The sequence below is a fragment of the Serratia sp. X3 genome (assembly GCF_014982455.1).
Classification (GTDB): domain Bacteria; phylum Pseudomonadota; class Gammaproteobacteria; order Enterobacterales; family Enterobacteriaceae; genus Serratia; species Serratia ureilytica.
Genome location: NZ_JADCNB010000003.1, coordinates 114,029 through 340,470 on the forward strand (window position 1 = coordinate 114,029; position 226,442 = coordinate 340,470).

Annotated in this window: 213 protein-coding genes, 6 tRNA genes and 4 pseudogenes (1 of these 223 cut by a window edge); 119 read left to right on the plus strand and 104 right to left on the minus strand. The window is 58.9% G+C overall.

The window, feature by feature from the left end; translation table 11 throughout:
• Positions 1 to 56, minus strand: the beginning of a protein-coding gene (locus IMX17_RS14760; RefSeq protein ID WP_004933567.1) for a helix-turn-helix transcriptional regulator. It extends 205 nt beyond the left edge of the window; 56 of the gene's 261 nt are visible here — the first part of the coding sequence; it begins with the start codon at positions 54 to 56; its stop codon lies off the left edge, out of view.
• A 180-nt stretch (positions 57 to 236) separates the two neighbouring features.
• On the opposite strand from IMX17_RS14760, the gene IMX17_RS14765 reads away from it, so the two are divergent.
• Complete coding sequence (locus tag IMX17_RS14765) at positions 237 to 593, plus strand: DNA-binding protein (protein ID WP_046897979.1); 357 nt, start codon at positions 237 to 239, stop codon at positions 591 to 593.
• Between the two features lie 50 nt (positions 594 to 643).
• On the opposite strand, the gene ispB is transcribed toward IMX17_RS14765, so the two are convergent.
• The gene (ispB, locus tag IMX17_RS14770; RefSeq protein ID WP_046897980.1) at positions 644 to 1,615 is read right to left on the minus strand and encodes an octaprenyl diphosphate synthase; all 972 of its coding nucleotides are present in this window, start codon (positions 1,613 to 1,615) and stop codon (positions 644 to 646) included.
• A gap of 270 nt (positions 1,616 to 1,885) precedes the next feature.
• Here ispB and rplU point away from each other — a divergent pair, with 270 nt between their 5' ends.
• From rplU to cgtA, 4 genes are all read left to right on the plus strand, one after another.
• Complete coding sequence (rplU, locus tag IMX17_RS14775; protein ID WP_004933561.1) at positions 1,886 to 2,197, plus strand: 50S ribosomal protein L21; 312 nt, start codon at positions 1,886 to 1,888, stop codon at positions 2,195 to 2,197.
• Between the two features lie 17 nt (positions 2,198 to 2,214).
• Positions 2,215 to 2,472, plus strand: coding sequence for a 50S ribosomal protein L27 (rpmA, locus tag IMX17_RS14780; protein WP_004933559.1), 258 nt, complete (start codon positions 2,215 to 2,217; stop codon positions 2,470 to 2,472).
• Positions 2,473 to 2,577: 105 nt separating this feature from the next.
• Complete coding sequence (locus tag IMX17_RS14785) at positions 2,578 to 3,549, plus strand: DMT family transporter (protein WP_033651479.1); 972 nt, start codon at positions 2,578 to 2,580, stop codon at positions 3,547 to 3,549.
• A 16-nt stretch (positions 3,550 to 3,565) separates the two neighbouring features.
• Entirely contained in the window at positions 3,566 to 4,738 is a 1,173-nt protein-coding gene (gene cgtA, locus IMX17_RS14790) for an Obg family GTPase CgtA (RefSeq protein WP_033641651.1), read from the plus strand.
• Between the two features lie 36 nt (positions 4,739 to 4,774).
• Here the strand turns inward: cgtA and pmrB are convergent, their stop codons facing one another.
• Genes pmrB through dacB form a run of 3 tightly spaced genes read right to left on the minus strand, consistent with a single transcriptional unit; the run spans position 4,775 to position 7,937 of the window.
• Positions 4,775 to 5,836 carry a two-component system sensor histidine kinase PmrB gene (gene pmrB / locus IMX17_RS14795; RefSeq protein WP_046897981.1) on the minus strand — a complete coding sequence of 354 codons (1,062 nt, stop codon included), beginning with the start codon at positions 5,834 to 5,836 and terminating at the stop codon, positions 4,775 to 4,777.
• Positions 5,833 to 6,495, minus strand: coding sequence for a two-component system response regulator PmrA (gene pmrA / locus IMX17_RS14800; RefSeq protein ID WP_033641655.1), 663 nt, complete (start codon positions 6,493 to 6,495; stop codon positions 5,833 to 5,835). Before pmrA ends, pmrB begins: the two co-directional genes overlap by 4 nt.
• A gap of 8 nt (positions 6,496 to 6,503) precedes the next feature.
• Complete coding sequence (dacB, locus tag IMX17_RS14805; protein WP_025159591.1) at positions 6,504 to 7,937, minus strand: serine-type D-Ala-D-Ala carboxypeptidase; 1,434 nt, start codon at positions 7,935 to 7,937, stop codon at positions 6,504 to 6,506.
• 256 nt (positions 7,938 to 8,193) lie between these two features.
• Here dacB and greA point away from each other — a divergent pair, with 256 nt between their 5' ends.
• Positions 8,194 to 8,670, plus strand: coding sequence for a transcription elongation factor GreA (gene greA / locus IMX17_RS14810; RefSeq protein WP_004933539.1), 477 nt, complete (start codon positions 8,194 to 8,196; stop codon positions 8,668 to 8,670).
• Positions 8,671 to 8,782: 112 nt separating this feature from the next.
• Here greA and yhbY read toward each other — a convergent pair whose 3' ends face one another.
• Complete coding sequence (yhbY, locus tag IMX17_RS14815; protein ID WP_004933536.1) at positions 8,783 to 9,076, minus strand: ribosome assembly RNA-binding protein YhbY; 294 nt, start codon at positions 9,074 to 9,076, stop codon at positions 8,783 to 8,785.
• A 143-nt stretch (positions 9,077 to 9,219) separates the two neighbouring features.
• Between yhbY and rlmE the strand changes: the two genes are divergently transcribed.
• The 19 genes from rlmE to yedF all read left to right on the plus strand — a co-directional run bounded on the left by rlmE (position 9,220) and on the right by yedF (position 28,782).
• Positions 9,220 to 9,849, plus strand: a complete 630-nt coding sequence (gene rlmE, locus IMX17_RS14820; protein ID WP_004933533.1) for a 23S rRNA (uridine(2552)-2'-O)-methyltransferase RlmE — start codon at positions 9,220 to 9,222, stop codon at positions 9,847 to 9,849.
• A 56-nt stretch (positions 9,850 to 9,905) separates the two neighbouring features.
• Complete coding sequence (gene ftsH / locus IMX17_RS14825; RefSeq protein ID WP_004933529.1) at positions 9,906 to 11,837, plus strand: ATP-dependent zinc metalloprotease FtsH; 1,932 nt, start codon at positions 9,906 to 9,908, stop codon at positions 11,835 to 11,837.
• 91 nt (positions 11,838 to 11,928) lie between these two features.
• Complete coding sequence (folP, locus tag IMX17_RS14830) at positions 11,929 to 12,765, plus strand: dihydropteroate synthase (protein ID WP_033631628.1); 837 nt, start codon at positions 11,929 to 11,931, stop codon at positions 12,763 to 12,765.
• Between the two features lie 4 nt (positions 12,766 to 12,769).
• Positions 12,770 to 14,107, plus strand: a complete 1,338-nt coding sequence (gene glmM / locus IMX17_RS14835; RefSeq protein WP_182265163.1) for a phosphoglucosamine mutase — start codon at positions 12,770 to 12,772, stop codon at positions 14,105 to 14,107.
• A 220-nt stretch (positions 14,108 to 14,327) separates the two neighbouring features.
• A complete protein-coding gene (gene secG / locus IMX17_RS14840) occupies positions 14,328 to 14,663 on the plus strand; it encodes a preprotein translocase subunit SecG (RefSeq protein WP_004933519.1) in 336 nt (111 codons plus the stop codon).
• A gap of 70 nt (positions 14,664 to 14,733) precedes the next feature.
• Positions 14,734 to 14,820, plus strand: a tRNA-Leu gene (locus IMX17_RS14845).
• 60 nt (positions 14,821 to 14,880) lie between these two features.
• Positions 14,881 to 14,957, plus strand: a tRNA-Met gene (locus IMX17_RS14850).
• A gap of 217 nt (positions 14,958 to 15,174) precedes the next feature.
• Positions 15,175 to 15,627, plus strand: coding sequence for a ribosome maturation factor RimP (rimP, locus tag IMX17_RS14855; RefSeq protein WP_033644179.1), 453 nt, complete (start codon positions 15,175 to 15,177; stop codon positions 15,625 to 15,627).
• A 21-nt stretch (positions 15,628 to 15,648) separates the two neighbouring features.
• The gene (nusA, locus tag IMX17_RS14860; RefSeq protein ID WP_004933514.1) at positions 15,649 to 17,157 is read left to right on the plus strand and encodes a transcription termination factor NusA; all 1,509 of its coding nucleotides are present in this window, start codon (positions 15,649 to 15,651) and stop codon (positions 17,155 to 17,157) included.
• Positions 17,158 to 17,180: 23 nt separating this feature from the next.
• Positions 17,181 to 19,871, plus strand: a complete 2,691-nt coding sequence (gene infB, locus IMX17_RS14865) for a translation initiation factor IF-2 (protein ID WP_182265164.1) — start codon at positions 17,181 to 17,183, stop codon at positions 19,869 to 19,871.
• Between the two features lie 70 nt (positions 19,872 to 19,941).
• Positions 19,942 to 20,352, plus strand: a complete 411-nt coding sequence (rbfA, locus tag IMX17_RS14870) for a 30S ribosome-binding factor RbfA (protein WP_004933508.1) — start codon at positions 19,942 to 19,944, stop codon at positions 20,350 to 20,352.
• Positions 20,352 to 21,296, plus strand: coding sequence for a tRNA pseudouridine(55) synthase TruB (gene truB, locus IMX17_RS14875; protein WP_033641660.1), 945 nt, complete (start codon positions 20,352 to 20,354; stop codon positions 21,294 to 21,296). The genes rbfA and truB overlap by 1 nt, the downstream gene beginning before the upstream one ends.
• A gap of 124 nt (positions 21,297 to 21,420) precedes the next feature.
• Positions 21,421 to 21,690 (plus strand): 30S ribosomal protein S15, encoded by a 270-nt coding sequence (gene rpsO / locus IMX17_RS14880; RefSeq protein ID WP_004933502.1) that lies wholly within the window; start codon positions 21,421 to 21,423, stop codon positions 21,688 to 21,690.
• A gap of 256 nt (positions 21,691 to 21,946) precedes the next feature.
• Entirely contained in the window at positions 21,947 to 24,064 is a 2,118-nt protein-coding gene (gene pnp, locus IMX17_RS14885; protein ID WP_193549896.1) for a polyribonucleotide nucleotidyltransferase, read from the plus strand.
• A 128-nt stretch (positions 24,065 to 24,192) separates the two neighbouring features.
• Complete coding sequence (gene nlpI / locus IMX17_RS14890; protein WP_004933495.1) at positions 24,193 to 25,077, plus strand: lipoprotein NlpI; 885 nt, start codon at positions 24,193 to 24,195, stop codon at positions 25,075 to 25,077.
• A 122-nt stretch (positions 25,078 to 25,199) separates the two neighbouring features.
• Positions 25,200 to 25,274 carry a protein YrbN gene (gene yrbN, locus IMX17_RS25465; RefSeq protein ID WP_223182019.1) on the plus strand — a complete coding sequence of 25 codons (75 nt, stop codon included), beginning with the start codon at positions 25,200 to 25,202 and terminating at the stop codon, positions 25,272 to 25,274.
• Positions 25,264 to 27,186, plus strand: a complete 1,923-nt coding sequence (locus IMX17_RS14900; RefSeq protein ID WP_033641661.1) for a DEAD/DEAH family ATP-dependent RNA helicase — start codon at positions 25,264 to 25,266, stop codon at positions 27,184 to 27,186. Before yrbN ends, IMX17_RS14900 begins: the two co-directional genes overlap by 11 nt.
• A gap of 145 nt (positions 27,187 to 27,331) precedes the next feature.
• Entirely contained in the window at positions 27,332 to 28,546 is a 1,215-nt protein-coding gene (gene yedE / locus IMX17_RS14905; protein ID WP_046897983.1) for a selenium metabolism membrane protein YedE/FdhT, read from the plus strand.
• Entirely contained in the window at positions 28,543 to 28,782 is a 240-nt protein-coding gene (yedF, locus tag IMX17_RS14910) for a sulfurtransferase-like selenium metabolism protein YedF (protein WP_033641662.1), read from the plus strand. The genes yedE and yedF overlap by 4 nt, the downstream gene beginning before the upstream one ends.
• Before the next feature lie 37 nt (positions 28,783 to 28,819).
• Here the strand turns inward: yedF and IMX17_RS14915 are convergent, their stop codons facing one another.
• Complete coding sequence (locus IMX17_RS14915) at positions 28,820 to 29,833, minus strand: luciferase-like monooxygenase (protein WP_182265167.1); 1,014 nt, start codon at positions 29,831 to 29,833, stop codon at positions 28,820 to 28,822.
• Between the two features lie 231 nt (positions 29,834 to 30,064).
• Between IMX17_RS14915 and IMX17_RS14920 the strand changes: the two genes are divergently transcribed.
• The 5 genes from IMX17_RS14920 to IMX17_RS14940 all read left to right on the plus strand — a co-directional run bounded on the left by IMX17_RS14920 (position 30,065) and on the right by IMX17_RS14940 (position 35,220).
• A complete protein-coding gene (locus IMX17_RS14920) occupies positions 30,065 to 31,036 on the plus strand; it encodes an HlyD family secretion protein (protein ID WP_033638900.1) in 972 nt (323 codons plus the stop codon).
• Entirely contained in the window at positions 31,018 to 32,172 is a 1,155-nt protein-coding gene (locus tag IMX17_RS14925; RefSeq protein ID WP_193549897.1) for an ABC transporter permease, read from the plus strand. The genes IMX17_RS14920 and IMX17_RS14925 overlap by 19 nt, the downstream gene beginning before the upstream one ends.
• A complete protein-coding gene (locus IMX17_RS14930; protein WP_097102906.1) occupies positions 32,169 to 33,308 on the plus strand; it encodes an ABC transporter permease in 1,140 nt (379 codons plus the stop codon). The genes IMX17_RS14925 and IMX17_RS14930 overlap by 4 nt, the downstream gene beginning before the upstream one ends.
• Positions 33,309 to 33,875: 567 nt before the next feature.
• On the plus strand, positions 33,876 to 34,664 hold the full coding sequence (locus IMX17_RS14935) for an alpha/beta hydrolase (RefSeq protein ID WP_182265168.1): 789 nt from the start codon (positions 33,876 to 33,878) through the stop codon (positions 34,662 to 34,664).
• A gap of 13 nt (positions 34,665 to 34,677) precedes the next feature.
• A complete protein-coding gene (locus IMX17_RS14940; protein ID WP_193549898.1) occupies positions 34,678 to 35,220 on the plus strand; it encodes a chorismate mutase in 543 nt (180 codons plus the stop codon).
• A gap of 127 nt (positions 35,221 to 35,347) precedes the next feature.
• Here the strand turns inward: IMX17_RS14940 and IMX17_RS14945 are convergent, their stop codons facing one another.
• Both IMX17_RS14945 and IMX17_RS14950 read right to left on the minus strand, forming a co-directional pair.
• Positions 35,348 to 36,226 carry a U32 family peptidase gene (locus IMX17_RS14945; RefSeq protein WP_046897988.1) on the minus strand — a complete coding sequence of 293 codons (879 nt, stop codon included), beginning with the start codon at positions 36,224 to 36,226 and terminating at the stop codon, positions 35,348 to 35,350.
• 11 nt (positions 36,227 to 36,237) lie between these two features.
• Positions 36,238 to 37,233 (minus strand): peptidase U32 family protein, encoded by a 996-nt coding sequence (locus IMX17_RS14950; protein WP_016929314.1) that lies wholly within the window; start codon positions 37,231 to 37,233, stop codon positions 36,238 to 36,240.
• Between the two features lie 258 nt (positions 37,234 to 37,491).
• Here IMX17_RS14950 and IMX17_RS14955 point away from each other — a divergent pair, with 258 nt between their 5' ends.
• Positions 37,492 to 38,013, plus strand: coding sequence for an SCP2 domain-containing protein (locus IMX17_RS14955; RefSeq protein WP_193549899.1), 522 nt, complete (start codon positions 37,492 to 37,494; stop codon positions 38,011 to 38,013).
• Positions 38,007 to 38,510: a GNAT family N-acetyltransferase gene (locus tag IMX17_RS14960; RefSeq protein WP_193549900.1), complete on the plus strand. Its 504-nt coding sequence runs from the start codon at positions 38,007 to 38,009 to the stop codon at positions 38,508 to 38,510. The genes IMX17_RS14955 and IMX17_RS14960 overlap by 7 nt, the downstream gene beginning before the upstream one ends.
• Positions 38,511 to 39,260: 750 nt before the next feature.
• On the opposite strand, the gene IMX17_RS14965 is transcribed toward IMX17_RS14960, so the two are convergent.
• The 4 genes from IMX17_RS14965 to speFL all read right to left on the minus strand — a co-directional run bounded on the left by IMX17_RS14965 (position 39,261) and on the right by speFL (position 43,561).
• Positions 39,261 to 39,554, minus strand: a complete 294-nt coding sequence (locus IMX17_RS14965; protein ID WP_193549901.1) for a GIY-YIG nuclease family protein — start codon at positions 39,552 to 39,554, stop codon at positions 39,261 to 39,263.
• An 86-nt stretch (positions 39,555 to 39,640) separates the two neighbouring features.
• On the minus strand, positions 39,641 to 40,957 hold the full coding sequence (potE, locus tag IMX17_RS14970) for a putrescine-ornithine antiporter (RefSeq protein WP_015376426.1): 1,317 nt from the start codon (positions 40,955 to 40,957) through the stop codon (positions 39,641 to 39,643).
• Positions 40,958 to 41,019: 62 nt separating this feature from the next.
• The gene (speF, locus tag IMX17_RS14975; protein ID WP_193549902.1) at positions 41,020 to 43,182 is read right to left on the minus strand and encodes an ornithine decarboxylase SpeF; all 2,163 of its coding nucleotides are present in this window, start codon (positions 43,180 to 43,182) and stop codon (positions 41,020 to 41,022) included.
• A 274-nt stretch (positions 43,183 to 43,456) separates the two neighbouring features.
• Positions 43,457 to 43,561 carry a leader peptide SpeFL gene (speFL, locus tag IMX17_RS14980; RefSeq protein ID WP_004933443.1) on the minus strand — a complete coding sequence of 35 codons (105 nt, stop codon included), beginning with the start codon at positions 43,559 to 43,561 and terminating at the stop codon, positions 43,457 to 43,459.
• Positions 43,562 to 43,995: 434 nt separating this feature from the next.
• On the opposite strand from speFL, the gene IMX17_RS14985 reads away from it, so the two are divergent.
• Together IMX17_RS14985 and IMX17_RS14990 are read left to right on the plus strand one after the other, a co-directional pair.
• A complete protein-coding gene (locus IMX17_RS14985) occupies positions 43,996 to 44,436 on the plus strand; it encodes a YhbP family protein (protein WP_193549903.1) in 441 nt (146 codons plus the stop codon).
• 30 nt (positions 44,437 to 44,466) lie between these two features.
• A complete protein-coding gene (locus IMX17_RS14990) occupies positions 44,467 to 45,099 on the plus strand; it encodes an NAD(P)H-binding protein (RefSeq protein ID WP_193549904.1) in 633 nt (210 codons plus the stop codon).
• Here the strand turns inward: IMX17_RS14990 and phnP are convergent.
• The 11 genes from phnP to phnF are packed head-to-tail and all read right to left on the minus strand — an operon-like array spanning position 45,056 to position 53,362.
• A complete protein-coding gene (gene phnP, locus IMX17_RS14995) occupies positions 45,056 to 45,838 on the minus strand; it encodes a phosphonate metabolism protein PhnP (protein WP_193549905.1) in 783 nt (260 codons plus the stop codon). The genes IMX17_RS14990 and phnP overlap by 44 nt on opposite strands.
• 15 nt (positions 45,839 to 45,853) lie before the next feature.
• A complete protein-coding gene (locus IMX17_RS15000; RefSeq protein ID WP_015376431.1) occupies positions 45,854 to 46,456 on the minus strand; it encodes a DapH/DapD/GlmU-related protein in 603 nt (200 codons plus the stop codon).
• Positions 46,453 to 47,022, minus strand: coding sequence for a ribose 1,5-bisphosphokinase (gene phnN / locus IMX17_RS15005; protein ID WP_193549906.1), 570 nt, complete (start codon positions 47,020 to 47,022; stop codon positions 46,453 to 46,455). The genes IMX17_RS15000 and phnN overlap by 4 nt, the downstream gene beginning before the upstream one ends.
• On the minus strand, positions 47,022 to 48,158 hold the full coding sequence (phnM, locus tag IMX17_RS15010) for an alpha-D-ribose 1-methylphosphonate 5-triphosphate diphosphatase (RefSeq protein WP_015376433.1): 1,137 nt from the start codon (positions 48,156 to 48,158) through the stop codon (positions 47,022 to 47,024). The genes phnN and phnM overlap by 1 nt, the downstream gene beginning before the upstream one ends.
• Positions 48,158 to 48,862: a phosphonate C-P lyase system protein PhnL gene (gene phnL, locus IMX17_RS15015; RefSeq protein WP_193549907.1), complete on the minus strand. Its 705-nt coding sequence runs from the start codon at positions 48,860 to 48,862 to the stop codon at positions 48,158 to 48,160. Before phnL ends, phnM begins: the two co-directional genes overlap by 1 nt.
• 16 nt (positions 48,863 to 48,878) lie before the next feature.
• On the minus strand, positions 48,879 to 49,667 hold the full coding sequence (gene phnK / locus IMX17_RS15020; RefSeq protein ID WP_033636845.1) for a phosphonate C-P lyase system protein PhnK: 789 nt from the start codon (positions 49,665 to 49,667) through the stop codon (positions 48,879 to 48,881).
• The gene (locus tag IMX17_RS15025; RefSeq protein ID WP_016929301.1) at positions 49,667 to 50,527 is read right to left on the minus strand and encodes an alpha-D-ribose 1-methylphosphonate 5-phosphate C-P-lyase PhnJ; all 861 of its coding nucleotides are present in this window, start codon (positions 50,525 to 50,527) and stop codon (positions 49,667 to 49,669) included. Before IMX17_RS15025 ends, phnK begins: the two co-directional genes overlap by 1 nt.
• Entirely contained in the window at positions 50,520 to 51,605 is a 1,086-nt protein-coding gene (locus tag IMX17_RS15030; protein ID WP_047572955.1) for a carbon-phosphorus lyase complex subunit PhnI, read from the minus strand. Before IMX17_RS15030 ends, IMX17_RS15025 begins: the two co-directional genes overlap by 8 nt.
• Entirely contained in the window at positions 51,605 to 52,186 is a 582-nt protein-coding gene (gene phnH, locus IMX17_RS15035; protein ID WP_193549908.1) for a phosphonate C-P lyase system protein PhnH, read from the minus strand. Before phnH ends, IMX17_RS15030 begins: the two co-directional genes overlap by 1 nt.
• Before the next feature lie 3 nt (positions 52,187 to 52,189).
• A complete protein-coding gene (phnG, locus tag IMX17_RS15040; protein WP_193549909.1) occupies positions 52,190 to 52,633 on the minus strand; it encodes a phosphonate C-P lyase system protein PhnG in 444 nt (147 codons plus the stop codon).
• Positions 52,634 to 53,362 carry a phosphonate metabolism transcriptional regulator PhnF gene (gene phnF / locus IMX17_RS15045; protein WP_046898001.1) on the minus strand — a complete coding sequence of 243 codons (729 nt, stop codon included), beginning with the start codon at positions 53,360 to 53,362 and terminating at the stop codon, positions 52,634 to 52,636.
• A gap of 227 nt (positions 53,363 to 53,589) precedes the next feature.
• Between phnF and IMX17_RS15050 the strand changes: the two genes are divergently transcribed.
• Together IMX17_RS15050 and IMX17_RS15055 are read left to right on the plus strand one after the other, a co-directional pair.
• Positions 53,590 to 54,648 carry a permease gene (locus tag IMX17_RS15050; protein WP_193549910.1) on the plus strand — a complete coding sequence of 353 codons (1,059 nt, stop codon included), beginning with the start codon at positions 53,590 to 53,592 and terminating at the stop codon, positions 54,646 to 54,648.
• Positions 54,649 to 54,689: 41 nt separating this feature from the next.
• The gene (locus IMX17_RS15055) at positions 54,690 to 54,881 is read left to right on the plus strand and encodes a hypothetical protein (protein ID WP_193549911.1); all 192 of its coding nucleotides are present in this window, start codon (positions 54,690 to 54,692) and stop codon (positions 54,879 to 54,881) included.
• Between the two features lie 121 nt (positions 54,882 to 55,002).
• On the opposite strand, the gene IMX17_RS15060 is transcribed toward IMX17_RS15055, so the two are convergent.
• The gene (locus IMX17_RS15060; protein WP_182265178.1) at positions 55,003 to 55,212 is read right to left on the minus strand and encodes a hypothetical protein; all 210 of its coding nucleotides are present in this window, start codon (positions 55,210 to 55,212) and stop codon (positions 55,003 to 55,005) included.
• Positions 55,213 to 55,547: 335 nt separating this feature from the next.
• On the opposite strand from IMX17_RS15060, the gene IMX17_RS15065 reads away from it, so the two are divergent.
• The gene (locus IMX17_RS15065; protein ID WP_182265179.1) at positions 55,548 to 56,237 is read left to right on the plus strand and encodes a hypothetical protein; all 690 of its coding nucleotides are present in this window, start codon (positions 55,548 to 55,550) and stop codon (positions 56,235 to 56,237) included.
• A gap of 27 nt (positions 56,238 to 56,264) precedes the next feature.
• Here IMX17_RS15065 and IMX17_RS25250 read toward each other — a convergent pair.
• Positions 56,265 to 56,614, minus strand: a pseudogene (locus tag IMX17_RS25250) (type II toxin-antitoxin system HigA family antitoxin); the annotation flags it as partial.
• Positions 56,615 to 56,835: 221 nt separating this feature from the next.
• On the opposite strand from IMX17_RS25250, the gene IMX17_RS15070 reads away from it, so the two are divergent.
• On the plus strand, positions 56,836 to 57,780 hold the full coding sequence (locus IMX17_RS15070) for a GIY-YIG nuclease family protein (RefSeq protein WP_182265180.1): 945 nt from the start codon (positions 56,836 to 56,838) through the stop codon (positions 57,778 to 57,780).
• 113 nt (positions 57,781 to 57,893) lie between these two features.
• Here IMX17_RS15070 and nrdG read toward each other — a convergent pair whose 3' ends face one another.
• The 3 genes from nrdG to IMX17_RS15085 all read right to left on the minus strand — a co-directional run bounded on the left by nrdG (position 57,894) and on the right by IMX17_RS15085 (position 61,824).
• Positions 57,894 to 58,358, minus strand: coding sequence for an anaerobic ribonucleoside-triphosphate reductase-activating protein (gene nrdG / locus IMX17_RS15075; RefSeq protein ID WP_193549912.1), 465 nt, complete (start codon positions 58,356 to 58,358; stop codon positions 57,894 to 57,896).
• 168 nt (positions 58,359 to 58,526) lie between these two features.
• Positions 58,527 to 60,665 (minus strand): anaerobic ribonucleoside-triphosphate reductase, encoded by a 2,139-nt coding sequence (gene nrdD, locus IMX17_RS15080; RefSeq protein WP_193549913.1) that lies wholly within the window; start codon positions 60,663 to 60,665, stop codon positions 58,527 to 58,529.
• A gap of 244 nt (positions 60,666 to 60,909) precedes the next feature.
• The gene (locus tag IMX17_RS15085) at positions 60,910 to 61,824 is read right to left on the minus strand and encodes a LysR family transcriptional regulator (protein ID WP_193549914.1); all 915 of its coding nucleotides are present in this window, start codon (positions 61,822 to 61,824) and stop codon (positions 60,910 to 60,912) included.
• Positions 61,825 to 61,930: 106 nt separating this feature from the next.
• Here IMX17_RS15085 and IMX17_RS15090 point away from each other — a divergent pair, with 106 nt between their 5' ends.
• Positions 61,931 to 62,455, plus strand: coding sequence for an NAD(P)H-dependent oxidoreductase (locus tag IMX17_RS15090; RefSeq protein WP_033641685.1), 525 nt, complete (start codon positions 61,931 to 61,933; stop codon positions 62,453 to 62,455).
• A gap of 28 nt (positions 62,456 to 62,483) precedes the next feature.
• On the opposite strand, the gene treC is transcribed toward IMX17_RS15090, so the two are convergent.
• From treC to treR, 3 genes are all read right to left on the minus strand, one after another.
• Positions 62,484 to 64,148 carry an alpha,alpha-phosphotrehalase gene (gene treC, locus IMX17_RS15095; protein ID WP_193549915.1) on the minus strand — a complete coding sequence of 555 codons (1,665 nt, stop codon included), beginning with the start codon at positions 64,146 to 64,148 and terminating at the stop codon, positions 62,484 to 62,486.
• 67 nt (positions 64,149 to 64,215) lie between these two features.
• Positions 64,216 to 65,631: a PTS trehalose transporter subunit IIBC gene (gene treB, locus IMX17_RS15100; RefSeq protein ID WP_033651452.1), complete on the minus strand. Its 1,416-nt coding sequence runs from the start codon at positions 65,629 to 65,631 to the stop codon at positions 64,216 to 64,218.
• Between the two features lie 137 nt (positions 65,632 to 65,768).
• Positions 65,769 to 66,716, minus strand: coding sequence for a trehalose operon repressor TreR (treR, locus tag IMX17_RS15105; RefSeq protein WP_193549916.1), 948 nt, complete (start codon positions 66,714 to 66,716; stop codon positions 65,769 to 65,771).
• A 424-nt stretch (positions 66,717 to 67,140) separates the two neighbouring features.
• On the opposite strand from treR, the gene mgtA reads away from it, so the two are divergent.
• Entirely contained in the window at positions 67,141 to 69,849 is a 2,709-nt protein-coding gene (mgtA, locus tag IMX17_RS15110; RefSeq protein ID WP_193549917.1) for a magnesium-translocating P-type ATPase, read from the plus strand.
• A 268-nt stretch (positions 69,850 to 70,117) separates the two neighbouring features.
• A complete protein-coding gene (locus IMX17_RS15115; protein WP_193549918.1) occupies positions 70,118 to 72,508 on the plus strand; it encodes a beta-N-acetylhexosaminidase in 2,391 nt (796 codons plus the stop codon).
• Between the two features lie 29 nt (positions 72,509 to 72,537).
• Here IMX17_RS15115 and IMX17_RS15120 read toward each other — a convergent pair whose 3' ends face one another.
• The 9 genes from IMX17_RS15120 to argF all read right to left on the minus strand — a co-directional run bounded on the left by IMX17_RS15120 (position 72,538) and on the right by argF (position 81,779).
• The gene (locus IMX17_RS15120; protein WP_015376453.1) at positions 72,538 to 73,266 is read right to left on the minus strand and encodes a proteasome-type protease; all 729 of its coding nucleotides are present in this window, start codon (positions 73,264 to 73,266) and stop codon (positions 72,538 to 72,540) included.
• 75 nt (positions 73,267 to 73,341) lie between these two features.
• Positions 73,342 to 74,136 (minus strand): transglutaminase family protein, encoded by a 795-nt coding sequence (locus IMX17_RS15125; protein WP_004933384.1) that lies wholly within the window; start codon positions 74,134 to 74,136, stop codon positions 73,342 to 73,344.
• Positions 74,133 to 75,059 (minus strand): alpha-E domain-containing protein, encoded by a 927-nt coding sequence (locus IMX17_RS15130; protein WP_004933382.1) that lies wholly within the window; start codon positions 75,057 to 75,059, stop codon positions 74,133 to 74,135. Before IMX17_RS15130 ends, IMX17_RS15125 begins: the two co-directional genes overlap by 4 nt.
• Complete coding sequence (locus tag IMX17_RS15135) at positions 75,053 to 76,489, minus strand: circularly permuted type 2 ATP-grasp protein (RefSeq protein WP_148877264.1); 1,437 nt, start codon at positions 76,487 to 76,489, stop codon at positions 75,053 to 75,055. Before IMX17_RS15135 ends, IMX17_RS15130 begins: the two co-directional genes overlap by 7 nt.
• Positions 76,490 to 76,749: 260 nt before the next feature.
• Complete coding sequence (gene ridA, locus IMX17_RS15140) at positions 76,750 to 77,136, minus strand: 2-iminobutanoate/2-iminopropanoate deaminase (RefSeq protein ID WP_019453299.1); 387 nt, start codon at positions 77,134 to 77,136, stop codon at positions 76,750 to 76,752.
• 156 nt (positions 77,137 to 77,292) lie between these two features.
• A complete protein-coding gene (gene pyrI, locus IMX17_RS15145) occupies positions 77,293 to 77,757 on the minus strand; it encodes an aspartate carbamoyltransferase regulatory subunit (RefSeq protein WP_019453298.1) in 465 nt (154 codons plus the stop codon).
• A 12-nt stretch (positions 77,758 to 77,769) separates the two neighbouring features.
• Positions 77,770 to 78,705 carry an aspartate carbamoyltransferase gene (gene pyrB, locus IMX17_RS15150; RefSeq protein ID WP_004933375.1) on the minus strand — a complete coding sequence of 312 codons (936 nt, stop codon included), beginning with the start codon at positions 78,703 to 78,705 and terminating at the stop codon, positions 77,770 to 77,772.
• Between the two features lie 289 nt (positions 78,706 to 78,994).
• Complete coding sequence (locus tag IMX17_RS15155; RefSeq protein ID WP_046898012.1) at positions 78,995 to 80,563, minus strand: ABC transporter substrate-binding protein; 1,569 nt, start codon at positions 80,561 to 80,563, stop codon at positions 78,995 to 78,997.
• Positions 80,564 to 80,759: 196 nt separating this feature from the next.
• Positions 80,760 to 81,779 (minus strand): ornithine carbamoyltransferase, encoded by a 1,020-nt coding sequence (gene argF / locus IMX17_RS15160; RefSeq protein ID WP_193549919.1) that lies wholly within the window; start codon positions 81,777 to 81,779, stop codon positions 80,760 to 80,762.
• Positions 81,780 to 81,941: 162 nt separating this feature from the next.
• Here argF and rraB point away from each other — a divergent pair, with 162 nt between their 5' ends.
• Together rraB and miaE are read left to right on the plus strand one after the other, a co-directional pair.
• Positions 81,942 to 82,367 carry a ribonuclease E inhibitor RraB gene (gene rraB / locus IMX17_RS15165; protein WP_025305115.1) on the plus strand — a complete coding sequence of 142 codons (426 nt, stop codon included), beginning with the start codon at positions 81,942 to 81,944 and terminating at the stop codon, positions 82,365 to 82,367.
• A 111-nt stretch (positions 82,368 to 82,478) separates the two neighbouring features.
• A complete protein-coding gene (miaE, locus tag IMX17_RS15170) occupies positions 82,479 to 83,243 on the plus strand; it encodes a tRNA isopentenyl-2-thiomethyl-A-37 hydroxylase MiaE (RefSeq protein ID WP_015376459.1) in 765 nt (254 codons plus the stop codon).
• A 13-nt stretch (positions 83,244 to 83,256) separates the two neighbouring features.
• Here miaE and IMX17_RS15175 read toward each other — a convergent pair whose 3' ends face one another.
• The 5 genes from IMX17_RS15175 to pepA form a co-directional block, all read right to left on the minus strand.
• Positions 83,257 to 84,864, minus strand: a complete 1,608-nt coding sequence (locus IMX17_RS15175; RefSeq protein ID WP_193549920.1) for a GMC family oxidoreductase — start codon at positions 84,862 to 84,864, stop codon at positions 83,257 to 83,259.
• Positions 84,865 to 85,090: 226 nt separating this feature from the next.
• Positions 85,091 to 85,594 (minus strand): GNAT family N-acetyltransferase, encoded by a 504-nt coding sequence (locus IMX17_RS15180; RefSeq protein ID WP_042783576.1) that lies wholly within the window; start codon positions 85,592 to 85,594, stop codon positions 85,091 to 85,093.
• Positions 85,595 to 85,794: 200 nt separating this feature from the next.
• Positions 85,795 to 88,671 carry a valine--tRNA ligase gene (locus tag IMX17_RS15185; protein WP_193549921.1) on the minus strand — a complete coding sequence of 959 codons (2,877 nt, stop codon included), beginning with the start codon at positions 88,669 to 88,671 and terminating at the stop codon, positions 85,795 to 85,797.
• A gap of 12 nt (positions 88,672 to 88,683) precedes the next feature.
• Positions 88,684 to 89,133, minus strand: coding sequence for a DNA polymerase III subunit chi (locus IMX17_RS15190; protein ID WP_033631663.1), 450 nt, complete (start codon positions 89,131 to 89,133; stop codon positions 88,684 to 88,686).
• A gap of 84 nt (positions 89,134 to 89,217) precedes the next feature.
• Complete coding sequence (gene pepA, locus IMX17_RS15195; RefSeq protein ID WP_004933352.1) at positions 89,218 to 90,729, minus strand: leucyl aminopeptidase; 1,512 nt, start codon at positions 90,727 to 90,729, stop codon at positions 89,218 to 89,220.
• Positions 90,730 to 91,011: 282 nt separating this feature from the next.
• On the opposite strand from pepA, the gene lptF reads away from it, so the two are divergent.
• From lptF to IMX17_RS15225, 6 genes are all read left to right on the plus strand, one after another.
• Complete coding sequence (gene lptF / locus IMX17_RS15200; RefSeq protein ID WP_193549922.1) at positions 91,012 to 92,106, plus strand: LPS export ABC transporter permease LptF; 1,095 nt, start codon at positions 91,012 to 91,014, stop codon at positions 92,104 to 92,106.
• Complete coding sequence (gene lptG / locus IMX17_RS15205; RefSeq protein WP_019453290.1) at positions 92,106 to 93,176, plus strand: LPS export ABC transporter permease LptG; 1,071 nt, start codon at positions 92,106 to 92,108, stop codon at positions 93,174 to 93,176. The genes lptF and lptG overlap by 1 nt, the downstream gene beginning before the upstream one ends.
• 150 nt (positions 93,177 to 93,326) lie before the next feature.
• On the plus strand, positions 93,327 to 94,046 hold the full coding sequence (locus IMX17_RS15210; protein WP_033641699.1) for a LuxR family transcriptional regulator: 720 nt from the start codon (positions 93,327 to 93,329) through the stop codon (positions 94,044 to 94,046).
• Positions 94,047 to 95,050: 1,004 nt separating this feature from the next.
• Positions 95,051 to 95,135: transfer RNA gene (locus IMX17_RS15215), tRNA-Leu, on the plus strand.
• Positions 95,136 to 95,308: 173 nt separating this feature from the next.
• The gene (locus tag IMX17_RS15220) at positions 95,309 to 96,586 is read left to right on the plus strand and encodes an integrase arm-type DNA-binding domain-containing protein (protein ID WP_193549923.1); all 1,278 of its coding nucleotides are present in this window, start codon (positions 95,309 to 95,311) and stop codon (positions 96,584 to 96,586) included.
• A gap of 75 nt (positions 96,587 to 96,661) precedes the next feature.
• Positions 96,662 to 98,368 carry a DnaA ATPase domain-containing protein gene (locus tag IMX17_RS15225; protein ID WP_193549924.1) on the plus strand — a complete coding sequence of 569 codons (1,707 nt, stop codon included), beginning with the start codon at positions 96,662 to 96,664 and terminating at the stop codon, positions 98,366 to 98,368.
• A gap of 526 nt (positions 98,369 to 98,894) precedes the next feature.
• Here IMX17_RS15225 and IMX17_RS15230 read toward each other — a convergent pair.
• Together IMX17_RS15230 and IMX17_RS15235 are read right to left on the minus strand one after the other, a co-directional pair.
• Positions 98,895 to 99,149, minus strand: a complete 255-nt coding sequence (locus tag IMX17_RS15230) for an ogr/Delta-like zinc finger family protein (RefSeq protein ID WP_193549925.1) — start codon at positions 99,147 to 99,149, stop codon at positions 98,895 to 98,897.
• A complete protein-coding gene (locus tag IMX17_RS15235) occupies positions 99,146 to 99,871 on the minus strand; it encodes an NAD-dependent aldehyde dehydrogenase (RefSeq protein ID WP_193549926.1) in 726 nt (241 codons plus the stop codon). The genes IMX17_RS15230 and IMX17_RS15235 overlap by 4 nt, the downstream gene beginning before the upstream one ends.
• A 542-nt stretch (positions 99,872 to 100,413) precedes the next feature.
• On the opposite strand from IMX17_RS15235, the gene IMX17_RS15240 reads away from it, so the two are divergent.
• The 6 genes from IMX17_RS15240 to IMX17_RS15265 are packed head-to-tail and all read left to right on the plus strand — an operon-like array spanning position 100,414 to position 104,421.
• Positions 100,414 to 100,677, plus strand: coding sequence for an AlpA family transcriptional regulator (locus tag IMX17_RS15240; RefSeq protein ID WP_193549927.1), 264 nt, complete (start codon positions 100,414 to 100,416; stop codon positions 100,675 to 100,677).
• Positions 100,674 to 100,919: a hypothetical protein gene (locus tag IMX17_RS15245; RefSeq protein WP_193549928.1), complete on the plus strand. Its 246-nt coding sequence runs from the start codon at positions 100,674 to 100,676 to the stop codon at positions 100,917 to 100,919. Before IMX17_RS15240 ends, IMX17_RS15245 begins: the two co-directional genes overlap by 4 nt.
• A gap of 5 nt (positions 100,920 to 100,924) precedes the next feature.
• Positions 100,925 to 101,470 (plus strand): host cell division inhibitor Icd-like protein, encoded by a 546-nt coding sequence (locus tag IMX17_RS15250; protein WP_193549929.1) that lies wholly within the window; start codon positions 100,925 to 100,927, stop codon positions 101,468 to 101,470.
• Positions 101,467 to 101,730, plus strand: coding sequence for a hypothetical protein (locus IMX17_RS15255; RefSeq protein ID WP_147881529.1), 264 nt, complete (start codon positions 101,467 to 101,469; stop codon positions 101,728 to 101,730). The genes IMX17_RS15250 and IMX17_RS15255 overlap by 4 nt, the downstream gene beginning before the upstream one ends.
• Positions 101,727 to 102,062, plus strand: a complete 336-nt coding sequence (locus IMX17_RS15260; RefSeq protein ID WP_193549930.1) for a DUF5375 family protein — start codon at positions 101,727 to 101,729, stop codon at positions 102,060 to 102,062. The genes IMX17_RS15255 and IMX17_RS15260 overlap by 4 nt, the downstream gene beginning before the upstream one ends.
• A 10-nt stretch (positions 102,063 to 102,072) precedes the next feature.
• The gene (locus tag IMX17_RS15265; RefSeq protein ID WP_193549931.1) at positions 102,073 to 104,421 is read left to right on the plus strand and encodes a primase-helicase zinc-binding domain-containing protein; all 2,349 of its coding nucleotides are present in this window, start codon (positions 102,073 to 102,075) and stop codon (positions 104,419 to 104,421) included.
• Positions 104,422 to 104,685: 264 nt separating this feature from the next.
• On the opposite strand, the gene IMX17_RS15270 is transcribed toward IMX17_RS15265, so the two are convergent.
• Positions 104,686 to 105,288 (minus strand): uracil-DNA glycosylase, encoded by a 603-nt coding sequence (locus tag IMX17_RS15270; RefSeq protein ID WP_193549932.1) that lies wholly within the window; start codon positions 105,286 to 105,288, stop codon positions 104,686 to 104,688.
• A 449-nt stretch (positions 105,289 to 105,737) separates the two neighbouring features.
• Here IMX17_RS15270 and IMX17_RS15275 point away from each other — a divergent pair, with 449 nt between their 5' ends.
• Complete coding sequence (locus IMX17_RS15275) at positions 105,738 to 106,433, plus strand: hypothetical protein (protein ID WP_227414594.1); 696 nt, start codon at positions 105,738 to 105,740, stop codon at positions 106,431 to 106,433.
• A gap of 545 nt (positions 106,434 to 106,978) precedes the next feature.
• Positions 106,979 to 107,335: a hypothetical protein gene (locus tag IMX17_RS15280; RefSeq protein WP_143779246.1), complete on the plus strand. Its 357-nt coding sequence runs from the start codon at positions 106,979 to 106,981 to the stop codon at positions 107,333 to 107,335.
• A 278-nt stretch (positions 107,336 to 107,613) separates the two neighbouring features.
• Here IMX17_RS15280 and IMX17_RS15285 read toward each other — a convergent pair whose 3' ends face one another.
• From IMX17_RS15285 to IMX17_RS15310, 6 genes are all read right to left on the minus strand, one after another.
• Positions 107,614 to 108,264 carry a CPBP family intramembrane glutamic endopeptidase gene (locus tag IMX17_RS15285; RefSeq protein WP_193549933.1) on the minus strand — a complete coding sequence of 217 codons (651 nt, stop codon included), beginning with the start codon at positions 108,262 to 108,264 and terminating at the stop codon, positions 107,614 to 107,616.
• Positions 108,261 to 110,375: a peptidase domain-containing ABC transporter gene (locus tag IMX17_RS15290; protein ID WP_193549934.1), complete on the minus strand. Its 2,115-nt coding sequence runs from the start codon at positions 110,373 to 110,375 to the stop codon at positions 108,261 to 108,263. The genes IMX17_RS15285 and IMX17_RS15290 overlap by 4 nt, the downstream gene beginning before the upstream one ends.
• Positions 110,368 to 111,642 carry an HlyD family secretion protein gene (locus IMX17_RS15295; protein ID WP_193549935.1) on the minus strand — a complete coding sequence of 425 codons (1,275 nt, stop codon included), beginning with the start codon at positions 111,640 to 111,642 and terminating at the stop codon, positions 110,368 to 110,370. The genes IMX17_RS15290 and IMX17_RS15295 overlap by 8 nt, the downstream gene beginning before the upstream one ends.
• Positions 111,643 to 111,856: 214 nt before the next feature.
• A complete protein-coding gene (locus tag IMX17_RS15300) occupies positions 111,857 to 112,156 on the minus strand; it encodes a hypothetical protein (RefSeq protein ID WP_076741048.1) in 300 nt (99 codons plus the stop codon).
• A 96-nt stretch (positions 112,157 to 112,252) separates the two neighbouring features.
• Entirely contained in the window at positions 112,253 to 112,534 is a 282-nt protein-coding gene (locus IMX17_RS15305) for a glycine zipper domain-containing protein (RefSeq protein ID WP_076741047.1), read from the minus strand.
• A gap of 13 nt (positions 112,535 to 112,547) precedes the next feature.
• The gene (locus tag IMX17_RS15310) at positions 112,548 to 113,315 is read right to left on the minus strand and encodes a Fic family protein (RefSeq protein ID WP_193549936.1); all 768 of its coding nucleotides are present in this window, start codon (positions 113,313 to 113,315) and stop codon (positions 112,548 to 112,550) included.
• 457 nt (positions 113,316 to 113,772) lie between these two features.
• On the opposite strand from IMX17_RS15310, the gene IMX17_RS15315 reads away from it, so the two are divergent.
• Positions 113,773 to 117,561 (plus strand): pcar, encoded by a 3,789-nt coding sequence (locus tag IMX17_RS15315; protein ID WP_193549937.1) that lies wholly within the window; start codon positions 113,773 to 113,775, stop codon positions 117,559 to 117,561.
• Here the strand turns inward: IMX17_RS15315 and IMX17_RS25255 are convergent.
• Positions 117,538 to 117,918: pseudogene (locus IMX17_RS25255) on the minus strand (hypothetical protein); the annotation flags it as partial. The gene IMX17_RS15315 and the pseudogene IMX17_RS25255 sit on opposite strands and share 24 nt — an antisense overlap.
• Before the next feature lie 65 nt (positions 117,919 to 117,983).
• Here IMX17_RS25255 and IMX17_RS25380 point away from each other — a divergent pair.
• Both IMX17_RS25380 and IMX17_RS15320 read left to right on the plus strand, forming a co-directional pair.
• A pseudogene (locus IMX17_RS25380) lies at positions 117,984 to 118,112 on the plus strand (hypothetical protein); the annotation flags it as partial.
• Between the two features lie 815 nt (positions 118,113 to 118,927).
• Positions 118,928 to 120,193: an integrase arm-type DNA-binding domain-containing protein gene (locus IMX17_RS15320; protein ID WP_193549938.1), complete on the plus strand. Its 1,266-nt coding sequence runs from the start codon at positions 118,928 to 118,930 to the stop codon at positions 120,191 to 120,193.
• 481 nt (positions 120,194 to 120,674) lie between these two features.
• Here IMX17_RS15320 and IMX17_RS15325 read toward each other — a convergent pair whose 3' ends face one another.
• The 10 genes from IMX17_RS15325 to IMX17_RS15370 form a co-directional block, all read right to left on the minus strand.
• Positions 120,675 to 121,829: a PIN domain-containing protein gene (locus IMX17_RS15325; RefSeq protein WP_193549939.1), complete on the minus strand. Its 1,155-nt coding sequence runs from the start codon at positions 121,827 to 121,829 to the stop codon at positions 120,675 to 120,677.
• Between the two features lie 5 nt (positions 121,830 to 121,834).
• Positions 121,835 to 122,947 carry a restriction endonuclease subunit S gene (locus IMX17_RS25470; protein WP_193549940.1) on the minus strand — a complete coding sequence of 371 codons (1,113 nt, stop codon included), beginning with the start codon at positions 122,945 to 122,947 and terminating at the stop codon, positions 121,835 to 121,837.
• A complete protein-coding gene (locus tag IMX17_RS15335) occupies positions 122,944 to 124,578 on the minus strand; it encodes a class I SAM-dependent DNA methyltransferase (RefSeq protein ID WP_193549941.1) in 1,635 nt (544 codons plus the stop codon). Before IMX17_RS15335 ends, IMX17_RS25470 begins: the two co-directional genes overlap by 4 nt.
• Before the next feature lie 62 nt (positions 124,579 to 124,640).
• Positions 124,641 to 128,054, minus strand: a complete 3,414-nt coding sequence (locus tag IMX17_RS15340; RefSeq protein WP_193549942.1) for a DEAD/DEAH box helicase family protein — start codon at positions 128,052 to 128,054, stop codon at positions 124,641 to 124,643.
• Between the two features lie 172 nt (positions 128,055 to 128,226).
• Complete coding sequence (locus tag IMX17_RS15345) at positions 128,227 to 129,144, minus strand: restriction endonuclease (protein ID WP_193549943.1); 918 nt, start codon at positions 129,142 to 129,144, stop codon at positions 128,227 to 128,229.
• A 91-nt stretch (positions 129,145 to 129,235) separates the two neighbouring features.
• Positions 129,236 to 130,354: an HNH endonuclease signature motif containing protein gene (locus tag IMX17_RS15350; protein ID WP_193549944.1), complete on the minus strand. Its 1,119-nt coding sequence runs from the start codon at positions 130,352 to 130,354 to the stop codon at positions 129,236 to 129,238.
• A 229-nt stretch (positions 130,355 to 130,583) separates the two neighbouring features.
• A complete protein-coding gene (locus IMX17_RS25270; RefSeq protein WP_197861957.1) occupies positions 130,584 to 130,901 on the minus strand; it encodes a hypothetical protein in 318 nt (105 codons plus the stop codon).
• A 533-nt stretch (positions 130,902 to 131,434) separates the two neighbouring features.
• Entirely contained in the window at positions 131,435 to 132,397 is a 963-nt protein-coding gene (gene yjiA, locus IMX17_RS15360; protein WP_193549945.1) for a GTPase, read from the minus strand.
• A gap of 21 nt (positions 132,398 to 132,418) precedes the next feature.
• A complete protein-coding gene (locus IMX17_RS15365; protein WP_004953088.1) occupies positions 132,419 to 132,622 on the minus strand; it encodes a YbdD/YjiX family protein in 204 nt (67 codons plus the stop codon).
• Positions 132,623 to 132,840: 218 nt separating this feature from the next.
• Positions 132,841 to 135,021 (minus strand): carbon starvation CstA family protein, encoded by a 2,181-nt coding sequence (locus tag IMX17_RS15370; protein ID WP_182265223.1) that lies wholly within the window; start codon positions 135,019 to 135,021, stop codon positions 132,841 to 132,843.
• Between the two features lie 436 nt (positions 135,022 to 135,457).
• On the opposite strand from IMX17_RS15370, the gene sfnG reads away from it, so the two are divergent.
• On the plus strand, positions 135,458 to 136,552 hold the full coding sequence (gene sfnG, locus IMX17_RS15375) for a dimethylsulfone monooxygenase SfnG (protein ID WP_025305137.1): 1,095 nt from the start codon (positions 135,458 to 135,460) through the stop codon (positions 136,550 to 136,552).
• 4 nt (positions 136,553 to 136,556) lie between these two features.
• Here sfnG and IMX17_RS15380 read toward each other — a convergent pair whose 3' ends face one another.
• The 9 genes from IMX17_RS15380 to IMX17_RS15420 all read right to left on the minus strand — a co-directional run bounded on the left by IMX17_RS15380 (position 136,557) and on the right by IMX17_RS15420 (position 146,279).
• Positions 136,557 to 137,441: a LysR family transcriptional regulator gene (locus tag IMX17_RS15380; protein WP_033641720.1), complete on the minus strand. Its 885-nt coding sequence runs from the start codon at positions 137,439 to 137,441 to the stop codon at positions 136,557 to 136,559.
• Positions 137,442 to 137,468: 27 nt separating this feature from the next.
• Positions 137,469 to 138,161: an MgtC/SapB family protein gene (locus IMX17_RS15385; RefSeq protein WP_019453282.1), complete on the minus strand. Its 693-nt coding sequence runs from the start codon at positions 138,159 to 138,161 to the stop codon at positions 137,469 to 137,471.
• A gap of 111 nt (positions 138,162 to 138,272) precedes the next feature.
• Entirely contained in the window at positions 138,273 to 139,052 is a 780-nt protein-coding gene (locus tag IMX17_RS15390) for an ABC transporter ATP-binding protein (protein WP_193549946.1), read from the minus strand.
• A gap of 583 nt (positions 139,053 to 139,635) precedes the next feature.
• A complete protein-coding gene (locus tag IMX17_RS15395; protein WP_046898026.1) occupies positions 139,636 to 140,718 on the minus strand; it encodes a porin in 1,083 nt (360 codons plus the stop codon).
• Between the two features lie 31 nt (positions 140,719 to 140,749).
• Positions 140,750 to 141,541, minus strand: a complete 792-nt coding sequence (locus tag IMX17_RS15400; protein WP_052759942.1) for an ABC transporter ATP-binding protein — start codon at positions 141,539 to 141,541, stop codon at positions 140,750 to 140,752.
• 15 nt (positions 141,542 to 141,556) lie between these two features.
• A complete protein-coding gene (locus IMX17_RS15405) occupies positions 141,557 to 143,167 on the minus strand; it encodes an ABC transporter permease subunit (RefSeq protein ID WP_227414595.1) in 1,611 nt (536 codons plus the stop codon).
• Positions 143,168 to 143,762: 595 nt separating this feature from the next.
• The gene (locus IMX17_RS15410) at positions 143,763 to 144,452 is read right to left on the minus strand and encodes a trehalose-6-phosphate synthase (RefSeq protein WP_193549948.1); all 690 of its coding nucleotides are present in this window, start codon (positions 144,450 to 144,452) and stop codon (positions 143,763 to 143,765) included.
• 13 nt (positions 144,453 to 144,465) lie between these two features.
• Positions 144,466 to 144,876, minus strand: a complete 411-nt coding sequence (locus IMX17_RS15415) for a GNAT family N-acetyltransferase (RefSeq protein ID WP_182265229.1) — start codon at positions 144,874 to 144,876, stop codon at positions 144,466 to 144,468.
• 32 nt (positions 144,877 to 144,908) lie between these two features.
• Entirely contained in the window at positions 144,909 to 146,279 is a 1,371-nt protein-coding gene (locus IMX17_RS15420) for a glutamine synthetase family protein (RefSeq protein WP_193549949.1), read from the minus strand.
• A gap of 236 nt (positions 146,280 to 146,515) precedes the next feature.
• Between IMX17_RS15420 and IMX17_RS15425 the strand changes: the two genes are divergently transcribed.
• Positions 146,516 to 146,833: a hypothetical protein gene (locus IMX17_RS15425; protein ID WP_021504192.1), complete on the plus strand. Its 318-nt coding sequence runs from the start codon at positions 146,516 to 146,518 to the stop codon at positions 146,831 to 146,833.
• On the opposite strand, the gene IMX17_RS15430 is transcribed toward IMX17_RS15425, so the two are convergent.
• The 5 genes from IMX17_RS15430 to IMX17_RS15450 all read right to left on the minus strand — a co-directional run bounded on the left by IMX17_RS15430 (position 146,824) and on the right by IMX17_RS15450 (position 150,054).
• A complete protein-coding gene (locus IMX17_RS15430) occupies positions 146,824 to 147,219 on the minus strand; it encodes a hypothetical protein (protein WP_193549950.1) in 396 nt (131 codons plus the stop codon). The two genes, IMX17_RS15425 and IMX17_RS15430, sit on opposite strands and share 10 nt — an antisense overlap.
• A gap of 13 nt (positions 147,220 to 147,232) precedes the next feature.
• A complete protein-coding gene (locus tag IMX17_RS15435) occupies positions 147,233 to 147,625 on the minus strand; it encodes a hypothetical protein (RefSeq protein WP_193549951.1) in 393 nt (130 codons plus the stop codon).
• A gap of 27 nt (positions 147,626 to 147,652) precedes the next feature.
• Positions 147,653 to 148,042 (minus strand): hypothetical protein, encoded by a 390-nt coding sequence (locus tag IMX17_RS15440; protein ID WP_021504189.1) that lies wholly within the window; start codon positions 148,040 to 148,042, stop codon positions 147,653 to 147,655.
• Positions 148,042 to 149,046, minus strand: a complete 1,005-nt coding sequence (locus tag IMX17_RS15445; RefSeq protein ID WP_193549952.1) for a hypothetical protein — start codon at positions 149,044 to 149,046, stop codon at positions 148,042 to 148,044. The genes IMX17_RS15440 and IMX17_RS15445 overlap by 1 nt, the downstream gene beginning before the upstream one ends.
• 108 nt (positions 149,047 to 149,154) lie before the next feature.
• Entirely contained in the window at positions 149,155 to 150,054 is a 900-nt protein-coding gene (locus IMX17_RS15450) for a LysR family transcriptional regulator (RefSeq protein WP_193549953.1), read from the minus strand.
• A 168-nt stretch (positions 150,055 to 150,222) separates the two neighbouring features.
• On the opposite strand from IMX17_RS15450, the gene IMX17_RS15455 reads away from it, so the two are divergent.
• The 7 genes from IMX17_RS15455 (at position 150,223) to IMX17_RS15485 (ending at position 157,455) form a co-directional block, all read left to right on the plus strand.
• Positions 150,223 to 150,921, plus strand: coding sequence for a CoA transferase subunit A (locus tag IMX17_RS15455; protein WP_004933280.1), 699 nt, complete (start codon positions 150,223 to 150,225; stop codon positions 150,919 to 150,921).
• Between the two features lie 11 nt (positions 150,922 to 150,932).
• Positions 150,933 to 151,586: a CoA transferase subunit B gene (locus tag IMX17_RS15460; RefSeq protein ID WP_025305151.1), complete on the plus strand. Its 654-nt coding sequence runs from the start codon at positions 150,933 to 150,935 to the stop codon at positions 151,584 to 151,586.
• A gap of 14 nt (positions 151,587 to 151,600) precedes the next feature.
• Positions 151,601 to 152,785, plus strand: a complete 1,185-nt coding sequence (locus tag IMX17_RS15465) for an acetyl-CoA C-acetyltransferase (RefSeq protein WP_193549954.1) — start codon at positions 151,601 to 151,603, stop codon at positions 152,783 to 152,785.
• An 18-nt stretch (positions 152,786 to 152,803) separates the two neighbouring features.
• Positions 152,804 to 153,727 (plus strand): 3-hydroxyacyl-CoA dehydrogenase family protein, encoded by a 924-nt coding sequence (locus tag IMX17_RS15470; RefSeq protein WP_193549955.1) that lies wholly within the window; start codon positions 152,804 to 152,806, stop codon positions 153,725 to 153,727.
• Positions 153,728 to 153,769: 42 nt separating this feature from the next.
• Positions 153,770 to 155,164 carry a GntP family permease gene (locus IMX17_RS15475; protein WP_200900520.1) on the plus strand — a complete coding sequence of 465 codons (1,395 nt, stop codon included), beginning with the start codon at positions 153,770 to 153,772 and terminating at the stop codon, positions 155,162 to 155,164.
• Between the two features lie 12 nt (positions 155,165 to 155,176).
• The gene (locus IMX17_RS15480) at positions 155,177 to 155,947 is read left to right on the plus strand and encodes a 3-hydroxybutyrate dehydrogenase (protein WP_193549956.1); all 771 of its coding nucleotides are present in this window, start codon (positions 155,177 to 155,179) and stop codon (positions 155,945 to 155,947) included.
• 371 nt (positions 155,948 to 156,318) lie between these two features.
• Positions 156,319 to 157,455, plus strand: coding sequence for a porin (locus IMX17_RS15485; protein ID WP_193549957.1), 1,137 nt, complete (start codon positions 156,319 to 156,321; stop codon positions 157,453 to 157,455).
• Positions 157,456 to 157,491: 36 nt separating this feature from the next.
• Here IMX17_RS15485 and IMX17_RS15490 read toward each other — a convergent pair whose 3' ends face one another.
• On the minus strand, positions 157,492 to 158,313 hold the full coding sequence (locus IMX17_RS15490; protein ID WP_182265235.1) for a helix-turn-helix transcriptional regulator: 822 nt from the start codon (positions 158,311 to 158,313) through the stop codon (positions 157,492 to 157,494).
• A 120-nt stretch (positions 158,314 to 158,433) separates the two neighbouring features.
• Here IMX17_RS15490 and IMX17_RS15495 point away from each other — a divergent pair, with 120 nt between their 5' ends.
• From IMX17_RS15495 to IMX17_RS15505, 3 genes and pseudogenes are all read left to right on the plus strand, one after another.
• Positions 158,434 to 158,811: a hypothetical protein gene (locus tag IMX17_RS15495; RefSeq protein ID WP_046898040.1), complete on the plus strand. Its 378-nt coding sequence runs from the start codon at positions 158,434 to 158,436 to the stop codon at positions 158,809 to 158,811.
• Between the two features lie 10 nt (positions 158,812 to 158,821).
• On the plus strand, positions 158,822 to 159,697 hold the full coding sequence (locus IMX17_RS15500; RefSeq protein ID WP_182265236.1) for a helix-turn-helix domain-containing protein: 876 nt from the start codon (positions 158,822 to 158,824) through the stop codon (positions 159,695 to 159,697).
• Between the two features lie 233 nt (positions 159,698 to 159,930).
• A pseudogene (locus IMX17_RS15505) lies at positions 159,931 to 160,848 on the plus strand (L,D-transpeptidase family protein); the annotation flags it as partial.
• Between the two features lie 176 nt (positions 160,849 to 161,024).
• Here the strand turns inward: IMX17_RS15505 and IMX17_RS15510 are convergent.
• Positions 161,025 to 161,327 (minus strand): hypothetical protein, encoded by a 303-nt coding sequence (locus IMX17_RS15510; RefSeq protein ID WP_004933246.1) that lies wholly within the window; start codon positions 161,325 to 161,327, stop codon positions 161,025 to 161,027.
• Between the two features lie 492 nt (positions 161,328 to 161,819).
• Between IMX17_RS15510 and IMX17_RS15515 the strand changes: the two genes are divergently transcribed.
• From IMX17_RS15515 to IMX17_RS15535, 5 genes are read left to right on the plus strand one after another with little or no spacing between them, the layout of a single operon-like run.
• Complete coding sequence (locus tag IMX17_RS15515) at positions 161,820 to 162,227, plus strand: biopolymer transporter ExbD (protein ID WP_021504179.1); 408 nt, start codon at positions 161,820 to 161,822, stop codon at positions 162,225 to 162,227.
• 1 nt (position 162,228) lies between these two features.
• Entirely contained in the window at positions 162,229 to 162,975 is a 747-nt protein-coding gene (locus tag IMX17_RS15520; protein ID WP_046898042.1) for an energy transducer TonB, read from the plus strand.
• A gap of 39 nt (positions 162,976 to 163,014) precedes the next feature.
• Positions 163,015 to 165,258: a TonB-dependent receptor gene (locus IMX17_RS15525; protein WP_182265237.1), complete on the plus strand. Its 2,244-nt coding sequence runs from the start codon at positions 163,015 to 163,017 to the stop codon at positions 165,256 to 165,258.
• 46 nt (positions 165,259 to 165,304) lie between these two features.
• A complete protein-coding gene (locus tag IMX17_RS15530) occupies positions 165,305 to 165,955 on the plus strand; it encodes a MotA/TolQ/ExbB proton channel family protein (RefSeq protein WP_016929215.1) in 651 nt (216 codons plus the stop codon).
• Positions 165,948 to 167,198: a phospholipase D-like domain-containing protein gene (locus tag IMX17_RS15535; RefSeq protein WP_182265238.1), complete on the plus strand. Its 1,251-nt coding sequence runs from the start codon at positions 165,948 to 165,950 to the stop codon at positions 167,196 to 167,198. The genes IMX17_RS15530 and IMX17_RS15535 overlap by 8 nt, the downstream gene beginning before the upstream one ends.
• 34 nt (positions 167,199 to 167,232) lie before the next feature.
• Here IMX17_RS15535 and IMX17_RS15540 read toward each other — a convergent pair whose 3' ends face one another.
• From IMX17_RS15540 to IMX17_RS15555, 4 genes are all read right to left on the minus strand, one after another.
• Entirely contained in the window at positions 167,233 to 168,342 is a 1,110-nt protein-coding gene (locus IMX17_RS15540) for a P1 family peptidase (protein ID WP_182265239.1), read from the minus strand.
• Between the two features lie 2 nt (positions 168,343 to 168,344).
• A complete protein-coding gene (locus IMX17_RS15545; RefSeq protein ID WP_046898046.1) occupies positions 168,345 to 169,721 on the minus strand; it encodes an APC family permease in 1,377 nt (458 codons plus the stop codon).
• 125 nt (positions 169,722 to 169,846) lie between these two features.
• Positions 169,847 to 171,355 (minus strand): CoA-acylating methylmalonate-semialdehyde dehydrogenase, encoded by a 1,509-nt coding sequence (locus IMX17_RS15550; RefSeq protein WP_182265240.1) that lies wholly within the window; start codon positions 171,353 to 171,355, stop codon positions 169,847 to 169,849.
• 10 nt (positions 171,356 to 171,365) lie between these two features.
• Positions 171,366 to 172,706, minus strand: coding sequence for an aspartate aminotransferase family protein (locus IMX17_RS15555; protein WP_042783621.1), 1,341 nt, complete (start codon positions 172,704 to 172,706; stop codon positions 171,366 to 171,368).
• 135 nt (positions 172,707 to 172,841) lie between these two features.
• On the opposite strand from IMX17_RS15555, the gene IMX17_RS15560 reads away from it, so the two are divergent.
• Positions 172,842 to 173,771, plus strand: a complete 930-nt coding sequence (locus IMX17_RS15560) for a LysR family transcriptional regulator (protein ID WP_046898049.1) — start codon at positions 172,842 to 172,844, stop codon at positions 173,769 to 173,771.
• Between the two features lie 3 nt (positions 173,772 to 173,774).
• On the opposite strand, the gene IMX17_RS15565 is transcribed toward IMX17_RS15560, so the two are convergent.
• Positions 173,775 to 174,599, minus strand: coding sequence for a nucleotidyl transferase AbiEii/AbiGii toxin family protein (locus IMX17_RS15565; protein WP_182265241.1), 825 nt, complete (start codon positions 174,597 to 174,599; stop codon positions 173,775 to 173,777).
• Positions 174,553 to 175,575, minus strand: a complete 1,023-nt coding sequence (locus IMX17_RS15570; RefSeq protein ID WP_046898051.1) for a type IV toxin-antitoxin system AbiEi family antitoxin — start codon at positions 175,573 to 175,575, stop codon at positions 174,553 to 174,555. Before IMX17_RS15570 ends, IMX17_RS15565 begins: the two co-directional genes overlap by 47 nt.
• 96 nt (positions 175,576 to 175,671) lie before the next feature.
• On the opposite strand from IMX17_RS15570, the gene IMX17_RS15575 reads away from it, so the two are divergent.
• Entirely contained in the window at positions 175,672 to 176,415 is a 744-nt protein-coding gene (locus IMX17_RS15575) for a metallophosphoesterase (protein ID WP_052759943.1), read from the plus strand.
• A 138-nt stretch (positions 176,416 to 176,553) separates the two neighbouring features.
• On the opposite strand, the gene IMX17_RS15580 is transcribed toward IMX17_RS15575, so the two are convergent.
• The gene (locus tag IMX17_RS15580; RefSeq protein WP_182265242.1) at positions 176,554 to 177,681 is read right to left on the minus strand and encodes an iron-containing alcohol dehydrogenase; all 1,128 of its coding nucleotides are present in this window, start codon (positions 177,679 to 177,681) and stop codon (positions 176,554 to 176,556) included.
• Positions 177,682 to 177,910: 229 nt separating this feature from the next.
• On the opposite strand from IMX17_RS15580, the gene IMX17_RS15585 reads away from it, so the two are divergent.
• The 3 genes from IMX17_RS15585 to IMX17_RS15595 all read left to right on the plus strand — a co-directional run bounded on the left by IMX17_RS15585 (position 177,911) and on the right by IMX17_RS15595 (position 180,456).
• The gene (locus IMX17_RS15585; protein ID WP_046898053.1) at positions 177,911 to 178,669 is read left to right on the plus strand and encodes a helix-turn-helix transcriptional regulator; all 759 of its coding nucleotides are present in this window, start codon (positions 177,911 to 177,913) and stop codon (positions 178,667 to 178,669) included.
• Positions 178,670 to 178,770: 101 nt separating this feature from the next.
• On the plus strand, positions 178,771 to 180,072 hold the full coding sequence (locus IMX17_RS15590) for an FAD-binding oxidoreductase (protein WP_182265243.1): 1,302 nt from the start codon (positions 178,771 to 178,773) through the stop codon (positions 180,070 to 180,072).
• Between the two features lie 18 nt (positions 180,073 to 180,090).
• Complete coding sequence (locus IMX17_RS15595) at positions 180,091 to 180,456, plus strand: cupin domain-containing protein (RefSeq protein ID WP_015376517.1); 366 nt, start codon at positions 180,091 to 180,093, stop codon at positions 180,454 to 180,456.
• A gap of 39 nt (positions 180,457 to 180,495) precedes the next feature.
• Here IMX17_RS15595 and IMX17_RS15600 read toward each other — a convergent pair whose 3' ends face one another.
• The 5 genes from IMX17_RS15600 to IMX17_RS15620 form a co-directional block, all read right to left on the minus strand.
• Positions 180,496 to 181,302: an alpha/beta hydrolase gene (locus IMX17_RS15600; RefSeq protein ID WP_193549958.1), complete on the minus strand. Its 807-nt coding sequence runs from the start codon at positions 181,300 to 181,302 to the stop codon at positions 180,496 to 180,498.
• Positions 181,303 to 181,396: 94 nt separating this feature from the next.
• On the minus strand, positions 181,397 to 182,509 hold the full coding sequence (locus IMX17_RS15605; RefSeq protein ID WP_046898056.1) for a class II histone deacetylase: 1,113 nt from the start codon (positions 182,507 to 182,509) through the stop codon (positions 181,397 to 181,399).
• Positions 182,506 to 183,693, minus strand: a complete 1,188-nt coding sequence (locus tag IMX17_RS15610; RefSeq protein WP_182265245.1) for an MFS transporter — start codon at positions 183,691 to 183,693, stop codon at positions 182,506 to 182,508. Before IMX17_RS15610 ends, IMX17_RS15605 begins: the two co-directional genes overlap by 4 nt.
• 140 nt (positions 183,694 to 183,833) lie before the next feature.
• A complete protein-coding gene (locus IMX17_RS15615) occupies positions 183,834 to 184,481 on the minus strand; it encodes a LuxR C-terminal-related transcriptional regulator (RefSeq protein WP_033651375.1) in 648 nt (215 codons plus the stop codon).
• Between the two features lie 361 nt (positions 184,482 to 184,842).
• Entirely contained in the window at positions 184,843 to 185,007 is a 165-nt protein-coding gene (locus IMX17_RS15620; protein ID WP_193549959.1) for a hypothetical protein, read from the minus strand.
• 96 nt (positions 185,008 to 185,103) lie between these two features.
• On the opposite strand from IMX17_RS15620, the gene IMX17_RS15625 reads away from it, so the two are divergent.
• The 7 genes from IMX17_RS15625 (at position 185,104) to IMX17_RS15655 (ending at position 191,117) form a co-directional block, all read left to right on the plus strand.
• Positions 185,104 to 186,597 carry an APC family permease gene (locus tag IMX17_RS15625; RefSeq protein ID WP_046898058.1) on the plus strand — a complete coding sequence of 498 codons (1,494 nt, stop codon included), beginning with the start codon at positions 185,104 to 185,106 and terminating at the stop codon, positions 186,595 to 186,597.
• The gene (locus IMX17_RS15630; RefSeq protein WP_089192545.1) at positions 186,572 to 187,162 is read left to right on the plus strand and encodes a DUF3156 family protein; all 591 of its coding nucleotides are present in this window, start codon (positions 186,572 to 186,574) and stop codon (positions 187,160 to 187,162) included. The genes IMX17_RS15625 and IMX17_RS15630 overlap by 26 nt, the downstream gene beginning before the upstream one ends.
• The gene (locus IMX17_RS15635; protein ID WP_046898060.1) at positions 187,155 to 187,937 is read left to right on the plus strand and encodes an SDR family NAD(P)-dependent oxidoreductase; all 783 of its coding nucleotides are present in this window, start codon (positions 187,155 to 187,157) and stop codon (positions 187,935 to 187,937) included. Before IMX17_RS15630 ends, IMX17_RS15635 begins: the two co-directional genes overlap by 8 nt.
• 10 nt (positions 187,938 to 187,947) lie before the next feature.
• On the plus strand, positions 187,948 to 188,745 hold the full coding sequence (locus IMX17_RS15640; protein ID WP_046898061.1) for a MoaF C-terminal domain-containing protein: 798 nt from the start codon (positions 187,948 to 187,950) through the stop codon (positions 188,743 to 188,745).
• A gap of 4 nt (positions 188,746 to 188,749) precedes the next feature.
• The gene (locus IMX17_RS15645; RefSeq protein ID WP_182265250.1) at positions 188,750 to 189,538 is read left to right on the plus strand and encodes an SDR family oxidoreductase; all 789 of its coding nucleotides are present in this window, start codon (positions 188,750 to 188,752) and stop codon (positions 189,536 to 189,538) included.
• 129 nt (positions 189,539 to 189,667) lie between these two features.
• Positions 189,668 to 190,201 (plus strand): type IV toxin-antitoxin system AbiEi family antitoxin, encoded by a 534-nt coding sequence (abiEi, locus tag IMX17_RS15650; protein ID WP_046898063.1) that lies wholly within the window; start codon positions 189,668 to 189,670, stop codon positions 190,199 to 190,201.
• On the plus strand, positions 190,194 to 191,117 hold the full coding sequence (locus tag IMX17_RS15655) for a nucleotidyl transferase AbiEii/AbiGii toxin family protein (protein ID WP_193549960.1): 924 nt from the start codon (positions 190,194 to 190,196) through the stop codon (positions 191,115 to 191,117). Before abiEi ends, IMX17_RS15655 begins: the two co-directional genes overlap by 8 nt.
• A gap of 98 nt (positions 191,118 to 191,215) precedes the next feature.
• Here IMX17_RS15655 and hpaR read toward each other — a convergent pair whose 3' ends face one another.
• Complete coding sequence (gene hpaR, locus IMX17_RS15660; protein WP_046898065.1) at positions 191,216 to 191,668, minus strand: homoprotocatechuate degradation operon regulator HpaR; 453 nt, start codon at positions 191,666 to 191,668, stop codon at positions 191,216 to 191,218.
• A 328-nt stretch (positions 191,669 to 191,996) separates the two neighbouring features.
• On the opposite strand from hpaR, the gene IMX17_RS15665 reads away from it, so the two are divergent.
• The 11 genes from IMX17_RS15665 to hpaC all read left to right on the plus strand — a co-directional run bounded on the left by IMX17_RS15665 (position 191,997) and on the right by hpaC (position 202,413).
• Positions 191,997 to 192,629: a fumarylacetoacetate hydrolase family protein gene (locus tag IMX17_RS15665; RefSeq protein WP_193549961.1), complete on the plus strand. Its 633-nt coding sequence runs from the start codon at positions 191,997 to 191,999 to the stop codon at positions 192,627 to 192,629.
• Entirely contained in the window at positions 192,626 to 193,390 is a 765-nt protein-coding gene (locus IMX17_RS15670) for a fumarylacetoacetate hydrolase family protein (RefSeq protein ID WP_016929192.1), read from the plus strand. Before IMX17_RS15665 ends, IMX17_RS15670 begins: the two co-directional genes overlap by 4 nt.
• Positions 193,387 to 194,841 carry a 5-carboxymethyl-2-hydroxymuconate semialdehyde dehydrogenase gene (gene hpaE, locus IMX17_RS15675; RefSeq protein WP_033651367.1) on the plus strand — a complete coding sequence of 485 codons (1,455 nt, stop codon included), beginning with the start codon at positions 193,387 to 193,389 and terminating at the stop codon, positions 194,839 to 194,841. The genes IMX17_RS15670 and hpaE overlap by 4 nt, the downstream gene beginning before the upstream one ends.
• A gap of 50 nt (positions 194,842 to 194,891) precedes the next feature.
• On the plus strand, positions 194,892 to 195,749 hold the full coding sequence (gene hpaD / locus IMX17_RS15680) for a 3,4-dihydroxyphenylacetate 2,3-dioxygenase (RefSeq protein ID WP_193549962.1): 858 nt from the start codon (positions 194,892 to 194,894) through the stop codon (positions 195,747 to 195,749).
• A 9-nt stretch (positions 195,750 to 195,758) separates the two neighbouring features.
• The gene (locus tag IMX17_RS15685) at positions 195,759 to 196,145 is read left to right on the plus strand and encodes a 5-carboxymethyl-2-hydroxymuconate Delta-isomerase (protein WP_193549963.1); all 387 of its coding nucleotides are present in this window, start codon (positions 195,759 to 195,761) and stop codon (positions 196,143 to 196,145) included.
• A 14-nt stretch (positions 196,146 to 196,159) separates the two neighbouring features.
• On the plus strand, positions 196,160 to 196,963 hold the full coding sequence (gene hpaH, locus IMX17_RS15690) for a 2-oxo-hept-4-ene-1,7-dioate hydratase (RefSeq protein WP_046898067.1): 804 nt from the start codon (positions 196,160 to 196,162) through the stop codon (positions 196,961 to 196,963).
• 77 nt (positions 196,964 to 197,040) lie between these two features.
• Entirely contained in the window at positions 197,041 to 197,835 is a 795-nt protein-coding gene (hpaI, locus tag IMX17_RS15695) for a 4-hydroxy-2-oxoheptanedioate aldolase (protein ID WP_015376539.1), read from the plus strand.
• Positions 197,836 to 197,838: 3 nt separating this feature from the next.
• On the plus strand, positions 197,839 to 199,209 hold the full coding sequence (gene hpaX / locus IMX17_RS15700) for a 4-hydroxyphenylacetate permease (RefSeq protein ID WP_074055320.1): 1,371 nt from the start codon (positions 197,839 to 197,841) through the stop codon (positions 199,207 to 199,209).
• A 34-nt stretch (positions 199,210 to 199,243) separates the two neighbouring features.
• On the plus strand, positions 199,244 to 200,140 hold the full coding sequence (gene hpaA / locus IMX17_RS15705) for a 4-hydroxyphenylacetate catabolism regulatory protein HpaA (protein WP_004933161.1): 897 nt from the start codon (positions 199,244 to 199,246) through the stop codon (positions 200,138 to 200,140).
• Positions 200,141 to 200,318: 178 nt separating this feature from the next.
• Positions 200,319 to 201,881: a 4-hydroxyphenylacetate 3-monooxygenase, oxygenase component gene (hpaB, locus tag IMX17_RS15710; protein WP_004933158.1), complete on the plus strand. Its 1,563-nt coding sequence runs from the start codon at positions 200,319 to 200,321 to the stop codon at positions 201,879 to 201,881.
• Between the two features lie 16 nt (positions 201,882 to 201,897).
• Positions 201,898 to 202,413, plus strand: coding sequence for a 4-hydroxyphenylacetate 3-monooxygenase, reductase component (hpaC, locus tag IMX17_RS15715; protein ID WP_016929186.1), 516 nt, complete (start codon positions 201,898 to 201,900; stop codon positions 202,411 to 202,413).
• Between the two features lie 33 nt (positions 202,414 to 202,446).
• Here hpaC and ampH read toward each other — a convergent pair whose 3' ends face one another.
• Together ampH and IMX17_RS15725 are read right to left on the minus strand one after the other, a co-directional pair.
• Positions 202,447 to 203,589 carry a D-alanyl-D-alanine-carboxypeptidase/endopeptidase AmpH gene (gene ampH / locus IMX17_RS15720; RefSeq protein ID WP_182265255.1) on the minus strand — a complete coding sequence of 381 codons (1,143 nt, stop codon included), beginning with the start codon at positions 203,587 to 203,589 and terminating at the stop codon, positions 202,447 to 202,449.
• Positions 203,590 to 203,714: 125 nt separating this feature from the next.
• Positions 203,715 to 204,473: a FadR/GntR family transcriptional regulator gene (locus IMX17_RS15725; RefSeq protein WP_033641770.1), complete on the minus strand. Its 759-nt coding sequence runs from the start codon at positions 204,471 to 204,473 to the stop codon at positions 203,715 to 203,717.
• Positions 204,474 to 204,709: 236 nt separating this feature from the next.
• On the opposite strand from IMX17_RS15725, the gene IMX17_RS15730 reads away from it, so the two are divergent.
• From IMX17_RS15730 to fucP, 7 genes are read left to right on the plus strand one after another with little or no spacing between them, the layout of a single operon-like run.
• Positions 204,710 to 205,450, plus strand: a complete 741-nt coding sequence (locus IMX17_RS15730) for an SDR family oxidoreductase (RefSeq protein ID WP_193549964.1) — start codon at positions 204,710 to 204,712, stop codon at positions 205,448 to 205,450.
• 25 nt (positions 205,451 to 205,475) lie between these two features.
• Positions 205,476 to 206,321, plus strand: coding sequence for a fumarylacetoacetate hydrolase family protein (locus tag IMX17_RS15735; RefSeq protein ID WP_046898070.1), 846 nt, complete (start codon positions 205,476 to 205,478; stop codon positions 206,319 to 206,321).
• Between the two features lie 14 nt (positions 206,322 to 206,335).
• Entirely contained in the window at positions 206,336 to 207,613 is a 1,278-nt protein-coding gene (locus IMX17_RS15740; protein ID WP_046898071.1) for an L-fuconate dehydratase, read from the plus strand.
• Between the two features lie 14 nt (positions 207,614 to 207,627).
• Positions 207,628 to 208,491 carry an amidohydrolase gene (locus IMX17_RS15745; RefSeq protein WP_046898072.1) on the plus strand — a complete coding sequence of 288 codons (864 nt, stop codon included), beginning with the start codon at positions 207,628 to 207,630 and terminating at the stop codon, positions 208,489 to 208,491.
• On the plus strand, positions 208,469 to 209,245 hold the full coding sequence (locus IMX17_RS15750) for an SDR family oxidoreductase (RefSeq protein WP_046898073.1): 777 nt from the start codon (positions 208,469 to 208,471) through the stop codon (positions 209,243 to 209,245). Before IMX17_RS15745 ends, IMX17_RS15750 begins: the two co-directional genes overlap by 23 nt.
• Entirely contained in the window at positions 209,242 to 209,601 is a 360-nt protein-coding gene (locus tag IMX17_RS15755) for an L-rhamnose mutarotase (protein ID WP_015376547.1), read from the plus strand. The genes IMX17_RS15750 and IMX17_RS15755 overlap by 4 nt, the downstream gene beginning before the upstream one ends.
• 40 nt (positions 209,602 to 209,641) lie before the next feature.
• The gene (fucP, locus tag IMX17_RS15760; protein ID WP_182265257.1) at positions 209,642 to 210,871 is read left to right on the plus strand and encodes an L-fucose:H+ symporter permease; all 1,230 of its coding nucleotides are present in this window, start codon (positions 209,642 to 209,644) and stop codon (positions 210,869 to 210,871) included.
• A gap of 1 nt (position 210,872) precedes the next feature.
• Here the strand turns inward: fucP and IMX17_RS15765 are convergent, their stop codons facing one another.
• Positions 210,873 to 212,075 carry an MFS transporter gene (locus IMX17_RS15765; RefSeq protein ID WP_182265258.1) on the minus strand — a complete coding sequence of 401 codons (1,203 nt, stop codon included), beginning with the start codon at positions 212,073 to 212,075 and terminating at the stop codon, positions 210,873 to 210,875.
• Positions 212,076 to 212,182: 107 nt separating this feature from the next.
• Between IMX17_RS15765 and IMX17_RS15770 the strand changes: the two genes are divergently transcribed.
• On the plus strand, positions 212,183 to 213,094 hold the full coding sequence (locus IMX17_RS15770) for a LysR family transcriptional regulator (protein ID WP_193550009.1): 912 nt from the start codon (positions 212,183 to 212,185) through the stop codon (positions 213,092 to 213,094).
• 11 nt (positions 213,095 to 213,105) lie between these two features.
• Here IMX17_RS15770 and IMX17_RS15775 read toward each other — a convergent pair whose 3' ends face one another.
• Positions 213,106 to 214,185, minus strand: coding sequence for a GGDEF domain-containing protein (locus tag IMX17_RS15775; RefSeq protein ID WP_193549965.1), 1,080 nt, complete (start codon positions 214,183 to 214,185; stop codon positions 213,106 to 213,108).
• Between the two features lie 259 nt (positions 214,186 to 214,444).
• Here IMX17_RS15775 and IMX17_RS15780 point away from each other — a divergent pair, with 259 nt between their 5' ends.
• Positions 214,445 to 214,729 (plus strand): DUF1435 domain-containing protein, encoded by a 285-nt coding sequence (locus IMX17_RS15780; protein WP_033641783.1) that lies wholly within the window; start codon positions 214,445 to 214,447, stop codon positions 214,727 to 214,729.
• 89 nt (positions 214,730 to 214,818) lie between these two features.
• Here IMX17_RS15780 and IMX17_RS15785 read toward each other — a convergent pair.
• From IMX17_RS15785 to IMX17_RS15800, 4 genes are all read right to left on the minus strand, one after another.
• Positions 214,819 to 214,905: transfer RNA gene (locus IMX17_RS15785), tRNA-Leu, on the minus strand.
• A 42-nt stretch (positions 214,906 to 214,947) separates the two neighbouring features.
• A tRNA-Leu gene (locus IMX17_RS15790) sits at positions 214,948 to 215,034 on the minus strand.
• A 36-nt stretch (positions 215,035 to 215,070) separates the two neighbouring features.
• Positions 215,071 to 215,157, minus strand: a tRNA-Leu gene (locus IMX17_RS15795).
• A 72-nt stretch (positions 215,158 to 215,229) separates the two neighbouring features.
• The gene (locus IMX17_RS15800; protein WP_046898078.1) at positions 215,230 to 216,174 is read right to left on the minus strand and encodes a LysR family transcriptional regulator; all 945 of its coding nucleotides are present in this window, start codon (positions 216,172 to 216,174) and stop codon (positions 215,230 to 215,232) included.
• Between the two features lie 118 nt (positions 216,175 to 216,292).
• Between IMX17_RS15800 and IMX17_RS15805 the strand changes: the two genes are divergently transcribed.
• Positions 216,293 to 217,285 (plus strand): aldo/keto reductase, encoded by a 993-nt coding sequence (locus IMX17_RS15805; RefSeq protein WP_046898079.1) that lies wholly within the window; start codon positions 216,293 to 216,295, stop codon positions 217,283 to 217,285.
• Positions 217,286 to 217,336: 51 nt separating this feature from the next.
• Here the strand turns inward: IMX17_RS15805 and rsmC are convergent, their stop codons facing one another.
• Positions 217,337 to 218,377 carry a 16S rRNA (guanine(1207)-N(2))-methyltransferase RsmC gene (rsmC, locus tag IMX17_RS15810; RefSeq protein ID WP_046898080.1) on the minus strand — a complete coding sequence of 347 codons (1,041 nt, stop codon included), beginning with the start codon at positions 218,375 to 218,377 and terminating at the stop codon, positions 217,337 to 217,339.
• Between the two features lie 146 nt (positions 218,378 to 218,523).
• On the opposite strand from rsmC, the gene IMX17_RS15815 reads away from it, so the two are divergent.
• The 9 genes from IMX17_RS15815 to IMX17_RS15855 all read left to right on the plus strand — a co-directional run bounded on the left by IMX17_RS15815 (position 218,524) and on the right by IMX17_RS15855 (position 226,167).
• Positions 218,524 to 218,961: a DNA polymerase III subunit psi gene (locus IMX17_RS15815; RefSeq protein ID WP_182265261.1), complete on the plus strand. Its 438-nt coding sequence runs from the start codon at positions 218,524 to 218,526 to the stop codon at positions 218,959 to 218,961.
• Complete coding sequence (rimI, locus tag IMX17_RS15820; protein ID WP_033641788.1) at positions 218,906 to 219,349, plus strand: ribosomal protein S18-alanine N-acetyltransferase; 444 nt, start codon at positions 218,906 to 218,908, stop codon at positions 219,347 to 219,349. The genes IMX17_RS15815 and rimI overlap by 56 nt, the downstream gene beginning before the upstream one ends.
• A 151-nt stretch (positions 219,350 to 219,500) precedes the next feature.
• On the plus strand, positions 219,501 to 221,090 hold the full coding sequence (gene prfC / locus IMX17_RS15825; protein WP_182265262.1) for a peptide chain release factor 3: 1,590 nt from the start codon (positions 219,501 to 219,503) through the stop codon (positions 221,088 to 221,090).
• A 516-nt stretch (positions 221,091 to 221,606) separates the two neighbouring features.
• Positions 221,607 to 222,221: a molecular chaperone OsmY gene (gene osmY, locus IMX17_RS15830; RefSeq protein WP_046898082.1), complete on the plus strand. Its 615-nt coding sequence runs from the start codon at positions 221,607 to 221,609 to the stop codon at positions 222,219 to 222,221.
• A 161-nt stretch (positions 222,222 to 222,382) separates the two neighbouring features.
• Positions 222,383 to 222,544, plus strand: a complete 162-nt coding sequence (locus IMX17_RS15835; RefSeq protein ID WP_004933089.1) for a DUF1328 domain-containing protein — start codon at positions 222,383 to 222,385, stop codon at positions 222,542 to 222,544.
• Between the two features lie 68 nt (positions 222,545 to 222,612).
• Entirely contained in the window at positions 222,613 to 222,798 is a 186-nt protein-coding gene (locus tag IMX17_RS15840; protein WP_004933086.1) for a hypothetical protein, read from the plus strand.
• 10 nt (positions 222,799 to 222,808) lie between these two features.
• Positions 222,809 to 223,927, plus strand: coding sequence for a patatin family protein (locus IMX17_RS15845; protein ID WP_033651706.1), 1,119 nt, complete (start codon positions 222,809 to 222,811; stop codon positions 223,925 to 223,927).
• Positions 223,924 to 224,706, plus strand: a complete 783-nt coding sequence (locus IMX17_RS15850) for a TatD family hydrolase (RefSeq protein ID WP_182265263.1) — start codon at positions 223,924 to 223,926, stop codon at positions 224,704 to 224,706. The genes IMX17_RS15845 and IMX17_RS15850 overlap by 4 nt, the downstream gene beginning before the upstream one ends.
• A gap of 183 nt (positions 224,707 to 224,889) precedes the next feature.
• Positions 224,890 to 226,167: a NupC/NupG family nucleoside CNT transporter gene (locus tag IMX17_RS15855; protein WP_004933076.1), complete on the plus strand. Its 1,278-nt coding sequence runs from the start codon at positions 224,890 to 224,892 to the stop codon at positions 226,165 to 226,167.
• The last annotated feature ends 275 nt before the right edge of the window (positions 226,168 to 226,442 follow it).

Below are 226,442 nucleotides of genomic sequence, written 5' to 3' on the forward strand. Positions count from 1 at the left end.
TTGCGTAACGCCGCGATGATATCTGCCGGATGCCAATCTGGGTTCCTTGAATTCATGTTTACATTCCTTTTCTGATTAGCCAAAGTTGCGTTAGTGGTATAACTAACGGATCAGGGTTAGGCGTTTGAACAACGTGAAACGCTTATTCGGAAACAAGAATACCATTAAATTTCCTAAAAAATACCCAAGTAATTTCCAAAAATGACTTTGCCCACTATTGCCCAGAGATGATGGCTATGAAAAACGAGTGGTTTGCCGCCAAGGAACTGACAGGCATCGCAGGATTACCTTCCTCACCACAGGGAATCAATCTGATGGCCCGGCGCGAAGGCTGGATAAGCCGCAGGCGTAAAGGCGTGCAGGGAAAAGCGTTGGAGTATCATATCGACAGCCTGCCGCCTGGCGCGCGCAACCTGCTGATGCTGAAAGAAGATGGGGCGGCGTATGACGTAGAACGCCAGGATCCGTTAGCGGTATGGATCGAGTATTACTACCATTTGACGGAGAGCGAGCGCGATAAAATGGTGGCTTTCCTGATGCGGGAAGGGATAGGCGGCCTGCTGGCGCGCATTGACGAAGAGAACAATACCTAGACAGGCCCGCCTCAGCGGGCCTGATAAGAACGTTAAGAAACTTTTGTTTCTTAAAAGTCGCGTTGCACTGCCAGATGCGCCAGGCCTTCCAGCGCCGTGCGGTGCTCCGAGGCCGGCAAGATCTGCAGCGCGGCGATCGCCTTGTCGGCCTCTTCCTCGGCGCGTTGGCGAGTGTATTCCAGCGAACCGCATTGTTGCATCGCCTGCAATACCGGCTCCAGCAGGTGACGACCGTTGCCTTGCTCAATCGCGCCGCGGATCATCTCACGCTGTGCGTCGTCGCCGTTGTGCATCGCGTGCAGCAGCGGCAGGGTCGGTTTCCCTTCATTCAGATCGTCACCGGTGTTTTTGCCCAGGGTGCTGCCGTCGGCGCTGTAGTCGAGCAGATCGTCGATCAGCTGGAAAGCGGTGCCGAGGTAGCGGCCATAATCTTGCAGCGCCTTCTCTTGCTCGGCGTTGGCGCCGGACAGGATCGCCGACGATTGCGCCGCCGCCTCAAACAGACGGGCGGTTTTGCTGTAGATCACCCGCATGTAGCTTTCTTCGCTGATGTCAGGATCGTGCACGTTCATCAACTGCAGCACTTCGCCTTCGGCGATGACGTTGACCGCCTCCGACATCAGCGCCAGCACGCGCAGCGATTCCAGGCTGGTCATCATCTGGAAGGCGCGGGTATAGATAAAGTCGCCGACCAGCACGCTGGCGGCGTTGCCGAACGCGGCGTTGGCGGTGGCTTTGCCGCGGCGCATGTCCGATTCGTCGACGACGTCGTCATGCAGCAGCGTGGCGGTATGGATGAATTCGATCAGGGCGGCGACGGTGACGTGCTTGTTGCCTTCATAGCCCAACGCTCGCGCCGCCAGAACGGCGATCATCGGCCGGATGCGTTTACCGCCACCGCTGATAATGTAATAGCCAAGCTGATTGATGAGCGTGACATCGGAATTCAGCTGTTCGAGAATTGTTGCGTTCACGGCCGCCATATCTTGCGCGGTTAACTCGGTAATTTGCTCTAGGTTCATTGTGTTTTTTTCAGCTGTGTTTCTCTTCACCGCGTTGAGATCGCTGCTCACATCGGTACATGGCGGTAACTGTCCCTATGATTGTACTTGAAAAACGGTTCAGATAAACGCCACGAGAGAAACTGTGTTTTTTTTCTTCTTTTTTGTACATCTGGTCTTATTCTGCTCTTGTCATGCGCCGCTTTTTTGCGTAGAATTCGCGCCCTATTGTGAATATTTATAGCGCGCTCTGAACTAACACAGTCGGGCACGCGGAAAGCGGAGTTTTATATGTACGCGGTTTTCCAAAGTGGTGGTAAACAACACCGAGTAAGCGAAGGTCAGACCGTTCGCTTGGAAAAGCTGGACATCGCAACTGGTGAAGCGGTTGAGTTTGACCAGATTCTGATGATCGCTAATGGCGAAGATATCAAAATCGGCGTTCCTTTCGTCGATGGCGGCAAGATCAAAGCTGAAGTCGTTGCTCACGGTCGTGGCGAGAAAATTAAGATTGTTAAGTTTCGTCGTCGTAAACACCACCGTAAGCAGCAGGGCCACCGTCAGTGGTTCACTGACGTTAAAATCACCGGCATCAGCGCTTAAGTTAGGAGAGCGGATTAATGGCACACAAAAAGGCTGGCGGCTCGACTCGTAACGGTCGCGATTCAGAAGCTAAACGTCTGGGCGTAAAACGCTTTGGCGGCGAAGCAGTACTGGCAGGCAGCATCATCGTTCGTCAGCGCGGCACCAAATTCCACGCTGGTACCAACGTGGGTTGCGGCAAAGACCACACTCTGTTTGCTTTGAAAGACGGTAAAGTCAAATTCGAAGTTAAAGGCCCGAGCAATCGTAAATTCATCAGCATCGAAGCTGAATAATTTTTCGAGCCTTACGAAATAGATGTAAGCCCCGCAATTCGTTGCGGGGCTTTTTACATTTATGGGTTGCCTGCGGGCAGCCCCGTCAGCGTTGGCGAAGGTAATATGGATACGAAGCAGCAGGTCGGCGTGGGTATTTCCCTGGCGTTAACCACGGCGGTTTGCTGGGGCGCGTTGCCGATCGCAATGAAAGAAGTGTTGGCGGTGATGGAGCCGTTTACCGTCGTTTGGTATCGCTTTACCATGGCCGCCATCGGTTTGGGCGTGATCCTCGCGGTACGCGGCAAGCTGCCGCCGCTGAAGATGTTCCGTCAACCGCGTTGGCTGCTGCTGTTGGCGATCGCCACGGCGGGGCTGTTGGGCAACTTTGTGTTCTTCAGCTCATCGCTGCAATACCTGAGCCCGACGGCGTCGCAGGTGATTGGCCAGCTGTCGCCGGTGGGCATGATGTTCGCCAGCGTGCTGATTTTAAAAGAGCGCATGCGCATCACCCAGGTCATTGGCGCCTTGATGCTGATTTGTGGACTGATGTTGTTTTTCAACGTCAGTCTGATAGAGATCTTTACCCGGCTGACGGACTACACGCTGGGCGTCATGCTGGGCGTGTGTGCGGCGATGGTCTGGGTGAGCTACGGCGTGGCGCAGAAGGTATTGCTGCGACGGCTGGCTTCGCCGCAGATCCTGGTTATGTTGTACACTTTATGTGCGATAGCGTTGTTCCCTCTGGCCAAACCCGAGGTGATTTTCCAGCTTAGTGGCTGGCAATTGGCGTGTCTGCTGTTTTGCGGCGCCAACACGTTGATCGGCTATGGCGCGCTGGCGGAAGCGATGGCGCGCTGGCAGGCGGCGCAGGTGAGTGCGTTAGTGACGCTGACCCCGCTGTTTACCCTGCTGTTTTCAGATTTATTGGCGCTGGCCTGGCCTCAGGCGTTCGCCGCGCCGACGTTGAACCTCGTCGGCTATGTTGGCGCGTTTGTGGTTGTGGCGGGCGCTATGTTTTCCGCAATTGGTCACCGGTGGTGGCCGCGACGGGCAGAACCCCCCCAGGTTGCTCCTTTGAAGCAGCCCGGTGAATGATTTACGGAGACGGTAAATGAAGTTTGTAGATGAAGCAGCGATTCTGGTCGTTGCAGGCGATGGCGGCAACGGATGCGTCAGCTTCCGCCGCGAAAAATATATCCCTAACGGCGGGCCTGACGGCGGCGACGGCGGCGACGGCGGCGACGTCTACCTGCTGGCGGACGAGAACCTCAATACTCTGATCGACTACCGCTTTGAGAAGTCTTTCCGCGCCGAGCGCGGTCAGAATGGCCAGAGCCGCGACTGTACCGGTAAACGCGGTAAAGACGTCATCATCAAGGTGCCGGTCGGCACGCGCGTGAAGGATCAGGGCACCGGCGAGATCCTCGGCGACATGACCCGTCACGAGCAGAAACTGATGGTCGCCAAGGGCGGCTGGCACGGTCTGGGCAACACCCGTTTCAAATCATCGGTCAACCGTGCGCCGCGTCAGAAGACGCTGGGCACCGCCGGCGAAGCGCGCGATCTGTTGCTGGAGCTGTTGCTGCTGGCCGATGTGGGCATGCTGGGGCTGCCGAACGCCGGCAAATCGACCTTCATCCGCGCGGTGTCCGCCGCCAAGCCGAAGGTGGCCGATTATCCGTTTACCACGCTGGTGCCAAGCCTGGGCGTAGTGCGCATGGACCACGAGCAGAGCTTTGTGGTCGCCGACATTCCGGGGCTGATCGAGGGCGCCTCCGAAGGCGCGGGCCTCGGTATTCGCTTCCTGAAACACCTGGAGCGTTGCCGCGTGCTGCTGCACCTGGTGGACATTGCGCCGATCGACGAATCCGATCCGGTGGAAAACGCCAAAGTCATCATCAACGAGTTGAACCAATACAGCGAAAATCTGGCGCAGAAGCCACGCTGGCTGGTATTCAACAAAATTGATGTGATTGGTGAGGAAGAAGCTGCCGAACGTGCCAAGGCGATTGTGGAAGGCATGGGCTGGGAAGGAAAGTACTACATGATCTCCGCCGCCAACCGCGAAGGCGTCAACGCGCTGTGCTGGGACGTGATGAACTTCATCAACACCCAGCCGAAAGCGATGGCGATCGAAGAAAGCGCGCCGGAAAAAGTCGAATTCATGTGGGATGACTACCACCGCGAACAGCTGGCGGAGATGGAATCGGAAGCGGATGACGACTGGGATGACGACTGGGACGAAGACGACGACGAAGGCGTCGAAATCATTTACCAGAAGTAATTCGGTGATAAAGGGCTCAGCAACGCTGGGCCCTTATTATTTGAGCGCCTTTTCCGGCAGCCAACACTGGGCATTCAGGCCGCGCGCATCGCGGCGGTTTTCCAGCGTCAAGCGCCCCTGGTGCAGCTGCACGATGCGGATCACGATATTTAAGCCCAGTCCGCTGCCGCCATAGCGTTGATCCATGCGGCGAAACGCCTGCGTCAGCTCCCCGACCATCTCTTCCTTGATCCCCGGGCCATCGTCGATGACCTGCAGCAGATAACCGCGGTCCTGCGGCGTTAACTGCACCTGTATCGCGCCGCCTTCCGGGCCGTATCGGTGGGCGTTTTCGACCAGGTTGCGCAGCAGCAGCCGCAGCAGCACCGGATCGCCGTTCACCGCGGCGGCGGCCGGCAATTGCCAGGCCAGCGTTTGCCCGCGTTGGGCGGTCATTTCGTCGAGCTCTTCACGCAGCGGCTGGATCACATCGGCTACCCAATCGAAATGCTGGTAATGGCCGCTGGCAAAGTCTTGCCCGGCGCGCGACAGCATCAGCAACTGCTCGACGGTGTGCATCAGCTGATCGATGCGGGCGATCAGCGCCTGGCTGCCCTTGACGCCCTGTTTTTCCATCAGTTCCAGATGCAGGCGGATGCCGGCCAGCGGCGTGCGCAGCTCGTGGGCGGCGTCGGCGGTGAACAGACGTTCCTGCTGAATGGTGTTGTCCAGCCGCGAGAACAGCTGATTGAGCGCATTGGTGACCGCCACCATTTCCTGGCTGTCGCTGGTGATCGGCAGCGGCGTCAGGTTATCGGCAGAGCGCTTTTCCAGCCGCTGCTGCAATTGGTTGAGCGGGCGGGTGATCCAGCTGATGGCCCAGAAAGACGCCAGCAGGGTCACGATCATCATGATCAGCGAAGGCGCCAACAGCGAGGCGATGGCTTCGGCGATCTCGGTATCGACGCGCTCGCTGCGCACTTTGGCGGACAGGGTTTCGTCCACCAGGAAGCTGATCTGTTCCTGGCTTTCGTGCCACAGCCAGAAGGCGCTGATGAGCTGCGTGACCAACAGGATCAGCGCCAACATCAGCAGCAGGCGGCGGCGCATGCTGATCATGAGGAAGGTTCCAGGCGGTAGCCGATGCCGCGCACGGTGCGGATGCGATCCTTGCCCAGTTTGCGGCGCAGGTTGTGGATGTGTACTTCCAGCGTGTTGGAGCCCAGATCGTCTTGCCAGGTGTAGAGATCTTGCTGCAGGAGTTCACGGTTGACCGTCTGCCCGGCGCGCATGATCAGGCGCGACAGAATGGCGAACTCTTTTGGCGTGACTTCCACCGGCTGTTGCTGCAGGTAGACCTGCTGGCTGGAGAGGTTCAACTGCAGGTCATCCACCTGCATTAGATTGTCGCTGTGGCCCTGGTAGCGCCGCAGGAGGGCGCGCACGCGCGCCTGCAGCTCAACCAGCGCGAAGGGTTTGACCAGGTAGTCGTCGGCGCCGGCGTCCAGCCCGTCGACGCGATCTTCCAGGGCGTCGCGGGCGGTCAGGATCAGCACCGGCAGATCGATCTGCTGGCGGCGCCACTGCCGCAGCAGCGCCGCGCCGTCCATGTCCGGCAGGCCGAGATCCAGGATCACCATGCTGTATTGGCTGGTGATGAGCAGGCTGTTGGCCTCCGCCGCCGTGGCGGCGCAGTCGCAGACGTAACCCTCGCCGGTCAGCGCCAACGCCAGCCCCTGTTGCAGCAGTTCATCATCTTCAACGACCAGCAGCTTCATGACGACCCTCAGTTGTTTTGGTAAATATCCCGATACAGGCGGCTTTCGAAGCGCACCAGCGGCGCGCGGCGCTGTTTCTGATCTTCCGGCGGCACGGCGTAGCCGGAGAGATACTGCACGAAGGCCATGCGCTGGCCGCTGGCGGTCGTGATGAAGCCCGCCAGGTTGTAGACGCCCTGCAGCGCGCCGGTCTTGGCCGACACCTTGCCGTCGACGCCGGCTTCATGCAGGCCGCCGCGGTAGCGCAGGGTGCCGTCATAGCCGGACAGCGGCAGCATCGAGATAAAGTTCAGCTCGTTGTCGTGCTGCGCGATGTACTGCAGCGCTTGCATCATGGTCGCCGGGGCCAGCAGGTTGTGGCGCGACAGGCCGGAACCGTCGGCGATGATGGTATTGCCCAGATCGATGCCGGCCTTTTGGCGCAGCACCTGGCGCACCGCATCGGAGCCCGCTCGCCAGGTGCCCGGCACGCCGAAGCGCTCATGACCGATGGTGCGGAAGACGGTATCGGCAATCATGTTGTCCGACTTCTTCAGCATGATCTTCAACAGATCGTGCAGCGGTGCCGACTGGGTTTGCGCGATCACCGTGCCGGTAATGCCGGGACGCGTCTGGCGTTTCAAATGCCCGTCGATCTGGATGCCGGCCTGCGTCAGTTCGTCTTTCAGGATCGCGCCCGCATAGCTGGCGCCGTCCTGGATGGCGAAGGCCAGCGGCAACGGCTCGCTGCGCTGCGTCAGACAGCCGGTCAGGGTAAAGCGGTTCAGCTCGCCCGGCACCACGTCCAGCTCGCAGTACTGCGCGTCTGCCGAGCCGCGCGCCAGGGTGCGCACCTGGCTAAACATATTAACCGGATAATAGGAGGCGACGCGGATAAACGCCATGTCGCCCGGGTTCGGCGCGCTGTACAGCGAGACCGAGAAACAGTTGCGATCGACGATGGCGGCGGCCGGCGGCGCGCTGAAGCACTGCGTCAGATCGTTCCATGGCCAACCGGGCGCTTTGTCATGGCTGGCGAAGACCGAAGTATCGACCAGCACGTCGCCGCTGATTTGGCGCACGCCCTGCTTTTTCAGGACGGCCACCATATTGCGCAGGCTCTGGCGTTTGAAGGTCGGATCGCCGCTGAAACGAGCGATCAGGTTGCCGCGCAGCACGCCGTCGCGGATATCGCCCTGGCTCTCCAGCGTGGTGGTGAAACGGTAATCGGGCCCGAGTTGCAGCAATGCCGCCAGCGCCGTCAGCACTTTTTGGGTACTGGCCGGCAGCGCCATTTGCTGAGAGTGGTAATCGATCGTCGGCGAGCCGGCGCCGATCTTCTGAACGACCAGGGCAAGGTTGGCCCCATCAGGCAGATATTGTGTGTACTCTTCAACCGGGGCCGCATTCGCATTCAGAACAAATGCGCAAGCCAATGCACTGACAATTCGTGAAAAACGCATAATCTCGGGATAACAGCTGGATAACGTGCCGTCATACTACGGTGCAATCAGGGAAAAAGTAAACGATGACCCTCAAGGAACTCTAGGCTAAAATGCGTATCAAAATGCAAAACCGATCTTGGCTTGGGCTCCGTTCCGAGTCAGGTTTCTTTTGTTTGTCGCCTGGAGGCGGGGGGCGGTATGCCAACCGTGTTTTCATACGAATACGTCAGGATGACGGTTATTTGAACAGGAAAGATTTAGAGGTATTTATACGATGAACCAAATTCCGATGACCTTGTTTGGCGCTGAAAAACTGCGCGAAGAGCTCGAATATCTTAAAAGCGTGCGCCGCCCGAAAATCATTGCGGATATCGCTGAAGCGCGTGAACACGGCGACTTGAAAGAAAATGCCGAGTACCATGCCGCCCGCGAACAGCAGGGTTTCTGTGAAGGCCGCATTCAGGAAATCGAAGCCAAGCTGTCCAATGCTCAGGTGATCGACATCACCAAGATGCCGAACACCGGTCGGGTGATCTTCGGCGCCACCGTATCGGTGATGAATCTGGATAGCGAAGAAGAAGTGACTTACCGCATCGTTGGCGACGATGAGGCCGATTTCAAGAAAAATCTGATTTCGGTAAACTCGCCGATGGCGCGCGGCCTGATCGGCAAAGAGCAAGACGATGTGGTGGTGATCAAAACCCCAGGCGGCGACGTGGAATACGAGATCCTGAAGGTCGAGTATCTCTGATCGGGACCGTTGGTCATTAATGCGCCAACGTTTTGTAAAGATAGGAAAAAGGCCGCAAGCGGCCTTTTATCTTGGTCAGGCGCATGGCACCTTTTCGTTAACCTGATGGTTATTAACGCGGTAGACTGATCTTGCGCTCTTTCGACGGGCGGTAAAGAATAAGCGTACTGCCGATAACTTGCACATTGCAGGCGCCCGTTTCACGCACGATAGCGTCGGCGATCAGGGTCTTGGTTTCGCGATCTTCAGCGGCGATTTTTACCTTGATCAGCTCATGATGCTCCAGAGCCTGTTCAATTTCAGCCAGCACCCCTTCGGTAAGACCGTTATTGCCCAGCATCACCACCGGTTTTAACGGATGCGCCAGGCCTTTCAGGTGCTGTTTTTGTTTATTATTCAGATTCATTGTCTTTTTTGCTTAAGTTGGGATTGAAAACGGTACATTCTACCGCCATCTCATGTATATCACCAAATCGGTCTTCACCGGTGTGAGTCTACGTGAGCAGCGACCCTGACATAAGACTCTTTTTATGATAGTTGGAAAACGAGATGGCTAATAAAAAGCGTTCGGCTAGCTCCAGTCGCTGGTTACAAGAACACTTTAGCGATAAATATGTACAGCAGGCGCAGAAAAAGGGACTGCGTTCCCGTGCCTGGTTTAAACTTGATGAAATACAGCAGAGCGACAAACTGTTCAAACCGGGCATGACCGTGGTTGACCTGGGCGCCGCACCGGGCGGCTGGTCGCAGTATGTGGTCACCCAAATCGGCGGTACCGGGCGCATCATCGCCTGTGATATTTTGCCAATGGATCCTATCGTTGGCGTCGATTTCCTTCAGGGCGATTTTCGTGATGAACTGGTGCTGAAGGCACTGTTGGAACGAGTAGGCGAGAGTAAGGTTCAGGTGGTCATGTCCGATATGGCCCCGAATATGAGTGGCACCCCGGCGGTCGATATTCCAAGGTCGATGTATCTGGTGGAGTTGGCGCTGGATATGTGTCGTGATGTCCTCGCACCAGGCGGAAGTTTCCTGGTGAAGGTGTTCCAGGGAGATGGCTTTGACGAGTACCTACGGGAAATTCGCTCCCTGTTTACGAAGGTTAAGATTCGTAAGCCAGACGCTTCCCGCGCCCGTTCGCGCGAAGTGTACATTGTAGCGACAGGGCGCAAACTGTAGTACCCTAACGCTGTTTGTTAACACAGTTGTAAGATGAGGTTAATCCCTTGAGTGACATGGCGAAAAACCTAATTCTCTGGTTAGTCATCGCGGTAGTGTTGATGTCTGTATTCCAGAGCTTTGGGCCCAGCGAGTCGAATGGCCGTAGGGTGGATTACTCTACCTTCATGTCCGAACTGACCCAGGACCAGGTTCGCGAAGCGCGAATCAACGGACGTGAAATTAACGTTACCAAGAAAGACAGTAACAAATACACGACCTACATCCCTGTCAACGATCCTAAGTTGCTGGATACGTTGTTAACGAAGAATGTGAAAGTTGTCGGCGAGCCGCCTGAAGAGCCGAGCCTGCTGGCTTCTATCTTTATCTCTTGGTTCCCGATGCTGTTGCTGATCGGGGTCTGGATCTTCTTTATGCGGCAAATGCAGGGCGGCGGCGGCAAGGGCGCGATGTCCTTCGGCAAGAGCAAGGCCCGCATGCTGACGGAAGACCAGATCAAGACCACTTTCGCCGATGTTGCCGGGTGTGACGAAGCGAAAGAAGAGGTGAGCGAACTGGTGGAATACCTGCGCGAACCGAGCCGTTTCCAGAAGCTGGGCGGCAAGATCCCGAAAGGCGTGCTGATGGTTGGCCCGCCGGGGACCGGTAAAACGCTGTTGGCGAAAGCGATCGCCGGCGAAGCGAAGGTACCGTTCTTCACCATTTCCGGTTCCGACTTCGTCGAAATGTTCGTCGGCGTGGGTGCATCTCGCGTGCGCGACATGTTCGAACAAGCGAAGAAAGCCGCGCCGTGCATCATCTTCATCGATGAAATCGACGCCGTCGGTCGCCAGCGTGGCGCCGGCCTGGGTGGCGGTCACGATGAGCGTGAGCAGACCCTGAACCAGATGCTGGTTGAGATGGACGGTTTCGAAGGCAACGAGGGCATCATCGTCATCGCGGCGACCAACCGTCCGGACGTGCTTGACCCCGCGCTGCTGCGCCCAGGCCGTTTCGACCGTCAGGTCGTGGTCGGGCTGCCGGACGTGCGTGGCCGCGAGCAGATCCTGAAGGTGCACATGCGCCGCGTGCCGTTGGCGGCCGACATCGACGCCTCCGTCATTGCGCGCGGTACGCCGGGCTTCTCCGGTGCCGATCTGGCCAACCTGGTCAACGAAGCGGCGCTGTTCGCCGCCCGCGGCAACAAGCGCGTGGTGTCGATGGTGGAGTTCGAGAAAGCCAAAGACAAGATCATGATGGGGGCGGAACGCCGCTCCATGGTGATGACTGAAGCGCAGAAAGAGTCGACCGCGTATCACGAAGCGGGCCACGCCATCATTGGCCGCCTGGTTCCTGAACACGATCCGGTGCACAAGGTCACCATCATTCCTCGTGGTCGGGCGCTCGGCGTGACCTTCTTCCTGCCGGAAGGGGATGCGATCAGCGCCAGTCGTCAGAAGCTGGAGAGCCAAATCTCCACCCTGTACGGCGGTCGTCTGGCGGAAGAGATCATCTACGGGCCGGAAAAAGTCTCTACCGGTGCGTCGAACGATATCAAAGTGGCGACCTCCATCGCCCGCAACATGGTGACCCAATGGGGCTTCTCCGAGAAGCTGGGGCCGCTGTTGTATGCGGAAGAAGAGGGCGAGGTGTTCCTGGGCCGTTCCGTGGCCAAGGCGAAGCACATGTCGGATGAAACCGCGCGTATCATCGACCAGGAAGTGAAGTCGCTGATCGAACGCAACTACACGCGTGCTCGCTCGCTGCTGATGGAAAACATGGACATCCTGCACTCGATGAAGGATGCGTTGATGAAGTATGAAACCATCGATGCGCCGCAGATCGACGATCTGATGAACCGCAAAGACGTGCGTCCGCCGGCGGGCTGGGACGATGCGAACAAAGGCAACAGCTCCGACAACGGCGGCACCCCAAAAGCCCCGACGCCGGTAGATGAGCCGCGCACCCCAACGCCGGGCAACACCATGTCCGAACAGCTCGACAAGTAACAGCGGCTGTGTAATAACATCAAACCCCGGCATGCCGGGGTTTTTTTTGCCCGGCGGGCAGTGAACCAGGCAACAGTAAGGTGGACCAACCATGCAGTTAACCGTGCGCGACATGACGCTCAATCTCTCCCATCCGCAGGTGATGGGCATCCTCAACGTGACGCCGGATTCGTTTTCCGACGGCGGCCGCCACAACACCCTGAATCAGGCGCTGGTGCATGCGCATGCGCTGATTTCGGCCGGCGCCACGATGATTGATATCGGCGGCGAATCGACAAGGCCGGGGGCGGCGGAAGTGAGCGAAGAAGAGGAGCTTGAGCGGGTCGTGCCGGTGGTGGAAGCGCTGGCGCAGCGCTTTGAAGTCTTTATCTCGGTCGATACCTCGAAAGCGGGCGTGATCCGCGAATCGGCGCACGCCGGCGCACACTTGATCAACGACATCCGCTCGCTGCAGGAGCCGGGCGCTCTGGCGGCGGCGGCGGAAAGCGGTTTGCCGGTCTGCCTGATGCACATGCAGGGGCAGCCGCGCACCATGCAGCAGGCGCCGCACTACGACGATCTGATCGCCGACGTTCAGAGGTTTTTCGAGCACCATATCCGGCGCTGTAACGAGGCGGGGATAACAAATCAGAAATTGCTGCTCGACCCAGGCTTCGGTTTCGGTAAAAATTTGGCGCACAACTATCAGCTTCTGGCCCGGTTGTCGGAATTTCATCGTTTCGGTTTGCCGCTGTTGGTCGGCATGTCGCGCAAATCGATGATTGGACAACTGCTGAACGTGCCGCCGGATCAACGGGTTATCGGCAGCGTGGCCTGCGCGGTGATCGCGGCGATGCAGGGTGCGCAGATTGTCAGAGTGCATGACGTTAAAGAAACCGTCGAGGCGATGCGTGTCGTCGAGGCAACACTTTCAGCTAAGGGACAGTAGAGACATGAGCGAGCGCAAATATTTTGGCACCGACGGCATCCGTGGCAAGGTCGGGGACAGCCCCATCACGCCTGACTTCGTGCTGAAGCTGGGCTGGGCGGCCGGTAAAGTGCTGGCGCGTCACGGTTCCCGCAAGATCATCATCGGTAAGGATACGCGCATCTCCGGATATATGCTGGAGTCTGCGCTGGAAGCCGGCCTGGCGGCCGCCGGATTGTCCGCCTCCTTCACCGGGCCGATGCCCACGCCGGCGGTGGCCTACCTGACGCGCACCTTCCGCGCGGAAGCGGGCATTGTCATCTCCGCTTCGCACAACCCGTTCTATGACAACGGCATCAAGTTCTTCTCGATCGACGGCGCCAAATTGCCGGACAACGTCGAAGAGGCGATCGAAGCCGAAATGGAAAAACCGCTGACCTGCGTGGAGTCCGCGGAGCTGGGTAAAGCCAGCCGTATCATCGACGCCGCCGGCCGCTATATCGAATTCTGCAAAGGCACCTTCCCGAGCGAGCTGAGCCTGAAGGGGCTGAAAATCGTGGTTGACTGCGCCAACGGTGCGACTTACCACATCGCGCCGAGCGTGCTGCGCGAGCTGGGCGCTACGGTGATCGCCATCGGCGTTGAGCCGGACGGGATGAACATCAACGAAAAATGCGGCGCTACCGATGTGCGTCAGCTGCAGGAGCGCGTGTTGCAGGAAAAAGCGCACGTCGGCCTGGCGTTCGACGGCGACGGCGACCGCGTGATGATGGTGGATCACCTGGGCAACAAGGTGGACGGCGACCAGATCCTGTACATCATCGCCCGTGAAGGCCTGCGTCAGGGCCAGCTGCGCGGCGGCGCGGTCGGCACCCTGATGAGCAATATGGGGTTGGAGCTGGCGCTGAAACAGCTGGGCATTCCGTTCGCTCGCGCCAAAGTGGGCGACCGCTACGTGCTGGAGAAGCTGCAGGAGTTGGGCTGGCGCATCGGCGCGGAAAACTCCGGCCATGTGATCCTGCTGGACAAAACCACTACCGGCGACGGTATCGTGGCCGGGCTGCAGGTGCTGACCGCCATGGTGCGCAACCACATGAGCCTGCATGACCTGTGCAGCGGCATGAAGCTGCTGCCGCAGATCCTGGTCAACGTGCGCTTCGCCGGCGAGCACAACCCGCTGGAGTCCGACGCGGTGCGCAAAATCACCGAGCAGGTGGAGGCCGAGCTGGCCGGCCGCGGCCGGGTGCTGCTGCGCAAATCGGGCACCGAGCCGCTGATCCGCGTGATGGTGGAAGGCGAAGACGAGCAGCAGGTGACCGCGCTGGCGCATCGCATCGCCGACGCGGTGAAATCCGCAGGTTAAAACAGACAGTTAGCCGCCGGGCTTGGCATCGCTGAGCCCGAACAGGCGATTGTTGGCGTTTTTTTCCGCAAACGCGCCGGCGGCTGCAAATTGCCCTTGCGCGGGTTGGCGGCTTTGGTTAGTATTCACACCCGCTTCAGTAGGCAGTTTATAAAAACGCCTGCTTGATGAGTGTGAAGCATTTGGCATGCGGTAAGGCCGCAAGGATACGGGTACTACTATGTACGAAGCTCTTCTGGTAATTTTCCTGCTGATCTCAATCGGGCTGGTTGCTCTGATTATGTTGCAGCAAGGTAAAGGCGCTGATATGGGAGCCTCTTTCGGAGCAGGTGCATCAGGCACATTGTTCGGTTCGAGTGGTTCCGGTAACTTTATGACCCGCATGACTGCTGTGCTGGCGACGCTGTTCTTCGTCATCAGCCTGATTCTGGGCAACCTCAGCAGCAACCAGAGCAAGAAAGGCAGCGAGTGGGAAAACCTGGGTCAGCCAGTGAAAACTGAGCAGACGACCGCGCCGGCGGCACCAGCCAAGCCGAGCAGCGATATCCCACAGTAAGCCGCAACAAAGTTTGAAAACGGTGGTTGTGAACTCGAAAGAACAACGGCCGTTAGCAGTAAGAATCAGTACCGAGGTGGTGGAATTGGTAGACACGCTACCTTGAGGTGGTAGTGCCCTAACGGGCTTGTGGGTTCGAGTCCCATCCTCGGTACCAAATCCCAGAGATAACTTGCAATTTTGCGATTATCGGCGTAGTATTTGCCACGTTTTCGGACGCGGGGTGGAGCAGCCTGGTAGCTCGTCGGGCTCATAACCCGAAGGTCGTCGGTTCAAATCCGGCCCCCGCAACCACTTTCCTTTAAGTGTTTATTTTCAAATACACTTTTCGATTGAAACCCGCTTTTCTCGATCAACATTTGAAAATGACACTTGCTCGAAAGTTGTACCGAGGCCGCCTAGCGGCAAACAGGGTCCAGTTGCATAAAGCCCCGATTTTTCGGGGTTTTTTGTTATTTGGCAACAGAATCACTGGGCTATTTAGCCCTTTTTTTATGTCTTGGGGGTGGGCTTGTCCACATTAGAGCAAAAGTTAACAGAGATGCTTTCGGCACCGGTAGAAGCGTTGGGCTTTGAGCTTGTAGGCATCGAATTCATTCGTGCGCGCCAATCGACGCTCCGCATCTATATTGATAGTGATAACGGCATCAATGTTGATGATTGCGCTGATGTCAGCCACCAGGTCAGCGCTGTATTGGACGTCGAAGATCCAATCACGGTCGCTTACAACTTGGAAGTCTCCTCTCCTGGCCTTGATCGCCCGATGTTCACCGCAGAACACTATACGCGTTACCTCGGTGAAGAAGTCAGCCTGGTCCTGCGCATGGCGGTACAAAACCGTCGCAAGTGGCAGGGTATTATCAAGTCTGTCGAAGGCGAGATGATCACGGTTACTGTGGAAGGGAAAGATGAAGTGTTCGCGCTGAGCAACATCCAGAAAGCGAACCTGGTACCCCACTTTTAAAGTTTGGAAGAGGCAACTAGGATGAACAAAGAGATTCTGGCTGTTGTTGAAGCAGTTTCCAATGAAAAATCCCTTCCGCGCGAGAAGATTTTCGAAGCGCTGGAAACTGCATTAGCCACCGCAACCAAGAAAAAATACGAGCAGGAAATCGACGTGCGCGTCAGCATTGACCGCAGAACCGGCGATTTCGATACCTTCCGCCGTTGGGTCGCCGTAGACGAAGTGACTCAGCCGACGCGTGAAATCACGCTGGAAGCCGCTCAGTTTGAAGATCCGAGCATCGAGCTCGGCGGATATGTCGAAGATCAGATCGAATCCGTGACCTTCGACCGCATCACCACCCAAACCGCCAAGCAGGTTATCGTGCAGAAAGTGCGCGAGGCCGAGCGCGCGATGGTGGTCGACGCTTTCCGTGAACACGAAGGTGAGATCGTCACCGGCGTGGTGAAGAAAGTGAACCGTGACAGCATCGCGCTGGATCTGGGCAACAACGCCGAAGCGGTCATTGGCCGTGAAGACATGCTGCCGCGCGAAAACTTCCGTCCGGGCGACCGCATTCGCGGCGTGCTGTATGCCGTACGTCCCGAAGCTCGCGGCGCGCAGCTGTTCGTCAGCCGTTCCAGCCCGGAAATGCTGAAAGAGCTGTTCCGCATCGAAGTGCCGGAAATCGGCGAAGAAGTGATCGAGATTAAAGCGGCAGCCCGCGATCCAGGCTCCCGTGCGAAAATTGCAGTGAAAACCAACGACAAGCGCATCGATCCGGTCGGCGCCTGCGTAGGTATGCGCGGTGCGCGCGTTCAGGCTGTGTCGAGCGAGCTCGGCGGCGAACGCATCGATATCATCCTGTGGGATGATAACCCAGCGCAATTCGTCATCAACGCCATGGCGCCGGCCGACGTCGCGTCGATCGTGGTAGACGAAGATAACTGCACCATGGATATCGCCGTTGAAGCCAGCAACCTGGCGCAGGCGATCGGCCGTAACGGCCAAAACGTGCGTTTGGCTTCCCAGCTGCTGAAACAACACCGCGGCGACGATCGTTGGGAACTGAACGTGATGACGGCGGACGACCTGCAGGCCAAGCACCAGGCCGAGGCTCATGCCGCTATTGATACCTTCACCAAGTATCTTGATATCGACGAAGATTTCGCCACCGTACTGGTTGAAGAAGGCTTCTCCACGCTGGAAGAGCTGGCCTACGTGCCGATCAAAGAGCTGTTGGAAATCGACGGTCTGGATGAAGATACGGTTGAAGCATTGCGCGAACGCGCCAAAGCTGCATTGACCACGCTGGCCCTGGCACAAGAAGAAAGCCTGGGCGACAACAAACCGGCCGACGATTTGCTCAACCTGCCGGGTCTTGAGCGCAGCATGGCCTTTAAACTGGCCGCGCGTGGGGTTTGTACGCTGGAAGATCTTGCCGAGCAGGGTGTTGACGATCTGGCTGATATTGAAGGGCTTAGCGATGAGCAAGCCGGCGAGCTGATCATGGCTGCACGCAATATCTGTTGGTTTGGCGACAACGCGTAATAACTGTAGCAGGAAGGAACAGCATGACGACAGATGTAACCGTAAAATCGCTGGCAGCAGAGATTCAGACTCCGGTTGATCGCCTGGTACAGCAGTTTGCTGATGCAGGGATCAACAAGTCCGAGTCGGACTCTGTTACCCAGCAAGAAAAAGAAACATTACTGGCGCACCTGAACCGTGAACACGGCAGCGCGCCGGGTAAACTCACTTTGCAGCGCAAAACGCGCAGCACCTTGAATATCCCGAGCACCGGCGGTAAAAGTAAATCGGTGCAAATTGAGGTCCGCAAGAAACGCACTTATGTAAATCGCGATACGCAAGAAGCCCAGTTGGCTGAAGCGGCAGAGCAGGCACAGCGTGAAGCGGAAGAGCAGGCACGGCGCGAAGCGGAAGAGCTCGCAAAACGCGAAGCGGAAGCGAAGCGCGCAGCCGAAGAGCAAGCCAAACGTGAGGCCGCGGAGATTGCTAAGCGTAATTCAGCGGAAAAAGAAAAAGTGACCAATCAACATACCGACGAAATGACCAAGCCAGCTCAGGCGGAAAAAGCACGCCGTGAAGCCGAAGCCGCTGAACTGAAACGTAAAGCGGAAGAGGAAGTGCGCCGCAAGGTTGAAGAGGAAGCCAAGCGCGTGGCGGAAGAAGCCCGTCGCATGGCCGAAGAGAACGGCGAGAAGTGGGCTCAGGCCGACGCGGCTAGCGCTGCGGTTGAAAGCGCCGACTATCACGTGACCACCTCTCAGCACGCCCGTGCCGCTGAAGATGAAAACGACGCCAAAGTTGAAGGCGATCGTCGCAGCCGCACCCGCGGCGGCAAAGCCACCAAGCAGAAGAAAGGCAACAAGCTGTCCGAATCCAAAGCGGATCGCGAAGAAGCGCGTGCCGTTACCCGTGGCGGCAAAGGCGGCAAACGCAAGCCTAGCGCTCTGCAGCAGGGCTTCAACAAGCCGGCGCAGGTGGTTAACCGCGACGTGGTGATCGGTGAAACCATCACCGTGGCCGAGCTGGCCAACAAGATGGCGGTTAAAGGTTCTCAGGTCATCAAAGTGATGATGAAACTGGGCGCTATGGCCACCATCAACCAGGTTATCGACCAGGAAACCGCACAGCTGGTTGCCGAAGAGATGGGCCACAAAGTTATCCTGCGTCGTGAAAACGAGCTGGAAGAAGCGCTGATGAGCGACCGTGATACGGGCGCTGCGGCCGAGCCGCGCGCGCCGGTCGTGACCATCATGGGCCACGTTGACCACGGTAAAACCTCTCTGCTGGACTACATCCGCTCCACCAAAGTGGCGGCGGGCGAAGCCGGCGGCATTACCCAGCATATCGGTGCCTACCACGTAGAAACCGAGAACGGCATGATCACCTTCCTGGATACCCCGGGCCACGCCGCGTTTACCTCGATGCGTGCTCGCGGTGCTCAGGCGACTGACATCGTGGTTCTGGTGGTGGCGGCCGACGACGGCGTGATGCCACAAACCATCGAAGCTATCCAGCACGCGAAAGCGGCGCAGGTGCCATTGGTGGTTGCGGTGAACAAAATCGACAAACCGGAAGCCGATCCGGACCGCGTTAAGCAGGAACTGTCCCAGTACGGCGTTATGCCGGAAGAGTGGGGCGGCGAAGCACAGTTCGTACACGTGTCCGCGAAAGCCGGTACCGGTATCGACGAACTGCTGCAGGCTATCCTGCTGCAGGCCGAAGTTCTGGAACTGAAAGCGGTACGCAGCGGCATGGCGAGCGGCGTAGTGATCGAGTCCTTCCTGGATAAAGGCCGTGGCCCGGTTGCCACCGTGCTGGTTCAGGAAGGTACGCTGAACAAGGGCGACATCGTCCTGTGCGGCTTCGAATACGGCCGCGTGCGTGCGATGCGCGACGAATTGGGCCGTGAAGTGACCTCCGCCGGTCCGTCTATCCCTGTGGAAATCCTGGGTCTGTCCAGCGTGCCTGCAGCGGGTGACGAAGCGACCGTGGTGCGTGACGAGAAGAAAGCGCGTGAAGTGGCGCTGTACCGTCAGGGCAAGTTCCGCGAAGTCAAACTGGCGCGTCAGCAGAAGTCCAAGCTGGAAAACATGTTCGCCAACATGACCGACGGCGAAGTGTCCGAGCTGAACATCGTACTGAAATCCGACGTTCAGGGTTCTTGCGAAGCGATCAGCGACTCGCTGCTGAAACTCTCCACCGACGAAGTGAAGGTGAAGATTGTCGGCTCCGGCGTAGGCGGTATCACCGAAACCGACGCGACGCTGGCTGCGGCTTCCAACGCCATCATCCTGGGCTTCAACGTGCGTGCCGACGCTTCTGCGCGCCGCGTGATCGAAGCGGAAAGCCTGGATCTGCGTTACTACTCCGTGATCTATAACCTGATCGACGAAGTGAAGCAGGCGATGAGCGGCATGCTGGCGCCGGAATACAAGCAGCAGATCATCGGCCTGGCCGAAGTGCGCGACGTGTTCAAATCGCCTAAGTTCGGCGCTATCGCCGGCTGTATGGTGACCGAAGGAACCATCAAGCGTCATAACCCAATCCGCGTACTGCGCGACAACGTGGTTATCTATGAAGGCGAGCTGGAATCCCTGCGTCGCTTCAAAGATGACGTTAACGAAGTCCGTAACGGCATGGAATGTGGTATCGGCGTTAAGAACTATAACGACGTGCGCGTCGGCGACATGATCGAAGTGTTCGAAGTCATTGAGATCCAACGCACCATCGCTTAACGATTGCACATCTGCTTATATCTGTTTACGGGGGGCCTTTGTGCCCCCCGATTTGTCTGGAGAATCCAAAATGGCAAAAGAATTCAGCCGCGGTCAACGCGTGGCGCAAGAGATGCAGAAAGAGATTGCGATCATTCTGCAGCGTGAAGTGAAAGATCCGCGCGTCGGCATGGCGACCGTTTCCGGCGTGGAAGTGTCCCGCGACCTGGCGTATGCCAAGGTTTACGTCACCTTCCTGAACGTGCTGACCGAGAACCACGATCCGGATCTGGTCACCAACGGCATCAAAGCGTTGCAGGACGCTTCCGGCTATATCCGCACCCTGCTGGGCAAAGCGATGCGCCTGCGCGTGGTGCCGGAGCTGACCTTCGCTTACGACAACTCCCTGGTGGAAGGCATGCGCATGTCCAACCTGGTGACCAACGTGGTGAAGAACGACGCAGAGCGCCGTTCCGCCTCAGGCGATGACAAGGAGGATTAATGAGTCGCCCTCGTCGCCGCGGCCGTGACATCCACGGCGTGCTGTTGCTGGACAAGCCACAGGGGTTGTCGTCCAACGATGCGCTGCAAAAAGTAAAACGTCTGTACAACGCCAACCGAGCGGGCCATACCGGTGCGCTCGATCCGTTGGCGACCGGCATGCTGCCTATCTGCCTGGGCGAAGCGACCAAGTTTTCGCAATACCTGCTCGATTCCGACAAGCGCTATCGGGTGATCGCCAAGCTGGGGCAGCGTACCGATACCTCCGACGCCGACGGGCAGATCGTGCAGGAGCGCCCGGTGAACTTCACCCAGGCGCAGCTCGACGCGGCGCTGGACACCTTCCGCGGCGACATCCAGCAGGTGCCGTCGATGTATTCGGCGTTGAAATATCAGGGCAAGAAACTCTACGAGTATGCGCGCCAGGGCATCGAAGTGCCGCGCGAAGCGCGCAGCATCACGGTGTACGAGCTGCAGTTTATCCGCTGGGAAGGGGATGAACTCGAGCTGGAGATTCACTGCTCGAAAGGCACCTACATCCGCACCATCACCGACGATCTCGGCGAGCTGCTGGGCTGCGGCGCGCACGTGATCTATCTGCGCCGCCTGCAGGTGGCGACTTATCCCATCGCGCGCATGGTGACGCTGGAACAGCTGAACGCCTTGGTGGCGCAGGCGCAGGAACAAGCGATCGCGCCCGGCGAGCTGCTCGATCCGCTGCTGATGCCGATGGACAGCCCGGTTGAGAACTATCCGGAAGTGAATTTGCTGCCGGTGGTGGCGGGTTACGTCAAGCAGGGGCAGCCGGTGCAGGTGGCCGGTGCGCCGGCATCCGGTCTGGTGCGCATCACCGAGGGTGAAGAGCGGAAATTCATCGGCGTTGGCGACATCGCCGAGGATGGTCGCGTGGCGCCGCGCCGCCTGGTGGTCGAACATTTCGACTGACGGCGGGGCACTGCGTCGCCTTGCGATCGCACTGCGCTAAGAGTAGAATGGCGCAGCTTATGCATTGGGTTGCTGAATTAGAGATCGGCGCCTGTTTTTATTATCTATAATCTGGAGTATTACAATGTCTCTAAGTGTTGAAGCTAAAGCTCAAATCGTAGCTGATTTCGGTCGTGGTACTAACGACAGCGGTTCTACCGAAGTTCAGGTTGCCCTGCTGACTGCGCAGATCAACCATCTGCAAGGCCACTTCTCCGAGCACAAAAAAGATCACCACAGCCGTCGTGGTCTGCTGCGTATGGTTTCTCAGCGTCGTAAGCTGCTGGACTACCTGAAGCGTAAAGATGTAGCACGTTACACCAGCCTGATCGAGCGTCTGGGTCTGCGTCGCTAATCTAGCAAGTTTCAGTGGAAAGGGGCCTATTTTGGCCCCTTTCTTCTAGGAAGCATAAGCAAATCAGGTTAATGTATTACTGATGTTTCCAAACAGGTTCTTCCGTTACAGAGGTTCGCGCGGCTAATGAGAGGCTTTATCTCCCGCCTGAGATAAGGATTGTCATTAGTCGCGAGGATGTAGTGAGAAGGCAAATCGAGTCACAGGCGTGTCGAGTCGTCAATGCGATTGCGCGCCGTTAATCAAGGATATAATTTTGCTGACACCGATCATTCGCAAATTCCAGTATGGCCAGCATACCGTCACCATCGAAACCGGTATGATGGCTCGTCAGGCCACCGCCGCCGTTATGGTGAGCATGGATGACACCGCCGTATTCGTTACCGTCGTTGGCCAGAAAAAAGCCAAGCCGGGCCAGAGCTTCTTCCCGCTGACCGTTAACTACCAAGAGCGTACCTACGCCGCCGGCCGTATCCCGGGCAGCTTCTTCCGTCGCGAAGGCCGTCCGAGCGAAGGCGAGACCCTGACTTCCCGTCTGATCGACCGCCCGATCCGTCCACTGTTCCCGGACAGCTTCCTGAACGAAGTTCAGGTGATCGCGACCGTGGTTTCCGTTAACCCGCAGGTGAACCCGGACATCGTTGCGATGATCGGTGCCTCTGCCGCCCTGAGCCTGTCCGGTATTCCGTTCAACGGCCCAATCGGCGCAGCGCGCGTAGGTTACATCAACGATCAGTACGTACTGAACCCGACGACCGACGAGCTGAAAGAAAGCCGTCTGGATCTGGTGGTTGCCGGTACTGCCGGCGCGGTGCTGATGGTGGAATCCGAAGCTGACGTGCTGAGCGAAGATCAGATGCTGGGCGCCGTGGTGTTCGGCCACGACCAGCAGCAAGTGGTTATCGAAAACATCAACGCGCTGGTTGCCGAAGCCGGCAAGCCGAAGTGGGATTGGCAGGCGCCTGCGGTCAACGAAGCGCTGCACGCGCGCGTGGCTGAACTGGCCGAAGCTCGCCTGGGCGACGCTTACCACATTACCGAAAAACAAGAGCGTTACGCTCAGGTTGACGCGATCAAAGACAGCGTGGTTGAAACCCTGCTGGCGCAGGACGAAACGCTGGACGCCGGCGAAATCCAGGACATCCTGGGCACCGTCGAGAAGAACGTGGTGCGCAGCCGCGTACTGCGTGGCGAGCCGCGTATCGACGGCCGTGAAAAAGACATGATCCGTGGCCTGGACGTGCGCACCGGCGTACTGCCGCGCACCCACGGTTCCGCGCTGTTCACCCGTGGCGAAACTCAGGCGCTGGTTACCGCGACCCTGGGCACCGCGCGGGACGCACAGAACCTGGACGAGCTGATGGGCGAGAAGACCGACAGCTTCCTGTTCCACTACAACTTCCCTCCGTACTCCGTAGGCGAAACCGGCATGGTCGGTTCTCCTAAGCGTCGTGAAATCGGTCACGGTCGCCTGGCGAAACGCGGCGTATTGGCTATGATGCCTAAACCGGAAGATTTCCCGTACACGGTTCGCGTGGTGTCTGAAATCACCGAATCCAACGGTTCTTCTTCCATGGCTTCCGTGTGCGGCGCGTCTCTGGCGCTGATGGACGCCGGTGTGCCAATCAAGGCTGCCGTTGCGGGTATCGCGATGGGCCTGGTGAAAGAAACCGACAACTATGTGGTTCTGTCCGACATTCTGGGTGACGAAGATCACCTGGGCGACATGGACTTCAAAGTGGCCGGTAGCCGCGACGGTATCACCGCGCTGCAGATGGACATCAAAATCGAAGGCATCACCCGCGAAATCATGCAGGTGGCTCTGAACCAGGCCAAGGGCGCGCGTCTGCACATCCTGGGCGTAATGGAGCAGGCTATCAGCACCCCGCGCGGCGATATCTCCGAATTCGCACCGCGTATTCATACTATCCGCATCAACCCGGATAAAATCAAAGACGTGATCGGTAAGGGCGGTTCCGTTATCCGCGCGCTGACCGAAGAGACTGGCACTACCATCGAAATTGAAGATGATGGTACAGTTAAAATCGCTGCGACCGACGGTGAGAAAGCGAAATTCGCTATCCGTCGCATCGAAGAGATCACGGCAGAGATCGAAGTGGGCCGTATCTACCAGGGTAAAGTGACCCGTATCGTTGATTTCGGCGCATTCGTCGCTATCGGCGGTGGTAAAGAAGGCCTGGTGCACATTTCTCAGATCGCCGACAAGCGCGTTGAGAAAGTGACCGACTATCTGCAGATGGGTCAGGAAGTGCCGGTTAAGGTACTGGAAGTTGACCGTCAGGGCCGCGTGCGTCTGAGCATCAAAGAAGCGATGGCGCCGGAAGCAGGTTCACCTGCGCCTGAAGCAGAATAACTGTATAGATAGTTTTACAGCTCCCCGCCACGGGGTTGGGAGCTGTTCGTATCGCGCGGGTAGGATGCCCGCGTTTTAGCAAACGGAGGACAGGACGTTCATCCAATGTTTGTCTTCGGGAGTGGGAAATGAAGCCTTTCTTGCGCTGGTGTTACGTTGCGACAGCACTCATGCTGGCAGGATGCAGCAACCATGATTGGCGTAAAGACGAAGTTTTGGCAATCCCGTTGCAGCCAACGTTGCAGCAGGAAGTGATCCTGGCGCGCATGGAACAAATTCTTGCCAGCCGGGCACTGACGGATGACGAACGCGCACAGCTTTTATATGAGCGCGGTGTGCTGTATGATAGCCTCGGGTTACGTGCGTTAGCGCGCAATGATTTCTCGCAGGCGCTGGCGATACGTCCCGACATGCCGGAAGTTTTCAACTACCTGGGCATTTACTTAACGCAGGCAGGCAATTTTGATGCTGCCTATGAAGCGTTTGATTCTGTACTAGAGCTTGATCCAACTTACAATTACGCGCGTTTAAACCGGGGCATCGCACTGTATTATGGCGGCCGCTTCCCGTTGGCGCAGGATGATCTGCAGGCGTTTTATCAAGACGACCCAAACGATCCCTTCCGTTCGTTATGGCTGTATCTGGTGGAGCGAGAAATCGATCCCAAGAAGGCCGAGGTAGCGCTTCAGCAGCGCTATGACAAAGCGGACAGAGGGCAATGGGGATGGAATATTGTCGAATTCTACCTGGGCAAGATCAGCGAAAAAACGCTGATGGAACGCCTCAAGGCAGATGCAACGGATAACACTTCGCTCGCTGAGCATCTCAGTGAAACTGACTTCTATTTGGGTAAACACTACCTGAGTCTGGGGGACAAGGACACCGCTTCGGCGCTGTTCAAACTGACGGTGTCTAACAACGTTCACAACTTCGTTGAGCACCGCTATGCATTGTTGGAATTGGCGCTTTTGGGCCAAGAGCAAGACGACCTATCGGAATCGGACCAGCAATAGCTGACGAACACCTATCAGCCTGATGGACATTGGTTTTTAACCAAAGTTATCGCCTTCACGGGCGAGGGCTTTTTTGTTCGTTTTATAATCTAATTTGAGCCGGTTCACACTTTTCAATGAAAATGACTGAAAATTTTCTCGACGAGTTATGTAGACTGGCTGCCATTATTAATGAGGCACGTGTACATGACGACTGAGTTTGAAACCTCTTTTGCCGATCTGGGGCTGTCTGCTCCAATCATTTCCGCCCTGAACGATCTGGGCTATGAAAAACCATCTCCGATCCAGGCTGAGTGTATTCCTCACCTGTTGAACGGCCGCGACGTGCTGGGCATGGCGCAGACCGGTAGTGGTAAAACCGCAGCGTTCTCGCTGCCGCTGCTGCACAACCTGCAGGCAGACCTGAAAGCACCTCAGATCCTGGTGCTGGCGCCGACCCGCGAACTGGCGGTTCAGGTTGCCGAAGCGATGACCGATTTCTCCAAACATATGAACGGCGTTAACGTGGTAGCCCTGTACGGCGGCCAGCGTTACGACGTGCAGCTGCGCGCTCTGCGCCAGGGCCCGCAAATCGTTGTGGGTACCCCAGGTCGTCTGCTGGATCACCTGAAGCGCGGCACCCTGAACCTCTCCAACCTGAGCGGTCTGGTGCTGGATGAAGCCGACGAAATGCTGCGCATGGGCTTTATCGAAGACGTAGAAACCATCATGGCTGAGATCCCGGCTGAACATCAGACCGCGCTGTTCTCCGCCACCATGCCGGAAGCGATCCGTCGCATCACCCGCCGCTTCATGAAAGAGCCGCAGGAAGTGCGCATCCAGTCCAGCGTGACTACCCGTCCGGACATCAGCCAGAGCTACTGGTCGGTCTACGGCATGCGTAAAAACGAAGCGCTGGTGCGTTTCCTGGAAGCCGAAGACTTTGACGCGGCGATCATCTTCGTTCGTACCAAGAACGCGACCCTGGAAGTGGCCGAAGCGCTGGAGCGCAGCGGTTACAGCAGCGCCGCGCTGAACGGCGACATGAACCAGGCGCTGCGTGAGCAGACCCTGGAGCGCTTGAAAGACGGTCGTCTGGATATCCTGATCGCCACCGACGTTGCGGCCCGTGGCCTGGACGTTGAGCGCATCAGCCTGGTTGTCAACTACGACATTCCGATGGACTCCGAGTCTTACGTTCACCGTATCGGCCGTACCGGTCGTGCGGGCCGCGCCGGCCGCGCGCTGCTGTTCGTGGAAAACCGCGAACGCCGCCTGCTGCGCAACATCGAACGCACCATGAAGCTGACTATCCCGGAAGTGGAGCTGCCGAACGCAGAACTGCTGGGCGAGCGTCGTCTGGCCAAGTTCGCCGCGAAAGTTCAGCAGCAGCTGGAAAGCAGCGATCTGGATCTGTACCGCGCACTGCTGACCAAACTGCAGCCGGAAGAAGAGCTGGATATGGAAACCCTGGCCGCAGCGCTGCTGAAAATGGCTCAGGGCGAGCGTCCGCTGATCCTGCCGCCGGATCCGGTCTTCAAGCCGCGTCAGCGTCGTGAGTTCAACGACCGTGACGATCGCCGCGGCGACCGTCGTGACAGCCGCGACAGCCGTGACGGCGATCGTCCGCGTCGCGAACGTCGTGACGTTGGCGAAATGCAGCTGTACCGCATCGAAGTGGGCCGTGACGATGGCGTTGAAGTTCGTCACATCGTTGGCGCCATCGCTAACGAAGGCGACATCAGCAGCCGTTACATCGGTAACATCAAGCTGTTCGCTTCCCACTCCACCATCGAGCTGCCAAAAGGCATGCCGGGCGAGATCCTGAATCACTTCACTCGCACTCGCATCCTGAACAAGCCGATGAACATGCAGCTGCTGGGCGATGCACAGCCGTTCGAACGTCGCGAGCGTCGTGACGGTGGCAACGGTGGCGAGCGTCGCGGCAACGGTCGTCCGTTCAACGGCGAACGTCGCGAAGGCGGCCCACGTCGTTCCTTCGGCGAACGTCGTGAAGGCGGTAACGGCGGCGAGCGTCGTGGCGGTAACTACAACCGTGACGGCAAGCCGGCGCCACGCCGTGATGACGGCGCTCCGGCGGCACCACGTCGTCGTTTCGGCGACGCGTAATCGCTGATTCACCGTTCGCGGTGAGCGCTCTGAAAAACCAGCCTGCGGGCTGGTTTTTTTATGCCTGAAAATTGCCGTCAAACGCCCCTGAATGGCGTATCATTCATAAGGTTTTTTCTTACGGATGATATGCACGGGAGATGCCATGAGTTGGCAGCAGTTCAAATCTCAATACCTGGTGCGCTTTTGGGCGCCGCTGCCGGCGGTGATCGCCGCCGGGATCCTCTCTACCTACTACTTCGGCATGACCGGCACCTTCTGGGCGGTGACCGGCGAATTCACGCGCTGGGGCGGGCATGTGCTGCAGTGGTTCGGTCTGCACCCTGAGCAGTGGGGCTATTTCAAGGTGATCGGTTTGCATGGCACGCCGCTGGAGCGCATCGACGGGCGCATGATCATCGGCATGTTCGCCGGCTGCATCGCCGCCGCGTTGTGGGCCAACAACATCAAGCTGCGTCAACCGCAGCACCGCATTCGCATCGTGCAGGCGCTGCTGGGCGGCATCATCGCCGGTTTCGGCGCGCGCCTGGCGATGGGTTGTAACCTGGCGGCATTCTTCACCGGCATTCCTCAGTTCTCGTTGCACGCCTGGTTTTTCGCGCTGGCGACCGCCGCCGGCTCTTACTTCGGCGCCAAATTCACGCTGCTGCCGATGTTCCGCATCCCGGTCAAATTGCAAAAGGTGAAGGCCGCCGCGCCGCTGACGCAGAAGCCTGAGCAGGCGCGCCGCCGCTTCCGGCTGGGCATGGCCGTCTTCGGCCTGGCGGTGGCCTGGTCGCTGTGGACACTGTTCGATGCGCCGAAGCTCGGCATCGCCATGCTGTTCGGCATCGGTTTCGGTTTGCTGATCGAACGCGCGCAGATCTGCTTCACCTCGGCGTTCCGCGATCTGTGGATCACCGGCCGCACCCATATGGCGAAAGCCATCATCATCGGCATGGCGGTGAGCGCCATCGGCATCTTCAGCTACGTGCAGCTCGGCGTGGCGCCGAAGATCATGTGGGCCGGCCCGAATGCGGTGCTGGGCGGTTTGCTGTTCGGCTTCGGCATCGTGCTGGCCGGCGGCTGCGAGACCGGCTGGATGTACCGCGCCGTGGAAGGGCAGGTGCACTACTGGTGGGTGGGGCTGGGCAACATCATCGGCGCCACGCTGCTGGCCTATTACTGGGACGACCTGGCGCCGGCGTTGGCGACCGACTACGACAAGATCAACCTGCTCGATACCTTCGGCCCGATCGGCGGCCTGCTGGTGACTTACCTGCTGCTGGCACTGGCCTTCGCCGCCATGCTGTGGTGGGAGAAACGCTTTTTCCGCGCCCGGCCTGAGGCGCAGGTGGTGAATTTGAGGAGCATGCCATGAAAGCGACGACGATAGTGCCGGACTACCGGCTGGACATGCTGGGCGAGCCTTGCCCGTACCCGGCGGTGGCGACGCTGGAGGCGATGCCGCAGCTGAAGCCGGGGGAAATCCTGGAGGTGATCAGCGATTGCCCGCAGTCGATCAACAACATCCCGCTCGATGCGCGCAACCACGGCTACAAGGTGCTGGATATCCAGCAGGACGGGCCGACCATCCGCTATCTGATCCAGCGTTAACGCCAAGGCGGTGGGATTCCCACCGCCTTTTCGCTTTTTAGCCCTTCACGATGTCGCCCTTCACGCTGGCGACGATCTCGAACGAACGCAGCCGCGCCTGATGATCGAAAATCTGGCCGTTGACCATGATCTCGTCGGCATCGGTTTCACGCAGCAGCGTTTGCAGCCCGTGGCGCACCGTTTTTTCATCGCCGACGATCGACATCCGCAGCGCCTGCTCGACGCCGTATTGTTCACCGGCGGTCCACAACGCGTGAATGTTATCCACCGGCGGCGGCAGCGGGCCGGGCGAACCGCGGCGCAGATTGATGAACTGCTGCTGCATCGAGCTGAACAGGAAGCGCGCATCGCGGTCGCTGTCGGCGGCGATCACGTTGACGCACACCATGGCGTGCGGCTGCGCCAGCTGTTTGGACGGTTTGAAGTTCTCGCGGTACAGCTGCAGCGCCTGGAACAGCATATCCGGGGCGAAGTGCGAAGCGAAGGCGAACGGCAGGCCGAGCTGCGCCGCCAGCTGTGCGCTGTAGACGCTGGAACCGAGCAGCCAGAGCGGCACATGCAGCCCCTGGCCCGGCACCGCCTGCACCGGCTGGCCGGGCTGCGCATCGCAGAAGTAGTTTTGCAGTTCCTGCACGTCGCGCGGGAAGGTATCCACGTCGCCGGACAGGTGGCGGCGCAGCGCCATCATGGTGCGCTGATCGGTGCCGGGCGCGCGGCCCAATCCCAAATCGATGCGGCCGGGGTAGAGCGACTCCAGCGTGCCGAACTGCTCGGCGATCACCAGCGGCGCATGGTTCGGCAGCATCACGCCGCCGGAGCCGAGGCGAATGCTCTGGGTGCCGGCGGCCAGATAGCCCAGCAGCACCGAGGTGGCGGCGCTGCCGATGCCGGTCATGTTGTGGTGTTCGGCCAGCCAGTAGCGCTGGTAGCCCCAGCGTTCGGCGTGCTGCGCCAAATCCAGCGAACAGTGGAAAGCATCGCGCGCCTTGGCCCCTTGCGGGATTGGCGATAAATCCAGTACCGAAAGCGGTACGGCAGTGTGTTCAGTCATGACATCGTCCATCAGAGAGTGGATCGCTTAAAGGGCGATTGCAGGATTCTGCATACTAAAAGGCCGAAAAAAGATGCTTTTTAGTGTTAAAAGCATAATCCAATTTATAGTTATAAAAGAGGAGATATGTGCTTGTGATATCCTCATGAGTGCAATGGTGTTTTTTGGAGCAATTTGAGACATGGAAATGATTATCCCCGCCCGCCGCTTACCGTTCCGGGAGCTGACATAATGAAAAAAAAGACGCTGTTTACCCTGTTGCTGATGTTGGCGGCGATCGCATTGGCGATCCTGTTCCGCGCGCACAATCAGGATCTGTTGCTGCAGGGTGAAGTGGATGCCCCCGAAGTGATCGTTGCATCCAAGGCGAAAGGCCGGGTCGTTGAACGCCTGATTGAACGCGGCGACGACGTGAAAAGCGGCCAACTGATCATTCAACTTGATAGCCCCGAGCTGATGGCGCAGCTGCGTTCCGCACAGGCGACGCGCGACGAGGCCAAGGCGCAGCTTGAGCTGTCGCTGCACGGCACCCGTGAAGAGAGCATCCGCAACCTGCGCGCCAACCTGGCGCAGGCCGAGGCGCAGTACCGCAATGCGCAAAACGACTACAACCGTAACCTGAGCGTGGCCGGCAAGGGCTATATCTCGAAGTCCGAACTGGACGCTTCGCGCCGGTCGCGCGACACCGCCTTCCAACAGGTGCAGGCCGCCAAGGCCAATCTGGATGAAGGCATCAACGGCGATCGGGTCGAGCAGCGGCAGCAATATGCGGCGGCGCTGCGGGCGGCGGAAGAGAACCTGCTGCAGATCCAGGCGCAGAGTGACGATCTGCAGGTAAAAGCGCCGGTAGACGGCGAAGTGGGGCCGATCCCGGCCGAAGTGGGCGAATTGCTGAACGCCGGCAGCCCGCTGGTGACGTTGATCCGGGTGCCGGACGCCTACTTCGTGTTTAACCTGCGTGAAGACATCCTGGCCCACGTGCGCAAAGGCGACAAGGTCAAGCTGCGGGTGCCGGCGCTGAAGGACAAAATGATCGACACCGAGGTGCGCTACATCGCGCCGCTGGGGGATTACGCCACCAAACGCGCCACCCGCGCCACCGGCGACTTCGACCTGAAAACCTTCGAAGTGCGCCTGTATCCGTCACAGCCGGTGGACGGCCTGCGTCCGGGGATGAGCACCTTATGGCAATGGAAAGAGTAAGGGCCGGCTGGCGCTGCTTCAGTCACGCGTTCGACAAAGAATGTCGCGTCGCCTTTCGCAGCCCGGTGGTGCACTGGCTGAGCTGGATCTTTCCGCTGATCCTGTTTGCGCTGATCAGCAGCAACTTCTCCGAAGGCACGCTGCTCGATCTGCCGGTCTCGGTGGTGGACAGCGATCACAGCCCGCTGTCCAAATCGCTGACGCGGCGGCTGGACGCCGGTTCGCACGCCCACGTCGAGGCTTACGGCGGCGGGTTGCCGGAGTCGCTGAGCCGCCTGCGCAGCGCGCAGGATTACGCGTTGCTGTATATCCCGCCGGATCTTGAGGCCAACGCGCTGTCGGGCAAACAGCCGAGCGTGGTGATGTACTACAATGCGTTGTTCTACGGCGCCGGGCTGTACTCCACCCAGGACTTTGGCGGCCTGATGAACGAAATCAACGCCAGCACCCGCAGCATCATCGCCACCGAGATGGGCAAGACGCTGCCGCCGTTGGCGGACGTGACGCTCTCCTACGGCAGCCTGTTCAACGCCAGCGGCAGCTATATCTATTACCAGCAGTTCGCCGCCACCATCCATCTGCTGCAGCTGTTCGCGGTGACCTGCATGATCTACGTGCTGGCGCGCAGCAAGTCGCTGCTGCAGGCCAAGCCGTTCAGCCTGGCGCTGCTCGGCAAGCTGGCGCCGTACACGCTGTGTTTCACCACCCTGCTGATGGTCGAGATCGCGGCGCTGGTGGGCATCTTTGACGCCCGCGTCAGCGGCAATCCCCTGTTTATGCTGATGATCGGCCTGTTCTACGTGATGGCGGCGCAGAGCATCGGCCTGCTGCTGTACACCTTTACCGGCAGCACCATCACCGCGTACAGCCTGATCGGTATTTTGGTCAGTATCGCGATGACCTTCTCCGGCATGGCGGTGCCTGAGCTGTCGATGCCGCTGCCGGCGCGCATCATTTCCAACATCGAACCGCTGACCCACGCGCTGTACGCGATGTTTGACGTGTTCCTGCGCCAGGTGCACGCCAGCGCCATCTTCAGCGTGTGCGCGCTGCTGGCGATCTATCCGCTGGTGGCCGCGCTACTGGTGCGCAATCGCCTGCCGGCGCGGCTGGCAAAAGAGGGGAACGCCGGATGAAGCTCTATTGGCAAACCTTCGTTAAAGTGCTGCTCGGCATGCTGGAGCGGCCGGTGTGGCTGATGCTGATCCTGTCGCTGTGCATCATGAGCCTGGTGTATGCCAACCGCACGGTCTGGGATCTGCCGGTGGGGGTGGTCGATCAGGATCACAGCACCGCCAGCCGGCAGCTGATCCGCCAGCTGGACGCCACGTCCAAGATAGCGATTGAAACCTACGACAGCCTGGAACAGGCGCAGCGCGATCTCAGCTGGCGCAAGCTGTTTGCGGTGATCATCATGCCGGTGGATCTGGAGAAGAAGATCCTCAGCGGGCAGAACATCGTGGTGCCGGTCTACGGCGACGCCACCAACCGCCTGGCCAACGGCCAGATCCAACAAGACGTGGTGGCGGCCTATCAGCAACTGCTGACGGAGTACAACAACGGGCTGCTGCTGCGCAGCGGCTTCAGCGAACGGCAGGCGCAGATACTGCTGACGCCGATACTGGGACAAACGCTGGACGTGTTCAACCCCGGCATCAGCTTTGCGGCGATCATCTTCCCCGGCCTGCTGGTGATGCTGTTGCAGCACTCGCTGCTGATCGCCTGTATCCGCGTCAATATCGCCATGAAGAGCATGCCCGGCGGCAAAGCGCCGCTGGCGGCGCACCTCGGAGGGCTGACGGCGCTGCTGCCGATCTGGCTGTTCCTGTCGATCGTGCTGTTCGTGTTGTGGCCGTGGGTATTGGGTTATCGGCAGACGGCGAACATTGCCGAGCTGCTGCTGCTGACCTTCCCGTTCCTGCTGGCGGTATTGGGGCTGGGCAAGCTGGTGACCGAGTGCCTGCGCAGCGTCGAGATGATCTACCTGACGCTGGCGTTCATCACTACGCCGGTCTTCTACCTGTCCGGCACCATCTGGCCGCTGCAGTCGATGCCGGCCTGGGTGCGCGCCATCTCGTACAGCATCCCCTCCACCTGGGGCACCAAGGCGATCGCCGGCGTCAACCAGATGGGGCTGTCGCTGAATGAAGTGTGGGGCGACGTGGTGATGATGTTGATACTCGGCGTGGTCTACACCCTGCTGGGCTTCGGCGTGGCCTTCTTGCGCAACAGCGTGGCGCTGCGCGGGATGTTCAGGAAGCGGCGGGTGTAAGGGGAGGCATTGATGCCTTTCCCGGTGACGTCAAAAGATAATTAATCCAATGGGTTATTGCGTTATCCCTGCGGCCGGCGGGGATAACGCAAAGCGACCACAACCCGGCAATCTGGTTTCGGCCGCGCATAAACTCTACTCGCTAACGGCACGCAGCAACCCCTTCTTGATATTCGGTCTGGCCCGCCACAATCACGCACACCTTCAATCACGCCTGTTTGTGTTGCAGTGTTATGTGCTCTTTTTGATAAGGCTATTCCTAATTCTTTCAAACTTATCATCCCTAAAAAATAACCATTCGACTATTTAGCCAAAAGTGATATTTGCCGGGATAGAACATTGCTTATCCAATTTTAATTGTTATATTTCTATTTCGCCCAAAATGATTAAGTTTTCTTAATTGTTGATGTGTGTGACGAACTCCTCGGGCGTTACGATCTTAGCGTGTGGAAATCATTAATTGCAGGATAATTAAATGGATTGCTCGCTCATGGTCATGAGATTGGTCTGTAAACGGGATGTTTCAGATAGGTACCGTTATGTAGTAAATATGAAGGAGCATGATGTATGACGGGTAAATTAAGCGTTCAAACGGTTCTGTTTGAATATCATGGACAAAAATATAAGGTCTTCCTGGCATGCGATAAACGGCATGTTGGGTGCAACGAATTAAATCCGTTGTATTTTTTAGATGCCAACAGACACTTTGAGACCCTCATTAAGGCGGGTTGTCACGGTGATGATGTATCCCCTGTGCTTTATATTGGCATCGGTTATCAGGAGGGGATAGATATTAAGGCGGCTCGCACATTTGACTATACGGTGAGCGATGGCAGCGAGCGCTTTAAAGACGGGGGCGGAGCGGAGCAATTTTATCGATTTATTCAGGATGTCGTCAAACCGTGGGTCGAATGTCGTTTTAAGGTCAATAAGCAAATGCAAACGCTGGCGGGACATTCGTTTGGCGGACATTTCACCCTGTATGTGGCATTTAATCATCATACGGCTTTTCAGCGTTATGTTGCCGCCAGCCCTTCGCTCTGGTGGGCGAATGGCGCGGTGCTGCCCGAAGGCGACGTCAGGCTCGCCAACGGTATTGATTGGTTGTCGCTGCTATTAGGCAGCCGCGAGGAGCGGGCGGAGCCAGACAGTACCGATCTTGAGAAAGAGATCTTCCAGCGCATAGAGGATAACCCAAGGTTGAATGTCAGGAATCTGGCGTCGCAGTTAGTGAAAGACGGCGAGCGCTGCAGCTTCGAGTTTCTTCCCGGGCGCAAACATCCGGCGGTGGCAAAAGATTATGCACGCATAGCGAATTTCGTTGCGAGCCAAAAACCACTGCCAACCGGGCTGTGACAGGAGAGATTAAATGGATTTTAAAGTGACGAGAGGGTTGCTGCTTTTGGCTGGATTATTTTTATCTATCACGGCGGTGGCAAAGCCTATTCAAACCGAGGAGACCGCCTCATTGATTAACCAGCGATTGTCTTACATGAAAGACGTTGCCGGGTATAAGGCAAACAACCATCTGGCCATTGAGGACTTGCCTCAGGAGGCCAACGTATTGGCCAACTCAGTCCGCGAGGCGGAAGCATTGGGATTGGATGGCAAGTCGGTGGCTCCTTTTATACAGGCGCAAATGGATGCGGCCAAAGCGATTCAGTATCGCTACCGGGCAGACTGGCTGGCGGCACCGGAAAACGGCTGGCAGCCTGAATCGCTGGACAGTGTGAGGGCGAAAATCAGCCGGTTGAATACCCAGATTTTGACCAGCGTCAGCAATAAATTGAAGAAAGGCGAGCGCTTTAACGACAGGTTTGTTCTTATGAAATCCCTGGAACAAACCCAGCTGAAAGTTGGCGATAAAGAACGCCTGTGGCAGTCATTACAGCGAATTGCGTTGAAAGGGTAATCGCCTGCCGTTGTTCTGGCTGAATGCGCCCGATGTGTGGTTTCGGGCGCATTCTCCTCGCGGGAGGCCAGCTGAATAATGGCGCGAAAGGCCCCTCAGGCGAGGGAAAGCCCGGCGGCGGCCTCCATCATCCCACCAATTCCAACCCCGCCACGCGGCGCCAGTAGCCGTTGCAGTCGGCATGGTCGGTCAAGGCCAGCGGCTGTTCGCCGCGCTCGTTGGCGCGGAAGGCATCGATCTGCGCCAGCGTCTCGGCGCCCTGCGGCGACAGCCGCACGATGTCCACCAGCCCCTGCATGTTCGGCAGCTCGTTGCCGAGGTTATAGCAGTAACCGCTCATCGTCTGGATGCCGTTGAGTACGAACACCTGCTGTTGTTCCTGCGAACGCATCATGCGGCCCTGCGGATACTTGATGCAGCAGGTTTCGCACTCGTCCTTGCCGCGGTTCTCCGAGCGGGCGGTGAAGCAGCGCGCCGAATAGGCCAGCGGCAGATGGCCGTAGCTCAGCACCTCCACCTCGAAGTCGTGGCGGAAGCCCAGCTCGTCGCACTGCGTCAGCAGATTGGCCAGCCAGTCGCGCGACAGCTCGACCGGCATGCACCAGCGGATCATGCCCTGACGGCGCAGCAGGCGCAGGGTATAGGCGTTGTAACAGTTCAGCGCATGGCCGGCGACGAACGGCAGGCCGCGCTCCGCCGCCATGTTGACCGCGCCCAGATCGTTGGCTTCAAACAGGAACTCGCCGTTTTCCACATAGCGTTTCAGCTCATTCAGTTCGGACGGCGCCTGCAGCAGCGCCAGCGTGGAGATCACCACCTGTTTGCCGCTGCGGGCGATTTCGCGCGCCAGCGCCAGCCAATCGCCGACCTTCATCTCGCGGCGCTTGGCGCAGACGCTCTCGCCGAGATAAATGATGTCGGCGCTGCTGTCCGCCGCCTGTTGATAGAACGTTGCGATGTCGTTTTTCGGCCAGTAGTAGAGTACCGGCCCGAGTGCGTATTTCATGTTTCCTCCGGCTACTGCCATTTGCGGTGATAGGCGCCCAGCGTGGTTTGGGTGCCTTCGGACATCGCGCCCAGCGTCTCCATCCAGGCGGCGTCGGCGCGGTAGGCGGCCGGATCGGCCTGGCAACGGTCGATCGCCTGGCGCCAGACGCGCGCCACCTGGCTGACGTAAGCCGGGCTGCGCTGGCGGCCTTCGATCTTCACCGAAGCGATGTTGGCGGCCAGCAGCGCCGGCAGCAGCTCCAGGGTATTGAGGCTGGTGGGTTCTTCCAGCGCGTGGTAGCGCACGTCGTCCACCAGATAGCGGCCCTTGCACAGCGTCGGGTAACCGGCGTTTTCGTGGTCCTGATAGCGGTCGATCAGCACGTCGTTCAGGCGCGACTCCATGCCCTGTGCGGTTTGCTGCCAGCGCACGAAACGCGCCGGCGAACAGGCGCCGACGGTGTTCGGCGACTCGCCGGTCAGGTAGGAGGAGAGGTAGCAGCGTCCCTCGGCCATGATACACAGGCTGCCGAAGGCGAACACTTCCAGCGGCACCGGGCTGGTGCGCGCCAGCTGTTTCACCTGGTGCATCGACAGCACCCGCGGCAGCACCACCCGGCCGACCTCGAAGTTGCGCTGGTAGAAACGGATCGCCTCCTCATTGGTGGCGGAAGCCTGCACCGAAACGTGGCGCTCCAGCTGCGGGTAGCGCTGGGCGGCGTATTCCAACATCGCCAGATCCGCCAGAATCAACGCGTCGGCGCCCAGTTGGGCGGCCATATCCACCGCGCGCTGCCAGCGGGCGTAGCCGTCGGGATGGGCGAAGGTGTTGATGGCGATATGCAGTTTGCGGCCGTGGCGATGCACGTAATCGACCGCTTCCTGCAGCTTTTTCTCGGTGAAGTTGAGGCCGGCGAAGTGGCGCGCGTTGGTATCGTCTTTCAGCCCGATGTAAACGGCATCGGCGCCGTTATCCACCGCGGCCTTCAGGGCCGGCAGGTTGCCGGCGGGACAAAGCAGCTCCATAGATTTATCCTGGCTTAGCCGTACGCCCGGCCGGGCGCACGCTGTCTTTAAAGGTTGCCGACGACGGTGTTCCGCCGGCAAACGCGAATCGGGGAGACCATTTTAGGCAAAGGGGCGCGCACGGGTTTTGATTTGAGGCAGCTTATGGCGTATTGATAAACATGGCGGTGAAATGCACTATTTGTTGATATAGACCGCTGAAGCCGCGCGTCAGTGTGGCAAAATAGCGGTAGTCCGTATTGAAAGGAGTGGATGACCGTGTTGGAACAACTACGAGCACGTCTTGTGCGCCAGGGGCCGTCGCTGCTGCGCATCCCGCTGAAATTCACGCCGTTCGCTCTGCAGCGCCAACTGCTGCAACAGGTGCTGAGCTGGCAGTTCCGCCAGGCGTTGGCGGATGGCGATCTGGTATTTCTCGAATCGCGCTGGTTAAAGATCGAAGTTCGCGATCTGGCGCTACAATGGTTTATGACGGTAGAAAACGACAAACTGGTGGTCAGCCAGCACGCCGAAGCGGACGTCAGCTTCAGCGGCGACGCCAACGATCTGATCCTGATCGCGGCGCGTAAGCAAGATCCGGATACGCTGTTCTTTCAGCGTCGGCTGCAGATTGAAGGGGATACCGAATTGGGCCTGTATGTGAAAAATTTGATGGACGCCATTGAGCTGGAAAGCATGCCTGCGCCGCTGCGCATGGGGCTGTTGCAGTTGGCTGATTTTGTTGAAGCAGGGCTGCAGGAGGGCACGGCGTCGGCTTCCCGTGTGGCGACATCATGCTGATCCGCGTAGAGATCCCGGTAGACGCGGCGGGTATCGATGCCTTGCTGCGCCGCGCCTTTGGCCGAGATGAAGAAGCCGACCTGGTGCAGCAGCTGCGCGAAGACGGCCTGCTGACGCTGGGCGTGGTCGCCACTGACGACGAAGGCGGCGTAGTGGGTTATGCCGCGTTCAGCCCGGTAGACGTGGCCGGCGAAGACCGCCAATGGGTGGCGCTGGCGCCGCTGGCGGTAGATGAAAGCCTGCGCCGTCAGGGGCTGGCTGAAAAGCTGGTGTACGAGGGGTTGGATTCGCTGAACGAATTCAGCTACGCCGCGGTGGTGGTGCTGGGCGATCCGGCCTATTACGGCCGCTTCGGTTTCAAACCGGCCGCCGCCTATGGCCTGAATTGTCGCTGGCCTGACACGGAAAGCGCATTCCAGGTGTATCCGCTGGCGCAAGACGCTCTGAATGGCGTCAGCGGCGAAGTGGCTTTTTCGGCGCCGTTTAATCGTTTTTAACCACCGGCAACAAATACTCAAGCGACAGCGGCGGGTGATTCATCAGCCGCTCTTTTTGTATTTTGCTCAGCTGTTTGAGTTGGCAGTTCAGCTCTTCTGTGGTGTCTATGTGTCTGAGTGAAGCGGATGGTGACACCAAACAGGGAACTCAATAATCGCCCCTAAAAATGCAGCAATGCCTTTTTACTCAGTTCTTGGTTGCCGAACCCTTTTTTGAGTGATTTACATAATTTCTTGATTTTATGTGATGTTTTTAGACGCTTTGAAAAAGGGTTTTTTAAAAGATATACCGATTTTCTTCCAACAATCAGATGATTAGCGCTAAGATTCAACGGTGCACTGCCGTACAGGCAGCTTAGAAAGTGGGCGTTGGTGCCCCCGAGGCCGGGGCCGTGTGCACTGCCGTACAGGCAGCTTAGAAAAAAAAACGACAGGAACATCCTTCACTTCGACGGTGCACTGCCGTACAGGCAGCTTAGAAAGTCAATGCCGATATGCTGCACGTTATAGCGATGTGCACTGCCGTATAGGCAGCTTAGAAAAGTTCGCCACCACGCCCGTATATGCCCCGCGAGTTCACTGCCGTACAGGCAGCTTAGAAACACTCCCCCCAGATGTTGTAACCGCTGTTCCAGTTCACTGCCGCATAGGCAGCTTAGAAAGGGCATAGATTTGGACGTGAGCAGCGTCCGCGGTTCACTGCCGTCCAGGCAGTTTGAAATAGAAGGGATAACACTTTACTGACACGTGTTAATCAGGCAACAAATACTCAAGCGACAGCGGCGGGTGATTCACCAGCCGCTCTTTTTGTATTTTGCTCAGCTGTTTGACGCGGTATTCCAGCTTCAGCGCCGTTGAGCGATCCCCCACCTGGCAGTGAAACGCCAGCGTCAGCTCCCCTTTACCACGCAGCGCCTTGGCGCCTTTGCCGGCTTGATGTTGCGCCAGGCGGCGCGCCACGTCGGTGGTGATGCCGGTATACAGCATGCCGCTCGGTAAACGCAGCATGTAGAGGTGCCAGGGAGTGGGGGTAGTGTCGGTCATCGTACGCCGTTTCGGTGGCCAGGGTCGGCGTATGATGGCATGTTCGCCGTCACAATCCCATCCCCGGCCGCCGGAGCCTTACCGCTTTACCCCTTTTTTCCCGCCAGCTCGAAGCGCGGCGAGACGATGCCGTACAGCGTCCAGCCGAGGAAGGTGGCGATGGCGCCCCACATCATCGCTTCCTCACCGGAGCTGTAAAGCGCATAGAAGCTGTACAGCGCGCCGATGCCGGCGATGATATTGGCGATGCGCGCCTTGTTGTCCGGCACCTTCGCCACTTTTTGAATAATGACCAGCGCCGCCATCGACAGGATGTAAGGGATGATGTTGGTCACCACCGCCAGGTTCACCAGCACGTTGAACTGCTTGTTCAGCGACGGGCTGATGGTCATCAGAGACAAACCGCTCTGGATGACGACGATGGTCAGCATGCCTTTAACCGGCGCGTCGGCCTTGCTCAGCCTGGAGAAGATTTTCGGGAAGAAGCCGCTGTCGGCGGAGGATTTGAACACCTGGGCGATGGTGAACTGCCAACCGAGCAGCGAGCCGACGCAGGACATCACCATCAACGCCATGATGATCTTGCCGACCGTCGGATTGAACATGTGGGAGAACGCCAGCCCGAACGGGGCGGTGGAGTTGGCCAGATCCATGTTCGGCACGATGCCGGCGATCACGTTGGTCGAAACGATATAGATCACCGCCGCGCTGAGGGTGCCGCCCAGTACGGCGATCGGCACGTTGCGCTCCGGATTTTCCACCACGTCGGTGTTGGCGCAGGCGGATTCCAGCCCCAGGAACGCCCACAAGGTCATTGAGATCGAGGCGCCGATGGCTTCGAAGGTCGGCACCTGATGCGGGTTCCAGGCGGCGACGTAGGCGCTGCCGCTGAACCAGTACCAGCCGATGACCGAGATGCCCACCACCGGAATGATCACGCCCCAGACGGTGATGCCGCTGATTTTGCCGGTGATGCGCGCGCCGCCGAAGTTAGCGACGGTCGCCAGCCACAGCACGCCGATGGTGGCGATACAGATACCGAGCGGGCTGAGCGTGGTGTCGAACAGCTCGGTGCCGTAGCCGACGGCGGAAATGGCGATGGCGATGTTGGCGATCAGCAGCGAAACGCCATAGGTGTAGTTCGCCATGAAGTTGCCTGATTTACCGAAGGCGTATTCGGCGTAGCCGCCCATGCCGCCGGATTTACGGCTGAACATGCCGCATTTGGCGAAGGCGTAGGCCAGCGCCATCGAGCCGACGGCGGTCACCAGCCAGGAAACGATCGAAATCGTGCCCACTTCGGCCAGCTTGGTCGGCAGCATAATTATGCCGGAACCCATCATATTCACGGCGGTCAGGATCGTTAATTGCACGACCCCCATTTTATTGTTGGACTTACTCATGATCATTTTCTCTTTTAGGATGCGATCCGGGCGGCGAGAATAATCGCCGCCCCGTAAGGTGATTAATTTTTCATGACGTAGCCGTAAGCGCGGTTCCAGCCGTCCTCATCCTGTTGGATATAAACGCCCTGCAATTCCGGCGCGAATCCCGGCAATAAGTTGATGCCTTCTTCCAATGCCAGGAAATAACGCTGTGCGGCGCCGCCCCAAATTTCACCGGGCACGACGCACAGCACGCCAGGAGGGTAAGGCAGGGCGCCTTCGGCGGCGATGCGGCCCTCGGCCTTGGCCAGCGAGACCAATTCCACGTTGCCGCGAACAAACTCGGTATTGGCGTCCTGCGGATTCATCACCACGCGTGGGAAATAACTTTTGCGGAACATCTCTTTTTGCAGTTCTTTAACGTCATAGCTGACGTAAAGGTCGTGCATTTCCTGACACAGCTGGCGGATGGTGTAGTTTTTGTAGCGCTGCTGGTGGTTTTTATAGACCGCAGGCAGCACCTCGCTGAGCAGGGAGTTTTGCTCGATGTGCTTCTCGAAGCGGGCGATCAGGGCCACCAGGTGTTGCATCTTGGCGATGTCTTCCGCCGGCGTCAGCAGGAACAGGATCGAGTTGAGATCGCATTTTTCCGGCACGATGCCGTTTTCGCGCAGGTAGTTGGCCAGAATGGTCGCCGGGATGCCGAACTCGCTGTAGCTGCCGGTCGCGGTATCGATGCCCGGCGTAGTGAGCAGCAGTTTGCACGGATCGACGAAGTACTGCGATTCGGCATAGCCCTCAAAAGCGTGCCATTTTTCGCCGGGCACGAAGTTGAAGAAGCGCAGATCGTTGGCCATCGCCGCGGTGTCATAGGCTTGCCACGGCTTGCCGTCGATCTGATCCGGCACGAACGGTTTGGTCATCGTGCAGGTATCCAGCAGCATTTTGCGCGCTTCGATGCCCACGCGCACACATTCTTGCCACAGGCGCTGGCCGCTCTTGCCCTCGTGCATCTTGGCGTTGACGTCCAGCGCGGCGAACAGCGGATAGAACGGGCTGGTGGAGGCGTGCAGCATAAAGGCGTTGTTGAAGCGCTTGTGGTTGCAGTAGCGGCTCTGGCCCTTGATATGCTTGTCTTTTTTGTGGATCTGCGAGGTCTGCGAGAAACCGGCCTGCTGCTTGTGCACCGACTGGGTGACGATGATGCCGGGATCGTTCTCGTTCAGCTCCAGCAGCAGCGGCGAGCAGTCTTTCATCATCGGAATGAACTGCTCATAGCCCACCCAGGCGGAGTCGAACAGGATGTAATCGCACAGGTGGCCAATCTTGTCGACCACCTGACGGGCGTTGTAGATAGTGCCGTCGTAGGTGCCGAGCTGGATGATCGCCAGGCGGAACGGGCGGGCTTCGTTGGCGCGTTCCGGCGCCACTTCGCGGATCTGCTGGCGCAGGTAGCGCTCGTCGAAGCAGTGCGCGTCGATGCCGCCGATAAAGCCGAACGGGTTGCGCGCGGTTTCCAGATACACCGGCGTGGCGCCGGCCTGGATCAATGCGCCGTGGTGGTTGGATTTATGGTTGTTGCGGTCAAACAGCACCAGATCGCCGCGCGTCAGCAGGGCGTTGGTCGCCACCTTGTTCGAGGCCGAGGTGCCGTTGAGCACGAAGTAGGTCTTGTCGGCGTTGAACACCTTGGCGGCGTGCTGCTGCGCCGCGCAAGGCGCGCCTTCGTGGATCAACAGATCGCCCAGTTTGACGTCGGCGTTGCACATGTCGGAGCGGAAAAGCGTTTCGCCGTAGAAGTCGAAGAACTGGCGGCCCGCCGGATGTTTGCGGAAGAACTCGCCGCCCTGGTGGCCGGGGCAGGCGAAAGTGGCGTTGCCCATTTCCACGTACTGCGTCAGCGTGTTGAAGAACGGCGGCAGCAGCTCGCTCTCATATTTGGCGGCGGCGGCCTCCAGCTGTTTGCCGTAGAACTGGGTATTCTTGCCGCACAGTTCAAACACGCCGTGCAGCGCCGGCAAGACGGCGTTATCCAGCTCTTCTTCGCAGCAGACGGCGACGAACAGCGGAATGTTCAGGCCGTGCTCTTCGATGCGCGCCACCATGCCTTGCGCGACGTCTTCTACCGACAGCACGATGGCGGCGACGTCATTGAAATCGCTGTGGTGCACATCGACGATGTCGCGTTCAGTTTCAAAGCAGCCGAGGGTTTGGGTGTTGGCGGCAATTTTTAATTTTTTCATTTTTCTCATTCTTCAGGCAAAGGCGCGCCGTCGGCAAATAATTCCATTTGCCGCTAACGCCCTCACGAAAATAAAGGTGTACGAGAACCCAGCGATGCCCTAAGACATTAACTGTGTTCTTTGTTTTATTTTTCTTGGAGGCTCTTTGACGGTATTAAAAATGTATTGCGCGCCCTTCCCGGTTTGCGAGGGAAAGACATTATCACCGGAGTGCGGAGAATAAAGTGAAACGCAAAGACACTCTTAACAACGGCGTAAGAGCGAGGGGTGAGGGTTATCTGTAGTTGAAGAATGCGAAGCTAAAGCAGCTGCGATGAGCCATCATCATAATATGGGTTGTGCGCCTGATGTGCGCCATTTTTCGGTTATTGTTTTCCATTTTCTAATCCACCTTGCTGAGTGAAAAGATGGCGCTATTTTAACGCAAGATGCGCCAAAAATTGTGATGATAGTCACATAAATGCCGGTTTTGATAAATAACTATTCACCGGTTATGCAATATGTTGCATAACTATCATCCTGGCGCAGAGATTGGCATGTAAATGAATTGCTAATGCTCGCGGGCCTTAATCGCTTAATTTCAATGCCGCTCTGAAAGGAATAAAAAAAGCGGCCAAATAACCGGCTACATAACGATCAAATAAATCCGTCTTGTATTTTTTATGTTATCAATCTGATTTATGTGAAAAATAAATAAAAATTCACAATTGATGTATTTGTATTCATGCGTGGTTTTTGATGATTATCGTTATTTGTGACTCGCTTCAACAACGCAGGGTAAGATGAAGTGAGTGAACCGGGAGGCGAGTAACCTTGAATACCCCAGAACAATGGCAACAGATTGCGGATTTCATCGGCAAACAACATGTCTTGACGCTGTGCGCCGGCGACGGTCTCGACATGTGGTGCGCCAACTGTTTTTACGTGTTCGACGCCGCGACGATGGCGCTGTGGCTGATGACCGAACCGCACACCCGCCACGGCGGGCTGATGCTGAACAACAGCCGGGTGGTCGGCACCATCGCGCCGAAACCGAAAAGCATCGCGCTGATCCGCGGCGTGCAGTACCGCGCCGAGGCGGTGCTGCTGAGCGGCGAAGAGGCCGAGGCGGCGCGCGCGCGTTACTGCAAGCGCTTCCCGATCGCCAGGGCGATGAAGGCCTCGGTATGGCGGCTGGATCTGCATGAGGTGAAGATGACCGACAACACCCTCGGCTTCGGCAAGAAGCTGCATTGGGCGCGGTCTATACTTTAAGTCGACGTATTGATTACAACGGGAGATTGCATGGCGCGAGCACTGTTAGTCGGCGCAACCGGGCTGGTGGGGCGCGAGTTGTTGCAGCTGTTGCAAAGCGATCCGCAGGTAACGGCCATCGTGGCGCCGACGCGTGCGCCGCTGCCGCCGCACGGCAAGCTGACCAATCCGGTCGGCGATGCGCTGTTCGAGCTGCTGAGCGGCCTGCAGCAGCCGGTCGATCTGGTGTTCTGCTGCCTGGGCACCACCCGCCAGGCAGCGGGCAGCGCCGATGCCTTCCGCTACGTCGATTACCAACTGGTGGTGGAGAGCGCGCTGACCGGTCGCCGGTTGGGGGCGCAGCACTGTCTGGTGGTGAGCGCGTTGGGTGCCAATGCGCATTCCACCTTCCTGTATAACCGCACCAAAGGCGAGATGGAGCAGGCGCTGCGCGAACAACACTGGCCGCGCCTGACGCTGGTGCGGCCTTCCATGCTGGTGGGGGAACGCCCTGCGCCGCGCCTGATGGAGCGCCTCACGCTGCCGCTGTTCAGGCTGCTGCCCGGCAAATGGCGCGCCGTCTCCGCCAAAGACGTGGCGCAAACGCTGCTGCAGCAGGCGTTTACGCCGGGCGAAGGGGTCAGGGTGTTGGAGTCGGATCGGCTCCACTGCTACCGAGACTGACGCTGAGGTGGTCGAACGCCAGCTCCAGCCCGGCGGGCAGCTCGTTGTCCAGCAGCCATCGATCGAGATGATGGCTGATGTGCGTTAGCAGCGTGCGTTTGGGCTGCAGCAAGCGCTGCGTCTCCTGCGCGCGGGTCAGATCGTTGTGGTTGCGCGGCGTCTGCGGCTGAGGCGGCAGGCTGCAATCGAGCACCAGCAGATCCAGCGCCACGTTCTGCAGATAGTCGGCGGTGGCCGGCGGCAGGCCGACGGTGTCGGTCAGGTAGGCCAGCGCAGCGCCCCCCGCCTGGATCAGATAGCCGTGGGTCAGTTTGGAGTGTTGCAGCGGTAGCGGGGTGATGCGCATGCCGCCCAGCTCGACGGTGGTGAAGGGCGCCAGCGGCGGCTGAAACGCCAGAATGCCGGGGTGTTTGAACAGGTCGTCGCAGCCCTGTTCATCCGGCGGGCCATACACCGGAATGGAATTTCCGCACCCCCAACGCAAAGGAAATAACCCCTGAACGTGATCCATGTGGTAATGTGTCAGTAAAAAACGTTGAATTTGCCCCGCCGAAAATCGCCGCTCCAAAGCCGGCAATCCCGCATCCAATAAGGTCGTTTCTCCCTGATAGTTAAGCATGGCGCTGCACGCTCGCCGCCGAAATGCCGGCTCGCGCCGCGCCCGTTGGCAGATCAAACAGTCGCAGCCGAACGCCGGCACCTGCTGTGCGCCGCCGGTGCCGAGAAAGGTCAGTTGCATCGCTCCCCCCCTCCGTTAAAGGTACTTCTGGGCAAAGCGGTTGATGTCGCGAAAATCCGCCAGCCGCGCCTGCAGCGTGGCGTGATCCCAGTGCCACCACTGGCTGCGTTCGATACGCTCTATCAGCGCATCGTCGAAGCGCATGCCGATCTTTTTAGCCGCCACGCCGGCGACGATGCTGTAAGGCTCCACGTCCTTGGTGACCACCGCTGCGCTGCCGATCACCGCGCCGTTGCCGACGCTGACGCCCGGCATCAGGATGGCGTTATGGCCGATCCACACGTCGTGGCCGACGGTGACGTGGTGCTCGCGCCGCCAGTCGAAGAACGCCGCGTCGTCTTCCCCCAGCCCGTATTCGGAAGCGCGGTAGGTGAAGTGGTGCTGCGCGATACGCTGGTAGGTCGGGTGGTTGCCGGGATTGATGCGCGCATAGGAGGCGATGGAAACGAACTTGCCGATAGTGGCGTAAAAGATCTGGTTGTGCCCGGCGGTGTAGGAGTAGTCCCCCATCTCCACCTCTTCCAGGATCGCATCGTCGGCCAGGTGCACATACTGGCCGAGCCGGGTGCGGTTAAGGGTCACGTTGTCGCCGATTTTCGGCTGGGCAAAGTCGTTCATAGCGTCGCATCCTGAGCTTGTCGGGTAGAGGTCGGCAGCAGCGCCAGCAGCGCCGCCAGGGTATCGTCGAGTGGGCCGTCGTTGTGCAGCACCCGGCAGCCGGCGGGCAGGCTCTGCTGATATTCCGCCGCCCGCGCCAGCCGCTGCGCGATCTGCTCGGCGCCTTCTCGCCCGCGATCCTGCAGGCGTTGGCGCAGGATTGCGGCGCTGACCTGCAGGCACACCGGCAGCAGCTGCGCACCGTAGCGCTGCTGCGCCTGCGGCAGGTGGGCGCGTGAACCGTTGACCGCCACGTCGATCCCCTGCAGCAGCCAAAGATCCACCTCGATCCCAAACGCGTAGCGCTGCTGGTGCGCCTGCCAGTCGAGCGCGAACAGCCCCTTGGCGCGGCGACGCAGAAATTCCGGTTCGCTCAGCGCGATGTGATTCTCGCAGCCGGCGTCCGCCGGCCGGGTGATATAGCGGTGCGCCACCAGCGGCGCGCGGTCGGCGTCGGCCCGCAGCGCGGCCAGCAGGCTGTCCTTGCCTGCGCCGGAAGGCCCCATCAGATAGATGAGCCGCGCCATCAGAACACCTGCCTGCCCTGGCGCCACACGTTCTGCACGTAAACGTGCTCGCCGTGCGGCCGTGCCAGCACCAGATCCGCCCGCAATCCTTCGGCGAGGGTGCCGCGATCCTGCAGATCCAGCGCCCGCGCCGGGTTACGGGTGATCATGCGCACCGCCTGGGGCAGATCGTAGGCGTTGCGCTCGTCCGCCGCGAGGCGAAACGCCGCGTCCAGCAGGCTGGCCGGGTAATAATCGGAAGAGAGGATATCCAGCACCCCCAGCGCCGCCAGGTGGTGCGCCGCCACGTTGCCGGAGTGAGAACCGCCGCGCACGATGTTCGGCGCGCCCATCAGCACCTGCAGGCCCTGCTGGTGCGAAGCGCGGGCAGCCGCCTCGGTGGTGGGGAACTCGGCGATGGCGCTGCCCAGCGCGCAGGATTCCGCCACGTGGGCGGCGGTGGCGTCATCATGGCTGGCCAGCGAGATGCGGCGCGCGCGGCAGTGGGCGGCGATCGCCTCGCGGTTCGGTGCGGCCCAGCGGGCGGACAGGGCGACCTGCTGCTCCTCGTACTCGCTCATCTGCTGGTCGTTGAGGTGGTATTTGCCCTGATAATATTCGCGATACTTTTCGCGCGAGGCGAACTGGCGCTGGCCCGGCGAGTGGTCCATCAGCGACACCAGCGACACGCCCGGCTTGTCCATCAGCTGTTCGAACAGCGGCAGGGTGCTCTCGTGCGGCAGTTCGCAGCGCAGGTGCAGCCGGTGCTCGGCGCGGTTCACCCCGGCGCGCTGGCTGTGGATCACCGCGTCGATCATCTTCTGCAGGTTTTCCAGCCGGTGGCCGCCGTCGCGCACGTCGCCGATCGCCACCGCGTCCAGCACCGTGGTGATGCCGTTAGCCACCATCAGCGCGTCGTGGCTGCTCATCGCCGAATGGGCCGGCCAGTCGACGTTCGGGCGCGGGGTGAAAAACTTGTCCAGGTTGTCGGTATGCAGCTCGATCAGCCCCGGCAGCAGCCAGCCGCCGTCGCCGTCCAGCGCCTGTGGCAGCCGGCTTGGGCCGTCGGCGAAGCTGCGGATCACGCCGTCCTGCATCTCCAGCGAGCCTTGCACCACCTGGTCATCCAGCACCAGCTTAACGTTATTGACGATCATCAGAGGGCCTCCAGCGCCTGCGGCGCCTGCATGTCATAAAGCCGGTCGGCGACCTGTCGGCGGACGCCTTCATCATGGAAAATGCCGACGATCGCCGCGCCGCGCGCCTTGGCGCGTTCGATAAGCTGCACCACCGCCGCGCTGTTGCGGCTGTCGAGCGAGGCGGTCGGTTCATCCAGCAACAGGATCGGGTAATCGACGATAAAGCCGCGCGCGATGTTCACCCGCTGCTGTTCGCCGCCGGAGAAGGTGGACGGCGCCAGCGGCCACAGGCGCTGCGGCACGTTGAGCGCGGCGAGCAGCGCTTCGGCGCGTTCGCGGCATTCGGCGCGCTCGACGCCCTGTTCCAGCAGCGGCTGCATCACCACCTCCAGCGCGCTGATGCGCGGGATCACCCGCAGGAACTGGCTGACCCAGCCCAGCGTATGGCGGCGCACCGCCAGAATCTGGCGCGCATCGGCACTGACCATGTCCAGCCAGTCGCCCTGGTGGTTGATCCAGATATGGCCGCTGTCCGGCAGGTAGTTGGCGTACAGCGAGCGCAGCAGGGTGGATTTGCCGCTGCCGGAGTGGCCGTGCAGCACCACGCATTCGCCGGCGTGGACCGTCAGGTTGGCGTCGTGCAGCACCGGCAGGCGGGTGCCGTACTGCTGGTGCAGCACAAAGGTTTTACTGAGATGTTCAACTCGGATTTGCATAGTCATCTGTTATCGCCTTGGGTTACGACAGCACCGAAGAAACCAGCAGCTGGGTGTAGGGGTGGTGCGGATCGTCCAGCACCCGGTCGGTCAGGCCGCTCTCCACCACTTCGCCCTGTTTCATCACCAGCAGGCGGTGGGCCAGCAGCCGCGCCACGCCGAGATCGTGGGTGACGATCACCGCCGCCAGCTGCATCTCCACCACCAGGTTGCGCAGCAGATCGAGCAGGCGCGCCTGCACCGACACGTCCAGCCCGCCGGTCGGCTCGTCCATAAACACCAGCTTGGGGTGGGTGACCAGGTTGCGGGCGATCTGCAGCCGCTGCTGCATGCCGCCGGAGAAGGTGGTCGGCAGATCGTCGAGGCGCGACAGTGGGATCTCGACGTCTTCCAGCCACTGGCCGGCCTGGCGGCGAATGTCGCCATAGTGGCGCTGGCCGATAGCCATCAGCCGCTCGCCGATGTTGCCACCGGCGGAGACCTGCGGCCGCAGCCCGTCGAGCGGATGCTGGTGCACCACGCCCCAGTCGGTGCGCAGCAGGCGGCGGCGATCGCTCTCCGCCATGGCGTACAGATCGTGTTCCTGGCCCGCCTGCGGGCGGTAAAGGATCTGCCCGCGCTGCGGCGCCAGCCGCGCCGAGATCGATTTCAGCAGCGTGGTTTTGCCGGAGCCGGATTCGCCGACGATGCCCAGCACTTCACCGGGGTAGATATCGAACGACACGTCGCTGAAGCCCTTGCCGGGGGCGTACAGGTGGGTGAGCCGGTTCACCGACAGCAGCGGGGTGGTGCTCAAAGGGGTGGAAGTCATCAGTGCTGCGCCTCTTGCGAAGATTGCGCCAGCTGCTGCCGGCAGTAGTCGGTGTCCGAACAGACGAACATGCGGTTGCCCCGATCGTCGAGCACCACCTCGTCCAGATAGCTGTGGCGCGAGCCGCACAGCGCGCAGGGTTCGTCCCACTGCTGCACGCTGAACGGATGGTCGTCGAAGTCCAGGCTCTCCACCTTGGTGAACGGCGGCAGGGCGTAGATGCGTTTCTCGCGCCCGGCGCCGAACAGCTGCAGCGCCGGCATCATGTGCATTTTCGGGTTGTCGAATTTCGGGATCGGCGACGGATCCATCACGTAGCGATCGTTGACCTTCACCGGATAGGCGTAGGTGGTGGCGATATGGCCGTAGCGCGCGATGTCCTCATACAGCTTCACCTGCATCACGCCGTACTCCTCCAGCGCGTGCATCTTGCGGGTCTCGGTTTCGCGCGGTTCGATAAAGCGCAGCGGCTCCGGGATCGGCACCTGATAGATCAGGATCTGGTCTTCGCGCAGCGCGGTTTCCGGAATGCGGTGGCGGGTTTGGATCAGCGTGGCCTCCGGCGTGCGCTCGGTGGTGGCCACCCCGGCGACGCGCTGGAAGAAGCGGCGGATCGACACCGCGTTGGTGGTGTCGTCGGCGCCCTGATCGATCACCTTCAGCACGTCGGCGCGGCCGATGACGCTGGCGGTGAGCTGAATGCCGCCGGTGCCCCAGCCGTAGGGCATCGGCATCTCGCGGCCGCCGAACGGCACCTGGTAGCCGGGGATCGCCACCGCCTTGAGGATGGCGCGGCGGATCATGCGCTTGGTCTGTTCGTCCAGATAACCGAGGTTATAGCCGGTCAATACTTCACTCATCGCGGGCCTCCTGACGCTCGCTGTATTCCTGCCGCAGCCGCTTGAGCAGTTCCAGTTCGGCCTGGAAGTCGACGTAGTGCGGCAGCTTGAGGTGGGAGACGAAGCCGGCGGCCTCGACGTTGTCGGCGTGGGCCAGCACGAACTCTTCGTCCTGTGCCGGGCCGGCGACGCCTTCGCCGTAGTCCGGGCTTTGCAATGCGCGATCCACCAACGCCATCGCCATCGCCTTGCGTTCGGCGCGGCCGAACACCAGCCCGTAACCGCGGGTGAAGTGCGGCGGATGGTCCTTTGGATCGACGAAGCCGTTGACCATTTCGCACTCGGTCAGCAGGATTTCGCCGATATCGATGGCGAAACCGAGCTCTTCAGGCACGATCTCCACCGAAACGTGGCCGGTGCGGATCTCGCCGGCGAACGGGTGGTTGCGGCCGTAGCCGCGCTGGGTGGCGTAGCCGAGCGCCAGCAGAAAACCTTCGTCGCCGCGCACCAGCTGCTGCAGGCGCGCCGAGCGCGAGCAGGGGTAAACCGGCGGGTTGCGGGTGATGTCGTCCGGCGCGCTGCCGTCGTCCTGTTCCTCCCGCGCCAGCTGCTGGCGACACAACAGATCAAACACGTGGCCGCAGTTGTCCGGCAGCGGTTCGTCGGCCTGCGGCGCACGCGGCGCCTCGCCTTCCGCCAACAGCGCGAAGTCCAGCAGCCGGTGGGTGTAGTCGTAGGTCGGCCCCAGCACCTGCCCGCCGGGCAAGTCCTTGTAAACCGCCGAGATGCGCCGCTCCAGCCGCATGTTTTCGCTGGCCAGCGGCTCGCTGACCGCCAGGCGCGGCAGGGTGGTGCGATAGGCGCGCAGCAGGAAGATCGCCTCCACCAGATCGCCGCTGGCCTGTTTGATGGCCAGCGCCGCCAGCTCGCGATCGTAGATGCCGCCTTCGGTCATCACCCGATCCACCGCCAGCCCCAGCTGCTGTTCGATTTGTTCCGCGCCGATCGCCGGCAGCGCCTCGTCGCCGCGCCGCAGCTGTTCCTGCAGCTGATGGGCGGCCTCAATGGCTTTTTCGCCCCCTTTTACCGCTACGTACATCAGCACACCTCCACGCGGGTGGTCCGCGGGATCGCCAGCAGGCGATCGCCGCAGGTCAGCAAGATATCCAGCCCCAGCGGGAAGCGCTGCGGGCGGTTGACGAGATAATCCAGCAGCGCCGGCGGCAGGCGCGGCGCTATCAGGCGTTGGCTCTCGATGCCGGGGCCGGTCAGGCGCAGCGCGGCGCCGTTCTCCAGCTCAGCGAGCTGCACGATGACCGTGGCGCCGCATTCCGGCGAGATTTCAGTGCCGTGCGGCAACGCCTGCAGATCGGCGGCCTGCACGTGCTCATCGAACAGGGCAAAACAGACCTCCTGCGCCGTGGCGGCCAGCGGCGCGCCGCTGTGAAAACGAATGTTTGTTAGCACTTGCTCACTTTTAAGCGCAGCGCACAGCTGCAGCGGCGTTTCCTGATCGGCCAGCGTCAGCAGCGCGGCGGTGCTGGCGGCGTTCAGCGGCGCCCAGGCCGGGCCGTTCGTCAGCGTCACCCGATGGCCCGGTTCGCTTAAGGCTTTAAGAATCAAACGGAAAGCGTGCTGCGATTGGTCTATCGGTTGCTCAAAACCGGTCAATAAACTCATGGCTTAATCCCCTCGCACCAGCGTAAAGAAGTCCACCCGGCTGGCGGCGATCGCCCGGGCGCGCAGCTGGCGCTGTTCGTGCTGCAGCGCGGCCAGCGGCGCGATCAGCTGTTGTTGCAGGCGTTCGCCGTGTTCCGGCTGTTGCAGCAGCGCATCGGCCAGCGCGCACAGCTCGGCGTGCGCCTTGTCGCGCCCGGCGATATAGCTGTAGCCGTAGCCGCCGTTGTCCAGCTGCACTACCGCGCGGGTGACGGTCATGTCCCCCAGCACGAAGCGGCGGCCGGTGGCGCCCATGCGCCCCTGCAGCTGGGCCAGGCCGATCTCCGGCGCGCGGATGCTGCGGTAACCCGGGCTGAGGTTCAGCGCCTGCCAGTGGCTGTGCAGCTGCTCGGGCCGGCTGTGCGCCAGCACCGACATCCAGCGTTGTCTCGACTTTAAGGCGTGCATTCAGTGCTCCATCGTCAGTTCAATCATGTCGGCGCGGGCCAGGCTGACGGAGTATTCCGCCACGTCTTCGCCGCCGCTGCGGACGTTAAGGGTGCGCACGCACAGCAGCGGCGCGTGGGTAGCGATCTCCAGCAGCCGGCTCTCTTTGGCTTGCGCGCGGCGCGCGCTGATGCGCGTCTGGCGGCGGGCCAGCGGCTGCCGGAGGTGCTGTTCGATAAACTGGTGCAGCGAACCGCTGTGGAACTGCTGCAGCGCCGGCCACCACTCCAGATCGGGCAGATAGTGGTCGATCACGCTCATCGGCACGCCGTTGACGCGGCGCAGGGTGCGCAGGTGGATCACCATTTCGCCTTCTTCACGCGAGAGCGCGCTGGCAACATGCCCATTACACGGGCGCAAGACAGCGAGTAAGCGCTCACTGGTGGGGTGGCTGCCCTGCTCGAACAGGTTCTGGCTGAATCGGGTGTTGGCGTGCAGCGGGTAATCGTAAGGCCGCATCAGCACCAGGATGCCGACGCCGTGGCGGCGCTGCAGCCAGCCGCGCTCTACCAGCTGATCCACCGCGCGGCGCAGGGTGTGGCGATTGACCTGGTAACGTTCGGCCAGCTGCTGTTCCGAAGGCAGGTAGTCGCCGCAGCGGTATTGCGTGCGCAGCTCCTGTTCCAGCTGTGCGGCGATCTGCTGATAGCGGGTGGGGTAAGTGGTCGGATGTCTAGATAACTCCATCATAATAAAAACCTCGTCATGCCGATGGCGGTGCGATGAAGGCCGAAGCGGTGCGTTTCATCGTGCGTCTACCCTGTGGTTTTCACGTTGGCATCATGGTGACGGGCGCAGATGACAATCGCGTTACGCCTCGGTGGCGAACAGATGAACTATTTAGGACAGCCCGAACGTGCACGGACGGCGGCGGCGCGCTATGCTGGCGCCACTGTTGACTGACTCTGGCCGCGACCATGCTGCAACCTCTGAACGCCCCTGAACCCGCCCCACGCGCCTGGCCGCTGTGGAAACCGATCCTGTTTCTGCTGGTGGTGGCCGTCGGCCTCTACTACGTGAAATGGCAGCCTTACTACGGCAAGGCGTTCGTGGCGGCGGACAGCCACTCGATCGGCAAATCGATCCTGGCCGACGGCGCCGCGAGCCCCTGGCTGGCGGCCTGGCAATATGCGCTGGTCTACTTCACCGCGGTGTGGAAGGCGGCGCTGCTCGGGGTGCTGTTAGGTTCGCTGGTGCAGGTGCTGATCCCGCGCGACTGGCTGGCGCGCACGCTCGGCCACCGGCGTTTTTCCGGCACCGTGCTGGGGGCGCTGATCGCGCTGCCGGGCATGATGTGCACCTGCTGCGCCGCGCCGGTTGCCGCCGGCATGCGCCGCCAGTCGGTATCCAGCGGCGCCGCGCTGGCCTTTTGGCTCGCCAACCCGGTATTGAACCCGGCGACGCTGGTGTTTATGGGGTTTGTGCTCGGTTGGCCGTTCGCCGCCATCCGCCTGGCGGCGGGCGTGGTGATGGTGCTGGGCATCGCCTGGCTGGTGCAGCGCGTGACCGCCAACGATCCGCAACCCGCCGCGCCGCAGCCGCCGGTGGTGATGATGGCGCAGAACGACGAGCAGCCGTTCCTCGCCCGCTGGGGCAAGGCGCTGTGGGCGCTGTTTTGGTCGACCATCCCGATCTACGTGCTGGCGGTGCTGGCGCTGGGCGCGGCGCGCGTCTGGCTGTTCCCGCACGCCGACGGCGCCGTCGACAATAGCCTGCTGTGGATCATCGCGCTGGCGATCGTCGGCTGCCTGTTCGTTATCCCTACCGCGGCGGAAATCCCGATCGTACAGACCATGATGCTGGCGGGCATGGGCGCCGGCCCGGCGCTGGCGCTGCTGATGACCCTGCCGGCGGTCAGCCTGCCTTCGCTGCTGATGCTCAACAAAGCCTTCTCCGCCCGGGCGCTGTGCCTGACGGCGGTGCTGGTGGCGCTGTGCGGCGCACTGACCGGCGTAGTGGGGATGGAGTTGGTGTAACTGATTTGTGACCCGGTGCTGTCTCAAGGGAGGAGATAGAAATGGAACAGCGGAATAAACCTGAAAGGGACGTACAGGCGATGTTGCTGGAGCAAGCGCTGCGTGAGAGGGTGGATGCCGCCTTTGAACGTTTAAGAAACGGCACCGCGGTTTATATAAGCCATTCGGAGGTAGAAAAACGAATGGCTTTATTTAAGGTGAAAATCCGGGGGCGCTATCGGCGGGGGTATTGAGTTGTACTAGAACACCCAGAAATCCTTGTCGGGTTTGTGAAGGGTTGAGCAAGCCTACCAACTCGATAGCGTTCTTCATTCTGGTCAGCAATGGCCCTCCTGAGAGGCCATTTACCCCTGACTATTCCACATCAATGGCTAACCGATACATAGCTTCCAGTGCAGCAGGAGATTTGAGCACCATTCTCCGTTGATCGTAAGCCAGCTGACCAAGTTCTAGGTATCTGGACTCATACATAGCCTGCCAGAAGTACGTACCGTGTAAACGGTATTGCTCACGAGCATGAGCTGTAGCCATTACGAGTTCATTCAAGGTGATTGCTGTTTTCATAAAATGTTTCCTAAGGTGACGTGGGAGAGTCCCCCGTCTTCCTGAAAAATCTTGTGATCACGACGTTTTTGATACCAACAAAATAATCTGGCTCAGCCATGCCAAATCTGTACCCACAATATGTAGGGTAAGTGGCCGAAGACCAGAACGTCTGGGCGTATTTTTGCAGAACAGCTACATCAGTAAACGTGGACTTATCCGTTCTCTGGCCAACGTCGGTCTGGGGGGCGTTTCGGCAATGGTTGCCAGTTGGCCTGGAGAAAAATATGCTAACTATCCGGACAGGCAGGAAGATCGCTATTGCCAGTGGTTTCTGACATAAGGAAGGTTTTCTGATGAGTTATTCTGATATTTCGCATGCAGCTCGTAAAGCTCTTAAAGCCATTGATGAAAGTGAACTAGAAAAATGTATCGATAAATGCCTGTATGAAGAACAGTCTTATTATCTTCAGGGTCTTAGACTCTATGATTGTGGACCCTATGTCACGCAGCAATTATTTTGCTTTGAAAAAGCAGTTACTGCACTTCGGATATCCAAGTCATCCAAAAAACGCGAAGAAGCAAGATACGCAGCCCTGAAAGCTGGCCGTGATCTGACAGCTGCATTTTCGCAAATGAGGGCAGGGGTTTCTGAGGTTGAGGCAGAAGAAGTTACATTTAGTGTCGATGAGCAAAATTTTCCGCCAACAACGTTCAGTGAACGCCTTTTTGTTCGGATAAGCTACAGCTGGCGAATCGATCAGAATGCAGACTGGCAGTTCGGAAACATTACATTCTCTTACCTTGCAGAAGAACAGCCAAGCTATTTTTCAGTCGAGCCGGCACGCAAGGTTAGCGCTGCCAGACAAAAGCAGGCAAAACAAGAAGATCTGTACCGGACTTGGGAGCACCTAAAAGCAATATGTAAGGAATCTGTCCATAACTATCTGAAGGATGGGCGAGATGGCTCGCAGATCCCAAAGACTTTCACGGTTAAAAGTCTGAATAATTTCGGGGCGAATTTTTGGGATAGTACCGATACTTAGATGCTCCAGTTGCAGGAACTATTCCAGTTATACAACCAAGTCTGCGGAAAGCGTCTTGATATGGGTAATATTTAAAGAACATTGTCCGGATAAGATCTGACTAACCAGAGACTTTGAACCGATCTCTTCTTTAAGATCAGAGTAGGTTAGCTTGTAGTGGTCCGTCAGGAGGCGTCGTAGCGTAGCGGTGAGCGGCATTTCATCGATCGCGGTGTTAGGCTCAGCGAAATAATCGCTGTTGCACTCATAGGTAGCAATTTTGTTCGATAGAAAGTCGATTAGCGGGTTTCCATTATCGTTCTCGAGCAGGTAGTGCTCACCAAAGCCAGCGCGTCACGATAATCCCTCTCGAGAGAACCACCTCCAAGGAAGGAGACTTGCGGGTCGGGTTTGTGAAGGGGAGAGTAATCTCACTGGCATTGATAGTGGGCTTAACTTAAGGGCCGTTTTGAGCGAGGAACGGACATTGCTAACAGCATTTTGTGTGAATCAACAGGGAGCAGGTCAGTATAAATATATAAGTCTTTTTCCTTAGATCTTGGATTGATTTGTTGAAGTTTCACGAAAATAATGATAAACAAAAAAAGTAGCAATAATAATGGATTTAATTATGGAATGGAGATTTTTAGGTTCTATATCAGAGGCTAGGAAATCTGGCTGTAGTGGAGTTTATCTTATTGTCCATAAAGGACTTTTCAATCGTGTGGTTTACGTTGGGGTAAGTTGTAATGTAGGTAGAAGGATAAACGAACATTACGACGGTTACCTGAGAGGAAACCGAACAATTTACGCCGCGGGTCACGATGATGATGTGTATCGCTTCATGTCAGCTTATAAAATTCATAACCACACAAAGCACTATCAAGCCTTGGCGAAGGATTATAAGATATGGGCATCTACAACATTATATTCTGATTTGCCGAAAAACATGCTAGCAAAAAGCCAAACCTTTGATACTGACTGGCAGAGCATTGCATTAGAAAAATATATTCCTCAACTGGTAGTATGGGCCCTTCCAATGGCAGGTTACTGTTATTCAAATGCAAGCAGGATTGAAAGTGTAATCCAATCAAAGCTCATTAAATCTTTTGATTTGAGAGGGTTTTTTAATATAAAGCAACTAAGCATATTGGGGAAAATTGAATTCCCGCATATGGAAAAGGCCAAGGTTTTTATTATTGATACGCCTGATTTAGATCCGGCATCCCAACTTATTTTTAGTAATCTGTATAACAAGAAAACTGATGAAAATTTCTGTAAAGAGTTCCGCTCACAGTTTAAAAACGAGATTTCTCAGAGGGAAAGTGAAATTCAGAGAAAGCGAACTATCAGAGAGCATAAGGTATCTCTTTATGAAAACTTTGGCAAACCCTGGACTTTAAAGGAAATGGAAAAACTTAGAGTCATGCTTGTCGATTTTGATTTATCCCCGACAGAAATATCTGAGTATCTAGGAAGAGAACCTCGCTCTATCTCTAAAAAAATAAGCGAAAATGATAAAGTTACTAATTATAAATGGAGAGAGAGCGTCGGCTGGTTGTGACGTTACGTTTTGATCGAAATAACCCCATTTTGCAAGGTCCGCTCCTGGCACAAAGCAGCCCATCAGATTAACGCCGTGCCGTAGCGCTGCCAGATCGAGTCTGTGCAGCTAGCTCATCGCAACCTATGCACCACCTGGTTGCTGCTGCCGCGCCAGATCAGCGCCGGGTCTTTCAAATCCTGCACGAACTTGCCGTCGATCAGTACGTTGATCCTGTCCACCACCTGCATTTGCTGTGCGTCCAGCTCCGCCAGCCGGTAGCCGGTCCACAGCCAGATATCCTTGCCGGGGCACTCGGCGCGCACCCGTTTCACCAGCTTTAAGATGCTCGGCACGTTGGCCGGATGCAGCGGATCGCCGCCGGAGAGCGACAGCCCCTGGCGTGGCACGCGCGGATCGTTCAGATCGGCGATGATGCGGTCTTCCAACTCCGGGGTAAACGGCTGGCCGGAGTTGAGCCGCCAGGTGCTTTTGTTGTAGCAGCCGGGGCACTGGTGCACGCAGCCGGCGACAAACAGCGTGCAGCGGGTGCCGGGGCCGTTGACCACGTCGATTGGATAGTACTGGTGATAATTCATGTGAGGCCTGCCCATCAGGCTATTTTACTGGCCATTTTGCCTCCGGGCAGTGCTGCCAATCCTCACGTACTGCGTGTACGCTGCGGTTGGTGCGCGCTGGCCGAAGGCAAACTGGCTGCGACAATCACGCCTGTTGAACAGGCTTCTGCCTAGGTTGCACGGCGTTTCTCAGCCAAGCTGCCCGTTGCCGAGGTGTTTTACCCGGCGTTTCACCTCTTCCTGCTTGCCGGCGTTGAACGGCCGGGCATCGGGGCTGCCGAGATAGCCGCACACCCGGCGGGTGACCGAGACCTTGGCCGAGTCGTGATTGCCGCATTTCGGGCAGGTGAAGCCTTTGCTGGTGCAGGAGAATTCACCGGTGAATCCGCATTCGTAGCACTCGTCGATCGGCGTGTTGGTGCCGTAGTAAGGTACCCGGGTGTAGCTGTAGTCCCACACGTCTTCCAGCGCCTTCAGGTTGTGCTGCAGGTTCGGGTATTCGCCGTAGCAGATGAAGCCGCCGCTGGCCAACGGCGGGTAGGGCGCTTCGAAGTCCAGCTTGTCGTACGGATTGACCTTCTTCTCCACGTCGAGGTGGAAGCTGTTGGTGTAATAGCCCTTGTCGGTGACGCCCGGCACCACGCCGAAATCGGCGGTGTCCAGCCGGCAGAAGCGATCGCACAGGTTCTCGCTCGGCGTACTGTAGAGGCTGAAGCCGTAGCCGGTCTCGTCTTTCCAGGCGTCGACGGCGGCGCGCAGCCGCGCGACGATCGCCACCGCTTTGGCGCGCAGCGCTTCGTCGTCATACACGTGGTTTTCGCCGCCGAACAGCGCGTTGATGGTCTCGTGCAGGCCGATGTAGCCCAGCGAAATCGAGGCGCGGCCGTTCTTGAAGATGTCGGCGATGTTGTCGTCGGCCTTGAGCCGCACGCCGCAGGCGCCTTCCATGTACAAGATTGGCGCCACCCGCGCCTTGATGCCTTCCAGCCGGGCGATGCGCGTCATCAGCGCCTTTTTCGCCAGCTGCAGGCGCTGATCCAGCAGCGTCCAGAAGCGCGACTCATCGCCCATCGCCTCCAGCGCGATGCGCGGCAGGTTGAGGCTGATGACGCCGATGTTGTTGCGGCCGTCGTGCACCAGCTCGCCGTCCTGCTCGTAGGTGCCGAGGAAGCTGCGGCAGCCCATCGGCGTTTTGAACGAGCCGGTGACTTTCACCACCTGATCGTAGTTGAGGATATCCGGGTACATGCGCTTGCTGGCGCACTCCAGCGCCAACTGCTTGATGTCGTAGTTCAGATCGCCGTACTGGTGGTTAAGGCCGTCGCGGATGGCGAACACCAGTTTGGGGAACACGGCGGTCTTGCGGTTTTTGCCCAGCCCGGCGATGCGGTTTTTCAGGATCGAGCGCTGGATCAGGCGCGACTCCCAGCTGGTGCCGAGGCCGAAACCGAAGGTGACGAACGGCGTCTGGCCGTTGGCGGTGTGCAGGGTGTTGACCTCGTACTCCAGCGACTGGAAGGCGTCGTAACACTCTTTCTCGGTGCGCGCCATGGCATAGCCTTTGGCGTCCGGGATCTGCCATTCTTCCGCCACCTGCAGGTGTTTGCGGAAGCTCTCGTCGACGAACGGCGCCAGAATTTCATCGATGCGGTTGATGGTGGTGCCGCCATAGATATGGCTGGCGACCTGAGCGATGATCTGTGCGGTCACGGCGGTGGCGGTGGAGATCGACTTCGGCGGCTCGATTTCGGCGTTGCCCATCTTGAAGCCGTTGGTCAGCATGCCTTTCAGATCGATCAGCATGCAGTTGAACATCGGGAAGAACGGCGAGTAGTCGAGATCGTGGTAGTGAATTTCGCCGCGTTCATGGGCCAGCACCACGTCTCGCGGCAGGATGTGCTGCTTGGCGTAGTGTTTGGCGACGATGCCCGCCAGCAGGTCGCGCTGGGTGGGGATCACCTTGCTGTCTTTGTTGGCGTTTTCGTTCAGCAGCGCGCGGTTGCTTTGCTCGACCAGGCCGCGAATTTCCTGATTCAGGCGGCCGCGCAGCTCGCGCGCCACGTCGCGATCGTGGCGGTATTCGATATAGGCGCGCGCCAGCTGTTTGTACTCGCCGGCCATCAGCTGGTTTTCCACCGCCTGCTGGATCTCGTGGATATCGACGCGCGGCTGTTGCTGCATGCGCTGAGCGACCACGCGGGCGACGGTGGCGCAGTAGTCGGCGTCGACCACGCCCACCGCCAGCGCGGCGCGCTCGATGGCCTGCGCGATGCGCGCTTCGTCAAAAGGTACCTGGCAACCGTCCCGCTTAATCACTACTGGTTTCACGTTGTACTCCTTGTTCCCCGAGGGAGCGTTCATACCCGCCAGGCGTGGCGAGCAACCGTCAAATTTCGCTTATCCACAGGGCAAAGCCGCAGCGCGCAAGGGCTGTGGCGACGTGTGGATGATTTTGTGGATAACTACTATATATAGGTGTTCTCAATTCTTAATGCACTATATATAGATATTGACGCGATTCTTTTGATGTAGAACAAGGAAAACGGAAGAGCGTGTGCAAGCTGAACAGTCGTCAATCGCCCGCTGGCCGATCGCGAAAATGTTCCAGCAGAAAATCCACCCAGACGCGCACCCGCGGCGGCAGATCCGCCGAAGCGTAATAGAGCCACAGCTGCACCGGGCGCGGCCAGCATTGCGCCAGCACCGGCCGCAGCGTGCCCTGCTCGAAGTGTTTCTCGACGTACCAGCGCGCCAGGTTGACGATGCCCAGCCCGGCCAGCGCCGCATCCAGCAACATCTCCGGGCGGCTGGCCACCAGCCGCCCGTTCAGATCCAGCGCCAGCGTTTCGCCCTGATGGCGCAGCTGCCATTTGACGTGGCGGCCGTTGGCCGGGTTGCGGTGCAGCAGGCAGTCGTGGCGCAGCAGATCGTGCGGCGTTTGCGGCTCACCGCACCGCGCCAGATAGTCCGGCGACGCCGCCAGCACCATGTGCATCGGGTAGAGCGGGCGAGCCACCAGCCGGCTGTCGGGATCGACCCGGCTGCCGATGCCGACGTCGAAACCTTCGCCCACCAGATTTACCACCCGGGCATCCAGCGACAGATCGAGATCGATCTGCGGATAGCGCGCCAGAAATTGCGGGATCAACGGCATCAGCATCCGGCGGCCGAAGCCGGGGATCATCGTGACGCGCACCACGCCGGCCGGCGCCTGCCGTTCGCCGCCGGCGCTCTCCAGCGTCGCCGCCAATGCCTGCCACAGAGGCGCTACCTGCGCCAGCAGCGCTTTGCCCTCGTCGGTCAGCAGCACGTTGTGGGTGTTGCGCTGAAACAGCCGCAGCGCCAGCTTCTCTTCCAGCGCGCGGATGTTTTTGCTGACCGCCGCCGGCGTCACGCCCAGCTGGCGGGCGGCGGCGGAGAAATTTTGCGCCTGCGCGGCGGCGAGGAAGGCCGGCAACAGGCGGTGTACGTCAAAGGGCAGCGACATAGTGGTTGATACTTTCAGTTGAAATTGAAGTGACCTCTAACAGCCTACACCCGCCGCGGCGGAAATGGAAAAATGCCCTCATCTTCTTATGACCGAGGAATCATGTATGTCGCGCATTTTAGTGTTAACCGCCCACCGCACCCCCGACGAGTCGCGCATTAATAAGGCGCTGATCGAGGCCGTACGCCCGCTGCCCAACGTGACCGTTCACGAACTGATCCGCGCGTACCCGGATTACCGCATCGACGTGGCGCGCGAACAGGCGCTGTTGCAGAGCCATGATGCGGTAGTGATGCTGTTCCCGTTTTACTGGTACAGCTCGCCGGCGATCCTCAGCGAATGGCAGGATGCGGTATTAACCTACGGTTTTGCCTACGGCAGCGAAGGCACCCAACTGCACGGCAAGCCGCTGCAGCTGGTGGTGAGCACCGGCGGCAACGCGCAGGCCTATACGGCGCAAGGGTACAACCGTTACCCGGTGCAGGATCTGCTGCTGCCGTTCCACGCCATGGCCAACCTGACCGGCATGGATTATCTGCCGCCTCATCTGGTGCAGGGCGTGAGCGACATGAGCGATGAGCAGTTGGCGCAAGAGGCCGCCGGCGTGGCGGCGCTGCTGGGGAAATGGTAGGGCGCAGCGTTCGCCGCGCCCTGCGGGGTCAGTCTTCGAGCAGCCACCACACCGCTTCGAACGGCCGCAGCGTCAGCGCCTGCGGCTGGTCCGCCGAATCGGCGTAGTTGCTCATCAGCGGGCGCCATTGCGCGGAGGCTTCCACGCCTTCCGCCGCCCAGGCCAGCGGTTCGCGGCTCAGGTTGGCCGCCACCAGCAGGCGCTGGCCGTTCCAGCTGCGCTGATAGCACCACAGCGCCGGGTGTTCCGGCGCCAGATCCTGATAGTCGCCGTGGGTCAGCAGCGGATACTGCTTGCGCAGGGTGATCAGCTGGCGATAGGCGTAAAACACCGAGTTGAGATCGGCCAGCGCTGCGTCGGCGTTGATCTGCGGGTAGTTCTCGGCGCAGCCGATCCACGGCGTGCCGGTGGTGAAACCGGCGTGCGGTGCGGCGCTCCACTGCATCGGCGTGCGGCCGTTGTCGCGCGATTTGTCGGCCAGGATCGCCAGCAGCTCGGCGTCGCTGCGGCCCTGGGCGCGCAGTTCGGCGTACATGTTCAGGCTTTCCACGTCGCGATACTGCTCGATGGCGCGGAAGCCGGGGTTGGTCATGCCGAGTTCTTCGCCCTGATAGATATAAGGCGTGCCCTGCATGCCGTGCAGCACCATCGCCAGCATTTTGGCGGCCGGCACCCGCAGTGCGCCTTCATCGCCGAAGCGCGACACGATGCGCGGCTGATCGTGGTTGCACCAGAACAGCGCGTTCCAGGCGCGGTTATGCATCCCTTGCTGCCAGTGGCGGAAGATCTGCTTCAGTTCCACGTAATCCGGCGCCGCCCGCGTCCATTTTTCGCCGCCGGCGTAGTCCACCTTCAGGTGGTGGAAGTTGAAGGTCATCGACAGCTCTTCGCCGCTCTGCGCCGCGTATTGCTGGCAATGTTCGAGCGTGGTGGAGGACATCTCGCCCACCGTCATCAGGCCGCGCGGCTGAAACACGTCGCGGCTCATCTCCTGCAGGAACTCGTGGATGCGCGGGCCGTCGGTATAGAAGCGGCGGCCGTCGCCCTGGCTGTCGGACGGGAAGTCCTGCTGTTTGGACACCAGGTTGATCACGTCGAGACGCAGGCCGTCGACGCCTTTGTCCGCCCAGAACTGGCACACTTTCTTCAGCTCTTCGCGCACCGGCGGGTGCTCCCAGTTGAGATCCGCCTGCTCGGCGGCGAACAGGTGCAGGTAGTACTGGCCGCTGTCGGCGTGCCACTGCCAGGCGTTGCCGCCGAACTTGGAGCGCCAGTTGTTCGGCGGCGTTTCACCGTCGCCGTCGCGCCAGACGTAGAACTGACGATACGGGCTGTGGCGATCCTGCGCGGCCTTGAACCACGGGTGCTCGGTTGAGGTGTGGTTGAACACCATGTCCATCACGATGCGGATGCCGCGCTGGTGGGCGGCGGCGACCAACTGCTCGAAGTCTGCCATCGTGCCGTAAGCCGGATCGATGGCGCAGTAGTCCGCCACGTCATAGCCATTGTCCACCTGTGGCGACACGTAGACCGGCGTCAGCCAGATCGCGTCCACGCCCAGCTCCTGCAGATAGTCCAGCCGCCGCGTCACGCCGGCCAAATCGCCGTAGCCGTTGCCGGTGCTGTCCTGAAAACTCTTCGGATAAATTTGGTAGATGACGCCGTTCTGCCACCAAGGGGTTGGGTTGCTCATAGCTGTATACCTTTGAATCGTGACAACGAGCCTGCGCGAGCAGGCTCCTACATTCATCTTGCGTCAATCAAACCGGCAGCTCGCCGCGGGCGGCCTTGCGTTTATAGACCATGATGGTCAGCACCAGCGGGATGACGATCGCCACCAGAATCGCCAGCGAGTAAATCAGCCAGAACTGCGGCTTGATAGACAGGATGCCCGGTAGGCCACCGACGCCGATGCCGTTGGCCATCACGCCGTCCAGCCCGCAGATAAGGCCGGCGATCGCGGAGCCGATCATCGCGCACAGCATTGGGAAGCGGTATTTGAGGTTGATGCCGTACATTGCCGGTTCGGTCACGCCGAGGTAGGCGGAGATCGCCGCCGGCACCGAGATTTCACGCTCGTTGGCCTTGCGGCTGATGATGATGATGCCGAGCACCGCCGAGGCCTGCGCGATGTTGGACAGCGCAATCAGCGGCCACACCGGGGTGCCGCCCATGCTCTGGATCATCTGCATGTCGATAGCCAGCGTGGTCTGGTGCACGCCGGTGATCACCAGCGGCGCATACAGGAAGCCGAACAGCGCGGCGCCCACCGGCGCGAAGCTGCCGGTCATCACCGATTTCACCGCCCAGGCGACGCCGTCGCCGATCATGCGGCCGAACGGCCCGATCAGCGCGTGCGCCAGGAACACCGCCAGCAGCAGCGAGACCACCGGCACCACCACCAGATAGAGATAGTCGGGAACGATCTTTTTCAGCCGGGTTTCGATCCAGCCCAGCGCCATGCCCGCCAGGATCGACGGGATCACCTGCGCCTGATAGCCCACTTTCTGGATCACGAACCAGCCGAAGTTCCACACTTCCGGCGTTTGCTGGCCGAGCAGGTAGGAGTTCATCAGTTGCGGCGACACCAGGGTGACGCCCAGCACGATGCCGAGCACCGGGGTGCCGCCCATCTTTTTCACCGTCGACCAGCAGATGGCCACCGGCAGGAACATGAAGATCGCTTCACCGAGCAGCCACAGGAAGTCGTAAACGGTTTTCCACGCCGGGTGCATCTGCGCCAGCGTTTGGCCGCCGGACATCGGGATGTCGCCGATCACGTTGCGGAAGCCGAGGATCAGACCGCCGCTGATCAGCGCCGGCAGCAGCGGGAAGAAGATCTCGGCGAAGTGGGAGATGGTGCGCTCGGTCCAGGTCATGTTCTGGCGCGCGGCCACCTTGGCCTGTTCCTTGTCGGCCTCGTTGACGCCGGTGCTGGCGATCAGCGCCTGATAGTAGTCGCCGACGTCGGTGCCGATCACCACCTGGAACTGCCCGGCGTTGGTGAAGCAACCCTTGACCATCGGCAGCTCTTCGATCTCTTTCGGTTTCGCCTTATTGGGATCGTTGAGGACGAAACGCAGCCGGGTAATGCAATGGCTGACGGTGGCGATGTTCTCGCGGCCGCCGACCAAAACAATCAGGCGATCAATATCCTGCTGTTTTACTTTGCTCATTATGGGATACCTGCAGAGGTGTTGACTGAGTAATGATCAAAGCTTAGCCACTCGGCTTTTTGAATGAAATGGGAACGTTCCCGGTTTGGGGCGAGGATCACAAAATGACAAAAAATGGTCAACTTCTAAGCAGATCGTCAGGAAAGTTTGCTGGGCACCACCAGGCGGCGGATCCCCTGTTCGCCGCTGAGCTGCGCCAGCAGCTGCTGCGCCGCCAGCAGGCCGGCGCTGCCGTAGCCGAACTCCACCGACAGGGTGTCGGGGAACAGGAAGCTGAGCAGCGGGGTGTTGCCGATGGCGCATACCTGGATGGCGCGCGTCGGCTGTTGTTGCAGGTATTTGATCGCCCCCAGGGCGATGCTGTCGGAGGCGCAAATCAGCGCGCTGGTGTGCGCGTCAATCACTTCGGCGGCGTGCTGGAAACCGCTCTGGTAGCTCAGTTCGCCCAGCGTGGCGCGCGGCGTGAGCGTGAGGCGTTCACAGGCGTCGAGATAGGCCTGATAGCGGCGCTGGCCGGTGGTGGCGTCGCTGAGCTGCACCCCCAGATAGCCGATATGCCGATGCCCTTGCTGATACAGGCGATCCATCAGCAGGTTCACCGCGCCGGCGTCGTCGTAGCAGACGGACGAGAAGCCGTCGTATTCGCGCACCATCACCACCATTTTTTCCTGCCACGGCTTGAGCATCGCCGCGGTCAGGCCGGTGAAGCCGAACAGGATCACGCCGTCGACGTTGCGCTGATGCAGTACGTGCAGATGCTCCTGCACCAGGCGGGTTTCGAACTGGCTCTCCATCACGATCGGATCGAAGCCTTGCTGATACAGCAGCGGCAGCATGGTGCCCACCGCCTGGTTTTCCGACGGCGAGTCGAGACGGGAAACGATGATGCCCACCACTTTGTCGCTTTGGCCGCGCATGGCGCGCGCCGACTTGGAGGGCGTAAACCCTTGCTGACGGATCACCGCTTCCACCCGTTCACGGGTTTGCGGGCTCACGCTGCCTTCATTGTTCAGCACACGTGAGACGGTGGATTTGCCTACGCCGCTCAGGCGCGCGATGTCCTTGATGGTCAGCCGGTTTTGCATGGTTTACTTTTCGTTGAGGTGGACAGGCGTAACATAAAGGCCTGTAAAACAATGCCCGTCAGCATAGCTCATTTTCCGACGCGGATCTTGATGCAAAACGGGATTGTGACATTGCGATGAACGGCCGCTCCTGCCGCTCTGTTTTTCCCTTTACCGGAGGTTATGCCCCATATGGACCCCGACCCGACTGCTTTAGACACTCACTCGGTTCTCCGGTAAAACCTCTCCGCCTGGCGCTGCTGTTTTACCGGTGAAGTACATCACGGTAACCGGTAGCGCGCGCTTTGTCGTTCGCTCCTGCTGCTGAAAAAAAGAATAAGGATCTGCGTTGGCAGAGGCTTTTTGGCGCACCCGCCATCCGCCCGGCCGATGACGATCCCCGTTTACCCGCTGCCGTGAGGCACCGGGCGACGAGGTGCGAACCATGAAACTGAAAAAACTCCCCCGTCAGCTGCTGGGCCTGTTCGCCCGCGGCCTCCCGCGCCGTTTGGTGCGCCGCGACAGCCTGCTGGACAGCGTCGGCGGCGCTGCGCGCGATATGCCGGCCGGCCTGGCGCAGCAGCGGCTGGAATGCGCCGCCGCAGAAACGATGCAACTCTTTGAGCGTTTTCACAGCCACCCGGAAGGCATCACCGCCCATGAGGCGGAACAGGTGCGCCAGCGCTGCGGCGAGAACGTCATCGACGATCAGCAGAAAGAGGCCTGGTGGCAACACCTTTGGCACTGCTACCGCAACCCGTTCAACCTGCTGCTGACCGCGCTCGGCATGATCTCTTACGCCACCGAGGATCTGACCGGCGCCTTGGTGATCGCGCTGATGGTGCTGATCTCCACGCTGCTGAACTTCATCCAAGAGGCGCGCTCCAACCGGGCGGCCGACGCGCTGAAGGCCATGGTGAGCAACACCGCCACGGTGATCCGCAGCGATGCGCTCACCGGCAAGAGCGAGCATGTGGAGCTGCCGATCGCGCAGCTGGTGCCGGGCGACATCATCAAGCTGGCGGCCGGCGACATGATCCCGGCGGATCTGCGCGTGCTGTCGGCCAAGGATCTGTTCATCAGCCAGGCGGCGCTGACCGGCGAATCGCTGCCGGTGGAGAAATCCGCCGCGCCGCAGTTGCCGGCGGCCGATCCGCTCGACTGCCAGAACCTGTGCTTCATGGGCACCAACGTGGTCAGCGGCACCGCGCTGGCGATGGTGATCGGCACCGGCGGCGGCACCTATTTCGGCCAGCTGGCGCAGCGCGTCACCAGCCAGGATGAGCAGCCGAACGCCTTCCAGAGCGGCATCAGCAAGGTCAGCTGGCTGCTGATCCGCTTTATGCTGGTGATGACGCCGATCGTGCTGCTGATCAACGGCTACACCAAGGGCGACTGGTGGGAGGCGGCGCTGTTCGCGCTGTCGGTGGCGGTCGGGCTGACGCCGGAGATGCTGCCGATGATCGTCACCTCGACGCTGGCCAAAGGGGCGGTGAAGCTGTCGCGCCAGAAGGTGATCGTCAAACGGCTGGACGCCATCCAGAACTTCGGCGCGATGGACATTCTGTGCACCGACAAGACCGGCACCCTGACCCAGGACAAGATCGTGCTGGAGCGCCATACCGACGTGTTCGGCGCCAGCAGCGAGCGGGTGCTGCGCTACGCCTGGCTGAACAGCTTCTACCAGACCGGGCTGAAAAACCTGCTCGACGTGGCGGTGCTGAGCTGCGCGGAGCAAAATCAGCAGCCGCAGGCGCTGCAAAACTACCGCAAGGTGGATGAGATCCCGTTCGACTTCGTGCGCCGCCGCATGTCGGTGGTGGTGGCCAAAGACAACGACTATCACGAGCTGGTGTGCAAGGGCGCGCTGGAAGAGATGCTGGCGATTTGCAGCCACGTGCGTCACGAAGACGAGGTGATCCCGCTGAGCGAGGCGCTGCTGGCGAGGATCCGCCGCATCACCGACGATCTCAACCAGCAGGGGCTGCGGGTGGTGGCGGTGGCCAACAAGATCCTGCCGGCGCAAACCCATGAATACGGCGTGGCGGACGAGTCGGATCTGATCCTCGAAGGCTACGTCGCCTTCCTCGATCCGCCGAAGGAGAGCACCGCGCCGGCGCTGGCGGCGCTGAAACAGAACGGCGTCACGGTGAAGATCCTCACCGGCGACAACGAGCTGGTGGCCGCCAAAGTGTGCCGGGACGTCGGGCTCGAGGCCGATCATCTGCTGCGCGGCAGCGAGATCGAGCAGATGGACGACGAGCAGCTGGCGCAGGCGGCGGCGCGCACCACGGTGTTCGCCAAGCTGACGCCGCTGCACAAGGAGCGCATCGTCAAACTGCTGCGCCGCCAGGGGCACGTGGTGGGCTTTATGGGCGACGGCATCAATGACGCGCCGGCGCTGCGCGCGGCCGATATCGGCATCTCCGTCGATTCGGCGGTGGACATCGCCAAGGAGGCGGCGGACATCATCCTGCTGGAAAAAAGCCTGATGGTGCTGGAGCAGGGGGTGATCGAAGGGCGCCGCACCTTCGCCAACATGCTGAAATACATCAAGATGACCGCCAGCTCCAACTTCGGCAACGTGTTCAGCGTGCTGATCGCCAGCGCCTTCCTGCCGTTCCTGCCGATGTTGCCGCTGCACCTGTTGATTCAGAACCTGATGTACGACATCTCGCAGATCGCCATCCCGTTCGATAACGTCGACGACGATCAGATCACCCAGCCGCAGCGCTGGAACTCCGCCGATTTGGGGCGGTTTATGGTGTTCTTTGGGCCGATCAGTTCGATCTTCGACGTGCTGACCTTCAGCCTGATGTGGTGGGTGTTCAAGGCCAACACGCCGGAAATGCAGACGCTGTTCCAGTCCGGCTGGTTCGTGGAAGGGCTGCTGTCGCAAACGCTGATCGTGCACATGATCCGCACGCGCAAAATTCCGTTTATCCAGAGCCGCCCGTCCTGGCCGCTGTGCATCATGACGCTGGCGGTGATCGCCACCGGCATCGGCCTGGTGTTCTCGCCGCTGGCCGGCTTCCTGCAGCTGCAGGCGCTGCCGCTCGCCTACTTCCCGTGGCTGGTGCTGATCCTCGCCGGTTACATGGTGCTGACCCAGTGCGTGAAAGGCTGGTTCGTGCGCCGCTACGGCTGGCAATAACCCGTTCGCCCCCTCCGGCCGGGAGGGGGCAACTGTGATCCCGTCCGCTTTTTCACCGCAACGGTTGGACATCTGTTCTGTGCTGAGTCTTTATCTACAGCGTTGGCTGTTTTCCCCTGCGCCTTTCAAGCCACCGCGTTGTTGGCTGTACGCCCGCCCCCCAGTTACTTAGCAGACCTAAGCGCCTGGGGATGCGGACGCTTGCCGCCTAGCGGTGGTTTGAAATTCATTGGGGATATTTTGTTTTTTTTCCTCTGAGGAATTTCCGATGCACAGACCTTTCCGTTATACGCTACTGGCTTCATCGTTATGGTTTTCTTGCGGCGCGCTGGCGCAGCCGGCGGGGGATTTGCCGCTGATGCCCTGGCCGCAGCAGGTGGAAGTGACGCAACCGGCGGGCAAACTGATTTTGGATCACCGGCTGTCGTTAAGCCTCCAGGGCGATGATTTGGGCGACGCGCTGCCGCGCTGGCGCCAGCGCATCGAACTGCAGACCGGCTGGACGTTGGCGCCGAGGGAAGAAGCAAACGGCGCGGCGATCAAGGTGGTGATCAAGGATCGGGTGGCGGCGCAGCCGCTGCCGGGCAGCGATGAGAGTTACCGGCTGGCGGTCACGCCGCAGGGCGCCACGCTGACCGCCAACACCCGCTTCGGCGCGCTGCGCGGCATGGAGACCCTGCTGCAACTGCTGCAGACCGACGGGCAAAACACTTTCCTGCCATTGGTGGACATTCGCGACGTGCCGCGTTTTCCGTGGCGCGGCGTGTTGCTGGATTCGGCGCGCCATTTCCTGCCGCTGCCGGACATTTTGCGCCAGCTTGACGGCATGGCGGCGGCCAAGTTCAACGTATTCCACTGGCACCTGAGCGACGATCAGGGCTGGCGCTTCGCCTCCGAGCATTACCCCAAATTGCAGCAGCAGGCCAGCGACGGCCAGTTCTACACCCGTGAGCAAATGCGGCAGGTGGTGGCTTACGCCACGGCGCGCGGCATTCGCGTGGTGCCGGAGATCGACATGCCGGGGCACGCCTCCAGCATCGCGGTGGCCTATCCCGATCTGATGAGCGCGCCGGGGCCGTATCGCATGGAGCGCGAGTGGGGCGTGCATAAGCCGACGCTCGATCCGACCCGCGACGAGGTTTATCAGTTTGTCGATACGATCGTCGGCGAGCTGGCGGCGATCTTCCCCGATCCTTATCTGCACATCGGCGGCGACGAAGTGGACGCCAGCCAGTGGCGGGCGTCGCCGTCGATTCAGGCGTTTATGCAGCAAAACGGGCTGGCGGATACCCATGCGCTGCAGGCCTACTTCAACCAGAAGCTGGAAAAAGTCCTCGAGAAGCACCAGCGGCAGATGGTCGGCTGGGACGAGATCTATCATCCGTCGCTGCCGCGTTCGATCGTCATTCAGTCCTGGCAGGGGCAAGACTCGCTGGGCGCCAGCGCGCAGGATGGCTATCAGGGCATTCTCTCCACCGGTTTCTATCTCGATCAGCCGCAAAGCACCGCCTATCACTACCGCAATGAAATTCAGCCGCAGCCGCTGGGGGTCGAAACGGCGGTGCAACCCGGCGAGCAGGCGCAAAGCTGGCGTTTCAGCATGCCGCGTCTGAAGGGCAGCGCGGTGGAGGGCAGCTTCACGCTGATCGAGGGCAAGCAGGGCTGGCGCGGCTTTATCGATTTCAACGGCAAGTCGCGCCGCGCGGTGCACGACATCGTCTGGCGCACGCCGCAGCAGGTGACGTTCCGCGTCGATACCTGGATGGGCGACACGCGGCCGGTGTTCACGCTGCAACAGGACAAGCTCAGCGGCTATACGTTGGTCGGCAACGTGCGTTACCCCACCAGCGGCGAGAAACTGGCGGCGGCGCCGGCGGGCAAGATGCCGGTGGTGCCGGATGAGAAGGGGCAGGCCAACATTCTCGGCGGCGAAGCGGCGCTGTGGGCGGAAAACGTGCGCGCGCCGCTGCTCGATCTCAAGCTGTGGCCGCGCGCCTTCGCGGTGGCGGAGCGGCTGTGGTCGGCGCAGGACGTCACTGACGAAAGCAATATGTACCGGCGGCTGGCGGCGATCGACGCCTGGTCGGTGGTGTCGGTCGGCCTGCAGCAGCACGCGGAAACGGCGCGCGAATTCACCCGGCTGAGCAACAGCGTGCAGATCGTGCCGCTGCAGATCCTGGCCGAGGCGGTGGAACCGGCGCAGTATTACACCCGCCAGCACCTGAAGTTCCAGGCCGGCAACTATCATCAGTTCGAACCGCTGAACCGCTTTGCCGATGCGCTACCGCCGGAGAGCGAGGCGGTGCGCGACATGCATGCGCAGGTCGCGGCTCTGCTGAAGGATAAGCGCGATAAGGCGGCGGCGCAGGCGCTGCGCGAACGGCTGCAGCGCTGGCAGGCGAACGGCGCGGCGCTGCAGACGGCGATCGCGGGCAACCGCACGCTGCGGGAGCTGGCGCCGGTGGCGCAGGACGTCGATGCCCTGGCCGCATTGGGCTTAACGCTGCTGGAGCGGTATCAGCAGGACAAACCGCTGAGCCGGGCCGAGGCCGAGCAAGCGCAGCGCCGGCTGGATGCGGCGGCGCAGGCGCGCGACGAAGTGGTGATTGCGGCGGTATACCCGCTGGAGGCGTTGCTGCGGGGGTTGCAGGTGCAATGAGGCGGACGGGCTCGTGTGAGCCCGGATCCCTACAGTTGCAGCGGCGGCAACTGGGTGAAAATGCTGACCAGCCCTTCGCCCCAGCCCTTGCGGATGGCGCTGAAGTACGGATGGTCTTCGGTAATGCGGTATTGCCGGGCATGGCTGAAGCTGTCGCGCGGGTAGATCATCACGTCGAGCGGCAGCCCGACGGACAGGTTGCTGCGCAGGGTCGAATCCAGTGAAATCAGCGCGCATTGCATCGCTTGTTCCAGCGGCGTGTCGTAGTGCAGCACCCGGTCGATGATCGGTTTGCCGTATTTGCTTTCGCCTATTTGAAAATAGGGCGTGTCGCGGGTGGCTTCGATAAAGTTGCCTTGCGGGTAGATATGGAACAGCCGCATCTCTTCCCCGCTAATTTGGCCGCCGAGCAGCAGGTTGCAGCTGAAATCGGTGGTGCTGCCGCTTTGCTGCGCCTCGCTGTCGCGCTGGATCACCTCGCGCACCGTTTCCCCCACCAGCGTGGCGGCGTCGTAGAGGCTGGGAGCGTTGAGCAGGTTGGGGCGTTCGGCGTCCTTGCTGCGGTGCAACAGCAAACTGATGATGCTCTGGGTGGTCGCCAGGTTGCCGGCGCTTTGCAGCACCAGCGTGCGATCGCCGTCCTGTTGGAACACGTGCAGTTTGCGGAAGGTGGAAATATGGTCCACCCCGGCGTTGGTGCGCGAATCGGACGCAAAGACCAGCCCGGACGACAAACGCATGGCCACACAGTAGGTCATACTACAATCCCTCAAAACAAGACCGGCACGCCGCCAACGCGCAGCGTGCCCGAAACATTTTCCATCGGCAAGCGGCTACTGGCCGGTTGGCATCATTTGTACGGCGGCGATGGCGCTCATGTCTTCGCAGCCGCCGCCCAATCGCATGCCGCGCACCGGGCAGGCGTCCAGATAATCGATGCCGACCGCCAGCTTAAGGTGCTGATTCGGCATGCGCGTATTGTTGGTCACGTCGAAGCTGTGCCAGCGTTCCTCCACCCACACTTCCGCCCAGGCATGGGTGGCGACATGGGTCGAGTCTTCGCTGTACAGGTAGCCGCTGACGTAGCGCGCCGGGATGTTCAGGCTGCGGCAGCAGCTCAGGAAGACATGCGTATGATCCTGACACACGCCGCTGCCGGCGGCGAAAGCCTCGGCGGCGCTGTCGGTCACGCGCGTGGAGCCAGGGCTGTAAGGCATTTTCAGCAGCAGTTCGCCCATCAGATGTTCCAGGCCGCTCAGCACCGCCTGCGGTTGATGATAACGCAGGGCGAAGGCCTGAATGGCGTCATCGGGCTGAGTCAGTGGGCTATGGCGCAGAAATACCAGCGGCGACAGGTGCCCGAGCGCTCGATCTTCGACGCCGTCTTCAATCTCCACTTCCCCGAGCACCCGAATGGTGATGGCCTGATGCGGTTCATCAAGCGTCAGCACGTGCAGTACATTGCCGAAGGCGTCGGTGGTGCGCACCGCGTCATCCGGCAACGACAGTTGCCAGGAGAGGATGCGCTGATGGGGCGAATCCTGCGGCGTCAACCGCAGATATTGGGTGCTGCGCTGCACCGGCTGGGCGTAGCGATAATGGGTGTTGTGCTCAATATTCAGTTTCATTGCGCCTCCAGATAAGTGTGATGGATGCTTTCGGCGATGCCGTTCACCTGGCCGAGAAAGGCGCTCAACCACTCGCCCAGGCCGATCTTGTTCAGGTCCTTCATGCTGCTGAAGCGCAGCTCGGCATGCAGGGTGTGCGCCAGACGTCGCGGTTGGTTGGCGCCGCCGCCGATCAGTTCCAATTGCTGCACCATGTCGCCGACGCAGGCCAGCAGTGAACGCGGGATTTCATTGCGCAGAATCATCAGTTCGGCGATGGTCTCGCGGCTCAACGGCTGCTTGTAGATGCTGTGGTAGGCTTCGCGCGCGCTCACCGCCCGCAGCAGCGTGTCCATGCGGTAATATTCGCGCACCGGGTCGCCGTCGATGTCCATCAGCGTGTTCTTCACTTCCAGCAGACGGGCGGTGCCGTCGGCCCGCTCCAGCAGGGTGCCGAGACGGATAAAGCGCATGGCGTCGCTGCGCAGCAGCGTGCCGAACATGGCGCCGCGAAACAGATGGGCGCGCTCCTTCACCCAGTCGAAGAAGGCATCGGCGCCCACCGAGCCGATGCCCTGGCGGCGGATCAGTTTCATCTCTATCCAGGTGGCGTTGATGCACTCCCAGACTTCGGATGACAGGCTGCCGCGCACCGCGTGGGCGTTGTTCCAGCCCATTTGCAGGCAGCTGAAGATGCTGCTGTGGTTACGGTTGTCGAGCGCGAAGAAACTGACCAGATTGGGCATCGTCAATTCCGGGTAGGCGGCGGCATACAGCTGGCCGGTGCCGGTCAGGTTGAGCGGCACCTGCAGATCCTGATCGCCGCCGTCGCGGATCGGCATCATCGACAGCTTGTTGGTGACGTCCAGCACCCGGGCGATGCTTTCCGCCCGCTCCAGATAGCGGGCCATCCAATAGAGTTCACTGGCGGTGCGGCTCAGCATAGGTCGTCCTCCAATACCCAGGTGTCCTTGGTGCCGCCGCCCTGCGACGAGTTCACCACCAGCGAACCTTCCGCCAACGCCACCCGGGTCAGGCCGCCAGGCACCAGGCGGATCTCCGCGCCGCTGAGGGCGAACGGCCGCAGATCGATATGCCGCGGCGCCAGACCATCGTTGACGAAGGTCGGGCAGGTGGACAGCGCCAGCGTGTTTTGCGCAATGTAATTCTGCGGGCGAGACAGCAGCAGAGCGCGGAAGCGGGCGAGCTCGTCCTTGCTCGCCGTGGGGCCGATCAACATGCCGTAGCCGCCGGCGCCGTGCACCTCTTTCACGACCATCTGTTCGAGGTTGGCCAGCACATACGACAGTTCGTTTTTATGTCGGCACTGCCAGGTCGGCACGTTGTTGAGGAGCGGTTCCTCTTGCAGGTAGAAGCGCACCATATCCGGCACGTAGGGGTAGATCGATTTGTCGTCGGCCACGCCGGTGCCGATGGCGTTGGCCAGCACCACATTGCCGGCGCGATACACCGACAGCAGCCCCGGTACGCCGAGCATCGAGTCCGGCCGAAACGCCAGCGGATCGAGGAAGGCGTCGTCCACCCGACGATAGATCACGTCCACTTTGCAGGGCCCGGCGGTGGTGCGCATGAAGACCGCGCCGTCCTTGACGAACAGATCGGCGCTTTCGACCAGCTCCACCCCCATCTGCTGCGCCAGGAAACTGTGCTCAAAATAGGCGCTGTTGAAGCGGCCCGGCGTCAGCACCACCACGGTGGGATCGTTGATGGGCGAGCTTTCGCGCAGCGTTTGCAGCAGGTGCGACGGGTAGCGCTCCACCGGCGCGATGCGTTGCCGGGCGAACAGTTCCGGATAGAGACGCATCATCATTTTGCGGTTTTCCAGCATGTAAGAGACGCCGGACGGGGTGCGCAAGTTATCTTCCAGCACGTAGTATTGGCCGTCGCTGTTGCGGACCATGTCCACGCCGACGATATGCGCATAGATATCACGATGCAGATCAACGCCTTGCATACAGGGTTGATACTGATCGTTGGCCAGCACCTGCTCCGCCGGAATGAGGCCGGCCTTCAGAATATGCTGCTGGTGGTAAATGTCATGCAGGAAGGCATTGAGCGCCTGTACGCGCTGGCGAATGCCGCGATCGAGCATCGCCCATTCGGCGGCCGGAATAATGCGCGGCACGCTGTCGAACGGGATCAACCGCTCGGCGCCGTCATCGTCGCCGTAGACGTTGAAGGTGATGCCCACCCGGTGAAACAGCAGCGCAGCCTCTTCCCGCTTGCGTTGCACGGCCTGGTGATCGGCCTGCTGCAGCCATTGCCAGTAGGCGTCGTAGTGGCCACGGTGTTTTCCCTCAGCCAGAAGCATCTCATCAAAAAACGGTGAAGCGGAAAGATTGATATTCAGCATCGTCACCTCGTCGACATTGCAGGCTGTCAATCAATCGAGCATAAAACGTGCCAAGGCGATAACGGGCGAAAATGGCGCAGAACGGGGCTGCCGCGGTGAAAAATGCCCGTTTGCGGTGCAGACGCGGCGTAGCGACGCCTTAATATAGGGCGAAAAGGCGGCGGCGGTGAGCGCTAAAGGCGCAGGGACGGCAGGCTGTCGGGGCAGAGCAGAAATAAAAACGGCCAGTCTGCACTGGCCGTGATGCGCGTGAGCGTCGATTAACGACGCACGGCGATGGCTTCGATTTCGATCTTCACGTCTTTTGGCAGACGCGCCACTTCCACGCAGGAGCGGGCCGGGAACGGCGCGCTGTGCTCGGTGAAGAAGGCTTCGTACGCGGCGTTGACGGTAGCGAAGTCGTTCAGGTCTTTCACGAACACGGTGGTTTTCACGATGTCGGCAACGTTCAGGCCGGCGGCTTCGACGATCGCTTTGACGTTTTCCAGCGACTGGCGCGCCTGAGCGGCCACGTCGTCGGCGACGGCGCCGGTTTTCGGATCGACCGGGATCTGGCCGGAAGTGATGATCATGCTGCCCAGATCAACGCCCTGCACATAAGGACCAATGGCTGCCGGGGCGAGTTCAGTGCTGATGTTACGTGACATGTTTTCTCCTGATAGACCCGTTGTCTTTCACGCCGCCGCGCGGTCGGCCGCAGCGTAAAATTCGGTGGGTAGCAACGTGGGTAGAGTTATTTTCAGGCATCCATTATAGGGAGTGACGCGCAGATTAACAGCGCCGCTCCCGCAAAGGGGCAGAATTCAGTCCGCCTGCAGCACCACCTGGTGCTCGAACTCTTTTTCGCAGTAGCGGCACTTCAGGTGCACTTCGCCGTCGCGCGGCTTCACGCTGAAGCTCGACGCCACCGGCTCGCTGCGGCTGATGCAGTTGCCGTTCGGGCAGGTCAGCACGCCGTCGATGTGGTCAGGCAGGCTGAGAGTCAGCTTGCGCACCACTTCATAGTTATCGATGCGGTTCACCGTGGCCTTCGGCGCGTACATCGCCAGCTGGTTGGCCTGCTGCTCGGTCAGGAAGGTGTTCTCTATCTTGATCAGATCCTTGCGGCCCAGCTCGTTGGAAGGCAGGTTCAGGCCGATGGTGATGCGCTGGTCGGTGGCGGTCAGCTTGAACAGCGTCAGCAGTTTGAAACCGATCTGCGCCGGAATGTGGTCGATCACCGTGCCGCATTTGATCGCTTCGACCTGCAGTTTGTTGTCATGAGTCATGGCGGTTCCCCCTTAAAGAGCCAAATCTGCGTTGAGCACCAGCGCCAGCAACGCCTGGCGGGCGAAGATGCCGTTGCCCGCCTGCTGGAAGTAGTAAGCGTGCGGCGTTTTATCCACGTCGGTGGCGATCTCGTCGATGCGCGGCAGCGGGTGCAGCACCTTGAGGTTGGCGCGCGCGCCGGCCAGATCCGCGGCGCGCAGCACGAACTGCGCCTTCACGTTGGCGTACTCGGACGGATCGAGGCGCTCTTTCTGTACCCGGGTCATGTAGAGAATATCCAGCTCCGGCACCACTTCTTCAATGCTGCCGTGCAGGCTGTACTCGATGCCTTTCTCTTCCAGCATTTTCAGGATGTAGGCCGGCATCGCCAGCGCGTCCGGGGCGATGAAGTAGAAACGGTTGCCTTCGAATTTGGCCAGCGCCTGGGTGAGCGAGTGCACGGTGCGGCCGTATTTCAGGTCGCCGACCATGGCGATGCTGAGGTTGCTCAGGCGGCCCTGGGTTTCCTGGATGGTGAACAGATCCAACAGGGTTTGGGTCGGGTGCTGGTTGGCGCCGTCGCCGGCGTTGAGCACCGGCACGTTGCCGGAGAACTCCGAGGCCATGCGCGCCGCGCCTTCCTGCGGATGGCGCATCACGATGGCGTCCACATAGGTGCTGATCACCGAGATGGTGTCGGCCAGGGTTTCGCCTTTTTTGCCGAGCGAGGTGTTGCTGCCGTCGGCGAAACCGACCACCGAAGCGCCGAGGCGGTGCATCGAGGTTTCGAACGACAGGCGGGTACGGGTCGAGGCTTCAAAGAAGCAGCTGGCGATCACCTTGTGTTTCAACAGTTCCGGCTGCGGGTTGGCTTTCAGACCGGCGGCGGTGCGCAGCACCAGCTCCAGATCCTCGCGGCTGAGATCGTTAATAGAGATGATGTGTTTGTGATACAGCGGGTTGGCCATTTTTCACTCCTCCTCGACGCGTGCCCGTGGCGCGGGACTTTTTAAGGCAAAAAAAAGCCCCTCAACGAGGGGCTTGAAACGATCGGTTTAGCAACAGGAGAAACAACGGCAGCTGGCCGCCGATAGGCAGTCGGTTTTGTCGATTGTGGCTAACAAAACAAACGTCGTTTTTCATGCTTTCTCCTGGCAAATTGTGGCGCATTATACTCGCGCTTTTCGCCACTGCAAGCGTTAAAACGCCGTTTTTTGCCGCTCCGCAATCGATTGGCCGGCGATGGCCGCCCGCGAGCTATTTGCTGACGCGATCGTAGTAGACCATGTCGGCGTTCAGCCCCTGCTGGTAGCCTTTGACGTTGTCGCGCAGCACCACTTCGGTTTTGGCCTGATCGATAAACACGTACGGCGAACTGCGCTGCAGCTCCTGCTGCATGGCGGTGTACAGCGCGCGGCGCTTGGCCGGATCGGCTTCGGCCAGCGCAGCCAGCGTCTGCTGGTTCAACTGCGGGATCTGCCAGCCGTTCAGCCCGGCCACCGTACTGCTCTTGCCGTCGTTGTAGGCGAAGGCGCTGGCGTTGGAGTGGGCGTCGAAGTAATCCGGGATCCACAGGCGGATTGCCGCCTGATGCTGCCTGGCGCGCACGCGGGAGTAAACCTGGCTGCCCGCGGCCGGCAGCAGCTCGACCTTCACGCCGGCGGCGGCGAAGCTGCCCTGCAGCGCCTGCGCGATGGTGATGAACGGCGGTTTGTTCTCTACGTCCAGCGTAAAGGCGGCGTGGGTGATGCCCGCCTTGGCCAGGATGGCTTTCGCCTTGGCCGGATCGTAGCGGAACGGGTTGGTCTCCAGCGCGCCCGGCAGCCCGACCGGCAGGAAGCTCTGATGCACGAAATATTGGCCCTTCAGCAGATCCTTCGTGATGCCCTGATAATCCACCAGATAGCGTGCTGCCTCCCAGAAGGCCGGGTTGCTCAGCAGCGGATTGGCGCCGTTGCCGGTGTTGAATACCAGGTAGTTTTGCTCGGCGGACGGGATCTCCAGCACCTTAACCCCCGGCTGGTTCTTCAGCGTGTCGGTCTGGTCGGCGCCCAGTTCGCGGGCGATATCGGCGTCGCCCTGCTGGACCAGCAGGCGGCGGGTGGCCGGATCCGGCACGTTCTTGATGATGATGTTTTTCAACTGCGGTTTGTCGCCCGGCGTCGTGGGGTTGGCGTCCAGCACGATCGCCTGGTGCGGCTGATAGACGCGCATCTTGAACGGGCCGCTGCCGGCGGAGTGCATCTTCAGCCAGGCGTTGCCGAAGTCGCCGTCTTTGACGTTGGCCAGCGCCGCTTTGCTGTCGACGATCGAGGCGATCGGCGTCGAGAGGATATTCAGCGCCACCGCCGGACTGACGTCCGCTGTCCAGCGCAGCTGCACGGTATGTTCGTCGATCTTCTTGAGCTGCGTGTCGATATTGTCCGGCTGCCAGCCGAGCACGTTGAGGATGAACGCCGGCGACTTGTTCATTTTCACCGCGCGGCGGTAGGAGAAGATCACGTCGTCGGCGGTCAGCGGGTTGCCGGAGGCGAACGCCGCCTGCGGCCGCAGTTTAACCGTCAGCGTTTTGGCCGCCGCATCGCTCTGCCAGCTTTCCGCCAGCACCGGCGCCACCTTGGCCGGATCGTCGCGATCCGCCTGCACCAATCGTTGATACAGGCTGGGCACCGTCTGGATGCTGGAGAGTTCGTTGGCTTCCGCCGGATCGAGGCTGACGATGTCATCCAGCGATTGCACCACCACCAGCGTATTCGGCGGCGTGGCGGCTAACGCGGCGGCGGGCAGGGCGGCGAGCAGGAACAGCGGCAAGAGTTTGGCTTTCATCGGTGTGTATCCCCTGAAGGCGCCGCAAGGCGGCGCTGCGAACGGTTTGTTATCGTTGGTTTTTACGGCGCGGGCGCCGTCGGCCTGTCACGGTAGAACCTTTGCCGGCTGCGGGCAAAGGCCAATGCGCTATTTGATATTCCAGGAATATATTAGCCGCCCTGGCCGGGGGCGCCAGGGCGGAGGGAGAGGCGTGTCAGAGCGTTGTGCTCAGCGTGGCGACCAGCACCGCCTTGATGGTATGCAGCCGGTTTTCCGCCTGATCGAACACCACGCTGTGCGCCGACTCGAACACCTCGTCGGTCACTTCCATGCCGCCGTGCAGATCGTACTGCTGCGCCATCTGCTTGCCGAGCGTGGTTTGGTCGTCGTGGAACGCCGGCAGGCAGTGCAGAAACTTCACGTTCGGGTTGCCGGTGAGTTTCAGCATCGCCATGTTGACCTGATACGGCCGCAGCAGCGCGATACGCTCCTGCCAGGTCTCTTTCGGTTCGCCCATCGACACCCACACGTCGGTGTAGAGGAAATCGGCGTCTTGCACCCCTTCGGCGATGTCTTCGGTCAGGGTGAGTTTCGCGCCGGTTTTCTGCGCCAGTGCCTGGCATTCGGCCACCAGCTCCGGCTGCGGCCAGCAGGCCTTCGGCGCCACCAGCCGCAGATCCATGCCCGCCAGCGCGGCGGCTTCCAGCAGCGTGTTGCCCATGTTGTTGCGCGCGTCGCCGACGTACGCCAGCTTCACCTCGCTCAGCGCCTTGCCCGGCAGGTGTTCCTGCACGGTGAGCAGATCCGCCAGCAATTGGGTAGGGTGGAACTCGTCGGTCAGGCCGTTCCACACCGGCACGCCGGCGTGTTGCGCCAGGGTTTCCACCAGCGCCTGGCCGTAGCCGCGGTACTGAATACCGTCGTACAGGCGGCCCAGCACCCGGGCGGTGTCTTTCATCGACTCTTTATGGCCGATCTGGCTGCCGCTCGGGCCGAGATAGGTCACCTGTGCACCCTGATCGAATGCGGCAACTTCGAAAGAGCATCGCGTGCGGGTCGAGTCTTTTTCGAAGATGAGCGCAATGTTTTTGCCCTGCAGCCGGCGCTGTTCCCGCCCCAGCTTTTTGGCCTGTTTCAGATCGGCCGAAAGCTGCAGCAGCGCCTGCAGCTCGGCGGGGGTGAAATCCATTAACCTCAGAAAGTGACGTTGGTAGAACGCATTGCCGGTGCTCATAGTCCGATTCCCTGATTGCTTAATTGAATTAAAATTCACTTTATATGTATGAATATTCAATTTCAACCCCGACGAGGAAATCTTTCACGTTTATCGTGGAAGCAACGTCGGCGGTGTGTGAAAATAGAAGGAATGAAGGCCATTTGACTTGAGGATATAGGCATGGCAAACCGCGAATTGCTGGAAGAACAACGTGAAGAGACCCGCCTGATCATCGAAGAACTGCTGGAAGACGGCAGCGATCCGGACGCGCTCTACACCATCGAGCACCATCTGTCCGCCGAGAAATTTGAGGTTCTGGAGCAGGCCGCCGTTGAAGCCTTCAAGCTGGGCTACGAAGTGACCGACGCCGAAGAGCTGGAAGTGGAAGACGGTTCGATGGTGATGTGCTGCGACGTGATCAGCGAAGTCGGCCTGAACGCCGAGCTGATCGACGCTCAGGTCGAGCAGCTGGTGGCGCTGGCGGAGCGCTGCGGCGTCAACTACGACGGCTGGGGCACCTACTTCGAAGATCCGAACGGTGAAGACGGTGAGGATGACGAAGACGGCGACTACATCGACGAAGACGACGACGGCAAACGCCACTGATTAACCCCGCTTATTCACATGGGCCGGTTCTCGCCGGCCCCTGATATCCCCGTCGTCTTTCAAGCTGCAGCGTTGTTGGCTGCAACTTGAAATACATAGGGCAATGACGCCATGACATACCAATCTCTGCTAGCCCCGATTTTAAGCTTCCTGCACTGTGAAACTCCCGACGCCTGGATCGACGCCGCGCGCCGTCCGGAAAACCTGCAGCTGTTGCTGACCGACCACCTGGTGTGTGAGCTGAAAGCCGCGCAGACCGGCATGTGGCTGATCCGCCGCTACGTGGCGGACAAAGAGAGCGGCGACGCGCTGTTGGCGCTGCTGCGGCCCTACGAGGCGTTTCTGCACGAAGCGCAGGGCGCGCCCGACACATTGTTCCGCCAGGGCCAGTTCACCCGCAAGATCCTGCCGAAAAACGGCTCGGCCTACGGCCAGGATCTGGCGGATCGCATGGTGCTGCTGATCAAGGAAGAACTGCATCACTTCTCGCAGGTGCTGGAGATCATGCAGGCGCGTGGGATCCCGTATCGCAAGATCACCGCCAGCCGCTATGCCAAGGGGATGATCCGCGAGATCCGCACTCACGATCCGGCGACGCTGATCGACAAACTGATCTGCGGCGCCTACATCGAAGCGCGATCCTGCGAACGCTTCGCTAAACTGGCGCCGCACCTGGACGACGAGTTGAACCGCTTTTACGTTTCGCTGCTGCGATCCGAAGCGCGGCATTATCAGGACTACCTGACATTGGCCGAGCAGATCGCCGGCGGCGACATCAGTGAACGGGTGGCGCATTTCGGCCGCCTCGAAGCTGAACTGATCCTGTCGCCGGACAGCGAGCTGCGCTTCCACAGCGGCGTGCCCGCCGCCGCCTGACGTTGAAGCGCCCTTACTGCGGCGCGCCCAGCAACAAATCTACCGCCTTTTCCGCCAGCATGATGGTCGGCGCATTGGTGTTGCCGCTGGTGAGCTGCGGCATCACCGAGCCGTCGATCACCCGCAGCCGTTCAAAACCGTGCACCCGCAGCTGCGGATCGGTCACCGCGTCCTGCGGCGACGGCCCCATGCGGCAGCTGCCCACCGGGTGATACACCGTCTTGCAGAAGTTGCGCACGAAGGCTTCCAGCTGCGCGTCGTCGCGCGTCCACTCCGGCTGCGGCATCAGCAGATCCTTGATCAGCGGCTTTAGCGCCGCGGTTTGCAGGAAATCCAGGCCGAACTTCACCGCGCGCACGCTGCCGGCCAGATCGTCCGGGTGGCCGAGGTAGTTGGCGTGCAGCTTGACCGGATCGCGCGGGTTGTTGCTGCGCAGCAGCACTTCGCCGCGCGCCTTCGGCTGCAGGTAGCCGACCTTGAGCGTGAAGCCGTGAATGTTCGGCAGCGGCTCGCCGGGCACGTCGTCCCAGCTGTCCAGCATCGGCAGGAAGTGGATCTGCACGTCCGTGCGGCCATCGCCCCGGCTGTCGGTGAAGGCGGCGCCTTCCAGCACGTTGGACGAAAGCACCCCGCTGCGAAACGCCAGCCACTGCGCGCCGTGGCTCAGCGCCTGCAGGCCGCGATCGGCACCGAACAGGCTGATCGGCTCGCGGGTGCTGACGTTGATCGACATGTGCAGATGGTCGTGGAAGTTTTTGCCCACCGGCAGATCCGCCCGCACCTCGATGCCCAGCTGCTGCAGGTGGTCGCGCGGGCCGATGCCGGACAGCATCAGCAGCTTCGGCGAACCGACCGCACCGGCGCTGACGATCACCTCTTTGGTGGCGTGCGCGGTCACTTCCGCGCCGCCGTTCTGGCTGTAGACCACGCCGGTGGCGACGTTGCCCTCGAAGGTCAGCCGGTGCGCCAGGGCGTTCAGTTTCACCACCAGACGCCGTTCGTCGCGCACCGCCTTCAGGTAGGTGCGGGCGGTGCTGGCGCGCTCGCCGTTGCGGGTGGTGGTTTGGTAGAAGCCGACGCCGTGCTGGCTGTCGCCGTTGAAGTCGTTGCGATAGGGCAGGTTCAACTCCTGGCCGGCGCGGATAAACGCCATGCTGAGCGGGTGGCGGTAGCGGTTTTCGCTGACCGGCAGTAGCCCGTCGGCGCCGTGGTAGTCGTCGGACAGGCTTTCGTTGGCCTCGGCGCGTTTGAAGTAGGGCAGCACCTCTTGGTAGCTCCAGCCGGCGCAGCCATAGCGCTCGGCCCAGTCGTCGTAATCTTGCGGCTGGCCGCGCAGGTAGATCATGCCGTTGACCGAACTGCTGCCGCCCAGCACTTTGCCCTGTGCGATCTGCATGCGGCGGTTATTGGCGTGCGGTTCCGGTTCCGTTTCGTAGGGCCAGCTCTTTTTGGCGATGATCTTGGCCACCCCGGCCGGCATCTTGATGAACAGGTTATTGTCGTCGCCGCCGGCTTCCAGCAGCAGCACCCGCGCCTGGGTGCGGCGGATCAGCTGCGCCGCCAGCACGCAGCCGGCGGAACCGGCGCCGACGATGATGTAATCAAAGGTGTTTTCCGACATGACAGCTCTCCGTGCGCGATTGGGATACTGGCAGAGTAGCGCGGGGGCGCAAGCGGTCAATTTACGATCGTTAATTTATTAACGAACTTCACATTAAATTTACATCTTGGTTTTTAACGTCAGTTTATCTGCTTGAAAAACGGCGTTATAGCGAGTTTTACTGATTGATTGCGATATTAATAAAAAGGCGCAGCAAGCTGCGCCCTGATGGAGAGGCGGGGGATGATTACAGCGTTTTCAGCATGGTGACTTCGCAATCGACGTGGCCGGTGGCGCCCATCGCGTGGTCGATGTGTTCGAAGCCCAGGTGTTCGTACAGCGCGACGGCCTGCGTCAGGCTGGCGGTGGTCTCGAGGTAACAACAGCGGAAGCCGTGCCGGCGGGCGAAATCCAGCGCCTGCAGCGCCAGGCGTTTCGCCAACCCCTTGCCGCGCAATACCGGCAGGAAATACATCTTCTGCAATTCGCAAATATCGTCTGCGCCGCCCTGCAGCGGCGCGATGCCGCCGCCGCCGGCGACCTGGCCGTCCACCTCGATCACCCAGTAAGCGCTGCGCGGCAGGCTGTAGAGTTGATACAGGGCGTCCAGATTGGGATCGGAGACGGTATAGCCTTTATCCGCCGTCAGGCCGTGCTCGGCGGAGACTTCGCGAATGACGTGAGCAATGGCGGGATTGTCTTCCGCCGTGATGGGGCGCACCAGCAGGCGCGCCGGGGTTGCTGTTGTCATGTTTACACTCGCCATTGAAAGAGACCACGTTCGTTTTTCATTTTTATCGCAGCGCGAAACGCGCCGGGGGTTATTTCCCGGCGGCGTCCCTGCGGCAGTAATATCTTGTAATAACATCTAACCCGGCCCGGATGCAACGGCGATAAAAAAACAGCGGGGAAGACCCCGCTGTTTTTCATGCGTTGGCGTGAGCCGGTGGATTACAGCGCGGCGATGGTCGCCTGCTGTTCCTGCAGCTTCACTTTGCCTTCTTTGCAGGCCGCCAGACGATCGCGTTCTTTGGCGACCACCGCTTCCGGCGCGCGCGCCACGAAGCCTTCGTTCGCCAGCTTGCCTTCGATCGAAGCGATTTCCGCATCCAGCTTGCCCATCTCTTTCGCCAGACGCGCGATCTCGGCGTCCTTGTCGATGAAACCGGCCATCGGGATCAGCAGCTCGGCGCCGTCCACCAGCTTGGTGACGGAGACCGGGCCTTTCTCACCGGCCGGCAGCAGCGCGATGGATTCCAGGCGCGCCAGGCGGGCGATAAAGCTTTGGTTCTCCTGCACGCGGCGCTGGGCGTCGGCGCTGCAGTTGCGCAGCAGCACGTCGAGCGCTTTGCTTGGCGCGATGTTCATCTCGGCGCGGATGTTGCGCACGGCGATGATGGTTTGTTTGATCCACTCCAGATCGTTCAGCGCCTGTTCGTCTTCCAGCGCGGCGTCGTAGGCCGGGAACGGCTGCAGCATGATGGTGTCTGCGGTCGTGCCAGTCAGCGGCTTCACGCGCTGCCAGATGGTTTCGGTGATGAACGGAATGATCGGGTGCGCCAGGCGCAGCAGCGCTTCCAGCACGGTGATCAGCGTGTGGCGGGTGCCGCGCTGTTCCGCTTCGCTGCCGTTGTTCACCACCGGCTTGGTCAGCTCCAGATACCAGTCGCAGAACTGGTTCCAGGTGAATTCGTACAGGATGTTGGCCGCCAGATCGAAGCGGTAGGTGTCCAGCGCTTCGCGGTAGGCTTTCACCGTGCGGTTGAATTCGGCCAGGATCCAGCGATCCGCCAGCGACAACACTTTCTCGCCGCCGTTGAAGCCGCAGTCGTGCGCTTCGGTGTTCATCAGCACGAAGCGGCTGGCGTTCCACAGCTTGTTACAGAAGTTGCGGTAGCCTTCCAGGCGCTTCATGTCCCAGTTGATGTCGCGGCCGGTCGAGGCCAGCGCCGCCAGGGTGAAGCGCAGGGCGTCGGTGCCATGCGGTTCGATGCCGTTCGGGAACTGCTTCTCGGTGCGCTTGCGGATTTTCTCCGCCAGCTGCGGCTGCATCATGTTGCCGGTGCGTTTTTCCAGCAGATCTTCCAGCGAGATGCCGTCGACCATGTCCAGCGGATCGATCACGTTGCCTTTCGACTTGGACATCTTCTGGCCTTCGTCGTCGCGGATAAGGCCGGTCATGTAGACGGTCTTGAACGGCACCTGCGGCTTGCCGTTTTCATCTTTGATGAAGTGCATGGTCAGCATGATCATGCGCGCGATCCAGAAAAAGATGATGTCGAAGCCGCTGACCATCACGCTGGTCGGGTGGAAGGTTTTCAGCGCCTCGGTCTGCTCCGGCCAGCCCAGGGTGGAGAAGGTCCACAGGCCGGACGAGAACCAGGTGTCCAGCACGTCTTCGTCCTGGGTCAGCACCACGTCGGCGCCCAGGTTGTTCTCGCTGCGCACTTCTTCTTCGCTGCGACCCACGTAGACTTTGCCGTTCACGTCGTACCAGGCCGGGATGCGGTGGCCCCACCACAGCTGACGCGAGATGCACCAGTCCTGAATGTCGCGCATCCAGCTGAAGTACATGTTTTCATACTGCTTCGGCACGAACTGGATGTCGCCCTGTTCGACCGCTTCCACCGCCACTTTGGCCAGCGGCGCGGTGCGTACGTACCATTGGTCGGTCAGCATCGGCTCGATCACCACGCCGCCGCGGTCGCCGTAAGGCACCGTCAGGTCGTGCGGTTTGATCTCGTCCAGCAGGCCCAGATTATCGAAGGCGGCAACCACCGCTTTACGCGCCGCGAAACGCTCCAGGCCGCGGAACTCGGCCGGGATCTCGTTGCAGTAGTCGGTGCAGACTTCGCCCAGGGTGTTGAACACTTCTGCTTCCTGACGGATGTCGCCGTCGAAGGTCAGAATGTTGATCATCGGCAGGCCGTGGCGTTTGCCGACTTCGTAGTCGTTGAAATCGTGCGCCGGGGTGATCTTCACGCAGCCGGTGCCTTTTTCCATATCGGCGTGTTCGTCGCCGACGATGCGGATGCGGCGGCCGACCAGCGGCAGAATGATCTCTTTACCGATCAGGTCTTTATAGCGCGGATCTTCCGGGTTGACCGCCACGCCGGTATCGCCCAGCACGGTTTCCGGACGGGTGGTGGCGACCACCAGGTAGTCTTTGCCCTCGGCGGTTTTCGCGCCGTCGGCCAGCGGGTAGCGCAGGTGCCACATGGAGCCTTTGGATTCGCGGTTTTCCACTTCCAGATCGGAGATGGCGGTGCGCAGTTTCGGATCCCAGTTCACCAGGCGCTTGCCGCGGTAGATCAGATCTTCTTTGTGCAGACGGACAAACACTTCGCGCACCGCGTTCGACAGGCCTTCGTCCATGGTGAAGCGCTCGCGCTCCCAGTCCACGGAGTTGCCCAGACGGCGCATCTGACGGGTGATGGTGCCGCCGGACTCCGCCTTCCACTGCCAGATTTTGTCGATGAACGCGTCACGGCCGTAGTCGTGACGGGTTTTGCCTTCTTCCGCGGCGATCTTGCGCTCCACCACCATCTGGGTGGCGATGCCGGCGTGGTCGGTGCCCGCTTGCCACAGGGTGTTTTTACCCTGCATGCGCTGATAGCGAATCATGGTGTCCATGATGGTCTGCTGGAACGCGTGGCCCATGTGCAGGCTGCCGGTGACGTTCGGCGGCGGGATCATGATGCAGAAGCTTTCCTGGCTGGTGTCGCCGTTCGGCTTGAAGTAACCCTGACTCTCCCAGTGATCGTACAGCTTCTGTTCGATCTGTTTTGGGTCGTATGCGGTGTCGAGTTGACTGTTTGTCTTTTCCATTCTTTATCGTATTCAGTGAGTTGGCGGCGTAGCCGTGGTCAAATGGAAGCCGACGCTGCGATAGGCCTTGTAACGGTCGCGCGCCAACTGTTTCAGAGTGTCTTCGTAAGGAACGAAGTCTACCACTTCATGGAAAGCGGTAGCAAAATCGGCAAACTGCGGCAGCAGGGCGATCAGCAGATCGCGCGGGGCGTTGCCGCGCTTGCCGGGCCAGCACAGTTCCACCGGCGCGCCGTAGTGCGGCCCTTCGCCGGCCAGGTTGTGCGGCACGAATTCATGCGGCTCGCGCTGCCACAGCGCTTCGTCCAGCCGCTGGGCCTGCTCCTGGCTCTCGCAGGCGATCAGCACCCGCTTGCCAGAACGGAAGCCGTTGGCGGCAACGGCGCAGGCCACGGCCTCATGGGCGCTGAGTGCGCCTGACGGTTCCGCGTTGTCGAGCAAATAAAACGTCGCCTGTTTCATTAAGGATCCACCGCTGCCGATAAAAAAATGTAGGGGCACAGCATGCTGTGCCCCTTGGGATTATACCTGAATTACCGCTCAGATTTAATCGTCGCCGTTCAGGCCTGCACGGTTCAGTAAGAACTGCGACAGTAGCGCTACCGGGCGGCCGGTGGCGCCCTTGGCTTTACCGGAGCGCCAGGCGGTGCCGGCGATATCCAGGTGCGCCCAGGTGTACTTGCGGGTGAAGCGCGACAGGAAGCAGGCGGCGGTGATGGCGCCGCCAGGGCGGCCACCGATGTTCGCCATGTCGGCGAAGTTGGAGTCCAGCTGTTCGTAGTACTCGTCGGCCATCGGCAGGCGCCAGGCGCGGTCGCCGGCCTGCTCGGAAGCGCCCAGCAGCTCGTGCGCCAGCGGGTTGTGGTTCGACATCAGGCCGGTGATGTGGTGGCCCAAGGCGATCACGCAGGCGCCGGTCAGGGTGGCGATGTCGATCACCAGCTCCGGCTCGAAGCGCTCGACGTAGGTCAGGGTGTCGCACAGCACCAGGCGGCCTTCGGCGTCGGTGTTCAGCACCTCGACGGTCTGGCCGGACATGGTGGTCAGCACGTCGCCCGGACGATACGCCCGGCCGCCCGGCATGTTTTCACAGCCGGCCAGCACGCCGATCACGTTCAGCGGCAGGTTCAGCTCCGCCACCACGCGCATCACGCCGTACACGGTGGCCGCGCCGCACATGTCGTATTTCATCTCGTCCATGCCGTCGGCCGGTTTGATCGAGATGCCGCCGGAGTCGAAGGTCAGCCCTTTGCCTACCAGCACGATCGGCTTAGCGTCCGGATTTGGGTTGCCCTTATATTCCATCACCGACATCAATGATTCGTTCTGCGAACCGGCGCCGACCGCCAGATAGGCGTTCATGCCCAGCTCTTTCATCTGCTGTTCGCCGATGACGCGGGTGGTGATGTTAGTGCTGAAGGCGTCCGCCAGTTGGCGGGCCTGCGAGGCCAGGTAGCCGGCGTTACAGATGTTCGGCGGCATGTTGCCGAGATCTTTGGCCGCCTTGATGCCGGAAGCCACCGCCAGGCCGTGCTGGATGGCGCGCTCGCCGCTGGTGAGCTCACGGCGGGTCGGCACGTTGAACACCATTTTGCGCAGCGGACGACGCGGCTCCACCTTGTTGCTTTTCAGCTGATCGAAGGTGTAGAGCGTCTCTTTGGCGGTTTCCACCGCCTGACGCACTTTCCAGTAGGTGTTGCGGCCTTTCACGTGCAGTTCGGTCAGGAAGCAGACCGCTTCCATCGAGCCGGTGTCGTTGAGGGTATTGATGGTTTTCTGGATCACCTGCTTGTATTGGCGCTCATCGAGCTCGCGCTCTTTGCCGCAGCCGATCAGCAGGATGCGCTCGGAGAGAATGTTGGGCACATGGTGCAGTAGCAGCGTCTGCCCGACCTTGCCTTCCAGTTCGCCACGGCGCAGCAATGCGCTGATATAACCATCACTGATTTTGTCGAGTTGTTCTGCGATAGGGGACAGGCGGCGCGGTTCGAAAACGCCGACTACAATACAGGCACTGCGCTGTTTTTCCGGGCTACCGCTTTTTACACTGAACTCCATGCACTCTCCTGAATCTTAAAGACAAAGGCGGACGCTACGGCTAGAATAACCGACTCCGTAACGATCTCCTGCCATTTGAGTTAACGGATTATGTTAACCTGAACGGCATAAATTGCTCTGTTTTGGCGACTATAAGCAAGTTCCTATAGGACACCCAAACGGCTTGATGTTGTAATACTATTTTAGCTGTGAAGGTTGCCATATGATGAGAATAAATGGCGGATTAACGATGAAATTATCGATTTTCCTGCAAAAAGACAAGTTTTCACAGGCGTAATAAGCGTGATCATCATAAGATATCTGGTACGGGAAACGCTCAAGAGCCAAATCGCCATCCTGTTCATCCTGCTTCTGATCTTCTTTTGTCAGAATTTGGTCAGGGTGTTGGGCGACGCGGTGGACGGCAATATCCCGACAAACTTAGTACTCTCTCTGCTCGCGTTGGGCGTGCCGAAAATGGCGCAGCTCATCCTGCCTTTGAGCCTGTTTCTCGGCTTGCTGATGACGCTTGGGCGGTTGTATACCGAGAGCGAAATCACCGTCATGCACGCCTGCGGGCTGGGCAAACGCACCCTGATTACCGCCGCCATGATCCTGGCGCTGCTCACCTCTGCGATCGCGGCGGTGAACGTATTTTGGGCCGGCCCCTGGGCCTCGCGCTATCAGGACGTGGTGGTGAACGAAGCCAAGGCCAACCCGAGCATCGCCGGGCTGGCGGAAGGGCAGTTCAAACCCTCGCAGGACGGCAACGCGGTGCTGTTTATCGGCAACGTGAAGGGCAGCACCTTCAACGACGTGTTCCTGGCGCAGCTGCGGCCGAACGGCAACCAACGCCCGTCGGTGGTGGTGGCCGAGCACGGCAACATCGTGCAGCAGAAAGACGGCTCGCAGGTGGTGACGCTCGACAAGGGCACCCGCTTTGAAGGCACCGCGCTGCTGCGCGACTTCCGCATTACCGACTTCACTGACTACAAGGCGGTGATTGGCCACCGTACCGTGGCGGCGGACAACACCGAATCCGAACAGATGTCGATGCAGACGCTGTGGGAATCCGACGATCCGGACGCGCGCGCCGAATTCCACTGGCGCCTGACGCTGGTGGTGTCGGTGGCGCTGATGGCGCTGCTGGTGGTGCCGCTCAGCGTGGTGAACCCGCGCCAGGGCCGCGTGCTGAGCATGCTGCCGGCCATCCTGCTGTACCTGATCTTCTTCCTGCTGCAGACCTCGCTGCGCTCCAACGCCGGCAAGGGCAAGCTGGATCCGATGCTGTGGCTGTGGCTGGTTAACGGCGTTTACTTCGCGATCGCGCTGGCGCTGAACCTGTGGGATACCGTGCCGATGCGCAAGCTGCGCGCACGCCTGAGAGGAGCGGCCTGATGTTTGGCGTATTAGACCGTTATATCGGTAAAACGATTTTCAACACCATCATCATGACGCTGTTCATGCTGGTGTCGCTGTCCGGCATCATCAAGTTCGTCGATCAGCTGCGCAAGGTCGGCCAGGGCGAATACACCGCGCTGAGCGCAGGCATGTACACCCTGCTGAGCGTGCCGAAAGACATCGAGATCTTCTTCCCGATGGCGGCGCTGCTCGGCGCGCTGCTCGGCCTGGGCCAGCTGGCGACGCGCAGCGAACTGGTGGTGATGCAGGCTTCCGGCTTCACCCGCCTGCAGATCGCCGGCTCGGTGATGAAAACCGCCATTCCGCTGGTGCTGCTGACCATGGCGATCGGTGAGTGGGTGGCGCCGCAGGGCGAGCAGATGGCGCGCAACTACCGCGCCCAGCAGATGTACGGCGGCTCGCTGCTTTCGACCAAGAGCGGGCTGTGGGCGAAGGACGGCAACGACTTCATCTACATCGAGCGCGTCTCCGGCGATAAAGAACTCTCCGGCGTGAACATCTACCACTTCAACGATCAGCGTCGCCTCGAGACGGTGCGCTATGCCGCCACCGCCAGTTTCGAGAACGGCCTGTGGCAGCTTTCGCAGGTGGATACCTCGGATCTGACCAACCCGAAACAGGTGACCGGCACCCAGACGCTGACCGGCGAATGGAAAACCAACCTGACCCCGGACAAGCTGGGCGTGGTGGCGCTGGATCCGGATTCGCTCTCCATCAGCGGGCTGCACAACTACGTGAAGTACCTGAAGCAGAGCGGCCAGGAATCCAACCGTTACCAGCTCAACATGTGGAGCAAAATCTTCTCGCCGCTGTCGGTGGCGGTGATGATGCTGATGGCGCTGTCGTTCATCTTCGGCCCGCTGCGCAGCGTGCCGATGGGCATCCGCGTGGTGACCGGCATCAGCTTTGGTTTCCTGTTCTACGTGCTGGATCAGATCTTCGGCCCGCTGAGCATGGTTTACAGCATGCCGCCGGTGCTGGGGGCGCTGCTGCCGAGCATGCTGTTCCTGCTGATCAGCGTGTATATGCTGCTCAAACGCAAGTAGCGGGGCGAGCGGTATGGGAAAAGGCGTGGCCGCGAGGCCGCGCCTTTTTTGTGGGTGCTGTATGCCCCGGTGAACCACTCCCCCGACCTGTCGCTTTTCGTCGTGCTATAGTCAACCCTGCGGCATGCGGATAGAGGGAGCGGGCAGTCAATGGAAGACGAATACAATCTCAGCAATATCATCGGCAAGCGCCTGGAAGCGGCGTTGGGGGAGTTGGGCGAGCTGCTGTGGGCGTATGTGGTGTTATCCAAAAAAGACATTTCCTGTATTTTTGGCGTCACCAACTACCCGACTGAATGGGTCAACAAGTATCAAGAGCAGGGTTTGCAGTACATTGATCCGGTGGTGATTACCGCCCGCAACCGCCTGACCCCCTTCGCCTGGGACGAGCAAATCATGGCCGACTCAGGGCTGCATTTTCCCGAACTGTTCGAGCAGGCTCGCGAGTTTGGCGTGACGCACGGCTATACCTTCGTATTGCACGATTACAACAACAATCTCGTCACGCTTTCCTTTGCCTTCAGCGCAGAACAGAAAGCGGAAATCATCCCGGCGCTCATCGAACGCAAAGGTGAAATCTCGGTATTGCTGGCCTCAATCCATGAGTCGTATCTGGCGCTGGCCCCACCGTCAGATAAAAACGCCGCAGCGCTGGAGGGCAACGCCCGCTTTACCGACAGGGAAAACGAAATCCTCTATTGGGCCAGCGTGGGTAAAACCTACCAGGAAACGGCGATGATCCTGGGCATAAAGACCGGCACCATCAAGTACCATATGTCCAACGTCGTCAAAAAGTTGGGGGTAACGAACGCCCGACATGCCGTGCGCCTGGGGATGGAGCTGCGGCTGATTAAGCCGGTGGATGGATAGGCTGCTCGCTCACGGCAGCTTTCGAACCGGGAAATGACGGGCGTTAATCGGTATTGAGTGGGCAGCGTGGCGGCTCACGAGAGGGAAGCAATACAGCACCGGCCCCGATTTCTACGATGTGAAATAATAACCTGCATGAACTGATAAAGGTCTAGTAAGGGACTGTACTTTAGTCTAACTAGTTTCTCACCCCTTAAGGCGATACACTTTCCCGGTAATGTTTTGATAAAAAATATAAAAAAAAACCTGACCGCGTAGGTCAGGCTGCCAATATTGGCCAACACCAGGGAAAATTTTCTTACATCATCTTAAAGCTATTAACTCTGCAGAGGCAAGTGTTCTCTGCTGGTTTTTACGCCTTGAGTTGCTATTTTGTTACGTATGTACGCTATTTTCTGGTGATTTTAGATAACCCCCCATCTAACCGAAATAGCGCCTCTCCCCTGAAGGCAGCATTCCGCTTCTTTATTTCCCCATCTGACATTCATTAATGAAAAAATAGTGTTCTCGGAATGTTGCGCAACCTCATTCTTTATTCGCTGACACATTGGCGTGCAATTATTTGCAGCATTGCCATTGCGGCTGGGGATTATTTTGTTTTTGCCAGGCGCAGGGTGAGACAGTGGCGATGGGGGAGGCGGTTGCGGCCTGCGGCGTGCCGGGCTCCTGAACCTGTTTCGCTAGCAGGGCGAGCGGTTCTGGCTAGTGGGAGTGAATGACGTTCGGCACAGGAGCTATCATTGTGCTGTGCAACGATGCTAGAACCTGGAATCGGATGGTATTGCGTGAGTGTGGCGCCTTATCCTGGATGCTCGTTGCAATAGCCTGTGGATGTAGCATGCCCATCATCAACGCAGTTATGGAGGGCGTGCAGCGGTAAGGCGAGGCGGACAAACGCGCGTGGCGGCGGTTTTTTCGACACTTAACTCATTGAACAACGGATAAGTGTTGCGTGCTGGTCGCGGGAAGGTATAATTCACCCGTTTTCCGCATACTACTTCAGTGCCGAAGTGGCGAAATCGGTAGACGCAGTTGATTCAAAATCAACCGTAGAGATACGTGCCGGTTCGAGTCCGGCCTTCGGCACCATTCCCCCTTCCGTAGTCGTCCGACGAAGTCCAAAAAATCCTTTAAAATCAATAAGAGTAGCCTTTCTGGCGTCTGCCGTTGTCCGAGACCGTCCGTTGAAATCCAGGGGGCACTGGGGGCACTGGGGGCATAATTGGGGGCATCTCCACTTCGATAGAAAATGTGCCCCCAAAATGAAGCTAAACGCCCGCCAGGTCGAGACCGCAAAGCCCAAAGAGAAAACCTACAAAATGGCCGATGGCGGCGGTTTGTATCTCGAGGTTACGACGAAAGGTTCCAAGTATTGGCGAATGAAGTACCGCCGCCCTAACGATAAAAAAGAGGATCGGCTTGCTTTCGGTGTTTGGCCGACAGTCAGTCTTGCCGAAGCACGTAGCAAAAGAGACGAAGCCAAAAAGCTGTTGGTACAAGGATTGGATCCAAAAGCAGAAGAAAGGGAAGCTCAGGCTGAAACTGCGGGCGCATACACGTTCGAGACCATTGCCCGAGAATGGCATGCCAACAACAAACGTTGGAGTGAAGATCACCGAGCGAGAGTGCTTCGTTATTTGGAACTGTATATTTTCCCGCACATTGGTGCAGCTGATATTCGTGGTCTTAAAACCAGCCATCTCTTAGCACCGATTAAGGCCGTTGACGCCAGCGGTAAGCACGACGTAGCGCAGCGCTTACAGCAACGTGTTACGGCCATTATGCGTTATGCAGTTCAGAACGATTACATTGATTCTAATCCTGCCAGCGACATGGCCGGAGCATTGGCAACAACCAAAGCTCGGCATTATCCTGCACTGCCGCCTCATCGTTTCCCTGAGTTTCTCGCAAGGCTTGCCGCTTATCGGGGACGTCTCATGACACGCATCGCCGTAGAGCTTTCTTTACTCACCTTTGTGCGTTCTAGTGAGCTGCGCTTCGCCCGCTGGGATGAGTTCGATTTTGATAGAGCTTGCTGGCGCATACCGGCGCAGCGTGAAGAAATCAAAGGTGTACGCTACTCACACCGTGGCATGAAGATGAAAGAAGAACATCTTGTCCCGCTAAGCCGTCAAGCGTTGGTCTTGCTGGAGCTTTTGAAGTCTTTGAGCGGCGATAACAAACGGTTATTTCCCGGCGATCACGATCCCGATAAAGTCATGAGCGAAAACACGGTGAATAATGCACTACGTGCAATGGGATACGACACTAAAACAGAGGTGTGCGGCCATGGTTTTAGGACTATGGCTCGCGGTGCTTTAGGTGAGTCTGGGTTGTGGAGCGATGATGCGATAGAACGTCAGCTAAGCCATTCTGAGCGAAATAATGTGCGCGCTGCCTATATTCATACTTCTGAGCATTTAGATGAACGTAAACTTATGGTGCAATGGTGGGCTGATTACCTGAGTCGTAACAGTGACGGATATATTACGCCATATGACTTTGCAAAATCATTATCTTATGGAAATAAACACTCTTGATAATGGATGCGTTGTTTATTACTAGCGAGCTCATTGTCATTTTAGTGAATTAATTGATTATAAATGGGGTTTTAGATGAGTATCAAATCAGAAGAAATAAAAAATTGCATAGGTAAACTTGCTAATAATATTCGCGCTGAGCGAATAGACTACAACAGCTATTTAGAACTCTACTCAGGCGAAGAAAATATAAGAAACATTAATAATATAAACAATACTGTAATATATGGTCGAAGAGGGTCAGGAAAAACACACCTTCTAAAAGCACTCTCGGAAAATGTGATTAACCAGTATCCAGAAGATAAAGTATTTCCTATTTATGTTGATTTTAGAAGAATCATTCCTCTAGTCTCACCTGAAGTTGAGAACAAAGAAGTTGATGCTTTGTTAATATTCAAGTATTTAATGCAAGAAGTTTCTTTTAATCTTTATAGTAACATTTCCTTCCTTTTGGGTAAAAATGAATTTGACGTTGCTAATACTCAATTGTTTGAAATAAAAAAAGCTGAATTAGCGAAGCATTTTGAGTCTTTATATTTAGAGTTCAATGGAAGAGAGTTGAAGAAAGCTAATGATTTGACAGTTTCTGAAGAAGAGGTCAAAAGCCTTAGTGGAGAGGTCAACTTATCAAAAGTCCCAAGCGCAAAAGTGTCAGCAACAGGTACAGTTAAGGAAAATAAACAAACTGGGCGTAGAGGCCATGTGTCTATTTTGCACATTACTAATGCACTTGATGAAATTTTGAACTATCTGGACGTTAGGTTTTTAATGATTCTTGTTGATGAATGGTCTGAGATTCCCCGAGAAATACAACCTTCATTAGCCGAAATATTCAAGAAAACATTTTCCGCGATAAGTGTTGTTACTAAAATAGCAGCTATTCCAAACAGAACAACATTAGGGATAAAAACTGAAAGTAAGTTCTTTGGGCTTGAAGAGGGCGGTGATATCTTTGGATATCCATTAGATATGAGATATGTTTTTGAAGTCAATAAAAACCAAACAAGAGATTTTTTCAATGATCTTCTGTATAAACATTTGTCTTCAATTAATAAATCAGCTATTGATAACCTGGTTAAAAAAGAGAAGAAAACAAAAGATAGCTTCATTAATATTATTTTTGCCAACGTCGCTTTGAATGAAATATTAATAGCTTGCGCTGGTATACCAAGAGATTTTATGAATCTTTTCCTTAATAGCTATGATAAATTTATTCTTTCGTCAAGCTCGACAGCAACGAGAGTTAGCGTTAAAAATTTAAGATTAGCTAACGCCGAGTGGTATGAATCTGATAAAAAAGAGCAGGTTGATAAAAATGAAGTTGAGAAAAAGCTCTTAACAGAAATAGTTAAAGAGGTAATTGAAAAAAGGAAATCGATGCATTTCTTAATCCCTGAAAAATACTCAAATAATAAGCACATTCAGAATCTCATTGATCTTCGCGTTATTCATTTGCGAAAAGGAGGGTATTCTCATAAAGATCACCCTGGCGTTTCATATAATGTTTATTCCGTGGATTATGGTTGCTATAACTCTCTAAATATAACTAAAAATAAGCTTGATACGTCCATGCTTAATGATCTTAATGTAAAAGATCTACGGGATATTAGACGAATTTCTTTAGAGGATACATTCTTTCATTCCTTTATGATGGAAATAGGTGAGGCTTTTAGATGCCCGCACTGCAAAGCCACGATTGATGTTAATCATGCTGCTTATATAAAAAGGAATTTGTGCAACCACTGTTTCGAGTATGTAGCACAGGATACTAAGGGGCCATAGATCTTTATTTGACTATATTGGAATATATCAGAAGGCTTAAATGGATACGTAAGAATGACGGAGTTAAGTGTTCTTTAGGGTTTCATCTGATTATTCTGATTATAAGGAATAGATATATTTGCCGTCTCCGGACGGCTGTTCTTTTTCATTCATCTAGCCACCTTAACAGCTTGTCTCATCATCGATTTACCTGCTACCAGTTCCTGGCTGCCTCGCAAACTCACACGGCGTAGGGATGTGCTCTAGCCTTGAAAATAAAGTATCGTATCTGTGTTCGCGCGCAATACTTCCCCCGCCTCGCCTGCGCACTTCATGTGTCGCTTTTCATGCAGTTGCATGAACGGCCGCAGGCCGCGCCAGTACTGGTGCGGCAGGGGATGAAAAGTGCATTTTCTTGCATGCAAAATCATGCACCCTATGCATGCACGCGCAATTTGAGGCTGGCTAGCCAGGGAAAAGGTTGTTTTGGGCGAGGTGAAAAGGGAATGCCCTGCGATGCTGTCGAGAGCGGCGGAGCGGAGAATGCTTAGTGCAGGGTAGGATTGCTGTTGTAACGGCGATAGCGGTTCAATGTCCGTTTCTCCAGTGGTGGCAAGGCGTTCTCATCGACCGGTTGCGCTTGTATCGGCTGGCACAGGATTTTATCGACGCTTTCCACCGTCTTGAATGTGCAAGAACAGGTCAGGCTCTGACATTGGTAATACGCCTCTTTCGTCCGCTCCGTGATATAGCGACTGGTGCGGGTATAGGACGCATGAGTGCACAGCGGGCAGCGCATCATGATTTGGCCCCTTTCTGCTGCAAGCGTTGACGTTTTTCCGCTAATTCTGTTACCCCTTGCATCTGGCGCATCGGGCATCTTTGTCGCTCCTGCAATGCGCCGGTTTGTTCCGGTATCGTCAGGCCAATCTCATTCAGCACCGGGTGGTCGATATTTTGTGTAGCCATGGTAGCGCGAATGCGGCCTTGTAGCGTGCCCAGTACCTGTTGCTCAATCATCCTCATCGGATTGTCCGCATAGACGGCGTAAGACCGTGAAGCCAGTGCGCACGCCTTGATAACGTCAGGGCTGATAAGCGCCTTGCTCAGCGCATCCACCGCCTGATGCATCGCATGAGCCGCAAAGGTCGTGAGGGCGTCTTTGTGTGCGGCCACCACCTTCGGGGGCGTGCCGCCGCAGCTGAGGTGAAGTGGCATTTTGTCCAGCTTCATCTCCTCAATCAAGCCGTCGAACTCTTTCGCCAGCTCCCGCTTGGAAATCCGACTGTGGTGCTGCGCTTGCCGTTCCGGCATCATTTCTCCGCGCAGTTTGCGAAACAGGATGCGCCACTGGCTTTCTGCCTCCTGGCTCTGCACTTCGGTGTCTTTCTTCTGTTGGTGGCAGCGGGCAATGCCTGTCACGACGTCGGTCAATGCCTGGTAGTTTTTGTCGTGGGCGGCGCGAGCGTCACGCAGGGCTTGCAGTTTATCGGTGATGTATTTCGGTAAGGCGGTGGTGCTCATGGTCGTGTCTCCGGTGTCAGTCAATGTGAGGCTATTCTGCTGACCGCCGTACAACATCGCCATTCATCCCGGTTGGACTGTCCCCAGGACAACAGCCTTGAGCGCTGATGAGAAAACCATCAAGCCGTTTTTAGTTTTACCTAAAACTATTCACTACTGTTCACCTAAATAAAAAATATAGATAAATCAGTAAATAAGACGGTGAACAGTTTTCTATAAACTCTTCACCCGGTGTTCACCACTGTTCACCCGGCCCAAAACGACCTTTTCCCTGGCTAGCGGTGTTTGGCGGTTTCTCCCTATTAATCAACCGTCCATTCATCGCTCAGGCTTTTCGGCCGGTTTGCCAACAACGGTCAATAAATGCCAATAAAGGCCAATATTGGCCAGCGTTGTCCACTTGATTGAAAAGTAGGCATAAAATCTGTTCCACCACACAACAACGCCTTGTTGCCACCCCGGTAAATATTCACATAATAGGGCGCTACCGAAGTTCACACAGTCCCGGCCAGCGTTGGCCGGACACAAAGAGGTAGCGTTTTATGTTGACCGTTTCCACCCCCGCCCCATCCACCTCGTCGCCGGTGCATCCTGGCGTCTATACCCCGCGCGAGCGCTTTATCCGTCTACCGGAAGTGCTCTACACCACCGGCCTGTCCCGCTCCACCGTGTACGAGATGATGAGTCGCCGGCAGTTTCCGGCTCAGGTCTCCCTCGGTGGTAAAAACGTCGCCTGGCTGGCCTCCGAGGTTGAGCTGTGGATGGACGAGCGTATCGCCAATCGTCACCAGGGGGGCGCCGTATGATGCGATTAACCTTTGGTCGCCAGAACTTTACCCTGAGCGACAACGACGCACTGTTTATCGCGGAAGCCATCCTGTTACAACGCAAAGAGCCTGGCGTCGTCTTGCCGGATCACCGCAGCGAAAAACACGGCATTATTCGTCTGGCGAGTAGCCAGGCTGAGCCGCACCTGTTCCGTGCCGGGCCGATGCCGCTGACCTGTGCGGTGACCGATACCCGCAACGACCCGCTTACCGACTGTTGATCACTATGCGATCGATTGAACGTCCGGGGGCGTCTTACGGCTTGCCCCTTTGTCCGGCCTTGCGCTATAGTCCTCCCGCTGCCGCACAATCGGCAGTCGGGCGTGGAAACCCGTGTAACTCAATGGCGACACAACACGCGCCAGGCGTGTTTTTTTATGTCGCGGCCTTAGTGTGCTCATTTTTTGCACAGTGGTTTTTATGCTACTGTGGCTATCAAACAATGGTGGCTCAGGCGGGGCTGACTTCGGTCAGGCCGGTATCCATTGAGGCCGGTATTTCCACCCCCGTCTGGGCTACCACCCATAAGCGTGGAAACTTCGGTGGTAGCAATAACCATGACTCAATGGAGGCTGCCACCATGGCTACGACCCTCACCCCGACTCACCCTACATTCTGCTTTTTGTTTGCGGCCGTACGCCGTTCTGCGCTGACCGCTTCGCCGCGTATCGTGCGCACCGTGGCGGATTCTGAGCACAATGCTCGCCGCCTGCTGGCTCGTGATTACGTGTTGCCCTTTGCCGGTCGTCTGCCGGTTAAGGCGGTAGCATGAATACCCTGGCCGACCGCTACTACCGCGATACCCATTATCCTATCCCGCACGCCGATTTTCTGCGTCTCCAGCATGCGCACGCCACCGGCGTGCTGTTCCTTGACCTGCTGGACACCCTCGACCTCAGCGGGCAGCGCCCCGATGCCGTGCAACAGGCATCGTTTGCCTCGGTCATTGCCCTGCTGACCGACCAGCTCGGCCACGTCGTCAACACCTGTGAAACCCAAATCCTTGCCCGCATGGAGGCCACCGCCGCATGAACACTGCATCCTGTTTACCGATTGAAGTCCGTACCGCCGTTTTCCGCCGCGCCGTGGCGCAGGCCTATCTGGACACCTGCGCCTTTTACCGGGTGAGCCTCGGTTACACGCTGGACGAGCTGCAGATGACGATTGCCCTGCGCCTGGAAGGGCACTTTGTGCGTCAGTACGGCGCAGAGGACGGCATGGATATGGCGTGCACCATGCTGAGTGACATGGTGCAGCCGGACGTTCTGGTGGCCGCACCGCGCTTGACCACGCTGGGGCAAAAGATGATGGACGAGCTGTGCTGTGAGCGCCTGTCGGCGGCACAGCATGCCACCGTACACTGAGGAGAAGAGCATGAGCGCCCAGTTCGTTTCCCAGACCGTACGCACCGCCACCGGCCAGTGGCCGGTGATACTCCCAGCCCTCGGTATTGCCTTGCAGCCGAACGGCAAGCCGCAGCCGTGCCCGACCTGCGGCGGCAAAGACCGCTTTCGCTTCGACAACCAGGATGGACGCGGCACCTGGTTCTGCAATCAGTGCGGGGCCGGTGACGGCCTCAACCTGGTGGAAAAAGCCCTGTCGCTGTCAGCAAAGGCCGCCGCCGAACAGGTGGCTGCCGTGATGGGAGGAAAAGCCAACGCTTTGCCACCGGCCGCTGAGATCGGCCATGCCTCACAGAAGACCGGCGGGCAAGACAAGGCCGAGGCTCAGCGCAAAGCCGCGCGACAGGCACAAGCTCTGGTGGCTGCCGCTCAGTGCAAAAGCGGCAACGCCTATCTGAGCGCCAAAGGCTGGCCGGAGGCAGAAACCCTGACCTTGCAGGGTCAGCCGCTGCGCGTCGGCGGTATTACCTTCCAGCCCGGCGACCTGTTGCTGCCGCTGTACAATGCCGGGGGTGAGGTGATTAACGTGCAGCTGATTAACGCCAGCGGGGACAAGCGCATGCTGGCAGGCGGGCAGGTGAAAGCCGCCAGCCACATCCTGAACGGCCCGGACAACGCGGTTATCTGGCTCACCGAAGGCTACGCCACCGGCCTTACCGTGCATCGCCTGACCGGCGAGACGGTGTGCGTGGCGCTCAGCGCTAACAACCTGGCCGCCGTGGCAGAGCAGCTGCGCAGCCACTACCCGGACGCACGGCTGCTGCTGGCGGCCGATAATGACCGCAGCGGCACCGGGCAGACCCGCGCAGCCGAGGCGGCCACACTCACTGGCGGCATCCCGGCGCTGCCGCCCACGGAAGGTGACTGGAACGATATTTACTGCCAGCAAGGCGCTGAGTCCACGCGCGCGCAGCTCCAGGTGTTTAGTCAGCCACCGCAGCCCAGCCCGTTCGACACGCTGAGCGATGCCGACCTCAAAGCCATGAGCGCCAGCGAGAAAGCCGAACTGCTGGCGGAGCATTACGGCAATACCCTGGCGGTGCCGCCGGTGGGGGAAGAGCTGTGCCGCTATACGCGCGGCGCCTGGCAGGTGCTGCCCCACCGACAGCTGAGCCGGGAGATTGCCGCGCTGTTCCAGAAGGTACGCGCGCCGTTCTCCGCTGCCGGTATCAACAGCATTTTGGACACCCTCAAGCTGATGGTGCCGCAGATGGGCGACCCGGCTCGCCGGTTGATAGGCTTTCGTAACGGGGTGTTTGATACCGTCAGCGGGCAGTTCAGCGCCCACCGGCAAGAGCACTGGCTGCGCACCGTCAACAGCGTGGACTATACGCCGCCGCGTGCCGGGGAGAACCTGGCCGACCATGCACCGCACTTCTGGCAGTGGCTGACGCGGGCCGCCGGGGGCAAGCACGACAAGCAAGAACGTATCCTCGCGGCGCTCTTTATGGTGCTGGCCAACCGCTACGACTGGCAGTTGTTCCTTGAAGTGACCGGCCCCGGCGGCAGCGGCAAGAGCGTAATGGCGGCCATTGCCCGGCTGCTCGCCGGGGCTGACAACACGACCTCGGCCACCATCGATAACCTGGAGTCGGCGCGCGAGCGGGCCAGCGTGGTGGGTTACTCGCTGATTATCCTGCCTGACCAGGAGAAGTGGAGCGGCGACGGCGCGGGTATCAAGGCAATCACCGGCGGCGATGCGGTCGCCATCGACCCCAAATACCGCGACGCCTACGCGGCGCACATCCCGGCGGTGATTTTGGCGGTCAACAACAACCCGATGCAGTTCAGCGACCGCAGCGGCGGCATCTCGCGCCGCCGCGTTATTCTGCCGTTCCCGGAGGCTATCGCCCCCGAAGGGCGCGATCCGCTGTTGCTGGCGAAGATCACCGAAGAGCTGGCCGTGATTGTGCGTCACCTGATGCAGCGCTTCGCCAACCGGAATGATGCGCGTGCACTGCTCCAGGCGCAGCAGAGTTCGGCGGAAGCCCTGGAAATCAAACGGCATGCCGATCCGCTGGTCGATTTTTGTGGTTACCTGACGGTGCTGGGTACCCCGGAAGGGATGATGATCGGCAACGCCAACATCACCCCGCCGAATCCACGCCGCTACCTGTATCACGCCTACCTGTCGTTTATGGCCGCACGGGGGTATCAGCACGTGATGAACCTGACGGCGTTCGGCCAGGCGGTGCCGCAGACGCTGAAAGAGTATGAGCATACGCTGCTGAAACGCCGCACCAAGCAGGGAATACAAACCAACCTGATATTGAGCGAAGAGTGCGAAGCGGACTGGTTGCCGAAGTGTGGCGCCGTGTGACAATGAGCGAGTCGATCGGCCGTGCCGATCAATAGACATTGATCTGCCGAACCCATTGGACGCTCAATCGCTGCGCCGCCTATAGTGGAAGTGACCTTAATACACGCAGCAACACCAGGGCATCCTATCGGCCGCTGAACGGTCAATATCATAACGACAAGCGCTCCCCCAAACCGGCTCAGGCCGGTTTTTTTTGTGCCTGTAACTCAGACTGTTCACCCTGTAGGTGAATAAGTTGCTATAAATATTTTAGACTTTGTCTGCCTACAATGCCTGCAACCACTGTCCTGTAATGCTATCCCACATTGCTCTATTGGTCGCTCTTACTTTTGGTGATGGGTGTGCGGACACAATTATTTTCACTGGTTTCATTTTGACTATTGGTAAAGCTTTCTCAGCCTTACGACCTACTAGCACAACTGTGGTAAGATTTGGTAGGAGAGCTAATAAATTGGCAAGTTCTGATAGGCCTTCTTTTTTTTCTGCAGATGTCAGCTTAATCGTTCCATTCCAACCGGGGATAGTGTTCCACAGCACAGTACGCTTTCGTGGGATACCTGCTGCGTTCATGAAATTAAAAATAGCTTCAGCAGTGGCATCATTATTATCTCTTGAAATAAAACCTGAGCCGCCAAGAGCCGGGGATGTTTTCGGGCCGGGTTTTTCAAGTAGAAAAAGGATATTAGCGCCTTGCCCACCATCATGTGGGTCAAAATAAGGGAACTCCCATTCAGGATGTTTTATCTTTAGTCCTTCAACGTATTTAGTAAGCTGTTCAATATGAGGATCATTCAATAAGGAGTTCTTTGCGCTTATAGCATCGGCTGAGCGTAGAGATCTTGGAGATGAAAAGTTTTCAGATTGCATAGAATATTTCTCTAGTTATCATTTTAGATGTGGGTGTTGCATCTTTATACAAAAAGATGGTTACGTCACTAAATTACTTACCCAGCCATCGCATTTTTGCTTAACGTATCGCACACACAGTCATCACTCAGCCGAAAAGTTGGCAGTGAACATTATGCATATACAGAGTAGCAGGGTAGCGACCGACATCATAACGACAAGCGCTCCCAAAACCGGCTCAGGCCGGTTTTTTTGTGCCTGCGGTTAAGGCTGTTCACCCTGCAGGTGAACAGGGGTGTACACCGAGAAGGTGGCTATACACCCATTAATGCATTGAAATAAAGGGATAAAATAAAAATATGTATAGAGTGAACAGTTTTCCTATAAATCTTTTTTTCTGAGCAAAATGGCAGATTGGCTCTATCATGGGGCAGAGTCAAAACAGACTCTTTGATGGGATAACCGTTAAGATGGAAACGACCAAAACAATAATTTTGGAAGGTTTAGAACGGCATGATTTAAGCGAACTACCCGGCCGTCCTTATGATTGCTCCTTCGAATTGTTAGCAGCTAAACCAGCAAGAAAGCGCTTAATCATGGTCGGGTTCAACGGCTCATCAGCAGATGGCGGTTTTACAAATGCTGAAGCAGTGATAAACGGTTTTAATTCACCTTGTTTCTCTAATGTTCAGGCTGGTGCCGAAGGTGAATGGGGCATCAAACATTTGGCAAGCCGCCTGCAATCCGTCCCTGAACAGCTAGGCTTTAGATGGCAAGATACTGTCTATACCAATGCACTACTCTTGTGTTCTAAAGATGCCCTGTCGCTCAAAAAAAGGGCTCAAGAGAGCGCGATTGGCAGTTTGGATCGACTGATTGAAAAATCGATGGGTTTCTTTGAAAACATTACCGTCCCCCTATGCAAACCTGAGCTAATTATTGCTTACAGTAACGGAATGAACTCTCACTCAGCAGCTCGCTTGCTTTTAAAAGCATTCGGCGATGGCGATGAGCCCGAGTACATAAGCCGAAACCGCTACTACTCTACGTTCTACTTTACAGCACGGTTTAAACAATTGGATGTGCCTGTGGTAGGTATCCGCCACATGTCGCGTTTCAAACCTGATGTGCAGCTCATCAAACAAGCATGGGATAAAAGGCGCTAACTGGTCATGTCAGATTCTAGAATCCCCCTTTAACAGGGCGTCGCCTCCCTGCATTGGTATACGATTAGATATACCAAAAAAAACGAATTATATTTTAATTAATAATTACAATTAGTTAATTTGTTTATTCGGATTGCTGGCGACCGAAATGCCCGCTTAACCTGGAAGAGCGGGGTCATGGTGCGCTCCGATCGTGGGCGGTTTGAGTTCATCGTACCGCCGGAGCAATGAATACTATTAATTAGTACATATAATGCAGAACTTACATACACCTTATCTCTTTTCATGCGCAGAGCCTAAAAAGACAATACTCGGATCAAATATCTTATGCATAAAGGGTGTGCCGGGTAACGTCAGTATTGCTACCCTGTCGTTTTGAACCGAGCGTCGCCGGAGTGCAGCCAGCCCAGCGAATGATAATCTCTTGATGAAAAACTTAAACTTTCCTAACAATTTCCCCTTGAAACCTCACGTTGTGTGGGTTAATAATTAGTCGCTTTACATAACTTTACACGCTGTGGTTTCATCATCAAAAGGAGTTGTTTATGAAAGTTATTGATCCATCTATGCTCTACCATGTTTCTGGTGCAGGAAATTTTGGGGATAACCGTGATGGTGGCGGCCGAGTCAACAACAATGGTGGCAGCAATCGTGGTCACGATTCTGGGCGTGATGCCGCGGCAGCGGCAGCTGCAGCTGCCGGAGGTGTTATCGGAGGGATGCTCACTGGACCAGGTGCACCATTAGGTGCGATTGCAGGTACCGCTCTCGGTGGTGTTATTGGCGCGGCCGGTTTTGATGCTGCATGGAATGCCACTCACAGTAACAACGGCGGTAACGACCGTGGTGCCTTTGGCGGGGACAGCAACAAAAACAGTGTTAATGGACAATGCCACTGGTAATTCAGTGCTGGCCGGGAATACCTCCCGGCCACTCTAAAGGAGAAGCTCATTTCGCCATGAAGAAATTTATCCGTGTTTTTTTTCTTTTCCTATTTTGTTTTACCGTAGTGGATGTTGTTCAAGGGGCTGAATTTAAATCAATTTTAGTCATAAAAACCCTATGCTATTCTGCCGTTATCGCATTAGTCTATGCCTTTGTGACCAGCGCATGGTGGAAAAAAAATGTGCTGAGACTCAGGAAAGAGTGATGGGTGGAGGCCTGGTTTTCGATGCTAACGCTATGAAAAGTAATAGCTGGTCGCCATGATGAAGCCATTCATCAGCATATGTAGCAGTACCGGCATGGCCACTCCTCTCGATACAATGCGTGCAGCAATCAAAAGCAGCGATACCAGTGCCAGGATCATGAACGTGCGGATATCTGAGTACTGGGTATGCAGGATGGCAAAGACAGCTGACGTCGTGAGTGCAGACCAATAGATATTGCCTTTGAATATCTGCAACAACCCACTGAAAAGACACCCTCTGAATACCATTTCTTCGTAAATGGGAACGAGAAAGACCAACAGGAGCGTGTTCACCCAAAATACGCAGCCCCTTACCGCTTCTTGTTCGGTCATCCAGCTTTCTGCTTTCCTAATCCCCAAAATATAGGCGCCTAGGTATTGGAGCAGCAGAATGAATACCGTGAACGCAATCATTAACCGCCCGTTAATTTTTCCCACGCCCATACCGTGCTCTTTGCTAAAAAAGGCCACATATAACGGGACGATGAGCCCGAACTCGAGGAGATACAGAACGGGTAACACCAGACCTGTTTGCACAAACGCGGCGTTATCGCTCAGAAACCAGGGGTAAAAGGTCAGGCCCACCATGAGAAGAACCAGCGCAAAACAGGCCAGCGTAAATGCAAAGCGTGATTTGTTCATTGGTCCGCCTTGTGGGTCAGAACGATGACGCGATCGGCTGAGGCAATGGTGGTTTCGCGGTGGGCAATAATCACCCGTGTAATGCTGAGTGCCTTAATCGCCTGATTCACCTTCGCTTCACTGTCCTTATCCAGCGCACTGGTCGCCTCGTCCAGGAACAAAATCGCCGGTTTCTTGTAAATAGCCCGGGCAATAAACAGGCGTTGCTTCTGCCCGCCGGATAATCCTTCCCCCAGTTCGCCGATCAGGGTTTCATACCCCATCGGCATGCGCATGATCACTTCATGCAGATAACTGGCCCGGGCGCAGGTTTCCATCCAGGCGTCATCTACCTCGTCCACGAACCCGCAAATATTTTCCCGGATTGAGCCAGAGAACAGTTTGTCGTCCTGCATCACGCAGGCAATCATTTTGTGGTAGTTGTTGATGCCGAGCTGCCGAATATCGACGCCGTTCACCTCGACCTTCCCTGAATCCGGGGGAAACAGCCCGCACAGTACCTTCATCAGCGTGGTCTTGCCTGCCCCGGACGGACCCACGATGGCCACACTTTCCCCCGGTGCAACGTTGATGTCCAAGGCATCAAAGACCGCCGGTGACTGGCTGTCGTACCGGTAGCTCAGGGCATGGGTGGACAATCCCATCGGTTGCATTCCCGAGATATATGGGAGGTCGGGCTTGCGATCTTCCCGTGGGTGCAGGGCAATATCGGCAATACGTTCGTTATGCAGGCTCATCATGCGCAGCTGCAGCAGAAACGCCGTCAGGGACCCGATACGATCGGAGAACTGCCCCCGAAAGGCGCCGAACGCGACGAACATGCCGAGGGTCATCTGATTGTCGATCACCAGACTGGCCCCTAGCCACAGAATGACAACCTGGTCACAGGCCGCCACGAAGGTGTTGATCCCACCAAACAGCATGTCCATTCGGGTGATCCGGATACCGGTATTGATGCTGTCGATTTCAAGGTTGAGCCAGTGAGCGATGCGGCGTTCCGCCATGCCCTGCATCTTGACGGTGGCGATGCCATACAGTGTCTCCATAAAATAGGAACCAGCACGGGCATTTCTCACCAACGCTTCTTCGGATAGCTGGCGATAATAGCCGTAAGTCAGCAGGCGTATCAGCACATAAAGCGCGGTGAACGCGATCACCACCCAGGTCAACCAGCCACCATACAGCACCATCATCACCAACACGCCGATCACCATGATGCCGTCCATGATGGCGCCGACAATACTGGTGGTGAAAGTGCTGCGCAGCGTATCCAGTGAACTGAAGCGTGACTGAATGTCACCCAGCTTACGCCGTTCAAAGTAACCGAGCGGCAGGCGCAGCAGGTGGGTAAACAGACCGGATTGCCACTGTACGTTGATGAGTGTCGACATGACCAGTCCGGCCCAGGCGCGCACCATGCCAATGGCGGCCCGCAGCAGGATGAACAGCATCAGCCCAACGCAGATGAGCGTCAGTAACCCGCGATCCCCGGCAGGAATAGCGTGATCCATCACCAGCTGCGTGCCGATGGGCATCACCAGGTTGATGGTTTCGAATACCAGAGACAGGCAAAAGATTTTGCCGAGCGCCCCCTTGAGACCGTGTACGCTGCCAATCAGCGTACGAAGATGAATGCGGTGGCGAACGCTGTCGGCGGTGAAGGAGCTGCCGGGCCAGGCTTCAAGCGCTACGCCGGTGAAACTGTGCGACAGTTCCGTCAGGCTGATGGCCCGGCGTCCGCGCGCCGGATCATGCAGCACTGCGCGGTGGCCTTTGACGCTGACCAGCACCACAAAATGGTTGAATTCCCAGTGCAGAATGCAGGGCAGTTTCAGTGCGTTGAGTTCGTCCAGATCCAGAGACAGGGGACGGGTGCTCAACCCCAATTGCTCGGCGATACCGGTCAGTCCAACCAGTGTTGCACCGCGCGTTGACAGGTTGAACTGCCGGCGCAGCGCGATCAGGTCGATGTTTTTGCCGTAGTAACCGCATATCATCGCTAGGCAGGCCAGCCCGCATTCCGACGACTCGGTCTGGTGCACCATCGGAACCCGGTGACGTAGCCGCAGATCCAGCTGGCTGACCAGTTGTTTGAATGCAGGCTTACTCATTGACCGGCCCCGTCGCGCTGTGTTTCATGTCGTAGAACGGTGACAACATCCACTGATAAATCTTCCTTTTTTCCAGAAACAGGGTGCTTTGCGCTTTCATGCCGTTTTCCAGGCTCAGACGTTTACCGTCATAAGCAATGGCCTGTTTTTCCGGAATGACAATCACCTTGTAGTAGGGCACAGCGGCGGTCAGCGCCGCTTTTGGGGCCCCCTGATAGGTCAGCATTTCCTGCGGTGAGGCCGGGGCTTTGGAGATGACGGACACCATACCGGCAAACTGGCCGAATTTTTCCGCCGGAAAGGCGTCATAACGTACATTGACCTTGTCACCGGCAGCAATGTAAGGAATGGCATCGTTAGGTACCCACAGCACGAGGGCGTAGTGATCGATGTCGTGGGGGATCACCTGCAGCAGACTGTCGCCGACGTTAACCATTTGGCCAACCGTGACGCTCAGCGAATCGATACGGCCATCGGCCAGCGCACGAACGACGATCGCTCCACCGGCATCGATGTTGAGCCGCTCTTTCTGTAGCTCGTAGCGCTGCAGCTCCATCTGGTAGATCTGGTTGTCGAAGTTGGCGGCCTGGGTATGGATCTGGCTTTCCAGCGCGGTGATCTGCAGCGCATTCTGTTCGTTCTGGCCGGACAGGCCCAGTAGGTTGTTCTGCTGCTGGTAATACAGGGCCACTTGGTTGGTGAGCTGATCCTTGTTGATCAGTCCCTTGGTCTGATAGTGCCGGTAGTTCTCCATGTTCTCCTTCATGATGCGTATCCCTTCCTGAGCACGCCGAAGAATGTCGGTTGAGCGCGAGAACGCGGCGGTATATTGCGCCTTCTGTTTTTCCAGCATTGTGAGCGTGGCCTGCTTGCTGCTTTCCAGTCGGCTGATGATTTGCGCAATGCGTGCCAGCTGGCCATCGATATCCCGCTGCTGGTTGTCGCTGACCACTCCGCTGCGGGTGCTTTTGCTGACGTCAATCTGGTAAATGGGGGCACCGGCGGCAATCACCTGCCCTTCGGTGACGAATTGCTTGACTACTATCCCCTGGACGGCGGAATAAACGTTGGCGGCGCGCGGATAAGTGCTGATCTCGCCGGTCACGTTGACCCGCCGGGTATAAGTACCGGCGATCGCGAAGGTGAGAAAGGCGATGAAGAAAAACAGGCAGAGCCCTGTCGTGCCCCAAACGGGAATACCGGGTAGCAGGAGCGCCCTGCCACGCCATTTCATTTTCTGATTATCGATCGCTTCCTGGCGAAACACTATTTGGGATCCTTGGTTATGCGGTGATAAACATCGTGTTTTTTGCAATCACATTAACCAGTGAATAGCGACGCTGCGCACTCACCTTAGCTGAAACCAAACTTACAGCCAGTACAACGTGCTTGTCAAACCACTTATCAGCAGTGCTAATGAATATGACTCTCTGTTCGATCATGTCCTTCAAATGATAACCGTGAGCACTGGGTTAAATTCCTTAGCCTTTAAATACATCCTTGTTTTTCAATAACATCCTTCTTATTATAACATTCATTCCAATAAAAGCGCTCACGACATAGCCCACCATAACAATGAATGAGTTGTGTAATATTTCATTATTAAATTTCACATCATTTAAAAGAATGATGATAAACCATGGGAGCATGGAAATGGCCAGTACACCTAATGTATCTGACATGTTTTGCCCCAAAAATGCTTTTCGCCAGCGCTTCACTCTTTCTTTTAGTGGTAAGTTTTTCAGTTCCGGAATGCTCTTCAGCGTCCAATAAATCTTCATTTACCCACTCCAAAAATCTAAACAATAGAAATATTATGTCTGGTCATGATGGGCAGTCAAACCAATATTAAATGTTTAACTACCCAGTCTGCATTTTTACCAATGGTTATCCGTACCAATTCCCGCAGGAGTCATCGAGACGTTATCTGGCTCATGATAGTTCTCACCAATTTTTCCACCGATGTAATCACCGACACCTGAACCAATCAAAGCACCTCCAGGGCCACCGATAACACCGCCAACGTAAGCACCAACGCCACCGCCAACTGTAGAGCCAACAGAGCTCAGCAATTCACGCATCTCTTCAAGATCTCTGTCCTCATCAGATTGCTGACCGCCTGCGACAAGTAACATATCCTTCTGCGACAATATTTCCATTTCTCTATCCTCTTTAGCTAAGTTTACATGGCTTTGGGGTGAAAAAACTGACGATGTTATAATGAAACAAAATAATCTCATCCCATTCTGAGAATATCAGCGCTTGCCGCAAACGGATAAAATACCCACCTTGTGATAGATGATAAATATCATGAAGGGGAATATAGTTGTCATGGCATCGTTTCAACATGGCATTGATGAGCAATCTGCAAAATCGGCCGTTTCCGTCATAAAATGGATGGTAGGCAAGCAAGGCTGTTGAACTGATCACCGCTGAGTAAAGATTATCAAAGGGGGCATTAATAATAATGGCCCATATATTACGCAATCCATCGACCAAGTGTTTCGCATCAATAAACCGGATGTAATGCCCATTTTTATCTGATGACGTGCGCATGGCTGTCTTTCTAATACCAGGTTTTATCGGATTAATTTTGCCAGACCAGAAAGTTAAAAAGGCCAGAAAACAATCGAACTTGGCCCGCATTATCATGCGATTATAATCATCTGAGAACTGATTAATTAGTGCTGTTTCCAACAATGTTCGGCCGTCGTTTTTTATATCTTTCTGATTAGTTAGGTAATGGGCACTGAGTCGGTGTGTTAACCTATTGATCTCTTCATTAGGAAAGCCAACAACTCGATCATGCCCCTTACTTGTTTCACTGGAGAGGAGATATGTCGATACAATGGCTTCCAAAGAAGCGAGTTTCTCTCTCGTCACGGCGGAAAGCGTTGTTATATCTGGGAGTCGTAACGGTGTGAGTTGGATGACGTTCATGTCGTTTTTCCCTAAATAACCGAATCACACGGAATCGGGAAAAGCTTATCATTTTGATAATTCATGTTTGTTAATTTTTTGTGAACTTCCTATGAAACTGGTTTTATCGCCCTGCCACTTCATTTATCAACGCGATTATTTCGTGTGACGCTATCGGTAGTGTAAACCGCCAACGCACTACGCGAATGATGGCGTACACTCAGCCCGAAAGCACCGAGCTCAGTTCGGCAGTCGCACAACGTTTTCTACGGCGAAAATCAAGATAAGGGGAATTATGCGTAACTGCTGGCGTGATCCAAAAACCGGAAGTCGGCTCTTATCATTCCAGATGTCTAGAAAGACTCCTTCTTTATAGTTTTGCCTTTGTTATCTTTTCTGTTTTCAGGCGATATAATGCCGGTTAAACAAACAATGTTGGGTGAACAACATGCAAAGACCATCCCGAACGGAAGCTCTGATGCCGGTACTCAGCGCCGATGATGCTCAGGAAGAACAAATACATATCGCTTATGAACCTCTGACCCCCTCAGTCATTGAGGATGAAAAAGCGCAAAGCTATATCGAAGCACTGAATTTTGCTTGTTCTCGCCCGGATATCAGAAACATTGCTGTCACTGGCCCGTATGGTGCAGGTAAAAGCTCTGTATTACTGACGTGGGAAAAAGCAGAAAGCAATGACTTCAGGATGATGACCGTGTCTTTGGCTGATTTTGAAATGCAGCAAGCGTCATCCGGAGATACCAGTGTGGGGGATGACAAAACCGACGGTGATAAAGCTGATAAAAAAGCGGCTAAAGCTGAAGAAAAAACAATTGAGTACAGCATCCTGCAACAGCTGCTCTACAAAGAGAAAAAAAGTGTGTTGCCATATTCCCGTCTGGAGCGCATTTCTGACGTTAGCGCGCCTCAGATTGCCATGATGGCCGCCAGCCTGTTACTCATACTTGCATTGACGGCAACTGGCCTGCTTTTTCTATTCCCTGATTACATCAGTGCGAAGCTTTCTCTGCCGAAAGAGCTGAGTCAGTTTCTCCTGGCTTTGCCTATACTCGCTAGGGTTGGTGGCGCAGGGATATTTCTTTTTTTTGCCTTATTCCTTGCACTGAAGAAACTGCACCGTACAGGGGTATTTGACCGCCGCGTCAGTATTGATAAAGTTGACGTACTGAAAGGAGCGATTTCTACACGCCCCACCGCCCCCTCTCTTCTCAATGTGTACATTGATGAAATCGTCTACTTCTTCGAGCAAACGCAATACAATGTGGTCATATTTGAGGATCTGGACCGTCATAACGACGGTGCTATCTTCATCAAGCTCCGTGAGATAAATCAGCTCATCAATAACTGCCTTCCCGCTGATAAGCCGGTAAGATTTATCTACGCTGTCAGGGATAATCTCTTCAGCACGCCTGAATCACGGACAAAGTTTTTTGATTTTGTCATGCCGGTGATCCCGGTAATGGATAGTGAGAATGCTTCTGAGCATTTTTTGGGGAAATTTACATTGGATGAACTTATACAGGATGGGTTCAGAGATTGCCTTGCCAGACTGGCTCTTTTTATTCCTGATATGCGAGTGATGCACAATGTTGCAAACGAATTCCGGCTTTACAGGAATATTGTGAATAACGGAGAGGATCTTAAGCGACTGATTGCACTCATCGCCTACAAAAATCTCTGTGCCGAAGATTATCACGGAATAGATCAGAAAAAAGGATTACTTTACAGCATTGTTACCGAGTATACATCTGGTAAATTAAGAGAAGAATACTGTACTACACTTAACACAAGGATGAAAAAGCATCATACGGAACTTTCCGTTTTGCAGAATGAGAGGGTAGTATCAGAAAAAGAGTTGAGAAGAGAAATGCTTTACCAATATATTAATGAGAAAACAGAATCTACTTTGTATATTATTCGTAATAATGGCTCTCAATTTAATCTCGAAAACGTTATTGAAGATGAAGACACATTCCTCTCAATTTTAAGCGGTAATGCTTTTCATATCCGCACAAGGGTGTATGGTATAGATGTTGCTGTAGTTGAAAAAACAACAATTGAGAGTATGAAAACCGAATACGAGGAAAGGTGTTCTATTATCCTGAAAAAATCAGATGGTGGCATCACTCGTTTAGAGGAGAATATCAAAACTCTCAGATATGAGATTCAGAATACCTTCTCATATGATCTTGCCTTTTTCATCAACAAAATGGGCAGTTCAGGCTTCATTAAATGGGCCATAGCATGTGTATCACCGGGGTATGACGACGGAGCAGTCTTACCTGATAACGCTGGACAAATCGATTTCTTGTATTTCCTTCTATCTCATGGCTATCTTTCGACTGACTATATGGCCTATCGTTCTGTATTTATGCCGGGTAGCCTGAGCACGGAAGACAATAACTTTATTAGGGCTGTGACGGCAGGAAGATCACCTGATGAAACGACAAATATGCCCCTCAGCAACATTGCTAACACAGTGGTAAAATTAAGTGGACTGGGCATGCTGATGCGTGACAATGCTTGGCATCCTCAGATTCTCAGGCACCTTATGTACAATGATAAGGTTTCCCTGAAGACTATATTGGGAATGCAGGTGGAACCTGAAGCACAAGAGCGGATGGTAAGGCTAGCCAATGAGATCTTCCCTCGCTGGGAACCCACTCTGCAGCTGAAATATATCAGGTTATTGGTCGACGGGGATGGCAACTTGTCCACAATTATCCACCAGATTGGGAGCTTGAATGATATCGAAGCTCAACACACTCTGCTCCCGTTGTTACTGTCCTTACCGGCACTGCCTTGGAACGTCGTCTCTAAGAGAGAGCGGGAAGAGCTACAGCGACTCATTGATTCTCACGTTAATATCCTAACAGCCATACCTGAGGACTGTGCTCAGACTTTTTGTGAAAACCTGCGGAATTCAGACTGTCGCCTGACTAATATCCCTTTGGTCCAGAGCAACTCCGTCAAGAAAACTCTGCATTCGGTGGCACAGGAAAAACTGTGGGTCTATTCCACATCCAACCTGCAAAACCTCTGTTTTTCACTCATCCATGAGATAGAAAACAGCAGTGAAGCCTTACGTAAAAAACCTTTAAAAACAATAAAATCGCTTCATATTTCGAACCTTGAAGCCTATGTTTATGAAAACATATCATCGTTTATCCGTGATATTTTTATTCACTCCGAAGAAAGAGAGCTCATTCCTGACCTCCTTAATTCGGCATTGGTTGACTGGGATGATGCAGAGTGCCTAATAGTCAGTATGAAGTTTATGCTGGAAGATGTAACAGTTATCCTGAACAAAGAAAATAACGAAACAACAGAAACTAATCATGATAGAAACCTTTATTCACTTCTGACGCATCATAATCACATTACCCCTTTATGGAACAATGCAATTTTTTTACTTGATGAAGATGCGTCAGTTGCCGCTGATACATTTTGTGAATGGCTCAATATTAATTACGCTTTATTGCCAAATGAAACATTACCTTTGACTGAGGTTCAGCTCTCGCAGTTACTTATAAAAGTAGTATCTTCAGAAAACATCAGTAAAGATGCACTTGTCGTGGTAACCAAGACATTCAGATTATCTCTTATTAAGTTGCCTGACAGCTTGCCGCTGAACAATGCGGCAGTACTGATGGATCAGAAATGGTTAGCTCCAACCGCTAGTGTCTTTGAACAACTTTATCAGGCATTTTACGAAGAGGGTGACGGATTGACACCGCTTCTTTATGATCTGATTTGTATCCGTCCCGCCTTGTTGAATGAGAACTACGAGCTTGTTTTGTATGCTGATGAAGAATTTGACCGACGCATTACCCGGTTACTTCTGAATGGCGGTAAGATATCTGATGAACTCTGTATCAGTATCCTGAACTGGCTCTGGGATAAAGATGAGGCACTGTTCTCTGATGGGCCGCTTCTCAGCCTGCAAACCCTGACCCGGCTCTCAGTAAAACTGACCAGCGACCGACAGAAGCACGCACTGCTGATACAATGTTTGAAAGATGACAGGGCGCCGCGCACATTTATCAGGTCAGTGCTGATGACTTTCGGGCATTCGGATTATGCCGCTTTTCTCATTGAGAGGAGTCACCGCAGCATTGTGTATTCAGACTCGATGTGGCATTTGGCCACCCAGTTGGGAAAAAGTGAATTTATCAGGCCACCAAAAACCACTCACGAAAGTACACGTATCCGTATAGAGCCATTAACTAACGCTGAAAAAGATTAAGCCGAACGTAGGTGAAAGGGAGTAAGGCCGCCCAGATGACGGCCTTACTTTACTCCGCAATCTTTCCCAATCCTCCAGCGTTAGGCCCGGTACCTGCTCAAATTCTCTTACACCATTCGTCACCAACACGACACCGGATGCAGCGGCATGCCCGGTGATCGCCGTGTCGTTGGGATCGATCGGCATCCCGACCACGACCAGAGTCGCCTAATTTTTCGAGGTGGCGTCCACCGCCGCCCGGCTCTTCTAGGCCAGCACGGCATCAGGGCGGACGCAGGACGCGTCGACCAGCTGTGAGTGACGCGATGAGGCCTTCTTCTCGATGACACCGAAACGTATTTCCGAGTAGGTGATAGCCTAAACCACGCATCGGAGATGCACGCCAAATCATGATCTATCCAGATGCCATTTTGCACTAGACGGTGCCGCAGACGCTGAAAGAGTATGAGCATACGCTGCTGAAACGCCGCACCAAGCTGGGAATACAGATCAACCTGATATTGAGTGACGAGTGCGAAGCGGACTGGTTGCCGAAGTGCGGTGCTGTGTGACGGTGAGTGAGTCGATCGGCCCGGCCGATCAATAGACCATGATTGATCTGCCGAACCCATTGGACGCTCAATCGCCGCGCCGCCTATAGTGGCATTGACCTAAACACACGCAGCAACACCAGGGCATTCTATCGGCCGCTGAATGGCCAATATCATAACGACAAGCGCTCCCCAAACCGGCTCAGGCCGGTTTTTTTGTGCCTGCGATTCAGACTGTTCACCCTGTAGGTGAACAGAAGTGTACACAGAGAAGGTAGCTATACATCCAGCAATGCATTGAAATAAAAGAATAAATTAAAAGGGTGTATAGGGTGAACAGTTTTTCTATAAATCTTTTTTTTGTGGCAGTGAGTCCAAGAAATAAAGCTGCGATCAGAAAATAGCGCCAGCAAATTTATGCGTAACAAGATTTTGGGTTTGGGTTCATGACGCGGAACCTAACCGAGCTCTTTGTATGGTTGAATTTTATGCTGTTGTCAGAGCAATAGTCTAATCTTCCAGCGTTTCACGAAATTTATACTGGGGGCACAAAAGGGGGCATAATCGTGATTTTGTTTTTATAACTTTATATTTTTCAGTGGATTGCATGGAGATTTGAGTCCGGCCTTCGCACCAAAAGCATGTAAATGGACCTCAACTGAGGTCTTTTTTTATGCCTGAAATCCACGCCACACAAGGCTTTACCCGCTTTTCACCTCAACTGAAGTCAACCTGGGTCAACCCACATCAACAAGCTTGTGAGTATACTAATGAGTATATTTGCCGATTCGATATTGCTTGTATACTCACGATATACCTATGGAAGTAGGCCCATTATGGCCCTAACGGATACTAAAGTTCGTTCTGCAAAACCTGAGGAGAAAGAGTATTCACTTGTTGACGGCGACGGCATGCTCTTACTTGTAAAACCTAACGGCTCAAAGTATTGGCGATTTCGTTTCCGTTTTGGCGGTAAACAGCATTTGATGGCGTTCGGCGTTTACCCGGATGTTTCGCTGGCTGATGCCAGGAAGAAAAGGGAAGAGGCCAGACAGCTGGTAGCTGCTGGTATCGATCCTCGTGAGCATAAACGTGCTGTGAAAGAAGAGCAGGCGAAAGAGATTATTACTTTCGAGAAGGTTGCCAGAGAATGGCTCACTACCAATCAGAAATGGTCGGAAGATCATGCTAATCGCGTAAAAAAGAGCCTTGAGGACAATATCTTCCCGGCAATTGGTACTCGCAATATTGCTGAACTGGGTACCCGCGATCTGTTAATTCCCATTAAAGCCGTGGAGACATCTGGACGTCTTGAAGTGGCTTCCCGTCTTCAACAGCGCACTACGGCCATCATGCGTTATGCAGTGCAAAGCGGGTTAATTGATTACAATCCGGCGCAGGAGATGGCGGGGGCGGTAGCTTCCAGTAATCGACAACATCGTCCGGCGCTGGAGTTAAAACGCATCCCTGAATTACTTCAGAAAATAGACGGCTATACCGGCAGGCCGCTAACCCGCTGGGCAACGGAACTCACTCTGCTTATCTTTATTCGATCCAGTGAGCTGCGTTTTGCTCGCTGGTCAGAAATCGATTTTGAAACTTCAATGTGGACCATCCCGCCTGAGCGAGAGCCTATTCCTGATGTGAAACATTCTCAGCGAGGCTCAAAGATGCGTACACCGCATCTGGTACCTCTCTCAAAGCAGGCGCTGGCGATCTTGGAGCAGATAAAACAGTTCTGTGGTGTACATGAGCTGATTTTTATTGGCGATCATGATCCGCGTAAGCCAATGAGTGAAAACACCGTAAACGGTGCGCTACGGGTGATGGGATATGATACTAAGGTTGAGGTTTGCGGTCACGGCTTCCGCACAATGGCCTGTAGTTCGCTAATTGAGTCAGGACTATGGTCGAAGGATGCAGTGGAGCGCCAGATGAGCCATATGGAACGCAATTCGGTGAGGGCGGCGTATATCCATAAAGCAGAACATCTGGATGAACGCAAGTTGATGTTGCAGTGGTGGGCTGATTTTCTGGATGCCAATCGGGAGAGAGCGATTACGCCGTTTGATTATGCGAAGGTAAATCGGGGCAATGTCTAGCATATGTGTTTAATAAAATAAAACTAATCAGCCATCCTCCTAAGCGAGGATGGCTGATGGACTTTACTGGAAGTAGTGTTTCTGAGTCCACCGTAACGATTACCCCTCATCAGCAATAATAACCACGCAAACTTGTTAGCAACTAGAGTATTAATCAGGTTATTCCACTAACGGGGTATAAAGAATGGCTAACAGGGTATAACGACCAGCCCTCAATGAACACGATTCCTCGTAAACATAGCTTTAAATTGCTGAGGATTGATACGTAGTGTGCGTATGCTAATAAGAACGTGATTCTCGGAAGCTTTAGTCACTTTCGATATCTGCATGGCCCCAAGAAGATTGTGTGGTAGTATACGGATGAGATTAATGAGTTTGTCAAATGTGAGATTGCAGTAGGGGCTGTGCAAAAATAAAAACCATCAAGACATATTCAAGACTTGATGGTTTATCACTTAATAACAAAATAATATCGGCTATATCAATCGCAATAATCGGGAGAGTTCATCCAGTCTGGTCCAACCTCACCAAGGTCGATAGTTATACTTGAACTAATAACTTCAATACTATCGATTTCAATATCATTATCATCTTTGTTAAAGTTAATTATAATATCGATATCTATATCCTCTGAAGTATTGAAGATTCCTCCCCCCATACCAATAAATTCTTTATCAATACCATCCCAGGTATTGAAGTCAAGAGTAGTCTCAATATCAACGTTACAGTTCACTGTATATTGTATCGAGAAAGATTCTTCTTCAGTATCAATAATGCTTAGGTTTGAGAGGAATTTTTCAAAATCATTTATAGGTTGTTGTTGGTCATCAACCATTGTTAACTCTGAAGATTCAACGTCATAGTAGAACGATGAACTTGCTTCTACATCAACTGTTAAGTTATAAAGTTGATGTGGTATTGATTCTATTATTTCTTTATTTAGCTCATCAATATTGAAAGCTTTCAGAGCATTAATGATATTGACTGACGCATTCGAGTGGAATGCAGTTAACGCATTAGACAGTTCATCAATGAAATATAATAAAGGTGATGTTTCACAAAATTCCTTCCAGTCATTGTCTTTTGAAACGGCTAAAATTTTGGTATTGTTAGATTCAGCCCAAACTTCAAGGGCTGAAAGAGCTAAAGCATCAGGGAACTCATTTTTTTTATCTTTTTTGATAGCGAATGGTGCTAATTTATTAAAATATAGATCTATTATGTTACCTAAATTTGATAGCTTGGTGCATTTTATTTCTTTGGCGCCAGACTTCTTTTTGAAGTCATCAAATCTAACTTTAGATATTTCATCTTCATTACTCGGGAAAAGCTCTTCCATTAACTCCTGTCTGCGTTGAGGTGTAATTCCCCAAGAATTACCTATAACTTTAAGACTATTTTTTGTCTCAGTCTTGTTCTTTTTTGCCTCTTCAATAAGGTGTGATAATGTTTCATGCTGAATCATATCTACTACAATAAATTTAATTTCGGTACTTTTGAATTGTGATAATTTTGATAATATTCCGATTTCAAATCCATAGTGATGATGAATGTAAATAGAGGTGTCTAGAGTTATTGCACCTATTTCCCCATTTGATATTAATCTTTTTAATTCATCAATGTTAACATTAGGCATTTTGATTACCTTGCTTTTTGGTTTTTCAGGAAGAAATTACTTGCCAATTTATTTAATAGGTTGTTACTATTCTGTTTACGCATTGCCAATTTTGTATGGTTTATCTTTTTTACTATATTTTTATAATTTTCTTGCAGGGAAATAGACGGTAGAGATAATTCAAAGTTTAATAACTCTTTCCTGTTTAGTTTAGGTATGTTTGCTCTGTCAGGTAAGGTTTTGGTGTATTTGTTGAAAGAATCAGAGAGTAATAGTTGCCATAGAAACTCACGATTAGTTTTGCTTTTAATAGGTTTTATTGGATACATATCAGCCGAGCATAAGCCGCTGAAATCAGGGATGGCGCATTTTTTCAAATAAGGTCGAATCTTTGAATACAGCACATAGTTTTCATCAAAAAGGAATTTCTTACTGATTAAATTCTCATCTCGTGCTGTTAGCGCTGGTAAAAGTAAACCGGTTTTTTTTTCAATTCTATCGGGGCCGATATGAATTAAATCAATATACTCTTCTTCTTTCGGATCTACCATCGGTGCATCTAGAGTAACAATATCGCCTAGTTTTACTTTATTTGCACCATGTTCTAGCTGGGAGAACATTTCCAAAAACGTAACACGTAAAAAATCATCAGCCAGTTTAATAGCTTGCTCGCGTTTTTGGCGTATACCATCGGCTTTATCAAGAATAGATACGATACGTTTTTGCTCACTTAGCTGTAACGGATACTTAATATTATTTTCTTTCAGGAATTTAAAGTGCCTACTATATCCCGCTGACGGAATATCTAAATTTTTTAAAAAATAAAAAAGATATTTTTCGCTTAATCCCTTTATTGGCTTAAGAACTTTTACCCCATCAGCTCCAAGAGCAAATGGGGTATCAACATACTTTAATACTCTGGTATGATCTCCAAAAATGATACATGGTAGCTCTATATTACATAAAAGCTCTTTAGAGTTTGTATAACCACTGCAAAAGTTGCTTCCTTGATCAATTATTGGAAATCTTCCTTCTATAAGGTAATCTTTACTTCCTATCTTAGGATTTCCTGAAGTAAGGTCTTTTACAACACTACAAAAATCTTTCTCGACAAATCCTACTAATTTACTGTCAATCACAGCATCCCCTCCAGCTCATCCAAATCCGCCAGAATCTCTTTTTCCAGATCTTTTAACCGCTTCAGTATCACCTTTGGATCTTCATACTCCTCGGCCTGATACACCACCTCTTTATAGCGATTGATGGAGAGGTCATATTTCTGTGCGGCAATATCCGCTTTCGGCACCACAAATGCCGCCTGAGTGCGATCGTTAAAATCAACACTAGCAGCAATCCCTTCCGGGTACTGCTGTTTCAGTAACGAGGCTAATTTCTCGCCCATAAAGTTATCAACCGGCAGCCCACGCAGGGTTCGATAATGCTTCCAGCTTGCCAGTAGATGCGGCAGGTCGTTGTCTTTTATCGGGTTACGCTTGTCATCCAGACTATAACCGTCATTTTGCAGGTCGTAGAACCAGACCTCATCCGTCTGGCCACCTTTGGTAAAGATCAGGATCGCTGTCGCCACACCCGCATAAGGCTTAAATACACCAGAAGGCAGGTTGATCACCGCTTCCAGTTGGTTATCTTCCACCAGTGTTTTACGCAGTGACTGGTGAGCCCTGCTGGGGCCAAACAGTACGCCCTGCGGCACAATAGTCGCGCTGCGGCCACCCACTTTCAACATTTGCAGAATCCGCGCCAAGAACAGCAGTTCGGTTTTTTTGGTTTTCACCATTGCCGACAGCGTGGAGTCGATGTCTTCCTCGTCCAGCGAACCGGTAAACGGCGGGTTTGCCAGGATCAGGTTGAAGGCGTTTTTACTGGCCTGTGGGAAGTTAGTACTGAAACTCTGGCTCATAGTGTCCTGATAGTGGATATCCGGCTCTTCCACGCCGTGCATAATCAGGTTCATAGCGGCGATACGCAGCATAGTGGTGTCAAAGTCGTAGCCGTGGAACATATTGTTATCCACATGGTCACGCCACGGCGTCAGCAGATCGCCAGTAAAGATTTTTTGCTCTTCTAATTCGCCGCGTTCGTTAGTGCCAATCTCGGTATGAATGGACTCCAGTGAACTGTATTTCTCCAGCAGATATTCATAGCTGGTTGCCAGAAAACCACCCGTACCACAGGCCGGATCGCAGATCGTTTCACCACGTGCCGGGTTAGGCTCCATCATCTCAACCATCGTACGGATAATGTGGCGTGGCGTGCGGAACTGACCGTTGATCCCGGCGGTAGTCAACTTGCTTAACAGGTATTCGTAAAGATCGCCTTTGGTGTCGCCACGATCCAGCGGCAGGTTTTTGATCACCTCCACAGCTTTGGTTAACAGCGAAGGTTTGACGATCTCCAGACGGGCATCTTTCATAAAGTTGCCCAGTAGAGTTACCTTCGACGTATTAGCCTGGCCGAGCTGACGGAAATGCTGGAATACGCCATCGCGCACCACTTCCATCATCTCATCCGAGCCAAGGTTGCTGTAGTGACTGAAACGGAACTCCTGCTGTTCTGGTGTAAAACGCGGTTTAAAATCAATACCCGCGATTTGTTTACGCTTCTCGTCTCGCTGTTCCTGGGTATCCAGCATCCGGGAGTACATCAGGTAGGTGATTTGTTCGATTACGGTCAGTGGGTTAGTGATGCCACCCACCCAGAAATCTTCCCATAGTCCGTCGATTTTACTTTTTAAGTCACCGGTAATCATTGTTAGTGTTTATATCCTGTTTTAATACAAAAGCCCCGCTGTCGGGGCTTGTCATGCGCGTATTATACCGTCGCTGTGTCGGTCACAACACCCAGCTCTTCGACTATCTTTTGCAGCCGGGCGATCTGCTCGATATCCGGGAAAACGCCAGTAACGCCTTCGTTATGGATATGTGTAAACGGCTGTTCAAAAAGCTGTCGCATTTCAATGGTGCCGTAATCGCGAATGTGGTTTTTTAGCAGTGACAGGAAGCGCAGTTGCTGGCTGGTCAGGCTGTTGTCAGCTGCGAACTGTGCAAAACGTACTTCGACCGCGTCACTGTCCATACCGATGATGGTACGCAAAAGTTTATCCAGGCTGGCGGTTGCCTGTGGATAGAACTCTTTCAGCGCCCGAATATCAACGTTGGGGTTCTGGATCAGTACCAGCTTCGCCAGTTCATCCAGCTCGCTTTGCGTCACCGACTCGCCGTTGCGGATTTTCTTCAGCACCGAATTTTGCTGGAACAGCGGCTCTAGTGCACCCTGAACCTGCTGGCGATAGAGTTTGAAATCAATCGAGCGGATGTTGGTTTTGCGGGTCTCCGTCTGGATTAGGTCGGCATCTTCGGTAATATCCACCTGTATCGAGCCAAATTTTGGCGTCGCATCTTTCTCCATCAGGTGCATTATACCGCGCAGATGAATGCGGATATCCTCCAGCTCTTCTAAGGTGGCCTGCTTCCACCAGCCCAAATCACGAAGTTGATTAATCCGTTGTCCCTGTTGCTGTACCTGAGTTAGATGCGGCGGCAGACGTTCCACTTTCTCGATAATGACCGGCCAGAGCACATCCAGCTCTTCCGGGTTGCTATAACGGGCAGTTTGCGCCGCCAGAATATCCATATCGAAACGCATGGCATCGCTTTGCCCGCGCACGTCCAGCCACTGCATCAGCGGGGCCAGGACAGATAGCAGATCCTGCTGTGTTTTCGGGGAAAGCTGGCGCAGCACTTTTACATCGCTGTACTGCGCTTTTTGCTGCCACTTTTCCTGCACGGCAATCGACTTTTCATCCAGCGCGTTGATCTGCTCGCGGAGCTGGTGAGCGACTAAATCCACCGCCTGTTTGTCGAACTTACGCTGCGCGGCAGCCCCCAGCATAACCCACGCTTCGAAGCGTTTTTGCGCCAGCGATTTTGTCGTTTTCACTTCGGCTTCTTCGGTATGCAGCTCGTGATACTCAAAATTGCCCCAGTGATCGAAGATACGGAATTTTTGCTTATCCAGCGGTTTGCCGTTGTCATCGTAGCCGTACAGCCCCGCACAGAGGCGCGTACCACGGCCAATCATCTGCCAGAACTTCACTTTTGATTTGACCGGCTTGGCAAAGACCAGATTCACAATTTCCGGAACATCAATACCGGTATCAAGCATGTCAACAGAGATAGCGATGGTCAGCTCTTTGTTGGTGCTTTCATCCAGCCCTTTAAAATCGTCAATCAGTTGCTCGGCGCGGGGATCGTAGTTGTCGATGACCTGGCAGAAGCGTCCGGCAAACTGCGGGTACATGTCGTCGAACAATTCATTCAACAGCAGCGCGTGTTTGTGGTTACGGGCGAAAATGATGGTTTTACCTGGCAGTTGGCCGTCCCGATCTTTCAGGCCATTTTCCATCAGGTTACGCAGGATATAGCGGTTGGTGTCTTTGTTATAAATTGCCTCATCCAGCGCCTTGCCATCAAATTCCAGCGTATTAGGATCGATACCCTGTTCTTCAAGTTCGCGGATTTGTTCGTCGCTTAATTTCTCCCGTTTGATGCCTTCGCGCAGGAATTCTGTGGTGTGCGTGACAACCTCATAGGGAACCAGATTGTTATCGGCGATGGCATCTTCCAGGCTGTAGTTGGCGGTAGGGATACGTCCTTCACAACCAAACAGGCCGAAAGTGGTTTTACTCACCATGTCGATCGGCGTGGCCGTCAGGCCAATCTGGAGGGCATCAAAATACTTAAACAGATCGCCGTAGACGTTGTAGATCGAGCGGTGGGATTCGTCGGCAATGATCAGATCGAAATAACCGACATCGAAATGGTCCATGATTTTCATCATGCCGGGATAAGTGGCAATGTAGATCCTGGCATTCTGCCTGTCTGCTTTTTTCGATTTCCCGACCACATACAGCGGCTCATTGGTGAATTGATTGAAGGCATTCGCCGCCTGTTTGCGCAGCTCTTTACGGTCGCAAAGGAACAGAACGCGTTTTACCCAACGGGCATCAATCATCAGTTTGCTCAGTGCAATCGCTACACGGGTTTTACCAGTGCCGGTGGCCTGAACGATTAATGACTGACGATATTTATTGGTAAACCGTTCGCTGACGCGGGCAATGGTTTCAAGCTGATACAAACGTCCGGCAACGGCCTTACCTTCGTTGTCTTTTACGTGCGGCACACTGTTCAGTGGCAGACGGGTTTCACGCTGCTGAATAAGATATTGCAGGCTTTCCTTGCTGTAGAAACCAAATACTCGACGCGGGGGATAACCATGAGTTTTATGGTCGTCCCACAGCCAGATATCATAGCCGTTGGTGTAGAAAATGATCGGGCGCTGACCGTATTCTTTTTCCAGCCAGTCTGCATATAGCCGAGCCTGAATTCGTCCTTGCTCGGCATTGACGCTGGTTTTTTTTGCTTCCACCACCGCCAGCGGTTTATGCGCTTCATCCCACAAGACATAATCCGCATAACCGTCACCGGTTGCAGTAGGCTGTTCTTTAACGGGGTGTTCCTGCGTAACCTGATCGGTATTATTAAGCTCTTCCCCTACATTCCAGTCGGCGGCAAGCAGGCGTGAATCAATCAGGCGGCGGCGGGTTTCCGCTTCATCAATAGAAAGAATGTCGGCAACATGCTGGTTGCGAGCTCTGGCTTCATTCAGGCGCTGGGTGAGATGTTCGGCCTTTTCCTGCTCTTGCTGGAGTGCGCGTTGTAACGCCAGTTCGCGCTCACGGCTTTCATCCTGAGCCCTGATTGCATCTTCCAGACGTTTTTCATCTGCACGACCTGAGGATTGTGTTAACGGAGGGAGAGAGAATTTGGGGCAGTCATCAACATTACCGTGGGCATAACGAACATACAGCCAGACCCCTAATAAATATGCTTCTTTAAGCAGCCAGTAGGTATCTTTAGCTTTAATGCGTCCACCGTGCGCGGCACGGTTGCCGTGGATACGTAGCGCATCCATTTTCATGATGATGGCTTCCGGCATCATGCTGGTAAACACATCTGCGTTCATTAAATCATACAGATTTGCTTTGATGCCTTCAGGCAGCCGTTCCTGACGATATAACCAACGCACCATCAATTCGGTGTAGTTGCGCAGCTTAACCAGACTGCTTTCCGGGTCGGTGTGAACGTAACGTTCCGCCATACACGCGAGTTCCGCCAGTTCCGGCCACTGGCTGCGCAACATTTCAAAATTGAGAGACTGCTCCATCAATCATCGCCTTATATCGTGGATACAACAGCATTTCTGGAAAGGATATCACATTACTTTTGGTAGCAAAGCGAGAGGGAGTCATAGCTGATTCATCCTAAGACAAATAGATGACTGCTGATCAATTTATTAGTCTCCAAAGCAATTTTTTATTTGAGATTGAACACACTTACTACTGATCAAAATAATCACTATCCAACTTTGGTACTTTAACCAGCGTCGAACTGACACCCACCTCATTATCCATCATCAAATGTACCAATCGGTTACCGTCGATAAGTACCATGCCTTCTACCGATTGCGCGTAGGCAACGGCATGTTTAGTAAAGCCAGAGGTCGTGATGAAGACCCCTCGTTTAGCCTTTTGTCCCACAAGTGCACCGTAGAAGGCATGCAACTCAGGGCGGCCTACGGTGTTTTGCCAGCGTTTGGCTTGTACATACACTTTTTCTAAGCCGAGCTTGTCTAAAGAAATTACGCCATCAATCCCCGCATCACCGCTGCCTCCGACACGCTTCAAATCATCGCGATGGCCGCCGTAACCTAAGCGATGCAGCACATCCAGCACGATGACCTCGAAGCGGCCTGGAGATACTTGGCTTAGGTTCTCCAGCAGTTCCGTTGCAACAGCCTCGCGGATCTCTTTGATTGATTGCTCAAGGCGATCGTCTGGGCTATTTGTTAACATTGCTTCGGTTAGAAGGGGTTCTGTAACCGGATCCAAATCCACTGCATCACTATTTTGTTGAAGTTTGACGTTGGTATAAGCCAAAGCGAGATGTTCGACTTCTGCTGCAGTAAGCGGGTTTGGATGCTGCTTTAACCAATCGATGCCTTTGGCGGTTAAGCACCATTTGCCTCTGGATAAGCTGTGCGAGAGCCCGGCACGTTTCAGACGATCGTGAGCCCAGCCGGTACGGTTCTTATAAACCAATTGGCCGCTGGCAATGGTTTCTGCTCGTTGTTCTTCGTTTAGGTTGAGTATGTCTGCTGTTGCATCTTGCACATCTCGAGCAAGTGCGCCTTCGGGCTTGGTTGCCAAAAAGCGAAGCACTGGCTCGATGAATTGGTCGTAGGTAGGTACTGACATGCTGAGATTCCCTGTTTTTCCTTATTGTTCCTATGATACTGCACAAACTCGGTTTTGAAGTTGACAGGTAGCACGCTGTTGTCGGCAACTTTTAACCGATAGCGGCCTCTTTCATCTCCAACTTCACCATCAGCTTCTTGTTCACCTCTTTCCCATCTACCCCACTATGAATCCGGCGATGGCAAGTGGGGCAGATGGCGCCCACCCACTGCGGGTGATCGGGGCCTTCGTCGGCTAAGCGTTTGGTGTGGTGAGGTTCGAGGTAGGGCTCGCCGTTCCTTTTCTTGAACGGTGCTGGCTGGTTGCAGGCTTCGCAGATACCATTGGCGCGCTTGAGCACGTATTTTTTTACGTCTTCGCTGCGTTTGAACCAGGATTTTTTGCTGTCGCTCTGTTGGCGCTTGCCCGATTGCTGTGAGGACTGCAGTGCCTTCTTGCGCAACTGTTCGAGCGTTTCTGTTAGCGTATCGGCTTCATCGGTTTCTGCATCTTCTTCAACCGCATGCAGTGACGAGACTTTGAACAGGTTAAAGGTAATGCCTTGCCGCATGTTATTTTCGAAGTCTAAGCACTGAATGTGATCCCAAGAATCGCACTCAAACATGCCAAGATAGCGGACGCCTTTTTCTTTCTTGTTGTCTTCGAACAGGAAGATGTCTTTGCCGTCTTTTTTATGGTCGCGGATGGATTTATTACCCCGAATAAATTCCATAGGGCCTTTTTGGCCTTCTCCCGTATAAGAGAAGCTGCCTTCGGGTGTCCATCCATCTTTATAGCCGTAGGTTTCGCCGTTTTCTCCGGTGAAGATAAAGATCACCGGAAATTCCCGTGGGGTCCAGATACCGCCTTGCAGCTGCCCACCGTAAAGCTCGATAAGCGCTTTGCGTGTGTACAGTTTGCCTTCGGTTAAATAGTCAAAAGGATGCGGTGTTTCGACGATCTCAAAACCGAGGTCTTTGAGAAATTGGATGGCTTTTTCTGTTCTGCTATCGGTATTTATTCCCTTAAACGGATAGCCATGCTGTTCACTGTATGCTCTAGCGGCAATGCCGCGGATATCGTACTTCTCGCCATTATAAAGAAGGGTGCATTTTTTAAATCGCTTTATTTTATGTTGTTTTAAGAATTCATCTCGGCCAAGTTTTTTATATTCTTCGATGGCTTTTAAAACGGATTCTTTTGAAGATAACGCTTCTATTGCAGTTGCCAAAACCACTCCCTCACATTGCCGAGTAGACTCTGAGCAATGTGCTTGCTGACGAGAGCAGTATGCATCAATACCCAGCAGTTAACTCATCGATTTACCGAATGCGTTAACTATGCCAGGTAGGGGAGGAAATGCCTACCTTGATGAATGTTTTTGTTGTGATATGTCAGTCAGATCTATTGGAAATCATGGGTGGGAAGGGCGATGAGCATCGCCCTGATTGCCATTTACGTTAGCCGCAGGCTTCCATCTCCCGCAGTGCCCGCCCATAAAGATTACACAACGCAGGAACCAGATGCGCCGTGGCGTTGAGATAGTGATTCAGCTGTTCCCAGCCTTCAGTGTCCAGCTGTGGGTGCTTTTGCAGCAAGTGGCCGAACAACATCAGGCCGTGGCACAGCCCTTCAGCCTGCTCGGCAGAGAGTGCGGCCAGGTCTAAGAGTTCTGAGGGATTGTAAGCGCTGAGATCGAGGTGGTTAAACAGTTGGCGATAGAGGGTAAGGGTGTTGGGGATGGTTTCAGAAGCGTTGGGTAAGTTTGTGTTTTCCATATCGGCTATTTCCATTGGGAGAGAAATACCGCTACCAGAAGAGACGCTAAACTCGGGTGGTAGCTCGAACGGCGTTAGCGTACCGGCCCCAACGGATACCGGCCTTCCCGGAGGAAGCACCGCCCGAGCCACCATTGTTTGGGTGCGCATCGGCATGCTCGAATTTATACCATATTCGAACAGGGTTGGGGGATTCGGAACGCTAACTCCGGCTGCGGATTTTGCCGCAACGGAAAAACTATAGCGTTATCAGCAAAGGGAAAAAATAAGCTGTATGGAATTACAGTTTATTTACTTTCAGGATTGGAATGCAGCTCGCAATTCGCCATTCTCTCGGTATTAAATGATTAGTCATAAATTCATAGGCGATATTTATTGGTTAAAGCTAATAAAATGGAATGTGATGGTAGTAGGTTTATTATCGCAAGAAAAAACAGGCAGGAAACAAACTACGGCTAATACCACTCCCTCCACCCCGTTAGCGCCATAAGCCCATAAAGGAGCCCTCACAGGCTCCAATATCCCAACCCCGCTTACCCCAACGCCCCAATCCGCTCCCGAATCTCCTCCTCCGGCAGATCCATGCCGATGAATACCAAGGTACTCCGACGTTCCTCACCAGGCAGCCACTCCCGATCCCAGTCGGCGTTATACAGCCGCTGCACGCCCTGGAACAGCAGGCGGCGCGGTTCGTCTTCGATAGACAGAATGCCTTTGTAGCGCAGCAGGTTGTCGGCGTATTCCAGCAGCAGGCCTTCCATCACGTCGGAGATTTGCATCAGCGGCAGCGGGCGTTCCAGCGTCACGACAATTGAGCGGATGTCGCTCTGCGGCTGCGGGATGCGGCGGAACAGCGGGGTGGCTGGCGTCAGGTGCAGCTTGTCGTTCAGCGTGAAGCCTTCGATGTCGAACAGCACGCTCAGATCGATATCGCCGTGCGTCACCTTGTAGACCGGCGCGCGGGCGTTCATCCGCTGCAGCCGCTGGATCAGCGCCTCGCAGTCCGGCGCCACGTCGGTTTTGGTCAGCAGGATGCGGTCGGCGTAGCCCACCTGCGCCTGGGCGATGCTGAACTGGCTCAGCTGTTGGTCGGCGTGCGCCGTGTCCACCAGGGTGATGATGCCGTCCAGCAGGAAGCGCTCGCACAGGATCTCGTGCGAGAAAAAGGTCTGGGTAATCGGGCCGGGATCGGCCATGCCGGTGCATTCGATGATCAGCCGATCGAACGCCAGCTGGCCGCTGTCGACGCCGTCCAGCAGATCCAGCAGCGCGTCCGCCAGCTCGTTGGATTTGCTGCAGCAGATGCAGCCGTTGCTCAGAGTGGTGATGCGGCTGGCGCGATCGCCGATCAGCGCGTCGTCGATCGGCACTTCGCCGAACTCGTTCTCGATGACCGCGATTTTATAGCCGTGGTTGGCGTTCAGGATATGGCGCAGCAGGGTGGTTTTGCCGGCGCCCAAAAAGCCGGTCAGGATGGTGACTGCAATGGGTTTCATACGGATCCTTGTGACTGCGGGTTAACAGCAGCGCATGCCGCCTTTGCCGTCGCCGCCGTAGCGCGCTTGCTGGCGCTCGCGGAAAAATTCTTTATAGGTCATCACCGGCTTGTCCGGGTGGTTGTCTTTCATGTGCTGGACGTAGGTATCGTAGTCAGGCACGCCCACCAACATGCGCGCCGCCTGCCCGAGATATTTCCCCGCCTGGCCGAGATTTCCGAACATAAGCCTTCTCCAACTCTACCCAGCATCACTACAGCGCTTGCTTTAGCCTGATATTAGGGGAAGCCGGGGGATGGGGTTCCCGCAGGGATGCCCCACCTCCGGGTCGCCCCGGGTATCTCGATTGTATCGCGCCGCACGGCTGGCATCTTGCGATACGCTGGCCGTGCGGCTTTGGGTACTACTTAACGTTTATTATGCAGGGTATCCGTTAAATCACATCAATGCTGGGTCGAAACTTTGACCTCCCCCTCAGTTACGCCGTCGGCGGGCGCGGCCTGCGGCACTGGCACGTAAGGCGTTTCCTGGTCGGTGCGTTTCGGGTTTTTGTGCGCCGCCAGCGCGGTTTTCACCCCGTAGAAGATGATGCTGTACACCACCAGCAGGAACAGAATGCTCAGCCCGGCGTTGGTGTAGTTGTTCACCACGATGTGGTTCATGTTGGCGATCTGCTGGGCGCTCAGCTCGGCGCCGCCTTCGGCGATTTTGCGTTTGTACTCGCCGGCCAGGAAGAAGAAGCCTTCCAGCTGTGGGTTGTCGCTGAACAGCTTCAGGCCCAGCGCGTAGGTGGTGCAGATCAGCAGCCACACCGCCGGCAGCACGGTCACCCAGATGTATTGGGTGCGCTTCATTTTAATCAGCACCACGGTGCCCAGCACCAGCGCCACGGCGGCCAGCATCTGGTTGGAGATGCCGAACAGCGGCCACAGGCTCTTCACGCCGCCGAGCGGATCCACCACGCCCTGGTACAGCAGGTAGCCCCACAGCCCGACGCAGCCGGCGGTGCCGATGATGCCGGCCACCAGTGAGTCGGTTTTCTTCAGGAACGGCACGAAGTTGCCCAGCAGATCCTGCAGCATAAAGCGGCCGGAACGGGTGCCGGCGTCCAGCGCGGTCAGGATGAACAGCGCCTCGAACAGAATGCCGAAGTGATACCAGAAGCCCATGTTGGCACCCGGAATGATCTGGTGGAACACGTGGGCGATGCCCACCGCCAGCGTTGGCGCGCCGCCGGCGCGGTTCAGCACCGAAGGTTCGCCGATGTCGGTGGCGGTCTGCAGGATCTGTTCCGGGCTGATGACGAAGCCCCAGGAGCTGACCGCCGCCGCCGCGTGCACGGTCACGTCCTTCAGCGAAGCCATGATCATCGGCGCGTCTTCGGTGCCCAGGCGGTGCAGATCCGGCATGGTGATGCCCAGCGCCGCCGGCGGGGTGTTCATGGCGAAGTACAGGCCCGGCTCGATGATGGAAGCCGCTACCAGCGCCATGATGGCGACGAAGGACTCCATCAGCATCGCGCCGTAGCCGATAAAGCGCGCGTCGGTCTCATTGGCCAGCAGCTTCGGCGTGGTGCCGGAGGCGATCAGCGCGTGGAAGCCGGAGACCGCGCCGCAGGCGATGGTGATGAACAGGAACGGGAACAGGGTGCCTTTCCACACCGGGCCGGTGCCGTCGACGAACTGGGTCACCGCCGGCATTTTCAGCTCAGGGTTGAGGATCACGATGCCGATCGCCAGCCCGACGATCACGCCGATTTTCAGGAAGGTGGCCAGGTAGTCGCGCGGCGCCAGGATCAGCCACACCGGCAGCAGAGCGGAGACGAACGCGTAGCCGATCAGCGTGAAGGTGATGGTGGTGTCTTTAAAGGTCAGCGCCGGGCCCCAGTACGGGTCGTGCGCCACCACGCCGCCGAACCAGATGGCGGCCACCAGCAGCACGATGCCGATGATTGACACTTCACCCACGCGGCCAGGGCGCAGGTAGCGCATGTAGATGCCCATAAACAGCGCGATCGGCACGGTGGAGCAGACGGTGAACACGCCCCACGGGCTTTCCGCCAGCGCTTTCACCACGATCAGCGCCAGCACCGCCAGGATGATGATCATGATCAGGAAGCAGCCGAACAGCGCGATGGTGCCCGGTATCGGCCCCATCTCTTTTTTGATGATCTCACCGAGCGAGGCGCCGTTGCGGCGCGAGGAGATGAACAGCACCATAAAGTCCTGTACCGCCCCCGCCAGCACCACGCCGCCCAGCAGCCACAGCGTGCCGGGCAGATAGCCGACCTGCGCGGCCAGCACCGGCCCCACCAGCGGCCCGGCGCCGGCGATGGCGGCGAAGTGGTGGCCGAACAGCACGTTCTTGTTGGTCGGCACGTAGTTGAGGCCGTCGTTGTTGACCACCGCCGGTGTGGCGCGGCTGGCGTCCAGCTTCATCACCCTGGTGGCGATGTACAGGCTGTAGTAGCGGTAGGCCACCAGATACACCGCCACCGAAGCGACGACGATCCACAGCGCGCTGATGTGTTCGCCGCGGCGCAGCGCCACCACGCCGAGGCAGGCTGCGCCGAGTATCCCCAGCAGCATCCACGGAATGTGCTTTAAAATCCCCTCTCGTTTCATGAGGTATCCTTAATTCCAGTCTGCAAAATATGAATGAACTCATCCGCTTGTAAGAGATGTCAGAGTGGCGCGGTGAGCCGTAGCGTCTTTCCCGAGGTAAGGCGGGTTTAGGAACAGCTCATCATCGCCGGGGGTAAGGGGGGAAGACAGGCGTATTTCGCTCAGCGGTCAGATCCGCCGGGTGAACGGTTGGATTGGCGGGGTGAGCGGTTTGTTGCATAACCAACAGCCGCCCGTCAGCCGCTGTTGCCAATGCAGCACCCGCCCGCACCCGCCGGCTTTAAACGCCCGGTTTTTCAGCCAGATGCCTTAACGCGGCGGTTGGCACGCATCCTGCTATCGGTTTTATAACCAAAACAAGGTTTTCAATATTTGGAAATCAATAATGGTTATATGCGCGCCGCATAACGGCGCCGACGGTCAGAGGGAGAGAAGCATGTCAGCAGCAAACCACTCGCAGCAGCCGATTCAATTCGCCTACTGGGTGCCGAACGTTTCCGGCGGCCTGGTGATCAGCAATATCCCGCAGCGCACCGGTTGGGACATCGGTTATAACCGCAAGCTGGCGCAGATCGCCGAGCGCGCCGGTTTCGACTACGCGCTTACCCAGATCCGCTTCACCGCCGGTTACGGCGCGGAGAACCAGCACGAATCGGTGTCGTTCTCACAGGCGCTGCTGGACGCCACCGAAAAGCTGAAAGTGATCGCCGCACTGCTGCCGGGGCCGTGGAACCCCACGCTGGCGGCCAAACAGATCGCCACCATCAGCCATCTTTCCAACGCGCGCATCGCGGTGAACATTGTCAGCGGCTGGTTCCGCGGCGAGTTCAAGGCCATCGGCGAGCCGTGGCTGGATCATGAGGAGCGCTACCTGCGCTCGGAAGAGTTTATCCGCTGCCTGCGCGGCATCTGGACTGAGCCCAGCTTCACCTTCGCCGGCGATTTCTACCGTTTCCGCGACTACTCGCTGAAGCCGAAGCCGCTGGCGCCGTTGCCGGAAATTTTCCAGGGCGGCAGCTCACGCGCGGCGCGCGACATGGCGGCGCGGGTCTCGGACTGGTATTTCACCAACGGCAACAGCGTGGAGGGCATTCGCCGGCAGGTGGAGGACATCCAGAGCAAGGCGCAGGCCAATCACCATCGGGTGAAGGTGGGGGTGAACGGTTTCGTCATCGCCCGCGAGAGCGAACAGGCGGCGCAGGCGGTGCTGCAGGAGATCATCGATCACGCCAACCCGGAGGCGGTGCAGGGTTTCGGGCACGAGGTGAAAAACGCCGGGGCGGCCTCGCCCGAGGGCGAGGGCAACTGGGCCAAGTCCACCTTCGAAGATTTGGTGCAGTATAACGACGGCTTTAAAACCAACCTGATCGGCACGCCGCAGCAGATCGCCGAGCGCATCATCGCGTTGAAAGACGCCGGGGTGGATCTGCTGTTGCTGGCGTTTCTGCACTTCCAGGAAGAGGTGGAGTACTTCGGCCGCGAAGTGATCCCGCTGGTGCGCGAGCTGGAGCGCCAGCGGGCGGCGGCCTGAGCGTTCAACCCGTTTGCAGGGTTTGCAGCAGGTGGATAAAGGCGGCGCTGAGCGGCGGCGTGGCCGGCTCATGGCGGGTAAAGACATAAAAGCGCGCGCTGATGTCGATCCCCTGCGTCGGGATTTTCTGCAGGTGCAGCTGCGGGGCATAGTGCGCGACGACCCGATCGCTCAGCAGCGCGATATAGCCCTGCTGCCTGACCAGGCACCAGGTCGCCAGAAAGGAGTCGGTCTCGACGATCTGGCCGTGCGGCGTGTAACGCTCGGCGATCTCGCGGATGGCGGCGTGCCCCACCGAGCAGGAGCGCGGCACCACCCATTTGGCTTCGGCCGGCGGCTGCCCGGCGGCGGTCAGGTCGCCCCCTTGATAGAGCGAGAAGCGCTCGCTCTTCAGCGCCTGCATGGCCAGATCGGCGCCGCCCGCCGCGCCGTTCAGGCTGCTGACCGCCAAATCCAGCTCGCAGTTTCTCAGCCGGGCGAGCAGGCCTTCCGGGCCGTCTTCCACCACCGTCACCCGGGTATGCGGGTAGCGGCGGTTGAAGCCTTCGAGCACCTGAGGCAGGTAGCACAGCAGCGGATCGACGCTCATCCCCACCCGCAGGCGCTTCTCGCCGCCGGCGCTCATGCCGCGCAGCTCGTCAAACGCGCTGAGCAACTGATTGGTGGCGGCGTCAATCCGCCGGTAAAACAGCTCGCCGACCGCCGTCAGGCGCACGCCGCGGTTGCTGCGCTCAAGCAACCGCGCGCCGATGGACATTTCCAGCTCTTTGAGCACCCGGCTGAGCGTCGGTTGCGAGACGGCCAGTTTTTTCGCGGCATCGTGCAAACTTCCGCAGTGAACGATGTCTTTGAACATCGTCAGATGAGCCAGTTTCGGCATGGTTTTCATGGTGGATCTCCCTGGAAGTGAACGGCATTAGCCGGAGCCGGCGATGCGGCTGTAATAGGCCTGTTTCATCATGCTGTCGTTCAGCAGTTTATTGATGGTCTGGTCGAGCACCGGCGTGGTGACGGAGGCCGGCATCAGCGTGGCGGTGATCTCCACGTCGTCGTCGCCAAAGGGTTCGATATCCAGATGCGAGATAAAGCAGTTTTCTCCTTGCAGCACCTGTTTGAATTTGGCCAGCGCTTCACGCTGCTCATGCTCAAAGGCAATGACGCAAATCTGGTAGGTGGATTCGCCGTTAACGTCATTGAAGGGTTGTTTGTTGACCATATTGACCAGCGGGCGCAGCAGGGTGTTGGCGGCGAGCACGAACAGCGTGGCGGCCAGCGCATCGCCGTACAGGCCGCAGCCGGCGCAGGCGCCGACCGCCGCGGAGCCCCAGAGCGTGGCGGCGGTGTTCAGGCCGCGGATGTTCATCCCTTCTTTCATGATGGCCCCGGCGCCGAGAAAGCCGACGCCGGAGACCACGTAGGAGATGACGCGCACCGCGCCGCCGCTGCCGTCGATGGTCATGGCCAGGTGGACGAAGATCGCCGCGCTGGTGGCCACCAGCGTATTGGTACGCAGCCCGGCGGTGCGCTGGCGGAATTGTCTTTCGTAGCCGATGGCGGCGCCCAGGACGGACGCGGTCAGCAGCGTCAGCAGTGTATGAATGAAATGCATGATAATAACTCGATGTATTATCCGCTTATCATGAGCCACCCGTGGTGGGGTGACTCTTGATAAACAGGTAGCTAAGGTGGCGGGATCCATCCCGCCAGGCCAGGGCGGTGCTCAGTGCGCGGCGGCGATCTGCCGGCTGAGCGTCTCGCTGATTTTGTCCGTCAGCGGCTGCATCCCCTCGCGGGTGCGCGTCTCGCGGCGCTGCGCGATGTGATAGCAGCCGTCGAGGATGCCGGCGCCCAGCAGGAGGATGCGATCAGACATCATCACCGCCTCCTCTACGCTGTGGGTCACCAGCACGATGGAGCGGGTTTTGATCTGGCGCGTGCTCCAGATGCGCAGCAGATCGCTGCGCAGGTGTTCGCCGGTATAGACGTCCAGCGCGGAAAACGGCTCGTCCAGCAACAGCAGCATCGGTTCTACCGCCAGCGCGCGCGCAAAGCCGACCCGCTGGCGCATGCCGCCGGAAAGCTCGCGCGGGTAGGCGTCGCGGTAGGGCGCGAGCCCGACCAAATCGAGCATTTTCAGCGTCTGGGCTTCGACCACCTGCGGCGGCAGATCCTGCGCCTGCAGCCCGAAGGCGATATTTTGATAGACGTTCAGCCACGGGAAAATGGCGAAGGTCTGGAACACCATGTTGATCTGCGGATTCGGCCCCGAGACTTTTTTATCCCCCAGCATCACGGTGCCCAGATCCGGCGCGATCAGGCCGGAAAGCATGCGCAGCAGGGTGGATTTGCCCGAGCCGGACTGCCCCAAAATGCTGACGACCTCGTTATCGTAGAGGCGCAGGTTGATTTCATTCAGCACCAGGCGTTTTTCTTTACCGGTAGGCTGAACGCTTTTGCTGACGTTATTAACCGTCAGCAGTGTGGTTTTTTTTACCATCATGATGTTTCTCCACTCAATTAAAAATATGAGCATGGAAAAATGGCCGATAGTTACCGCCGCGCAGGGGTAAAATAAATGCGAGCGCAAATAAGCCTGAGCGTTATCGGACTGTTAATAAGCGTATGCTGGAAGGATTAGCCTGTCAGGCGCGCCGGAGCGGCGTGCGCGGAGGCCATGCGCTGAAGGGGTAAAGCGAAGGGATGTGGTAACTGACGCATATCCTGACACTTTCAGGATGCAATGGGATGACTATTGCTCCTGTGACCTCAGCGATTCCAACAATAAAATAAACAACCAACTGTCGCCGTCCATATCATTCCCCCGTTATTTTTCGTATGGCCATAATACGCGTGATATCGCCTGTGATTCAATGTGGTTAGGCGGAATTATCGCGGCAAAATGTAATTTAATATGAATGCGGGAAAGTTTTTCTTTATTTATTAAACGGGGCGTCAACGAAAAACATGAGAATGAATATAGGCGCTATTTTATGGAAATATAAACCTGAATTAAACGAAAGAATAACAGGACGGGCGCAAGACAAATAATGAACCGGCCGCAGCGCGCTGCGGCCGGTATCCGGTCAGAACTGATACATGATGCCGGTTTCGACAATGTCGTCGGCGCCGGCGCCGACGGCGTTCTGCTGTTGCAGTAGGTTGAGCTTGTACTCCACGTAGGTCGACATATTGGCGTTGAAGCTGTAGTTCAGCGCCAGATCCAGGTATTTGACCAGATCGGCGTCGCCTATGCCGGGCAGGTTACGGCCGCGCGTTTGCAGGTAGGCCACCGAGGGCGTGACGCCGGAATCGAAGTGATACTGCGCGACCGCCTCGACGGCGTCCGCGCGGGGGGCGAAGCCGGCGTAGCGATCGCCGTCGACATAGGTCATGTTTTCGGTGCGTGCATAGCTGGCCGCCAGGTAGAAGTTGTCCAGATCGTATTTCAGCCCCAGCGTCCAGGCCCGGGCGCGATCGCCGTCAGCCAGGCCGAAGCGCTGCTGCGCCAGGGTGCGCGCAGAGTTGGCGTAGGCGGCGCCAAAGTTTAGCCCCGCGCCGGTGTCGTAGGTGGCGGAAAAGGCGTAGCCATCGCCGTTTTGCGTCTGAATATCCTTCGCCCGCAGAGCGTCGTCCCCCCGATTCTTCCCCTGATATTGCAGGCCGAGATCCAGACCGTCCAACAGCCCGCCCAGGCTGCGGTTGTGGTAGGTCAGCAGGCCGTTGGCGCGGCCGGTCATAAAGTTGTCGGCCGCTTCGTAGCTGTCGTTGCCGAATTCGGGCAGCACGTCCGTCCAGCCGGCCACGTCATACAGCAGGCCGTAGTTGCGGCCGTAGTCCAGGCTGCCCCAGCGGCCGAACGTCAGCCCGGCGAAGCCCAGCCGGGTATAGCTATTTCCCGGCCCGGCGCTTTCCGGCTGATCGAGCCCCGCCTGATATTCCCATTGGCCATACCCTGTCAGCCCGTCGGCGATCTGCGTCTCGCCTTTGAAACCGAAACGGGTGTAGGAGCGATCGCCGTTATTGTCGGCATCGCTGCTGAAGTAATGCACCCCGTTCAGTTGGCCGTAGAGATCCAGTTTATTGCCGTCTTTGTTGACGATTTCTGCCCCGGCGGCGGCCGCCGGCATCAGGATGACCAGCGCCATCAGTAAGCTTTTATGTTTCATTTCACTACCCTGAGTTAACGAAAATGCGGCCTTATCCGGCCGGTTGCGCCTGCGCGATTTTTTTGTACAGGCAGCTGCGGATCCGATCGGTGAGGTGCCGCAGGCTGTCCCGGTTGCGCGCCGCGCGGGGAATATTGATGCTGAATTCGTCATCGATCCGTTTGCTGGTCGCGTCCAGGATCAGCACCCGATCGGACATCAGCACCGCCTCTTCGACGTCGTGCGTCACCATCACCATGGCGCGCGTGCGCAGCCGGTTGTCTCCCCACAGCACCAGCAGATCGCTGCGCAATTTTTGCGCGGTAAAGATATCGAGGGCGGAGAAGGGCTCGTCCAGCAGCAAGACATCGGGCTCTACCGCCAACGCCCGGGCGAAGCCCACGCGCTGGCGCATGCCGCCCGACAGCTCGCGCGGCCAGGCGTGCTCATAGCCGGTCAGCCCCACCAGGCGCAGCAGCGCCTCCAGCCGCTCGGCGATCGTCTGCGGCGGCAGCTTTTGCGCCAGCAGGCCGAAGGCGATGTTGTCGTACACCGTCAGCCAGGGGTAGAGCGCGTAGGATTGAAACACCATGCCGGCGTTGGCGCTCGGGCCGTCGACCGGCTTGCCCGCCAGGGTGAGCGTGCCGCTGTCCGGTGGGATCAGCCCGGCCAGCATGCGCAGCAGCGTGGACTTGCCCGAACCGGATTGCCCCAGAATGGTGACGAACTCGCCGGCGTGCACGGTCAGCGACACGTCGCGCAGCACGGGTTTGGGGCATTTGTTTTCGCCGATAAACGTTTTGTTCAACCGACGGGCGCTAATAATCACGTCTTGAGTCAGCATGTTGTTCCCCCTTGATCAGTCATATTTGAATTTGGTTTCCGCGATGCGATACAGCGGTTGCCAGACGAAGATGATGCACAGCGCCACCAGCGCACACATCGCGGCGCAGCCCAGTGCGGACTCCGGGTTTTTGCCGGCGTCGGTGACGACGGAAATGAACGCGCCCAGCCCGGTGGCGCTGAGGGTGGTGCTGCCCCACTGGATCACTTCGGCGGCGATGGCGCTGTTCCAGGCGCCGCCGGCGGCGGAGATGATGCCGGTCACGATGTAGGGGAAGATCGCCGGCAGCATGTAGTAGCGCCACCAGCGGAAACGGCGCAGCCCGAAGGTTTCGCTGACCTCGGTGATCTGCGTCGGAATGGCGGAAACGCCGGCGATCACGTTGAACAATACGTACCACTGGGTGCCCAGCATGATCATCGGAATGGCCCACCAGCCGAGATCCTGATGATAAATGGCGATGAAGGCGGCGATCAGCGGGTAGAAAATGTTGGGCGGAATGGCCGCGAGGATCTGGATGATCGGCTGGAAGATCTTCACCAGGCGCGGATTCAGACCGATCCACACCCCCAGCGGCGTGAAGATCGCCACGCTGAGCAGCATGGCCGCGGCCACGCGCGCGGTGGTGAGCAACATCCACTCCGGCAGCATGGCGAAGTACTGTTTGGGGAAGTATTCCCACAACTGATAGCCGAACCACACGCAGGCCAACACCACGCCGAGATACCACAGGCTGCGCCACAGCCAGTTGCCTTTGGCGGCGAGCCTGAACAGGCGGTGCAGACCGAGGGCGTACCACAGCCGCGGCAGCTTGAACAGCCACAGGTCAGCCAGCGCGCGCAGCGTGCGGCCGAGCGCCGCGCCGACGTGCGAGAAGGCCAGGCTGTTGTAAAACCACGGATTGCCGAGCGCCCGATTGGCGGTGACGTCTTCGTATTTGAAGCGGGCGGTGTAACGCACCAGCGGGCGGAACACCAGCTGATCGAGCAGCACGATGTTGGCGGCCAGCGCGACGATCGCATACAGGATCGCCGGCACGTTCTGCTGCGCCAGCGCTTCGGCGATATAGGAGCCGACGCCGGGCAGTTCGACCGAGCGATCGCTGACCGGAATGGCTTCGGAGGCCACCAGGGCGAACCAGGCGGCGGATTGCGACACCATGGCGTTCCACAGCAGGCCCGGCACTGAATAGATGAATTCCAGCCGCCAGAAGCGTTGCCACGGGTTGTAATTGAAGCTGCGGGCGGCTTCGTCCAGCTCCTTGGGCACGATGCGCAGCGTCTGATACAGCGTCAGCATCATGTTCCAGGCCTGGCCGGTAAACACCGCGAAGATGGCGGTGCACTCCAGCCCCATCACGCTGTGTGGGTAGAGGTTGAGAAAGTACACGGTCGTGAAGGTCAGGAACCCCACCAGCGGCACCGACTCCATAAAGTTGACGAAGGGCAGGATCACCCGGCGCAGCGGCGCATAGCGCGCGGCCAGCACGGCGAACACCACAGAAAACAGCAGCGACCAGGCCATACCGAGGAGAAAACGCATGCTGGTTCTGAGCGAATAATAAAGCAGGTTCCAGGCATCGAGACTAATGGCAGAGACGTTTTGTTCATTGAAGTCGCCGTGCATGTCGCCCCATGCGCGAATAAAAAAGGCAATGAAAAAAACGCCGATGGCGATAACGATAAAGTCATTTAAATAAGACTTTCTGAAAACAGATGTACCCCGGTTATTTTGCATAACGCAATACCTTATTTTTCCCATAAGAAATCCGTCGGCGCTCGGGGAATAGTCCCGGCGACATCAGATAAATACCGCCACAGCGGTTGAGACAAACGTTGTTTTCGCAGCGGGGCGATGGGCGGGCAGGCAGAGCGGGAAAGGCCGTCAGAAGGGGAGCGGTTGCCGCATTCCGTATCTTTCAGAATGCAACGTGGATGGCATTACTGAAAGGTGCCCAATAGCATTAGCGTAAAACTAAAACTTTCATCGCCCATAGGGCCCTCCTCGGTTTAAATATGGCATGGAGAGGGTAATGTGTTTTGCTAATAAAAAGCAATTGGCGGCGCGCGGTTTTTACGGTTGATATGTAACAGGATGAATATTCATTTTTTAATTGCTATATTCAGAAAATAAAATAACCTATTTTGATGGCGGTAAATGTGCTGGAAATAAATCGCAGCGAAATAAAACGGCGCGCCTGAATACCGCGCGCGCCGTAACATTAATAAACATGCCTGCCGTTGATGCCGGCGGGGAAAATGCCGGTGGCGAAGAGATGCCCGTTGGCCTGGATCTGGTCGTCGGGCAGCATCTCCAGCGGAAACTCGGCCGCCAGGCAGCTGAGAAAGGCGTTGCGATCGTCGGTGGTGGTAAAGCCGATCAGATCGTAGAACAGCAGCGAAGCGATCAGTTGGCGATGTTCCGGGATGCGCCGCAGCAGCGCCGCCGACGGGAACGGCAGGTGGAAGAAGAACGCGCAGGCATTCAGCAGCCCCTGCTCCTTCAACGCCTGGGCGCAGGGCAGCAGCTGGTAGTCGTCGATACAGACGATGTCGCCCGGGCACAGGTGCTCGCAGGCGATATCGGCGAAACGGCAGTTCAACTGCCGGTAAGCGCGGTAGTTTTCCGGCGTGAAGTGCGCCTTCTCCGGCTGGTTGTGGAACACCGGCCACAGGCCGTCGTGGTAGTAGCCCTGATAGTGGCGGCGAAACTCCTCGATCGACAGCGGGAAGGTCACCTGATCGTAACCGGCGCGTTGGCGGCAACTGATCGGGCGCTGCGCGAAATTCTGCACGTCGCCGTTCCAGCCGAGCCACAGCCCCGGTTCGGCGTCGGCCGCCAACGTCCGGCCGGCGCAGGCCAGATCCTTGCCGTCGCATTGTTTGTTGGAAATCAGCACCAAACGAGACATCGGACTCTCCTTATCAGTGCAGGGCGCGCGGGGCGTGCACCGAACCATCGGCGCGCCAGGGCGCTTGCAGCGCGGGCAGCGTGACGCGCAGGCCGCGCAATGCCGGGTGCGCCAGGCAGCAGCGCGTCAGCCAACTTCCCAGCCCGACGCCGCGGTATTCGGCGCTGACGAACAGCTCACTCACCGAGGCGAAGGTGGCGTAATCGGTCACCATGCGGGCGAAGCCGAGCTGGTGGCGTTTGCGGTACAGGCCAAAGCACAGGCCGTGGCGCGCCAGGCGTTCCGCCGCCGCCCGATCCGGCAGGCTGAGGAAACGCTGGATCGCCTCGATATCCAACAACTGCCGATCGGTGCTGATATGAAAAACGCCTTTGCGCCAGCAGAGCAGCGGCTGTGCGGTGGCCCGTTGCGGTTGCATGTTCATGATTATCCTTAAGTTAACGAATCAGTGGACGGTTACAGCATCCAGCCGAGTTCGGCGGCGGTGACCTGTTCCTCGAAGCGGCGCAGTTCGGCGCTTTTGCAGGTGTGCCACAGGGTGCAGAACGCCGGGCCGAGCAGTTCGCGCAGCGGATCGCTGTGGCGGAACAGCGCCAGCGCCTCCTGCTGGCCGAGCGGCAAGGGCGCGGCGTTGTCGCTTTCGCAGCCGTTGGCGGCGGGCGGCAGCGGCAGCGGGTGTTCCAGCCCGTGCAGCAGGCCGCCGAGCATCACCGCCAGCGCCAGATAGGGGTTGGCGTCGGCGCCGGCCAGGCGGTATTCGATGCGCTGGTTGGCGCTGTCGGCGCAGGGCAGGCGCAGCGCCACCGTGCGATTGTTGTGGCCCCAGGAGGCGCGCAGCGGCACGTGCATGCCGGGGCGGAAGCGGCGAAACGCGTTGATGTTGGGCGCCAGGATCGCCATCGATGCCGGCATCAGCGCCAGCATGCCCGCCATCGCCTGCTGCATGTTGTCGCTCAGTTCACCCGGCGCGCCGGTCAGCAGGTTCTCGCCGTGCTCGTTCTGCAGGCTGATGTGAAAATGCAGCCCGCTGCCGGCGGCATGGGCGCAGGGCTTGGCCATAAAGCAGGCGTGCTGGTGATGTTGCTCGGCAATCTGCCGCGTCAGGCGCTTCAGCGCCATGATCTGGTCGCAGGCTTCCAGCACGCGCCGGCTGTGATGCAGGTTCAGCTCGTACTGGCCGGAAGCGGCTTCGGCCACCACGCCGGTCAGCGGCAGGCTTTGCAGCCGCGCGTGCCGTTCGATGTCGCTCAGCAGCGCATGGTGGCGCTCGGGCGCATCCACCGCGAAGCTCTGCGTCGGGCAGGCTTCCGCCTCGGCGGGGCGCTGCGGATCCTGCAGGTAGAACTCCAGTTCGGCCGCCACCACCGGGAAGCAGTTGCGCTCGTGCAGGAGCTTCAGTACCCGTTGCAGCACCACACGCGGCTCCAGCTCGCAGGCGTCGCCGTCGGCGTTTTGCATCGTCAGCAGCAGCTGGGCGTGGCGTTCGGGATCGCGCGCGCAGGGGCGCAGCGTGCCGGGCACCGGCAGGCACAGCCGATCCGGCTCGCCCGCCCGTTGCCCCAGCCCGCTTTCTTCAATCACCCGGCCGTGCAGATCCAGGGCGTAGATCGACAGCGGGAAGTAGCAGCCTTTTTCCAGGCCAAAGGCTTCGGCGATCGGCAGGCGCTTGCCGCGCAGCTGGCCGTTCAGATCGTGCAGATAAATATCCAGCTGTTCGGTATCCGGATAGCGTTGCAGGTAGTGTTCCAGCTCTTTGCGGAAGGTGCGCGTCGGCGATGCGGGCAGCTCCGCCAGCAGAGGATTGAAGCCGATGATATTAGCATGCATGGCGTGCTCCAGAACGAAGACCGGTCACGGCCAGAGGCAGGGATAAACGCATGAGACAACTCTCTTGTGAGGCCATAGCGGCGATGTGAAAAGGGTATCTGCGGCGGCAAAAACTGTCTGTAAAAACGCCGTAACGTTAACGGGGCGCGGAATAAAAATGCCGTAAAGAGCGCGGCGGGTTGGCCGGGGCGGCACGGTCTATACTGGCGAGACGGGCCGTAGAAGGAGAGATAACGATGAAGAGAATAGGGCTGCTTATCGCTGCGCTGGCCGCGTTCCACGCCACCGCGTCTTCCCCACAGGCGTGGGCCGAGAGCGAACGGGCGATGCGCGCCGCCTGCCTGAAAGCCAGTGGGCTAAAAAACGCCAGGGTGGAAGGGGAGATTATTCACTACGGTGATGACGTCGGCTATTCGGCGCTGTTTATCGGCGGGCGCTACCCACAGCCGTTTATGAAAAACCAGCCGGGCAGGGAGCTGTGCTTATATCAGCGCGCCACGCAGAAGGCGGCGGTGCAGGCGGTGGAAGGGAGCAGCGCGTCTGCTCAACCTTGATGTTTGATGAGATAAATAAAAATACAGCCCACGGTGGTAATAATGGCTTCTACGAGCAAAAGTATAAAGTCCATCGTCAGCCACTTCTGTAGCTCAGGAGAGGCGGTTTTTTGCACGAAATCGTAGGTTTTCGCATCGAGCCAAACTTGATCCCTTATTTTTATTTTTTTCCTTTTCAGGATCCAAAGAAACCACTGTGCTTTCAATGAGGTTCCAAGCATGCCGAGGCCGTCGGCAAAGGCGACGTAGGGCGGAATAAAATGTCCGCTGCCGGCGTAACGCTGATAGAACGCGTCAAACTCTTTTTTATGGCGCCGGTAGCCAATGAACTGAATGAAGGCGCTTAAAACCAGCAGCGTTAAGCATAATATGACAAGGGTTTTCATTGAGTAGCCTGAATCACGATATTCTCGCTATCAACATAAAGATCAATGCCATGATGAAGAGCAGTCCTTCCAGCGCCAAAAGCGTGCCGTTGTTTTTCATCCAGGTCTGCAAGCGCTCAGATGATGAAAGACGAACAAATTCATAGGTCTTGGCGGGAAGATATTGGTTTTCCTTCACCTTGATTTTCTTGCCGCAAAGGGTCCATCTGAACCATTGGACTTTGATGGAAGTACCTAAAGAGCCAAGGCCATCGGCAATTGCGAGGTGAGCAGGCACAAAGTGGCCCTGTTGGGTATAGCGTTGATAAAAAACATCGAACTCGCGTTTATAGCGACGAGAGTAAATATATTGAGCAAGCCAACAAAGTAAGAGCAGCACGGCTGCAATAAGTGATGCTGTTTTCATAAGCCACCGGCTAAGGTTCAAGGGGCGTTATGCCTTACTCAAAAAAACAAAAATACACATCAACGCCAAACACCCCATTTTCAGCACGCTTAAGATGAAGTCTTTCCGAATCCAGCTCTTCAGATGTTGAGATGTGTTTTCATTCACGAATTCGTAGGTTTTTGGGCCCAGAAAAGCGTTTTTCCCTATCTTTATTTTTCTGCCATTCAATATCCAACGGAACCATTGTGCTTTGATAGATACACCAAGCAAACCAAGGTTATCCGCGAAGATGACAAATGGAGGCAAGGGGTGAGCGCTTTGCACATAACGTTGATAGAATTCTGCAAATTCGTCTTTATAGCGCCGATAGTAAAGGTACTGAACCAGGGCGCTAATCAATGTCAGAGTGAAGAATAGGACGATAGCGATTTTCATTATTCACCAAAAATGAAACCAGTAATGCTGTCGGCGGCTACACCGCCACCCCAACTGCCAGCTGCGCCACCCAGAGCAGCGCCTGCTATACCACAAGCTAAAATACCGGTACCAAACGTGGAGGCGCCTAAGACGATACTGCAAGCCGTCATTGCTAACATTGCACCGCCTTCACCCCCCAAAATCCCCACCGCAGTACTTGCCGCAAAATGACTGTATCCCTTCACCGCGATCTTGGCGCACTCCTGTTCGCGGCCGGTGGTGCAGGCGCTGTAGACGTCGTTGGTGGTATTCAGCCCACTCAATCCGATGCCGATCCAGCCGCCGGCTTTCATAAACTTGGCCGCCCGGCTGGCGCTGTCGACGTAGTTCGAATAACCCTTGATGGCGCCGACGCCGGCGGTGCTCCATTCATGCACCAGCGATTTACTGGAGAGCCCTAGCGCGTGTTTGATTTGCGCATACTCTTTCATATTGAGTTGAGCACGAGTAAGGCGATTCAGTAACGGTTTTAATGTACCGAACAGCCGCGCTCGTTCCACCTGAAACTGGGTGCCAATCAACGCGCCACTCGTGCGGAACTGATTTTGGTAGGTTTTTTCAATCTCAACCAGGATATTCTTGATCTGGCTGAAGTAGCGTTCTCCGGCATCCGAAGCCAGCCCGACGACCGTTTCCCCATAGCTGGTGAAGGCGGCGATAGCGGCGTAATTGCGGTGCAAGAAGGTGGAGAAATCGCTGTCACCGGCTTTCACCGCTTTGCTGGTGCGGCTCTTGGCCTGCATCAGGGCGGCGATCTGCGTAGATTGATTATGATTGCGCGGATCGGCGACGATCAGCATTTGCCCCGGTTGAACCAGCGGCGTATCGGCATTGAGCTGCATAAAAAAACGTGCCGCTTCCGATGGCTTGCCACCGAACAGGTAGTTGGCGTGGAAGGCGAGCGGGCCGGTTTGTTGGGCGATGCAATAGCCCGGTGCGATGCTGCTGGACTTCTGTTCCATGTCGAAAAGCCTCCTTATTTTTAGGAAACTTAACATTTTCTACAGGGTGGTAACAGGTTCTGGCTCACGCTCTCGATCGGAGAATCATCTGAAAATGCTGGTGCCGCCTTACCCGCCACTCCCCGCCATCTCCCGTTCGATTACCGTCGCCAGCGCCTGCGCGGCGGAAGAGAGTTGGTGCTGCGCCAGGCGGATCAGGCCCACGCGCCGTTCGATGATCGGGCCGATCAGCGGCACGCACACCGCCCCCAGCTCATCCATCTGTTGCTCGCACAGCGCCGGCACCGCGCTGGCGCCGAGGCCGTTGGCTACCATGCGCCCGACCGTCACCAGCTGGTGGCTCTCAAACGCCACCTCCAGCGTTCGCCCGCTGCGGGCCAGTTCCTGCTCCAGCAGCAGCCGCACCGCCGATGGCCGCTGCAGGGTGATGAAATCCAGCGTTAGCAGCTCCTTCCAGCTCACCTGCGCCTTGCGCGCCAGCGCCGAATCCTTCGGCACCACCGCCAGAAAGCGATCGCGGCACAGCGGGGTGAAGTGCAGGGTGTCGCTCGGCTCCGGCTCGAAGGCGATACCCATCTCCACCCGGCCTTCGCGGATCATTTCAAACACCTGTTCGTTGATGACGTCGTGCACCGCCACGTTGATGCCGGCATAGCGATCGCGAAACGCCTTGAGGATCGGCGGCAGCGGGTTGCCGGCGAATGACGGCATGGCGGCGATCGCCACCTTGCCCATCTGCAGGGTGAAGCGCTGACGCATCGCCTCTTCCGCGTTGTCCCAATCCGCCAGCAGCTGGCGCGCCATCGGGAAGAAGGTTTCGCCCTCCGGCGTCAGCGCCACCCGGCGGGTGGTGCGCAGCAGCAGCGGCCCGCCCAGCGCGTCTTCCAGCCCACGGATCGCCAGACTGAGCGCCGGCTGAGAAATATTCAGCCGCTCGCTGGCCTGGGCGAAATTCAGAGTGTGAGCTACCGCTAAAAACGCGCGTAACTGTTTGATGCTCATTTTCATTTTGGTTGGCGTTAACTCTTTGTTAATTGTCAGTTAACGAGTAATTAATAAAAATTCTAAATGAATGCGGCATAAAAACAAAATTAACAAATCATTTTTGTGACCTGAAGATGCCCTCACGCAAGCCAGGGCATTTCGCCCTGCGCCGCAACATGCAGGGGCAACGATATGGCAGGGCTCGACAAACGCGTCGGCAGCTACCAGGAAGCGCTGGCAGGCCTGACGGACAACATGACGGTGCTGGCGGGCGGCTTTGGCCTGTGCGGCATCCCGGAAAACCTGATCGAAGAGATCCGCCGGCGCGGCGTGCGCGGCTTGACGGTGGTTTCCAACAACTGCGGCGTCGACGGGTTCGGCCTCGGGCGGCTGCTGGAAACCCATCAGATCCGCAAGGTGGTGGGATCTTACGTCGGTGAAAACGCGCTGTTCGAGCAGCAGGCGCTCAGCGGCGAGCTGGAGGTGGATCTCACGCCGCAGGGCACGCTGGCGGAGAAGATCCGCGCCGGCGGCGCCGGCATCCCGGCGTTCTTCACCGCCACCGGTTACGGCACGCCGATCGCCGAAGGCAAAGAGGTGCGCGAGTTCAACGGCCGCCCTTACATCATGGAAACCGCCATCACCGGCGATTTCGCCATCGTGAAAGGCTGGAAGGCCGATCACTTCGGCAACGTCATCTACCGCCACACCGCGCAGAACTTCAATCCGCTGATGGCGACCGCCGGGCGCATCACGGTGGTGGAAGTGGAAGAGATCGTCGCGCCGGGCGAGCTGGATCCGGCGGCGATCCACACCCCCGGCATTTATGTCGATCGGCTGATCCAGGGCACCTTCGAAAAGCGTATCGAACAACGCACCCTGCGGGCATAAGGAGAATTCGCATGCTTACCCGTGAACAAATGGCGCAGCGCGTGGCGCAAGAGCTGAGGGACGGTTACTACGTCAACCTGGGCATCGGCATCCCGACGCTGGTGGCCAACTACGTGCCGGCGGGCATGGACGTGATGCTGCAGTCGGAAAACGGCCTGCTGGGGATGGGCGAGTTCCCGACCGAGCAACAGCTGGACGCCGACATGATCAACGCCGGCAAGCAGACGGTCACCGCGCGCCTCGGCGCGTCTATTTTCGATTCGGCGCAGTCGTTCGCCATGATCCGCGGCGGCCATGTCGATCTGACCGTGCTGGGGGCGTTTGAAGTGGACGTCGAGGGCAACATCGCCTCGTGGATGATCCCCGGCAAGATGGTCAAGGGCATGGGCGGCGCGATGGATCTGGTGGCGGGGGCGGAGAACATCATCGTGGTGATGACCCACGCCGCGAAGGGCGGCGAGTCCAAGCTGCTGCCGCGCTGCACGCTGCCGCTGACCGGCGCCAACTGTATACGCAAGGTATTGACCGATCTGGCCTACCTGGAAATTGAAGACGGCGCTTTCGTGCTGCGCGAACGCGCGCCGGGCGTCAGCGTGGCGGAGATTGTCGCCAAAACCGCCGGCCGGTTGATCGTGCCGGAGCAAGTGCCGGAAATGCGTTTCTGAAACGGGAGGTGAATGTGCAACAACGTGAAGTGGTGATCGTGGCGGCGACGCGCACGCCGGTCGGCAGTTTTCACGGCGCGCTGGCGCCGTTGACGGCGGTGGAACTGGGCGCGGCGGCGGTGCAGGGGCTGCTGGCGCAAAGCGGCGTGGCGCCGCAGCAGATCGATGAAGTGATCCTCGGCCAGGTGCTGACCGCCGGCTGCGGGCAGAATCCGGCGCGCCAGACCGCGCTGAACGCCGGACTGCCGTTTACGACGCCGGCGCTGACCATCAACAAGGTGTGCGGCTCCGGTTTGAAGGCGGTGCATCTGGCGGTGCAGGCGATCCGCAGCGGTGACGCCGACGCGGTGATCGCCGGCGGCCAGGAGAGCATGAGCCGGTCGCCTTACCTGATGACCGGCGCGCGCGCCGGCCTGCGCCTCGGTCACGCGCAGATGGTGGACAGCGTGATCCACGATGGCCTGTGGGACGCGTTCAACGACTACCACATGGGCATCACCGCCGAGAACCTGGCGGAGAAATACGCCATCAGCAGAGAAGAACAAGACAGATTCGCGCTGCGCTCGCAGCAGAAGGCGCAGGCGGCGCAGCAGGCCGGGCGTTTCGCGCAGGAGATCACGCCGGTGACGGTGCCGCAGCCGAAGGGGGAGGCGCTGCGGGTAGAGCGCGACGAACAGCCGCGCGACACCAGCCTGGAGGCGCTGGCGCGGCTGCGGCCGGCGTTTCGCAAAGAGGGCACGGTGACCGCCGGCAACGCCTCGTCGCTCAACGACGGCGCCGCCGTGGTGCTGCTGATGAGCGCGGAAAAAGCCGCCGCGCTGCGTTTGCCGGTGCTGGCGCGCATCGCCGGTTACGCCTCGTCGGGCGTCGATCCGGCGATCATGGGCATCGGCCCGGCGCCGGCCGCGCGCCGCTGCCTGGAAAAAGCCGGTTGGCGGCTGGAGGAGGTCGATCTGATCGAAGCCAACGAAGCCTTCGCCGCGCAGGCGCTGGCGGTGGGCAAAGAACTGGGCTGGGAGGCGGAGCGGGTGAACGTCAATGGCGGAGCGATCGCGCTGGGGCATCCGATCGGCGCATCCGGCTGCCGCATTTTGGTGTCGCTGCTGTACGAAATGCAGCGCCGCGAGGTGAACAAGGGGCTGGCGATGCTGTGCATCGGCGGCGGGCAGGGCGTGGCGCTGGCGGTAGAGCGCCCATAAACAACCGAGGAAGGCACGATGCAGTCATCTGACTATGCGGTACTGGGCGCCGGGCTGATGGGGGTGGGCATCGCCACCCACTTTATTCGCCACGGCCATGAGGTGCTGCTGTATGAACCGGATCCGCAGCGCCGGGCGGAAGCGTCGGCAGTGGCGAGCGGCATTCTGGCCGAGCTGAGCGACGTCGGGCAGTTTGATCGCGGCGAACGCGAAGCGGCGCTGGCGCGGCTGCGCGTGACCGGCGATCTGAACGCGGTAGCGCGCGCCCGGCTGCTTATCGAGGCGATCCCGGAACGGCTCGAGCTGAAGCACGCGCTGTATGAGCAGTTGGAAGGGCTGATCGCTGACGACGCGGTGATTGCCAGCAACACCAGCGGCCTGCCGCCGGACGAGCTGGCGGCGCGCATGACCCATCCGCAGCGGCTGCTGATCGCCCACTTTTGGCATCCGCCGCACCTGATCCCGCTGGTGGAGATCGTGCCCGGCAGCGCCACCGAGCCGCGCCATCTGGCGGCGGTGCAGGCGCTGCTCGGCGAGATGGCGCTGGAGGCGGTGCTGCTGGAACGCGCCGCGCCGGGGTTTGTCGGCAACCGGCTGCAGTTTGCGGTGCTGCGTGAGGCGCTGCACATCGTCCACAGCGGCATCGCCAGCGCCGAGGTGGTGGATCAGGTGATGCGCGCCTCGCTGGGGCGGCGCTACGCCATGGTCGGCCCGCTGGAGGCCGCCGACATGACCGGGCTCCCGACGGTAGCGGACATCGCCCGCCACCTGTTGCCGGAACTGGCGACCGGTGACGAGATGATGGCGCTGGTGGAACAGCGGCTGCAGCGCGGCGATACCGGCCAGCGCAGCGGCCGGGGATTTTATCTTTGGGATGAAGCGCGCAGGGAACGCATCCAACGGCGACGGGCGCATCAGCTGCGCTTTGCGCTGAAACCGTAATTTCGCACGCCGTACCTGACAATAACAACGATAGCGAGGTGCCTGATGAGCGTTTTGATTGCCCTGGCAGCACTGGGATTACTGATGCTGGCCGCCTACCGCGGCTACAGCGTGATTTTGTTCGCTCCGATCGCCGCGCTGGGCGCGGTGCTGTTGACCGACCCCGGCGCGGTGGCGCCGACCTTCACCGGGCTGTTTATGGAGAAGATGGTCGGCTTTGTGAAGCTCTACTTCCCGGTATTCCTGCTGGGGGCGGTATTCGGCAAGCTGATCGAGCTGTCCGGCTTCTCCCGTTCGATCGTCGCGGCGGCGATCCGCATTCTCGGCCGACGCCACGCCATTCCGGTGATCGTGCTGGTGTGCGCGCTGCTGACCTACGGCGGGGTGTCGCTGTTTGTAGTGGCGTTCGCGGTTTATCCGTTCGCCGCCGAGCTGTTCCGCCAGAGCGGCATCCCCAAGCGGCTGATCCCGGCCACCGTGGCGCTCGGCGCCTTCTCCTTCACCATGGACGCCTTGCCCGGCACGCCGCAGATCCAAAACATCATCCCGACCAGCTTCTTCGGCACCAACGCCTGGGCCGCGCCCTGGCTGGGGCTGATCGGCTCGCTGTTCATCATCGCGGTCGGTCTGCTGTATCTTGAACGCCAGCGGCGCAAGGCGCAGCTGAAGGGGGAGGGGTACGGCAGCGATCTGCTGAACGAGCCGGAAACCCCGGACGACATCAACCTGCCGAACCCGCTGATCGCCATCCTGCCGTTGATTCTGGTCGGGGTATTCAACCTTGCCTTCACCCATTGGATCCCGCAGTGGTACGGCGCCAGCCACGAGCTGACGCTGCCGGGGCTGGCCAAGCCCATCACCACCGATGTGGCGAAGATCACCGCCATTTGGGCGGTGGAAGCGGCGCTGGTGTCGGGGATTCTGCTGGTGGTGGCGTTCGGTTTTCGCAATATTCGCGGGCGGCTGGCGGAAGGCAGCAAGACGGCGGTCGGCGGCGCAATTCTGGCGGCGATGAACACCGCCTCCGAATACGGCTTCGGCGCGGTGATCGCCGCGCTGCCGGGCTTTTTGGTGCTGTCGCAGGCGCTGTCGGCGATCCCCAATCCGCTGCTGAACGAAGCGATCAGCGTCACCCTGCTGGCCGGCATCACCGGGTCGGCCTCCGGCGGCATGAGCATCGCGCTGGCGGCGATGGCCGATAACTTCGTGGCCGCCGCCCATGCCGCGCATATCCCGCTGGAGGTGCTGCACCGGGTGGCCTCGATGGCCAGCGGCGGCATGGACACCTTGCCGCACAACGGTGCGGTGATCACCCTGCTGGCCATCACCGGCCTCAGCCACCGGCAGGCCTATGGCGGCATCTTCGCCATCACCCTGATCAAGAGCGCCGCGGTGCTGTTTGTGATCGGCGTGTTCTACCTGACCGGCATTGTTTAAAGGAGCGATACCATGAGTGTACAAGGCAAAACCGCGCTGGTGACCGGCTCGACCAGCGGCATCGGCCTCGGAATAGCGTCGGTGTTGGCCGCCGCCGGCGCGCGCGTGATCCTCAACGGCTTTGGCGATGTGGAACCGGCGAAAGCGCAGGTTGCCCGGCAGGGCGCCACGCCGGGGTATCACGGCGCCGATCTCGGCGATGCGGCCCAGATAGCGGACATGATGCACTATGCCGAGCGCGAGTTCGGCGGCGTGGACATTCTGGTGAACAACGCCGGTATTCAGCACGTGGCGCCGCTGGATCAGTTCCCGGTAGAGAAATGGAACGCGATCCTCGCCATCAATCTGTCGGCGGTGTTCCACACCTGCCGGTTGGCGCTACCGGGCATGCGCGAACGCCACTGGGGGCGCATCATCAACGTGGCGTCGGTGCACGGGCTGGTGGCGTCGAAAGACAAGTCGGCTTATGTGGCGGCCAAGCACGGCGTGGTGGGGCTGACCAAGACGCTGGCGCTGGAAACCGCCCGCACGCCCGTCACCTGCAACGCCATCTGCCCCGGCTGGGTGCTGACGCCGCTGGTGCAGCAGCAGATCGACAAGCGCATTGCCGCCGGCATCGATCCGCAGCGGGCGCGCGATGAGCTGCTGGCGGAGAAGCAGCCGTCGCAAGCGTTCGTCACGCCGGAGCAGCTCGGCGAACTGGCGCTGTTCCTGTGCAGCGACGCGGCGGCGCAGGTGCGCGGCGCCGCCTGGAACATGGACGGCGGTTGGCTGGCGCAGTAGTGAGGGCATTTCCCCGGAGCGCGCAACGCGCTCCGTCGTTATTTCCCGCCTTTAATTAATTCCATCGCGTGACGGTTTACCTGCGGCAATAATATTTATTTGTTATTTGCTATCTTTATTCCCGGATAATCACGCCGGGTTATTTTGGGTAAAAGATGCGGATTGGTTTATTTCGTGCTGCGGTTATTACATTATTTTTCTCCGTGTTACAGGTGAACACGTTTCTGCTGAAAATAAATCCAACCCGAAATAATGGCAGATTATGACGTGAATTTTTATATCTTGCGTGCGCTGTTCACATCGGGTAATTATTTCCGCGTGGCTTAAGACCACCGCGTTTATAACAATAATTTTTTCGGGCAGGGGTAATAATGAGAAAGAATACAACGCCAATATTCATTGGCGGCGTCTTGCTGTCGGCGTTTTCCGCCGGGGCACAGGCCGAGATCACCATTCTGGATAAAAACCCGCAGAGCAATGTGTTGCTGGCGCCGCTCAGTTTAAAGGTGGGCGGCAGCATTCGCCCCGAGTGGATCTTCAATAACGGCCCGGAGCCGGGTTACTACAAAAACGGTCACGACGGCGGCACGCGTTTTCGCTTCAGCGGCGACTATGCGCTGACGCAGGACACCTCGATCATCGGCTATTACGAGTGGGGCGTCGATCTGGCGCACGCGCTCAGCTGGGACGGGCACTACAATGAGGACGGCAAACGCGACTATCAGCGCCAGCTGTACGCCGGTTTCAAGGACGATCGTTACGGCACTCTGACCTATGGCCACCAGTACGGCATCTATTATTCCGTGGTCGGCATCAAAAGCGACGTCTGGGATAACGACGGCCACGCGGGCGGCACCGGCATCGGTATTTCCGGCGATTATGACGGCGGCAATAAACCGAAAAACAGCATCAAATACACCAATGATTTCGGGCCGGTCACGCTGTACGCCAACTATTTATTGCCGGAAGACGATCTGCACACCGCGGATAACCTGATTTACCGCCGCAAGGGCGGTGGCGGGCTGGGCTTCGATTATAAGGTGACGAAGGATTTCACCTTCAGCGCCGCCTACAGTTATACCGACGCGAAGATCAAAGATAATCTGTACAACGAAAAGGATTATCACCAGCAGCTGTCCGGCACCGCGTTGACCTGGCAGCCGAACAACTGGTACATCGTCGGCACCGCCAGCTACTACAAAGATTATGTGCCGAGCACCCGCCAGCGCACGCTGTCGCACTTCTTCGCCGGTGACGGCTACGGGCTGGAAGGCTTCGTCGGTTACACCTTCAATATCGATAAGCCGTTCCTCAAATCCGTTCAGCCTTACGTCGCGGCGGACTCGCTGCGGCTGAAAGGAGACGAGGCGTATCACGCCAACCACGTCTACCTCGGCGCGGGCACCACCATCGGCTACGGTCTGTCGGTGTATATGGAGCGCACGCTGGCCAACAGCAGCGACAACGAGCCGGATTCCACCTGGATAACGGTGTTCTACGACTTCTGATCCGCCTCTTGCCGGGCCGGCGCGGGCGCCGGCCGTTCACATGCTGATCGCGCCGCCCGGAGATTGCCCGGCGGCGTTGCGTTCCGCCAGGTAGCGCGCCGGCGGTTTGCCCACCGCCTTTCTGAACATGGTGACGAAGCCGCTGGCGCTTTCGTAACCCAGATCCAGCGCCACCGTCTGTACGCTCTCGCCCTGCGTCAAGCGCTGCAGCGCCAGCATCACGTGCAGCTGACGCCGCCAGTGGCCGAAGCTCATGCCCATCTGCTGTTGCAGCGTGCGGCTAAGGGAGCGCTCGCTCATGCCGATGCGCTGCGCCCACTGGCCGAGGGTGGATTTGTCCGCCGGGCAGCTCAGCATGCCTTCGGTCAACTGGCGGATGCGCGCGTCGTCGGATACCGGCAGATGCAGATTCTCGATCGGCGCGGCCACCAGCTGATCCAGTAACACCGCCGTCAGGCGCCCTTCGGCGCCCTGTTCGTCGTAGAGCGGTTCGAAGGTGGTGGCCTGGAGCAGCAGTTCGCGCAGCAGCGGCGAGACCGACAGCGTGCAGCAACTCTGCGGCAAGCCGGCGACGACGTGTTGATCGACGAACAGGCAGTAAGCCTCGCTCGAGCCGGCGCCCTGGGCGTTGTGCAACATGTTGCCCGGCATCCACAGCGCGCACTGCGGCGGCACCAGCCACAGGCCGTTTTCCACTTCGCAGCGGATCATGCCGCGCACGGTATAGATCAGCTGCGCCTTTTGATGACGGTGCGGCTCGACTTCCCAGTCCTGCTCGATGGTGGAACTCTGCACGGCGAACAGCGGGCGCGGCACCTGATCGATATCGAGATTGCGGCGAGGGATCTGGACTTTCATGAGAACAATTCTCAATTTGGCGTAATTGAAAAGTATTATGTCCTGATTGCGCAATGTGGTCTAGCGCCGGTGCCGATAAAGTAAGCGCCAGTCCTAAACCCTTTCGCGAGGAAACTGATTATGTCACTCGATACCGCCGATTTTCCGCTGGTGTGGATGCGCCGAAACGGGCGCGATACCCAGGCCGAGCTGGCCGAATTCAGCGCGCTGTTGGCGCGCGCCGAGCCTTTTGTCCTGATGACCGATCGCAGCGTCGGCGATGAAGGAGAAGAACATGACCGCGATGCTCGCACTCAGGTGGCGCTGTGGAAGCGCGATAACCGCGCGGCGCTGAAGCGGTGGGCGAAAGGCATGGTCATGCTGGAACCGGACGACGCCAAACGCGCGGCGGCGGAAGCATTCGCCGAATACGGCGCCAAATTCTGGGGCTATCCGATACTGGTGGCCGCCGATGAAGCCGCAGGGCGGGTATTGGCGCAAACGTTATTGTTAAAATAAGGGGAACACCATGCACCAGCAACAGGTGATTGAACAGCTGCTGGCCTGGATCGAGCAGAGCCTGGATCAGCCGCTGACGCTGGACGACATTGCCGCCAGGTCCGGCTACTCCAAGTGGCATTTGCAGCGGATGTTCAAGCAGCATACCGGCCATATTCTCGGCACCTACGCGCGCCGCAGAAGGCTGACCGCCGCCGCGCGTGAACTGCGCCTGACCGGCACCAGCGTGGCCTGCATCGCCGATACTTACCAGTTCGATTCGCAGCAGACCTTCACCCGCTGCTTCCGCAAGCAGTTCGGTCTGCCGCCGGCCAGCTATCGTCGCAGCCAGGATTGGTCGAGCTATGGCCTGCAGCCGCCGCTGCGCCTGACCGAAGCGCCATTGCCGCAGGCCGATATCGTGACGCTGCCCGCCATGCAGTTGGTGGGCAACACGCAACGTCGCAGCTTTACGCTGGGGCAGTTGGCGGCTTCCAAATGCGAGCTGCGTCGCCATGCCTGGCGGCAACTGCTGCGGCCGCAGACGCTGCCCGAAGTGATGTATGGCCTTACCAGCCTGGAGGTCGACCGGCAGCGTCGGGGCTGCCCGCGCATGGCGTATACCGCCGCTTTGCCGGACGAAGGGGCGGTGGGGGAACGGGTGACCATCGAACAGGGGGAATACGCCCGTTTCACCTATCAGGGGCAGGCGGAAGGGTTACAAAACTTTATTGTCCGGCTGTATGACACCGCCATGCCGCTGATGAACGCCATCCGCCGGCCGGGGCAGGATATCGAGCGGTTCTACCCGGCGCAGGAGGGCAGTTGCCCGCTTGGCGGCGCGGCGATCCGCTGTGAATATCTGATCCCCATTCGGCGGGCGGAGGCGTTGGCCGCCGCCAGTTAGGCGGCGGTTCTCGCAGAAAATCGCCTTCGTGGCGCGTCAGGTTACAAAAAATTGCGATATTACATCGGTAATGGTTCACACTTTGATTGATGTGCACATATAATGCGCATCCGGTCAAATCCCCCCTGGTTTTTCAGGCCGCAGCGCCGTTGGCTGCCGGCTGAAATTCAACGGGGCAAAGTGGCCGTAGAAACCAATACCCATAATCGCCAGTGGCCTTGACCAACACGAAGATGAAAATGAGCATTCGCGCGTTATTAACCCTGTTTACGGCACTGGTTGCATTCAGCCAGGCTGCCTTCGCCGTCGTCTACCCGCTGCCGCCAAAAGACAGCCGTTTGGTGGGCGAAAATATCCAAATCACCGTACCGGAAGACAGCAAACTGCCGCTGGAGAGCTTCGCCGCCCAGTATCAGATGGGGCTGAGCAACATGCTGGAGGCCAACCCGGGCGTGGATCCGTTCCTGCCGAAGGCCGGCAGCACCCTGACCATCCCGCAACAGCTGATCCTGCCGGACGCGCCGCGTGAAGGCATCATCATCAACAGCGCCGAAATGCGTCTGTACTACTACCCGAAAGGTTCCAACACCGTGGTGGTGCTACCGATCGGCATCGGCCAGCTGGGTAAAGACACCCCGCTGAACTGGACCACCACCGTGCAGCGCAAGAAAGACGGCCCAACCTGGACGCCGACCGCCAAAATGCGCGCCGAATACGCGGCTGACGGCGAGATCCTGCCTGCGGTGTTCCCGGCCGGCCCGGATAACCCGATGGGGCTGTATGCGCTGTATGTCGGCCGTCTGTATGCCATTCACGGCACCAACGCCAACTTCGGCATCGGCCTGCGCGTGAGCCACGGCTGCGTGCGCCTGCGCGCCGACGACATCAAGTACCTGTTCCAGAACGTGCCGGTCGGCACCCGCGTGCAGTTCATCAACGAACCGATGAAGGCCACCGTCGAACCGGACGGCTCGCGCTACGTGGAAGTGCACAACCCGCTGTCGGCCAACGAAGAGCAGCTGCAATCCAAGGATCCGGTGCCGCTGACCATTTCCGCGCCGGTCGGCAAAGTGCTGATGGACGCCGGCGTCAACCAGAGCGAAGTGGACGCGGCGATCAAGGCCCGTTCCGGCATGCCGGTGAAAGTGAACTGATTGCCCAGAGCTTCAGTGAACGCGATAAAAAAGACGCCTGCGGGCGTCTTTTTTTATGAACCGAAGTGCTGTCAGGATATTTGCGCCGGGCGCGTCTGCGGGATTAACGGTTTTTTTATTCCCCGCGCGTCAGAAATAAAATAGCCGCCGCGCCGGCGGCCATTTTATTTCTATTACAGGCTGCCGCCGACCGAGGTCGAGGTGGAGCCGATCGTCTCGCGGAAATGTTTCGCGTAGTCGGCCACTTCCTGCTGCGTATGCGTCAGGCCATAAAGACCCAGCCCCACACCGCCTGCAACGCCGCCGATGATGGTGCCGACCAATTGGCCGACCGCGCCGGCAATAAAGCCGCCTGCGCCTGCGGATTTGCCTGCGATCAGCGCGCCGGTCATGGCGCCGTCCAACAGCCCATCCCAGGCCGCGTTCAGATCGCCACCGCTAACGTACTGTTCTTCATATTGACTAAGTACTTTCATATACAATCCTTATAAATAAAAGGGTGACTTAGTGGGTTTAATTAAATTCTAAAATAACGCTGTAGCGCTATTTCACTTTAAAAATATAACAGCTGATATTTGATTGGCAATATTCTATTCAATGACGGGTATTATTTGGTTAAATATAGGTGCATTCATTTTTGACGAGTGTTTTAAAGAGGGGGATTGGGAATGTTCTTGGGAAAAATAGCAGATATCGCTGGAAGGTGAGAGGCAAAGCCGCCGCCGGTGGGCGCAGCTTGTCACTATTTTCACATTTATTGTCTCGTCATCCGCACGGCGTTAGGCCCACATTGCAATTATTCCGATAAAAACTATCGCTAATTAATGGGTTATATAGCCCTTGCCGTCGTCAGTCATTGAAAAAATTCTCGCAAAAAATCCGCACTGTGAAAATAAGATCACACAAGCGTAACAAAAGGTAAACAAACCCCTCCTATATTGGCTGCTTCGCTTTTGTGAGGGAGTGTCATGCGTAACTGGAACGAACCGAAAAAGAACAAAGCGCACATCGAACTGATCCCGATGATCGACGTGATGATGTTTTTATTGGTGTTTTTCGTCTTGATCAGCCTGAACGTCATTCCGGCGCTCGGGTTGAAAACGCAGCTGCCGTCCGCCGGCAGCGCGCAACAGCTGAAACCGCAGAAGAAAGCGATTATCACGCTGGGGGCCGACGAACAGCTGCAGCTGGATGGCCAGCCGATCGCGCTCGACGCGTTGGTCACGACGCTCAAGCAACAGCAGCAGGCCAACCAGACCACCACCATCATCGTCAACAGCGACAAAGGCGTGGCGGTCGAGCGGCTGGTGGCGGTCATGGATAACCTGCGCCAGGGCGGTTTCTTCTCCGTCTCCATCGCGACACGGAAGCTGTGACATGTATCTGCTCTATCGCTCACGTCATCTTTTCAGCTGGTTGCCGGCGCTGATTGTCGCCGGCTGCCTGCTATTCGCCAGCCAGCAGGCGGCGCTGAAGATCCAGCCGCGCTACGACGAAACCGCCATCGAACTGGCGCTGGTGGAGCCTGAACCGGCGCCTGAACCTCAACCGCAAACGCCGCCGGACCCCCAGCCCGAACCGCCGCCGCCCGAGCCGGAGCCGATCCCCGAACCGGTGGTGCCGGCGCCGGAACCGATCGTGGAAGCCAAGCCGGTGCCGAAACCGCAACCGAAGCCCAAACCCAAGCCGGTGAAAGAGAAAGCCAAACCGGTGGAAAAGCCTAAACCGACGCCGGCGCCCGCCGCGCCGCGCACGCCGGTCAGTAAACCGGCGGCGCAACCCGCACCGGCCGCCCCGGCGGCGCCGAAGGTGAATGCGCAGGCGATTGAAAACGGCTATCTGCTGGCCTTGCGCCGCGAACTGGAACAGCGCAAGCGCTACCCGACCGGCCGTCAGGCCTCCCTCGAGCGCCCGCAGGGCAACGTCGAGGTATGGCTGGAGGTCGATCGCAGCGGGCGGGTGGTCTCTTCCGGCATCGCCAACAAAGCCGCCAGCATGCTGCTGAATCGCGCGGCGATGAGCAGCCTGCAAAGCATCAGTTCAGTGAAGCCATTCCCGAGCGACGCGTTCGCCGGGCAAACAACCAAAAGATTTACCGCGACGTTCAATTATCAGGCGCCTTAGCGCAAGGGTTAATCGTTTGATTTTTAAGGGATGCACACCATGAAATCGTTCAATCGTTCTGGGATCTATCTGGCGGTGATGTCGGCGATGCTGCCGGGCGCCGCGCTGGCGGCCGACGCCACCGATGTCGGCACCATCAGCGTCAAGGGGCAGTCGCTCGGCGGCGGCATGATGGTGCAGGACGACAGCGCCAAAGCGCGCTCCACCGTCACCAAAGAGGCGATGGATAAAATGCCGTCGGCGGCCAACGCCATCGACAAGCTGAAGTTCACGCCGGGCCTCAACGTCAACAGCAATGACGCCAGCGGCCTGAGCGGCGTGGACTACACCATGCGCGGCATGAACTCGGATCAGATCGGCCTGTCGATGGACGGCATCCCGATCAACGACTCCGGCAACTACGCGGTCTACCCGAACCTGCTGGGCGATGCGGAGAACCTGGAGGAGGTGTTCGTCACCCAGGGCTCCTCCGAAGCGGACGGCCCGCACATCGGCTCCAGCGGCGGCAACATCGGTCTGGTGACGCGCCGCCCGGCGAAAGACTTCGGCGGTTTCGTCAAGCAAACGCTGGGCAGCAACAGCCTGAGCAAAACCTTCGCCCGCCTGGACACCGGCGAGTACAACGGCTTCAGCAACTGGCTCTCCTATTCGCACACCGAGGCGAAGAAGTGGCGCGGCGAGGGGCGGCTGTACTCCGACAAGTTCGAGATGAACTCGCTGTATGAAGACGGCAACGGCAACAGCAGCAATCTGGTGATGAAGTACAACCGCCAAAACAACACCAACTACAACACCCTGAGCAAGGCGCAGTTCCAAAACGACGGCCGCGACACCGACTATGCCACCACGCCGGAGTACAACAGCCGCGGACAGTTGAACAAGTATTACAAGCTTGAGCGCAACCCGTTCGAGAACTTCACGCTGTCGTTCACCCAGAAGCTGCAGCTGCGTGACAACCTGTCGCTGACCCTGCAACCGTATTACTACTGGGGCAACGGCGGCAGCTTCAACGGCCAGACCGCGTCGGTATTGTCCAGCACGTCGGACAGGGCAGGGCAATACGATCTCAGCAACCTGAAATCCAACACCTACTACCGCCCGTCGTGGACGCAGACCTGGCGGCCGGGCATCACCACCAAGCTGAAGTGGGACATCAACGATCAGCACAGTCTGGATATCGGTTACTGGTATGAGCGCGCGCGCCAGCTGCAGACCCAGCCGTTCATCAGCATCAAGGGCGACGGCAACCCGTCGCAGATTTGGGGGCCGCCGGGCGGTTCCGATCAGGTGAAGGACGCCAACGGCAACACCGTTCAGGGGCGCAACCAGTACACCATCACCCCGGCGCAGAAGGTGTGGCTGCAGGATACCTGGTTCGCCACGCCGGACTGGACCTTCGTCGGCGGCCTGGCCTATCAGTACGTGGAACGTAAAGGGGACAATCGCGGCAGCCTGTACAACGCGCCGGAGAAACGCAAAGCCACCTATCACGAATTCCTGCCGAACTTCAGCGCCAGCTATAAGGTGAATCAGGAAAACCAGGTGTTCTACAACCTGACGCGCAACATGCGCACGCCGCCGAACTATGTGCTGTACAACGTCGGCGATTCGCTAAGCACCAAGCCGGAGCTGAGCTGGAACCACGAGCTGGGCTGGCGCTTCCAACAGGAAGACATGCTGCTGAGCGCCACGCTGTTCTACATGCGCTACAGCGACCGCCAGATCTCCACCACCAACGCGGCCGGCGACTACGAGATGATGAACATCGGCAACGTGGAGAACAAAGGGCTGGAGCTGGAGTGGAGCGGCCAACTGCCGCATAACTTCAACTACTACACCTCCTATACCTATACCCAATCGAAGCAGAAGAGCGACATCGTCAGCAACGGCGGGTTGCCGCTGCCGACCTCCGGCAAAGAGGTGCCGAACGTGCCGAAAAACCTGCTGAACATGACGCTGGGTTATGACGACGGCCTGTACTACGGCAGCGTCAGCGGCAAGTACGTCAGCGCGTTCTATGGCGATCTGACCAACGACGAGAAGATCGGCGGGCGCACGGTGTTCGATCTGGCGGCGGGGGTGCATCTGCCGGTGGACAAGAAAATCGTCAAAAGCGCCGCGCTGCGTTTTGGCATCAGCAACCTGTTTGACAAGGAATACCTGACCTCGGTGCGCACCACCACCTTCAACGCGGCGCCCTACGGCGGCGTGAAGGCCAGCACCCCGTATTACAACGTCGGCGAAGAACGCACCTTCAGCGTCTCGCTGGAAGCCACCTTTTAACTGAATGCCCCGCCGTCTGCCCGGCGGCGGGGAAGAGGAACCCTGTATGGACGCCAATCTGTTGCACGACATTATTTTCTACGTGATGTACGCCGCGCTGGCGATCGCGCTGGTGATCATCATCGAACGCACGCTGTACTTCGCCTACACCCAGCGTCAGGCGCGCCGGCTGGAGCAGGCGCTGACGCCGGAGGTGCGCCGAGCGGCCGATCTGCCCGACGCGCTGACGCAGCGCAACAGCCTGCCGATGGCGGTGATCGCGCCGGTGCTGGCGCAGAAACACCGCGCCGGCGACCGTGAGGCGATCGGCGATCTGATCGACGCCCAGTATCTGCTGAGCAAGCCGCCGATGGCGCGCGGCCTGTGGCTGCTGGAAACCGTGGTCACCGCTGCGCCGTTGCTGGGGCTGCTGGGCACGGTGATGGGGATCATCGAAACCTTCAAGGCGCTGGCCGCCTCGGGGGTGTCCGAGCCGAGTCTGGTGTCGGCCGGGATGGGCACCGCGCTGTACGCCACTGGTCTCGGTATCGCCATCGCGCTGCTGTGCCTGGTGGCCAACAACTTCCTGCAGAGCCGCATGGAGCGCATCAACGAACTGCTGAAGGTGCTGCTGATCCGCGCCGGTCAACCGGCCAGCCGTCCGGAGAGCGGCAGCGGCGAACAATGGGTTGACAGCGGAGCGCCGCGCTATGCCTAATGGCCATCCAGTACGGCGGCCGAGAGGCCGCCTTTATACGGCATTGTGGAGCGGTTGTTTGTTGATGTTGAGCCAGAGCGCTGCGGCGCGTTTTGCGATTCCCGGTTACGAGCTGGTGTACACCGCGCCGGTGGAAACCGCGCTGCAGGCCGACGACCTGCGCAACACCGCCGAGGTATGGCGCGAGATGTTCGACGCGGCGAAAACCCGCATCGATCTGGGGCAGTTCTACGTGGCGAATCAGGACGGTTCGCTGCTGGACGGCGTGCTGCAGCACCTGAAGGCGGCCGGTGAGCGCGGGGTAAAAATCCGCTTTTTGCTGGAAGAGAAGGGCATTCGCCTCTCCACCGCCGAGACGCTGGAACAGCTGAAGGCGATCCCCCATCTGGAGCTGCGCATCATCCCATACCAGAAGCTGAGCGGCGGCATTCTGCATGCCAAGTATCTGCTGGTGGACGGCGAGCAGGCGTTCGTCGGCAGCCAGAACTTCGACTGGCGCGCGCTGGAGCATATTCACGAAACCGGGCTGCGCATCAGCGACGCCAGGGTGGTGGGGCAGATCCAGGCGATCTTCGAACAGGACTGGCGGGCGCAGGCGCTGCTGGCGCAGGATAAGCCGGTGCCGACGCTGCCCAATACGCCGCCGACGGCGCAGCCGCAGGGCAACTATCTGGTGGCCAGCCCGCGCGCCTACAACCCGGCGGGCGTGCTCGATTCGCAGGCCGAGCTGCCGCGTCTGCTGGCTGACGCCAAGCGGCGGGTGCGGGTGCAGGTAATGGATTACGCGCCGCTGTCGTTTGGCCCGGAGCGCAGTCGCCCCTTCTATGCGGTGATCGACAACGCGCTGCGCGGCGCGGCGGCGCGCGGCGTGCAGATCGAGTTGATGGTAGCCAACTGGAACACCAAAAAGCCGGATATCGCCTGGCTGAAGAGCCTGGCGCTGGTGCCGAACGTGCAGATCAAGGTGGTGACCATTCCGCCGGCCAGCAGCGGCTTCATCCCGTTTGCCCGGGTGATCCACAGCAAGCTGATGACCATCGACGATGAGATTGCCTGGGTGGGCACCAGCAACTGGACCGGCGGCTATCTGGACAACTCGCGCAATCTGGAGCTGGTGCTGCACAGCGCGGCGATGAGCGGGCGGTTGGACAGGCTGTACCAACAGCTGTGGGACAGCGTCTACGCCGAGCCGTTGAAGCTGGATTACGATTACCCGACGCCCAAACCGGGCGGCGAATCCTGACGGTCAGGGCGCGTTAACCCGCGCCCCGCGTTGTTTACCGCCGCCAGCCGGCCTTCTCCAGCGCCGTCACCAGCTGTTCGGCGCTCAACCCTTCCGCCCGATGGCCGTTGCCGCTGACGGTATTGGCCGCCAGCAGCGCATTGACGATCGCCTCTTCCACCGCTTCCGCCGCTGCGGCGAACAGCGCCGAAATGTAGTCGTTGTTCACCATGCGCAGCGGTGTGGTGAAAGCGCCTTTATTGGCGTAGTCGGCGGGCGGCAGGCCGTCGTTGCCGGTAGCGAAGGCGATAAAGATATCGCCGCTCGAATCCTCGGTACCGCCGCCGGTGCGGGCGATGCCGATGCTGGCGCGCTGCGCCAGCCGCGCGCACTGGTGCGGCAGCAGCGGCGCGTCGGTGGCCAGCGCCACCACGATGGAGCCCATGCCGGGATGCGGCAACTGCGGCGTGAACGGCGAGGGGATATGCCCCAGGTGGCGGCCCACCGGATAACCGCCCACCAGCAGCGACTCGCGTTTGCCGTGGTTGGCCTGCACGATGGCGCCCACCGTCCAGCCGCCTTGATCGGCGGGCAAGCGGCGCGATGCGGTGCCGCTGCCGCCCTTGAACTCATGACAGATCATGCCGCTGCCGCCGCCGACCGCGCCTTCCTGCGGCAAGCCGCCTCGGGCCGCCTGCTGCGCCTGGCGTACGTGCTCGGCCTTGACGTGAAAGCCGTTGATGTCGTTGAGCAGGCCATCGAAGGTTTCCATCACCACCGGCATATTCCAGTACACCGCGTTGTCGCTCGCGGGCAGCGTTTCACGCTCCAGCGCGATCAGCGCATCGCGCACGACCCCCACGCTGTGGGTGTTGGTGAAGGCGATCGGGCTGGTCAACAGGCCCGCTTCTCGCACCCATTCCAGGCCGGTGGCGTCGCCGTTGCCGTTCAGCACGTGCACGCCGGCGAAGCAGGGCGCGTGGCGAGCGGAGCCGGGGCGCGGTTCGATCACCGTCACGCCGGTGCGCACGCTGCGCCCGTCCGCCAAATCGGCATGAAGGCTGGCATGGCCGACGCGCACGCCGGGCACGTCGGTGATGGCGTTCAGCGGGCCGGGCGTGCCCTGGCCGATGGTGATGCCCAGATCCTGAGCGCGCTGCGTCATGGTTATTCTCCTTCTATTGAGGGGGTGGCGAGGGGCGCCGTCTGGCGGCCGCGCAAGTGGTTCAGCGCCAGCCCGAAGCCGATGATGCCGGCAATGATAATAAAGTCTTTCAGGCTGCTGGCGATCAAAATCGTCCACAGCACGTACAGGCAGCACAGCAGCGCCGCCGCCACCGGCAGCGGCCACAGCGGCATCAGGTACGGGTGATGGAAATGGCGGCGACGGCGGCTGATCAGCGCCGCCACCGCCATGATGATGTACACCAGCAGCAGCAGGATCACGGTGAATGAGGTCAGCGATTCGAGGTCGGAGCAAAACGCCAGCAGCGCCGAGGGGACGCCGAACAGCAGGGTGGCGATCCAGGGGGTGCCGAAGCGCGGGTGGATGATTTTCAGCGCGCGGTTGAACGTCGGCAGCCAGAAGCCGTCGCGCCCGCTGGCGAACATCATGCGGCTGAACTGCGCCACGATGGCGATGATGGCGTTGAATACCGACAGATAAATCGCGCCGCTCACCACCCGCGCCAGCGTCGGGCCGCCGAGCTGGGTGACCACATAACCGACCGGGTCGGCCTGTTTGGCCATCTCCGCCAGCGACGGCGAGCCGATCAGCAGGGCGGTGAACGGCACCAGTTCCACCAGCACCACGATGACCAGCGTCAGCATGATCGCGACCGCCATCGGTTTGCCCTGCTCGCGCATATCTTCCGCCATGTACACCGCCGCGCCGTAGCCGTTGTAGGAGAACAGCGCGACCCCGACCATGGCGACGATCAGCGGCAGCGAAACCGGCGCCAGGCTGCCCTGCGCGTCCAGCATCACCGGCGCGGTGAGGATCTCCGCGCTTTGATGCGGATGGCTGAAACCGAGCCAGGCGATCAGCGCCAGCACCGCCACTTCCACCACCAGAAAGGCGCCGGTCAGCAGGGCGTTGGCCTTGATGTTGAAAATGGCGCAGGCGCCGCCGATCAGCACGGTGATCATGCCGGCGGTGGAGGCGTCGAATGAGGTGCCCAGCGCGGTATTCAGATAGGGCACGGCGCCGGTGGCCAGCACCGCCGGCACGAACAGCGCGGCGCTGAGAATAAACAGATAGGTCTGCAACCCGCACAGGGTGCCGAACAGGCGTTTGATGATGCTGTATTCGCCGCCGGCGCTGGGGTGCGCGGCGCCGAGCTCGGCATAGCACAGCGCGATGGTGGCGGCGACGCAGGCGGCGATCAGAAACGACAGAAAGGCGCCGCTGCCGGCGCTGGCGATCGCCAGCGGCGCGATGACGAAGATCGAGCTGGCGGGCGTCACGCCGGAAGCGGTAATCATCACCACGTCGAGGACGCTGAGATTGCCTTTGAAAGTGTGTTCAGGGGCGGACTCTTGCATGGTTAACGACTCCATTAACGTGTGAGTGAGTAATTGTTTTGCTGCACAGGCTGTACGCAGAAATCAAATGGAGCGCGCGAAATGCCGGGGAGCTTTGCTCCCCGGAAGTTTATTGTTCTTATGTGTTACCCCTGCCCCGACGGGAAGCTGAAGCTGGCGCGGCGGGCATCGCCGGAAGCCGGCCAGCGCTGGGTCACGGTCTTGCGTTTGGTGTAGAACCTGACCGCGTCCGGGCCGTAGGCGTGCAGATCGCCGAACAGCGAGCGCTTCCAGCCGCCGAACGAGTGGTAGGCCACCGGCACCGGCAGCGCCACGTTGATCCCCACCATGCCGACCTGAATGCGGCTGGAGAAGTAGCGCGCCGCTTCGCCGTCGCGGGTGAACAGGCAGGTGCCGTTGCCGTATTCGTGGGCGTCGATCAAGGCCATCGCCTCCGGCAGCGACGCCGCGCGCACCACGCCGAGCACCGGGCCGAAGATCTCCTCCTGATAGATGCGCATGTCGGGCGTCACGTGGTCGAACAGCGTCGGGCCGAGGAAGTACCCCTGGCTGGGGCGGCCGTCGGCGTCTGTCACGCTCAGCTCGCGGCCATCCACCAGCAGCTCGGCGCCTTCGGCCACGCCCTGATCGATATAGCCTTTCACCTTCTGATAATGCTGTTGAGTCACCAGCGGCCCCATGTCGTTGCGGTTGTCGCTGCCGGGGCCGACGCGCATGGCGGCCATCTGTTGCCGCAGCCCGGCGATCAGCGCGTCGGCGGTGCCGTCGCCCACCGCGACCACCAGCGGGATGGCCATGCAGCGCTGGCCGCAGGAGCCGAACGCCGCGCCCATCAGCGCGCCGACCGCACCGGGGATATCGGCGTCCGGCAGCACCACCGCGTGGTTTTTGGCGCCGCCCAGCGCCTGCACCCGTTTGTTCTGGCCGCAGCCGGTGTGATAGATGTGTTCCGCGACCGGCGTCGAACCGACGAAGCTTATCGCCTTCACGCGTCCGTCATGCAGCAGCGTCTCCACCGCTTCGCGATCGCCGTTGACCACGTTGAGCACGCCCGGCGGCAGCCCGGCCTCCGCCGCCAGCCGCGCGATATACAGCGCGGCGGAAGGGACGCGCTCGGAAGGTTTCAGCACGAAGGTATTGCCGCAGGCGACCGCCATCGGCCACATCCACAGCGGCACCATCGCCGGGAAGTTGAACGGGGTGATGCCCGCTACCACCCCGAGCGGTTGAAACTCGCTCCAGCTGTCGATGCCCGGGCCCGCCTCTTTGCTGTGTTCGCCTTTCAGCAGTTCCGGCACATAGCCGGCGTATTCGATATTCTCGATGCCGCGCTGCAGTTCGCCCAGGGCGTCGCTGAGCACTTTGCCGTGCTCGGCGGTGATCAATTGGCAGATGGCGTCGGCGTGCTGCTCCAGCAGATCCTTGAGCTTCATCATGATGCGCGCGCGCTTCAGCGGCGGCGTGTCGCGCCAGGCGGGGTAAGCCTGCTCGGCGGCGGCGATGGCGCGCTCCACCGTGGCGCGATCGGCCAGCAGCACCTCCTGCGCCGATTGGCCGGTGGCCGGGTCGTAAACCGGCTGGCTGCGTTCGCCGGCGGCGGCGGGTTCGCCGTTGATCCAATGGGTAATGGTCATGGTTCGCTCCTTATTCGGTGGCGTTGAGGGCATCGCCGACGGCGTTGATCAGCGCATCGATCTGCGCTTCGCTGCTGATGAACGGCGGCGCCAGTTGCAGGGTGTCGCCGCCGTAGCGCACGTAAAACCCGCTTTCCCAGCAGCGCATCGCCGCTTCAAAGGGCCGCCGCGCCGGTTCGCCGGGCCGCGCCGCCAGCGTGATGCCGGCCGCCAGGCCGATATTGCGAATGTCGGCGACGTGTTTGGCCCCCTGCAGGCTGTGCACTGCGCGCTCGAAGTAGGGCGCCAGCGCCTGTACGCGCTCCACCATCTGTTCGCGCTGCAGGATGTCCAGCGTCGCCAGCGCCACCGCGCAGCTGACCGGGTGGGCTGAGTAGGTGTAGCCGTGCGGGAATTCGAGCTGGTAGTCCGGCTCGCCGCCGTTCATGAAGGTTTGGTAGATCTCCGGCCGCACCACCACGGCGCCCATCGGCTGCGCGCCGTTGGTCACCTGTTTGGCGATGTTCATGATGTCCGGCGTGACGCCGAACGCCTCGGCGCCGGTCATCGCGCCGCAGCGGCCGAAGGCGGTGATCACTTCGTCGAAGATCAGCAGAATGTCATGCTGGGTACAGATCTCGCGCAGGCGCTGCAGATAGCCGACCGGCGGCACGATCACCCCGGCGGAGCCGGAGAACGGTTCGACGATCACCGCGGCGATCGTCGAGGCGTCGCGCAGCGCGATGATGCGGTTGAGCTCTTCCGCCAGCTCCGCCCCCTGTTGCGGCATGCCGCGCGAAAAGGCGTTGCCGGCCAGCAGGGTGTGCGGCAGATGGTCCGCCTCGGCGCCGGCGCCGAACGTCTTGCGGTTGCCGGCGATGCCGCCGACCGAGATGCCGCCGAAGTTAACGCCGTGGTAGCCCTTTTCCCGGCCGATAAAGCAGGTTTTGCCCGCCTGGCCTTTGGCGCGCCAGTAAGCGCGCGCCATTTTCAGCGAGGTGTCCGCCGCTTCCGAGCCGGAGCCGGTGAAGAACACGTAATCCAGCCCCGCCGGCGTCAGCGCCTTGATTTTGTTGGCCAGCTCGAACGACAGCGGGTGGCCGAACTGAAACGCCGGCGAGTAATCCAGCGTCGCCAACTGGCGCTGGGCGGCGTCGGTGATTTCCTGCCGACCGTGCCCCAATCCGCAGCACCACAATCCGGACAGGCCATCGAAAATCTTTCTGCCGTCGTGGCTGGTGTAATACGCCCCTGCGGCCTGAGTAATGATGCGCGGCTGCGCTTTAAAATTGCGGTTGCCGGTAAAAGGCATCCAATGGGCTTCTAACCCTTCGGCATCGAGACGATTAAGCGAATAATTTTCAGCGGCCATGTTTTCCTCCGGGCAGGAAAATAAGTGCGATTAATTAAATAAAATGAGTTGTTAACGAATTGTTGTACGAAATTGACTATGTACCGCTTGTTCTCTACTGTGAATAATCATATGTCGAAACTTACTTAAGGTTTTATGCAAGTAAAAAAGCGCGCGTTGCTGGGACAATTGTCGGATATGGATCTGCGTTTGCTGCGGGTATTCAAGGCCGTGGTCGACTGCGGCGGCATGAGCGCCGCCGAACTGGAGCTGAATATCAGCCTGTCGACCATCAGCAAGCACATCAAGGATCTGGAGCAGCGGCTGGGCCTGACGCTGTGCCAGCGCGGGCGCGAGGGCTTTGCGGTCACCGACGAGGGGCTGATTATCTACCAGGAAACCGTCAACCTGCTGGCGGCCACCGAGGCCTTCCGGCGCGGGGTGGACGAGGTGCACCAGCGCATGGGCGGGCAGCTGCACGTGGCGATATTCGACCATACGGTCAGCAATCCGCAGGCGCAGATCGGCCGGGCGATCGCGTTATTCAGCGAGCGCGCGCCGGAGGTTTCTTTGCAAATGTACGTGGAGCCGATTAATACCATTGAACGTGGCGTTATTGACGGGCAATTTCAGGTTGGTGTTATTCCCATGCACCGCAGCGCGGAAAGTTTATCTTATCATTCGTTATTCAGTGAGAGGATGTTCTTATATTGCGGCGCGCAGCATGAATTATTTTCCGCCAGTCATGAAACATTAAATTGGGATCTGCTGCACAATTATGCCTTCGCCGGATTGGGCTACCATTCGCCGAATATGGAACTGAGCCTGCAGCAACATTTGCATCGCAAGGCGACGGGATTTGCGCAGGAATCGATAGCGACGTTAATTCTGTCCGGCAAATACGTCGGCTTTTTGCCGGATCATTACGCGGCGTTTTTTGTGGCGCAGAACCTGATGCGGGCGATCAAACCGGCGCTGTTCCGCTATCACTGCGAATATTCCAGCGTGCTGCGCCGCTCGCCGGTGCCGCAACGGGTGGTGAAGCTGTTCCATGAGTGCCTGCTGGCGGCCCACGGAATGGAATGAGGATTACTCCCTGAACGCGATGCCACGCCAAAAATCCTCGACCAGTTGTTCAATGCGCTCTGGGGTTTCCCGGGTATTTTGCGAGACAATCGCATCGACAATTTTATGGCTTTGCAGCGACAATAATTGAGCGGCAGTAATGCCGTGTGAACTTTGTTGCAGAAGTGCGGCAATATCGAGACCAAGCAGAAATGCACCCATTCTCTCCGGATCCGCGTCCAGGTCATCCTCTTCAAGCGGGGCGTCCCAAATGCGTTCTTCTTCAATGTTGCCATATTCGCTAATGATGGTGAAAAGGTCGATGGCGTCCTTCCCGTTCCCATGTCCGCGAGCTTGCCAGGCGAAAATTTTTAGCATGGCTAACCCCGGTAAAGAGCAAAACGGCAGTTCGGCACCGTTAAACAGGCGCACGACGACCGTATGCTCAAAGGCTTCCCGGAAGCCGTCGACATTCATGACTATCGCTCGGTCGGGAGGCCAGGCGATTTTATTCTCTTCCGCTACGCCGCCGAAAGGAATGATATCCAGGTGGTTTTCCGCCCAGATAAAATGGTGCGGGTTGCCTTTTGTGGTTGTTGCACCTTCGACGATGAAAGCCGCCTGCAGTTCCGTAAACGACGGCCAATCATCGACAAAGATGGCGATATCAATGTCACTGGTCCTGCGTCCAGGCTTTCGGCCATGGATATGATGTATCAGCACTTCGCGTGCCGTTGCGCCCGCAACGAAAAAAGCCACATTTTGCTGCGCGCAAACGGTGGCAATTTTCGTGAGCAGCTTTTCAGTCTCTGAAGAGAGCGCTGTCTGTAAGACCAAGGTACTTGTCATTTATCATCCTGGCGACTTCGAGATTACGGCTATCTCGGCTGGCGAGTAATTCAGCGATGCTGAGCATGGCCTGAGAACGTAGAGAGAGTTTCAGCGTCTCACCCCAGAATGCACCGGTCATTTGCAGGCTGCCATGTTGCTGAGGATGCATACCCAGCTCCTTTCTACGCTGCTGCAATGGGGTATGGGTAAACAGCATCAGGGTTTCGGGATAAAGATAACCTTCGGTTAGCAGCGCCGCGGCCGCTTCTCCTCCCCAAATCTCGCTTGGCTTCAACGTCAGGTCTTGCCAGTTTGTTGGCGCTACCAGATTGAGCCTTTTTAACTTTGGCCGGATCATGACGGCATATTCACGAAGCCAAAGTGCCGTTAGCGATTCAGGTGACAGTAATCTGCGTCCGCCTTTCGATTTGCGGTAATAACGCTGACTTTCCAGATACTCGAACGCCTTACTGACCATGCCCAGCGATATGCCGGCAGCGGCGGAGAGTTCACGATAGGTTGCATTGATCGCCTGTTCGTCGTTTAACAACACCAGCAGCAGTTTTAGTGTTCCTTCACTGATTCTGGCTGCACTATTATCACTATTAGTGAGGGATTTAACCGGCTTTTTGCCGGAAATACGCAGAAACAGCCCTTTAGTTACGATGCTGGCATTACCGGCGGCATCAATGAAATTGAGGCGCAGTTCTTCACAAATCTCGGCTTGAGCGGCGGTCAGGTGAGGGCAGATGAGCAGGCGTTGATCTGTTGCATTGTCGTGCCATGCTTTTTTCAGCAGAAAGAGATTTTCTTTCCGGTGAATCGATTTTATCTCTATCTTGAAGTCAAAGGTTTGATCGCGTCCGACAGTCAGGGTTGCCAGACCGTCGTAGTCCTCGTTGTTCGAAGAGCGTTTCACCGTCAGGCGCAGGTTGGTCGGCAAATTTTCGCTTACTGCGGTCAAAAGCGCATCTTCGGTTCCTGGTTTAGACATTTGTTCATGCTCTCCTTTTGTTCATGAGTCGTGAACAAAATAATATTATGAACAAAAGAGGTGTGCTGCAAGTGATTACTCGACAGGTGAGGAAGGATGATTACCGAATTGGCCAAGAATGAACAGGGGCGAGATTTTGCCGTTGGCGATCTGCACGGCTGCCTGGATGAGTTACGTGTGCTGCTTGAGCATGTCGGGTTCGACACACGCCGTGATCGTCTGGTCGCCGTGGGTGACTTAATCGATCGTGGTACGAACAGTTTGGGGTGTCTGACATTACTTGAGCAGCCCTGGTTTTTTTCTGTGTTGGGCAATCATGAGAAAGTGCTGCTTGATTATAGGCAAGCGACCGAGAGCCAGCGGCAAAGTGAGATCGCGCAGAGATGGAAGATGATGGGCGGAGATTGGTTTTTTGAACTGGACGATGCGATGCGGTACCGCTGCCAGCAGCTCGCCATGATGCTCCCTTGGGTGATTAAACTCACCGTCGCTCAAGTCGATTATTGCGTGATTCATGCTGAGGTGCCTCCTGAAATAGATTGCCTCGAAACGTTCCTTACAGGGTTGAAATCTGGAGACCCGGTGAGTACGCATAGCTGTCTTTTTGGGCGCCGGCGTAACCGTGCCAAATACGATGGGCCAATAATGGATGTCGGTTATGTACTGTGCGGGCATACGCCAGGTGAAGGCGCGCGCCAATTGGGCAATATGTGCAACCTGGATTATGGTGCGTTTGATATCGCCAACCATGGGGCGCTTTGCCTGCTCGAACTGGGAACACACCGCCGCTATTTGTTGAGAAAAGACGGTATTGTCGAGCAGGCATTTGATGCTGCTTAAAGTCGCTTACTGTTCTTTCTTCTTGCCGAAGATTCTGATCAGCGCGCCGACCAGGATGCCGACCGCGATGCCGGCGAAGATCCAGCCGATGATGCCCATTTCCTTAACTCCTGCTAGTGCGTTGATCTGATTATATAATCATTCGACGCGAAACGCCTCTTCGATCATCCGTTGCCGCTGCGCCGGCGCATAGTCGATCCAGGAATTCTTGCTGTTGGATTTCTCCAGCGCCACCGCCAATTCCTGGCCGGAAATCGGCAAATCGTCCTGCCAGAACGGCGCGATGGCGTGGCGGGTGATGAAATCGGTCAGGTAGCTCTCCGGGCTGCCCTGCCAGTGCGGGTACAGTCTGGCGGCCAGCTCGGCCATCAGCGCGCGCTGCTGCGGCTGTTCGCTGCTTTCCAATAGGGCGAGGAACGGCAGCAGCAGGCGACCGCAGACCTGCCCGTGGTGGTAGTCGCGCAGCGCGCCGATCTCGCCGGCGATGCCGTGAATGACCCCCAGCCCGGCGGCGCTCAGCGTCAGTCCGCCGAGGTAGGAAGCTTGCATAATCGCTTCGCGCGCCGCGTCGCTGCGGTTAAGCGCCGGCCAGGCGGCGAGGAAGTGGCGGATGCCGCTCAGCGACATATCGCGCGTCATGGTGCCGGCGGTTTTCGACAGATAGGCCTCGAACAGGTGGGTGAAGGCGTCGATGGCGCAGTAGGCCAGCACCTTGTCCGGGGCGCCCGCCAGCAGCTGCGGATCGAGAATGGCGGTGTGCGGTACGAAGTTGTTATGGCGCAGCGAGGCTTTCACCTTGCTGACCTGGGTATCGGTGATCACCGCGTTCTGCGTCACCTCGCTGCCGGTGCCGGCGGTGGTGGGAATGGCGATCAGCGGCAGGGTGGCGCCGCTGATTTTGCTGTCGCCCACCTTTTCCATATAGCGCAGCGTTGGCAGCGGGTGCTCAACCAGCGCGGAGAACGCTTTGGCGGCGTCCAGCACGCTGCCGCCGCCGATGGCCACCACGCGCCGCGCCTGGCCGCGCCAGCGCGCCACCCAGGCGTCGATTTCCTGCGGCGACGCCTCATGGCTGACGATTTCGGTGCCGATGAACAGCGGTGCCAGCGCTTCGCGCAGGCCGGCGTACACCGGGCCGTTGAGAAAAGAGCGGCAGCTGAACAGCAGCGTCGGCTGCGGGTCGGCAAGCAGCAGCGGCGGCAGCTGCTGGATGCTGCCGTGGCCGAACCAGGTCTGGCGGTTGGCGATGATGTGGCTGACGGACATGAGGTCTCCTTGACGGCGTTGCGGGGCGCGATGCCACAGCATAAGCCAGCGGGCGCGGAGCGGCCACCGCTTTCCCCGCCGCGGCAACCTGTGAGTTGTTTAACATGTAAACGATCGCGTTCTTGCATTTCGGCGCTGCGGATGCTTTTTTTAACAGTACTGGCCGTCGTGCGGCCAACCCCATCCGAAATCGGTAGATTGTTAATGTGTTAATAATGGCGAGGCGGGTATGGAAATTCAGGTTGAACGCTTGTCTGCGGTGATCGATGCGGTGGCCAGCCCACGCTTTTATCCCAGCCTGTTGAACTGGCTGGAAGGGTTTTTCGCCTTCGACAACGCCATCGTCTATGCCTTCGAACGCGGCCGGCCGCCGCGCTGCCTGATTAAAACCGAGCGCGAAAACAGCGACGCGGTCAATCAGCTCTACCAGCAGGGCGCCTACCTGCAGGATCCGTTTTACCGCGCGCTGAACGACGGCGGCGAAGGCGAGGTGCTCACGCTGCGCCAGCTGGCACCCTGCGGGTTTTATCACAGCGACTATTACCGTAATTTTTATCGCAAGACCGGCTGGCACGACGAGGCCGGCGTGCTGCTGCAGCTGACGCCGGAGCGCGGGCTGGGCGTCTTTTTCGGTTCGGCGCGCCGCACGGTGGCGGTGCGCTACCCGCAGCGGGCGGATCTGCGCAGCGCGTTGACGCTGGTGAAAAGCGTGGCGCGGCTGCACGGCGAAGTGGTGGCGGCGCCGGCCGAGGCCGCGACGGTGAACGATGACGGCGCTCAGGCGCGCTATCTGCTGACGCCGCGCGAGCGCGAGATTGTCGATCTGATCCTCGCCGGCTGCGGTTCGCAGCAGATCGCCGACCGGCTGTTCATCAGCCTCGGCACGGTAAAAAACCACCGCAAGAACATCTACGGCAAGCTGAACATCGGTTCGCAGGCCGAACTGTTCAGCCTGCTGCTGGCCGCCCCGCAGCGGCGCAGCGCGTGAATGTTAATTTTTTGTAGCGAATGTCCCTAAGGGGACATAGCGGCACGGCTGCCGCCTCCCGATAATCCGATGTCATGGCATAGGCAATCGGGAGTGCGGCAGTGAACAACGAAATCGAGTCCTTAACCTACTACGCGGCGACCAAAAAATACGATCTGCGCTTCCCGACGCTGGAAGAGGAGCTGGACGTTGACGTGGTGATCATCGGCGGCGGCTTCTCCGGCATCAACACCGCGCTGGAGCTGGCGGAGAAGGGCATCACCAATATCGCCATTCTCGAGGGCCGCTATCTGGGCTACGGTGGCACCGGACGCAACGGCGGCCAGGTGATGGCCGGCATCGGCCACGATCTGGAGAAGATCAAACGCCACGTCGGCCCGGCCGGGCTGGAAACCATCTTCAAGATCAGCAACCTCGGCGCCGGCATTATCCGCGAGCGCATCAAGAAATATGACATCGACGCCGACTTCTGCTTCGGCTACGGCTACCTCGGCAGCAACGCGCGCCAGGAGAAGACCCTGCGCGGCTGGCTGAAGGAGTTCAGGGCGGTGGCGCCGCAGGAGGAGATCGAGCTCTACACCGGGGCGGAGGTGAAGCAGGTGGTGGGCTCCGACGCCTACACCTGCGCGCTGAAACACATGGGCGGCGGCCACGTGCATTCGCTTAACCTGTTGCTGGGCGAGGCCAAGGCGCTGAGCGGCTACGGGGTGAAAATCTTCGAGAACAGCAGCGTGCTCAACGTCGAGTATGGGCCGCGCATCACGGTGCGCACCGCCATGGGCTCGGTGCGCGCCAACAAAATGCTGTGGGCCTGCAACGGCTTCCTCAACGGCATGGAGCCGCAGATCTACCGCAAGACTATCAATACCTACGCCTTCCAGCTGGCCACCGAGCCGCTGTCTGACGATCTGATCCGTCAGATCAGCCCGATCCGCGGCGCCTACAGCGACATCCGCCCGGTGATCGACTATTACCGGGTGACCAACGAAAACCGGCTGCTGTTCGGCAGCGCCACCCGCCTGATCGAATATTTCCCGTCGGATCTCAAGGCCTGGAACCGCAATCTGATGCTGAAGGTGTTCCCGTACCTGAAAGACGTGAAGATCGATCTGGCCTGGGGCGGCCCGCTTTGCTGCAGCGCCAACCTGTTCCCGCAGATCGGCACACTGCCGGATCGCGACAACGTGTTTTACGTGCAGGGCTACTCCGGCTTCGGCGTGACGCCGAGCCACATCGTGTGCAAGGTGCTGGCGGAGGGCATGAGCGAAGGATCCGATCGCTACGATCTGATGAGCTCGATCCCGCACGTCAACATTTTCGGCAAGGACAAGCTGCGGCGGGTGATGACCACCGCCGGCAAGGTTTGGCACCAGACATCCGGCTACTGGAAAGGCCGCCGTTAACCCTCAGAGGAGAATCACATGAAACCGTTACTGCTTAAACAACCGCTGCCGGAACTGCTGGAGATCGGCAGCGTCAGCAACCTGGGCGCCACGGTGATCGCCGGCACGCCGAACGTCGGCGTGGCCAGCATCTTCGGCGAACCGACCGACAACCTGAACTGCGGCGTGTTCAGCTGCACCCGCGGCAGCTTCGTGATGGAGTACCCGTTCGCCGAGCACGCCACGGTGTGGGAAGGCAGCGCCACCCTGACCAACGAACGCACCGGCGAGTCGGTGCAGTATCAGGCCGGCGACTCCTGGTTCGTCGAAAAGGGCACCCCGGTGCGCTGGGACATCACCTCGGATCGCTTCGTCAAACACTACCTCGCCATCGTCGAGGGCTGACGCCGTCATGTCCCCCTCAGCCCGCTGAGGGGGAACGCCTTAATCTAACGCCCGCGCAATAAAATCGGTCACCCGCTTGAGGATCTGATCCTTATTGGTTTCGTTAAAGCTCTCGTGCCGCCCGCCTGTGTTGATCAGCTGTTCGAAGTCGTCGCCCCGCAGACGGTCGAGCGCGGTTTGCGTTTCGCTCATCAGCACCAGCCGATCGTCGTCGCCGTGGATCCACAGCGTGGGCAGCGCGCCGAACCCCGGCCCGGCGTTGATGGCGGCGAGCATCCGCTGCATGGCGCGCAGAGTGGGGCGTTTGAACGGCCCGTGCCACACCAGCGGATCTTCCTGATAGGCCACGCCGACGGCCGGATCGCGCGCCAGGGTGGCGGTATCCAGCGGCGCGTCGGGGATCGTCGGCAGTTCGGCCAGATCGGAAATCGCCGTTCTGTCGCCGAGCAGCGGGCCGGACAGCACTAGCGCGCGCACTTCCTCGCCATGGCGCTGCACGTAGCGGGTGGCGATCATGCCGCCCATCGAGTGGCCGATTACCACCAGCGGCAAGGTGGGATATTGCCGCCGGAAATGGCTGACCACGCGCTGCACGTCGTCGACCACGGCGTCATAATCTTCGATCAACACGCGTTCGCCCTGCGACAGGCCGTGGCCGAGATGGTCGGGGCCGAACACCCGCGCGCCCTGCGTCTGCAGCGTGCGCGCCACGTATTGATAGCGGCCGAGGTGCTCGCCGTAGCCGTGCACCAGCAGCGCCAGATAGCGCGGCTGGTCGTTTCCCCAGTCGTGCACCGCGATGTCGCCGTGACGGCCTTTGATAAAGCTGACGGTTTGTTCGGACATGTTATTGTTCTCATGGTGGTAGGGTTGCCCTTCAGCGTAGCGGCTGGCGGCGAGGTTGTCAGGGGCGCCGGGTGCGGCGCCCGCTGAGAGGGAACTACAGGCCGAACTGGCGCGCCAGCGCATCGAGCGCCTCGCGCTGGAAGCGGTTGAAGGCGTCGCGCGGCTGCTGTTGCTGGATGAACGCCAGCAGCGGATCCAGCACTTCCGTGCGCACGCCGCTCAGCTGTTCCATCACCGCCAGCCCGCAGAACGGCACGTAGGATTCGGCGTAGCCGCCTTCATGCACCATCACCAGTTTGCCGCCGCACAGCCGGTCGGCGGCCTCCTGCACCAGCGCGGTCATGGCGCGGAAGCTGTCGCTGTGCAGCTGCATGCGCGCCAGCGGATCGAGCGCGTTGGCGTCGTAACCGCAGGCGACGATGATCATCTCCGGCTCGAATTTTTCCAGCGCCGGGATGATGATGCGCCGCATGGCGTGCAGGTAGCCGTCGTCGCCGGCGCCGGCCAGCATCGGCACGTTGACGTTGCAGCCCGCCCCGTCGCCTTCACCGCGATCCCGTTCGCCGGAATAGCCCGCCGGGAAGCAGCCGTCCTGATGCAGCGACAGCGTCAGCACGTCGCCGCGCCGCCAATAGATGTGCTGGGTGCCGTTGCCGTGGTGCACGTCCCAGTCGAGCACCGCCACTTTTCCGAGCCCGTAACGGGCCTTGGCGCGCTCGATGGCGATCGGGATATTGGCCAGGAAGCAGAAGCCCATCGATTGATCCGGCAGGCAGTGGTGGCCCGGCGGGCGCGACAGCGCATAGGCATTATCCAGCTCACCCTGCAGCACCGCCTCCACCGCCGCGCAGGCCAGCCCGGCGGAGAGTTTGGCGATTTCATAGCTGCCCGGCCCCAGCGGCGCCTCTTCCCCCAGCAGGCCGCCGCCGCTGTCGCTCACCTGTTTGAAGCGCTGCAGATAGTGGGCGGGGTGGATGCGCAGCAGGTCTTCTTCCGTCGCCGGTTCGGCGCTCAGCAGGGTGAGCTGGCGCGACAGGCCGGACACGTCCATCAGGTTCTTCATGCGCCGTTTGGTTTCCGGCGATTCGGCATGGCCGGCGCCCGAGGGCGGTTGCACCCAGCCGCCGACCGGCAGGGTGGTGGCGTGCAGGCCGGTGCTGTGCCAGAAACAGCGTTCATCAAACAAGAAACCGGTTGTTCTTTTCACCTTTCTCCTCCTGTTATACGGCGCGGTGCGCGCGGTGAAGCCAGCGAAATCAACAGCAGCGACAGCAGCGCACAGCCCAGCGCGCCGAACAGCAAGGCGTTGAAACCGCCGGAATATTCGATCAGATAGCCGGCCAGCGTCGGGCCGATGGCCATGCCGCCGCCGATCACCAGGTTGATGCCGTTCATCAGCTTGCCGTCGTTATCCAACCCGGCGACCCGCGCCAGAATGAATGGCAGCACGAAGGTCCAGGTGAATTTGAACAGCAGGGCCGCCAGGGCGAAGCGCAACAGCAAGGGTTGGCCAGTCAGCAGCGCCACGCTGGCCAGCAGCAGGGCGTAACCGAGCGCGATCGGGCGCTCGCCGCCGAAGCGCGCGCCGATCATCGCCGCGGCCCCCGCACCGACGATGCCGAGCAAGGTGGCGACGGCCAGCACCTGGCCGCTGTGGGACGGCGATAGCCCGGCGCCGGCGGCGATGCCGCCGATAAAGGTCCAGACCGCGCTCAGGCTGATGTAAAAGGTCAGCACCGCCAGCACGGCGCACAGCTTGCGCGCCGGCGAGGCGGCGGCTCCGCTGCGGGCGCTGCGTGCGGCGGTGAAACCGTTGGGAAACGCCGGGATGAGCGGCAGGCAGCACAGCATGATGGCCGCCAAAATCAGGTAGACCGCCATCAGGCCGAAGTGTGCGAACAACGGCGGCAGCGCCAGCAGCCCCACCGCGCCCAGCACCAGCTGGCCGAGCACCCAGAAGGCATAGACCCGGCTGGGATTGGCGGTGCCGGCGGCGCAGGTGATGCACAGGATCATCAGGGTGCCGCCCGCCAGCGAGGCGATAAAGCGCAGCGGCAGCAGCAGGGTGAAGTCCTGCACCAGCGCCGAAGCCAGGTTGCCGGCGATAAACACCAGCGCCGACAGCGTAGCGACCCGTCGCCAGTTGATGCGCCCGATCCACCACCACGCCGGCAGCGTGGCCAGGCTCATGGCACCGAGTTCGGTGGAGAACAGTCGGCCGATCTGCGCCGGGCCGAGCTGCCACTGCGCGGCGAGCTGGGCGGCCACGGCGGGGGCGGTCATCAGAATGCCCGGCGCGATGGCGGCGAAGACGATAATGGCGGTCAGCAGCCGCGGCGGGCAGGGGAGCGCCGCGCCGGCGGCGGGCGCGGAAACCGAATCACTGGACATAAACCTTATTCCCCAAGCGTTGAGTGACGATGAAATATCCCGCCCGGCCCGATTGCGGGCAGGGGGGAGCCGCGCCATAAATGGCGAATACGTTTTGGCGTTATTTTCCGGCCGCCGGCAGCGGCGGCCGTTATCGGGCGTTAACCGTGGGCGAGAAAGCCGCCGGCGACCAGTTCGGTGCGGTTCACCACGTCGGTTTTGGCGAAAATGTTGCGCATATGGGTTTTCACCGTGGACAGCGAAATGCCCAGCTTCAGGGCGATGCGCTTATTGCTGGCGCCTTCGCGCACCAGGTTGACGATCTCTTGTTCCTTGGCGGTCAGCAGCTGCGCCTCGCTGTCGGGCAGCAGATCGCGCGTCGCCAGCTCGATCAGCGGCAGCACCGCGCGCAGGCGGCCGCGCTCCAATTCGGTAAACGGCGTATCGCGGATCAACGACACCCCGGCGACGATGCGTTTGCGTTGGCGAATGAAAATCTCCGTCATGTCGCGCATGTCGTTCGGCAGCATAAAGTCGTGGTAATAGCGGCGGTTGTCGGCGATCGCCGCCGGGCTCATGCCGACCATGGTGATGTCTTGCCGATGGAAGTTGGCTGGCTGCAGCGGGTCTATCTGTTGGAAGTGGTTCAGGTATTGCTGATGCGTTTTATCGGGCATGCCGTGCAGGATGTAGTGATCCGGCCGCAGGTCGCGATCGACCAGATAAAACACCCCGGCGGACACCGGGATCAGGTGCGTAATGGTCGCCAAACAACTGTTGATAAAGGCATCGGATGCTGTGCTGTGCATGATTCGTATTCCTCCCTTTATCGTTCAATCTGGAGAATGTTGGCGGTCAATATATGAACGATACAAGCATAGTTGTAGCAATTTGGCAACACAATAAAAACATATTAACAACGTGAGGCCGATTGCAATAAAATACAGAAATAACAAGATGACACTGCGTTAATCAGGGCTTTTTTGTTCGGATTTGTCGCGATTTTCATTAATAGGTTAATGAAATAATTCGACGTTTTTCCCGCTGAATTTACAGCGCTTTTCAACGCCTGCCCGGGGGAGGCCATCGCCGCTGCGCGCGTGCTACAGCCGACGTCGCTTCCGCTGCCCCTCGTTCTTAAGAACGATAGCCAGGCTTTTCCGCCGCTTCCTACACTGCGAATTGAAGATAGCGCCAGGCGGCGCCAAACGTATAAGACGAAAAAATGATGACCTTGCTTGGGCTGAGCCGAGCCGCTTCATGCTGAGCGAGCGCGCCGCCTTGAGCGCGGCCGCAGGTTGAAAGCGTCTCGTCCTTAAGGACGATAGTCAGCATTTTCCTTTCCTCTCTATAGTGAGATGACCGCCGCTGGCGGTGAAAAACCTGCAAGCACCTGCATGCATCAGGCCAAAACTATAAGAGGAAATAACCATGAACCTGTCGTCGCGGTTGCACGCCCACCTGGCTCGAGGCAAGGTCGGCTTTCCCACCACCCTGGCCAGTTCGGTCGGGGTGATCATGGCCAGCCCGGTGATCCTGACCGTCACCAGCGGCTTCGGCATCGGCGGCGACACCTTCGCGCTGGCGATGCTGATCGCTTTTGTCATGATGCAGGCGCAGCTCACCACCTTCTCCGAAGCGGCGGCGCTGCTGCCGACCTCCGGTTCCGTTTACGACTACATTTCCTGCGGCATGGGGCGCTTTTTCGCCATCACCGGCGCGCTGTCGGCCTACCTGATCGTGCATATCTTCGCCGGCACCGCCGAGACCATTCTTTCCGGAATCATGGCGCTGGTGAACTTCGAGCACCTCAATACCCTGATGGAAAGCCACAACGCCTCCTGGATGGTCGGCGTCGGGCTGGTTGTCGTGTTCGGCCTGCTCAACGCGTTCGGCATCGAGGCCTTCGGCAAGGCGGAGATCGTGCTGACCTTCGCCATGTGGAGCACGCTGGTGATTTTCGGCATCGTCGGGCTGCTGTCGCCGCATGCGGTGCCGCTCGAGGGCTGGTTCGGCAGCACGTTGAACCTGAACGATCCCTTCGCGGTGTTCAGCCTGATCGGCATGGCGATGTTCATGTTCGTCGGCTGCGAGCTGGTGACGCCGATGGCGCCGGAGATCAAACGCTGCGATCGGGTGATCCCGCGGGCGATGGCGCTCGGGCTGTGCGGCGTGGCGGTGTGTATGGCGCTGTACGGCGCGGCGCTCAGCCACCAGGTGGAAAACGTGGTGATCGACGCCGCCAGCGGCACGCGTCTGCTGGAAACGCCGATGGCCATCCCGGCGTTCGCCGGCCAGGTGATGGGCCAGTTCGGCAAGTACTGGCTGGGCGTCGGCCTGTTGCTGGCGGGCGCGGCGACCATCAACACGCTGATGGCGGCGGTGCCGCGCATTCTGTACGGCATGGCGCTGGACGGCGCGTTGCCGCGCATGTTCGCCTATCTGCACCCGCGCTTTAAGACGCCGGTGGTCGGCATTCTGGTGGCGGTCTTGATCCCCTGCGTACATGCCTTCGCCATTCAGGGCAACCTCGACAAGATCATTCCGCTGGTGCTGGCGGCGGTGTGCGCCTGGGGCGTGGCCTACCTGCTGGTGACCTGCTCGGTGGTGCTGCTGCGCCTGCGCCGCCCCGATCTGCCGCGCGCCTATAAATCGCCGTGGTTCCCGCTGCCGCAGATCGTCTCCAGCGTCGGCATCGTACTGGCCATCGTTTACATCACGCCGCCGGGGATGAACCCGAGCGACGTTTACATTCCCTTCGGCTGGATGATCGGCCTGACCGCCGCCTATGCGCTGTTCTGGACGCTGTGCGTGCAGAAAGTGAATCCGTTCAAGCCGGTGCCGGTCGAGCAGGTGCTGGAGAACGCGTTCGCCAAGGGCGAAAACGAGGAGGCGCAGTTTGATCGGCTTACTTCCCTCACTTAATCGCGCCTGGCGGCGAGCGCCGTCGGGTTATCGGCCGGGCGCCGCGCTGGACCGTCTGGCGCGCAACCTGGAACCCTACGCGTGCGAACGCCTGGCGCCGGGCCTGCTGCGGCTGACGCTGCCGCAGGGGCCGCAGATCGAGGTCAGCGAACAGGTGCAGGGGCTGTTTATGGCGCATATCGTCAGCCACCGCTTTCGGTTGCAGGGCACGTGCACAGCGCAGCCTCCGCTGACGCTGGACGTGGTGACCGGCGGCTGGCTGCGGCGGCGCGGCGTGCGCTATCTGCTGCGCCAGCGCCATGCGGCCGCGCAGCGGCTGTTGGACGGCCTGCTGCGCTACCCGCAGATCGGCGAGACGCTGGCGCAGCTGGATTTTCGCCGCGTGCGGCTGACGGTGAACGACGGGCGCTGGCAGGCGGATATCGAGCATTTCGCCGCCTCGGAGGTGGTCAGCCGCGTGCCGGCCGGCCGCCGCTATCTGCGGCTGGATGCCGAACAGCGGCGGTTGCTGTTGAGCAGCCTGCTGATGATCGGCCAACTGATGGAGAAGCTGAATCATGAATAGAGTGGTTGTGATTACCGGCGGCGGCACCGGCGTTGGCGCCGCCTGCGCCCGTTTGCTGGCGGCGCAGGGCGATCGGGTGTTCATCATCGGCCGCCGCCCGGAACCGCTGACGGCGCTGGCGCAAGAGATCGGCGCGCAGGCGCTGGTGGGCGACGCCGCCAGCGGCGAGAGCTGGGCCCACACGCTGTTGCCGGCCATTCTGCGCGACGCCGGGCGCATCGACTGCCTGATCGGCAGCGCCGGCGGCATGGGCTTTAAGCGCATTACCGAGATGACCGACGCGCAGTGGCAAGGGGCGATGGACAGCAACCTCAACAGCGCTTTCGCCAGCGCGCGCGCCTGCCTGCCGGAGCTGATCAAGAGCGGCGGCAACCTGCTGTTCGTGGCCTCGATCGCCTCGCTGGCCGCCGGGCCGGAGGTCTGCGGCTACGTCACCGCCAAGCACGCGCTGATCGGCCTGATGCGCTCCATAGCCCGCGACTATGGCCCGCTGGGCGTGCGCGCCAACGCGGTGTGCCCGGGCTGGGTGACCACGCCGATGGCGGACGAAGAGATGCAGCTGTTGATGGACGCCCATCAGATTTCGCTGGAGCAGGCTTACCAGATGGTCTGCCGCGACGTGCCGCTGCGCCGGCCGGCCAGCGCAGAGGAGATCGCCCGCGTCTGCCGGTTCCTCTGTTCCAGCGAAGCTTCAATCATTACCGGCGCGACGCTGGTGGCCGACGGCGGCTCCACCATTGTCGATGTGCCGACCCTGGCTTTCACTTCCCTGTAAGGAGCATTCCATGAGTTCAGAAGCGGTATTCATTCAGGTTGGCGCGCTGGCGGAAGGCTTTGCGCCGCACAGCAATACGCTGGAACGCCAGCACGGCCTGGCAGGCATCACGCTGATGCTGCGTTTCAGCGACGGCGCGACGCAGCGTTGCCGGTTTACCGACGAGCAGACGCTGGAGTGGGGAGAGCGGCGCGGTATCGCCTATCGCGCCACCAGCATTCGCCCTGGCGTGCTGTTCATCGATTTTCTCGATCCCGCCCGCGCCAACGCCAGCATTACGCTGGTGTGCGACCGCAATCAGGGCAACTTCACCGCGGTATACGGCCAACTGCCGGACGAAGCGCAGGCGCGGCTCGACGCCTTCAGCCGGGTGGAACAGGGACTGCCGTTGACCGCGGTCGAGGCCGAATTCCGCTTCGGCACGCTGGATGACGCCGACGTGGCGCTGCCGGGCTTTACCGATGAGCTGATCGGCATGCGCAACATGTACACCTACAGCCCGACCGAGCGGTACGAGCACATCTACCTGAACGACAACTTCTACGCCTGGCAGTGTCTGGACGGGGTGGAGAAGGGGCTGGCGGACGTCGATCGCTGCCACTACGTGAAGGTGGCGGAGCAGCTTTATCTGTTCGTCTGGCGCGAGAAGATCATTCCGACGCTGGGTGTGGTGATGATCGATCTGCAAGGCATGCGCACCGACGGCAAGATCCTCGGCTATCAGGGCAGCGATTTCAGCGCGCTGAGCAATTTTGCGGTGGGCGCCCATGCGCAGGTGCTGAACACCACGCGCCACCCGCGAGGATAGGCCGATGAGCGCAACCTATGCGGCCGACGCCTTCGCCGGGCAGGCGGTGCTGGTGACCGGCGGCGCGCAGGGCATTGGGCTGGCGATCGTCAGCGCCTTTGCCCGGCTTGGCGCCGAGGTGACGATTGCGGACGTGCAGCTGCCGCAGGCGCAGGCGGCGGCGCAAACGCTGCGGGGCGAAGGGTGGAAAGTGCAGGCGCTGGCCTGCGATCTGGCCGAACCGGGGCAGGTCGCCGAGTTGGTGGCGGCGGTGGGCGAGCGGCACCAACGGCTGGACGTGGTGATCCACAACGCCGCCTATTTTCCGCTGACGCCGTTCGCCGCCATCGACGCGGCCCTGTTGCAACGCACGCTGAGCGTCAATCTGATGGCGCCGTTCTTTCTGGCGCAGGCGGCGCTGCCGTGGATGCGCCGCGCCGGCGGCGGCAGCCTGCTGGTGACCTCGTCGGTGACCGGCCCACGGGTGGCCTACCCGGGACTGGCGCACTACGCCGCTTCCAAGGCCGGGGTGAACGGGTTTATTCGCGCGGCGGCGCTGGAGCTGGCGGCGGAGAACATTCGCGTCAACGGCGTGGAGCCGGGGATGATCCGCACGCCGGCGATGGCCAACCTGGGCGACGCGCAGGTGAATCAGGCGATCGCCGCCGCGGTGCCGCTCGGGCGGCTGGGTGAACCGGAAGACATCGCCGCGGCGATGGTGTTTCTCGCCTCGCCGGCGGCGGCCTATATCACCGGCCAGACGCTGGTGGTGGACGGCGGCGCGCTGTTGCCGGAAACGAATGCTCAAGTTTGATTCAGAAACACTCCCGGTGATCTACAAATAAACCCCTTTAGAGGGGTTTATTTGTAGAGATATCGTTGTTATCGTATCCATCTATACATAATCCCCCAAATAAGGGGGAGTATTCGTAGGAATGACGCCGTGGATAAAATGACAGCCATTAATACGCTGGATAAATTCAGCAGGTTGGGAAAGCACATTTTCCTTACTCAGGATCTCGCCACCCTTTTCCCGGCCGAGTCACCGAAAACATTGCAAAAATCAGTCGATCGTTTAGTGGCCGCCGGTATCCTTAAACGAGTGGCGAAGGGGGTTTATGCGAATGCTCGGGCTTCTCTGGGGGGGTACCCTCTGGAGAGCATCGCGATCAATCTTCGGCGAGGAGAATACAATTACATCAGCCTGGAATCTGCGTTATCTCAGTACGGCGTCATCTCACAAATTCCTATCGATAGACTTACTATCATGTCTACCGGCCGTTCGGGAGAGTTCGTCACTCCTTGGGGCGTTATCGAAATCACCCATACCAGCAAGAAACCTATCGATATTCTTCGGGGAAGCCTCGAAGGCAGAGGCCCGTTGCGCATCGCGACGAAAGAAACGGCGATAAAAGATCTGTTTCGGGTAGGGAGAAATACGCATCTCATTCAACAGGGAGAGCTCGCTGATGTCTGACTCCGTCGATTTTAATCAACTGGTCGATGACATCGTCAGGTCAGATAATCTGGCGTCCGTCAGGCCCGTGGTGGAAAAGGAACTGCTGCATTATGACATTTTGTATGCACTCTCGAATGCGGGATTCTTAAAGTCTCTGATATTTCAGGGGGGCACGTCGCTGCGCCTGTGCTACGGCTCTAGCCGTTTCAGCGAGGACTTGGACTTTGCGGGAGGCCGTCTTTTTTGCTCTGCAAACATGAAGGAAATCAAAACGTGCATTGAGCGCTACGTTGGCAGTCGGTATGGCCTGGAGGTGACGGTTAAAGAGCCTGCGGAACTGAGGCGTGAGCCTGACTACGTTGATGTTACCGTGGATAAATGGCAAATATCGGTGACGACGTTCCCGGAGCGTAAAGAATTGCCGAAACAACGCATCAAAATCGAGATCGCAAATATTCCAGCCTATACGAGCGATCCGCGGATGCTGATAAGGAATTATTCTCAGTTGCCGGACGGTTATTCTGATTTGATTATCCAGGTTGAGACACTGAGTGAAATTATGGCTGACAAACTCGTTTCTCTGCCGGCAACTACGCGCCGCATTCGCTATCGTGACATCTGGGATCTGGCCTGGTTAAGACAGCAGAATGCGGATATTGATGCGGAACTGGTGGCGAGAAAATTGGCCGATTACGGCCTGGATCGCAAGTTTGAAGCGTTGCTGCAGGCTCGAATCGATACTTTACATGCCGTTGTTACAAGCCGGGAATTTAATGCTGAGATGAGGCGATTCCTGCCCGTTGAAGTTTATGAACGCACCATCAATCAGCCGCAGTTTATGCAATATCTTGAGGCTACGTTAGGCGAGTTGCTGACTACCGTGCAAACGCAACTCTACGGTAAGCCTGCGACCGTCCCGCCGTTCAAAATGTAGAGACAGTTTTTCAATTCAAGCCCGACGAGTTCGGGCTTTTTCTTGAGGAAAGGATAGCCGCAAATCCGAGCATCAGTGAAGCATCTCGGCCGGCCCAATCACTGCTTGGCGGGATGCGCGGTGACGTTGGCGGGCAGGCTGTCGCCCAGGGTGATCAGCTCGTCCAGCAACGTCATCAGCTGGTCCATTTTTTGCCGCGAAAAGGCGGCTTCAATCTCGGCGTAGCCTTGCTCCACCTGATGGCGCGCCACTTCATACAGCTCCTGACCCTGCTGGGTCAGCGACACGTACAGCTTGCGCTGATCGTTGACCGGTTTGAGGCGGAAGATCAGCTTATCGCGCTCCATGCGCGACAGAATGCCGGTCAGGCTGGGACGCAGGATGCAGGTTTCCGCCGCCAGTTCGTGGAATTCGATCGAACGGCTGTTGGCCAGCACGCGGATGATGCGCCACTGCTGCTCGGTGAGATTGTGGCTTTTCAGGATCGGGCGGAAGAACCCCATGGCGGTTTCACGCGCCTGCAGCAGGGCGATGGTTAACGATTCATGCATAAGTTTGGCCTTAGCTATCAAGGTGTTCGTTGTTACGGCGCTCGTTATGGGGGCGCCTGCCCCGCAAAGCCCGATTTTGTTAATAACTTAATAGTAGCCAAAGTTACCCGTAGGGATAAAGCAAAAATGCGAGGCGCAGCTAAAAATGGCGTGAAAAAGGGTTAATGCATTGAATAATCACGCTAATGTTCGTAATTTGTGAATATTTTGTTATCACGATCACAAATCACTCCAAGCGCGTTGCGTAAAAGCTGCACAGCGTATAAAAGTAATCATTAATATATTAATGAATGCCGGTTGTCATGTTTTTGCCATTGGAGGAGTTCGCATGAAAGGCACCGTATTTTCCGTTGCGCTGAACCACCGCAGCCAACTGGACGCCTGGGATCAGGCGTTTCACCAGCCGCCGTATCAAACCCCGCCCAAAACCCCGGTGTGGTTTATCAAACCGCGCAATACCCACCTCGCCAACGGCGGGGCGATCCCGTTTCCGGCCGGTGAAACCGTGCAGAGCGGCGGCACGCTGGCGGTGATCATCGGCGACACCGCGCGCAAGGTGCCGGCGGCGCAGGTGAGCCGTTATCTGGCCGGTTACGCGCTGGCCAACGACGTCAGCCTGCCGGAGAGCAGCTTCTATCGCCCGGCGATCAAGGCCAAATGCCGCGACGGCTTCTGCCCGCTGGGGGAGATGAGGCAACTGGAGAACGCCGATCGGCTGGAGATCGTCACCGAGATCAACGGCGTGGAGCAGGATCGCTGGTCCACCGCCGATCTGGTGCGCTCGGTGCCGGAGCTGATCGCCGCCATCAGCGATTTCATCACCCTGCAGCCGGGCGATGCGGTGCTGATCGGCACCCCGCACCAGCGGGTGGCGATCAAACCGGGGGATGAGGTGACGGTGCGCGCCGCCGGCCTGCCCACGTTGACCAACCGCGTCACTCAGGCAGGAGCTGCATCATGAAACATGCCCGTATTCGCCATCATGGCCAGATCGTCAACGTTCAGGTAGACGACCAGCTGCGCGTCACGCTGCCGAACGGCGAGGTGCTGCAGGAGCGTGAAGTGGAATGGCTGCCGCCGGCGCAGGGCACGGTGTTCGCCCTGGGGCTGAACTATGCCGACCACGCCAGCGAGCTGGAATTTAAAGCGCCGGAGGAACCGCTGGTGTTCCTCAAGGCGCCGAACACCCTGACCGGCCACCGTCAGGTGTCGGTGCGTCCGGCCGGCGTGGAGTACATGCATTACGAAGCCGAGCTGGTGGCGGTGATCGGCAAGACCGCGCGCAACGTCAGCCGCGAGCGCGCCATGGAGTATGTGGCGGGTTACACCCTGTGCAATGACTACGCCATCCGCGACTACCTGGAGAACTACTACCGGCCGAATCTGCGGGTGAAGAGCCGCGACACCCTGACGCCGATCGGGCCGTATATCGTCGATCGCGACGACGTCGCCGATCCGCACCGCCTGGCGCTCAGCACCTACGTCAACGGTGAGCTGCGCCAGCGCGGCAGCACCGCCGACATGATTTTCGACATTCCGTTCCTGATCGCCTACCTGAGCGAATTCATGACGCTGCAGCCGGGCGACATGATCGCCACCGGCACGCCGAAAGGGCTGGCCGACGTGCAGCCGGGCGACGAAGTGGTGGTGGAGATCGAAGGCATCGGCCGTTTGGTTAACCACATTATCAGTGAAAAAGATTACGAGGAGAGCCTGCGATGAAAACCATCAACCACTGGATCAACGGCAAGAACGTCGCCAGCAAAGAGTATTTCACCACCACCAACCCGGCGAACGGCGAGGTGCTGGCGGAAGTGGCCTCCGGCGGCCAGCTGGAGATAGACCAGGCGGTGGCCGCAGCGAAAGAGGCGTTCCCCAAGTGGGCGAATACGCCGATGAAAGAGCGCGCGCGCCTGATGCGCCGTTTGGGTGAACTGATCGACCAGAACGTGCCGCAGATCGCCGAAATGGAAACCGCCGATACCGGTCTGCCTATCCATCAGACCAAAAACGTGCTGATCCCGCGCGCCTCGCACAACTTCGAATTCTTCGCCGAGGTGTGCCAGCAGATGAACGGCAAGACCTACCCGGTGGACGACAAGATGCTCAACTACACGCTGGTGCAGCCGGTGGGGGTATGCGCGCTGGTGTCGCCGTGGAACGTGCCGTTCATGACCGCCACCTGGAAAACCGCGCCTTGCCTGGCGCTGGGCAACACGGCGGTGCTGAAAATGTCAGAACTGTCGCCGCTGACCGCCGATCGCCTGGGCGAGCTGGCGCTGGAAGCCGGCATTCCGGCCGGGGTGCTGAACGTGGTGCAGGGCTACGGCGCCACCGCCGGCGACGCATTGGTGCGCCATAAAGACGTGCGCGCGGTCTCCTTCACCGGCGGCACCGCCACCGGCCGGCGCATCATCGAAAGCGCCGGGCTGAAGAAATTCTCCATGGAGCTCGGCGGCAAGTCGCCGGTGCTGATCTTTGAAGACGCCGACATCGAGCGGGCGCTCGACGCCGCGCTGTTCACCATCTTCTCGATCAACGGCGAACGCTGCACCGCCGGTTCGCGCATCTTCATTCAGGAGAGTATCTACCCGGAATTCGTCAAACGTTTCGCCGAGCGCGCCAACCGTCTGCGCGTCGGCGATCCGCAAGATCCCAACACCCAGGTGGGCGCGTTGATCAGCCCGCAGCACTGGGAAAAAGTCTCCGGCTATATCCGCCTCGGGGTGGAGGAAGGGGCGACCCTGTTGGCCGGCGGCCCGGATAAACCGGCCGGCTTGAGCCACGGCAACTTCCTGCGCCCGACGGTGCTGGCGGATGTCGACAACCGGATGCGCGTGGCGCAGGAGGAGATCTTCGGGCCGGTGGCCTGCCTGCTGCCGTTCAAATCAGAAGAAGACGGCCTGCGCATGGCCAACGACGTGGAGTACGGCCTGGCGTCGTACATCTGGACGCAGGATGTGAGCAAGGTTCTGCGCCTGGCCCGCGGCATCGAAGCGGGCATGGTTTTCGTCAACACCCAAAACGTACGCGATCTGCGCCAACCGTTCGGCGGCGTGAAAGCCTCCGGCACCGGCCGCGAAGGCGGCGAATACAGCTTCGAAGTGTTCGCCGAAATGAAGAACGTGTGCATTTCCATGGGTGATCACCCGATCCCACGCTGGGGCGTTTAATCAGGCCCCGGCATCGTTCACGGAATCATTTTTGTTTCATGTGAGGACTTATGGGTAAGTTAGCGTTAGCCGCCAAGATTACACATGTGCCATCGATGTATCTGTCGGAAATCCCTGGGAAAAACTTTGGCTGCCGGCAGGCGGCCATCGACGGCCATAAAGAGATCGGCGCGCGTTGCCGCGAGATGAGCGTCGACACCATCGTGGTGTTCGACACCCACTGGCTGGTGAACAGCGCCTATCACATCAACTGCAGCGCGCATTTCTCCGGCGTGTACACCAGCAACGAGCTGCCGCATTTCATCCGCGATATGACTTACGACTACGACGGCAACCCGGCGCTGGGCCAACTGATCGCCGATGAGGCCTGCAAGCGGGGCGTACGCGCCAAGGCGCACGACATCCCGAGCCTGAAGCTGGAATACGGCACGCTGGTGCCGATGCGTTACATGAACGCCGACAAGCATTTCAAGGTGGTGTCGATCTCGGCGTTTTGCACCGTGCATGACTTCGCCGACAGCCGCCGGCTGGGCGAGGCGCTCAAAAGTGCCATCGAGAAATACGACGGCACCGTGGCGGTGCTGGCCAGCGGCTCGCTGTCGCACCGCTTTATCGACGATCAGCGCGCCGAAGAGGGCATGAACAGCTACACCCGTCAGTTCGACCAGCAAATGGACGAACGGGTGGTCAAGCTCTGGGAAGAGGGGCGCTTTCGCGAGTTCTGCGAAATGCTGCCGGAGTATGCCGATTATTGCTACGGCGAAGGCAACATGCACGACACCGTGATGCTGCTGGGCCTGCTCGGCTGGGACAAGTACGACGGCAAGGTGGAGTTCATCACCCCGCTGTTCGCCAGTTCCGGCACCGGGCAGGTCAATGCCGTGTTCCCTTTGCCCGCTGAAGCCTGAGGTGTGTGAATGCCCCATTTTTACGCTGAATGTACCGACAACATCCGCCGCGAGGCGGATTTGCCCACCCTGTTCGCCAAGGTCAACGAGGCGCTGGCGGCGACCGGTATCTTCCCGCTGGCCGGCGTGCGCAGCCGGGCCACCTGGCTCGATACCTGGCAGATGGCCGACGGCAAGCAGGATTACGCCTTCGTGCACATGACGTTGAAAATCGGCCACGGCCGCAGTCTGGAAAGCCGTCAGCAGGTGGGCGAGATGCTGTTTGCGCTGATCAAGGAACACTTCGCCGCGCTGATGGCGCAGCGTTACCTGGCGCTCTCTTTCACCATGGAAGAGCTGGATCCAGTGCTGAATTACAAACAGAACAATGTCCACGCGCTGTTCAATAAAGCGTGAATAAGGGGTCGTAAATGCTGGATAAAGAGCAGGTTAACCGCGCCGTACAGCGCCTGCATCAGGCGGAAAAGAGTCGTGAGCAGATCCGCGCGCTGTCGCTCGATCATCCCGAGATCACCATCGAAGACGCCTACGCCATTCAGCGGCAGTGGGTGGCGCTGAAGATCGCCGAGGGGCGCGCGCTCAAAGGCCACAAGATCGGCCTGACCTCGCGCGCCATGCAGGTCAGCTCGCAGATCACCGAACCGGACTACGGTGCGCTGCTGGACGATATGTTCTTCAACGACGGCAGCGATATTCCGATCGATCGCTTCATCGTGCCGCGGGTGGAGGTGGAGCTGGCGTTCATACTGGCCAAGCCGCTGCGCGGGCCGAACTGCACGCTGTTCGACGTCTACAACGCCACCGACTACGTCATTCCGGCGCTGGAGATCATCGACGCGCGCAGCCACAACGTCGATCCCGAGACGCAGCGGCCGCGCAAGGTGTTCGACACCATCTCCGACAACGCCGCCAACGCCGGGGTGGTGATGGGGGGGCGGCCGATCAAGCCGGATGCGCTGGATCTGCGTTGGATCTCTGCGCTGCTGTACCGCAACGGCGTGATTGAAGAGTCCGGCGTGGCGGCGGCGGTGCTCAATCATCCGGCCAACGGCGTGGCCTGGCTGGCCAACAAGCTGGCGCCGTATGAGGTGGAGCTGGAAGCGGGGCAGGTGATCCTCGGCGGTTCCTTCACCCGGCCGGTGCCGGCGCGGCGCGGCGATACTTTCCACGTCGATTACGGCCCGATGGGCTGCATCAGCTGCCGCTTCGTCTAATAAGCAGGCTCGGCGAACCGGGCCGCACTAAACCGGGCGGGGGCCATGCGCCGCGCCCGCTTGTCAGGGAGAATGTGATGTTAACCAACCACTTCAAGCGAGCGCTGCAGGAAAAACGCCCGCAGATCGGGCTGTGGCTCGGGCTGTGCAGCAGCTACAGCGCCGAACTGTTGGCCGGCGCCGGTTTCGACTGGCTGCTGATCGACGGCGAACATGCGCCCAACAACGTGCAGACGGTGCTGGGGCAGCTGCAGGCGGTCGCCCCTTACCCGAGCCAGCCGGTGGTGCGGCCGCCGTGGAACGACGCGGTGATCATCAAGCAGTTGCTGGATGTCGGCGCGCAAACCTTATTGATCCCGATGATTCAGAACGCCGAACAGGCGCGCGACGCGGTGCGCGCCACGCGCTATCCGCCGCACGGGGTGCGCGGCGTCGGCAGCGCCCTGGCGCGCGCTTCGCGCTGGAACCGGGTGCCCGATTACCTGCAGCAGGCCGACGAGCAGATGTGCGTGCTGGTGCAGATCGAAACCCGCGAAGCGGTGAAAAACCTGGAGGCGATCCTGCAGGTGGAAGGGGTGGACGGCGTGTTTATCGGCCCGGCGGATCTCAGCGCCGACATGGGCTTCGCCGGCAATCCGCAGCATCCGGAGGTGCAGCGCACCATCGATGACGCCATTGCGCGCATCCGCGCCGCCGGCAAGGCGCCGGGCATTTTGATGGCCAACAAGGCGCTGGCGCAGCGCTATCTGGAAGCCGGCGCGCTGTTCGTCGCGGTAGGGGTGGATACCACCCTGCTGGCGCGGGCGGCGGAAGCCCTGGCGGACGAGTTCAAACAGGGCGGGGCGCAAGCGCCTTCATCGGGAGTCTATTGAACCATGAACCACGTCGATTCGCTGCCGCCGGCCAACCCGGCGCAGCAACATAAAGCGTTAACCGCCGCCGAGCAATCGGTGATTAAAAAGTTGTTTCGGCGCCTGATTATTTTCCTGTTCGTGTTGTTTGTTTTCTCTTTCCTCGACCGCATCAACATCGGCTTCGCCGGGCTGACGATGGGCAAAGATCTCGGCCTCAGCTCGACCATGTTCGGGCTGGCGGCGACGTTGTTCTATGTCACCTACGTGATCTTCGGCATTCCCAGCAACATGATGCTGAGCCGGGTCGGCGCGCGGCGCTGGATCGCCACCATCATGGTGCTGTGGGGCATCGCCTCCACCTGCACCATGTTCGCCACCGGACCCACCAGCCTGTACGTGCTGCGCATGATCGTCGGCATCACCGAGGCCGGCTTTCTGCCGGGCATTCTGGTGTACCTCACCTACTGGTTCCCGGCGTTCTACCGCGCCCGCGCCAACGCCTTGTTCATGATCGCCATGCCGGTGACCATGGCGATCGGCTCGCTGGTCTCCGGCTATATTCTGGCGCTGGACGGGGTGATGAACCTGAAGGGCTGGCAGTGGCTGTTCCTGCTGGAAGGCATTCCGTCGGTGCTGCTGGGCGTGGTGGTGTGGTTCTACCTCGACGACACGCCGGCCAAGGCCAAGTGGCTGACCGACGAGGAAAAAGCCAGCCTGAAGGCGATGATGGAGGCCGACAAGCTGCAGCTGGTGCAGCCCAACGGGCCGAGCAGCCACCGCGCGCTGCAGCAGCGCAGCCTGTGGCGCGAGATTTTCACGCCGATTGTGTTGATGTATACGCTGGCCTATTTCTGCCTGACCAACACCCTGAGCGCGATCAATATCTGGACGCCGCAGATCCTGCAGAGCTTCAACCAGGGCAGCAGCAACGTGACGATCGGCATTCTGGCGGCGATCCCGCAGATCTGCACCATCGCCGGCATGGTGTGGTGGAGCAAACGATCCGACCGGCTGCAGGAGCGCAAGCATCACACCGCGCTGCCGTACCTGTTCGCCGCCGCCGGCTGGCTATTGGCTTCCGCCACCGATCACAGCCTGATCCAACTGCTGGGGATCGTGATGGCGTCGGTCGGTTCCTTTACCGCCATGGCGATCTTCTGGACCACGCCGGATCAGTCGATCAGCCTGGAAGCGCGGGCGGTGGGGATCGCCGTGATCAACGCCACCGGCAATATCGGATCGGCGCTCAGCCCGCTGTTGATCGGCTGGTTCAAGGACATGACCGGCAGCTTCAACTCCGGGCTGTATTTCGTCTCGGCGCTGTTGATCGTCGGCGCCGTGCTGGTGTGGCGCATCCCGATGAAGGATTCGCGCCCGAGAGCGACGCCTTGATACGCAGACAGGCAGGATTGCAGGAGGTAATGAGGTGCGGAAAAGTACCGGTTTTATCGCCAACATCGATATTTGCAAAGAGTATGACGCGCGCTACGCCGCCGACGAGGTGCACTACGAAACCTTCGCCGGGCTGGCGGCGTTCTTCGGCCGCGACATGCAGGTGCACTGGCACGACTGCTTCTTTCAGGTGCATTTTCTGGAGACCGGCAAGATAGAGCTGCAGCTCGACGATCAGCACTATTCGGTGCAGGCGCCGCTGTTCATCCTCACGCCGCCGTCGGTGCCGCATGCGTTCTTCACCGAACCGGACAGCGACGGCCACGTGCTGACGGTGCGTCAGGAGCTGATTTGGCCGCTGCTGGAGCGCCTGTATCCCGGCAGCAATCTGGCGCTGGACATGCCGGGCATCTGCCTGTCGCTGGCCGATGCGCCGCAGGAGCTGACGGCGCTCAGCCACTATTGGGCGCTGATCCGCCGCGAGTTCGCGCAGAATCTGGCCGGGCGCGAACAGACGCTGGCGCTGTTGGCGCAGGCGGTGTTCACGCTGCTGCTGCGCAACACCGCGCTGGAAGACAGCGCCAACAGCGGCGTGCGCGGCGAACTGCAGCTGTTTCAACGGTTTAACAAGATGGTGGACGAGCGTTTCCGCGAGCATCTGCCGGTGCCGGAGTATGCGCAGGCGTTGGGGGTGACCGAATCGCGGCTCAACGACCTGTGTCGGCGCTTCGCCAACCGGCCGCCCAAGCGGCTGATCTTCGATCGATTGCTGCGCGAGGCCAAGCGCATGCTGCTGTTTAGCGCCTGTACGGTGCATGAAACCGCCTATAGCCTCGGCTTCAAGGATCCGGCCTATTTCGCCCGTTTTTTCAATCGGCTGGAAGGCTGTTCCCCTTCAACCTACCGCGCGGCGCAACACGCCCTTTCGTAACCGCGATCACAGTTTGCCGCTAAAGCGGCAAACTGACCTGAAAAGTACCGGCGATTGCCGCAAAAGTCTCTTCTCGAAACCGGCTTTGGCAGCTTCAATTAAGCAACCAAAAGAAAACATTATTTTAACAAATGGCCGACTCCACGGCCTGAAAAATGCCGATTACGAGGAAGACCCGATGAAACCAGAAGACTTTCGTGCCGACAGCAAGCGTCCGTTCACCGGCGCCGAGTACCTGAAAAGTTTGCAGGACAGCCGCGAAATCTACATTTACGGCGAACGCGTAAAAGACGTCACCACCCACCCGGCGTTCCGCAATGCAGCGGCCTCGGTCGGCCAGCTGTACGACGCGCTGCACGATCCGGCCAGCCAGGATCGCCTGTGCTGGAATACCGATACCGGCAACGGCGGTTACACCCACAAGTTCTTCCGCTATGCCCGCAGCCCGGAGGAGATGCGCCAGCAGCGTGACGCCATCGCCGACTGGTCGCGCCAAAGCTACGGCTGGATGGGGCGCACGCCGGATTATAAGGCGGCCTTCGGCTGCGCGCTGGGCGCTTATCCGGAGTTCTACGGCCAGTTCGCCGACAACGCGCGCCACTGGTACAAACGCATTCAGGAAACCGGGCTCTATTTCAACCACGCTATCGTCAACCCGCCGATCGATCGTCATAAGCCAGTCAACGAGGTGAAGGACGTCTACATTCAGGTGGAGAAAGAAACCGACGCCGGCATCATCGTCAGCGGCGCCAAAGTGGTGGCCACCAACTCGGCGTTGACCCACTACAACTTCATTGGCTTCGGTTCGGCGCAGGTGATGGGCGATAACCCGGACTTCGCGCTGATGTTCGTGGCGCCGATGGACGCCGAAGGGGTGAAGCTGATTTCACGCGCCTCCTATGAGCTGGTGGCCGGCGCGACCGGTTCGCCGTTCGACTACCCGCTGACCAGCCGCTTCGACGAGAACGACGCGATCCTGATCATGGATCATGTGCTGATCCCGTGGGAAAACGTGCTGATCTACCGCGATTTCGACCGCTGTCGCCGCTGGAGCACCCAGGGCGGTTTCGCCCGGCTGTTCCCGCTGCAGGCCTGCGTGCGCCTGGCGGTGAAGATGGACTTCATCACCGCGCTGCTGCAAAAGAGCCTCTCGTGTACCGGCGTGCTGGAGTTCCGCGGCGTGCAGGCCGATCTGGGCGAAGTGGTGGCCTGGCGCAACCTGTTCTGGTCGCTGAGCGACGCGATGTGCGCCGAAGCCACCCAATGGGAAAACGGCGCTTACCTGCCGGATTCCGCCGCGCTGCAAACCTATCGCGTGATGGCGCCGATGGCCTACACCAAGGTGAAACACATCATCGAGAAGAATGTCACCAGCGGCCTGATCTACCTGCCGTCCAGCGTGCGCGACATGAACAACCCGGAGATCGACAAGTACCTGGCGCGCTACGTGCGCGGATCGGACGGCATGGATCACGTCGAGCGCATCAAGATCCTCAAACTGATGTGGGATGCGATCGGCAGCGAGTTCGGCGGGCGCCACGAGCTGTATGAGATCAACTACGCCGGCAGCCAGGATGAGATCCGCCTGCAGTGCCTGCGCCATGCGCAGGGATCCGGCAACATGGATCGCATGATGCAGATGGTCGACAAGTGCCTGGCCGATTACGATCAGCACGGCTGGAAGGTGCCGCACCTGCGGAACAATGACGATATTAATCAGTTGGATAATCTGCTGAAGTAATTCAGGAGGAGGTTGTATGTCTCAGGAAAATGAACAGCGGCTGCGCTTTCGCGACGCCATGGCCAGCCTGTCGGCGGCAGTGAATATCGTCACTACCGACGGCCCGGCGGGGCGCTGCGGCATCACCGCCACGGCGGTGTGTTCGGTGACCGATACGCCGCCGACGCTGCTGGTGTGCATCAATCGCAACAGCGCGATGAACCCGGTGTTTCAGGAAAACCGCAGGCTGTGCGTCAACGTGCTTAACCACGAGCAGGAGCTGATGGCGCGCCACTTCGCCGGCATGACCGGCGTCAGCATGGAAGATCGTTTCCGGCTGGAAGAGTGGCAGCTCGGCGCGCTGGGGCAGCCGGTGCTGCGCAATACCCTGGCCAGCCTGGAAGGGGAGATCGAGCAGATCCAGAGCATCGGCACCCACCAGATGTACCTGGTGCAGATCAAGCAGATAGCGCTGAGCGAAGCGGGCAACGGCCTGATCTACTTCAAGCGCAACTTCCATCCGGTGATTCATCAGATGGCGGTGCCGGCCTGACGCCTGGGGGCGCAGCCAGCTGCGCCCCTCATCTCAACTCTTGTTGGCCGCCAGATCGCTCACCAGGCGGTTGACCGGATCGCTCATGTTGGTGAACTTGCTCAGCTCCGAACGGGTCACCACCACGAACACCCCGACGTTTTTCGCCGGGATCATCGCCATATAGGTGATGAATCCGCCACCGCCGCCGGTCTTCTGAATGATGCCCGGCAGCCCGTCCTTCGGCGCCATATACACCCAACCCAATCCCAGCGCATCCGCTTGCCCCGGCACGTCCATGCCTTTCAGCGACACCAGATCGTGGCGCTGGAAGTACATGGTTTGCTCGCTGGCGGCGGTGGCTTTGCGCGGGCCGCTGGCGCTGGAGGAGAGGAACTGCTGCATCCAGCGCTGCATGTCGCGCGGGGTGGAGTAGACGCCGCCGCTGCCGGCCGCGGCGGTGGTGTCGCGACAGGCACTCGGGCCGGCCGCCGCCACCATCAGGCGCGAGCATTGTTCAGGGCTCGGCGTCAATGTGGTGTCGACCATGCCGAGCGGCCCGGTGATTTTCTCTTTCAGCAGCGCGTTGTAAGGCTTGCCCGCGGCGCGCGACAGCGCGTCGGCCAGCAGATCGTACGCCAGATTGGAATACGCGGCGCGCACGCCCGGCGGCACCGTGATGTTGGCATGCGCCAACCACTGCCAGCGCTGGGCCTTGGTCGGCCAGGTGAACACCGGCGTTTTCGGCGGCTTCTTGCCCGGCTGCTCGCGCGGCAGCGCGCTGGTGTGGGTCGCCAGGTTCAATAAGGTGATCGGCTGGCCGGCGCTGTAAGCCGGCACATAGGCGCCCTTGGGGGCGTACTTGCGCAGCGGGTCGGTCAGCTTGACCTGGCCTGCTGCCGCCATCTTCACCATCACTTCGCTGGTCATCAGCTTGGTGATCGAGGCGATGCGGATCAGCGAATCCGGGCGCGGGCGCAGGTTGTTGCCGGGCTTGGTGTCGCCAAAGCTGCGGTTAACCACCTGATTGCCGTCGATCACCACCAGCGCCATGCCGGTGGCGCCGCTGTTGTAGAAAATATGTTCGGCATACTGGTCGACGATTTGCGAAGCCAGCTGCGGGGGCGCGGCCTGCACGGCCAGCGGCGCGGCGCACAGGCCCAGCGCCAGCAATAAAGCGGAGACAGAGTTCTTCAACGGTCGTTATCCATTTAACAATGCAGCGGGAAAGGGCGTAATCCGTCGCCCAGTGTAATCCGCCCGCCTCCCCGCTGCATGTAGAAAAAAGAGCGGTGGCGATAAAATTTTTTAACCGCCGCGGCCTATTGCGCGCGGGCGAAAATAGCGATCACTTCGTCCAGGTGCGCCTTCATCGCCTTGCGGGCGCCGCGCACGTCGCGCGCTTCAATTGCCGCCAGGATCGCCCGGTGTTCCAGTTCGGAGCGGTGCGGCATGTCGTCCGGCGTATAGTGACGCTGCAATACGCGGAACATGCTGCCGTAACGGTGGCCGAGCAGATGGCCGATGATGAATGCGTAAGCCGGGTTGCCGCTGGCCTGGGCGATGCGGATGTGGAACAGCCGATCGCCGGGGTGGGTGGCGGAGCCGGCGCGGTTATCGCGGCAGTTCTGCTCATAGGCGGCGCGGATGCCCGCCAGCTCTTCGTCGGTGGCGTGGCGCGCGGCCAGCGCGGCGGTCTCCGGTTCGATCAACAGGCGGGTTTGCAGCAGTGAAAACGGCGGCAGCTCGGCGTTGAAATCCAGCTCGATATTCAGTTCGTCGTCGATTTCCGCCCACTGGTTGCGGCCGGCCTGGGCCATCACCGGTTCCTGCGACGCCGGCGGCGGCGTTTGCGAACGCACGATCACCCCGTTGCCCACCTTGACGTCCACCAGGCCGATCACTTCCAACGCGATCAGCGCCTCGCGCACCGACGCGCGGCTGACCTGCAACTGCTGGGCAAGATCGCGCTCCGAGGGCAGGCGGCTGCCCGGCGGAAATTCGTTATTCTCGATAAGACGTTTGAGCTGGTCAGCTATCTGTCTGTAAATCCTTGGGTTTTCCAGTCGGGTAATCGGCATTTTTGACCTTTGACGATTCTGCGTTCAGTGATTTGGCGCACAATTATGCGACAAGGCGCTTGAGTAATCGTTATTCAAGTGTAAAAAAATGGTTAATTGAAATGCGGTTTTAAGGCTGTTTTTATTAACTTCTTCCCCCAACGATAACGCGTAAAGCGTCTTTTGTCATGTTAGAGGCCTGACCTTTAACCGCCTTTATTGGCCTGACCATTAGACCTTTAGGCCGAGGAGCCAAGATGGATTTAACCGGGAAACGCGTATTGATCACCGCCGCCGGGCAAGGGATCGGTTTTACCACTGCCAGGCTGTTCGCCGCCGCCGGCGCCGACGTGATAGCCAGCGATATCAACCTTGAGCGCCTGCAGGGCTGCGCCGGGATCCGCGCGCTGGCGCTGAACGTCACCGATCCGGCCGCCATCGCGGCGGCGGCGGAAGCGATCGACCCGATCGACGTGTTGTTCAACTGCGCCGGCGTGGTGCACAGCGGATCGATCCTCGATTGCAGTGAGGATCAGTGGGCGTTCGCGCTCGATCTCAACGTGACCGCGATGTTCCGCATGATCCGCGCTTTCCTGCCGGGCATGTTGGCGCGCGGCAAAGGCTCGATCATCAACATGTCCTCGGTGGCTTCGAGCGTGAAAGGGGTGCCGAACCGCTTCGCCTACGGCGCCAGCAAGGCGGCGGTGATTGGCCTGACGCGCTCGGTGGCGGCGGATTACGTCACCCAGGGCATCCGCTGCAACGCCATCTGCCCCGGCACGGTGGAATCGCCGTCGCTGCGCCAGCGCATCAATGAGCAGGCGCGCGAGCAGGGGCGCAGCGAGCAAGAGGTGTATCAGGCGTTCGTCGCCCGCCAGCCGATCGGGCGCATCGGCACCACCGAGGAAATTGCCCAGTTGGCGCTGTATCTGGCCTCCGACGCCAGTTCGTACACCACCGGCACGGTGCAGATCATCGACGGCGGCTGGAGCAACTGAGCCGCCATTTTTGAGAGAGGAACGCATGAAACTTTTACGTTATGGGGAACCCGGGCAAGAGCGCCCCGGCATGTTGGATGCGCAGGGCCGCCTGCGCGATCTGTCGCAGCATATCGCCGACGTGGGCGGCGCCGCGTTATCGCCGGCGTCGCTCGCCAAACTGCGCGCGCTGGACAGCGCCGCGTTGCCGCTGGTCGAGGGGCAGCCGCGTCTCGGCGCCTGCGTCGGCGGCATCGGCAAGTTCATCTGCATCGGCCTGAACTACGCCGATCACGCGGCGGAAACCGGTGCGGCCATTCCTGAAGAACCGGTGGTGTTCAACAAATGGACCAGCGCGGTGGTTGGCCCCTACGACCGGGTGGAGATCCCGCGCGGCTCGCAGAAAACCGACTGGGAAGTGGAGCTGGGCGTGGTGATCGGCCTGGGCGGGCGCTACATCAGCGAAGCGGACGCGATGCGCCACGTCGCTGGCTACTGCGTGATCAACGACGTCTCTGAACGCGAATATCAAATTGAGCGCGGCGGCACCTGGGACAAGGGCAAAGGCTGCGACACCTTCGGGCCGATCGGCCCCTGGCTGGTGACCGCCGACGAAATTGCCGATCCACACAGCCTGAACCTGTGGCTGGAGGTGGACGGCAAGCGCTATCAGGACGGCAACACCCGCACCATGATCTTCCGCATTCCGCAGATCGTCAGTTACCTCAGCCGCTTTATGAGCCTGCAGCCGGGCGACGTGATCTCCACCGGCACGCCGCCGGGCGTCGGCATGGGGCAGAAACCGCAGCCCATCTACCTGCGAGCGGGCCAGACGATGCGTCTGGGTATCGAAGGGCTGGGCGAACAGCGCCAGCAAACCGTACAGGCTTAGCCGGGAGTGCCGCCATGACCACCATTACCGCACTGCGGGTTGAAGACATTCGTTTCCCCACCTCGTTGGGGCTGGACGGATCCGACGCCATGAATCCGGATCCCGACTATTCCGCCGCCTACGTGATCCTGGAGACCGATCGCGCGGATCTCAGCGGCCACGGGCTGACGTTCACCATCGGCCGCGGCAACGAGATCTGCTGCGCGGCGATCCGCGCGCTGGAGCATCAGATCGTCGGCGAGCGGCTGGAGGATATCGCCGACGACATGGGCGCCTTCTGGCGGCGCTTCACCAGCGACAGCCAGCTGCGCTGGATCGGGCCGGACAAAGGCGCTATTCACCTGGCGACCGGCGCGGTGGTTAACGCGGTGTGGGATCTGTGGGCCAAATCGGTCGGCAAACCGGTGTGGCGGCTGGTGGCGGAGATGACGCCGGAGGAGCTGGTGCGCTGCATCGACTTCCGTTACCTCACCGACTGCATCACGCCGCAGGAAGCGCTGGCGCTGCTCAAGCAGCGGGCCGAGGGCAAAGAACGCCGCCTGGAACGGCTGCTGCAGGAAGGGTATCCCTGCTACACCACTTCGGCAGGGTGGTTGGGTTATCCGGACGACAAGCTGCGCCGCCTGTGCCAAGAGGCGGTCGACGCCGGTTTCTCCTACCTGAAGCTGAAGGTCGGGCGCGATCTGGAAGACGACATCCGCCGGGTGCGCATCGCCCGCGAGGTGATCGGCCCGGATCGCCGGCTGATGATCGACGCCAACCAGGTGTGGGAGGTGGATGAAGCCATTCCGTGGGTGAAACATCTGGCGTTCGCCAACCCCTGGTTTATCGAAGAACCGACCAGCCCGGACGACGTGGAAGGGCATCGCCGTATCCGCGAAGGGGTGGCGCCGGTCAAGGTGGCCACCGGTGAGATGTGCCAGAACCGCATCATGTTCAAGCAGTTCATCATGCGCGGCGCAGTGGATGTGGTGCAGATCGACGCCTGCCGTCTCGGCGGCGTCAACGAAGTGCTGGCGGTGATGCTGATGGCGGCCAAATACCAGCTGCCGGTCTGCCCACATGCCGGCGGCGTCGGGCTGTGCGAATACGTGCAGCATCTGTCGATGATCGACTACCTGTGCATCGCCGGCACCCACGAAGGCCGGGTGATCGAGTATGTCGATCATTTGCATGAACACTTTGTCGATCCCTGCGTGATCAACGGCGCGGCCTACATGCCGCCGAGTCGGCCCGGCTATTCGATCGAAATGCATCCGGCGTCGATCGAGCAGTATCGGTTCCGCGGGTGAGGCAGGGGGATCCCATGCTGCGCATCGACGCTCACCAGCACTACTGGCGCTACCACCCGCAGCACTACCCGTGGATCGACGAGCGGATGCGTGTGCTTCGGCAGGATTTCGATCCGCCCCGGCTGCGGCCGCTGTTGCAGGCGCTCGGTTTCGACGGCGCGCTGGCAGTGCAGGCGCGCCCCAGCGAGGAAGAGACGCTGGCCCTGCTGGCGCTGGCTGAGCAGAGCGAGGGCGTATGCGGCGTGGTGGGCTGGCTGGATATCGCTTCGCCACAGCTGGCGCCGCGTCTGGAGGCCTTGCAGCATTATCGCGCGCTGCGCGGGGTGCGCCATCAGGTGCAGGACGAGGCGGAGCCGGCAACCTGGCTGGCGCGGCCCGAGGTGGGACGCGGCATGCAGACGCTGCAGCGCGCCGGGTATGTGTACGAGATCCTGGTGACGCACCGGCATCTGGCGGCCGCGGCGTCGTTCGCCGCCCGTCACGACCAACACTGGCTGGTGCTGGATCACCTCGGCAAGCCGGACATCGCCCGCGGCGCGCGGCACTGGGCGCAGCAAATCCGATCGTTGGCGGCGCTGCCGCACGTGGCCTGCAAGCTGTCGGGGCTGATCACCGAGGCGCCGGGCGGCCGGTGGCGGACGGAAGAACTGCTGCCGTTCTTCGATGCCGCGCTGGAGGCGTTCGGCCCGCAGCGGCTGATGTTCGGCTCCGACTGGCCGGTGTGCCTGCTGGCCGGCGACTACCGCCAGGTGGTGCAACTGTGCGAACGGGCGCTGGCGACGCTGGGGGCCGCCGAGCAGGCGGCGATTTGGGGCGACACCGCCCGGCGAATTTACGGGTTAACGGAGTCTGGTTATGGATCTGTATCTGCAAGATAAGGTGGTGCTGGTCACCGGCGGCGGTGCCGGCATCGGCGCGGCGATTGCTCATGTGCTGGCCGAAGAGGGAGCGATCCCGGTGCTGGTCACCAACGCCGCGCCGGAGGCGGCGCTGCTGGCTGATTTGCAGCGGTTGCAGCCGCGCACTGGGGTGATCCTCACCGAATTGTGCGACGAGGCGGCCTGCCGCCGGGCGGTCAGCCAGACGCTGGCGACCTTCGGCCGCATTGACGGGCTGGTGAACAACGCCGGGGTCAACGACGGCGTCGGGCTGGAGGCGGGGCGCGAAGCGTTCGTCGGCTCGTTGGAAAAGAACCTGGTGCACTACTACCTGATGGCGCACCTGTGCCAGGCGGCGCTGCGGGAGAGCCGGGGCGCCATCGTCAACATCGCCTCCAAGACCGCACTCAGCGGGCAGGGGGGCACCAGCGGCTACACCGCCGCCAAGGGCGCGGTGCTGGCGCTGACGCGCGAATGGGCGGTGTCGCTGCGCCATGACGGGGTGCGGGTGAACGCGGTGGTGCCGGCGGAGGTGATTACCCCGCAGTACCAACGCTGGCTCAACACCTTCGCCGAGCCGCAGCGGCAGATGGAGAAGATCACCGCGCGCATTCCGCTCGGGCAGCGCATGACCACGCCGCAGGAGATCGCCGATACCGTGGCGTTTCTGCTCTCGTCGCGCTCATCGCACACCACCGGGCAGTGGCTGTCGGTGGACGGCGGCTACCTGCATCTCGATCGGGCGCTGACGTGAGCGGCGCGGCGGCAGGGCGGCGCCGTTTCTGCCAGGCGCTCGATCTGATTGACTCACCGGCGCTGATTGCGGAGTACCAGCAGCATCATCAGCGCATTTGGCCGGGCATCGCCGCGCATTTGCGCGAGCACGGCATTCTGGACATGGAGATTTACCGGTTGGGCACCCGGCTGTTCATGATCGTGGAGGTCAGCGCCGATTTCGACGCCGCGCGTTTTGACGCCGCCAGCCTGAACAACCCCGAAGTACAGCGATGGGAAGCGCTGATGTGGCACTACCAGGCCGCCACCCCCTGGACGCCGCAGGGCGAAAAATGGGTGGAAATGGCGCGGATTTTCTCTCTGCAACAGCAATAACGCCAACATCATCATCGCCAGACGATACGAGGGTATCACCATGCTTGCTGAAAAAAGTGCGGCCTCCGCGCAGCCGGGCGTCGCCGTGACCGCCAATCTGCGCTGGGCCTTTATCCTGGTCACCAGCCTGTTCTTCATGTGGGGGCTGTCCTATGGCCTGCTGGACGTATTGAACAAACATTTTCAGGAGACGTTGCACGTTACCAAGGCGCAGTCGGGGCTGCTGCAGGCGGCCTACTTCGGCGCCTATTTCCTGGTGGCGCTGCCCGCCGGATACTTTATGGACCGCAAGGGCTATAAGGCGGGCATTCTGGTCGGGCTGTGCCTGTACGCACTGGGGGCGCTGCTGTTCGTGCCGGCGGCGTCGGCCAACAGCTTCGGCGTCTTCCTGTTCGCGCTGTTCGTTATCGCCAGCGGCCTGGGCTGCCTGGAAACGGCGGCCAACCCGTACGCCACGGTGCTGGGCGACGCGCAGGGCGCCGAACGGCGGCTCAACCTGGCCCAGTCGTTCAACGGCCTCGGGCAGTTTATCGGCCCGTTGATCGGCGGCACGCTGTTCTTCTCCGCCGGCCAGTCCGTCGGCGGCGGCGATCAGAGCGCGGTGAAGATGACCTATGTGGCGATCGCCGTGCTGGTGTTGCTGATCGCGCTGTTGTTCAGCCGCACCCGGCTGCCGGCGATCCGCGAAGAGGAAAAACCGGTGCACGGCGTGATAGCGCAGGGGTTGTGGCAGCATCCGCATTTCGTCGGCGGGGTCATCACGCAGTTTTTCTACGTGGCGGCGCAGGTGGGCGTGGGGGCGTTCTTCATTAACTACGCCACTGAGCACTGGCGCGAGGTGTCTAACCAGAGCGCCTCTTACCTGCTGTCGATCGCCATGATCTGCTTTATGGTCGGACGTTTCTTCAGCACCTGGCTGATGGGACGGGTCAAACCGGCGACGCTGCTGGCGGTCTATGCGCTGATCAATATCGCACTGTGCGGCGTGGTAATGCTGAGCGTCGACGGCGTATCGGTGGTGGCACTGATCGCGGTGTTCTTCTTTATGTCGATCATGTTCCCGACCATTTTCGCCCTGGGGGTGAAAAATCTGGGCAAGCACACCAAGCGCGCCAGCTCGTTCATGATCATGGCGATCGTCGGCGGCGCCATCATGCCTTACTTTATGGGGGCGCTGGCCGACCGTTACAGCACCGCGCTCTCTTATCTGCTGCCGCTGCTGTGCTTCGCGGTGGTGCTGGTTTATGGCCTGCGGCAGCGCCGCGCCTGATTCACCCCGGCGGCGAATCGGCCTTCGCCGCCGCTTTCGGCATCTGCCGCCGGGTTCCCATCAGGATGGCCAACGCCAGCAGCAGCACCAGGCCGGACAGCGCGCCGTTTATCGTCAGACCTCCGGCATCCACCACCAGCCCGCCCGCCAGCGAACCGCAGGAAATCGCCAGGTTAAACAGCGCGATATATAGCGAAGAGGCGACCTCGGCCGCATCGGGCGCCGCCTTGAGCATCCACGCCATCAGCGCAACGGAAACGCCGCCGTAGGCGATGCCCCACAGCAGCAGGAAGGCGCCGCCGCTCAGCGGCGTGTGGCCCAGCAGCGGCAGCAGCAGGACGGCGAGCGCCAGCCCGAGGGCGATCAGCGCCAGGGTGCGGCACAGTCGTTTGGCGGCGGCCTGGCCGGCGATAAAATTCCCGACGAGGCCGGCGATGCCGTAGGCGAACAGCAGCGGCCCCACCCAACGGCTCTCGATGCCGGAGACCGTCTGCAGCAGCGGACGGACAAAGGTGTAAGCCATAAAGTGGCCGGCGACCAGCAGAAACGTCAGCAGCAGCCCGGTCAGCAGCCGGCGATTCGCGCGTTGCGCGGTGAACGACCGCCAGCCGATCGCCTGCGTGACCGGCAGCGGCGGCAGCACGCACACCAGCAGCAGCAGGGTCAGCGCCGCCAGAACGGCGACCGCCAGAAATGCCATGCGCCAGCCCAGCGCTTCGCCGAGGAATACCCCGAGCGGCACGCCGAACACCGAGGCCGCCGCTACGCCGCCGAAGATGACGGACAGCGCCAATCCGACGGAGGCCGGCGGCACCAGGCGTTCCGCCAGCCCGCCGGCGATGGCCCAGATACCGCCGATGCAAAAACCCAGCAGGATGCGCGCGGCGAACAGCAGGGCGAGGGAGGTGGCGGTGGCGGCCAGCAGGTTGGCGGCGATCAGCAGCAGCAGAAAGCCCGCCAGCAGGCTGCGGCGGTCCGTGCGCCGGGCGCCCAGCACCACCAGCGGGGCGAACAGCGCGGCGAACAGGGCCGGCAGGGAAATCAGCAGCCCGGCGCGGCCGATCGATGCGTTCAGGGTGCTGACGATCGGGGTCAGCAGCCCGACGGGCAGCATTTCTGCGGTGACGACGGTAAAGGTGGAAAGGCCGACCGCGAAGGTCGCCAGCCACGCTTTTGCGCCGCCGTCGGCGTGTAAGGCACTCATAATGACTCTCCCAATGATGAAGAACCCCAGTGTATCCGCGCCAAAATGACTGATAAACTGGCCTTAATGCGCAACATTGGGGACAAATCGTGGCTAATTTACCGTCTATGCCGTTGGATAACCTGAGCGACCTGCTGGTATTCATTCGCGTCGCCGACGCCTGCAGCTTCACGCTGGCGGCCGAGAGACTGGGCATCTCCCGATCGGCGGCGGGCAAATGCGTGAACCGATTGGAGGCGCGATTGGCGACCCGGCTGCTGCAGCGCACCACGCGTAGCGTCAGCCTGACCGAAGACGGCGCGGTGTTTTACGAGTATGCGCAGCGCATCCTGTCGCAGGCCGAAGAGGCGGAAACGGCGCTCAATACGCGGCGGCAAACCCCGCGCGGGCGGCTGCGGCTGGATGTGCCGGTCTCGTTGGGCCGGTTGCATATTTTGCCGATTCTGCGGGAATTTTTGGCGCAGTGGCCGGAGGTGGACGCAGACGTCAGCTTCTCCGACGATTACAGCGATTTGGTGCGCGACGGCATCGACGTGGCGATCCGCGTCGGCGGCAGCGACGACAGCCGACTGGTGCGGCGGGTGCTCGCGCCGCATCGCCTGATCACCTGCGCGGCGCCGGACTATCTGGCGCGCTACGGCACGCCTGCGACACCGGAGGCGTTGAGCGATCACGAGACGCTGATCTTCAGCCACCAGGGATTGCCGGCGCCCTGGCTCTATCGGGTTAACGGCCAACTGCACGAACAGCCGGTGCGCGGCCGGATGCGTTTCAACAACGTCGAGGCATTGCGGGATGCGGCCGTCGCCGGGGCCGGTCTGTGTCAGGTGGGGGCGTTTCTGGTCGGCGAACAAATTGCGGCCGGCACGCTGGTGCCGGTGCTGGAACGCTATTGTCGCCCGGGGCCGCCGATCTGCGCTGTCTATCCCAGCCGACGCCATCTCTCCCCCAAAGTGAAGCTGTTCCTCGCGGCGATCGAACGGCGCTGGCAGGGCAAGGCGATTTGGGAAACCGTTTAGCGTGTCAATTCCTACGGTTGCAGCAGGGCGGGCTCCACGTTTTGCGCCAGCTGAATATTGTTGCGGCCGCTGTGCTTCGCCAGATAGAGCGCGGCGTCGGCTGCGCCTATCGCCGATTCGATGTCCAGTTTTTCCAGCGCGGAGATGCCGGCGCTGAGCGTCAGCGTGCCGCTGTGCTGCGGACTGGCGCCGTGCGGGATGTTCAGCTCCGCCACGCGCTGGCGCACCCGTTCGGCCAGTTGCGCCGCGTAGCCTTCGTGCACGTTGGTCAGCAGCACCAAAAATTCTTCCCCGCCGTAACGCACCACGATGTCGCGCGAACGCACCGCATCGCGGATGGCGACCGCCACCTGCACCAGCGCCCGATCGCCCATGGCGTGGCCGTAGCTGTCGTTATAGACCTTGAAGTGGTCGATATCCAGCAACAGCACGTAATGGCGGCCGGTTTGCGGTTCCAGCAGCATCGTGATCTTATTCTCCAGCCCACGCCGGTTATAAAGGCCGGTCAGAGGATCGATCATGCTCAAATTATTGAATTTATCTCGCTCGTTATACAGGTTGGCCACCAGCGCGTGAGTAAAGATTTCACTGCGTTTCAACATCAGGTGGTGAATGGAGAAAGCGATAATAGGTAATAGCGTGGTGAATAATATCCGCAGGGTATTATGCATGCCGTCTAAAGCCAGGATCACCATTGCGGAAGGCACGGCGTGTAAACAAAAGGCGGTAAAGTTGTCCGTCAGGGAAATAGCGCTGATAAAAAAGATGCTAAACAAACTAATTAATAAAAAATCTTGGTTATTCGGTAGGCAATATTGACTTTTAACGTAAATATGTGTGGCCCAGAGCAGGCCGAGCACGCCGGCGAACAGGTTGAGTTTGCACAAGTATTTGCGTGGCGTTTGCAGGGACAATAGCGCCGCTACCAGACAAAATAGCGGTATACATAATAAAGGTAGGGTAAATGCGGGCGTATCCCTAAAAGGGAACAATAACGTAAATACGGAAGAGGCGGCATTCATTACCAAAAAAAGAAATAATGCCAGGCGCTGCTTGCTGTTCAGTAATTCCTGATAAGAACGGGCGTTCATACGGAGGTCACTCTTTGCAAAGTCGTTCTGTCGAATAATTAAGGTTGAGAAGCATTCCTTTGACGCGAATATCCACTTGAATTGCATGGTTGAGGATTGTGATTATTATCATGCAAACAGGACTAGGAATTTTCTTATGTCAAATTATCATTTTTTCATGCTGGTGTCATCTGGGTTTGGTCAGCGCAGTGAAAATGATGCGGCGGCCAAAAAAGTGTTATATGATATTGGTTATCATTATCACTTGAAGGGGGTTGTCATGCTCACCGCCATGATTGCCGCGTGCGGGCTGTGGGGCGTCAGTTGGTGCCTCGGGGATCGCCTGGCCAGCGCCTGGGGCGTTTTGCTGCCTTGTGCGCTGATGCCGCTGCTGGCCTTGATCGACCTGGATATGGTGCAGTTGCGCACCCTGATCGTGATAGCGATGTTGGCCACGCTGGTCATGTTGTTCAACAGCCGGCTGCGCCACTATCTGCTGCTGCCTTCCTGTATGGCGCTGGCGGGCGGCCTGGCGGCTGTCAGCCTGAACTTCAGCTTCGGGTGAAACGCCGGAAACGGCAAAACCACGCTTAAGCGTGTGATTCATCAATGCGTTGGGATTTTTTCGAGGATACTGCCGGAGAGATCATCAATTGGTGCGAAGAGAGGGACTTGAACCCTCACGTCCGTAAGGACACTAACACCTGAAGCTAGCGCGTCTACCAATTCCGCCACCTTCGCACAGTCGATGTTGTTACTTTGATTTATATTACGTCGCCAGCGTGGTGCGAAGAGAGGGACTTGAACCCTCACGTCCGTAAGAACACTAACACCTGAAGCTAGCGCGTCTACCAATTCCGCCACCTTCGCATCGATGCTGAGTGCAATATAAATCATGTGGTTATTTGGTGCGAAGAGAGGGACTTGAACCCTCACGTCCGTAAGGACACTAACACCTGAAGCTAGCGCGTCTACCAATTCCGCCACCTTCGCGTACCAGAAACATTACCGGAGTAACGTTACCACGGAGGCGAATTCTAGAGATTTTGGCGGACACGTCAACAGTTATTTCCCCGCTTTGCGGGCGTTTGCTGGAAAAACAGCCATATCGCCGCTTTTCTGCTGGTCAAACAGCCAAATCAGCCAATCAATCAACACTCTGACCCGCGGCGCCAGGAAACGGCCGGGCGGATACATGATGTAAATCGGCATCGGCGGAGGCGGCGTTTCCGCCAGCACTTCCACCAGTTCGCCCTGTTCCAGCCAAGGGGCAAGCGAATAGCGCGCCGCCTGTATCAATCCCATGCCGGCGCGCGCGCCGGCGATATAGGCGTCGGCGCCGCTGACGCTCAGCCGGGCGGGCAGTTCGCGCAGTTCCAGCTTGCCGCCGCGGCAAAACTCCAGCGGGTAATCGCGGTTGCTGGCCAGCGAAAAATACCCCACCGCGCGGTGCGGCGCCAAGCTATCGATGTCGATCGGCGTGCCGTGGGCCTGCAGGTAAGCGGGGGAAGCGCAGGTGACCTGCGGCAGCTGGGCGATGCGCCGCGCCACCAGGCTGTCGTCTTCGGTTTCCCAGGCGCGCAACACGCAGTCCACGCCTTCGCGCAGCAGATCGACGTGGGTGTCGTTGGCGCCCAGCGCCAGCGTGATGTCGGGATAGCGCCGGTAGAAGTCGTCCAGCGCTGGAATGACGACCTCGCGCGCCAGCGAATGGGGCATATCGATGCGCACTTTGCCGGACGGCTGCAGCTTATGGTGGCTGAACAGCGTGTCCGCCTCCTCCAGCGCGCCCAGCAACTGCACGCAGCGTTGATAGTAGAGACTGCCTTCGCTGGTCACCTGCACCTGGCGGGTGGTGCGGATCAGCAGGCGCACGCCCAGCCGCTGTTCCAGCCGTTTCAGCGCGTTGCTGACCGTGGCGCGCGGTAGCTGCAGGCGCTCGGCCGCCCGGCTGAAGCTGCCCAGTTCGACGATGCGGGTAAAAATGCGCATGGCTTGAACCTGATCCATGTCCACTCCGGATTGTTGGTGATTTTTGAACAGTGATGTGCAATCTGCATTATTTATCTTTGTCACGTAAACAACCAGACTTTGCTGCGTTATCCATTCACCGCATGAGGGCAGCACAATGCAACAACGTAAACTCGGTTCCCACGGCCCCGTCGTCTCCGCCCTGGGGTTGGGATGCATGGGCATGAGCGACTTCTATTCCACCGGCGCCGATCGGCAGGAAGCCATCGCCACGCTGCACCGGGCGCTGGAGCTGGGCGTCACGCTGCTCGACACCGCCGACATGTATGGCCCGCACACCAACGAAGAGCTGGTGGGGGAAGCGATCAAAGGCAAGCGGCAACAGGTGTTCCTGGCCACCAAGTTCGGCATCCTGCGCGATCCGGCGGATCCTTCGGCGCGCGGCGTCAGCAGCCGACCCGAGTATATCCGGCGCTCCGTCGAGGGCAGCCTGCGGCGCTTGGGCGTGGAGGAGATCGATCTATATTATCAGCACCGGGTCGATCCGCAGGTGCCGATCGAGGACGTCGTGGGCACGATGGCGGATCTGATCCGCGAAGGCAAGATCCGCCACATCGGCCTGAGCGAGGCGTCGGTTGCCACGCTGGAGCGGGCGCACAAGGTGCATCCGATCACCGCGCTGCAGACCGAATATTCGCTGTGGACGCGCGACGCCGAGCAGGGCGTGCTGGCGGCCTGTGAGCGCCTGGGCATCGGCTTTGTGCCCTACAGCCCGTTAGGGCGCGGTTTCCTCACCGGCGCTATCCAGCGGCCGGAGGATCTGGCCGAGGACGACTTCCGCCGCAGCAACCCGCGCTTCCAGGGGGAAAACTTCAGTCGCAATCTGGCGCTGGTGGAGAAGGTGAGCGAGCTGGCGGCGCGGAAGGGCGTTAAACCTTCGCAGCTGGCGCTGGCCTGGGTGTTGGCGCAGGGCGAGCACATCGTGCCGATCCCCGGCACCAAACGCCGTCGCTACCTGGAAGAGAACGTCGCGGCGGCGGAGATAACGCTGAGCGCGGCTGAGCTGGCGGCGATTGAAGCGGTGTTCCCGCTGAGTGCGGCGGCCGGCGATCGCTACGGCGCGGAGTCGATGACCTACATCAACGGTTAAAAAAAAGCGCGGCCTGCTGGCCGCGCTCTGTCGTTTTCCGCCAACGGCGAATTATTTCTTCTTCGGCGCGCGCGGCGGACGGCCGACGGTCGCCTGGTACACCTTGAAGCGGCCGTTCTGCGCCAGCACTTCGTGGCTGCCGAAGGTGGCGTCCAGAATGTCCGGGTAGGGCAGGAAGGCGTTGGCGACAATGCGCAGTTGGCCGCCGATCGGCAAGTGCTTCACCGCGCCGCGGATCAGGGTTTCGGCAGCGGTCAGGCTGGTCTGCAGCCCGTCGTGGAACGGCGGGTTGGAGATGATCATGTCGAAACGGCCGGTGATGTCGGAGTAAACGTTGCTGACGACCACTTCGCCTTCGATGCCGTTGGCGGCCAGCGTCGCGCGGCTGGATTCCACCGCGGCGGCGTTGACGTCGCTGAGGGTCAATTTGACTTTCGGCGACAGCTTGGACATTACCGAGGCCATCACGCCGGCGCCGCAGCCAATGTCCAGCACCTTGCCTTTCATGTGTTTTTCCAGCGTCGACAGCAGCAGCGAGCTGCCGACGTCCAGACCGTCGCGGCTGAACACGCCCGGCAGCGTTTTCACTTCCAGATCGTGCAGCTGATAGCTGTCCCACCAGTCGTTCAGGTCGAACTCGGTCTGCGCGTCCAGGCGGCCGTGATACAGGCCACAGCGGCGCGCGCTGTCGATTTTCACCAGCGTGACGTGGCCTTCCAGCGTTGGCTCGGCGCTGCGCACGCCGCTGCGGTTTTCACCGACCACGAACACGTCCGCGCCCACCGGCAGCAGCGCCAGGATGTTGCACAGCTGGAATTGCGCTTCCTGCTTGCTCTTCGGCCAGTAGTAAACCAGCGTGTCGCAGTCGGCGACGAAAGCGGGATCGACGGTCAAACCGAACTGCACGTTATCGCCCATCGTCCGGTTCAGTAACTGCCAGTGATGGTATTGCTGAGTGTGGACGCGCACGTCCGCGGCCTCGAATTGGGCCGGCAGGCTGTCCTGCAGGTCGCCGGCAAACAGCACGCGGCGTTCGATAAATTCATCACTGTGGCGCAGCATGACTTCACTGGCGGGGGTTAATGCAGACATCAGATATTGGCTCCTGGAAATGAGACCGGGGATTATAGAGCTTTGTGGCGATATGTTCGACGGGTTTGTTGGCGCGGGCTGCGCGGGTTTGTTAGCATAGCGCGGCGCATGGCAGGCATGGCGCACCACAATGGGTAGGAATCGGCATGGCATCAAAACGCGACTGGCTGTTACAACAACTGGGTATTACGCAGTGGACATTGCGCCGCCCGGGCGTGTTGCAGGGCGAAGTGGCGGTCAGTCTGCCGCCCGAGACGCGCCTGCTGGTGGTGGCGCAGACGCTGCCGGTGCCCGACGATCCGCTGTTTTGCGACGTGCTGCGCAGCCTGGGGCTGACGCCGGCGCAAACCTACAGCCTGACGCCGGAACAGGTGGCGATGCTGCCTGAAGAGACCGCATGCAACAGTTGGCGGCTGGGCGTGACGGAACCGCTTGCGGTCGCCGGCGCGCAGCTACACAGCCCGGCGCTGGCCGAGCTTTCCCAAGACGCGGGGGCCAAACGCGCCCTCTGGCAGCAGATTTGTCATCATGAACACGATTTCTACCCTGACGGCGGCCGACCTGGCCACGGCCTTCAACATTGAGCAAGCCAGCCACGCTTTCCCCTGGACGGAAACCACCTTTGCCAGCAATCAGGGCGATCGCTACCTTAACCTGAAGCTGAGCGCCGATGGGGAGATGGCGGGGTTCGCCATCACGCAGATCGTGCTGGACGAAGCCACGTTGTTCAACATCGCCATTCATCCGCAGCACCAGCGCCGGGGCTTTGGCCGCCTGCTGCTCAACGCGTTGATCGAACAGCTGGAGAGTCGCGGCGTGGTTACGCTATGGCTGGAAGTTCGCGCCTCCAACCAGGCGGCGATCGCGCTGTATGAAGATCTCGGTTTCAACGAAGTCACCGTGCGCCGCAATTATTACCCGAGCGCCCACGGCCGCGAAGACGCGATCGTGATGGCGCTGCCGCTGGGGTAATCAGCCCGGCCGGAAAAAGCATTGATTGTCACCGGTTGGCAAATCGGCGAAAATGCCCTGCTGTTATCTTTTATTCACCGCTTTGCCCGGCGCCGCGATCGGCGCGTTCTGATGATGTCGCAGGGCGGACTAACCGTAGAACCTGAAAACCATGTCTCCTAGTGAATTTGCCCGCGAAGTCTCCAAAAGAAGAACTTTCGCCATCATCTCGCACCCCGATGCCGGTAAAACCACCATTACCGAAAAAGTGCTGCTGTTCGGACAGGCGATCCAGACCGCCGGTACGGTAAAAGGCCGTGGTTCCAGCCAGCACGCCAAATCCGACTGGATGGAAATGGAAAAGCAGCGTGGGATCTCGATCACCACCTCGGTGATGCAGTTCCCGTACCGTGACAGCCTGGTTAACCTGCTGGATACCCCGGGGCACGAAGACTTCTCCGAAGATACTTACCGTACCCTGACCGCCGTGGACTGCTGTCTGATGGTGATCGACGCCGCCAAGGGCGTTGAGGATCGTACCCGTAAGCTGATGGAAGTCACCCGTCTGCGCGACACGCCGATCCTGACCTTCATGAACAAACTGGACCGCGACATCCGCGATCCGATGGAAGTGATGGACGAAGTCGAGCGCGAACTGAAAATCGCCTGTTCGCCCATCACCTGGCCGATCGGCTGCGGCAAGCTGTTTAAAGGCGTTTACCACCTGTACAAGGATGAAACCTACCTGTACCAGACCGGTAAAGGCCACACCATCCAGGAAGTGCGCATCGTCAAAGGCCTGGACAACCCGGAGCTGGATGCTGCGGTGGGCGAAGATCTGGCGGCGCAGCTGCGCGATGAGCTGGAGCTGGTGCAGGGCGCTTCCCACGAGTTCGATCAGGCGGCGTTCCTGAGCGGCGAGCTGACCCCGGTGTTCTTCGGTACCGCACTCGGCAACTTCGGCGTGGATCATATGCTGGACGGCCTGGTGGCCTGGGCGCCGGCGCCGATGCCGCGCAAAACCGACACCCGTGAAGTGACGGCGGCGGAAGAGAAATTCACCGGCTTCGTGTTCAAGATCCAGGCCAACATGGATCCGAAGCACCGCGACCGCGTGGCCTTTATGCGCGTGGTGTCCGGCCGTTACGAGAAGGGCATGAAGCTGCGTCAGGTGCGCACCGGCAAAGACGTGGTGATCTCCGACGCGCTGACCTTTATGGCCGGCGACCGTTCGCACGTGGAAGAAGCCTATCCGGGCGACATCATCGGTCTGCACAACCATGGCACCATCCAGATCGGCGATACCTTCACTCAGGGTGAAGACATGAAGTTCACCGGCATCCCGAACTTCGCGCCTGAACTGTTCCGCCGCATTCGCCTGCGCGATCCGCTGAAGCAGAAACAGCTGCTAAAGGGGCTGGTGCAGCTGTCGGAAGAGGGCGCGGTGCAGGTGTTCCGCCCGATCGCAAACAACGATTTGATCGTCGGCGCGGTCGGCGTGCTGCAGTTCGACGTGGTCGTGGCGCGTTTGAAGAGCGAGTACAACGTGGAAGCGCTGTATGAGTCGGTCAACGTGTCGACGGCGCGCTGGGTCGAGTGCGACGACGTGAAGAAGTTCGAAGAGTTCAAGCGCAAGAACGAGATCAACCTGGCGCTGGACGGTGGGGATAACCTGTCCTACATCGCGCCGACCATGGTGAACCTCAACCTGACGCAGGAACGTTATCCTGACGTGACCTTCCGCAAGACCCGCGAACACTGATACATCGGCAGGGCGCCCGGTGCGCCCTGCCAATTCTCCGTATTCTCACTCCGCTAATTAATAAATCTTCCTCATATTTTATCCTGCGAATCGATGTCGCCCAGGCGAGACGCGATTGGCCTGCGTTTTCCGCCGCATGGTCTATCTTTAACGAGATGTCCGCACATTGCTTGAGAGTAAATCACTGTAATACGCTGATTGTTTGGTGAGTTATTCTGATGTGTTGCCGATAGGAGACAGTCTGTTTCCTTAAATATCAATGAGATGACTGTTTTACCGTTTCGTGTCACTTGGTCTGTCGTCAATAGGCGACAGTTTTTTGATTAAAAATCCGACTCAACGCTTTTTTTGTTTGATTTCTAAGGTGTTTATGGAGTTGGCACGGCGGTTGCAATATTCCTGTCGTGAACGCTTAATCGTATAGCGATGATGAAGTATTTACCGAGAGGCCGGGTGAAGGCGGCTGAAGGGTTCCGGCGCTCTGGCGCTGGGGCCCCCAACAAAAGGAAGAGATCGATGAAAAAGACCAAATTTGCACACTCGCTGATGGCTGTTGTTTTGGGTTCTGCTTTGGTGAGCGGCACTGCGCTGGCCGAAGACAGTCTGCTCAACAAGGCGTCTAACGCCGCGGACAGTGCCGGTGCCAAAATCGATAGCTCCATGAAAAAAGTTGACGGTTACATGGATGACAGCGCGATAACGGCTAAAGTTAAAAGTGCATTGGTGGACGATAAGAGCATCAAAAGCACTGACATTTCGGTGAAAACCGAAAAAGGCACGGTGACCCTGAGTGGGTTTGTCGGCAGCCAGGCGCAGGCGGAGCATGCGGTTGCGGTTGCCGGCAAGGTGGAAGGCGTCAAAACCGTCAGCGACAAGCTGCACGTGAAAGATGAAGCCAACCAGTCGATCAAATCGTATGCCGGCGACACCGCCACCACCAGCGAGCTGAAAGCCAAGCTGCTGGCCGATGACATCGTGCCGTCGCGCAATGTGAAAGTGGAAACCACCGATGGCGTGGTGCAGCTTTCCGGTGAAGTGAAAACGCAGGCGCAGTCTGAGCGTGCCGAAAGCATCGCCAAGGCTATCGACGGCGTGAAAAGCGTGAAAAACGACCTGGTGGTCAAGCAGTAATCCCGCCAGGCGCCCGTAACAAGTAACCACAAGCCGCATCTGTCGGGCCGTCAAGGCGGCCCGACGTGTACCACCAAAAAAAGAAACTGATTTGCCGTCGATGTCCCGTTGTCGGGGCGGTAGACGGCAGCGAATTTTTTCACAATGGTAAGGAGAAGCTTATGTTTCGTTGGGGCATTATCTTTTTAGTCATCGCGCTTATCGCTGCGGCGCTGGGGTTCGGTTCGCTGGCGGGCACCGCCGCCTGGGCCGCCAAAGTCGTGTTCGTTGTCGGCATCATCCTGTTCCTGGTCAGTCTGTTCACCGGCCGTCGGCGCCCTTAGCCGGCCGGCATTTTCCTGCAAACTGTAACAAAGCTTAATTCCTTTTCTCACGTCGGGGAGGGCCGGCCATGAACAGCGACATCATCGTCGGGCGCTGGAAACAGCTGAAAGGTCAGGTATGGCAGGCTTGGGCCGAATGGTCCGGCAGCGATGGTGCCTGGTTGGCCGGCAGCAATGATTTCCTCGTCGGCGTGCTGCAAGAGGATTACGGAAGAGAGCGAGACGCGGTATCCTCGGAGAAAACGTCTCACTGAGGATGCCAAGTTGGGATACAGAATACCCATCACGCTCGGCAATATAGAACCGCTGGCGTCTAAACCTTTTCGACCAGGAAAAATGGCGTTGGTCTGCGAAGGCGGCGGCCAGCGCGGCATTTTCACCGCCGGCGTGCTGGACGAGTTTCAGCGCGCGGGCTTTAACCCTTTCGATCTGCTGATCGGCACATCGGCCGGCGCTCAGAATCTGTCTGCCTATATCTGCGGGCAGATGGGCTACGCGCGCCGGGTGATCACCCGTTACACCACTTCGGCACAGTTCTTCAATCCGCTGCGCTTCGTGCGCGGCGGGCATCTGATCGATCTCGATTGGCTGGTTGATACGGCGGCGGCGCAGATGCCGCTGGCGATGGACGTGGCGGAACAGCATTTTACCGACGGGCGCGAATTCCTGCTGTGCGCCTGCCGCAGCGACGATTTCGAACCGACCTATCTGCCGGCGCAGCGCGAACGCTGGCTGCCGGCCATCAAGGCGTCCAGCGCCATTCCCGGCTTCTACCGTCAGGGCGTGGAGTTGGACGGCGTCAGCTATCAGGACGGCGGCATCAGCGATGCGATCCCGGTGGAAGAGGCCTATCGCCGCGGCGCCGACACCATCGTGGTGATCCGCACCGTGCCTTCGCAAATGTACTACACCCCGCAGTGGATGAAGCGCATGGAGCATTGGCTGAGCGACAGCAGCCTGCAGCAGATGGTGCGCATCCTGCAGCATCACGAGCAAAGCTATCACCGCATCCAGCGCTTTATCGAAAAGCCGCCGGGCAAGCTGCGCATCTTCGAGATCTTCCCGCCGAAGCCGCTGGCCAGCAATGCGCTCGGCAGCCGATTGGGGGCGCTCAATCAGGATTATCACCTGGGGCGCCGCTGCGGCCGCTACTTCCTGGCCACCGTCGGCCAGTGGATGGCGCAGCAGGAGCCCGACGGCATGAAGGTACGAAAAGCGCTGTCGCGCCGCCTGATCCAGCCGGAGAACGTCAGAATGCCTTCGCCGATCGTGACCGACATCGCCATGCCCACCGAGCGGGCGGCGCAGCCGGAGGCCGCGGTGGCGGCGCCGAAAATCATCCTGCCGGGCGATCTGCCGCCGGGTGAAGGGGGCGCGCTGTGAGTTACGCCTTTACCGACACCCACTGCCATTTCGATTTTCCACCCTTTACCGGGCATGAGGCCGAGAGCCTGGCGCGGGCGGCAAGCGCCGGCGTAAAGCGCATCATCGTCCCGACGGTCACCGCCGATCGCTTCGCGCGGGTGTTGCGGCTGGCGCAGGAGCATGCGCCGCTGTTCGCCGCGCTGGGGCTGCACCCGCTGTATATCGCGCAGCATCATGAGCCGCAGCTGGAACAGTTGGCGGCGCTGCTGGCCGAACGGCCGCACAAGCTGGTGGCGGTGGGGGAAATCGGGCTCGATCTGTATATGGACAACCCGCAGTTCGAGCGGCAGCAAAGCGTGCTGCTGGCCCAACTGAAGCTGGCGAAACAGCATGACCTGCCGGTGATCCTGCACTCGCGCCGCACTCACGATCAGCTGGCCGCGGCGCTGCGGCGCATGCAGCTGCCGCGCCGCGGCGTGGTGCACGGCTTTGCCGGCAGCCTGTCGCAGGCGCAGGCGTTTATCCGCCTCGGCTATTACATCGGCGTGGGCGGCACCATCACCTATGAGCGGGCGCAGAAAACGCGCGCCGTGATGGCGCAGCTGCCGCTTGAGGCGCTGCTGCTGGAGACCGATGCGCCGGACATGCCGCTGGCCGGCTATCAGGGGCAACCGAACCGCCCCGAACGCGCCGCCGAGGTGTTTCACGCGCTGTGCGAACTGCGGCCGGAACCTGCCGACGAGATCGCCGCCCACCTGCAACGCAATACTCAGGCGCTGTTCGCCATGCCGGATTGAGATGATCATAATGTGACGCGCGTCACGTTATAAGATTTTCATTTGCGTCTCGTTGTATACATTTGTGACATAAATCGGTGCGAGGGTGACCTCGCTCAGTATAATCCCCCCGAAACTCTCCAATAGCAGACCTCTCTTCATGAGCAGGGATGTATTTTATTTTTTGCAACAGGGAAACTTTGCATGCAACTCATCATGAGTCTGGTCGGGATGGCGGTGCTGATCGCCATTGCGGTGCTGCTCTCCAGCAACCGTCGGGCCATCAAACTGCGCACCGTGGTGTGGGCGTTCATCATTCAGGTCGGTATCGGCGCGCTGGTGCTGTACGTGCCGCTGGGCCGCAGCATCCTCGGCAGTATGTCTAACGGCGTGGCAAACGTTATCGCTTACGGCAATCAGGGCATTTCGTTCATCTTCGGCGGGCTGGTGTCCGACAAGATGTTCGAGGTGTTCGGCGGCGGCGGCTTCGTGTTCGCGCTGCGCGTCCTGCCGGTGATCGTGTTCTTCTCCTCGCTGATTGCGGTGCTGTACTACCTCGGCATCATGCAGTTGGTGATCCGCGTGCTGGGCGGCGGCCTGCACAAGCTGCTGGGCACCTCGCGCACCGAATCGCTGTCGGCGACCGCCAACATTTTCGTCGGCCAGACCGAAGCGCCGCTGGTGGTGCGTCCGTATATCGCCACCATGAGCCAGTCAGAACTGTTCGCCGTGATGTGCGGCGGCCTGGCTTCGGTGGCCGGTTCGGTGCTGGCGGGATACGCGCAGATGGGCGTGCCGCTGGAATACCTGATCGCCGCGTCCTTCATGGCCGCGCCGGGCGGGCTGCTGTTTGCCAAGCTGATGGTGCCGGAAACCGAGCAGACCCACGATAAAGACGATGCGATGAAACTGATCGCCGAAGAGGATCGTCCGGCCAACGTGATCGATGCGGCGGCTTCCGGCGCGGCTTCCGGCATGCAGCTGGCGCTGAACGTCGGCGCGATGCTGCTGGCGTTTATCGCGCTGATCGCCTTGCTCAACGGCATTCTCGGCGGTATCGGCGGCTGGTTCGATTACCCGCAGCTGTCGCTCGAGCTGATCCTCGGCTGGGTGTTCTCGCCGATCGCCTTCCTGATTGGCGTGCCGTGGAGTGAAGCGATGACCGCCGGTTCGTTTATCGGCCAGAAGATCATCGTCAACGAGTTTGTCGCCTATATGAACTTCGGCGCCTATCTGCGCCCGGACGATGTGGTGGCGGCGGAAGGCCTGCAGGTGCTGTCAACGCACACCAAGGCGATCATCTCCTTTGCGCTGTGCGGTTTCGCCAACCTCTCCTCGGTGGCGATCCTGCTGGGCGGTTTGGGCAGCATGGCACCCAACCGTCGCCATGACATCGCGCGTTTCGGTCTGAAGGCCGTGGCGGCAGGCACGCTGTCCAACCTGATGAGCGCCACCATCGCCGGTTTCTTCCTGGCGCTGTAAGCCCTCGCTGAGCCCGCGCCGGCGAGACCGATCGCGGGACTCCGCCTATACTCTAAGCAACGCGGGTGTTCGCCGCACCCGCGATCTTCAGCCGCTTCTTTAGCGAATTTGTGAACGATATCGCGTTATTTTGTGATGTTCTTCACATATAATTCCGGTCTGTTACAGTGCTATTTCATATAGTGTGACGATGAACGCGAATCGCCCCCGGCATTCGTGTTCAAATAGCTATTACTGGCCAGCCGCAAGGCGGGTGGCCATGTGCGGTGAGAAGG

Bases quoted from the DNA above. Each gene is read 5' to 3' on its own strand.
- IMX17_RS15440 (WP_021504189.1), bottom strand. From the start codon at position 148,042: ATGAAAATCGCTATCGTCCTATTCTTCACTCTGACATTGATTAGCGCC.
- IMX17_RS15665 (WP_193549961.1), top strand. From the start codon at position 191,997: ATGAAAGGCACCGTATTTTCCGTTGCGCTGAACCACCGCAGCCAACTG.
- cgtA (WP_033641651.1), top strand. From the start codon at position 3,566: ATGAAGTTTGTAGATGAAGCAGCGATTCTGGTCGTTGCAGGCGATGGC.
- secG (WP_004933519.1), top strand. From the start codon at position 14,328: ATGTACGAAGCTCTTCTGGTAATTTTCCTGCTGATCTCAATCGGGCTG.
- IMX17_RS15345 (WP_193549943.1), bottom strand. From the start codon at position 129,144: ATGTCAGTACCTACCTACGACCAATTCATCGAGCCAGTGCTTCGCTTT.
- IMX17_RS25270 (WP_197861957.1), bottom strand. From the start codon at position 130,901: ATGGAAAACACAAACTTACCCAACGCTTCTGAAACCATCCCCAACACC.
- glmM (WP_182265163.1), top strand. From the start codon at position 12,770: ATGAGCGAGCGCAAATATTTTGGCACCGACGGCATCCGTGGCAAGGTC.
- IMX17_RS15325 (WP_193549939.1), bottom strand. From the start codon at position 121,829: ATGCCTAATGTTAACATTGATGAATTAAAAAGATTAATATCAAATGGG.
- IMX17_RS15300 (WP_076741048.1), bottom strand. From the start codon at position 112,156: ATGAAGATTTATTGGACGCTGAAGAGCATTCCGGAACTGAAAAACTTA.
- treC (WP_193549915.1), bottom strand. From the start codon at position 64,148: ATGAGCAACCCAACCCCTTGGTGGCAGAACGGCGTCATCTACCAAATT.
- IMX17_RS15600 (WP_193549958.1), bottom strand. From the start codon at position 181,302: ATGTCCGAACAAACCGTCAGCTTTATCAAAGGCCGTCACGGCGACATC.
- sfnG (WP_025305137.1), top strand. From the start codon at position 135,458: ATGTCAGCAGCAAACCACTCGCAGCAGCCGATTCAATTCGCCTACTGG.
- IMX17_RS15405 (WP_227414595.1), bottom strand. From the start codon at position 143,167: ATGCACGGCGACTTCAATGAACAAAACGTCTCTGCCATTAGTCTCGAT.
- rpmA (WP_004933559.1), top strand. From the start codon at position 2,215: ATGGCACACAAAAAGGCTGGCGGCTCGACTCGTAACGGTCGCGATTCA.
- infB (WP_182265164.1), top strand. From the start codon at position 17,181: ATGACGACAGATGTAACCGTAAAATCGCTGGCAGCAGAGATTCAGACT.
- hpaC (WP_016929186.1), top strand. From the start codon at position 201,898: ATGTCTCAGGAAAATGAACAGCGGCTGCGCTTTCGCGACGCCATGGCC.
- IMX17_RS15445 (WP_193549952.1), bottom strand. From the start codon at position 149,046: ATGGAACAGAAGTCCAGCAGCATCGCACCGGGCTATTGCATCGCCCAA.
- pyrI (WP_019453298.1), bottom strand. From the start codon at position 77,757: ATGACTCATGACAACAAACTGCAGGTCGAAGCGATCAAATGCGGCACG.
- hpaH (WP_046898067.1), top strand. From the start codon at position 196,160: ATGCTGGATAAAGAGCAGGTTAACCGCGCCGTACAGCGCCTGCATCAG.
- IMX17_RS15765 (WP_182265258.1), bottom strand. From the start codon at position 212,075: ATGAGTGCCTTACACGCCGACGGCGGCGCAAAAGCGTGGCTGGCGACC.
- IMX17_RS15740 (WP_046898071.1), top strand. From the start codon at position 206,336: ATGACCACCATTACCGCACTGCGGGTTGAAGACATTCGTTTCCCCACC.
- hpaD (WP_193549962.1), top strand. From the start codon at position 194,892: ATGGGTAAGTTAGCGTTAGCCGCCAAGATTACACATGTGCCATCGATG.
- IMX17_RS15235 (WP_193549926.1), bottom strand. From the start codon at position 99,871: ATGAGCACCACCGCCTTACCGAAATACATCACCGATAAACTGCAAGCC.
- IMX17_RS15735 (WP_046898070.1), top strand. From the start codon at position 205,476: ATGAAACTTTTACGTTATGGGGAACCCGGGCAAGAGCGCCCCGGCATG.
- IMX17_RS15565 (WP_182265241.1), bottom strand. From the start codon at position 174,599: ATGACAAGTACCTTGGTCTTACAGACAGCGCTCTCTTCAGAGACTGAA.
- rplU (WP_004933561.1), top strand. From the start codon at position 1,886: ATGTACGCGGTTTTCCAAAGTGGTGGTAAACAACACCGAGTAAGCGAA.
- yjiA (WP_193549945.1), bottom strand. From the start codon at position 132,397: ATGAAACCCATTGCAGTCACCATCCTGACCGGCTTTTTGGGCGCCGGC.
- argF (WP_193549919.1), bottom strand. From the start codon at position 81,779: ATGAGCACCGGCAATGCGTTCTACCAACGTCACTTTCTGAGGTTAATG.
- IMX17_RS15315 (WP_193549937.1), top strand. From the start codon at position 113,773: ATGCCGGTACTCAGCGCCGATGATGCTCAGGAAGAACAAATACATATC.
- IMX17_RS15490 (WP_182265235.1), bottom strand. From the start codon at position 158,313: ATGAAAGTCCAGATCCCTCGCCGCAATCTCGATATCGATCAGGTGCCG.
- truB (WP_033641660.1), top strand. From the start codon at position 20,352: ATGAGTCGCCCTCGTCGCCGCGGCCGTGACATCCACGGCGTGCTGTTG.
- phnP (WP_193549905.1), bottom strand. From the start codon at position 45,838: ATGCAACTGACCTTTCTCGGCACCGGCGGCGCACAGCAGGTGCCGGCG.
- IMX17_RS15115 (WP_193549918.1), top strand. From the start codon at position 70,118: ATGCACAGACCTTTCCGTTATACGCTACTGGCTTCATCGTTATGGTTT.
- ispB (WP_046897980.1), bottom strand. From the start codon at position 1,615: ATGAACCTAGAGCAAATTACCGAGTTAACCGCGCAAGATATGGCGGCC.
- IMX17_RS15555 (WP_042783621.1), bottom strand. From the start codon at position 172,706: ATGGCCGCTGAAAATTATTCGCTTAATCGTCTCGATGCCGAAGGGTTA.
- dacB (WP_025159591.1), bottom strand. From the start codon at position 7,937: ATGCGTTTTTCACGAATTGTCAGTGCATTGGCTTGCGCATTTGTTCTG.
- IMX17_RS15125 (WP_004933384.1), bottom strand. From the start codon at position 74,136: ATGAAACTGAATATTGAGCACAACACCCATTATCGCTACGCCCAGCCG.
- folP (WP_033631628.1), top strand. From the start codon at position 11,929: ATGCAGTTAACCGTGCGCGACATGACGCTCAATCTCTCCCATCCGCAG.
- nusA (WP_004933514.1), top strand. From the start codon at position 15,649: ATGAACAAAGAGATTCTGGCTGTTGTTGAAGCAGTTTCCAATGAAAAA.
- IMX17_RS15540 (WP_182265239.1), bottom strand. From the start codon at position 168,342: ATGACGCAGCGCGCTCAGGATCTGGGCATCACCATCGGCCAGGGCACG.
- phnM (WP_015376433.1), bottom strand. From the start codon at position 48,158: ATGATCGTCAATAACGTTAAGCTGGTGCTGGATGACCAGGTGGTGCAA.
- treR (WP_193549916.1), bottom strand. From the start codon at position 66,716: ATGCAAAACCGGCTGACCATCAAGGACATCGCGCGCCTGAGCGGCGTA.
- hpaB (WP_004933158.1), top strand. From the start codon at position 200,319: ATGAAACCAGAAGACTTTCGTGCCGACAGCAAGCGTCCGTTCACCGGC.
- IMX17_RS14990 (WP_193549904.1), top strand. From the start codon at position 44,467: ATGGCGCGAGCACTGTTAGTCGGCGCAACCGGGCTGGTGGGGCGCGAG.
- yedF (WP_033641662.1), top strand. From the start codon at position 28,543: ATGAAAGCGACGACGATAGTGCCGGACTACCGGCTGGACATGCTGGGC.
- IMX17_RS15415 (WP_182265229.1), bottom strand. From the start codon at position 144,876: ATGAACATGCAACCGCAACGGGCCACCGCACAGCCGCTGCTCTGCTGG.
- rraB (WP_025305115.1), top strand. From the start codon at position 81,942: ATGGCAAACCGCGAATTGCTGGAAGAACAACGTGAAGAGACCCGCCTG.
- IMX17_RS15425 (WP_021504192.1), top strand. From the start codon at position 146,516: ATGAAGAGAATAGGGCTGCTTATCGCTGCGCTGGCCGCGTTCCACGCC.
- phnH (WP_193549908.1), bottom strand. From the start codon at position 52,186: ATGAGTTTATTGACCGGTTTTGAGCAACCGATAGACCAATCGCAGCAC.
- IMX17_RS15725 (WP_033641770.1), bottom strand. From the start codon at position 204,473: ATGCCGATTACCCGACTGGAAAACCCAAGGATTTACAGACAGATAGCT.
- IMX17_RS15065 (WP_182265179.1), top strand. From the start codon at position 55,548: ATGAGTTATTCTGATATTTCGCATGCAGCTCGTAAAGCTCTTAAAGCC.
- mgtA (WP_193549917.1), top strand. From the start codon at position 67,141: ATGAAACTGAAAAAACTCCCCCGTCAGCTGCTGGGCCTGTTCGCCCGC.
- IMX17_RS15030 (WP_047572955.1), bottom strand. From the start codon at position 51,605: ATGTACGTAGCGGTAAAAGGGGGCGAAAAAGCCATTGAGGCCGCCCAT.
- IMX17_RS15745 (WP_046898072.1), top strand. From the start codon at position 207,628: ATGCTGCGCATCGACGCTCACCAGCACTACTGGCGCTACCACCCGCAG.
- IMX17_RS15420 (WP_193549949.1), bottom strand. From the start codon at position 146,279: ATGCATGCTAATATCATCGGCTTCAATCCTCTGCTGGCGGAGCTGCCC.
- IMX17_RS15450 (WP_193549953.1), bottom strand. From the start codon at position 150,054: ATGAAAATGAGCATCAAACAGTTACGCGCGTTTTTAGCGGTAGCTCAC.
- IMX17_RS15805 (WP_046898079.1), top strand. From the start codon at position 216,293: ATGCAACAACGTAAACTCGGTTCCCACGGCCCCGTCGTCTCCGCCCTG.
- nlpI (WP_004933495.1), top strand. From the start codon at position 24,193: ATGAAGCCTTTCTTGCGCTGGTGTTACGTTGCGACAGCACTCATGCTG.
- IMX17_RS14765 (WP_046897979.1), top strand. From the start codon at position 237: ATGAAAAACGAGTGGTTTGCCGCCAAGGAACTGACAGGCATCGCAGGA.
- speF (WP_193549902.1), bottom strand. From the start codon at position 43,182: ATGAAAAAATTAAAAATTGCCGCCAACACCCAAACCCTCGGCTGCTTT.
- IMX17_RS15380 (WP_033641720.1), bottom strand. From the start codon at position 137,441: ATGAAAACCATGCCGAAACTGGCTCATCTGACGATGTTCAAAGACATC.
- IMX17_RS15775 (WP_193549965.1), bottom strand. From the start codon at position 214,185: ATGAACGCCCGTTCTTATCAGGAATTACTGAACAGCAAGCAGCGCCTG.
- IMX17_RS15175 (WP_193549920.1), bottom strand. From the start codon at position 84,864: ATGTCGGAAAACACCTTTGATTACATCATCGTCGGCGCCGGTTCCGCC.
- IMX17_RS15130 (WP_004933382.1), bottom strand. From the start codon at position 75,059: ATGCTGAGCCGCACCGCCAGTGAACTCTATTGGATGGCCCGCTATCTG.
- IMX17_RS14945 (WP_046897988.1), bottom strand. From the start codon at position 36,226: ATGAAATACGCACTCGGGCCGGTACTCTACTACTGGCCGAAAAACGAC.
- IMX17_RS15255 (WP_147881529.1), top strand. From the start codon at position 101,467: ATGAATACCCTGGCCGACCGCTACTACCGCGATACCCATTATCCTATC.
- IMX17_RS15460 (WP_025305151.1), top strand. From the start codon at position 150,933: ATGCTTACCCGTGAACAAATGGCGCAGCGCGTGGCGCAAGAGCTGAGG.
- pepA (WP_004933352.1), bottom strand. From the start codon at position 90,729: ATGGAGTTCAGTGTAAAAAGCGGTAGCCCGGAAAAACAGCGCAGTGCC.
- hpaX (WP_074055320.1), top strand. From the start codon at position 197,839: ATGAACCACGTCGATTCGCTGCCGCCGGCCAACCCGGCGCAGCAACAT.
- IMX17_RS15060 (WP_182265178.1), bottom strand. From the start codon at position 55,212: ATGAAAACAGCAATCACCTTGAATGAACTCGTAATGGCTACAGCTCAT.
- IMX17_RS15190 (WP_033631663.1), bottom strand. From the start codon at position 89,133: ATGAAACAGGCGACGTTTTATTTGCTCGACAACGCGGAACCGTCAGGC.
- IMX17_RS15800 (WP_046898078.1), bottom strand. From the start codon at position 216,174: ATGGATCAGGTTCAAGCCATGCGCATTTTTACCCGCATCGTCGAACTG.
- IMX17_RS15815 (WP_182265261.1), top strand. From the start codon at position 218,524: ATGGCATCAAAACGCGACTGGCTGTTACAACAACTGGGTATTACGCAG.
- rpsO (WP_004933502.1), top strand. From the start codon at position 21,421: ATGTCTCTAAGTGTTGAAGCTAAAGCTCAAATCGTAGCTGATTTCGGT.
- IMX17_RS15455 (WP_004933280.1), top strand. From the start codon at position 150,223: ATGGCAGGGCTCGACAAACGCGTCGGCAGCTACCAGGAAGCGCTGGCA.
- prfC (WP_182265262.1), top strand. From the start codon at position 219,501: ATGTCTCCTAGTGAATTTGCCCGCGAAGTCTCCAAAAGAAGAACTTTC.
- IMX17_RS15685 (WP_193549963.1), top strand. From the start codon at position 195,759: ATGCCCCATTTTTACGCTGAATGTACCGACAACATCCGCCGCGAGGCG.
- phnG (WP_193549909.1), bottom strand. From the start codon at position 52,633: ATGCACGCCTTAAAGTCGAGACAACGCTGGATGTCGGTGCTGGCGCAC.
- IMX17_RS15585 (WP_046898053.1), top strand. From the start codon at position 177,911: ATGGAAATTCAGGTTGAACGCTTGTCTGCGGTGATCGATGCGGTGGCC.
- phnL (WP_193549907.1), bottom strand. From the start codon at position 48,862: ATGACTATGCAAATCCGAGTTGAACATCTCAGTAAAACCTTTGTGCTG.
- IMX17_RS15220 (WP_193549923.1), top strand. From the start codon at position 95,309: ATGAAGCTAAACGCCCGCCAGGTCGAGACCGCAAAGCCCAAAGAGAAA.
- IMX17_RS15550 (WP_182265240.1), bottom strand. From the start codon at position 171,355: ATGACCATTACCCATTGGATCAACGGCGAACCCGCCGCCGCCGGCGAA.
- IMX17_RS14950 (WP_016929314.1), bottom strand. From the start codon at position 37,233: ATGGAGCTGCTTTGTCCCGCCGGCAACCTGCCGGCCCTGAAGGCCGCG.
- IMX17_RS15655 (WP_193549960.1), top strand. From the start codon at position 190,194: ATGTCTGACTCCGTCGATTTTAATCAACTGGTCGATGACATCGTCAGG.
- IMX17_RS14785 (WP_033651479.1), top strand. From the start codon at position 2,578: ATGGATACGAAGCAGCAGGTCGGCGTGGGTATTTCCCTGGCGTTAACC.
- IMX17_RS15225 (WP_193549924.1), top strand. From the start codon at position 96,662: ATGAGTATCAAATCAGAAGAAATAAAAAATTGCATAGGTAAACTTGCT.
- IMX17_RS14925 (WP_193549897.1), top strand. From the start codon at position 31,018: ATGGCAATGGAAAGAGTAAGGGCCGGCTGGCGCTGCTTCAGTCACGCG.
- IMX17_RS15410 (WP_193549948.1), bottom strand. From the start codon at position 144,452: ATGTCTCGTTTGGTGCTGATTTCCAACAAACAATGCGACGGCAAGGAT.
- IMX17_RS15180 (WP_042783576.1), bottom strand. From the start codon at position 85,594: ATGACAACAGCAACCCCGGCGCGCCTGCTGGTGCGCCCCATCACGGCG.
- IMX17_RS15385 (WP_019453282.1), bottom strand. From the start codon at position 138,161: ATGCATTTCATTCATACACTGCTGACGCTGCTGACCGCGTCCGTCCTG.
- greA (WP_004933539.1), top strand. From the start codon at position 8,194: ATGAACCAAATTCCGATGACCTTGTTTGGCGCTGAAAAACTGCGCGAA.
- hpaI (WP_015376539.1), top strand. From the start codon at position 197,041: ATGTTAACCAACCACTTCAAGCGAGCGCTGCAGGAAAAACGCCCGCAG.
- IMX17_RS15025 (WP_016929301.1), bottom strand. From the start codon at position 50,527: ATGAGTGAAGTATTGACCGGCTATAACCTCGGTTATCTGGACGAACAG.
- speFL (WP_004933443.1), bottom strand. From the start codon at position 43,561: ATGGAAAACAATAACCGAAAAATGGCGCACATCAGGCGCACAACCCAT.
- lptG (WP_019453290.1), top strand. From the start codon at position 92,106: ATGTTTGGCGTATTAGACCGTTATATCGGTAAAACGATTTTCAACACC.
- IMX17_RS15530 (WP_016929215.1), top strand. From the start codon at position 165,305: ATGGACGCCAATCTGTTGCACGACATTATTTTCTACGTGATGTACGCC.
- IMX17_RS15500 (WP_182265236.1), top strand. From the start codon at position 158,822: ATGCACCAGCAACAGGTGATTGAACAGCTGCTGGCCTGGATCGAGCAG.
- IMX17_RS15525 (WP_182265237.1), top strand. From the start codon at position 163,015: ATGAAATCGTTCAATCGTTCTGGGATCTATCTGGCGGTGATGTCGGCG.
- IMX17_RS15435 (WP_193549951.1), bottom strand. From the start codon at position 147,625: ATGAAAACAGCATCACTTATTGCAGCCGTGCTGCTCTTACTTTGTTGG.
- IMX17_RS15640 (WP_046898061.1), top strand. From the start codon at position 187,948: ATGAGTTCAGAAGCGGTATTCATTCAGGTTGGCGCGCTGGCGGAAGGC.
- IMX17_RS15835 (WP_004933089.1), top strand. From the start codon at position 222,383: ATGTTTCGTTGGGGCATTATCTTTTTAGTCATCGCGCTTATCGCTGCG.
- IMX17_RS15340 (WP_193549942.1), bottom strand. From the start codon at position 128,054: ATGGAGCAGTCTCTCAATTTTGAAATGTTGCGCAGCCAGTGGCCGGAA.
- IMX17_RS15840 (WP_004933086.1), top strand. From the start codon at position 222,613: ATGAACAGCGACATCATCGTCGGGCGCTGGAAACAGCTGAAAGGTCAG.
- IMX17_RS15285 (WP_193549933.1), bottom strand. From the start codon at position 108,264: ATGAACAAATCACGCTTTGCATTTACGCTGGCCTGTTTTGCGCTGGTT.
- IMX17_RS15370 (WP_182265223.1), bottom strand. From the start codon at position 135,021: ATGAAACGAGAGGGGATTTTAAAGCACATTCCGTGGATGCTGCTGGGG.
- IMX17_RS14920 (WP_033638900.1), top strand. From the start codon at position 30,065: ATGAAAAAAAAGACGCTGTTTACCCTGTTGCTGATGTTGGCGGCGATC.
- IMX17_RS15230 (WP_193549925.1), bottom strand. From the start codon at position 99,149: ATGATGCGCTGCCCGCTGTGCACTCATGCGTCCTATACCCGCACCAGT.
- IMX17_RS15620 (WP_193549959.1), bottom strand. From the start codon at position 185,007: ATGCTGACTATCGTCCTTAAGGACGAGACGCTTTCAACCTGCGGCCGC.
- IMX17_RS15210 (WP_033641699.1), top strand. From the start codon at position 93,327: ATGGAAGACGAATACAATCTCAGCAATATCATCGGCAAGCGCCTGGAA.
- IMX17_RS15120 (WP_015376453.1), bottom strand. From the start codon at position 73,266: ATGACCTACTGTGTGGCCATGCGTTTGTCGTCCGGGCTGGTCTTTGCG.
- IMX17_RS15280 (WP_143779246.1), top strand. From the start codon at position 106,979: ATGAAAGTTATTGATCCATCTATGCTCTACCATGTTTCTGGTGCAGGA.
- IMX17_RS15390 (WP_193549946.1), bottom strand. From the start codon at position 139,052: ATGATGGTAAAAAAAACCACACTGCTGACGGTTAATAACGTCAGCAAA.
- pmrA (WP_033641655.1), bottom strand. From the start codon at position 6,495: ATGAAGCTGCTGGTCGTTGAAGATGATGAACTGCTGCAACAGGGGCTG.
- IMX17_RS15090 (WP_033641685.1), top strand. From the start codon at position 61,931: ATGTCGCGCATTTTAGTGTTAACCGCCCACCGCACCCCCGACGAGTCG.
- osmY (WP_046898082.1), top strand. From the start codon at position 221,607: ATGAAAAAGACCAAATTTGCACACTCGCTGATGGCTGTTGTTTTGGGT.
- IMX17_RS15050 (WP_193549910.1), top strand. From the start codon at position 53,590: ATGCTGCAACCTCTGAACGCCCCTGAACCCGCCCCACGCGCCTGGCCG.
- pyrB (WP_004933375.1), bottom strand. From the start codon at position 78,705: ATGGCCAACCCGCTGTATCACAAACACATCATCTCTATTAACGATCTC.
- IMX17_RS15310 (WP_193549936.1), bottom strand. From the start codon at position 113,315: ATGAACGTCATCCAACTCACACCGTTACGACTCCCAGATATAACAACG.
- IMX17_RS15510 (WP_004933246.1), bottom strand. From the start codon at position 161,327: ATGAAAGTACTTAGTCAATATGAAGAACAGTACGTTAGCGGTGGCGAT.
- IMX17_RS15400 (WP_052759942.1), bottom strand. From the start codon at position 141,541: ATGCTGACTCAAGACGTGATTATTAGCGCCCGTCGGTTGAACAAAACG.
- IMX17_RS15645 (WP_182265250.1), top strand. From the start codon at position 188,750: ATGAGCGCAACCTATGCGGCCGACGCCTTCGCCGGGCAGGCGGTGCTG.
- IMX17_RS15770 (WP_193550009.1), top strand. From the start codon at position 212,183: ATGCCGTTGGATAACCTGAGCGACCTGCTGGTATTCATTCGCGTCGCC.
- hpaE (WP_033651367.1), top strand. From the start codon at position 193,387: ATGAAAACCATCAACCACTGGATCAACGGCAAGAACGTCGCCAGCAAA.
- potE (WP_015376426.1), bottom strand. From the start codon at position 40,957: ATGAGTAAGTCCAACAATAAAATGGGGGTCGTGCAATTAACGATCCTG.
- IMX17_RS14965 (WP_193549901.1), bottom strand. From the start codon at position 39,554: ATGACCGACACTACCCCCACTCCCTGGCACCTCTACATGCTGCGTTTA.
- IMX17_RS15395 (WP_046898026.1), bottom strand. From the start codon at position 140,718: ATGAAACATAAAAGCTTACTGATGGCGCTGGTCATCCTGATGCCGGCG.
- IMX17_RS15515 (WP_021504179.1), top strand. From the start codon at position 161,820: ATGCGTAACTGGAACGAACCGAAAAAGAACAAAGCGCACATCGAACTG.
- IMX17_RS15520 (WP_046898042.1), top strand. From the start codon at position 162,229: ATGTATCTGCTCTATCGCTCACGTCATCTTTTCAGCTGGTTGCCGGCG.
- IMX17_RS15000 (WP_015376431.1), bottom strand. From the start codon at position 46,456: ATGAACGACTTTGCCCAGCCGAAAATCGGCGACAACGTGACCCTTAAC.
- IMX17_RS15610 (WP_182265245.1), bottom strand. From the start codon at position 183,693: ATGTCCAGTGATTCGGTTTCCGCGCCCGCCGCCGGCGCGGCGCTCCCC.
- miaE (WP_015376459.1), top strand. From the start codon at position 82,479: ATGACATACCAATCTCTGCTAGCCCCGATTTTAAGCTTCCTGCACTGT.
- nrdG (WP_193549912.1), bottom strand. From the start codon at position 58,358: ATGAATTATCACCAGTACTATCCAATCGACGTGGTCAACGGCCCCGGC.
- IMX17_RS15085 (WP_193549914.1), bottom strand. From the start codon at position 61,824: ATGTCGCTGCCCTTTGACGTACACCGCCTGTTGCCGGCCTTCCTCGCC.
- yedE (WP_046897983.1), top strand. From the start codon at position 27,332: ATGAGTTGGCAGCAGTTCAAATCTCAATACCTGGTGCGCTTTTGGGCG.
- IMX17_RS15545 (WP_046898046.1), bottom strand. From the start codon at position 169,721: ATGCAAGAGTCCGCCCCTGAACACACTTTCAAAGGCAATCTCAGCGTC.
- IMX17_RS15780 (WP_033641783.1), top strand. From the start codon at position 214,445: ATGCTCACCGCCATGATTGCCGCGTGCGGGCTGTGGGGCGTCAGTTGG.
- IMX17_RS15320 (WP_193549938.1), top strand. From the start codon at position 118,928: ATGGCCCTAACGGATACTAAAGTTCGTTCTGCAAAACCTGAGGAGAAA.
- IMX17_RS15570 (WP_046898051.1), bottom strand. From the start codon at position 175,575: ATGTCTAAACCAGGAACCGAAGATGCGCTTTTGACCGCAGTAAGCGAA.
- IMX17_RS15250 (WP_193549929.1), top strand. From the start codon at position 100,925: ATGCGATCGATTGAACGTCCGGGGGCGTCTTACGGCTTGCCCCTTTGT.
- rsmC (WP_046898080.1), bottom strand. From the start codon at position 218,377: ATGTCTGCATTAACCCCCGCCAGTGAAGTCATGCTGCGCCACAGTGAT.
- IMX17_RS15070 (WP_182265180.1), top strand. From the start codon at position 56,836: ATGGATTTAATTATGGAATGGAGATTTTTAGGTTCTATATCAGAGGCT.
- IMX17_RS15480 (WP_193549956.1), top strand. From the start codon at position 155,177: ATGAGTGTACAAGGCAAAACCGCGCTGGTGACCGGCTCGACCAGCGGC.
- phnN (WP_193549906.1), bottom strand. From the start codon at position 47,022: ATGGCGCGGCTCATCTATCTGATGGGGCCTTCCGGCGCAGGCAAGGAC.
- ftsH (WP_004933529.1), top strand. From the start codon at position 9,906: ATGGCGAAAAACCTAATTCTCTGGTTAGTCATCGCGGTAGTGTTGATG.
- IMX17_RS15855 (WP_004933076.1), top strand. From the start codon at position 224,890: ATGCAACTCATCATGAGTCTGGTCGGGATGGCGGTGCTGATCGCCATT.
- IMX17_RS15575 (WP_052759943.1), top strand. From the start codon at position 175,672: ATGATTACCGAATTGGCCAAGAATGAACAGGGGCGAGATTTTGCCGTT.
- IMX17_RS15470 (WP_193549955.1), top strand. From the start codon at position 152,804: ATGCAGTCATCTGACTATGCGGTACTGGGCGCCGGGCTGATGGGGGTG.
- IMX17_RS14960 (WP_193549900.1), top strand. From the start codon at position 38,007: ATGCTGATCCGCGTAGAGATCCCGGTAGACGCGGCGGGTATCGATGCC.
- IMX17_RS15290 (WP_193549934.1), bottom strand. From the start codon at position 110,375: ATGAGTAAGCCTGCATTCAAACAACTGGTCAGCCAGCTGGATCTGCGG.
- IMX17_RS15245 (WP_193549928.1), top strand. From the start codon at position 100,674: ATGATGCGATTAACCTTTGGTCGCCAGAACTTTACCCTGAGCGACAAC.
- IMX17_RS15430 (WP_193549950.1), bottom strand. From the start codon at position 147,219: ATGAAAACCCTTGTCATATTATGCTTAACGCTGCTGGTTTTAAGCGCC.
- rimI (WP_033641788.1), top strand. From the start codon at position 218,906: ATGAACACGATTTCTACCCTGACGGCGGCCGACCTGGCCACGGCCTTC.
- IMX17_RS15270 (WP_193549932.1), bottom strand. From the start codon at position 105,288: ATGCAATCTGAAAACTTTTCATCTCCAAGATCTCTACGCTCAGCCGAT.
- IMX17_RS14915 (WP_182265167.1), bottom strand. From the start codon at position 29,833: ATGACTGAACACACTGCCGTACCGCTTTCGGTACTGGATTTATCGCCA.
- hpaR (WP_046898065.1), bottom strand. From the start codon at position 191,668: ATGCATGAATCGTTAACCATCGCCCTGCTGCAGGCGCGTGAAACCGCC.
- IMX17_RS15155 (WP_046898012.1), bottom strand. From the start codon at position 80,563: ATGAAAGCCAAACTCTTGCCGCTGTTCCTGCTCGCCGCCCTGCCCGCC.
- pmrB (WP_046897981.1), bottom strand. From the start codon at position 5,836: ATGATCAGCATGCGCCGCCGCCTGCTGCTGATGTTGGCGCTGATCCTG.
- IMX17_RS14940 (WP_193549898.1), top strand. From the start codon at position 34,678: ATGGATTTTAAAGTGACGAGAGGGTTGCTGCTTTTGGCTGGATTATTT.
- IMX17_RS15560 (WP_046898049.1), top strand. From the start codon at position 172,842: ATGCAAGTAAAAAAGCGCGCGTTGCTGGGACAATTGTCGGATATGGAT.
- IMX17_RS15265 (WP_193549931.1), top strand. From the start codon at position 102,073: ATGAGCGCCCAGTTCGTTTCCCAGACCGTACGCACCGCCACCGGCCAG.
- yhbY (WP_004933536.1), bottom strand. From the start codon at position 9,076: ATGAATCTGAATAATAAACAAAAACAGCACCTGAAAGGCCTGGCGCAT.
- IMX17_RS14935 (WP_182265168.1), top strand. From the start codon at position 33,876: ATGACGGGTAAATTAAGCGTTCAAACGGTTCTGTTTGAATATCATGGA.
- fucP (WP_182265257.1), top strand. From the start codon at position 209,642: ATGCTTGCTGAAAAAAGTGCGGCCTCCGCGCAGCCGGGCGTCGCCGTG.
- IMX17_RS15275 (WP_227414594.1), top strand. From the start codon at position 105,738: ATGGAAACGACCAAAACAATAATTTTGGAAGGTTTAGAACGGCATGAT.
- IMX17_RS14930 (WP_097102906.1), top strand. From the start codon at position 32,169: ATGAAGCTCTATTGGCAAACCTTCGTTAAAGTGCTGCTCGGCATGCTG.
- IMX17_RS15260 (WP_193549930.1), top strand. From the start codon at position 101,727: ATGAACACTGCATCCTGTTTACCGATTGAAGTCCGTACCGCCGTTTTC.
- IMX17_RS15240 (WP_193549927.1), top strand. From the start codon at position 100,414: ATGTTGACCGTTTCCACCCCCGCCCCATCCACCTCGTCGCCGGTGCAT.
- rlmE (WP_004933533.1), top strand. From the start codon at position 9,220: ATGGCTAATAAAAAGCGTTCGGCTAGCTCCAGTCGCTGGTTACAAGAA.
- IMX17_RS15335 (WP_193549941.1), bottom strand. From the start codon at position 124,578: ATGATTACCGGTGACTTAAAAAGTAAAATCGACGGACTATGGGAAGAT.
- IMX17_RS15625 (WP_046898058.1), top strand. From the start codon at position 185,104: ATGAACCTGTCGTCGCGGTTGCACGCCCACCTGGCTCGAGGCAAGGTC.
- IMX17_RS15305 (WP_076741047.1), bottom strand. From the start codon at position 112,534: ATGGAAATATTGTCGCAGAAGGATATGTTACTTGTCGCAGGCGGTCAG.
- IMX17_RS15485 (WP_193549957.1), top strand. From the start codon at position 156,319: ATGAGAAAGAATACAACGCCAATATTCATTGGCGGCGTCTTGCTGTCG.
- rbfA (WP_004933508.1), top strand. From the start codon at position 19,942: ATGGCAAAAGAATTCAGCCGCGGTCAACGCGTGGCGCAAGAGATGCAG.
- IMX17_RS14900 (WP_033641661.1), top strand. From the start codon at position 25,264: ATGACGACTGAGTTTGAAACCTCTTTTGCCGATCTGGGGCTGTCTGCT.
- IMX17_RS15365 (WP_004953088.1), bottom strand. From the start codon at position 132,622: ATGTTCGGAAATCTCGGCCAGGCGGGGAAATATCTCGGGCAGGCGGCG.
- IMX17_RS15730 (WP_193549964.1), top strand. From the start codon at position 204,710: ATGGATTTAACCGGGAAACGCGTATTGATCACCGCCGCCGGGCAAGGG.
- IMX17_RS15670 (WP_016929192.1), top strand. From the start codon at position 192,626: ATGAAACATGCCCGTATTCGCCATCATGGCCAGATCGTCAACGTTCAG.
- IMX17_RS15635 (WP_046898060.1), top strand. From the start codon at position 187,155: ATGAATAGAGTGGTTGTGATTACCGGCGGCGGCACCGGCGTTGGCGCC.
- IMX17_RS15580 (WP_182265242.1), bottom strand. From the start codon at position 177,681: ATGTCCGTCAGCCACATCATCGCCAACCGCCAGACCTGGTTCGGCCAC.
- phnK (WP_033636845.1), bottom strand. From the start codon at position 49,667: ATGACTTCCACCCCTTTGAGCACCACCCCGCTGCTGTCGGTGAACCGG.
- IMX17_RS15595 (WP_015376517.1), top strand. From the start codon at position 180,091: ATGAAACCGTTACTGCTTAAACAACCGCTGCCGGAACTGCTGGAGATC.
- IMX17_RS15135 (WP_148877264.1), bottom strand. From the start codon at position 76,489: ATGCTGAATATCAATCTTTCCGCTTCACCGTTTTTTGATGAGATGCTT.
- IMX17_RS15185 (WP_193549921.1), bottom strand. From the start codon at position 88,671: ATGGAAAAGACAAACAGTCAACTCGACACCGCATACGACCCAAAACAG.
- IMX17_RS15750 (WP_046898073.1), top strand. From the start codon at position 208,469: ATGGATCTGTATCTGCAAGATAAGGTGGTGCTGGTCACCGGCGGCGGT.
- ridA (WP_019453299.1), bottom strand. From the start codon at position 77,136: ATGTCACGTAACATCAGCACTGAACTCGCCCCGGCAGCCATTGGTCCT.
- phnF (WP_046898001.1), bottom strand. From the start codon at position 53,362: ATGATGGAGTTATCTAGACATCCGACCACTTACCCCACCCGCTATCAG.
- IMX17_RS15495 (WP_046898040.1), top strand. From the start codon at position 158,434: ATGTCACTCGATACCGCCGATTTTCCGCTGGTGTGGATGCGCCGAAAC.
- IMX17_RS15615 (WP_033651375.1), bottom strand. From the start codon at position 184,481: ATGCACAGCACAGCATCCGATGCCTTTATCAACAGTTGTTTGGCGACC.
- IMX17_RS15535 (WP_182265238.1), top strand. From the start codon at position 165,948: ATGCCTAATGGCCATCCAGTACGGCGGCCGAGAGGCCGCCTTTATACG.
- IMX17_RS15055 (WP_193549911.1), top strand. From the start codon at position 54,690: ATGGAACAGCGGAATAAACCTGAAAGGGACGTACAGGCGATGTTGCTG.
- treB (WP_033651452.1), bottom strand. From the start codon at position 65,631: ATGAGCAAAGTAAAACAGCAGGATATTGATCGCCTGATTGTTTTGGTC.